We start from the raw sequence: 230,686 nt of genomic DNA, 5'->3' as shown, positions 1-230,686 counted from the left end.
GGGATCGAAGCTGGGTCGAGACCACAGGGCCACGATCTCGCCCGTTGTGGGCGTCACCACGACAACGGCACCGTCGCGGTCTCCCAGGGCGGCGCGTGCGGTGAGCTGGACGCCGTGATGCAGCGTGAGGTTCAGATCGCCGACGCGCGCAGTGTCGCGAAACAGGTCTGCCATCCCCTCGATGGCGATGTCGGCCGCGCTGCCTGACAGCTCGGCGTTGTAGTGGCGCTCGAGGCCGCCCGCGCCCGGTCTCCGTGCGAAATAACCCGCCGTGTGTGCATAGAGGGGCCCGTGCGGGTAGGTCCGCATCGGCCACGGTTCGGCCTCGGTTGGATTGAGGGTGAGCGCGATCGTCTCGCCGTCAGCGGTCATGATCGCCCCCCGTGGAGCACCGAACGCCGTCACCGCACGCTGGTTGAGCTCGTGGCGGCGCAGCTTGTCGGCCGAGAAGTATCCCAAGTTGGTGAGTTGGACCAGGAGCACCGCGAAGGCGACGGCAAGCCCGATCGTCAATCGTGTGATGCGCCGGCTCATGACTCACCGAGTGGGTGTTGTTGCGGTTCGCCGATGGCATCGGAGACGGCGAGTATCAGCGCGACCGCGATGCAGTTGCCGATCAACGCGACCGGTCCGTGGGCCACGAAAGGCAACGCGCCCACGGTGTGCGGCAGCATGCGCAGCACCCCTGCAATCGCGACGAGTGCTTGCAGTCCGACGATGAACGCTGCGCTCCCGGCCAACAACCGCTGCGTACCGCGTGCTCGCTGCGCGATACCGGCACCGATCCCGACGAGGAGAAGGAAGGCCGCGATTACTGCCGCGCCGCCCAGGATCCCGAGTTCTTCGGCAATGACGGCATAGATGAAGTCGCTGTGCGGTTCATGCAGCAGTTGCGGGCCACCGAGTCCCGGTCCGACGCCGCTGATGCCGCCCGCGCTGATCCCGAACGAGGCATCGACGACAGTGGTGCCTCGCACCCCGATCCAGGGGTTCAGCCAGTAGCGCACCTGAGCGGACAGCGGGTCGTACACGGTTGCGAGCACGACGACCCCGACCGAGTACGTGGCCAGCACGCCGCCCAGCGCGCGTGTGCGCGTCGGGCGAGGCACGGTTGGCAGCTCGCGACCGGCTGCGTCGCCGTCGTCGAGCCACAGCGGCAGCCAGGCGGACGCGAAGATCACCGCGGAGCTCGCCAGGTCTCGCTGGACGATCAGCAATATCCAAGCGAAGATCGCTGCCGCACTCGCGCCCGCGCCATGACGGTGTGGCACGATCCGGGGGCTCAGCCAGCGGGGCGCGGTCGTGGTGAGCCCGCAGGCAGCCAAGATCATCGCGATCTTGGCCAATTCATACGGCTGGACACTGAGCAGACCCAGGTTCAGCCACTGACGCGGCATCTCATAGGCGCCTGCGGCGACGTTCGCTCCAGCGGGGAAGCTGCCCAGCGCTGCGAACACCACCGCGCAGAGCCCGAACGTGCCGGGCCTTGCTAAGAACCCGTCTCCCCGACCCATCGCAGCCAAAGTTCCTGCGAAAGCCGCGAATCCGAGCACTACCGCCACCGCCTGCTCGGCCGCCAGCCCACGGTCTGTCCGGGTCACGAAGACCCAGCCGATGCCGATCAGCAGCGCGACGATGCCGAAGAGGATCTCGTTGCTGCCCGGCGCCCATCGCCCGATCGCGACCCAAGCTCCCGCAGCAGCGACAAGGACGATTCCAAGCCAACCGGCCTCGCTCCAAATCGACTCTGCGTAGTCATTGCGCGTCACCCCGATGGCGGCGACCGCGAACGCAGCGCAGACCACCACGCTCGCCATTGCTGCGAGCGCAATTTCGGTGCGGCGTCGAGCGCGCAGAGGAAGCCTCAGCGCGATCGCGAACGTCGCCAGCCGCGCCGCCTCGGCGCACTCTCGCCGGTGTCGGCGGGCGGTGCGACCTCAGCGTCCGCATCGGCCGGTGTGGCCTCGATCCCTTCGATGTTGACGTCGACGACCAGCGCAGTGGAGTTGTCGCGCCCTCCGCGGTCGTTGGCCTGCCGCACGAGGGTGCGTGCGACGTCGGAAGGATGCTCGTCGATGTCGAGCAGCTCCGCGATGTCGGACTCGTCCAATTCATTGGTGACGCCGTCGGTGCACAGCAGGAAACGGTCGTTGCCGGTGAGCTCGAGGATCCAGTCGTCGATCCGAACCCCGGGTTCCACGCCGATGGCTCGGGTGAGCGTGTTGCGCCGGGGATGGGTCAAGGCTTGCTCGGGGGTCAGATCGCCGGCTCGGACCAGTTCGGCAACGAAGTTGTGGTCGAGCGTCAGCTGGGTGAGCGCTCCGCCCTGGTAGCGATAGACGCGCGAATCGCCGACGTTGACGAGGCACCACACTCGGCTGTCGTCCTGCTGCACCACGGCGATCGCGCACAGCGTGGTGCCCATGCCGGTGAGATCTGCATGGGCGGTCGAGCGGTGGTGCACGACTTGGTTGGCGTGGCGAACAGCCGCCAGCAGTTCGGCCGGTGTCGAGGGGGAGTTCGCCGCGACGGTCTTCACCGCGAGGCTTGACGCAACGCTGCCGCCGAGGTGCCCGCCCATGCCGTCGGCAACCACGAACAGGCCGATATCGGCGTACATGGCGTCTTGGTTCTCGGAGCGCCGCAGGCCCCGGTCCGAGGCGCCGCCCCAGCGAATGCGCATCTGGCGGGCGGGGGCGCTCATAGCGGCCCAGTCTCGCGGCTTCGCGGTGCGGTGGCACCACCAGCCTGCGCTCCGGGCAGCCGTCGGCCGCACACCGGGTCCACGCCGCGAGGCGCCGTCATCTGCTGACCTCGAAGACGGTGGAGCCGATCTGCACGAAGTCGCCGACGCGCACAACGGTCGGGTTGACGACCTTCTGGCGATTCAGATATGTCCCGTTTGTGGAGCCCAGATCTTCCAGCAAGTGCTGGCTGCCGTTGCGGCACAGGCGGGCATGGGCTTGCGACGAGTAGCTGTCGTCGATGATGACGTCGCATTCGGCAGCGCGACCGATGGTCAGCGCGTCGGCGAGCTGGTGGCGTTCGCCTTGGGCGCTCAAGGGCGATCGCACGACAAGCGCGAGTGGCTGCGCGGACGTGTTGCCATTCGCAGACCCGTCGCCTCGCAGAGCACGTAACGATCTCCAGTTGAGGTGATTGCGCGGTGTGGCGACACCGGCCCACACGGCGCGCATCACTCTGAAGAAGAACAGGTACAGCAGGACCAGCACGCACACTGCGAGCAGCCGCACCAGCTGCTCGGACATCAGTCCATCTCCAGCCGCAGCTCGTGAGCGCCGACGACCGTCGATGCTCCCAGTTCGTGGCACTGTCCGTCGCTGCCGACCAAGCTGGCGCCACCCACGACGGTCCAGTGTAGGAGCGCAGCTGCACGGGCTAGTCTGTTCGCCCCACGCGCGAGTGGCGGAATTGGCAGACGCGCAGGCTTCAGGTGCCTGTGCCCGCAAGGGTGTGAGGGTTCAAGTCCCTCCTCGCGCACTGCGGCGACGCACCAGCTAGCGAATGGCGCAATCCGCGGGCCCCGATCAGTCGAATGCGCCCTCGTGCTCTAGTAGCTGGGTCTTGAGATCGAGTCCGCCGCCGAAGCCGGTGAGCGAACCGTCGGCGCCGATGACCCGATGGCAGGGGAGCACGATCGGTACCGGATTGCGGCCGTTGGCCTGACCCACCGCCCGCACGGCTCTGGGCCGGCCGATCAATGCCGCCTGCTCGCCGTAGCTGCGGGTGCTGCCGTAAGGGATGTCGCCGAGCGCTCGCCAAGCGGCCTCTTGGAACGGGGTGCCGCGCAGGTCGAGCGGCACGTCGAAGCTGGTGCGATCGCCGTCGAAATACTCGGCGAGCTGCGTCGCTGCCTGGCGCAGTATCGGATGGCCCGGATCTTGCGTCATCTGGCCAGGCAGCTTGACGGTGGTTTCCTCACCACGCCACGACACCGCCCGCAGTCCCTCGTCGGTTGCGACCAGGCCCAATGGCCCGATGGGACTGTCGATGGTTGTGTGCCAGTGCGTGTCCGCGCTCGTGGGGTCGGCGTCGGTGGTGGGGTGTGGTGGGCTCATGAAGTGCTTTCTGTATCGGGATCGAAGTCAGCGAGTGGTCGAGGCTTGGCGGGCCGCGGCGTGCCACAGGTGTTGCGCAGCCCATGCTCGGTAGGGACGCCACGGCTCGGCCAGCGCCTCGAGTTCGCTGGCACTGACAGGGTGCCCGACGAGCTGCTCGACCGCCCGGCGCAGGCCGAGGTCTGACGCTGGGAACGCATCGTCGTGGCCGTAGACCCGCATCGCGATGAGATGTGCAGTCCACGGGCCGATGCCAGGCAGTTCGCACAGTTGGGCCACCACGGCTTCGAGAGCGTCGGCAGCGCACAGGTCCACATCGCCGCTGGCCACTGCCCGGGCGACGCCCACGACGGTGTCGATGCGCCGTTGGGTGAACCCCAGCCCGGCGAGCCCGGACGGTCCAGCGTCAGCGAGCGTGGCGGCGTCGGGGAACAAGCGCGACAGCGGGATCGGGTCGCCTTCGCAGCATTCCGCGAGCGCATCGATGGGCGTGCCATGGCGCTGTGCGATCCGGCCGGCCATCGTGGACGCCGCGGCAAGCGAAATCTGCTGGTTGACCACGATGCGGATGGCAGTCTCGAACCGGTCCCACGATCGCGGCACCCGCAGCCCCGGTGCCTGTTTGATGAGCGGTCCGATGATTGGGTCGTCGCCGAGCGCGGTCGTTGCTTGTGCAGGGTCGGCGTCAGTGCCGAGTAGTGCGCGGCAGCGGCTGACCACATCGATGATCGAGTCGTACGTCGGCAGGTGCAGCCGCAACTGCAATCGTCGGGTCGCCTCGTAGGGCCAGTCCGCCCCGGAGACTGCGTCTGCGGGCAGCATCACTTCGGCAATGCCCGGGTGCCCGCATGCGGCAAAACTGCGGACGTACCTGGGTCCAGTGGAATCGAACCCATGGAGATCAGACCCAGTGGGGTCGACAGTCACGGCTTCGACACCGGGAATGGCACGGGCGGCCTGGTGGGAAGCGAACGCCTCGAAGTCATACGGCGCGAGATACGGGATGCTCAGCACAAGGCCGCCGTCAAGGCGTGGACCTTCGCCCTGCCGTCGCTTCGAACGCAGCTCAGTCGGCGTGAAGCAGAACACCGACGTCATGGCTCGATGCAGCTGGCGAGGCCCGCCGAACCCCGCGGCGCGGGCAATCTCGTCGAACGTCAGATCAGTGTCGTCGATCAGGCAGCGAGCGAAGTGCGCCCGTCGCGACCGGGCGATGGCGGTCGGCGTCGCGCCGACGTGCAGCTCGAACAGTCGCCGGAGCTGGCGGGCGCTGTAGCCCACCTGCGCCGCGAGGGCCTCCTCGTCGTGATCGTCCAGGACGCCGTCATTGATCCGCAGCAAGGCCGCTTGGAGCGGCGCAGGAACGTCCAGATCGGCCAGCGAGCCGGCTCGACGTTCTGGGTGGCAGCGCAGGCAGGGGCGGAAGCCGTTCACCTCGGCGGCCACCGGGTTGGAATAGTGCATCACGTGGTGAGACAGCGGTTGCGCCGAGCAATCTGCCCGGCAGTAGATACCCGTCGTGCGCACTGCCGAGACCTGCATGAGGCGAGTCTGGCATGGTGAGATCGGACATGATCGGACACCCTCGAAGCGTGTCCGCATTTGTCCGGTACGCCTCTCGTCACCCCACCATGTTCGCCGAGCGCAGGCAATCACTGTATCCGAGAGTGGAATTCTGCTGCGAATGTGCGAATATGGCACAGTGACGGCGGGGACAGTCAACGAACTCGGCACCCGGATAGCTGAGGCACGTGAGCTAGCAGGAATGACGCAGGCTGAGTTGGCGGCGGTCAGCGACTTGGGACGCACCGTCATCGCCAAGATCGAGGCAGGCTCGCGCAAGCTGGGTGCCGTCGAACTTGTCCGTCTCGCGGACGTCCTCCGTCGTCCAGTGGATTGGTTCTTCTTGGAGTCGCCTCCCGCGGTGGTGAGCCGCCGCTCTGACCCGAACGTCCGCGGGCTGTCGGCGCTCTTGGACGCAAGGGTCGACTGGATCGCCCGGGACATTGCTTACCTTCATCAGCTCGGCGAGTTGCCGAAGTACGAACGGTTTGTGCTAGCGCCGCCCGAGTCCGTAGACGGTGCAGCGAAGGCAGCAGGGGCGCTCCGGCGACATTTCGATGTCCCCAGTGGACCGTTGCGTGATCTGCAAGCTCTTGCTGAGCAAGTCGGCTTGTTCGCATTCTCGCTCGAGCTTGGCGCCGACGGTGGCGATGCTGCATATGTCGCTGTCGAGAACACCGGCGTGGCGGTGATCAACGGCACGATGGACCCCGGGCGCCGTCGATTCAATCTCGCCCACGAGCTTGGGCACCATGTATTTCAGGACGCGTATGCGCCAGAAGTCGGACTCTCGCCTCAAGACGACACAGAGCGTTTGATCAACGCGTTCGCGATTCACCTGCTCCTGCCGCTCGGCGATGCCCGATCCCTCGTTGAAGAGTTCTCCCCCGATGTGCGGCTTGCAGCAGTAGCTGCGGGCGTGCGGTTTCGACTGAGCTGGACAGCCGTGTGCGCACAGTTGCGCAACGCCGGGCTGACCGATGCAGGCGCCTACGAGGATTTGGCGGCTCAACCGCCCTCTCGTGTCGATTTCGTCGAGTTGGGTGAACGGTGGCAACCAGAGTTGGTGGCGCCCGCGGTGCCTCCTAGGTACGGGCGGCGCGTGCTCTCGGGGTACAGGCGCCGCAAGCTAACGGCTGAGCGTGCGGCCGAGCTTCTCTGGGACACGCTGAGCGTCACAGAGCTGCCAGACCAAGTCGAACTGTCGGCGGAGGCGTACCGACGGGGGTTTGGATCGGTTGAGTGAAGCGCGTGCTGGTGTTCGACACCACTGCGTTGAACTACTTCGCCTTAGTGGGAGAGCTGGATCTTCTCGAGCAGATAGTGGACCCATTCCGCTGCGTCGTTCCATCCGAGGTGCTGAACGAACTCGCCGCAGGTGTCGCTGCTCATCCCGAACTTCGAGACACGTTGAATCTGCCGTGGATCGAAGTCGTTCAGCTCTCGGCCAGCGATCTTGCTTCGTTTGCTCGCTACAAGCGGGAACTGGGCGGTGGGCCGAACAGGAACCTGGGTGAGGCGGCTGTTCTCGCATGGTGCGCGAGCGCCGGCGGCACAGCAATCATCGACGAATCGCGTGCTCGGGACATCGCGCACCAGGACGACATAGATGTACACGGGTCACTGTGGCTGATCCAGCTCGGTATCAAGTCGAACCTCATCGATCGACCTGTAGCTGTAGCCGTGATCGATCAACTCCGTTCGGCTGGCATGTATCTGCCCCGAGACAGCGCAGCTCTCATCGAGTGACGGTCAGGGAACTGGAATCGCCATTCGATGACAGCTTCCGAACCTGCGGATCATCCAGATCAACCTTGCGGTTCGGCGCCGCTGGCGGTGGATCGCCGGGCTCGGCGGCGGCGCAGCCACCACAACGCCACTGCCACGGCGATCACGATGACCGGCAGGAACGCCAGCATGGCGCCGATGACGAGCAGCACGCCGCTGCCGATGGCCACGAGCGCGTTCCATCCACCGCTGAACGCGTCGCCGAAGCCGGGGGGCGTGTCCTCTTCCTCGACATAGAGAGACAGGGCATGGCTGCGCGAGAGTCGGGCCAGTTCGGCACCGGTGTCGGTGACCGGCACGGCGCTCAAGCCAACGTTGATCTCGAGCCCTCGCGTTGCGACCCGCCCAGCGATGCGTCCGTCGGTGATCGGCAGGGCGAGCGTGGCGACCGCTCGCTCTCCGGGCGCGATGCGCTCGAGGTCGGTGCCTTCGGGCACGGTCAGGTCGTCGGTGTTGAATCGCAGTTCATTCGAGCTCAGCGACACCTCCGTGAGTGCCGTCTCGCCTTCGTTCTCGAGTTCGAAGCAGAAGCCGACCTCGCCGTGTGGCGCAGCGACAAGGTCGGTGAACCCGAGACAGGGATCCTCGTCGCCGGCCGCCATCCACGCGCGCAGGACGACTGCGGTGGACGGCACCGCCTCGACGGACTCGGTGATCGACAGGGTGATCGTGGACAAGTCCACCCGGTCGCGCAACGAACGCAGCTGGCCTCGCAGCCGTTCGAGGTTCGTCTCACGGTTCGCCAGCTCGCGCTCCAGCTCGGCCACGCCCTTCACTTCGGTTGCCTGCGACAGGAAGTCGCGCAGCCGGTTCACGCTGATTTCCGCAGTCCTGATGCGGCTATTCAGGTCCACCACGATGTCGGTGACATCCTCGGCACTCACGGTCTGTTCGACCAGTTCGCCCACGTTGGACAGTCGCTCCAACGCGGTCGCGAACTGCTCGGGCCGGATCTTGAACGTCAGCATGGTGCGCGCACGGCCTCGGGTGCTGGTTTCCTGGGAGAAGGCAAACCCGCCAAGTCCTTCGATGATGGAGTTGGCGCGGGCTGCTGCAGCGGCCACGTCGGCGGTCTCCACTGCGATCCGTGCCGTACGGATGATGTCGCGGCCGAAGTCTGCGGGTGCCGCGGCCACGCCGGTAGCCAAGGCGCCCGAAACCGACTCCTCGGCCATCATCTCGTCGGATTCCATCATCTCGTCTTCCATCACCTCCATCATCTCTTCGTCCAGAATGGAGGCGCTCGTGGCATCGCCGAACTCACGCGAACTGGTGCTGGCGTCTGCCGAATCGTCCGAAGATTGAGACTCCACGAGCGCCCGTTCGCTGGCGCTGACCGAGTCATCTGTGTCCGCGTCCTCGTCGTCGCTGGCGCTGCACGCGGCCGCGACAAACAACAGCGCAAGCGTCATGATGCCGATTCGCAGGAGATGGTGCGAAGCGGTCTCGCGTTGGCGGCTGACTCGGCGCCGCAAACCCTGTCTGAAACGATTGCTTGGAACGGTCACGACGTCCCCTCCTTGGGCTGGCCGAGCAAGGCGCGGCATTACCCGAATGACGCCCATCATCCCGCCCACGTTCCCGCAGCGCCATTGCAGTTGCGTGTCGGTCTGAACGCCTTGGCGTGCCCGTGCTGTTGTCCGAGGCCGGGCTGGCAGGTGAGGCCGTGGCCCGAGCAGCCCGTGAGCCCAATCGTCCGAACATGGGAACAAGATTGGGAAATGAGTGCTGCCGCCGTGGGGGTGTTCGCCTGTCCGCGCATCCTCCCCGATCGAGTGAGCGGTCAGCGGAAGGCGGGGATGTTGGTGATCTGCTGGCCGAGGATCAGCCCGTGGATTTCCTCGGTGCCCTCGTAGGTCATGACCGATTCCATGTTGGCTGCATGGCGCATCGGCGCGTATTCCGTCGAGACCCCGTTGGCGCCCATCATCGCCCGGGCGGTTCGGGCCGTGTCGATGGCCACCCGGCAGTTGTGCCGTTTCGCCATCGAGATGTGGTGGGGCCGTAGCCGGTGCTGTTCCTTGAGCTGGCCGAGCCGTATTGCCTGCAGATTGGCGTTGGTGATGTCGGTGAGCATGTCGGCGAACTTGATCTGGCTGATCTGGAAGCCTGCCAGCGGCTTGCCGAACTGCGGGCGTTCGAGCTGGTAGTCGAGCGCCGCCTCGTAGCAGCAACGGGCCACGCCCACCGCCCCGAATGCAATGCCAAAGCGAGCTTCGGACAGGCAGCTCAGCGGTGCACCGATGCTGAGCGCGTCGGGCAGTCGCATCGACTCGGGCACCTCGACGTCGTCCATGTAGAACTCGCCGGTCACCGAGGCCCGCAGCGAGAGCTTGTTCTGAATCTTGCGAGCCTCGAAGCCGGGGGAGTCGGTCGGCACCAGGAAGCCCCGGAAGCCGTCGTCAGTGTTCGCCCACACGATGGCCAGGTCGGCCAGCCCGGCATTGGTGATCCACCGCTTAGCGCCGTTGAGGACCCAGGTGTCGCCCCGCCGTACCGCCCGCGTGGTCATCGAGACCGGATCGGAGCCGTGGTCGGGCTCGGTCAGCCCGAAGCAGCCGATGATCTCGCCGGCCGCCATGCGCGGCAGCCACGCTTCCTTCTGCTCGGTCGAGCCGTAGCGCCAGATGGGGAACATGCACAGCGAGCCCTGCACCGACACGAAGCTGCGCAGCCCGCTGTCCCCGGCTTCGAGCTCCCGGCAGGCCACGCCGTAGGCCATGGCTGAAGCGCCAGCACATCCGAAGCCGTCGAGGTGCATGCCCAACAGGCCCATGTCGGCAATTGTGGGCACCAGCTCCATCGGGAACGTGCCTGCTTCGAAGTGGTCGCCCACGATCGGGTCCCACTCCTTGGCCACAAACGCGGCGACGGTGTCGCGAATCATGACCTCTTCGTCAGAAAGGAATTCGTCCATCTCGTAGAAGTCCGACAGCGGGGCAGGCGTTTGGCTCATGGGCGCATCCTGCCGCGCTGGAGGCCATCGGGCCAACCCGCCACCCAAGAACGTGGGGCGAACGCACAGAAGCCATAGCGGCGGAGGCGGCAGGAAACTCTGCGACGTTGCGACCGGCTGGATCGCTGGAGCGCAGGGCCCTGCCGCCTCCGCCGCGGGCGTGCTCCATTAGTTACTGTGCGCTGCCATGGCTGATGACCCCCAGGTGACGAAGCCGCCCGACGAGAGCAGGCTGTACTTCCGCCAGCTGCTCTCGGGGCAGGACTTCGCCACCAGCGATCCGATTGCCCGCCAGATGGTGAACTTCGCCTACCTCATCGGCGACCGGGAGACCCGCGAGGCAGTCGTAGTAGACCCGGCCTACAACGTCGACGACCTCTTAGACATCCTTGCTGAAGACGAGATGGCACTCACCGGCGTGCTGGCCACGCATTTCCACGCCGATCACATCGGCGGGAACATGATGGGCTACAGCATCGAGGGAGTGGCACAGCTGCTCGAACGTCAGGGCACCAAGATCCATCTGCAGGCGCCAGAGGCCGAGCTGGTGCAGAAAACCACGGGCCTCTCGATGAGCGATATGGAGCTGCACGCTCCCGGCGATGTCGTGTCAGTGGGTGCCGTCGACATCGAGCTGTTGCACACGCCCGGCCACACGCCGGGAAGCCAGTGCTTCTTGGTGGGCGGGGCGCTGGTGGCGGGCGACACGCTGTTCCTCGACGGTTGCGGCCGGATGGACTTGCCGGGCAGCGATTCGGCTGCGATGTACCGCTCGCTGCATGACACGCTCGCCAAGGTTCCCGACTCCACCGTGCTGTTCCCCGGACACCGGTACTCATTCGAACCCAGCGCCACGATGGGTCAGACCCGCCAGATGAACTACGTCTTCAAGCCGACCAGCGAGCAGCAGTGGCTGATGATGTTCGGCCAGGGCTGACGGGATCGCTGAAGTGACCACAGCGCTGCCGCCGATCGTCGATGCGTCCGATATCGCGGACCGGACTGACATCGTGCTGTGCGACGTGCGCTGGTACCTCGACGGCCGGTCCGGCTACGACGCCTATCTGGACGGCCACATCGCCGCAGCGATCTGGGTGAACCTTGACGAGCACCTGTCCGCGCACGGCGCGCCGGAACACGGCCGCCATCCGCTGCCGACCGCGCAGAGCTTTGCGGCCTCCCTGGGAAGCCTCGGCATCAGCCCCGATGACCCGGTGGTGGCTTACGACGACCTGAACGGCACCGCCGCCGGCCGGATGGTGTGGATGCTGCGGGTGCTGGGTCACGATGCGGCGCTGCTCGACGGGGGGTTGGGATCGTGGACCGGCGAAACGGAGACAGCTCCGAATGTGCGGACGCCATGCGATTGCCCGGAGCGGGCCTGGCCGGACGGGGCGTTCGTCGATATCGACCAAGCGGCCGCAGCAGGTGCCGACCCCGAAACCGTGCTCATTGATGCCCGCGGAGGCGACCGGTTTCGCGGCGAGACCGAACCGGTCGATCCCCGCCCCGGCCACATCCCCGGCGCAGTCAATGTGCCAATGACCGACAACCTCGGCCGCGACGGCTGCTTCGCCGAACTGCAGACGCTGCGCGCTCGCTACGAGGCCGAGGGTGTGACAGACGCCGACGGCGCCAACAACACGGTCGTGTACTGCGGCTCAGGCGTCAGCGCCTGCATGGACGCGCTCGCCATGGAGCGAGCCGGTTTGGGTCGCCCTCGCGTGTACATCGGCTCATGGTCGCAATGGAGCCACACCAACCGCCCCGCCGAGACCGCCTGAGAGCACAAACGGTGAGGAACACATGCCAGAGCTGGGGAGGCGGCAGGAGACTCTGCGACGTTGCGACCTGCCGGATCGCGGGAGCAGAGGCTCATGCCGCCTCCCCAGCGGGCGCGGGCGAACCCGCCGGATCGCGGGAGCAGAGGCTCATGCCGCCTCCCCAGCGGGCGCGGGCGACCTGCCGGATCGCGGGAGCAGAGGCTCATACTGCCTCCCCAGCGGGCGCGCCTAGGTCGGTGAACCAGGTGGCGGGCCTGCAGAGGTGAAACGAGTGCCGGACGGGTCGACCGCCCACACCGCGTCCTGTTCCCAACGGTCCTCGTAGACGACCTCGCGCAAAGGCCGGCGCCGTACCGGTCCGTGGCGCCCCGCCGGCCGGCCGAGCGGGATCGTTGCATGGATGGCCACGCCGTCGGGGATGCCGACCAGCTCGCGCAGCTCGTCTTCGACATCGCGGTGCCAGCCGGTGATGACGCCTCCGTATCCCAGCGCCCGCGCTGCCAACAGCAGGTTCTGCACCGCCGGGTACACCGATGCACCTTCGACGTAGGTGGGCTTCCGGTAGCGCACCAGGCACGCCAAGATCACCACAGGCGTCTGCTCGAAGTGGTCGACGAAGTGCTGCATCGTCCGGGCCATGCGGGCCTTCGGCGAGTCGTCGGCCGCTCCGGAGCCCTCGGTGTAGCCGTCGCCGGAGCGCTTGGCGCCCCAGCCGTCGCGAAAGCTCTGGCCGAGCAGCGCCTTGGCCTGTTTGGCGACTGGCCCGTCGCGCAGCACCACGAAGCGGAACATCTGCCGGTTCGAGCCGCTCGGCGCACGCCCGGCATGCCACAGAATCGTCGCCAAGTCGTCCTCGGGAATCGGGTCGGGCAGGTAGCGGCGTATGGCGCGGGTGGTCGCCAAGCCCTCCAGCAAGCCGACCGGTTGTGCGTGGGATCCCGTCGCGGACCCAGCTGCAGCTTCGGCCCTCCGGTCAGTCCCAACCGAATCCTCAGCTTCGTTCATCGTCGTGCTCGCTCGTGGTCGGTCTCGTTCATCGCCGGTCTCGTTCGTCGTCTGTGGTGTTGGTTCGTCGGTCTCGTTCGTCCGTCAGGTCTTGCGGGGGAGAGCTCACCGGCCGCCTTGGGTCTCATTGCCTTGCGTCTCGTTGAGGAAGTCGACCAGCTTGACGATCGCATTCTCGGTGACGACGCCCGCAATCCGACCGCCGCTGTCGATCACGGGGTACAGCTCGATGTCCGCGTCCGCCATCGCTTCGGTGACCTCGCGCAGCGTCCACGAGGGGCGTGCGGGGGTGATGTCGGCCGTCATCACCTCGCCGCAGGTCACCGACATCCAGTCGTTGCGATCCACGTCGCGGGTGTCGCTCAGCCGTATGACTCCCAAGAAGTCTCGCGCTGGCCCCACCACGATGGCTTCGAGCTGTTTGCGGGGCAGCGCGATACCCCACACGAAATCGGCCAACGGAGCATCGGCGTTCACCGTGGGCACATCGGTGGACATCGCAGAGTTGACCGGCATCTCCAAGCGTCGTTCGAGGTGACCCGTGCGGCTGTCGCGCTGGTACTGCGACACTGACGAACTGCCGATCAGCACCTGCGACACCGCCACCGCTACCAAGGCGGGCACCACGAACGCGGGCGCGCCCGTCGACTCCGCCACGAACATCACCGCTGCCAGCGGGGTGCGGTAGCCCGCTGCCAGGAACGCGGCCACGCCGATGAAGGGAAAGAACGCCAGCGACTCAGGGCCCAGCTCGATCCAGCCGCCGACCAAGCGGCCCACGATCAACCCGAACACCGCCAGCGGGATGAATACGCCGCCCACGCCTCCGCTTGCGAGCACAGTCGACGTTGCCACCACGCGGACCGCCAGCAGCGCTCCGAGCAGCCAGAGCGACTGTTCGGGGTTGATCGACCAGTCCACCAGTTGACCCTCGGCAGTCGGCCCCAATGACAAAGGCGCATCGAACAGGACTTCGCTCAGCGCGGCCAAGCCCACCAAGATCCCGCCTCCGCAGAACGCCACCAGCCACCAAGGCCGATCAGACTCTTGAATGCGCTTGGCAAGCGCCAGGATCCGGCAGAACACCGATGCTGCGAGCCCGCACAGCGCTCCCACGACTGCGGCGCCCAGCAGTTCCCGACGGCCGAAACCCACCCTCACCATTTCGGTGCCGATCTCGAAGGGCCGGTCGTGGAAGTTGGTGACCAGGACGTACACCACGTAGCTCGAAGCGCTCGAGAGCAATGCGGGCAGCAACGCGCGGCGGCCCAGATCGCTCCTGTAGGGAGCTTCGAGTGCGAACAGCACCCCGGTCGCGGGCGCCTGGAAGATGGCGCTCACGCCCGCGGCGGCACCGGCCACGAGCAGCGCGTACCCCTCCCGGTTGCGGAACAGCCGCCGCGTGACGCGTTGTATGGCATTCCCGGCGGTGGCACCGGCGTAGATGGAAGGGCCCTCAAGGCCTACCGCACCACCGGACCCCACCGTGACGATGCCTGCCGCGAGCCGGAATGGCAGGTCGCGAAAGCGCATGGGATGGGTGCGGTCGTGAAACGCCCGGATGTACTCCTCGGAGGTGGACGGTGACAGCCGACGGCCCGCGTCGGCCCAGCGCAGCATGATGACTGCTCCCCACAGTCCGAGAGCCGGTGCGATCACCCGCTGCCACGGCGGCAGATGCAGCACTTGCGCCAGCAGCACCTTCTCGGCGAGCAGAGCCACCATTGCGACGATGAATCCGGTGGCGACGCCCACGGCGATATACGTCGCGAAGCGAAGCAGCCGGTTTCTCATGCGGGTCTAGGTCCTCGTCACCAAATGTTCGGCCAACGGTACGCCTCGTAAGGCGCAGTGCGGGCAGCGTGTCGAGCCTCGGCGCATTTCAGAGCCATTTACTAGCGTCCGTTGGCCTGAGCACGACTACGACGGGGGAAAGCCATGGAACTCTGGAAGCACGCCTTTCCGACACCGCTGCAGATTCGGGATGTGGCTGCCGAGGCTGAAGAGGCGGGCTGGCACGGATTGGCGGTGGTCGACTCCCAGAACCTCACCGGCGATGCGTTCGTTGCGCTGGCCCTTGCCGCAACCGTGACCGAGCGAATCGAGCTCGGCATCGCCGTCGGGAATTCCGTCACACGCGTCGCAGCCGTGAACGCATGCGCTGTGTTGAGCGTGGATCAGGCTTCGGGCGGGCGCATGGTGTTCGGCATCGGACGGGGCGACTCGTGCTTGGTGCATCTCGGTCGGGCACCGGGGCGTCTGAAGCACTTCGAACGTCATCTGCGGCAGCTGCAGGCGTATCTCAGCGGCGGCGAGGTGCCCTTCGACGAGATCGACATCCCGCTTGAGGTCGCTCCTCCGGCCGACGCACTGGAGCTGGCGGAGGGCCCGGGGACCAGCCGCATCGCGTGGGGCACGCTGTCCTCTGATGACGCCGCCATCGGCCCCCGCAAGGTGCCTGTCGAGGTAGCCGCCACCGGGCCACGGGTGATCGGCATTTCCGCAGTCCATGCCGACCGGGTGATGTTCGCCCTCGGTGCCGACCCCGAGCGTCTCGCGTGGGGCATCGAGGTCGCGAAGGCGGCCCGGCGCGATGCAGGACTCGATCCCGATGGTGTCAAGTTCGGTGCGTACGTGAACATGGGATGCGCCCGCGACATCGACATTGCACGCGATCTGATCAGGGGCCCGATGTCGGTGTTCGCCCGCTTCCAGCTGATGCAGGGCGGCACGCCGATCGGGCCGACATCGGACGAGACGGCCGAGACGCTGCGCAAGCTGCACGAGGCCTACGACATGGGCACGCATTCGCGGAATCAGTCGCCGCAGGCCGCCACGCTCACCGACGAGTTCATGGACCGCTTCGGCGTGGTCGGCCCTCCTGATCGGTGCATCGAGAAGCTGGAGGAGTTGCGCTCGCTGGGCATCGACAAGGTCCTGCTCGCCGCCCAGTTCAACGAGAACGCCTACGACACCCCCGAGGGCGTCGCTGCACGCCAGCTCGTGGAAACCGAAGTGCTGCCCGTGGTGCAGGCCGCCTAGCGAGCCGATGCCCGGCCTGCTGTCGGCCCTGTCGCTGGCGGGGTTCTCGAGTGAGCCTCGGGTGCGGAGAGGGTGGGATTCGAACCCACGAACCACCTTGCGGCAGTTACTTCCTTAGCAGGGAAGCGCCTTCAACCTGACTCGGCCACCTCTCCATGCACGAACTGCCTGTCGAGGGCAGTCGCGCCGACTCAAGATAGCCCCACGCAGCGGACTTCTGCGATCGGATGGTCGGTCGATCCCGCAGATGCGCGCCGCTAGGTTGGCCTGCGGAGGGGTGGCAGAGCGGACGATTGCGACGGTCTTGAAAACCGTTGAGGCGCAAGCCTCCGGGGGTTCGAATCCCCCTCCCTCCGCAACAGGCTGAGCTGTATCAGGCCAATGGGCTGGTGGCCGCGTCCGCTACGCCATCAGACCATCGCAGCCTTCGAAACACAAGAGCCCAAATGAGGAAGTGCAAGATCACCGAGGAGTGGGGATGAGCGGATGGGAAGGGCGATTCATGTCGAGCTGACCTTCCGTCACGGCCGGCGGTGTTCAAACGATGAGGCGGCGGAGTGACTTCAGCCAGTGGTCTGATGAGGTCCAGGCTTCCTCGCTGACGCGCTCGCGGCCTGAGGAGTTGCCGTTCGCAGCGGGGAACGAACCCAAGAACTTGACGTCGCGCTGCTTCATCTTGAGCGCGCGCAGGCAGTCCGCCACCACTTCGTCGCAGATGTGACCCTCGAAATCGAGCAGAAAGCAGTATTCGCCGAGGCCGCGCCGGGTCGGGCGGGACTCCAGCCGGGACAGGTCCAGGCGGCGCGCCTCGAACTCCATGAGGATCCCGAGCAGGCTGCCCGGCTCGTTCTGCTGCTGGAACACCACGATGCTGGTCTTGTCGTTGCCGCTGGCAGGTGGTACTTGGCCTTTTGCGAGCAGCAGGAAGCGGGTCTGGTTGTCGCGGTGGTCCTCGATCGATTCTGCGACGGTTTCGAGGCCGTAGATCTCCGCCGCAGCGGGACTGGCGATCGCGGCCACGCCAGCCAGTTGCTCTTCGCCGATGCGCCGGGCTGCGAGGGCCGTGGAGGTGGCTGCTTCGATCTCGGCATCGGGCAGCTGATTGTGCAGGAACGCCCTGCACTGGGCGATGGCCACGGGAAACGACAGCACCGTGTGGATCGCCGAGAGGTCGTCGGCGGTGGCTGTGCCTGCCAGCGCCATCAGGTTGAGTTGGACGTTCACCACGACCTCGCGCTGGATCAGGAAGTCGAAGTCGAAAGCGAGTGCGTCCTGGGTGACGTTGACGGCGCCTTCGATGGCGTTCTCGACCGGCACGAAGCCGTAGTCGACGGCCCCGTCGTCGAGTGCCGAGAGCACTTCGGGGACCGAGATGAGCGGGATTCCCTTGGCCTGGGACAGGTCGGGCTGCGTGGCGAGCGCGGCTTCGGTGAAGGTGCCGTGCGGACCCATGTAGCCGATCCGCGTCGAGGGCGGCATGCTCAGAATGCCTGATGAAGAGCCGGCTGTAGCCATTGGGGCAGGATAGGCAGCGCGCTGAGAGCAACGGACCCGGGGCCGCGGCAGGTAGAACGACAGGCAATGGACGCACAACAACTCGCCGATCTGCTGGCCGAAGTGCGTGCCGGGACGGTGCCCGCAGACGAAGCGGTGGCCCGTCTGCGGCGGTTGCCATACACCGAGGTCGCGGGGGCCCGCATCGACCACCACCGGTCACTGCGGACCGGTCATCCCGAAGCGGTGTACGGGCCAGGCAAGTCGCCGAGCCAGTGCGCCCGGATCGTGGCCGAGATGCTGAGCGGCAGTTCTGGTCCGGTGCTGCTGACGCGGGCGAATCCCGCTCAAACCGAGGCATCGCTGGCAGCCTGCCCGGACGGTGCGGTGCACCGGCCTGCAGACCGCGACCTCGAGGTCGCGGACGAAACGGTGAACCCGGTTGATCTGGCGACCGTGGTGTGGCGTGCTGCTGGCGTACGGCCGGAACGGGTGGTGGTGGCCTCGGCGGGCACGGCGGACGGTCCGGTGGCCTCCGAAGCCGCAGCGGTACTGAGCGCCTTCGGCGTGAGTGCTGAGCCAGTGACCGATATCGGCCTCGCCGGATTGCATCGGTTCCTGGCCGAGATCGACACGCTGGCGTCGGCCGATGTCGTCATCGTGGTGGCGGGGATGGAGGGGGCGCTCGCCACGGCCGTTGCCGGCGTGGTACCCGCACCGGTCATCGCTGTGCCGACCAGTGCCGGCTACGGCGCGGCGCTTGCCGGCGTGACGGCACTGCTTGCCATGCACGCCTCGTGTGCGGCGGGCATCACGGTGGTGGGCATCGACAACGGCTTCGGCGCAGCGATGGCGGCCATGCGCATTTTGGACTTGGCTGCGGGCGCCCAAAGCGGCACAGTGTGATGCACGATTCCCCGACGGCAGGTGCCCCGATCGCAACTGCGAGCGAGCCGACGCTTGCTGACGCCGGTCCCGACGGCGCTGCTGGGCTGCTTGGGCCCAACGGCACGGTGGCGTGGTTCGACCCGGTCTCGGGCATCGCCGGCGACATGGCGCTGGGGGCGTTGCTGGACGCCGGCGCCGATCTGAATTTTGTGACGGCTCAGCTGGAATTGCTCTCTCTCGATGGCTGGAGTTTGGGCAGCGAACGCGTGCGGCGGAACGAGCTCGCGGCGACGCGGGCGATCGTGGTCGCGCCCGAGGGGCATCACCGCCGGCGCTGGCGCGACATCCGGGCGTTGCTCAAATCAGTACCGCTGGCCGACCGCGTCCGTCGGCGGGCGCTCGCGGTGTTCAAGGCGCTGGCTGAGGCCGAAGGCCAGGTACACGGCATGCCGGCCGACGAGGTGCATTTTCACGAAGTCGGCGCCTTGGACGCCATCGTGGACGTCGTCGGCGTGTGCGCCGCGCTCGAATCGCTCGGTGTGGATGTGGTGTGCAGCGGACCGGTTGCGGTGGGGAAGGGAACGATCAACGCAGCCCACGGCGTGCTGCCGAACCCGCCGCCCGCAGTCGTGAACCTGCTGGCGGATCGCCCGATCGTCGGCGTCGACATCGACATGGAGCTCACGACGCCCACGGGTGCCGCGATCGTCGCTGCCTTGGCTGAGTACTTCGGGCCTGCTCCGGCCATGACGCTCACCAGCACTGGCTTCGGTGCAGGCACCCGGGACATTTCCGGACGTCCGAACGTCACCGGCGTGCTCGTCGGCACGGCAAGCGAGGCGTCGGCGGCCCGGTCATCGGGGCCGCTGGGTGCGGCGATGGCCGAGATGGCGAGCGCCGATGCCACCGAAGAGCTCGTAGAGCTGGCCGCCAACCTCGACGATGTCTCCGGGGAGGTGCTGGGTCACGCGATCGAGGAGCTGCTGGCGGCCGGCGCGCTCGACGCCTGGGCCGTCCCGATCGTGATGAAGAAGGGTCGCCCAGCGCACACCCTGGCGGTCCTGTGCCAGCCCGAAACCGTGACGTTGCTGGCTGATCTCACCGCCCGGCTCACTGGCACGCTGGGGCTGCGCGCCCGCACGGTTGTGCGCACCGCGCTGGAGCGGCACACATCAACCGTCGACGTCGACGGCCACACGATCTCTGTCAAGCACGGCCCCTACCGGGCCAAGCCCGAGTGGTCCGACGTGATCGCCGCCGCCGAGGCGCTCGGTCGCACGCCGGCGGAGATAGCCCGCGCTGATGGCCTGCTTGCCGCTGCGCAGCAGCCCGACCAGCGGTGAGAGCGCGTCAGAATCCGAAATGGCTTTTCGCCCTCGAGACGCCTCCTCCTAGACTGTTCGGGTGCCATCAGGCCGCCGGCCGGCCCGTGCTCGGTGGGTACCAGCGCTTGTAGCTCAATTGGATAGAGCATCTGACTACGGATCAGAAGGTTGGGGGTTCGAGTCCCTCCAAGCGCGCTGAGAGCCACGGCATCCCGCCAGCGGCATGCTGAGCGGCGGGAGCACCATGACGCAGCGCAGGATCGCAATTGTCGGTGGCGGAATGTCCGGGCTGGGTGCCGCGTGGGCGCTGAACCATCACCCCGACCGGTTCGACTTCGTTCTGTTCGAAGCCAACGATCAGCTCGGCGGCAACGCCATGACGGTCGATATGCCCCAAGCCGACGGCAGCACGATCCCGTTCGACATCTCGGTCACGGCGTTGATCCCGTCGGTGTACGACCACGTGCTGCTGCTGTTGGAGCGGTTCGGCATCCAGCGGTTCGACACCAAGTTCAACTACAGCGTGAAGTACCAGGGCGGCACCTACGCCCACGACTTCGACTCTGACATCAGGGCTGAACTGGCCCCCGAGATTGCGAAGTTCCAGCGCCTGCTCGCTCGCCTGCACTCATTCGGGCGACTGACCCGCGCCCGCTCGAAGCTCCTCAATGCCCTCAACCCGTTCAACTACATCAGCATGCGCACCGTGCTGAACGTGGGCGGCTTCTCGGCCGACTTCCGCTACAAGGTGCTCAAACCCATGTTTGTCAACTTTCTGATGGCGACGAACGTGTTCGACATGCCCGCAGCGCTGTTTGCCAGGTATCTGGAGTTCTTCGACATCGAGTCCGCTACGCCGATGCAAACCTGGGACCAGGGGACCCGGCGCATCTACGAGAACCTGTCCGCGGACTTCACCGACAAGATCCGCCTGAGCTGTCCGGTCCGCAAGGTGTACCGCCAGCAGTCCGGCGTAATCGTCGAGGATGTGTCTGGCGCCCGCGAATCGTTCGACGAAGTCATCTTCGCCGCCAATGCGAACCAGACGCTGATGATGCTGGACAAGCCCACCACGCTGGAGCGCTACCTGCTCTCGTCGGTTCGTTACGAAAGCGAGCTCCACAACCATGTGATTGTGCACTCGGACCCCTCAGTCCTGCCCGACGACGAAGTGCAGTGCCTGTCCACTCGTACCAACCATGTCTCCCAGTACGGAGCACGGCCAGACAATTACGAGCTCACCTACATCATGGGTAACCAGCAGCCGTGGGCTCACGGTTCGGATCGGCCATGCTTGGTGACGTATAACCCGATCACTCCCATCGATCCCGGCCACGTCGTGAAGCGCTGGTGGTTCCAGCACATCGTGCATGACGTCCGCCACGTGGCACTGCTCGTGCCGCTCTTCCGCTTCATCCAGGGCAAGCGCCATAGCTGGCACTGCGGGGCGCACACGCTGGTCAACAGCCAGGAGACCTGCTTCGTGACCGGGCTCGCCGTTGCCACCCAGATCGGTGCCGACTACCCCTTCGACGATCCCGCTGCCCGCGAGGTCTTCAACTACTACGGCAGCATCCTGTACGGCTCCCGATTTCGCAAAGCCACGGCGTAGCTGACCGCTTGACCAAGTGCGTGACAGCAGCCCGCCTCAGCGGCCCCGCACATCGCGCACCGCGACGCCAGGCCCCAGACCGATGATCAACAACAACACGCGCCAAAGGTCAACAGCCACAGAGATCCTTCCGAATCGGGGCTATAAGACACCTCCGATTCTCGGGGATCCCTCCCTATCCAGCCGGGACCCTCAAACGCTCATCCCACGCGGAAACAGGGAGCTCCGTGAACCCCGCGTAGCACTTGGCAATCGCTCGAATCGTTCGCGCGACATGAGCCGCGGCGGAGCCTGAATCGAATCTCGATTTGAATCAAAACAACCGTAGAATAGTGCCTCTTGCAAGGCGATCAATCTACCTGCTATGTTGCAGCCAGGTCGCGAATATCGTATCGCGAGTTGAGTTCACAGAAGGAGCGAACAGTGTTGAATCTAAGGCTGAGGAGCAGGGGTGATCCCCTCGGAAACTGGTGGTCAATGAACGATCGGCGAACTCGAAGGCGAGTTCGCCTTTTGCTTTTGGCGACCATCCTCGTAGCGGCTATGTTGCCCGCCCCGATGGCTGCTGCCGAATCCGACGGTCCTGATGGGCCAACGGCCCAGTCCCCCAGCGGGCCTGTCGGTGCGACGGGTGTTGACGACGCTGATGAATCTGATGGAGCGCTGTAGAGGATGGCAGCACAGGTTGCGGTCGCCTACGGCGTGGATATTGAGACCGCATTGGCGAGACTCAAGCATCAGGAGGCGGTCGCACCGCTTATCGCCAGTTGGCGTGAGTCCTACCCACAATCTTTCGGCGGTGCGTACCATGCGGCAGACTTTTCTGCTCGTACTACCGTGCGATGGGTTGGGCAGGTACCGGTCGAGCTTCGCGCTCAGGTAGCCGCGCGAGCTGTTGCCATCGAGTTTGACACGTCCGCCGAGGTATCAGAGTCTGGTCTGATTGCCAAGGTAGAGCAGATTTTTGCCGCTGTCGGCAAGTTTGATATCGGTGAATTCTCGACTTCTCCTGACATTCTGCGTGGACAGGTAGTCGTGGCCGTGGCAGTCGACGAAGGTAAGGCCATCGCAACTGAGATCACCGATGCGATACGTGAACTGGAAGCTCCAACGATCGGTACCAGCGTCCAGTGGACTTCGGAAGATCTGCTTGAAACGAGCACCGCATACGGCGGAACTGAAACACAGTTTCCGAATACTTCGGAGCTCGCATGCACATTGGCGTTTGCAGTTCAGCGGGGCAGCACGAAGGGGATTCTCTCCGCTGGGCACTGCCCGGACAATCTTGACTACGTGGATCCCGTAGATGGCTCTGAATCGTCACTGACCCTTGAAACGGAATACGAGGGCTACTACGGTGACTACGCTTGGTATTCGACCTCGGAGTCCGTTGTTGCACAGTTCTATACGAGTTCTTCGTCTTCGGGTCGGCGTTTCGTCACTGCCGTGAAACCTCGTAGCCAGATCAATATCGGCGATACGTACTGCTTCTACGGAAGACGTACAAATCGCGACAGTTGCGGTACTGTCAAGTACACGAACACATGTCACAGAGGCAGGATCACTCAAGTATGCAATCAAGTGCGTGTACGCAATGTCTACGGCCGCAGGGGTGACAGCGGAGGCCCATGGTATGTCGCTTCCACTGTGGTCGGGATTCACAGAGGCTGCTTTGGCTCCGGGTGTGGGGACAGGAGCATTCGGCAGGATCAGAGCTTCACGCCGGTTACGTTGGCTGAAGATGGTCTCGGAGTATCGGTCCTTACTCGGTAATGAGCTGTTTACGGCGAGGGTGTCGCCTTCAACGCTCGCGCTCTGGTTGGCGGATACTTGTATACTTCGTAGCTCTTGTAGCCAGTGCATTAGCAATTGGTAGCGCGTGTACAGCTGTACTGCGAAGTCTGTCCAAGGGTCCGCCGGATCTGTTCGTGGGGGTGGAAGACAAGTCGCTGGCTGAAAACACGGCCTATTTCAATCCACTACAAGTTCGAATCGACATCGGATCAAACTGTATCGTCGGCCATGCTCGTGACGGCTCAAAATCTCTGCTGCTCTTCGAGGTCGGGCGAGACCTCGTTGCATCTAGCAGTGAACGGCGCATCACACAGGTGTTCAAGCCCGACACGGCCCGTTGGCAGCAGATGGGAGCCGAACACGCAGGCTCGACTTCGCAAACCGGTGTCGAGCCACAGAGTTCACTGGAGGCACGGCACGTCGTACCAGGAGGCATGGTGATTCTCCGCGATGCCGAAGGCTTCTGGATCGACGAACATGGTCATGACCCGCTGACCGAGGAGCTTGTCTCGGTGGGTGACGTTATATCCGGCGAGATCATGCTGGTCTCCACTCGGCCCTTCGTTCCGCACCAATTGAAGTGGGTCACGACGCCTCACCCTGAGTGCGAGGACTTGCCGTACGCATATGTCCCGCTCAGTTATCCCTCATGACGGAACGAGAAGAATCACTCTTTCTTACTCGGGTGTCCGTTTTCGACATCCGCCTCTCGTGGTCCGTGCATCGCGAGATGGGGCCAGTGTCAGCGGCGCCATTCATGATAGTTTTGCAAGCGCGACGAATTCCGCGATCTGCGTGCCATCAGTGGTGACAGAAACCACCCACATACGATTCTCATCCGACGAGGCAATCTGGTGGTGCATAAGGAGATGTGCTACTTTGCCGACCCACCCGCCGAGCGCGTTCGCAAAGTAATCAAAACTGGGAGAACTCTGCCTTAAGGGGTTTCGGGCGTGCAACAGTTCGCCCAATTCTCTGTGGGCTGCCCTGCATTCGTCTTTGGTGAGCCAGTCACTCTCGGGGCGGACTACCAGCTCTCCTCGGAACATCGGATTGTCGTCGAGACTGGCGGGTGGCTCATTCAGTACGAGCGGGACAGGCCAACAATCGTGGGGCAGCCTATCGTCGAGGTTTGAGACGATCTGTTGGGGTCGCCATGCACGGAGGACCTTCTCGTCGGCATTGAAGTACTGCCCATTGGCAACTAAGGGTCCGCCAGAAGTCAAGTCGCGTGGTCTGCGCTCGGGAACCATGCGTAACTCTTGGTAATCACACGGATCGGTCGCGCGACTTGACCCGCGGCGGACCCTAAGCATGCGTAAACGATATTTTCCAGCATCATGCGTACCTGGAGGCCCGCCGTTTCGAGCCAATGATTGTCATGAGCAACGGCGCTGTCCAAACATCGAAGGAATTCGTGACGACGACGCGTATCGTTCATGAGGTCTTGATACTGATCGCAAGCGACAGCGCTTAATCTTGTATCATGCATGGCAATAGTCTATCTGCTTCAATCTTGACGAAGCTCACCGATGGATGCGACAATCCAACGACGATGACCGGATTATCAGTGCCACCGCCATCAGAGGAGGCATTCGGTATGATATTGAGGCTGTCGTTGGATGAATGTGAACACGAGCCCGCCCTCGAAGCCTTCGACGAGCGGTCCCGCGAGCTGTGATCTGAAGACCTGTTATCCTCCTGAGGAAGCATTTCCTCGGGGAGTGCGCGCTGATGAGCAGCAGGATTGAGTGCGACTATCTCACGGCAATAGGGCGCAATCTGGCACCTGTTCCGCGGTCCGGCGCTGTCAAGCGCTTCGATTCGCCGGCGGTGCGAGTTTGCGACCCGCAGCATCCTGGTGACGCATGAGAGTGCGTCGAGTCTGGTGGCCCCGTTCCGGAGAAAACACGAGGATTCCATTTCATACGATCAGATGTTTGCAATTGGAGGTGTACGTGTGTATGCTTCTCTCATGTTTACCGAGCGCTGCGCCGAGAGTTTGCCCGACGGCAATTCGGCCGTCATTAACCCGAACTCGGCTGGCGTCTCTGACGTTGGTGATCCTCCGGCGGTGGCGGTTGATGATCAGGCCTATTGGGTTGAGTTGAACCGGGCGGCGGGCCGGGAGCGGGCTGCTGCGGCAGGCGCGGAGCGTGGCGCGTTCATTGATGCTGATTGTGTGTCGGAGATGGGCTTGGAGTTGTTGGCGCATGACGATCTGGTGGACCGTGTCGTGGAACTGGCCGCCGAGCGGTCCCGCGCCGAGGCGCGGTTCTTGGCGGCGGTGGGCGAGTTGGTGTGCCGTGACGGGGCGCGGTCGGCTGCGTGGCAGCTGCGCGAGCACACCCGGATGAGTACCGCGCAGGCTCGCAGCGAAGCTCATCTCGCTGAAGCGCTCACCGAGCATGCACTGGCCGACACGTTCGACGCATTGGCGGCGGGCGACATTCAGGCCTCTCACGCGAGGCTCGTCGCCCGGGAGGCCCCCAAGGAGCACAAGCTCGACGAGAGCGACCTGCTGGAGCTGTGCGAGGCGTACCCGTCGGACATGATCGCTCGGCGCACGCTCGACTATCGGCGTCAATACGAGATCGAGCAGGTCCAGGCCCAAGCCGACAGCGGCGACATCGACCCCGCCGACGCGGAGCTGGCTTTCCAGCGCGCCGAGCGTCGCTGCTCGCTGGTGCTCGGCGATGACGGAATGTGGCATCTGCGTGCCGACTTGGACTACCTCGCCGGCCGGCAGGTGAGCATGCAGCTCGCTGCGGCCGAGCGAGCTGTGCGCCGACGCGATGACGCAGCCGGCGACAGTTTCGCTCAGCGCAGCGCCGACGCGTTGTGCGACCTGATCCTGGGCCGTCAGCGTCCGGGGGCCAGCTTGGTGATCGCCGCCGATTACGACTTGGTCACCGGGCAGGTCGCGAATGCCCGCCTCGACGACGGCACGCCGCTGTCAGCGGCACAGCTCGCCGAGCTGGCCGCTGACGCCAGGATCCTGCCTGCGGTGTTCAGCAGCGACTGGAGCCAGCTCGCCTTGGGCCGGGTGCGCAGCGCTTCTGAGGCGCAGCGGATCGTGCTGGCTATCCGCGACGGCGGCTGCATCGCGTGCGCGACCCACTCAGAACGCTGTCACGCCCATCACATCGACCACTACGAGGACGGCGGCGACACCGACATTGCGAACCTCGCCAACCTGTGCGAGCCGTGCCACACCGACCACCACCAACGCCACTGGCCCATCGAAACCCCACCCGACGGACGACCCCGACGGGCACCCCCCCTACAGCGGCCCGACCCGACGCCACCCGCCGACCACAACACCGAACCGCTCGGCCGGCCGCCGCCTGGCGACCGAGTCGGCCAGGCAACGCCCGGTGACCGAGTCGGCCAAGCACCGCATGGTGACCGGCCTAGCCGGCGACCCCCTGACGACCGGCTCGACCGAACGCCACCCGCCGACCGCAGCACCGAACCGCCCCATCGAGACCCGACCCGATCACCCGGACCTCTCCGCGCACCGCACCACGAACCAGCAACCGCAGCCTGACCATCACCCCGATCGGTTCGACATCCGACGGTTCGACACCAAGTTCAGCTACAGCGTGAAGTACCAGGGCGGCACCTACGCCCACGACTTCGACTCTGACATCAGGGCTGAGCTGGCCCCCGAGACTGCGAAGTTCCAGCGCCTGCTCGCTCGCCTGCACTCATTCGGCCGTCTCACTCGTGCCCGTTCGCCTGCGCTCGTTCGGTCGGCTGACCCGTGCCCGCTCGAAGCTCCTCAATGCCCTCAACCCGTTCAACTACATCAGGCGGACTACCCCTTCGACGATCCCGCTGCCCGCCAGGTTTTCAACTATTGCGACAGCATCCTGCACGGCGCTCGCTTCCGCAAAGCCACGGCCCACCTGGCGGTCCGCCGCTGTTGGTCGGCGGGTGTATTCCTCATCGGATCTGGCACGAGAATCCCCCTGTTGCCACGGGTGCGGGGCTCGGCGTGGGTGGGTGCCACGATGCCGTCGGCTCTGAGTCTGCTGCTCCACACTCAGATTCAGCGTGGGCGACTACGGATCGTGCTTGAAAGCACCCGGATTTCGACCAGGACGGCCGATTGCCGAGACGCCAATGCGGAAGTGCTGATCGCACACGGTGACGATCAGCTCCGCGGCGCGATCGTCCAGTTCGGACGGCGGGTTGTCGATGAAACATGTTCCATCGGCCAGCGGCGACCCGTCAATCGATGGTGACGACAATGCGCACATTTCGGAAACACTGCGCACAAATCGAGCCGTTTTGGAAAGCGCTGTGGAAACGTGTTGTGCGCAGGCTGAGTTTGCAGTTCGCGACGCAAACAGGCACCTATCTAGGCTCACGGCGTGGACACCGTGCCGGGCGCTTGGGACTTCTGGGTTGATCGCGGTGGCACGTTCACCGACGTAGTGGCTCGTCGACCCGACGGCAGCCTCGTCACCCACAAGCTGCTGAGCGAGGATCCGCGCCGGTACGACGATGCCGCGACGACTGCCATCGCAGACCTGCTGGATGTACCTCGCGACGAACCGCTGCCGCCCGACCGGATTCGGTCCGTGAAAATGGGAACCACGGTGGCCACCAACGCGCTGCTGCAGCGCCGTGGCGTGCCGACCCTGTTCGTCACTACGGCGGGGTTCGGCGATGTGCTGCGCATCGGGTACCAGACCCGACCGCACCTGTTCAAGCTGGACATCGTCCTGCCCGAGATGCTCTATGCCGAGGTGCTCGAGGTCTCCGAACGCGTCGCGGCCGACGGCACGGTGCTGTGCCCGCTGAATCTGCCGGCCGCCACGGCTGCCATGGAGGCGGCTCGTGAGCGCGGCATGGAGGCGGTGGCCATCGTGCTGGTTCACGGTTATCGGCACACCGACCATGAGGCGGCGCTGGCTGGGGCGGCACGTGAGATCGGTTTCGAGCAGGTCTCGGTGAGCCACGAAGTGGACCCTCTGGTCAAGATGGTTCCTCGCGGCGACACCACCGTCGCCGACGCCTACCTGTCACCGATCCTGCGTAGCTACGTCGACGCCGTGGCGTCGAGGATCGGTACAGCCGACGGGGTGGCGTCGAGGACCGGCAGTGGCAACGCTGCGCAGTGCGACGGCAGTGGCAACGCTGCGCAGTGCGACGGCGGCGGTGATGCTGGGCAGTGCGACGGCCCGCAGCTGCAGTTCATGCAGTCCAACGGCGGCGGTGATGCTGCGCAGTGTGTTGGCAGCGGCAACGCTGGGCAGCGCGTTGGCGGCGGTGATGCTGGGCAGTGCGACGGCCCGCAGCTGCAGTTCATGCAGTCCAACGGCGGCTTGGCCGATGCCCGGCGCTTTACCGGGCGTGACGCACTGCTGTCAGGCCCAGCCGGCGGTGTCGTGGGCATGGCTCGCACCGCCCAGGCAGCCGGGTTCGAGCGGCTGATCGGTTTCGACATGGGCGGCACATCGACCGATGTGTCGCACTTTGCCGGTGAGTTCGAGCGGGCGAACGAGACCGAAGTCGCGGGCATCCGCGTGCGTACCCCGATCATCGACATGCACACGGTGGCAGCCGGCGGCGGCTCGGTGCTGGCCTTCGACGGCAGCCGCCTGCGAGTCGGCCCCGACTCGGCTGGAGCCGACCCCGGACCGGCCTGCTACGGCAACGGCGGCCCGTTGGCCGTCACCGATGCCAACGCGGTGCTCGGCGTGATCCGGCCCGAGTACTTCCCTGCGATGTTCGGCACCAGCGGCACCGAACCGCTCGATGTCGACGCAGCCGCCGCCGGTATCGCCGAACTGGCCGAGCAGATTGCGGAGTCCAGCAGTGTGCGGCGCAGCACCGCCGAGGTGGCGTTCGGCTACGGCGAGATTGCTGCGGAGAACATGGCCAACGCGATCCGCAAGATCAGCACCGAGCGCGGCCACGACATCACCGCCTACACGCTTGTGTGCTTCGGCGGAGCAGGCGGGCAGCATGCGTGCCGGGTAGCCGATCGGCTCGGCATCACCACGATCTTCATTCACCCTCACGCCGGGGTGCTCTCCGCGCTGGGCATCGGACTGGCCGATGTGACCGACTTGCGTGCCGAGCCTGTCGAAGCCCCCCTCGACGAGGCGCTCATCGAGGATCTGCACCGTCGACTTGCCGCTGCACGCCCCGCCGCCGCCGAAGCGGTAGCCGCTGCAGGTGTGCCCCCCGAACGGATCGAGGTGACCGGACGTCTCGCCGTTCGGTACCGAGGCTCGGACACCACGCTCGAGGTGCCGTTGAGCACGGCTGCCATGGGGGCGGCGTCATCGGGTACGGCTGCCATGGGGGCGGCGTCATCGGGTACGGCTGCCATGGGGGCGGCGTCATCGGGTACGGCTGCCATGGGGGCGGCGTCATTCAGCACGGCCGCCGAGGTGGCCGCGGCGTTCGCGGCTGCACACCGGACGAGGTTCGGCTTCAGCCCGCCCGGAGGGGCGAACTCGGCAACGGCGCTGGTGGTCGATGCGCTGCACATCGAGGCGCGAGGCCGCGCCGCCGATCCGCCTCCCGCAACACCTCCTGCTGACGACCGCGACGCGCTGCTCGCCACGCACACCACCTACATGAGCGCAGGCGGGACCCATATCGGTGACGAATCGCCACGTAATGACCCTTCCCCTCACTCCTGCGCCCCCTACGAGACCCCGTTCTGGGATCGCACAGCGCTGGCACCCGGCGCCGTCATGGCCGGCCCGGCGGTGGTCGTCGAGCCCAACGCCACCACGGTGATCGAGCCGGGCTGGCAGGGCACGATCACCGACCGTGGCGACCTCGTGCTCGAACGCGTCGTGGCACGACCGTCGAGCATCGCGATCGGCACCAGCGTCGATCCGGTGCAGCTCGAGATCTTCAACAACCTGTTCATGAACATCGCCGAGCAGATGGGCGTCGTGCTCGAGCACACCGCGGTGTCAGTGAACATCAAGGAACGGCGCGACTTCAGCTGCGCGCTGTTCGATCTCGAAGGCCGGCTGGTGGCCAACGCCCCGCACTTGCCGGTGCATCTCGGCTCGATGAGCGAGTCCATCCGCACGGTGATCACCCAGAACCCCCATATGTCGCCTGGCGATGTCTTCGTGCTCAACAACCCCTACAACGGCGGCACGCACCTGCCCGACGTGACCGTCGTGCGGCCAGTCTTCGATGCGTCGGGCACCGAGCGCATCTTCTATGTGGCCGCCCGCGGCCACCACGCCGACATCGGCGGCTGCGTGCCCGGCTCGGCGCCGGCCGACTCCACGACCATTGACGAGGAAGGCTTGGTCCTCGACAACCTGCAGATCGTCGCGGAGGGCCGATTCCTCGAATCCGAGGTCCGCGAGGTGCTTGCCAGCGGCCCGTGGCCGGCCCGCAACCCCGACCAGAACGTCGCCGATCTACGAGCCCAGGTGGCGGCCTGCGAGCGTGGCGCTACCGAGCTGAACCGCATTGTCGAGTACTACGGCCTCGACGTCGTCCATGCCTACATGGGCCATGTCGCCGACAACGCCGAAGAGATGGTGCGGCGGGTCATCGATGCGCTCGGCAGCAATGACAACTTCCGGGGCAGCTATCGGGCCGAGCTCGACGACGGCAGTGTCATCTGCGTCCGCATTTCGGTTGACTCTGCGAATCGCAGCGCGGTGGTCGACTTCACCGGCACCAGCGGCCAGCACCCTGGCAACTTCAACGCCCCGGTGGCGGTGTGCCGATCGGCAGTGCTCTACGTGTTCCGCTGTCTGGTCGACGATGCCATCCCCCTCAACGCAGGATGCTTGCGCCCACTGGAGCTTGTGGTGCCCGATCCTTCGATGCTGTCGCCCCATCCTCCGGCCGCGGTCATCGCCGGCAACGTGGAGACCTCCCAGCAGATCACCGATGCGCTGTTCGGCGCTCTCGGCGTTGTGGCGGCCTCGCAGGGCACGATGAACAACTTCATCTGGGGCAACGACCGCCACCAGTACTACGAGACGATCTGCGGGGGAGCGGGCGCGACCGCTCGCCGTCGAGGTGCCGACGCCGTGCACACCCACATGACCAACACCCGGCTCACCGACCCTGAGATCCTCGAGCAGCGTCACCCGGTGCTGCTCGAACGGTTTGAGGTGCGCCGCGGGTCTGGCGGGTGTGGTGCGAACCGGGGAGGCGACGGCGTGGTGCGGCGTCTGCGCTTCGGCGAGGCGATGACAGCGAACCTGCTGTCGAGTCGCCGCCGGATCGCTGCGTTCGGCGTGGCCGGCGGCCAAGACGGTGCGCTGGGCCGCAATCTGCTCGAACGCGCCGACGGCACCGTGACCGAGCTGGAAGGGTGCGCCCGAGTGGAGGTCGCCGAAGACGATGTGATCGAGATCCACACACCCGGCGGAGGCGGCTTCGGTTCGGAGTTCGCTGCGGACGCCTCTGAGCGCGGTGGTTACGCGTCCCATTGCGTCAACCGTTGACCCATGACACGAAGCTGCTGCGGATCGGCGGCGTTGACGAGGCTGGGCGCTGGGGCCAGAGCGGTCGATGAGCGCCAATTGCCCGGGTATGGGCGACAAGAGCGGGCAGCACTGCGCGAAGCCGTGGTTGCCCATCGGAAAGTGCAACAGTGGCACCGATGACTGACGCCTCGACACTGTTCACGCCGCATCGAGCCGAGCTGGTGGCCAAGATGGCCGACATCGGGCCGGCGTTCTCGCAGCGTGCCCCGGCCTACGACCGCGATGCCAGCTTCCCCCATGAGAACTGGGCCGACTTGGCGGACGCTGGCTTCTTGGGCCTGTGCGTGCCCACCGAGGCCGGCGGGCTGGGCGCTGACTTCGTGGGCTATGCCTTGGTTGCCGAAGAGATGGGCCGGCATTGCGCGACCACCGCGCTCACGTTCAACATGCACACGGCAACAGCCCTGCTGTCGGGGCCGATTGCCGAGGCGCTGCTGTCAGGTGAGCGCGGCAGGCAGCTCGACCCCGATGGAGCCATGGCCGCCCACCTCGCGAGGACGCGCCCGCCCCTGTGGGAAGGAATGGTGCACGGCCGCGTCATCCATTCCCAGCCGTTCTCCGAGGGTCAGGCACCGGGTGCTCGATCAGGCTTCAGCACCGTCGCGGTGCCCACCGAGGGCGGTTACCGCGTCACAGGTCGCAAGATCTTCGCCTCGCTGAGCGGTGCCGCCCACGTTCACAATGTGCTGGCTCTCGTCGAGGGCGACCCCCGCATCCGGCTGCTCGGCGTGCCGTGCGATGGGGACGGTCTCGAGATCGTCGGCGACTGGGACCCCATCGGCATGCGCGGCACTGACTCGCGCACCCTGGTGATGGACAACGTATTCGTGCCCGCTGCCAACGAAGTGCTGCCGCCGGGCATGTTCAACGCAATGGTGTCTCGCTTCCCGCAGTTCTACATGAGCCTGACGTTCAGCTATCTGGGGCTGATGCGGGCCATCCTCGACGCCACCCGCACGTACCTGCGCGGCGAGTCCGGCGTGAAGGCATCGCGCGATCATCCGATCAAACAGACCGGCTGGGCGCAGCTGCAGCTCATCTACGACCGGGCGCAGTCCCTCACCTACCGCGTGCTCAGTGAGATCGGCGCCGACCCCGATCCCGAACAGCTGCGTCGGGCACACGTGGCCACAGTGACCACCATGGAGAGCGCCCCCGAGATGGCGTCGCTCGCAATGCGCACCTGTGGCGGGCGGTCGCTGCTGCGGCCCGGCCGGCTCGAACAGCACTACCGCGATGCACGCTGCGGAGCCACCATGCTGCCGTGGAGCACCGAGGAGCTCCTGGTACGCCTCGGCCGCAACGGCCTCTACGACGAACCCGCCGACGCTGGCTAGGCCAAAAGTTTGCCGACTGTGTCCCGGCTGATAGCTACGATGTGGGCGGCACACACGACGTGTCGTGAGAACGGGATCCGGCCGGTGGTCAGAGCTATTCCGGTAGCGCGGGCGGTCCCGTCCCGTGCCGAACTTACGAGAGCGTGGTTGCCCGATCAGCCTGATTTTCCATCCGGACAATTCATGCGACATCAGGCACGTTCGTCACAGCAACGTAACGTTGCATGTGGAACGCCGCCGGCGCCGCCGGCGTCATCTGAGTTGATGACCAAAGCACCCAAACACACCAGATCCAAGCCTGCCAAGGCATGGCGCTTGCTCGCAGTGCTGGCTGTTGCGGGCCTGCTTGCGGCGGCCTGCGCAAGCGACGCCAATGACGGTGCCGTCGACGAGCCGTCGCTCAGCACCTTGGGGCCTGCCGTCACCAGCGGCACTGCGGACGGTGCCGGAGATGACCCCGCTGACGGTGCCGGTGCGGACACTTCGTCCGCCGGAACCGAGCCAGGCGACGATCAACCGCCGCAAGCCAGTTCGGCGTCAGACAATTCGTCGGGCGTCGACGGATCGGCTGACGACGCGGTTGACGACGCAGCTGCGGGGGCAGGCGGGGCGGTGCCCGCGGGCGCTGTCGGGGCTGCGGCGCTGCGCCAGTTCGGCGAGTGCGATGCCGTGCTCGGCTACGTGCAAGAGCACGCGGCTGCGGCGGTCGGCCCATGGGGTCTCGACGAAGACGGCTTCGGTGGGGAGATGTTCGAGCAAGCGGCGGCGACTGCCGATGATGCTGCCATCGACGGCTTGGTGCCCCAGCCAGGCATCGACTACAGCACCTCCAACGTTCAAGAATCCGGCATCGACGAGCCCGACACTGTCAAGACCGACGGTCGGCGCATGGTGGTCGCCAACGAGAACCGGGTGCACGTCGTGGATGTCACCGGTGCCGAGCCGGCGCTGATCGCTTCGGTGCAGCTCGACGAGCAGTGGGTTTCGAGCCTGCTGCTGCACGGCGACCGCGTGCTCGTGTTCGCCTCGAAGTGGGACGTCATCGTGCCCTTCGCCGAACCCGCCGACATCGAGCCCGATATCGAACCAGACATCGAGATCGACATTCAGCCGGGGCCGGGCTCGGGCCCCACGACGGTGATCGTGGAGATCGACCTGAGCGGGGCCACGCCGACGGTCGCAAGGCAGCTCGAAATCGAAGGCAACTACATCGGCGCCCGCATGATCGACGGCGTAGTGCGGGTGGCCACCACCTCACGACCGACTGCGATTCGGTGGGCTGTCCCCCAATCCGGCGATACCGCTGCGCAGGAACGCGCCACAGCAGCGAACCGTGAGGCCATCGCCGACACGACGATCGACGACTGGCTGCCGCGATTCGTCCTGAGCGACGCCTCCGGCACCGCTGTTGACGGCGGCCGTCTCGTGGGCTGCGACCGCATCTGGATCCCTCCGCACCATGGCGGCACGGGCACGCTCAGCGTCACCACCATTGACATCGCCGCGGACGGTCTGGCGGGGCCGATGGATGCTGTTTCGATCATGTCCGACGCCAGCACGATCTATGCCTCGCCGGATCACCTCTACGTGACCACGAGCCGCTGGCACGACTGGCGGATCTCCCCCGCGGGCCCCCAAGACGACTCAGCCGTCGAGACAGAGATCCACATGTTCGACACCACCGGGCGAGCCGCGAGCAGCTACGTCGGGTCGGCGACAGTGCGGGGCGTGGTGCTCAACCAGTACTCCATGTCCGAGCACGACGGCCACCTGCGGATTGCGACCACCACCACTCCGGCGTGGTGGACCTGGCGCGACGATGCCAGCAGCACTGCGTCGGAGAGTCTTGTGACAGTGTTCGCCGTCGGTGATGACGGTTTGGCGGAGGTCGGCCAAGTCGACGGTCTAGGCGTCGACGAGCGAATCTTCGCCGTGCGCTACCTCGGCGATATCGCTGCGGTGGTGACCTTCCGTCAGGTCGATCCGCTCTATCTGCTCGACCTGTCCGATCCGGCCGCGCCCGTCGTGCGGGGCGAACTGAAGATCACCGGTTATTCGGCGTATCTCCATCCGCTCGGCGACGACCTGTTGCTCGGAGTCGGCCAGGAGGCCACCGACGAGGGCTTCACCACGGGCACCCAGGTGTCGCTGTTCGACATCGCCGACCCCGACCGGCCACAGCGCATCGCCCAGTGGACCGCCCCGGGCGGGCACAGCCATGTGGAGTTCAACGCGCACGCCTTCTTGCACTGGCAGCCGAGCGACCTTGTTGTGCTGCCGCTGAACCAGTACCCGTTCGACGACAGCAGCGACGAGCCGCCGTTCCTCGGCGCCGTGGCGCTCGGCACCGCACAGCGGGACCTCACCGAGCGCGCACGCTTCAGCCACGCCGATGCGCCGCAGCGCAGATGCCGCGAGTCACGCGAGATCCTCATCCGACCCGACGGCAGCGAAGAGTCCGGCCCCTGGGAGCGCTACTGCTGGTTCGACAACGACTGGCAGGCGCAGGTGACCGCTAGCGCGGTGGTCGGCGACCGGCTGTATCTCGTCTCCAACGAGGCGCTCGAATCGATCTCGCTGGAGTCGCTGGAGCGTGTCGCGCTGCTGGCGTGGGAGCGTTGATCGCAAATCTCGGGCGTAATCGGGCTGCGTATCGGCCATAGTGATGCCATGAAGCCGAGCCCCCGGCCCCGGGCGGCCGGCGAGCCCATTCGCATGACAACGGAGAGCCAGAGCGGCAAGCGCAGGGCGAAGCCGGGACCCGAGCGGTCCGTGAGCACGTAGAGAATCCGAGCTGGGAACAAGAGCGGGAAGTAACAGGTGACCCAACAACAGAATCCTGCTGAGCAACCGATCGTCGTCTGGGAAGGCGCGCCCAAACTGCGCAACCCGTTGCTGCTTGTCGCGTTCGAAGGCTGGTTCGACGCCGGCGAATGCGCCACCGGCGCGCTGGCGTGGATCCGCGAGCGCAGCGAGGCACGGCGGGTCTGCCACATCGACCCTGAGGAGTTCTTCGACTTCCAGGAGAGTCGCCCGCACATCGAGATCACCTCGGAAGGGGAACGCCGCATTAGCTGGCCGGAGATCGAGTGCCACGTCGTGCCGGCCGCCCCGCCCCACGACCTCGTGCTGCTGTCGGGCATCGAGCCGCGGATGCGCTGGCGTACGTTCTGCGAAGGCGTGGCGGAAATCGCCCGGGGGCTCGGCTGCCAGATGGTGGTGACGCTCGGGGCAATGGTCGCGGGGGTGGCGCACTCGCGGACAGCCTCGGTCAAGGGCAGCGCCGCGAACGGTGAGCTGGCGGCCCGCCTAGGCCTAGATCGGCCGACGTATCAAGGCCCCACCGGCATCATCGGGACTCTGCACGACGTGCTGGACCGGGCTGCGCTGCCCGTGGTGTCGCTGCGCGTCGGTGTGCCCCATTACGTCGCAGGGCCGCCGAATCCCAAGGGCACGCGTGCGCTGCTGGCCCACTTCGAGACGGTCACCGGCGTGACGACCGGCTACCGGGAGCTCGACACCAGCGTGCAGACCTGGGAGCAACGGGTCGACGAGGCGGTCGCCCGAGATCCCGAGATTGTGACCTATATCCGCCAGCTCGAGTCCGAAGCGGACCGCACCGCCGAGGAGAATCTGCCAAGCGGCGACGACATTGCGCTCGAATTCCAGAAATTCCTGGCCGAGCAGCGCGAATCGCCCCCCGGCGACGGCGTCAGCGACCAGTCGGACTAAGAGGCCGCGCCAATGGGCGTGCCCGCTGCGGAGGCGGCCGGACCCTCCGCTCCAGCGATCCAGCAGGTCGCAACGTCGCAGAGTCTCCTGCCGCCTCCGCCGCTATGACATCTGTGCCACTCCGTTGATGCGAATTGCTGCTGTGGCGGTACATACGCCGTCGTAGGGTTCTGACATGGGCGGCAGCACGTTTGGGGAACGCTTCGCGGTCACCACGTTCGGCGAATCGCACGGCGGTGCGCTGGGGGTGATCATTGACGGCTGCCCCGCGCGTCTCGAATTGAGCGAAGCCGATGTGCAGGTCGATCTGGACCGCCGCCGGCCTGGCCAGAGCCGGATCGTCACACAACGCCAGGAGGCGGACCGGGTCACGATTCACTCGGGAGTCTTCGAGGGCTTGACGCTGGGGACGCCGATCGGCATGACCGTGGCGAATACCGATGCTCGGCCCGGTGCCTATTCCGAGATGGCAACCAAGTACCGGCCCAGCCACGCCGACTACACCACCGAGGCCAAGTACGGCATCCGCAACTGGCAGGGCGGCGGCCGGGCATCGGCCCGCGAGACCGTCGGCCGAGTGGCTGCGGGCGCAGTCGCTCGCAAGATCCTCGCAACTGTCGGCACAGAGGTGCTGGGGTGGGTCAGCTCGGTGCGCGACATCACCGCCGACGTGGACCCCGCAGAGCTGACGAGGGACGACGTGGAAGCGGATCCGACGCGTTGCGCTGATCCCGTCGCCGCAGGCCGCATCATCGAAGCCATCGATGCGGCCCGACGCGACGGCAACTCCCTCGGCGGGGTCGTGGCCTGCGTGGCGCGTGGCGTGCCACCGGGCCTCGGCGAGCCGGTCTTCGACAAGCTCGACGCAGAGCTGGCGGGAGCGGTGATGTCGTTGCCGGCCGCGAAAGGCATGGAGATCGGCAGCGGCTTCGCCGGCACGTTGATGACGGGCCGCACGCACAACGACGAATTCGCCCCCGGTCCCGACGGCCGCCCCGTCACGGTCACCAATCGCAGCGGCGGCATCCAGGGCGGCATCAGCAACGGCGCCGACATCATGCTGCGCGTCGCGTTCAAGCCCACCGCCACCATTGCCTCCGAGCAGAAGACCGTCACAAACGCCAACGAGGCGACTGTGCTGGCCGCACGAGGTCGTCACGATCCGTGCGTGCTGCCCCGGGCGGTGCCGATGGTCGAGGCGATGGTCTGCCTCGTGCTGGCCGATCATCTCTTGCGTCAGCAGACGACTCAGCTCGCACCCGGACCTGCGTCCCAGACCTAGCGCTGGTGGACTCGCGCTGATGGGCCTCCGCCAGTGGATATAGGGCAGATCGCGCTCATCGCCGCCGCGGGTGTGGTGGCCGGCGTCGTGAACGCCATGGCGGGCGGCGGTTCGCTGCTGACGGTCAGCCTGCTCACGGTGGTCGGCGATCTCGGCGGGCTCGTTGCCAACGGCACCAACCGCATCGGCGTTGTGACCCAGAACGTGGCCTCGGTGGCGGGATACCGATCCGAAGGCGTGTCGGGACTGCGCCGTTCGGTACCCATCCTCATCCCGGCGGTGATCGGCTCGGTGATCGGCGCGTACGCCGTGTCGAGCCTGCTCAGCGACACGGCCTTCGAGCGCATCTTCGGCATCTTGATGGTGCCGCTGCTGATCCTGAGCTTGCGCCCGCCCAAAGCCCGCAGTGAGGACATCACGTGGCCGATGTGGCTCACCACCGCGGTGTTCTTCCTGATCGGCGCGTACGGCGGCGCATTCCAAGCAGGGGTGGGGCTCATGCTGGTTCTGGCGCTGTCCCACGCCGGTCTGGACTTGGTGAACGCCAACGCCGTCAAGGTGGTGGTGATCGCCGTGCTGACCGTCGTGGCGGTGCCGGTGTTCATTCTGAACGATCAGGTCCACTGGGGCTTCGCCGTCATCGTCGCGGCTGGCTTCGCGGTCGGCGGCTGGTTGGGCGCCCGCTGGGCCGTACGGGGAGGCGAGCGGTTGATCCGGCCAGTTCTGGTGGTGGCAGTGCTCGGTCTCGCTGGACGCATGCTGGGCTTGTACTGAGCATCTGTGCGTGTTGGCCCGCACACGGCGTCGCCGTCGCGGGCAGGCGGCGGTCCACGCTGTGTCCGGCCGACTTGTGCGGCGCTTCGACGCGTAGGGTCGCCTCGTGATTTTCGACTTGGATAGCGAACGAGTTCGGAACCGCCCGGGCATCAAGTGGGGACGAGAAGGCCCCGATGTGCTGGCGGCCTGGGTCGCCGACATGGACGTGGAGCAGCCCGCAGCGGTGCTCGAAGCAGTACGCGAACGCATCGACTCGGGCGGCCTGGGCTACGACTTCTATGACCTGCCGATCCCTGTGCTCGATGTGTTCGCGAAGCGCATGGGCGAGGCGTTCGGCTGGCAGGTCGACCCGGGCGACGTCGTCCGGGTTCACGACGTGATCCAGGGCCTGGAGCTGGCGATCACCTATTGCACCGAGCCCGGCGACGGGGTCATCTTCCAGACGCCCGCCTACCCGCCGTTCTTCTCCAGCGTGGAGGGACACGGGCGCCGCGTGGTGCCCAATCCGCTCATCCGCCACGACAACGGTTGGCGGCTCGACCTCGACCACTTCGAATCGGTTGCGTCGGCGCCCGATGTCACCGCAGTGATCCTGTGCCAGCCGCACAACCCGTGCGGCATGGTGCTCGACGCCGGCGACATTGCGGCGGTCATCGACGTCGCCGAGCGTCATGACCTGGTGGTGATCTCCGACGAGATCCACTGCGACCTGGTGTATGCGCCGGGGCGGCACATTCCGGTGGCATCGGTGAGCGAGCTGGCCTCCGAGCGGACCGTCACCGTCACCGCTGCCACGAAGTCGTTCAATATGGCGGGGCTGCGGATGGCGTTCCTGCACTCTGCGTCATCGCGCTACGGCCCGATCACCAAGAAGATCCCCAAGCGGCTGATCGGCGGCATCGGGATTCTCGGCCAGGTAGCCACGATCGCTGGCTGGACCGAGGCGCTGGACTGGCTGGATGAGCTAGTGGCCGGTCTTGACGCCAACCGTCACCTGCTGGCGCAGCTGCTCGCCGAGCGACTGCCCGAAGTTCGGTACCGCCCGCCCGATGCCACCTACCTGGCGTGGCTGGACTGCAGCGAGCTGGGCCTCGGCGACGACCCCGCCTCGGTCTTTCTGGGGCAGGGCAGGGTGTATCTGAACTCTGGGCTCGACTTCGGGCCCGAAGGCGCCAGCCACGTGCGCCTCAACTTCGCCACCTCGCCAGCGATGCTGGACGAAGCCACCGCCCGCATGGCCAAAGCCATCGGCCGCTAGCCGCCTCCGCCGCTAGCCGCCTCCGCCGCTAGCCGGCTCCGCCGCTGTGACGTATGTGTCTTGCAGCGCACGCGCTCAGTCGTCGGCGATCTGTTCTGATTCGCCTTTGCGGGCTTGGTGGCGCAGCACGAGCGTGTAGCCCACCACGGCGACCGCAGCGAAGCTGAACCACTGGAACGTGTAGCCCAAGTGCGGCCCGACGTCGAGTTCGGGCGGCGCCAGCGGCGCCAAGAGGGCGGTCAGGCCCGTGCCCGCAGCGTCGTCCCCCACGCCAATTGGCGTCCCGTCGGCGCGTGCGGCTGTCGTGAGCTCGATGTACACGGGAACGAGATCGAGCGACGTCTGCTGGTCGATGCGCCCGACGTCTGTACGCGCCAGAGAATCGAGTCGGCCCTGCTGAGGATCGGCCGGGCCGAGAAGGCCTCGTTGCTGGCTCAAGCGAATGCGGCCCTCGATGTGTCGCAGATCGCTCAGACCGCCGCGGAAAGCATCAGCGCCCTTGTCGACGGCGTCCTCGCAGACCCCACCTGTCGGCAGCCAGCCTGCAACGACGAGGACGCCTCGGGCGCCGCCCTCGATGCGTGCGCCGCTGTTCGCGGCTCGGAGCTCGTCTGTGGCGTCGTCGTCGAGCGCGGACGCCGTGGCGCTGACGTCGGCGGCCATGGGCAGGGCCAGATGGCACCCCGGAACGCCTCTGAGACTGCGGTTCCGGATCTGTACGGCGTCCCCCCAGCCGACGCCCGCCACCGACAGGCTGACCGGCCGGTACTCCAATTCGGCGAGCGGACCGGACCCGTAGTCGACGGCTGCTGCACCGGCGTCTGCTGCGTCGGACGCGCCGACAGCAGCGTCCAGCGCCGTCAGGAACTCCTCGACATCGAGCGGCCGCATGTCTTGGCGTTCGATGATCGCTGCGTTGTGGTCACGCACCTCGTGGTGGCGGCTCAGCTGCCAGAAGCCGGCTATCAGGAAGATCACCAGCAGGCCCCCGGCCAGCGCATGGCCTGCCAGCCAGCGTGGCGTGCGCGCGAACGAGTACATGTCACGACCTCGCGGGCGACGCTACCGGTGGCCCCCGCGCACCTCGACGCGGGCGATCTCGCCTGCGGGCTCGAAGCCCAGCACCTGGCCGAGGAATGACAGCTCGGCTTCAAGCGCTGACACGATGTTGGGCCCGCGGCGAAAGCCGTGCCCCTCGCCCTCGAACAGCAGGTAGGCGTGCGGCACGCCTGCGTTCGCCAGAGCTTCGACGACCTGTTCGGACTGGCTCTGGGGCACCACCCGGTCCTCGGTGCCCTGCAGCACGATCATCGGGGTCGCCAGCTGGTCGGTGCGCCAGATCGGCGAGCGTTCCCGGTACAGGTCGGCCTGGTCGGGCCACGGGCCGATCAGCCCGTCGAGGTATCGGGCCTCGAACTTGTGCGTGTCACGAGCGAGCGCCTCGAGATCGGCCACGCCGTAGCGGGAGATACCGGCTGCGAACACGTCGCTGCTCGTGAGCGCGCACAGCGTGGTGTAGCCGCCAGCCGAGCCGCCCTTGATGACCAGCCGCTGCGCGTCGACAGCGCCCTCTCGGGCCAGATGCAGCGCAGCGTTGATGCAGTCCTGCGTGTCGACGACGCCCCACTGGCCCGCCAGCAGGTTGCGGAAGGCGGTGCCGTAACCCGTGCTGCCGCCGTAGTTCACGTCCACCACGGCGATGCCGCGGGTCGTCCAGTACTGGATGGGGAGATCGAGCGAGCTGCGGGCCGAGCCCGTCGGTCCGCCGTGGCTGAGCACCACAAGCGGCGGAAGCTCGCTGGACGAAGCTGACCCGTCAGCGTCCGCGGGGGACGGTTCGACGGACGAGCCGCGGGCAGCGGCCTCGGCGAGATGCCCCGACATGGCCGAATTGGCAGGCGGGAAGAAGAACGCGTGCGCTTGGCGCCCATCGGCGCTGTCGAAGGTGAATGCCTCGGGGACCGAGACGTCGGCGGGCTCCAGGGTTGAGGATTCGGCGGCGCTGAGCTGGCGATGCGTGCCGTCGGCTGCGATCTCCATCACGGCAGCGCGGCGTGTCCAGCTTGCGGCCACGGTGACAGCGGTGCCACCGGCCGTCACCGCCAGCCGGCCGAAGTCGGTAAACCCGCTCGGGATCTCCGCCAGCCGGTCACCGTGTATGCGTCCGAGATGGCCGACGCCATCGGCTACCCAGGTGCACCACAGGTTGCCGCCCCCGTCCCAGCCATAGGTGGCCTGCGCGAACACCCACGCAGGAACCCCGAATTCGCGGCGGGCACTGCTCACCTCAGCGTCAGCCAGCAGCGGGTCGGTGTCACCAGTCTTCGCATCGACGCGATGGATCGACCACCAGCCGTCGACGTCGGTCACGATGTGCAGGTCGCCGTCGGGGCTCCATGCGGGCTGGGTCACCGCGGGGCCGTCGCACAGCACCCGGTCGGTGCCCGGCACCGGCTCGCCGTCACGGAGTTCCACCAGATGCAGGCGGGTGTGATCCCACGGCATGTTCGGGTGGTCCCAGCTGAGGTAGGCCAGATCGGATCCGTCCGGCGAAGGCCGAGGCGAGGAGTAGAAGTCGGCACCGGACGCCACGACGCTGACCGTCCCGTCGAGGCGTACCGTGATCAGCTCGTTGGTCGGCTCGTCGGCGGTGTCGGGGTGCGACTCTCGCACCCACACCGTGACCGGTTCGAATCTCGGGTCGCCGGCGGTGGGACGTGGTGAGGGCACCACCGCCGGGTCGGCATAGCGCAGGCTTCCCGGCACATCGGGTGCGGGGCTCATCGGTTGCGGGGCAATGTTTCCCGTCACGTCGAACAGCCGGATGCGGTGGTCGCTCATGCAGCTGCCCAGCACGAAGTGGTTGCCGTCTGGCGCTTCCAACGCCAGCCATGCCCCGCCGCCGTATTCGTGCACCGCGGTGCGGATGTCTGCTTCCGATGTATAGGGAACGTCCGCGGGCCCCGCATCGGGCTCGTCGAGCCTCACCCGGACGACGGCGCCCCGCCCGCGCTCGAGCGGCCGCTCTTCCACCCAGTAGGCCCAGCCGCCCGCGACCCGCGGTTCCACCCGACGCACAGCTCCCGCTGCGACGTCAGCCGCTTGCAGCGGCGATGGCCACGCACCGTATGGAAGATCCCCGGAATCACCGGTATTTCGGGCCGCATTATCTTGACAATTGGATGGCGAACTCATAGGTTCCTCAGTGGTTTCGACAAACTGACGCGGTCACTCACAGTGGGCATTGTCCGCGGCGGCGTGAGCGTGCGCTCCGGGTTTCCACCGACCCGTGACGCGCCAGTGGACCGGGGGAGCGCCCACCAACTCCCCCGGTCCACACTTTCCTGCGACGCCGCGGGTCGAGCCTCAGGAGGCTTCCTCGTCGGCCGACGCTGGCTCGTGCTGGGCCAGGATCGTCTGCAGGGACAGTTCTGTGGCGCGTAGGCGCCCTTCGCAGTGCGCGATCAGGCGCGAGGCGCGGGCGACCTGGGAGGCCAGCGCGTCGATGTCGATGTCGTCGTTCTCGAGGCTGGCCAGGATGGACTCGAGTTCGACCATCGACTCGGCGTAGCCGCCGAATTCGGCATCGCCCGCCTGCGCGCCGCCGTCGGTGTCTTCAGCCATCAGTGGTCCTTCCCGTTGTCGGATTATCAGCCGGCCTGTCTGGCTGACTGCCGCTAGTCCTGCTGCCTTGAACGACGCTGGGGAACACAGCGCGTTGGGTCTCAGTGGAGATGACATCGCCGGCAGCAGGCATCTCTCGCACGATGCCGCCATCGGCCGCTCGTGTGATCGAGAAACCCCGAGCCAGGGTTCGCTCGGGCGCGACCGCCGACACGAGTGCCGATGCGGAACGCAAGCGCGCCTTGGCTGCGTTGAGGCGTCGCGTCGAGGCCCGTTTCAACCGGGGCCGCTGGGCGCGAAGCGACGCCAGCCCGCGTTGGGCATGGGCGTGGCTTCGCTGCAGTGCGTGGCTCGCGCTGGCGAGCCTGCCGGCCGCTGCGCGGCAATGCCGTTGCGCGTGATGATCCAGCCGCAGCCGGGCTTCGCCGAGCTGCGCGCGCGGGCGGGCCAGGCGGCGCTCGGCCAGCAAGCCGAGCGCTCCTCGCGCTGTCGCCAGGCGCGCAGCTGCGGCCGACGTCCTCGAGCGAGCGGCGCGGTCGATCTCGCGGCGGGCTTGAGCCAGGCGTTCATCGAACGCGGCGACATTCCCAACGAGCGCGCTGGCGCACGCGGTCGGTGTCTTGGCTGCGGTATGCGCCACTTGGTCTGCTACCGAGGTGTCGATCTCGTGGCCGATCCCGCAGAACACCGGCAGCGGGCACGTCGCGATGGCTGTGGCCACGCTGGCGAGGTCAAACGCCAGCAGATCGGTGCGGTCACCCCCGCCGCGCACGAGCGCGATCGCGTCGACATCGGCTCGGCCGAGCGTGCGCAACGCTGCGACGAGGTCGGCTTCGGCCGTCACGCCCTGCACCCGGGCGTCGCACAGCAGCACCTCGAACGCGTAGCCGCTCGACTCGAGTTCATGGACGAAGTCAGCATGGGCGGCGCTGCCAGCGGCTGTGATGAGCCCGATGCGCAGCGGCACCAACGCCAACGGTGCGGTGGCATTGCGCCGCAGCAGGCCCGACGCGGCCAATTCGCCCAGCGTGCGCTCACGGTCAGCGGCCAACACCCCGAGCGTGAAGTGCGGATCAACGCCGCTCATAATGAGCTGGACCTGCCCGCTGCCGGCGTAGTACTCCACCTCGGCGCGGATCCGCACCTCAATGCCGTCGTCGAGTGTCAGCCCGCCCGCAGCGGCGAGGTCGCGGTTGACGAGGCGCTGACGTCCCTTGAACAGCGCCACCCGCATGCGATCGCCGCGGCGGTCGCCGCCTGTCCCTGGCTCGATGAGGTTGAAGTAGATGTGGCCGCTTGCTGCCACCGAGTAGCCGATGATCTCGCCGCGTACCCAGACCTCGGCGGGGAAGGCCCGCTGGATCGTCTCGCCGATGGCGTGTGCAAGTGCCGAGACTGACCAGGTGCCGTCGGGTTGCCCGGCCATCGCGCCTGCCGGGGTCCCGAAGCTCTCCACAGCGCTGCTCACGGCCCTGAGGCTGTCACGAATTCGCCTCCCGCGCGACCGAATATTGCCGCATCGCAGGGGCCGCGGGCGAGGCGGTCAGCCGCGCAGGCGTCGATAGGGTGCGCTGCGGAAGGTTGCCAGAGCGGACGAATGGGGCGGTCTCGAAAACCGTTGTGGCCTTCGGGTCACCGTGGGTTCGAATCCCACACCTTCCGCCACACCCGCCGTCACCGCAGATCGGTCTCGCGGCGACTCATGACCGCAGCTTGAACCGCTGGATCTTGCCAGTCGCAGTCTTGGGCAGATCGTCGACGAATTCGTAGCGACGAGGCCGCTTGTAGCCGGCCAGCCGCTCACGGCAGAAGGCGGTCAGGTCGCGCGTCATGTCGTCGGCAGCGACGAGGTCGCCGTCGACGGGAGTCACGTAGGCCACGGGTCGCAGCACGCCGTCGGTGTCGTGCTCGCCGACCACCGCTGCTTCGAGCACAGTGGGGTGCTCGATCAGGGTGGCCTCGACCTCGGCTGGTGACACCCACTCGCCGCCGACGCGCAGCATGTCGTCGACCCGGCCCAGGTACGTGTGATAGCCATCGGCGTCGACGTCGTACAGATCGCCTGTGCGCATCCACGGGCCCTCGAAGGTGGCCCGGTTCGTCTCGGATCGACACCAGTATCCCGTCGTCATAGACCGGCCCTTGACGAGAAGCTGGCCCGGCTCGCCGGGAGGTTGATCCCGGCCGTTGTCGTCGACGATGCGAATCTCGTAGCCGGCCACCGGCTTGCCGCTTGTTCCGGGCCGCAGGTCCGCAAGCGAGTTGGACAGGTAGACGTGGAGCATCTCGGTCGAGCCGATGCCGTCGAGCACCGTGACGCCGAATCGCTCCCTGAACCGCTCGAAGGTCTCGGCCGGCAGCGGCTCGGCAGCGGAGGCGGCCAGGCGGACCGAGGCAAAGGTGTCGTCAGCCAGATCGGAGCTGTTGAGTGCCGCGTAGAAGGTGGGAATGCAGAAGAACAGTGTCGGCCGATGGGCGGTCACCAATTCGGCGACCCGCGTCGGCGTCGGCGGCCTGGCGGGTTCGAGAATTGTCGAAGCTCCGACCGAGAACGGGAAGCTGAGCGAGTTGCCAAGCCCGTAGGCGTGGAACATCGGCCCGACCGAGTAGCACCGGTCCTCGGGTGTGATGCCGAGGACGGAGCGGGCATACGTCTCGCAGGTGACGCGGATGTCGACATGGCGGTGTGCCGCCAGCTTGGGCTGTCCGGTCGAGCCTGATGTGCAAAGCCAGAAGCCCGGCGATTCGTCCCACGTCGGGTAGTGCGCGCCGTCGGCACCCTCGGCCCCGGCCCCGAACTCATCCCAGCTCAGGACGCGGGCGTGTCCGTTGCCGGCATCGGGCGGAATGTCGCCGGTCACGATCACCGTCGCGACTTCCGGCGCCCCTGAGCACAGATCACCGATGCAGCCGGCGACGGCTTCGGAAACGACTGCGACTGTGGCGCGCGCGTCGGCGGTGATCACGGCGAGATCTCGGCCCGGCAGCAGCGGGTTCATCGGGACCGGTACGGCTCCGATCCGCAGCGCGCCCAAGAACACAGCTACGTACCGAACCGAGTCGAGCATCGCCATGGCGACGCGCTCCTCGGGCCGCAAGCCGAGCCCCCGCAGCGCAGCCGCGGTGCGAGCAATCTCGTCGGCAAGCTCGCGGTAGGTGTATCGCTGGTCATCGCAGATCACGGCCAACCGGTCGCCGTCGCCGGCAGCGACGCGACGGTCGACCAGCCAGGTCGCGGCATTGAACGGTTCGACCATTGACTGCCTCCTCGTTCGTGATCTCAGATTCGCACGTATTCGAACTCGAGCGGTTGCCGGTTGATGCCGGTGGCTGGCGGCGCTACCCAGCCGGCCATCTTGCCCGGCTCGGTCACAGCGACCTGGAGCGACTTCACGTGCGACTTGTCGTCATCGCTCGGCAGCCATTCCGAGGCGTTGGCGTGCCATTGCGCATCGCTGATCATCCGGCCGTCCGGTGAGACATGGCGGTTTGCGAAGGTGCCCACGTTGCGGTTGAAGCCGAAATGGGGCAGTCGCAACTCGAAGTCGACCCCGGCTTCGGCGATCGACCGGTTCCATCGGTCGAGGCCCTTGCCGCAGTCCTCGGTGTAGTCCTCGCGCAGCGTCTCGTTGAGCGCAGCCAGCTGCGTGACTTCCCGGACGCCGATGCCGTCATCGGTGGCTTCGGGCACGAGGCGGGTGGCGTCGCGCAGCACGTGGTCGTCATCGCGACGCTCTTCCTGGAAGCGGCCTTTCAGCCCGGCGGCGAAGTAGTTGGCGGCGTTCGTCGAGGTCTCGGCACCGAAGAGGTCTAGCGACACTGCGTAGTGGAAGTTGAGGTACCTCTGGATCAGCTGGAGATTGAGACCACCGTGGGGGTGAACATCGTCGGTGTCGTGCTCGTGCATCAGTTCCAAGGTGCGCTGCACGACCCGACCGACCCCGGAGGCCCCGACGAACATGTGGTGGGCCTCTTCCTTCAGCATGAAGTCGCAGGTTCGGCTGAGTGGGTCAAAGGCCGACTCTCGCAGGGAGGCCAACTGGTACTTGCCGTCGCGGTCGGTGAAGTACGTGAACATGAAGAACGACAGCCAGTCGGGCGTTTCCTCGTTGAACGCTCCGAGGATTCGGGGGTTGTCGGCATCGCCGGAATGACGCTCGAGCATCTCGTCGGCCTCGTCGCGTCCGGCGCGGCCGAAGTAACGGTGCAGCAGATAGACCATCGCCCACAGGTGGCGTCCCTCTTCGACGTTGACCTGGAACAGGTTGCGCAGGTCGTACAGCGAGGGGGCGGTCAGGCACAGTCGCTGCTGCTGCTCGACCGAGGCCGGCTCAGTGTCGCCCTGGACCACGATCAGGCGCTGCAGATCGGCCCGGTACTCGCCTGGGATTTCCTGCCAGGCGTCGTCGCCCTGGTGATCGCCGAAGGCGATCTTGCGATCTGGCTCGGGCTCGGCCAGGAAGATCCCCCAGCGGTAGTCAGGCATCTCCACATGGTCGAAATGGGCCCAGCCCTCACGGCCGACGTCGACCGCAGTCCGCAGGAACACCGGGCTGCGCTTGAACGCCACGGGGCCGAGCTCTTCCCACCACCGGATGAACTTCGGTTGCCACCCTTCCAGTGCTCGCTGCAGCCGGCGGTCGTCGGCCAGGTCCACGTTGTTGGGGATCTTGGCGTTGATGTCGACGATGGTCATGTTCACACCCTCCTGGGGTCGAATTCCGGCCGGGAACCGGTGCCGAAGCGCTGCAACGCTCCCTTCGACCCCACGGCGTTGGGTCGCTGAAAGATCCAGTTCTGCCAAGCCGAGAGGCGGGAGAAGATCTTGGTCTCCATCGTCTCGGGCCCGACGAAGCGATAGTTCGCCTCCATTGCGGTGAGCGCATCGGGAGAGAAGCTGTTCCGCTCCTCGAGCGCGATCCTGACTTCGTCGTCCCAGTCGATGTCGTCGGGGGCGAAGGTGACAAGCTCAGCCCCTGCAGCCTCGCGCGCTTCGAGCTCGGTACCGACGGTGGCTTCCGCTGCGGCAAGTGCGGCGGGTCGGCCCCAGAACCGGGTCTGGAGCCGGCTGAGGCCATTGGACATAGCGAACCAGCCGAGATTGGCGCCGGTGAGCCGGATCGTCGCCGGCTCGGGCGGGTCGTCGAGATCTTCCCACGTCCCGTCGAGCATGAAGCTGCGATCAGCGGTGAGCACCAGCTCGGCCAGGACTCCGGCAAAGCAGCTGCCAGGTTCGATCAGAGTCATCAGCGACCGGGCAGACAGGTCCAATCGCTTGAGCGTCCGTGTCCAGTACAGCCGGATCTCTCGCACCAGCCAGTGATCTGGATGTTCAGCCAGGAGCTGTTCGGCCGCGATAACGGCATCCCGATCGCCCTCGGTGCGGAACACCCATGTGCCGATGGCGGTCTCGTTGAAGCGCAGATGGAGCACGGCTGCGTCGAGCTCGCGTGCGCAGCGCAGGACCCAGGCCTGCGCACCGGCTTCGATCAACTCGTCGGGCGTCGCGGGCTCGGGAGCGTCGGGGGCGGTGATCGTGAAGGTGGCCGTGCCAGCTCGCCGGTCGATGCTCACCGACACGGCGGAGTACTTGACGGAGTCGTCGTCGACGGTGCGGTCGAGCGGCACGAGGCGGATGCCAGGCCCGAGATCTGGGCGATCAGACTTGACTGCGCGGGCAGCCACGCGCTCGTCAATGAGGTCGCCAAACGAACTGGGTGGGGCTGCTTGATCGACGAGTCCCCAGTCGACGGCCTGGCGGCCTCGGACTCCCTCGGTGCGGGTAGCGAATGCATCGGCGAGATCGCGCCGCACGTGCCGTTTCTCGACGACGCGGGTGAGCCCCCCGGTGCCGGGCAGCACCGCCAGCAGCGGGATCTCGGGAAGCGAGACTGACGAGGCGCGGTCGTCGACCAGCAGGATCTCGTCGCAGGCGAGGGCCAGCTCGTAGCCGCCTCCCGCAGCCGTGCCGTTGACCGCCGCGATCCATACCTGAGAAGAGTTGGCCGTCGCGTCCTCGATGCTGTTGCGGGTCTCGTTGGTGAACTTGCAGAAGTTCACTTTGTGCTCATGGGTGGCGCCGGCCAGCATCCCGATGTTGGCGCCCGCGCAGAAGATCTTGTCGAGGCCGCCGGTGACCACCACCACCTTGACCTCGGGGTGTTCGAATCGGAGCCGTTGGACTGCGTCGTAGAGCTCGATGTCGACACCGAGGTCGTAGGAGTTGGTCTTGAGCTCGTAGTCGTCGCGCAGCCCTGCGGTCGGGTCCACGTTCATGGTGAGCGTGGCCCGCTCCCGGTCGATCTCGGTGACCCAATGGCGGTACTGCTCGGGACTCGTCTCAAACTCGATCTCTGGATCGCTCACGGATCCCCCTCGGCCGCTCAGCGATGGTTGCTGAAGAAATCGCTGAGCAGCTCGCCGCATTCGGCTTCGCGTAGTCCGCCGATCACCTCAGCGTTGTGATTGAAGCGGGGGTCCACCAGCAGGTTGTACAGCGTCGCCGCGGCACCTGCCTTGGGGTCATAGGCCCCGAACACCACCCGAGCCACGCGGGCCGACAGCGCAGCCCCGGCGCACATGGGGCACGGTTCGAGCGTCACCACCAGCGTTGCGCCGCTCAGCCGCCAGTCGCCGACCGCGGCAGCGGCGTCGCGCAGTGCCAGCACTTCGGCGTGCGCTGTGGGGTCGTTGGTGGCCTCGCGTTCGTTGTGGCGGGCAGCGACGACCTCGCCGTCGATCATCACCACGGCGCCCACAGGCACCTCTCCGACGGCAGCAGCCTGCCGAGCCTGTTCGATCGCCTGTTCCATGGCTGCGTCGTCTGTCACCACCGCAGTGTGGCCGCTTTTTTTCGGCGTCAGGCGGCTGCGTCGAACAGCAGTGATGGCGCGGCGAGCCTTGGCGGCCCGGCTGGGCGCCCGCCGCTGGGCATCAGTGCTCAACCTCACATGGCTCAGCACGACATGCGGAGAGTGTGGGATTCGAACCCACGGAGGCCGATGAAAGCCTCACACGCTTTCCAAGCGAGCCCATTCGTCCACTCTGGCAACTCTCCGTAACGATGCAGCGATCGCACGGCGATCCCTGTGATGATGCCGGGATCGCGCGGCGATCCCTGTGATGATGCCGGGATCGCGTGGCGATCCCTGTGATGATGCAGCGATCGCGCGGCGATCCCTGTGCATCAGACGTGTCGCCGTCTGGCGAGGCGGCCAGGCGATCTGCGGCACACAACGAGGTCCGCTGAGAGCTGCTGCCTCCCGGCCCTGACTCGGTTCACGGGTCGCCGTTGCACAGGACCCGGCCGCCACGTCAGACGGCGACACAGCCCGAACGATAACCGCAGAGCCTGCCGATGAGTCACCGTCGGGGGCCAAGCGGCGCGATAGTCCGACGCTCCCTTGTCAAGCGGCAAGTGGGACGGCGGCGATGCGGTCTGACAGTCCTCACTCGTCGGACGAGGGCGGCGAGTGGGTCTGCGGCGATGCGGTCGTCGAGTCGGTAGGCGGTTTCGCCGGGGGATACGACCAGCCCGGCGCGGAAGCTCGTGCCAAGTCGCTCCTTGAGCGTTATGAGATGGCGTGCGTCGGCGGCGGTGACGGTTCGTGACAGTTTTGCCTCGAGTGTCAGCACGGCACCGCTGTGGAGGTCGGCGATCAGGTCGATTTCGTGGTCGCCGACGGCGGGCGCGGCTATTGCGGCTCGCCGTCGGGTGACTCGGGTGTGACGACGATGCGGGGCAGCCCGGCCGCGGTTTCGAGGCGGGCGAGACGGTCGGTGTGATCGAGCAGGGTCGCGTTGATCTCACTGAAACCTGCCTGCATCTCGGCACGCAGCCCGCCGATCTCGGCCCGCAACTCGGTTGACGAGGCGTCGATGCGTGCGCCGTTGGCGTCGATGCGTGCGCTTTGGATGTCGATGCGGTCGCCGAGGGAGCTGATCTGCCACATCAGCATGCTGAACATCGCCGTCACCAACGCCGCAGCCACCACGTTCACCATCGCGCTGCGCGACACCGTGCTGCCCGCGCCCGCCGGCTTCTTGTCGCCGAGTGCGCTTCGTGTGCCGGCGTCGGCGCTCGGCGTGTGGCCCGCGTCGGGCGGTGTTGATGCTTCGGCGTCGGCGCTCGGCGTGTGACCCGTGTCGGGCGGTGCTGATGCTTCGGCGTCGGCGTCGGCGTCGGCGTCGGCGCTCGGCGTGTGGCCCGTGTCGGGCGGTGCCGGTGCTTCGGCGGCGGCTTCGTGTTCGGCCGGGTCGTTCATGGCGGCGGTTGTGTCGACGGAGGTGGGCATCGGGCCTCGCTGAGCGTCGCGGCGCTTCAAAGCGCACGTTCGGTTCCGGGTAGGTCGCCGCACAAGCCGGGCAACGAGGCTGTGCCCAACATAGTTGGCCGCTCCACCGCGCACGCAACGATTTTCTCGACGCCGACGCCGACGCCGACGCCGACGCCGACGCCGACGCCCGCGTCACCGACATCCGCCAGTTCTGCAAGGGCTGGGCCGGATCCGACGCGTCCCGGCGGCTCGGAATGATCGCCGACAAGCCCCGGCGACATCAACAGTGACACTCGGAAAGTTTGTGTAAGCGGCGTGGTCTGAGGGTCCGCAGCGATGGGCTGCGGGCTGGGTCAGTGCTGGTCGGGCGGGTCGGCGTTGCGGGGTTCGGGTGGCTGGAGTCGGGGGCGGCCGTCGGATGGGGTGCGGATCTTGCGGCCGCGGGTGTGCACGTCTTTGTGGCATGGCTCGCAGAGTGATGCGAGGTTGGCGATGTCGGTGAGGCCGCCGTTGTCGTAGTAGTCGATGTGGTGGGCTTGGGTGTGCTCGGAGGTGAGTGCGCAGCCGATGCAGCCGCGGTCGCGTGCTGCGAGCACGAGCCGTTGGGCGTCGTTGGCGTTGCGTGTGCGTCCCAGTGCGAGCTGTGACCAGTCGGCGGAGAACATGGCGGGCAGCACGTTGGCGTTGAGGCCGTACTCGGCGAGCATCTGCGCTGACATGGGAGTGCCGTCGTCGAGGCGGGGGTTGGCGAGCCGGTCGCTGGTGATGTCGTAGTCGGCGATGATGAGCAGGTTGGTCGCGGCGCGTCGGGCTGTCTCGTCGCCCAGCACCAGCTCGCACAAGGCGTCAGCGGTGAGCTGCGCCCGAGACGCAGCGTCGCTGTCGCCGCTGTGGTCGGGGTTGTTGTCGGCGTGGCGTCGGCGCGTCGAGCGCACCGCAGCCTGCAGGGCGTCGCTGAGCTGGCGTCCGGTGAGGAAGTCGAGCTTGCCGTGCAGGTGCCACATGCCGTCGTCGCCGATCCGCAGCGACGCCGAGCGCTCATGACGCTGCAGTGCCAGCTCCGCGTCGGCGGGGCTGAGATGTTGGGCGGCGGCCTCGGCTGCGAGCTCGTCTGCGATCGCCAAGCTGTAGTTCGCGAGCGGGTGACGGGCGATCGTGTCGGAGGGATACGCGCGGGCGAGTTCGAGGAAGTCGTGTTCGCTGCGGCGGTGCTTCTTGGGTGCTTCGCGGGCGATCACCTTGGCGTGGGACATATGGATCTCGCCGGCTTGCATCGCGTCGAGCGTGCCGGCGAAGCCCTCTGAGACCAGGCTTTCGGCGAGACGGGTCTCGCTGCGGGCCTGCGCGCAGTTCATGCGTGTCTGGTCGCGCAGCACATACGCAGCGGCTTGTGCGCCGTAACGCGACGTCATCTCGCCTACCGCTGCCAGATAGCGGCCCTCGACGCGGGCACGCTCAGCGGTCAACTCGACCACCAGATCGGTGAGCTCGTCGACGTTCAGCGCCCCCAGATCGACGCCGCAGCTCGCCTCACCGCCGCCGACAATCTCGCCGTCACCGGCACGCCCGGAGGCGCAATCGCACTGCTGGGAATCCTCCGGGGCCGAGACCACGCCGTCACCGGCACGCCCAGCCACGGCATCGCACTGCTGGGAATCCTCCGGGGCCGAGACCGCGCCCAGCGAGCTGCTCCGATGGTCGGCCGAACCGGTTGCGTCTTCGAACGGCCCCATTTCGCCGCCGGTCCACACCGTAGTCGGGTCCGGCCACGCCGACCCAACCACAGGGGGCCACCCAGACGCAGTGTCGACGCCGGCCTCAGGTGCCTCCACATCGCCGGGAGCGAGTTCTCGCACGACATCGCCGAACATGAACAGAGCATACACACGTTTGTAACGAAAAACAAACATTCGTGCGCACAAATTTCAAGCAAATCCCCCCAAGACGCCGCGCCAATAGGTGGAGCGAATTCCGGCCGATTGCATTCCCGACATGAGAGACCTCAGCAAAGACGCAGGTCAAGGCGTTGTCCCCGCCGATAGTCAGTCGAGCATTTCCGCTCTGGATCATCACGAGTTCGTAGACGCGTTGGGGGTCGCCGAGGTCGCACTCGCCTTGGCCGCTCCAAGCGATGCGATTCGGCAGGGTGACGCGGCCGGTTCGGATCGCGGCTTGGCAGTCCCAGTGCCGACGCGCAGCGGCGGGCGCGGCTATTGCGGCTCGCCGTCGGGTGACTCGGGTGTGACGACGATGCGGGGCAGCCCGGCCGCGGTTTCGAGGCGGGCGAGACGGTCGGTGTGATCGAGCAGGGTCGCGTTGATCTCACGGAAGCCTGCCTGCATCTCGGCACGCAGCCCGCCGATCTCAGCTCGCAGGCTTCCGATCTCGGTTTGCATGTCGGTCCGCAGCGCGCCGATCTCGGTTTGCATGTCGGTCCGCAGCGCGCCGATCTCGGCTCGCAACTCGGTTGCCGAGGCGTCGATGCGTGCGCCATTGGCGTCGATGCGGTCGCCGAGGGAGCTGATCTGCCACATCAGCATGCTGAACATCGCCGTCACCAACGCCGCAGCCACCACGTTCACAATCGCGCTACGCGACACCGCGCTGCCCGCGCCCGCCGGCTTCATGTCGCCGAGTGCGCTTCGTGTGCGGGCGTCGGCGCTCGGCGTGTGGCCCGTGTCGGGCGGTGCCGGTGCTGCGGCGGCGGCTTCGTGTTCGGCCGGGTCGTTCATGGCGGCGGTGGTGTCGACTGGTGTGGGCATCGGGCCTCGCTGAGCGTCGCGGCGCTTCAAAGCGCACGTTCGGTTCCGGTAGGTCGCCGCATAAGCCGGGCAACGAGGCTGTGCCCAACATAGTTGGCCGCTTCGCCGCGCACGCAACGATTTTCTCGACGCCGACGGCCCGCTCCCTGCACACATCTTCACTGTTTCGCGCAGGCTCTGGGGGTCCCTGAGTTCGGTGGAGGCGGATTACTGGATTCATGCCGCTGGCCTTCCCGCGGAACCCGTATCACCGCCTTGTCAAGCACTACAAGGATGCGCAGCTCGTCGGAACCGATCTCAACGATCCCTACTTGGACGCGCAGCAGGCGCTGCAACTCTTGTCCGAGCAGCAGTCGGCGCTGGCGAAGGTGCCTGGAGATCTGCTGACGGCGTGGCATTGGCTGACCAGGTGGCGGGTCTGCAGAAGCTGGGTATTACCTCGTGTGTGACGGTCAACGGGTTGCTGTCGCTGCCGGAACGGGCGGAAGCACTTGAGCGGGTGCGTCTCGGTGACGCAGCGATCCTGCTGATTTCTCCCGAGCAGCTGCGAAGCGTGTCGGTGCGCGGTGCTCTGGCTCAACGCGAGATCGCTGCATGGGTGCTCGATGAGGCGCATTGTCTGTCGAAGTGGGGACACGACTTTCGGCCCGATTACCGCTATGTGGACCGCTTCATTCGCGAGCGCGCTGAGAACGAGCGCACGCCCCCGGTGCTGTGTTTGAGCGCGACCGCGAAGCCAGAGGTCAAGACCGAGATCTGCGAGTACTTCAGAGAGCATCTCGGCGTCGAAATGAAGGTGTTCGATGGCGGCAGCCGTCGCACGAATCTCGAATTTGTCGTGATGCCGACATCAGCTCCTGCCAAGCAGCAGGACGTCTTGGCGACGCTGCATCATCACCTCCCGTCGGGCGCGAAAGGCGGTGCGATCGTGTACTGCGCGACCCGCAGACGAACCGAGGAGGTCGCCGATTTCCCGCAAGAGCAGGGAATCACCGCAGATCGCTTTCACGCCGGACTGCCGCCGCAGACATTCGTCGGCGCCTGCATGAGCTGATCGGCGACGACGCCAACGGCGTGATGGTGCTGACATGCCACGCCCTGGCTGTGCGGCTGGTCGGCGCCAGCTTCTCGGGTACCGCGGCGCAGTCCAGTGACAGGAGCTTCGACGAACTTCTGCGCGAAGTGATGCAAAAGGCCATCGCGCTGCTGCGAGGCGTCGAGCTCGCGCCCGAAGAAGCGGAGGATTCTCGGGTGCGTCTGCTGGCCGGTTTCCGGTGGATCCTCGTCGATGAATACCGGCGCTTCGCGTTTGCGCGTGGGATGAGCGTTTGAGGGTCCGGGCCGTGTAGTGAGGGATCCCCCAGAATCGGGAGTGTTCGCATACCCGTGTTCTGGAGGATCCCTGTGCTTGTTGACCCTATGCGTGCGTTGAGGCTGATGGTGGGCCTCGGCCCGGGCGTCGCGGTGACCGGCGTTGGGGGTCGCCGCTCAGCCACGGCGTGAGACGTTATAGATATCGAAAAATACCGAAATACATTTGAATGTCAATATCAGCCCGTTTACGGTCAACGTTCGATTTCGTACGCTGCGTCGTCGGGAGGCCAACGTGTCCGAAGCTGTTCGAGTCCGTGCTTACGATTGGATGAGTGAACAGGCCGATGCCACGGTCGCGGAGTACGTCATGTCGCGGCTGAGTCCCGTGCCGGCGCCCGAGGTCGCTACCAAGGCCGATTTGGCGCGTGTCGAAGCCAAGCTCGACGCCTTCATCGTGCATGTGGACAAGAGGTTCGACCGGCTTATCGAGCTGCGCGAGGCCGATCTCAGAGAACGTGCGGCCGAACGAGAGGCTGATCTCGCAGAGCGTGCGGCCGAACGCGAGGCCGATCTCAGAGAACGTGCGGCCGAACGAGAGGCTGATCTCGCAGAGCGTGCGGCTGAACGCGAGGCCGATCTCAGAAAGCGCGAAGCCGATCTCGCAGAGCGTGCGGCTGAGCGAGAAACCGATCTCGCAGAGCGTGCGGCCGAACGAGAGGCTGATCTCGCAGGACGTGCGGCTGAGCGAGAAGCCGATCTCAGAAAGCGCGAAGCTGATCTCGCAGGACGTGCGGCCGAACGAGAGGCTGATCTCGCAGAGCGCGCGGCTGAGCGAGAAGCCGATCTCAGAAAGCGCGAGGCTGATCTCGCAGAGCGTGCGGCTGAGCGCGAGGCTGATCTCGGAGAGCGTGCGGCCGGGCGAGAGGCTGATCTCGCAGAGCGTGCGGCTGAGCGCGAGGCCGACCGCAAGGAGTCCGGGCGCCGAGCCTGGAAGATCGCCCTCGCGTTGCCCGTGGAGGTCGTCGTGCTGTTCGCGGGCGCCGCAGCGATCTTGGAGTGGCTCCGCGGTTGAGCTAACTCACCGGTTCTGAGCAGCCCCGGTCGATGGTGTCGAAGCGGATCCAGCGGTGATCGAATATCCCGAGCCCGTCGCGGAGGCGGTCTAGGACGAGACCGGTGTCCTTGTCTCGGGCCAATCCTTGAAGCATGTTCAGAATCCAGGGTGAATCACCGGGACCAGGCGACCGGAGCTGCGGACAACCTTCAAGTAATAGTTGGCCATCATGTATTGGTTGAAGGTGGGAATTGGAGGAGCGCACCGACGAATCGGGGGGAGACCGGTGCTGTTCTGATGATTTGCGGGGAGAGGTTGCCCAAGTCAATTCGTTGGCATGGTGTTCCAGGCGGCGGATCTGGGTAGAGGGACGCCGACCCCGGAGGAAACTTGCGGCTTGGGCGGATGCGCCTGCGACGGGCTCGGACGCGGACTGATTGCGGGGTTGTCGTGGTGCTGCCCGAGCCGGTGGGGCGGGTGGCCAAATGAGTGTTCTTTTGGGGTGCCAAAGGGTCTCGTGGACTATTGGCGAAGCGGTAGATTGCCGACCCATATGCGAGGTCGCGAACAGCGCCTGAACTGGGGTTGGAACTGTCCTAGCTCCCGGGGAGGGTCACCTCTTGCGGGGGGGGGGGGGGTCGCAGCCTTCTCCGGGCATCCGCGGCATCTGGGGTGGCCGCGTCGCCGTACAGGCGCGTGGTGGTGCGGCCGGCCGGGCCTCTTGGGCGCGAGGGCTTCCCGGGTCTCATCGGAATGGCTGAGCGCTGCTTGCCGGGCTCGCGAAGCTGTCTGCCGGGTGAATCACGAAATCTGACGCAGCACAGGGCCGCGGGCCGTGCTGTGGAATTGCAGGGGTCGCGCCGCGAGGCTCGGCGACGAAGCTTGCTGAGCCGTGGGCTGCGGCTTGTCTGAGGTGGGTTCGGCACGAGGCTCAGGCCAGCATGAGGGCCGCTTGCGGCGGTTCGGCTCGGCGTCGCTGGCGGTGCTGTTGGTGGCTTCGGTGCTGACGGTGGTGCCGCTCGGGCCACTGGGCGGTCGTGTGCCTGAGGCGGGGGCGCAGACGGCGGCGGGTGTGACCTTCTCCACGAATGCGATCACTGTCGGCGAGTTCGGCGGCAATCCTGACGGCAGCGGTGAGGCCTCATACACCATCGTGCTCAACACGAAGCCGACTCATGACGTGGAGATCGGCATCCAGTCCAGCGACACCAACGCCGTGTGGGTCAAGACGGGTCCGGGCACAGGCGAGCAAACCGACAACGCGATCACCTTCACCCCCTCGGACTGGAACGTTGCCCAGGAGGTCACCGCCCGCGGCCGCAGCGACAACATCAACAACCCGGACAACAAGCGCACGGCGAGGTTCATTCACACTGCGACGTCCGATGACGCCAGCTACAACGGCTTGGACATCGAGGATGTGATCGTCACCGTCACCGACGACGACACCCCCGGGGTGAGTGTCTCGCATGGCGGCAGGACGCTCAATCAGAACGAAGGCGATGGCTTCAATTACGAAGTCAGGCTCGCGACGCAGCCGACGCACGATGTCCGCATAACCGTGACACCCGCGGACTCTGCCCGGGTGAAGGTGGGTCCCACTGTCGGGCCGGAGAAGGCCTCGCACAGCATCACGTTCACGCCGGCCACCTGGGACCGTAGACGGACCATCAGGGTTACCCCGGTGGCCGACAAGATCGTTAACCCGAGTGCGACTACCGACATCGGCATCACCCACGCCGCCGTGTCCACCGACACCGACTACAACGGGATCGACATCCCCATGATCACTGTCAGGGTGCGCGACGTGGACAGTGCCGGGGTGAAGGTCACCCATACGGGAACCCCGGCGGTCACGGAGGTGAATGAGAGCGGCAGCGGGACAACCGACACCTACAAGGTACGGCTGACCTCCAAACCACTGGCCGAAGTCACGATCCGGGCCACGTCGGCCACCCCGGGTGCCGCCCTGCTCCGGCTGGGCAGCGAAAAAGGGGCCGCGGCCAAGACCAGCGTGGACCTCAACTTCAAACCGTCGGACTGGGACAGCGATCAAACCGTCACCGTCGTGGGTGTCGACGACGACGTCGACAATGTGGGCGACAGCCGCTCGGCGACGATCAGCCACGAGGTGACCTCAAGCGACGGTGGCCCGTACAGGTCGGGTTTGAAACTCGGCTCGGTGTCGGTGACGGTGAACGATGACAGCGATACAGCAGGAGTGAAAACCGCTCCTCCCAGTTCCACGCGAGTCAGCGTCAGCGAAGGTGGCACCAAGCTCTTTTGGGTAACCCTGGAATCGAGGCCGCTGAAAAAGGTGACGATCCGGGCTACGTCGGACAAGCCGCAAGTGGTGACCGTTGACGAATTTGCAGGCAGCACGCCAGGTGCTCACGAGAGCATCTCGTTCGCGCCCGGCGACTGGAACAGACCGGTGTTGCTGAAGGTTTCCGGTGTCGACGACGATATCGACAATCTCGGTGATCGCTCGGCGACGGTGAGCTTCGCAGTCACCGCAGGTGATGGCGGCAAGTACACCACCACCCTGGTGATCGGCTCGATACCAGTGTTGGTGACCGACGACGACGCTACCCAGAGGTCGCGTCTCAATGTCACGGGGCAGGCGATCCAGGTGGCTTCGCTGGTGGAGCAGAAGCCCCTTGGCCAGCGCAACGGGCAATACCGACTCCGCGCCCCGGTGCGGATCACTCTGCCGTCGACATTGGCATTTCGTGGTGAGGAGGCCTGCGCATTCAATAGTGATGGGACTGCGACCGCCACCGCATTGAAAGGCGGACAATGCACCACCCTGCGCGGTGATAACAACCTCAACTACACAGACAATGTCGGTCCGGCGGTGAAGGTTCAGTGGCCCGATTCCGGGGTCACGGTCACGGAGCTGAAGCGCATCGGAGCTGCAGGCTCGAGGAACGCTGACGTGACGCTTGGGTTCACCCGCGCCGGGCTGAGCAAGCTCCTGGGTCAGACACCGGCAGCGGTGCTCCTTGATGTGGGTGGTGTGCTGGTGCGCAATCCCATCGACAACGAGGACGGGACCAACCGCTGCGATGACAATAGGAACATCGAAGACGGGGGGAACATCGAAGACGAGTACGTCACCGATTGCCAGTCGCCCTCGCGTGGGGTCATCCAATTCCAGCCCAGCACGCACAACAACTGGGCGCTCAGCACTACAACGCCGACGGTCGCCGAGGGCGATAAGGCCACCTTGCGGGTGACGGTGCCGGCGTTGCGCGCCAATGCCCCGGCTCGCGACTGGGATATCGATGTGCCGCTGAAGTTCAGCGGGTCGGGGATCACTGCGGAGGACCACCCCACTTCGGCGCTGTGCAAGATTGCCGCGCAACCCACTCAACCCGATCCGCCCAAGGCGCTCACCTACGACTGCGAGGTCACCGTACCCACCGACGACAGCGAGGAAGGCACCGAAACCCTGGTCGTCGAAGTCGACGCCGCCGAGATGCTGCCGCTGGCCAGCTTCGCGACCGGCGCTGCACGGGTGGAGATCGCCATCGAGGACGCCACTCCCACGTCGGTGACGGTGAGCGTGCCCGACACATATGCCACCGAGAACAGTTTCGTGGACCCGTCGCCGGCGGTGATCCGGCTCGAGACGTCGAGCCCGCTGAGCACTGCGCAGCAGATCACCGTGCCGCTCGTGATCAACCAGACGCCTTCGAGCGACCCGGCTCTGGTGGCCGGCACCGACTACCGGCTCGAGTTGGCACCGACGGCGGGGGTGTCGCTGACGGGCACCACGGTGACGTTCGACGGCAGCGGCGGCGACGCGCCGCAGACCGCCGAGATCCGGCTCTACGCGCTCAACGACAGCGACTACGACACCGAGAAGCTCACGGTCACCATCCCCGCAGGCGAGTCCGACAACGACCCGAACGCCCCGGTGCTCACCAGTACCGGCTTCGTGCTCAAAGGCGCCAAGGAGGACGTGAAGGGCACCGGCAGCGGCACCATCACCTTCACAGAGGACGACCCGAAGAGCATCGTCCAAAACGAGCGCTTGGTCACCATTGCGACTAACAAGCGCTTTGGCTGGAAAGGCGACAACAGCGAACGTGGACGCGGTGTGCTCACCGAGCCGGGCCGCCAAAGCTACGGCAAGTCGGGCTTCACCCGTGTCGACGAGACCGACGTCTTTGAGGCGAGTCTGGGGATTCGGTTCAACAACGGATATCCCGCCACGGGTGACTTTGCACCCATATTTACCGGTACAGGCCTGCGGTTTCCCGGTACCGGCGACTCCCGCGGCGGGTTCGCCAGCAGCCAGTCCGGCGAGGTCTTTGCCAGCGATGTGGCGCTCAACGGCGGGGAGGTGATACGCGGCGGCGACACGGTGACGGTCGGCCCTTCTGTCGAACTGCACGACGCCCCCGCCGGCCTCAGCATCCACAGCATCGAGCGCGAGGATGCTGAATGGGCGATCGTGACGTTCAGGATGACTGAAGCTGCCATGGACGACTTCCGCGCGCAGCAGAACTTCCAAGTGAAGGTCGGCGGGATGCTCCTTGTGAGGCAGGACACAACCCACAGGGGCGAACACCAACACGACGCCAATCTGGCGACCAAGACTGTGTGCGACGACAACTACGACGTGTCCGAGGTCGGCAAGTGCCGCCCGGCTTACTTCAACTTCAAGCTGTTGCCCGGCGCCGACATCGGCATCGTCGAGTCGGACTATGCGACGGTGCTTGCTGACACCACCGGCGAAACCGACACCTACAGCATCACTTTGGATCAGGCGCCCTCGGCTCAGGTAGAGATCACGCCGGTCAGCAGTGACACCGGGGTCGTCACCGTCTCGGGTCCGCTGGTGTTCAACCCCTCAGACAGCGGAGCGGCGCTCACCAAGACTGTCACCGTCACCGCGGCCTCCGGCGTCGACGACGGCATCGACAACCCCGGCGGCTCGCAGCAGGGCGATGTCACCATCAGCCACACCGTCACCACCACCGACACGCACTACAGCGGCCTCACCGTTGAAGACGTGACCGTCGACATCGTCGACGACGAGCCGACCGTGGTGTCGTTGAAAGCGAACTTTCCGAGCCTCGATGTCCCGATGCTGCTGGCAGAGGGCTCATCTTCTGGCGCCCTGCGAAGTGTGACTGTGGAAGTGGATTTGGGCCGTCAGCCGCGTTCCGGCGAATCGGTCGACGTGGCGTTCGCTTTGAGCGCGCAGGGCACCGACGATGACGTGTTCTTCACCGGCTCGGACCGCCGGGTTGAATTGGCGTACACCCAATTTCAGAATCGTTGTTGTGTGACGCCCGACGGGTTCGGGGGTGGCAGCTCCGCTCCGGCCTTGCGCATCGAGGCGAATAACAATCCTCCCCTTCAAAAGCAACTTGTCATTGTGCGCGTCGTCGCGGCGACCGACGACGGTGACACCGCCGAGGATCATTTCGAGGTGGCGCTGGCGGGCGGCGCCGGGGCGGTGTTCGAGTCGAACTTCGAGGGCGGCGTGGTGGTCCATGCCACCGACCACACGGTGCCGATGACGCTGCTCGACGACGACGCCCCGCAGGGCATCGTGGTGGACGCCGAGGCGCTCGAGGTGACCGAGGGCGAGGACTCCATCGTCAACGTGCGCCTGGCCAATGCGCCCTCCGGCAACGTCAAGGTGGAGATCAACCTGAGTCGTGCTGGCGGCAAGGTCACGCTCCCCGCCGACGCGGTGACGTTCACCGCCGCCGGGGGCACAGCCCCGTGGCATGTGGCGCAGGCCGTGACCGTCACCGGGGCAGAGGACGACGACATTTTCGACCACAAGGACATCGACCTGGAGTTCGCGATAAGCGGCGACTCGTCGTCCAAGGTCTCCGTGCCCGTCACCGTCGTCGACGACGAGACGCCGACGGGCACCCTGACGCTCAGCGACGCCACCATCCTGGTCTCCGACTTCAAGAAGGTGGGCAACAACACCACCGGCTACTGGAGGCTGTACGTCGACGTGACGCTCGGCGGTGACTACAAGTTCGCCCGCCCCGGGAAGCTCCGTGCGGGAGAGCGGCCGAACTACCGGGACTACGGATTCATCGGGGGGAGCGTCAACGGCAACCGGGTGACGTCGATGTACACGCTGGGGTATCAGGGCGACGACTACGGACATTCCATTGATCTAGTGGGCGCCCCCGACGGGCTGAGGGTCGGCAGCACGCCTACGAGCCGCGACCTTCCGAACCTCATTCCTGGGCTTCCGGTCCAACAGCCGATAACGCGGGGCTTGACAGTGCCAGGCCACCTCGTGACGGGCGGAAACCCCGGCCAGCTGGCGCTCGTGCTCACACCCGAGGCCCGCACGGCGATCACCGAGACAACTGAGGTGACGCTGCGGATCGGGAGCGGCCTTATCGAGGGCGTCAAGGACCGCTACGGCAACAGGCCCCCTCCTGATTTCAGTAATAGGTCCAATGAGGTGCCCACCCGCGGCCTGTGCGGGCAGAGCACGAGCCTGTCCGACACCACGGTGTGCCCGCCCGCGGAGGTCACCTTCACGCTGGTGCCGCTCTCCGCGAACGCGGTGGACGCCGAGTGGTTGGCGCTTCCCGACGATCTGATCATCGAGGAGAACGACGACGGCTCGACCACGGCCGTCGAGGTCGGCACGCCGGTGCGGGCCGTGGACCGCAACGGCGACAAGGTGACCTACTCGCTGAAGTCGCCACCCGCCGGCTTCGACATTGGCGGTAACAACCGCCAGAACGGCCAGATCACTTACTCCGGCAACGGGCTCGACCGCGAAGCCCTCACCGACTCGCAGATCACCCTCACCATCGTGGCCACCTCCACCGGTGCCGACGGCAGCGCCACCGGCGTCGAGCAGCAGGCAACGATCACGGTGGCCGACGTGGACGAGGGCGATGCCACGGTGAGGCTGCGCGACGACGCCATCGGGCGGGTCGGCACCCAACAGCACGTCATCGCCGTCAGCGACGACCCCGACGGCGACCCGGCCCCAGGCGCGATCACCTACCAGTGGCATACCACGACAGGCAACGTCGTGACCCCGGCCACCGGCACCGGCGCGGCCACCGCCGTGTACACGGTGGCCGCCGCAGACGCCGGCAAGGCCCTGACGGTGCAGGCCACCTACACCGACGGCGGCGGAAACCAAGAGGAGGTCTGGTCCACCGTCCCTATCACCGCCTTCACCTATGCCGGCGCGAAAGCGGCGTTCGCGGTCACCGACAACACCGCCAATGAGGAGTCGTCCGCCAGCAGCAACGCCGAGGCCGCACAGTTCACGATCACGCTCGCCGACAAGGCGAGCCCGGTCGGCGACGAGACGATCGGCTACCACATCGACTTCAGCGGCGGCGCCATCGACGAGGACTTCACCTTGGAGCTGGTGCCCGCACAGGGCGTGAGCCTGACCACGGTCTCCAAGACGCGAGCCCGGGTGGTGTTCAGCGCAGCAGCCGGCGTGAGGCCCGCGTCGACGGCCACCGTGTGGCTCAAGGCCCTGGCCGACGACGACAACGCAGCCAACGAGACGATCACCCTCACCCCCGACAATACGAACTTCCACGGCGACCTCGCGTCGGGAGCGGGACTCACCGGCGCCGCGACGAACATCACCGTCACCGACGACGACGATCCCGTCACCGTCACCATGACCGCCTCCGACGGCGACAGCGACGGCAACGCGGTGGAAGGCGCCGGCAACGCCACCGGCTACCGCACCATCACGCTCACGCTGAGCCGAGCGCTGTCCGGTCCGCAGACCGTGACGGTGCCGCTGAACGTGGCCGGCGCGACGGTCACCACCGACTACACGTTCGCGCTGGCGGGGACGAACACCGGCGTGACGCTGACCACCACCGGCGGAACGCACACGGCACAGAACCCGGCGGTGGTGTTCGCGGCGAGCGCGCAGACGGCGACGCTGCGCCTCACGCCAGTCGACAACTCAGCCCGCACTCAGCCCTACGTGGTAATCAGCTACGGCACCGGGGATCGGGCGCCGAGCGGCACCGGCGGCACCGCCGTGGCCAGCCAGACCGGCGGCCCCATCGGCGTCGTGTTGGTGGACGACGAGACGGGCGACATCGAGCTGCCGTTGGACTGGGGGCTCCTTCCGCCCGGGCTGTCGTATGGCGACGACTTCCGGTTGCTGTTCCGCACCTCGGTGGGTCGCGACGCCACATCGTCGGACATCGCGGTCTACGACGCGTTCGTGCGCGGCGTGCTCGCTGAGGGCGGCCACAGCGACATCAAGCCCTACGCCGGGTTCTTCAAGGTGTTCGGCGGGACTCGCAGCGCGTCGGGCTCGACGGGAACGTCGGTGCGAGTCCACAACGGGCTGGCGACGCGTCATACCGGCCATCTCTCCGGGGGATACGTATGGGCGGACGGCTCCACCCGGGCGACGGTGGGTAGCACGACGGGCGTTCCCACCTACTGGCTGGACGGCGCGATCCTGGCCAACAACTACGCCGACCTCTGCGACATCGGCTGGTCAAGCGGCGGCGGTGTCACCACCGGCTGGGACCCCGACGATCCGCGCAGCGAGGACGGCACGCGCAACGTCCCTGCAACCGTGCCCGGCAACAACTACGGGCCCTACTCGACGTGGACGGGCTCGGGCAACGCCTGTGAGGCGTGGAACCATCCGCTGGGGGCCAGCACCGTGTCGCGCTCTTCGGCAGGCAGCGGCGGCGGACAGACGTTGCTGCATCAACACGCTGCGCCCAACACCCGGACACACCCGTTCTACGGCTACTCGCCGGTGTTCAAGCTGTTGGCGCCGCCGGAGCTGACCTTCAGCTCGGCGACCTTCAGCGGCGCTGAGAGCGACGGAACCATCGACGTCACCGTGAAGGCCGACGCTGCGCCCCGCAGCGCCCTGACCGTGGCGCTGGCGACGACCGCAGGCACGGCGACAGGCGACGGGACCGACTACACCGCCCCGGCAGCAACGTTCACCTTCCCCGCCGGCGTCACCTCGCACACCGTGAGCGTGACCGTCAACGACGACTCGGCGGTGGAGCCCAACGAGCGCTTCGCGCTGACGCTGGGCGCCGGCACGGGCTACACGTTGGGCACACCGGCGTCGGCCACGGTGACCATCGTCGATGACGACGGCCTGTCTGTCGCCATCACAGCCTCCGACGGCGACAGCGACGGCAACGCAGTCGAGGGCGCCAGCGACACCACCGGCTACCGCACGATCACCCTCACGCTGGGCCGGGCACTCGCCGGTTCGGAAACCGTGACGGTGCCGCTGAGCGTGACCGGCGCAACAGTCGCCACCGACTACACGTTCGTGCTCCAGGGGACGAACACCGGCGTGACGCTGACCACCACGGGCGGGACGCACACGGCGCAGAACCCGGCGGTGGTGTTCGTGGCGGGCGCGCAGACGGCGACGCTGCGCCTCACGCCGGTGGACAACTCAGCGCGCACGCAGCCGTATGTGATCGTCGATTACGGCACAGGCGGCACGGCACCGAGCGCGACGGGCGGCGTCACGCTGGGCACGCCCCGCGGCGGGCCGATCGGCGTCGTTCTCGTCGATGACGAGACGGGCGATGTGGTGCTGCCTGCGGGGGCGAGCTTCCGGCCGACAGGGGTGTCCAAGGACGGCGAGGAGTACCGAATTCTGTTCATGACCTCTGAAGGCGGGCCGGCGACGTCGACCGACATCGCTGACTACGACCATTTCGTGCGGGCCTCGGCAATCCGCAACGGCGAAGCTGATCTGCTGCCCTATGTCGGGTTCTTCAACGCGTTCGTGTCGACCCCCACCGTCGATGGCCGCACTCACGTTGGCATCTGGGACCCGAACGCCCGCGGCGGTTCGGGCGCCTACGCCACCGGCCAGGCGATCTATTGGCTCAGCGGCGACGTGGTGGGTACCAGCTATAGGAATTTCTGCAGCACGGCGTGGGATCAGCGATGGATCTCGGCGGAGAACACCCGCCTGCGCCACCCCGATGGCACACCGGGCGACGGCGCGAAGGTGTGGACCGGCATCAACAACGACTGCAAACCGAGCTCAGCTCCGCTGGGCTCTGCCGCACCGACCTACGGCCCGGGCGCGCAGGCCGGCAGCGGCACCGCATCGCAGGCGTTGTCGCTGGGCACCGAGGCGGGCAGCAACGAGAACCGGTTCTACGCGGTGTCGGAGGTGCTCAAGACCGTCGCATCCGACGAGATGCCGCAGGTGGAGTTCACCACGCGTTCTGTTGCGAGCACCGAGGACGGCGAAGTCCGCGGCATTGCCACACTTCAGGTCAGCCCTGCGCCGGCGCAGGGCTTGAAGATCTCCTACACCTTGACCACGGTCGACGCGACCCCCGACGAGGACTACGACGCCAGCAGCGGCACGGTGACGATTCCCGCAGGACAGACTTCGGCGACGTTCAGCATCCCCATCGTCAACGACGACATTTTCGAGGCCTCGGAGATCTTTCGCATTTCGCTGGCTGAGTCACCCGACTATCTGCTCGGCAGCAAACGATCCATCGCTGTCACGATCCTCGACGACGAGGAACTCGAGGTGGGCTTCGAGCGGGCGGAGTACTGGGCGCTCGAGGACAGCGGCAGCATCGATGTCGACCTGACCGTGGATCGTGATATGGAACTGTCGGCGGAAGTGACCCTGTCGGTGGGCGGCACCGCCACGCCTGGCAGCGACTTCGCAGCTCTGCCGTCGACGACCGTGACGATCCCTGCGGGGACCACGAAGGGGACGTACACCCTCACCATTTCCATCACCGCCGATTCCGCGGTCGAACCCGACGAGACGATCACCTTGGAGATCGTCAGCGCCAAACCGAAACTTCGTGTGTCCACGGCAACCCAGGACAGCACGACGGTGGTCATCGCCGATCAAGACCGCACCACGCCCGGCCTCCTCATGCCGAGCACCGTCGAGGTGGTCGAGAGCGGGGCGGCAACGTATCGGCTGCGGCTCGCCACCGAACCGACCGGCACGGTCACCGTCACCGTCTCGGGCCAGTCCGACTCCGTGTTGACGCTCGACGCCGACGACGACACAAACGGGGTGCAGGCCTCCGTCGAGTTCGACGCCTCAAATTGGCACATCGGGCGCAAGATCACCGTGAGCGGCGTCCACGACAACGACACCGACAACGACACGGTCACGCTCACCCACACAGCAGCAGGCGGCGGATACGCCTCGGTCACCGGCACCGTGACCGCAACCGTCGTCGACGACGACCTGGTGCAGTGGTGGAAGGCGGGCAGCGATCCTCGGGCGGCGCCAGAGGCGATTCAGACGATTGCCGAGGGGGCGAGCCTGACGCTGACGGTGACGCGCCTGCACTCGGCGGGCGCAGTGTCGATTCCGATCAAGGTGCAGCCAGACACGGCCAAGGCCTCCGACGGCGACTATGAGGCCCCCGCCACCGTCGAGTTCGCCAACGGGCAGACCGAGGCCACCTACACGTTCACGGCGCTGCGCGACAACGACACGGCCGAGGGCGCCGAGCTGGCGAGGATCATCCTCTGCCCCACAGCGAGCTGCCCTGCGCCCTATGGCTCGGGGGCCACGCCGCCCACCATCGACGTGGCCATCGCGGACGGGCCGCGGCCCCACGGCATCTCGGTGAAGCCCGCCGCGGCCACCATCGCCCTTGACGAAGGCGGCGGCGACGATTCCAGCGACACCCTGGAGGTGTCGCTGGAGTCGAACCCCACGGTGGCAGCCACCGTCACCGTTACCTCCAGCGATCCCGCCGCGGTGAGTGTCGACACCGACCCCAGCACCGCCGACGCCGAGAGCACCATCACATTCACCCCCGGCACCACCGGCAAAGACGGCGACGGGAACTGGGCCGAAGCGGTCAGCGTCGAGATCGCCGCGGTGGACGACACCGACCTCGCAAATGAGTCGGTCACGGTGACCTTCTCGGTCGAAGCAGCCAGCGGTCCCTACAGCTCTTCTACGTCGCCGCCGGTGACCGACGAGACCCGCACCGTCAACGTGACCGACCCGGGCGTCGCGGTGATCGTTTCGGACACCGACCTCAATCTCCGCGAGCAAGGCGGCACCGCCACCTACACCGTGCGCCTGGCAACCCCGCCGGCCGCCGGCAAGACCGTGGAGATCACCGCGCGCTCGGCGGCTGTGGAGCGGGTGAGGTTCGGCACTGCCGGCAGCGCGGTGCTGAGCTTCGACTCGACCAACTGGAACCAGCCCCAGACGGTCACGCTCACCGGCGTGGACCTGCCGACGCAGGCCCCCGTCACCGTCGCCATCACCCACACGATCACCCAGAGCAACGACGTGAGCTATCCCACCACGCTCGCGGTCGACTCGCTGACGGCGAAGCTGTTCACTGCTCCCGTCGTCTTCTTTAGCAGTGGATCGGACCTCAAAACCACGGTTGTCGAAGGGTCGTCCATAGACATCGAGTTGTTGTCCCGCCCGGCACCGGAAGAATTCGGTCTGCCGGTGACGGTGACGGTGAGCGAGCACGGCGGCGATCGGATCGCAGCCGAAGAGGAAGGCGATCGCGTGGTGGTCTTCGAGCTGTCGTGCCCCATTGCAGGGGAGTGCTTCAACGGGTTGGCCGAGTTCTCCATTCCCACCACCGCCGACAGCGCCGACACGGCCGACAGCCTCGTTTACATCGCACTGTCCGGTGACCAAAGCGGCCCCGGTTATTTGATCGGAGGCCATGCGCGCCTGGATGCGGTGGTCACCGACGACGATCCGACCACGATCACCCTGTCGGGATCGGACCGCGTGCCCGACGACGGCGGCGAAGCGACGATCACCCTCACGCTGAACCGGGCCCTCAGCAACAACTTGACCGCGGCACCCACCGAGAAGCTGACCGTTCCGCTCACCTTCGACGGCGGCACCGTCGGCACCGACTACTCGCTGGAGCTGGCCACGGCGAACGACGTGGTGACGCTCGACACGTCGAGCCCTCACAGCGCGCAGAACCCGGCCGTGGTCTTCACCGGTGGGCCCGAGAGCGTCGCGACAGCGGAGCTCACCCTCACTGCCATCGACACGGGAGCGACTGCGCCGCTCGCGGTGAGCGTGGCGTTCGGCGCCGGCAACCGGGCGCCGAGCGGCGAGAACCTCAATGGCGGCTTCACCGCATCGGGCAGCGCGACGGCGACCATCGTGCCCGCAGGCGTGACGGTCACCGCCGCAGGCGGCAGCCTCGCCGTGACCGAGGCCGCCGGAGCGGGCCGCACCGACACCTTCACCGTGGTGCTGACGAGCCAGCCCGCCCAGGAGGTGACCGTCGCGGTGGCGGTGGGCGACCCCGGCGTGGCCGCCGTCGACAAGGCCAGCTTGGCTTTCACCGCCAGCAACTGGAGCCAAGCCCAGACGGTGACGGTGACCGCGGCCGACGACAACGTCGACAACCCCGGCGGGACGCGCACCACCGACATCGCCCTCACTGTCACCTCGACCGATGCGAGCTACAACGGTCTGAAGGTGGATCCGCAGACCGTTGCGGTGACCGACGACGAAGCCACCACGGTGACGTTCTCGGCCACCGACGCCACCGCAGACGAGGGCGACCCCTCCGACACCGCCGCGCTGCGCCTGGTCGTGTCGCGGCCGCTGGTGACCGGCGAGCGCCTCGAGGTGCCGCTGAGCTTCAGCGGCGCCACACCGCTGCCGTTCACGCTCTCGCTGGGCGGCACGCCGGCCCCCGTCGGAGTGACCCTGAACGCGGACGTGACCGATGCGTCGGTGGTGTTCACGGGTTCCTCGACGGGCAGCGCCACGGTGGCCGATCTCATCGTGACGCCGCGGCGAGACGCCGACATCACCGACACCGAGATCACCGCCCAGATCCCCTCGGCTGCTAGCGGCGGCAAATTCGTGCTGATCACCTCGGCCAACAGTGTCGAGACGCTGCCCGGCGGGGCTACCGGGCTCGGAAGCTGCTCCGGTGGCGCCTGCTCGGCTGAGTTCACCGTGGAAGACGACGGCGTCGCCCAGGACGTGTCGCTGTCTGTGGACAGCCCGGAGGTGCGCGAGGGCGACACCGCTACGGTCACCGCCACGCTGCTGGCGCCTGCGACGGCTGCCCTGTCGATTCCTGTGCAGGTGCGCGCCGGCGCTACCGCGTCGGCGGACGATTTCACACTGTCCAACAGCGGCAGCATCGACATCGCGCGGGGCAACGAGACGGGCACGCTCACCTTCACCGCACTCGACGCCGACGCCGACGAACCCACTGAGACGCTCACCCTGGAGCTCGGCACTCTGCCCGTCGGCGTGGCTAAAGGCACGCCCGACCATGTGGCGATGACCATTGTCGACACCGACGACGACCCGGCGATCACCGTCGCTGCCGCCGATCAGGTGCAGATCGCCTTCGGCGATTCTCCGGACTTCGTGGTGCGGCCGATCAGCGAAGGCACCCCGGCTCGCTTCACCGTGACGGCTACCCCGGCGGTGCAATACGACCTGCCGGTGACCCTGCGGGTGAGCGAGACCGGTGGCGACTATGTGGCGCCGGGCGATGAGGGCGATGTCTCGGTGGTGATCGCCTCAGGGCAGACGCAGGCGGCCTTCAACGTGCCGACGGTCGCCGACACCGACGGGGAGGACGACGGCACGGTCACTGTTGGGGTGCAGGCCGGCGAGGGGTACACGGTGGGCACTTCGACGCTCAACTCGGTGATGGTTCAAGACGACGACGCGACCCGCACCGTGTCGGTGACCGGCGGCGGGCTGCTTGTCGAGGGTGATTCCAGCTCCAGCGTCGAGGTGACCGTGGAGCTGTCGACGCCGCTCGCATCCGGCGAGCAGGTGGCGATTCAAGTTCGAATCTCCGGCACGGGAGTGGAACCCCTCGACTTCCAGATCGCTCTCAAGACGGGCACCGGCATCAACACCGGGGTCACGCTGCCCCGCAACCCATACAGGACGCTGTTCTTCAGCGGTGCCGGGGCGCAGACGGCTGTGCTGGTGCTGACCGCGGGTGACGACGAAGACGAAATCCACGAGGAGGCGACGCTGACGGTGAGCGGCGCACCGGTCGATCCCACGGCGTCGGAAGTGCTGTTGAGCGTGCTCGACGCCGACGCCTCGGGTGCGGCGGTGCTGGCCTCGACGACCGAGGTGACGGTAGACGAGGGCGCCACCGCGTCCTACACGGTGCGTCTGTCGGCTGCGCCAGGCGCGGGCGAGACCGTCACGATCACACCCACCAGCGCGGCGGTAGGCGTCGCCACCGTGACGCCCGCGTCGGTGCAGATCACCAGCGCCAACTGGCAGAGCGAGCACTCCTTCACGGTGAACGGGGTGGACGACGGCATCGACAATCCGGGCCGCGACCCTCGCAGCGTTGCCATCACCCACGCGGTCACCACCACCGGGTCGGTGTACGCCTCGGTCACCGCGCCCTCGGTGATGGCCAAGGTGACCGATACGCAGCCCACCGTGGTGAAGATCGTCTACGAGGGCCGGAACTACGACGGCAGCCCGCCAGCAGTCACCGAGGGGCAAAGCGTGCAGCGCTTCGCGGGCAGCCAGCAATCCCGCGCGCGTGGGTTCGAGGTCGTGCTGAGCCGGCCGCTCGCCCGCGATGAGCGAGTCGAGGTGCCGTTGCGGATCGAGGGCCTCAATATCACCCCCGCCGACGTCAAGGTCGACGTGAGTTGGCAGGCACCGCGGACCCGCCAGGAGCAGCAACCCGATGATGCCCGCAACCCGGGGGTGACCCTGCTGCATTCGGGCGTGGTCTACAAGCCCGTGCGACCCACGACGCTCGTCCAAGACTGGCAAGACACCCAACAGATGAATGTGCGCGGCGAGACGGTAATGGTCACGATCACCGCGCTCGACTTCGTGGTGGTGTTCGACGAAGCCTCGTTCGGCACGCCCACCACCCCGTGGACCGACCACACCGCTCCCGTGCCCGAGCGGGCCTCGCTGATGTTCATGTTCATCGACGACGACCTGGGCGAAGGCCGCGAGCAGTTCACTGTCACCATCGGCGACGACGTCGAGCTGGCCGCCCGGTCGGGCACCAACCTGGCGGGCGGTGCGGTGCGCGACAGCACCAACCCGTCGGCCTCGGTGCTGGTGAACGACAACGACCCCCACCTGGCGCCGTCAAAGCTGACAGTGGACGTGGACGAAGGCGGAGCGCCGGGCAGCTACACCCTCAAGCTCAGCGCAGACCCCGGCAGCGGCGCGACGGTCACGGTGGACGTGGTCACCGGCGACAGCTCGGTGGCCACCGTCTCCCCGCAGCAGCTCACCTTCACCGGCGGCAGCGGGGGCTCCTGGAAGACCGCTCAGACGGTGACCGTGACCGGCGTGGCCGACGCGACCTTCGGCGACGACTCCACCGTGATCTCTCACCACATCAGCGGCTGGACCGGCGGGCCCACCACCGGCCCGGGCGTGCTGGTACGGGTGAGCGACGCCCCGCCGGGGTTCACCGTGACCCAGACCGGCGGCAACACCGAGGTGACCGAAGCAGCCGGCGCCACCAACACCGACACCTACCAGATCGTGCTCAACGCCACCCCGGCCCGGCAGGTGACCGTCACGCCCGTCGCCGGCTCGGCCAAGATCACCGTGTCGGCGCCGCTGGTGTTCACCAAGTCCAACTGGAACAGGCCCCAGACGGTGACCGTGACCGCCGTCGACGATGACGCCGTCAACCCTGCCGCCGAGCTCTCCACCACGGTCACCCACCAGATCGCCACCGCCGACAGCAACTACCGCTCCATCGCGATCGCCCCGGTTCCGGTGGCCATCACCGACAACGACACCGCCGCACTGAAGATCACCGAGTCCGGCGACGGCACCGAGGTCACCGACGACGGCAGCACCGACACCATCACCGTCAGCCTCACATCGCAGCCCTCCGCCGAGGTCACCGTCACCGTGGCGGTGGTCGAGACCCAGACCACGACAGATGCATTGGCCCTCAGCAAGGTGGGCGGCGCGCAGGCCAAGACCATCACGCTGACGTTCAGCAGGTCGACCTGGGACCAGCCCCAGACCGTCACCGTCACCGGCGTGGCCGACAGCTTCGACAACAGCGGCGACCGCACGGGTTCGCTGATGCTGTCGGCTGCCTCCAGCGATGCCGACTACGCCGCCCTCGCCTCCAGCTCGGTCAGCGTGACGATCCTCGACGACGACACTTCCGGGGTCACCATCGCCCAGACCAGCGGCGCCACAGAGGTCACCGACGACGGCAGCACCGACACCTACACGGTGCGACTGAATACACAACCGCTCGGCCCTGTGTTCATCACCGCCACCTCCGGCGACGACTCGGCGGCGCAGCTGCACGGCGGCACCGACACGACGCCGGGGGAGACCGTCCGGCTGACGTTCACCCGGACCAACTGGAGCGATCCCCAGACGGTCACCGTCACCGGCGTCAGCGACGATCTCGACAACACCGGTGCCGCCCGCAACGTGACCGTTACCCACGCAGCCACTGTTCCCGCCCCCAGCGACCCCCAGAACCCGCCCGCGAACCCCTACGACGGCATCGCGATTGCCTCGGTGAAGGTGAGGGTGATCGACGACGAGGCGCCCGTGGGCATCAACGTCACCGAGACCGACGGCGGCACCGAGCTGGCCGAAGACGGCGGCACCGACACGTTCAGCGTCGCGCTCGACTCCAAGCCGACGAACAACGTGGTCGTCACCGTCACATCCGTAAAGCCCGGCGCTGTCACGGTGAAGAGCCCGTCGTCCTCGGCGGGAACAACGGCCAAGCTCACCTTCACTCCGGCCAACTACGCCGACGCGCAGGAGGTGACGGTTACCGGCGTCGACGACGACAAGGACAACGGCACTGGGCGAACCGCCGACATCACCGTTCAGGCGCTCGCCGCCGACAACGACGACACCCGCTACCACGGCGTCTCGGGTGCCAAGGTCACCGCCACGGTCACCGACGACAACACCAAAGGCGTGGTGCTGAGCCAGCCTGGCGGCCTCACCTTGCCCGACGGAGAGGACTCCACATACACCGTGCGCCTCGGATCCCGGCCGCTCCAGACGGTCCAGGTGACGATTCGGTCCGGCGACTACGACCAAGTCACGGTGAATTCGATGAATGAGAATGAACCGCTGGTCCTGGAATTCAGATCTGCGGACTGGGACCAGCCCCAGACCGTCACCGTCGGGACCCGCAACGCCTGTGGCACCGCTTCCTGTGAGGTCACACTCACGCACGCCGCGAGGGTGTTCACCAACTCAACGCCGGCGTCGCAGGGCACTTGGGACGACTACTCCAAGGGAACCGTCGCGCTGCCGTCGCTCACCGCGACGGTCGTCGGCGATGACGTGCGAGAGGTGGTCATCACCGAGACCGGCGGCGGCACCGAGGTGGCCGAGGCGGGTACCGCAGACGAGACCACCGACACCTACACCATCTCATTGACCAAAGCCCCCGTGAGCGGCGACGCGCAGAACCAAGAGAGGGTGCAGGTCTTCGTGGCGGCCTCAGCCGGAGCGAGCCTGAGCTTCTCCGACAGCACCCGGTGGCGCGACGGCCGGCTGACCTTCACCAGCGACGACTGGTCGCCCGTCGTGGTGACCGTCACCGGCGTGGACGACAGCCTCGACAACACCGGAGGCGCCCGCAGCGTCTCGATCACCCATCGGGTGGTTGTCGTGCCCTACCGCGGCGCGTACGAGTCGGGCTCCGCGGACACGATCACGGTCACCGTGACCGACGACGATCCGCCGCCCGCCGGGATCGCCCTGAGCGCTTCGCCGGTGAGCATCGACGAGACCGACAACCCCGCTAATACCCCGGTCACTGTCACCGCAACCGTGCAGGGCGACAGCCGCTTCGACACCAACCAGACGGTGGACCTCTCGGTCAGCGGCTCGAGCGACTCCGACGGGCGGGTGCCGTTCACGCTGAAGCCCGACAATCTGCCGCACATCGCCCGGCTCATCAACATCGCCGCAGGCGACGCCAGCGCCACGTTCACCGCCATGGGCATTCTGGTGACCGGCGACAGCGTCGATCAGGCCGACCGGGTGGTGACCATCAGCGGCACCCTCGGGGCCTACACCGTGACCCCGGCGACGGTCACGCTCATCGACAACGACCCCAGCACCTTCACGCTGGCCGCCGCCGACGCCGCGGTGGCCGAAGGCCAGGGCAGCACCGAGGTGACCGTCACCTACGGCGGCACCGCTCTGCCCGCGGGAATGACGGCGCTGATACCGCTGACGGTCACCGGTGCCACCGTCGGCGACCACTACACCCTGGCGCTCAAGCAGGGCAGCGACGGCACGCTCGACACCTCGGCGCCCTACAACGCGCAGAACCCGGCGCTGCGCTTCGGCGCCGGCGACACCACCGCCACCCTGGTGCTGACCGCGGTGCCCAACGAAGATCTCGACGACCGCACCGTGGCGGTCGCCTTCGGCGCCGGCGCGCAGGTCACCGGTTCTGGCGGTGGCGTCTCGCTGGCCGGCAGCCCAACAAGCGTGGCCATCACCAACGACGACGCCCACCCGGCGGTGTCGGTGACGAAAGGATCGGCGGTCACCGAGGGCACCGCGGCGGCCTTCGAGGTGGCCATCGCCAAGGCGCCCAGCGCCGATCTCACGGTGAAGCTCACGGTGGCCCAGACCGGCAAGGTGGCAGCCGCCGCCGACCTGGGCGACAAGACCGTGGTGATCAAGAAGGGTGCGACCACCGCGGCGTACACAGTGCCGACGGTGGGCGACTCCGCCGACGAGCCCGCAGGCTCGATCAAGGTGACCGTCGTTGCCGGTACGGGTTACACCGTGGCCTCGTCTCCCGACGACGCAGCGGCGGTGGCGGTGAATGACGACGACGCCACCAAAGTGACCTTGACGGGCACCATCGAGGACAAGACCAATTCACGCCTCGTGTTTCTGGCAGAGGGCGACACCCCCGAGACCAGCGAGCTGACGGTCACCCTCGGTCGTGCTCTGCAAGCCGACGAGATGCTGGAAGTGCCCTTGCAGGTGGACGGCGGCGCGGTGGGTGACGAGTTCTCGCTGGCGCTGAAGGGCTCACCTGCGGGCGTGAAGCACGTGGGCGGGTCGCTGATCTTCACCGGCTCGGCAGGCAACACCGTCAAGGCTGCCACGCTGAATCTGACCATCGAGCACGACGCCGACACCGCCGACGAGGCGATCACCGTGTCGCTGCCCGCCACCTGGCCCAGCAGCTCGGTGACCTCGGCCGCGACCACCGTCGGCGGCGGGGCCACCGGCTCGGGACGCATCAGCTTCCACATCACCGACGACGACGCCTCCGCGGCGCCCGGCGTGGAGCTGGTGGTGGAACTCGGCTCAGGCCGCCCCGACGTGGACGTGCGCCGGATGCGCGTCGATGAGGGCAGCGCCGGCGTCTACCAGATACGGCTGGCCACCGACCCGGGCGACGGCATCACCGTGGTGGTCACCCCGGAGGTGGGCGACAGCGCCGCGGCGACACTCTCGCCAGCAAGCCTCTCCTTCAGCGGCGGTTCGGCCGGCAACTGGGGAACCGCCCAGAAAGTGACGGTGACTGCATCCCAAGACAACGACGTCGACCACGAGCACACCGCCATTACTCACTCGGTGACCAACTACACCGGCGTCGCGGCCGGGCCAGCGGTGAGCCTGGTGGTGGTGGACGACGAGGCGTCGGGGCCGCCCTTGGCGGTCGTGCCCGCCGAGGTGCCGGTCACCGCCTTGGCCGTGGGCGCCACCGTGCAGGTGGAGCTGGTGCCCTTTGGCGTGTCGTTCGCAGGCGCCGGCGGCAGGGGCGGAACCGGCGGCACCACCAACCGCAACGCCAACGACAAACTCTGGAACCCGGCCACCGGTGAGCTGACCGCCGCCGCGCTGGGCCACATCGAGGTCTCGGGCCTGCCGACGGGCGTGACGGTGACCGCCGGTCGCCTGGTGCGAGCCCACGACCAGGATTTTTCGGACTCCACCAAGTCCACCGGCGCCCACGTGGTGCTCGATCTCACGGTCTCGGCCGCCGTTGCCAATGCTGACTCCACCGTCACGGTCACTGCCGGCGCCGAGCTGCTGTCGCGCCGCGGCGACACCGGTTCGCCGTGCGATGGCAAGTGCGACCCCATCACCGGGAGCTTCAAGGTGGCGAGCGTCACCCCGGGGGTGATGGTGATGCCCAGCACCCTGACCCTCATCGAGGGCGGCGCTGCCGGCGAGTACAGCGTGGTGCTGGCCACCGACCCCGGCCCTGGCAGCACCGCAGTGGTCACCCCCACCTCCGGCGATGTCGGCGCGGCGACGGTGAGCGGAGCGCTCAGCTTCACCGGCGGCTCCAGCGGCAACTGGAGCGTCCCCCAGAAGGTGACGGTCACCCCCGCCGACGACGCCGACGCCGCCGCTGAGTCGGTGCAGGTGTCCCACACCGTCACCGGCTACACAAGCGTGACCACAGGGCCTTCGGTGACGGTGACGGTGACCGACGACGAGACGCTCTCGGCCACCGCGACCCTCCCCCAAGCCGGGCTGACCCTCACCGAAGGCCAAGCCGGCAGCTTCTACACGGTGACGCTGGGCGCAATCCCCACCAGCACCGTCACCCTCACCGTCACCGCAGGCACCGGCGGCGAAGTGAACAACAAGAGCGGCCTCGGCGCCTCGGCCACCTTCAGCTACACCCCGTCGGACTGGGCGCCGCGCACCGTGAACGTGGCCGCCGCCGACGATGCGGTGGACAATCCCGGCATCGGTCGCACCGTTGTGTTCAGCCACGCGCTCACTGGCGGCGAGTACGCCGGGGTGCCGCTGCGCGACGTGACCGCTGTGCTGGTCGACGACGAGCCCACCGTGGTGTCGATCACCGGCGGCGGCGAAGTCGAGGAAGGCGACACCGCCGCCTCGGCCGAGGTCACCGTCGCCCTCGCCAGGGCGCTGGTGGCCGGCGAGGTGGCGGCGGTGCCGCTCGACCTCACCGACGGCTACGCAGGCACCGCGGTCGGGGTGGCGCTGAAGGGCAGCCCCACCGGCATTGCGCTGAGCGGCGCCGGCAGCGACACCCCCACGGTGACCTTCACCGGCGCCGGGGCGCAGACGGCGGTGCTGGTGCTGACCCCGGTGGCCAACTACGACGACGGCGACTCCCGCAACGACCCGGTGACGGTGGCCTTCGGCGACCTGGCCGACACGAACCTTGCCACCAACCTCGAAGGCGGCACACAAGCCCACACCAGCGACACCAGCGCCACCGTCACCATCACCGAGGGCTCGGTGGTGACCTTCGGCGCCGCTACCTACACGGCGGGAGAGGCCGCGGGCACCCGCACCGCGACCGTGAAGGTGAACGCCTCGCCCGCTCCCGAAGCCGATCTCACCGTCGCCTACACCGACAGCGGGGGCACGGCGGAGTCGGGCACCGACTACACAGCGCTGAGCGGCAGCGTGACCATCGCCAAGGACGCGACCTCGGCTGACATCACCGTCACCGTCGCCGACGACAGCGCCGTCGAGGGCCGCGAGACGATCGAGCTGGCGCTGAGCAGCACCGCCACCGACTACGCCGTCGGTTCGACGGCGTCCACCACCGTCACCATCGAAGACGACGACCCCGGGCTGGTGCTCTCGTCTCCCACCCCGACCGTGGCTGAGGGCGACACGTTCACCTACCAGGTCAGCCTCTCCACCCCGCCGACCGGTGACGTGGTCGTGACCGTCTCGGGCCAGGGCGGCAGCGACCTCACCGTCGACACCGACAGCGCGACCGACGGGGACCAGGCCACCCTCACCTTCACCACCGCCAACTGGCATGAGCCCCAGACCGTGACCCTGATGGCGGCTGCCGACGACGACGCCGACGACGAAACCGTGACGCTGACCTACACGCCGGTGGGCGGCGGCTACGACTCGGCCGGCGCTCAGGCCCAGGTGACCATCGACGATGAGACCCCGCAGGTGACCTTCGGGGTGGCCACCTATTCCGCCGGCGAAGGGTCGGGCACCCTCAACGTCGTGGTGGAGGCGTCGCCCGCCCCAGCAGCCGATCTCACCGTCGCCTACGCCGACAGCGGCGGCACGGCGGTGTCGGGCACCGACTACACGGCGCTGAGCGGCAGCGTGACCATTCCCGCCAACGCCGGCTCGGCCAACATCGCCGTGACTCTGACCGAGGACAACGACCTCGAAGGCTCAGAGAGCATCGTGCTGGAGCTGGCCGCCCGCAGCGGGTACCAGGTAGGCAGCCCCGCCGCCACCACAGTCACGGTCGCCGACAACGACCCCGGGCTGTTGTTCACGCCTGCGGGCGCCGCGCTGGCGGTGACCGAGGGCACCAGCGCCGAGTACACGGTGCGGCTCTCGACGGTGCCGAGCGGCGACGTGACCGTGACCGTGGCGGGCCACGGCGGCAGCGACCTCACCGTCGACACCGACGGTACGCAGGGGGGCAACCAGAACACGCTCACCTTCACCACGTCCAACTGGGACCAGCCCCAGACGGTGATGGTCTCAGCCGGCGCCGATGGCGACTCCGACAACGACAAGGTCACACTCACCCACACGGCCGCCGGCGGCGGGTACGCCTCGGTGACGGGGACGCTGACGGTGACCATCGGCGACCTGTCGGTGGCTGTCTCCCTGTCCGGCTCAGACGGCGACGCCAACGCCAACGCGGTGGAGGGCGCGTCGAACGCGACGGGCTATCGCACAGTCACGGTCTCGTTGAACCGGGCGCTCACCGGCTCGGAGACCGTGACGGTGCCGCTGTCGGTTTACGGCGCGGTGGTGACCACCGATTTCACGTTCGGGCTCGAGCCGTCGACCCAGGCGGGGGTGTCGCTGCTGGTGGCTGCACCGCACTCGGCGCAGAACCCGGCGGTACGGCTGGCCGCAGGGGCTTCGCAGGCGACGCTGCGGTTCACGCCGGTCGACAACAATGCGCGTACGCAGCCCTATGTGCTGGTCGACTACGGCGCGGGCAACCGGGCGCCGAGCCACACGAACCTGCCGGCGGGGCTGGCCGATCCGGCGGGCGGGCCGCTCGGGTTCGTCATCGTCGACGACGAGACCGGCGACATCGAGGTGCCGGTGAGCTGGCCGCTGCGTCCGTCGACGCTGAACTCCGGCGACGAGTTCCGTGTGCTGTACATGACCTCCGAAGGCGGCACAGCCGAGTCGTCGGACATCGCCGACTACGACGCGTTCGTGCGCAGCGTGGGAGCGCGCAGCGGCATCCAGGCGATCCAGCCCTACGTCGGGTTCTTCAAGGTGTTCGCCAACACCCGCAGCTCGAGTGCGCCGACGGCCAATGTCGCGGGCCGCGCCCACGTCGGGATGTGGTCTTCCAACGCGTGGGCCGACGGGTCGACCAAGGCCGACGATGCGGGCACGCCGATCTACTGGATCAAGCGCCACAAGATTGCCGACAACTACTTCGATTTCTGCGACGGCAACTGGGACAACCGGTGGAGCGAGACCACGAACCATCTCCGCCACGAGGACGGTTTGCCCGCCGACGGTGACAAGGTGTGGACCGGAATGCAGGCGAACTGCACGCTGCACACCAACCCCCTGGGCCATTCCGCCAACGTGTCCTTCGCCGCAGGCACCCAGGCGGCCACAGAGGGCCCGCTGCGCAACGGGCAGGAGGCCCCCACCAACACCAACCGGTTCTACGCCATGTCGCCGGTGTTCAAGCTGACCGGGCCGGCGATTCCCGTCGTCTCGTTCAAGCAAACTTCGTTCTCTGCCAGCGAGGGCGGGGACACCGGCGAAGTCACGGTGGTGTTGTCGAGCCCATCGGCCACAGACCTCACGGTGAGGTACCAGGTCCCGTCGGGTTTGGCAGTGAAGGAGGGCGTCGACATCGAACCGCTGTCGGGCACGCTGACGGTGCCCAAAGGCAAAACCGAGGCCGTCATCGAGGTCGTCGTGGTGAACGACAACCTCATCGAAGGCATCGGGATTTTGCGCATCGCGTTGCTTCAGGGCGAGGGGTACTTCTTGGGCGGCATCCGTAACGCCATTGTGAGCATCCTCGACGACGACGCCGGAAACCAGCCCGGTGCGGTCGCCTTGAGCGTCGACACAGACACGGTGTCTGAAGGCGGCGGAGCGCAGACGATCACGGTGACCGCTTCGCTGGCCGGCACGTCGGTGTATCTGGTGGACCGCAAGGTGAAGGTGAGCGTGGAGGGCTCGGGCGCTCCCAACGTGGTCGGCTTCGCCGCGGTGCCCGACTTCGAGATCACCATCGATAAGGAGTCCTCGGAAGGTTCGAACACGTTCACCCTCACGCCCACCGCCGACGCCGTCTACACCGGCGACGAGACTGTCACGGTCTCGGGCGAGTGGCTGCCGGCGACGCCTCCGATCCCGCGAGAGCCGGACACCACCGTCAGCCCGGCGACCGTCACGGTGGCCGACGACGACCCGGCCATCGAGGTCTCTGCTGCGTCGGTGACCATGGACGAGGGCGACTCGACGACCTACACGGTGGTGCTCGCCACTGAGCCGACCGGCACCGTCACGGTGACCGTCTCGGGGCAGTTCGGAACGTCGCTGGCGGTCGACACCGACCTGGCCAACCCGGGCCTCGACGACACGCTGAGGTTCACCACCTCGAACTGGGACGAGCCCCAGCCGGTGACGCTGCGAGCAGTGGACGACGACGACGGCGACCACGAGCAGATCACCTTGGCACACACCGCGTCGGGCGGCGGCTACGGCTCAATCACCGCGGACGTGGAGGTCGCCATCACTGACGACGACTCGGTGGCGCCCCCGCCGACGTCGACGGACGAGCCCGGCGGCTTGTCGGTGTCGGCGAGCGGGGTGGCGTTGCACCGCACGGCGATCGCCGAGGGCCACCAGCGGCAATTCGAGCTGTCGAGGATTCCGCAGCGCCCGGCGTACTTCGTCTTCTTCAAGCCGCTGTCGGGGTACTCGGCCGAGGCCGGCGACGTCACCTTCAAGGTCCCCAACCAGCGGGGCGCTCTGGTGGAGATCACGGCCGGTGAGGGACGTCGGGCGTTCGAGGACTCTGTGAGCGGGCGTCTCCGTTTCGAGGTGACCGCCAACGCCGACGACGACTCCGACGACGAGACCTTCGGCGTGCAGCTGTGTACGACCGCTGACTGCACCGGCGGCACGGTGTTGGGCGACTGGACGGTCACGGTCACCGAATCGTCAGACACGACGGTCACCGGCACGGGCACGACGATCACCGTCAGCGACGGCCACACCACCGTAATGGAGCGGGGGCACAACACCGACAGCCGCGACCGCCGCGACGACATCACGATCACCCTCGACGCAGCGCCGACTGAGAACATTGTGATCTTGGGCAAGGTGGACACCCAGGTGCGCACCGGCGGCACTGACGACGAGCCGATCAGCAAGGCGATCGCGCGGCCGAACGGGCCGCCGGCGTCGGGGAGCTCACTGGACAATCCCGGCGACTGGCATTTCGTGGCGCGGTTCGACAGCACTGTCGGCGGGCAGGCCGCGACGGGGGAGCACCTGACACGCAAGGTGGAGCTCGTCGCAGAGAACAACGTGGTGGACCATGGTGATCTGACGGGCACGTGGTCGTTCAAGGTGGTCGTGCAGGCCTACGACGGCGACGCCGGTGACCGGTCCTATTACCTCGACAACCCCGACTACACGACCATTGCGTTGCCGTCGCTGCCGGTGACGTTGACCGGCGACGACGAGCCCACCGAGGTCATCGTGCACGCCGCCGCCACCGAAGACAACATCGCCGTTGAGGGCAGCACCACCGACACCGCCAAGTTCCGGGTGTCGTTGAGCCGGGCTCTGGTGGCGGGCGAGTGGATCACCGTGCCGTTGGCGTTCAGCGGGGCCGAGCTGGGCACCCATTTCACGCTGTCGCTCGACGGCACCCCCCAAGGGGTGGCCTATTCGGACTCGCCCGGCGGCGCTACCGGGCTGCTGCGGTTCACTGGCCCGTCAGCCCAAGAGGCCACGGTGGTGGTGACCGCTGCGTCCGACGACGGCAACACCGTGACCGAGAGCCTGCTGGTACACACCTATCGCGATTCGGCGCCGTGGAGCGACACCCGCATCGTCTCGAACCTCGACGGCGGTGCGTGCTCGGGGGAGGGTTGCGGCATGGGCCGTGACGCCGAGCGCCAGCACCGCATGACGCTCCAGGAGACATCCGCGGGGCTGAGCGTCGTCGACGACGGCGACAGGCGAGTGGTCGAGGGCAGCACCTACACCTACGAGGTCCGGCTGAACACAGCGCCCTCGGCCCCAGTCACCGTCGCGGTGTCCAGCGGCAACACCAGCCTGGCGTCGGTCACTGGCGGCGCCAGCCTGACGTTCAACCCGAGCGGCAACGGGATATGGAGCACCCCGCAGACGGTCACGCTGACAGCAGGGGACAACGCAGCCGATGCTGTCGATGCCTCGGTCACGATCACCCACGCCTTGTCGGGGGACGCGACCTACGCCGCGCTTTCTGATGTGACCCACACCCTGACCGTCGCGGACGACGACGCCACCACGGTAACGATGACCGGCGCCGGGGTGCGCACGTCGTCGTCGGGCGCGGAGATCTCCCAGGTGATGGTGGAGGGCGACGCATCGAGGGTGGACCGGTCGCTGACGATCAGCCTGGGCCGGGCTCTGGAGGCGGGCGAGTACGTGCGGGTGCCGCTGTACCTGGAGGCGGTCGGCCACAGCCTCAACCCCGAGGATCAGCCGTGCGACCTCACCGACCTCACCGACGGCTATCCGTCGGAGCCGATCGAGGCGTGCACTGTCGTGAGCGGGATCCGCGGGCCGCGTTACAGCGCAGACGTGTCGTGGCCGATCCACTACAACGACTTCGAGATGTCCGCGACGGGCACCGGCGTGTCCGTCAAGATCGTCAACCGGCTCACCCCACCCCATGCGGGGTTCCGCTGGCTGGAGTTCCGCGGCGCGGGCGCGCAGACCGCGGTGCTCGAGCTCAACGCCCGCGACGGGTTCGACGACGGCGAGACGTTCGACGAGGAGTTCTCGGTTCGGTTCCCCAACGACCTGGCGGTGCTGCCCATCCACGCCTGGAACAACCGCAAGCACCTGAACCCCGAGACCAACCTCAGCGGCGGCATCGAACCCTGGCACAACGGTGCTCAAGCGTGGTACGGCATCACCGACACCGAGAGCGACGGCACCGGCAACTTCGTACCGACCAACTGGCCGCTTCTGCCCGACGGACTGCAAGCGGGTGACACCTTCCGGTTGCTGTACGTCACGAACGCTACGACTACAGCGTCACTGGCGAAACTCGATGCGGCCACGACCCTTGTGCGCGCTGAGATCTCCGGCAACGGCCTCAAGAACGGGGGTGTAGAGGATCTGGCGCCGTTCGCCGAGGCGTTTTTGCCGATTGTCTCGGTGGCCTGGGGCAGCGCAAGTTCCGCTGGACGAAATCCTGGCACGAACGCTGACGCGTACGCCAGGTTCGACCCGGCAGACGACGACCATTCCGACGATCCGATCTACTGGGTCGGCGGCAGCAAAGTCGCCGACGACAAAGCCGATTTCACCGACCGCACTTGGGATGACGAGGCCAACCCCAGGTTTGCTGACGGCACCGCGGCGACCATCAACGCCAGCGGCTATTGGACTGGGTCGCTGTCCACCGGCAAAGAACAGCCCCGAAAGTGCACTTCGGGCGCAAATGAGTTCCGTATGTCGCTGGGCACCCCGCAACAGACCCATGCTGGATACCTCAACGACGCCGGCGCGAACCGGACGCCGCTCGGCCCCGTCAACGAAGGTTGCAGTGGTCAATCGGCTGGTGACGCAAAACCCCTGTTTGCCCTGTCCGACACCTTCACCGTGGCGGGCGGCGTCTCAGTCGAGAACGCATCGGCTGCCGAGGGCAACGCGATCACTTTCACCGTGACGATTCCCGACGCGGCTCCGGCGGGGGACATCACCGTTCCTTACACGCTCTCTGACGGGCGCGGCATCGCCGGCGAACCGGCGTACACAGAAGCGACCGGCGCGTCGGGCGGCACCGCCGCCGATTACGACAACGACGCGGGCACCGTCGTCATCGCGCAGGGCCAGACCAGCAACACCTTCACCGTCTCCACCACACAAGACAGCACCTATGAGGGCGACCACTTCTTCACCGTCACCCTCGGCACCCCCACCGGCACGGACGCGCCGGCTCTGAACCCCACCAAGAGCGCCGCCACCGGCGCCATCACCGACGCAGACGACCTGCCCACCCTGGCGTTCAGTTCGGCGACCGCGAGTGCTGCTGAAGACGATGGCACGGTCGCTATCTCCGTCGCCAGCACCGGCGAAACCGAGGTGCCGCTGTCGGTGTATTGGACCACTGCCGATGGCGCCGGTGGCAGCGGTGCCGTCCACCCCGGCGACTACACCGCCGACGCGGGCCGGCTCACCTTCGCTGCGGGCGTCACCTCCAAGACCATCACCGTGGCTTTGGTCGACGACGACTCCACAGAGAGCGACGAGACGTTCACGGTTCGGCTCTCCAGCCCGCGTGAAGCCCAGCTCACCGGCGGTGCCACGGCCCTCGAAGCCACCGTCACCGTCACCGACGACGACAGCTCGGGGCCGGTGGTGGTCATCTCGGCGGACGCGGCGAGCGTCACCGAGGGAACCGCGGCGGCGTTCACGGTGGAGATCGGCGAGGCGCCAACCACCGATCTCGAGGTGAATCTGTCGGTGGCCGACACGTCGGCTGCGGCCGATTTCGTGACTGCTGGCGGGGAGGGCGCTCAGACGGTCACCATCAAGGCGAACCAGACCTCCGCGGCGTTCACCGTGGCGACCACGGCCGACACCGTCGACGAGCCCGACGGCGACGTGACGGTGACCGTGGTGGACGGCACCGGCTACAAGGTCGGCAAGATCGACGAAGCGGCTTCGACGGTCACCGACGACGATCCCACCGTGGTCTCGCTGGCCCGCGTCGACAGCGGCAACATCGCCGAGGCTGGCTCTGGCGCGGCGGCCGACGCGGAGTTCACCGTCACGCTCAGCCGGCGGCTGTACGCGGGCGAGACGGTGGTGGTGCCGCTGGTGCTGTCGGGCACGAACGTCACCGTCCGCGACACGACCGTCGCCAAGAAGGCAGGGGCGACGATCAACAGCGGGGTGAGCGTCGCCGATGGCGACTCGTTGGCGCCGACGGTCACGTTCGCCGGCCATGACACCAACACGGTGCAGGCTGCGACATTGACCGTGGCGGCCCTCGAGGATTATGTGGCCGAAGCAGCGGAGACGGTGACGGTGGCGCTCGGCCCCGACGGCACGGGCGCCAACGGATTCGACAGCACCAGCCTGGCCACCGACGTGGGCGGCGGCGTCAATCCGCACGCTTCCAACAACACCTTCGACGTGGACGTGAACGCCAGCACCGGCGCCAGTATCGACTCGACGACGATCACCGAAGGCGAGTTCAAGACGTTCACCGTGTCAGGCATACCGGCATCGTGGACGGGTACACCGCGAATCGGGCTCGGCAGCGTCACTGAGTCGAATACAGATTCGACTTCAGCGTTCCCGGCGTGCGAGCCGTCCGACCTGTTGGAGCTCGGCGGACAGGTCGACATCTGTCATGTGCTGAACGAGATCGACTGGGACGCCACGAAACGGGAGGCTTCGTTCGAGTTCTTGGCGGCACCCGACGACCGGGCAGAGTCCGGCGAGTTCCTTGTGGTGCTACTCCGCGACTCCGCGGACACTGCGCGAGCAGCCGCCTTCCGGATTGACATCAACGAGTCATCGGGCCCGGTGGTGTTCTTCGGCGACATCGAGAACGAGCACCCCGAAGACCACGGCACGGTCAACATCCCGATCAGGCTGCTGCCGACGTCGGGCTCACAGGTCGACGTGAGCTACACGCTGGAGGGCACCGCTGTCGCAGGCACCGACTACACCCTCACCGGCCTCACCGGCACCTCAGGCACGCTGACCTTCCCAGCCAACACCGACCGGCAGAACCTGGTGGTCACCCTCACCGACGACGCGGCGCCCGAAACCGTCGAGAACATCGTGGTGACCATCGACGCCGGCACCGGCTACACGGTGGGTCCGTTCCCCCGCCACGAGACCACGGTCACCGACAACGACAAGGGCTTCGTGTTCACGCCCGCAGAGGTGACAGTTGCCGAGGATGGCACCGGCAGCTACGAGGTGCAGTTGTCGCCTGCGCCGACCGGCGACGTCACCGTCACCATCACCGGGCACGCCAGTACCGACCTCACCGTCGACACCGACTCCCAGATGAACGGCGCCCAGGCCACTCTCACCTTCACCACGTCGGACTGGAATCAGCCCCAGATGGTGAAGCTCACCGCGGCAGCCGACAACGACGCCGACAACGACCAGGTCACCCTGCGCCACACCGCCGCAGGCGGCGGCTACGACTCGGTCACCGGCGACTTTGTCGTCACCATCGAAGACACCGACACACCAGCAGTGGTGACGGTGTCGTGGTCGCAGGCCGACGGGTCTGCGTTGCCGGGGACCCTGGCGCTGGTGGAGGGCGACACTTTCACGATCAAGGTGTCGCTGGACAACGCTGCGCCTGCGGGCGGGGTGACGATCCCGCTGGGAATCACTCTCCGTATCGGGCGTGCGGCGGGTTTCGCGATCCCGACCAGCGTGACCATCGCTGCCGGGCAGACGTCGGCGACGTTCGACGTGGAGGCGCTGACCGACGATCTGCTGGAGGACAATCAGCTTGTCCAGGTGACGCTGTGTCCGGCGGAGTCGTGCCCGGCGGGTTACACGTCTGGTGACACGCCGCCGACCGTTGACTTCATCATCGAGGATCCGGGGATCACGTTGGACGCTTCGGGCATAGCGTTCTTTTCCGAATCAGAGGTCACGAAGTTTCTCGACGAGGGCGCCAGCGGCACATTCACCGTCGTGTTGGAGCGCGATCCGGTCGTTGACGCCACGGTCACTGTCAGGGTGACCGACGGCGACCAGAAGGCCGTTTTCTCGGAGTGGTTTGCTGCGACCGAGACGGACTACATCAGGGTGGACACCGACACCGACGGTCTCCAGGACGAGCTCACGTTCACCGGCGGAAATTCTGGCAACTGGAATGTCCCACAGACGGTGCGGGTCTATGCGCTGTATGACGACGACGCCGACACCGATGCCCAGAACGACGACGAGTACACGATCGGTCTGCTCAACAACGCAGCGAGCGGCCCCTACAAGGCACAAGTCAAAACAGTCGATGAGCACTTCAGGCTGCGCGTCGCCGACGCCGGCCATGCGGTGGTGGTGTTGTCGGATTCCGTCTCGGTGCGTGAGGACGGTACCATCACCTATGAGGTGCAGTTGGCTTCTGATCCTGGCGGGACGGTGGTGGTGACGCCGATTTCGGGGGCGTCAGACACCGTGACCGTCAGCCCTGTGACACTGACGTTCGACTCGTCGAACTGGAATGAGCCTCAGCTGGTGACTGTCACCGGCGTCGGCGCAGGGTCGGTGTCGGTCACCCATGATGTGACGACTGGGACGACGGCCTATCCGATGTCTCTGACCATCGACAAGGTGGACGTGACGGTGGTCCCCTCTGACACGCCGTCGGTGTCGTTTGGGTCTTCGGGTGTCGTTGAGGTGTCGGAGGGTGATGGTGTGGTGGCGCGTTTGGGTGTGGTGTTGTCGGAGCCGTTGGGGTCGTCGGAGCGTTTGAGGGTGGCTTATTCGGTGTCGGGCACCGCGAGGGTGGGCACGGAGGCGAATAAGGCGGGCGCGGATGTGGTGGTGTCGCCTTCGGTGTTGATGCTGGAGGGTTACGTGGTGAGCAGCTCGCAGCCGGGCGGCGTGTCGCGCGGCGAGATCGTGGTGTCGTTGGTGGATGACGTGTGGGTGGAGGACGCCGAGACGGTGGTGGTGACGTTGTTGCCGTCTTCGGGTTACACGTTGGGTGAGCACACGTCGCGCACGGTGCGGATCGCCGATGACGACACCAAGCCGGAGGTGCTGTTGAGCGTCGACACCGACGAGGTGTCTGAGGGCGACGGGGCGACGAGGGTGAGGGTGCAGGCGCAGCTGTCAAACGAGTCGCGTTATGAGTCCGGCGATGTGGTGGTGTCGGTATCTGTGGATGGTTCGGGTGTTGAGGGCGCGGTGGGGTTCGCTGCGGTGGACGATTTCGATGTGACGATCCCTGCGGGTGCCGGGTCGGGGTCTGCGAGGTTCACGCTGACCCCCACAGCCAACGGGACTGATCAGCCTGACGAGGTGGTGTCTGTGTCGGCGTCTGAGGTGGCGCCTGCGGGTCTGGTGGTGCAACCGGCGTCGGTGCGGATTGCTGATGACGATCCGACGCCGGTGCGGTTTGGTGGCGGCGGGTTCGTTGTGGAGGGCGATTCGTCGTCTGCGACGGTGAGCGTGCAGCTCGGTCGTGCGCTGGGCGCGGGCGAGTCGTTGAGGGTGCCGCTGGCGATCACCGGCACCGATGTGGAGGCGGGCGATGTGGTGGTCGCCGATGGGGGCAGCGCGGGCGTGTCGGTGCAGGGCGGCAGCACTTTGGCGCCGGTGGTGGTGTTCACCGGTTCGGGCCAGCAGGGCGTGCAGGTGGATGCGGCGGAGCTGACGGTGGCCGCCGGCGATGATGCCGACGAGGTTCATGAGGTCGCGGTGTTCGCGCTGGCGGCTGGCGCGGCGAACGGTCCCAGTGGCGGTGTGGTGGTCGGGCCGGTCGGCGGCGAAGTGTCGGCATCCGCGTCGGTGCAGGTGTTCGACGACGACGCCACGGCGGCGGTGTTGGCGTGGCCGGGCTCGGTGAGCGTGACCGAGGGCGGCGGGGATGCTGCTTCTTCGGTGGTGCGGGTGCGGTTGAGCGAGCAGCCGGCCGGGGATGTGTCGGTGTCTGTGGCGTCGTGGGATGCGCTGGCAGTGCAGGTGTCGCCCGGTTCGTTGACGTTCACTGCGTCCAATTGGGACGATCCGCAGACGGTGACGGTGACCGCGGTCGACGACTTGGACACCGACGCCGAGTCGGTGCTGGTGGCGTTCACCGCGGCGGGCCACACGCCGGGTTCGGCGGGTGTGAGCGTGGCCGATGAGGCGTCGAAAGCGCCGACCTTGGCGAACGCCGTATTCGCTGCGGTGCCGGGCGATCTGAGCTTGGAGGAGAACGAAGGGGGCTCGGTGAATGTCGGTTCGCCGGTGACCGCAACCGACGCCGACGGCGACACGGTCACATATGCGTTGGAGGGCCCGTCGCAGGCGGCTGCGCCGACGGGCTTCAAGATCGATTCGGCGACCGGCCAGATCTCCTACGGGCCGATTGCCAATGATTTCGGCACGTTGACTCCGGTGCCGGGCGTGGACCGCGAGACCAGCCCGCAGGTCGCGTTGGTGGTGGTGGCGACCTCGATCGGCGCGGACGGCACGGCGACCGCGGTGCGCCAGCCGGTGTCGGTGACGGTGACCGACGTGAACGAGGACGAAGGCACGGCTGTGATCGCGGGCGTGCCGGTGGCGGGCCGATCGACGCTGACGGCTTCGGTGTCGGGCGATCCCGACGGCGACCCCGCGGCGGGCTCGTCGTATACGTGGGAGACCTCCGCGGACGGCAATATCGGGTGGACCGCCGCGACCGGCGTCGGTCATAGCACTGATTCGTATTCGGTGGCGGCCGCCGACGTGGGCCGGTATCTGCAGGTGACGGTGGGCTACACCGACGGCGGCGGCAACACAGAGTCGGTTACCTCAGCAGCGGTGGGTCCGGTGAAGACGCTGGGCTTGCTGAACGCCGCGGTGGAGGTCACCGCGGCGCTGGGCTCGGACGCGGATCACAGCAGCGACACCGCGGAGATCGAGGTGTCGTTGGACCCCGCCGTGCTCGGCGGCGAGACCGTCACCGTGCCGCTGAGCTTCACGGGCGGCACCCTCGGCACCGACTTCTCGTTGGCGGTGTCGGGCACTGGCATGTCGTTGAGCGGCTCGTCGGTGGTGTTCACCGGCCCCGCCGCAGCAAGATCGACCGTGGAGGTGTCCGCGACGTCGGCTGCGGTGCTGGCGGGCGTGTTGACGGTCGAGCCGGGCGAGGTCGTGGTGACGGGCGCAACGCTGGCTGACAAGGCGGGCAAGGCGGCGCTGGTGGGCGACGGGGCGGTGTTCACCGGTGCTGCGACCGAGCCGAAGCCGAAGCCGGATCCCGATCCGGTTGTGGTGACGCTGGCGCGCACTGACAGCGGCACGATCAGCGAGGCCGCGAGCGCGGCTGACCGCGCGGCGACGTTCACCGTCACGCTGAGCCGGGAGCTGGTGTCCAGTGAGCAGGTGTCGCTGCCGGTGGTGTTCTCGGGCACGGACATCACCGCGGGGGACTTCACGCTGGCGTTGACGACCGGGCAGGCGAACACAGGCGTGACGCTTTCCTCGTGGCCCCCGCTGGCGCCGGTGGTCAGCTTCTCCAAAGGCGCCCAGGTGGCATCGCTCACGGTGACCGCGGTCGACGACGTTCTCAACGAAGGCACGAGCGAGACACTGCGGGTCGCTCTGGGCGATCTCAGCGAGGTCCTCGACGAGTACCTCGCCGTGCCCGAGGGCGTGGAGGCGTACGACGACGGCGATCCCAGCACCGACGACAACGAGTTCGAGGTGGAGATCATCGACGCCCCCGTCGTGGCACGGGTGCTGGTCGACCCGATGGCGCTGACGGTGAGCGAGGGCGGCGTGACCGCCTCCTACACGGTGCGGCTCAACAGCGATCCCGGCGCTGCGGTGGTGATCACCCCTGCTTCGGACGACAACGCGACCGCCACGGTCAGCGGCCCGCTCACGTTCACCTCAAGCGACTGGGCCGTTCCGCAGGCCGTGACCGTGACCGGCGTCAAGGCGGGCAGCGCGACGATCTCCCACACCGTCACCACTGCTGCTGCCGACTACCCGGCGGACATGTCGATCCCGCAGGTCGAGGTGACGGTCAGCGCACTGGCGTCGCTCACCCTGACTGAGGGAACACCCGCGTCGCTGAAACCTTTCAATCTCAGTTCGCAGCCGACGCGCGACGTGCATCTGACGTTCACGTCGCTGTCGCCCGAATTGGTAATGATGAACACCCCCGGCGGCACCGCAGCAGCAGGTCAGACGCTGACGTTCACGCCCGAACTCTGGAACGTTTTCCAGACCGTCGTCTTCGAACCCGCCGACGACAGTGTCGACACGCCCGGCGGCATAAAGGCCACCGCGATCATCACCCGGACGCTTTCGTCTGAAGACCCCCGATACGCCGGTTTGACGCTCGCCGCTTGGGGGGCGACCATCCTCGACAACGACCCGACGGTGGCGAGCCTGGCCCGAAGCGACTCGGGCACCATCGCCGAAGGCGGCAGCGGCACCGCGGCCGGTGCCGAGTTCACGGTCACGCTGAGCCGTCCGCTGATCGCGGACGAGACGATCGAGGTGCCGCTGGTGGTCTCCGGCCCGGGAGTCGTCGCGGGCGATGTGGCCTTCGCCCTGTCGGGGAGCTCGAACCACGGCGTCACTGCGTCGGGCCTCACAAGCTCGCTGGCGCCCACGGTGACGTTCGCCGGCGACGGGGTCAACACGGTGCAGACAGCCACGGTCACCATGACCGCGGTCGACGACTCCAGCACCGAGGCGACCGAGTCGGTGACCGTCGCTCTCGGACCTGACGGCGGCGCGGCGAACGGCTTCGACTTGGCGGCACGGGCCACCGATGTGCGCGGCGGCGCCGACCCGGACCCCTCTGCCAACAGCTTCACGGTGAGCGTGACCGACAACGAGCCTGCCGCCGCAGCCGCCGACGCGGTGTTCGACGCCGTGCCCGCCGATCTGGTGATCGCCGAGAACGCAGACGGCTCGACCACCGCGGTGAAGGTGGGCTCGCCGGTGACCGCTACCGACATCAACGACGACACCGTCAGCTACACGCTCGAAGGCCGTTCCGGCGGGGCGACCCCGACAGGGTTCGTGATCGACTCGGCCACCGGCCAGATCTCCTATGAGGGCACCGGACTGGACTACGAGACCGCCGCTTCGGTTGCGATGACGGTGGTCGCCACCTCGGTGGGAGCGGACGGCTCGGCCACCGAGGTGCGTCAGGACATCACGGTGACGGTGGCCGACATCAACGAGGGCGCCGCCACCGTCACGGTGTCGGGCACCCCCATAGCAGGCCGCTCAACCCTCACCGGGTCGGTGTCGGGCGACCCCGACGGCGACCCGGCCGCAGTGGAGACCTACCGGTGGCAGGTCGCTCGCCAACTCGGTGCCGAATGGGAGTTGGCGCCCGGCGAGGGCGCCGCCACCGCTTCCTATCAGGTGGCCACCTCTGACGCTGGCCAGGTGCTGCGCCTGGAGGCCACATACAACGACGGCGCCGGCAACAGCGAGACCGTGGCCTCGACGCCGATGCTGGTCGGGGTGCTGGCCGCGCTGGAGGCGACGGTCACCGTCACCGAGGCGCTGAGTAGCGACGCCGACCGCACCAGCGACAAGGCCCTCGTCACCGTCACCTTGAGCGAGCCGCTGGTTGTCGGCGAGAGCGTGCAAGTCCAGGTCGACGTCGACGGCGGCGTGCGCCTCGACTACGACGCGACCATGGTCTCGGATGCGCCCGCGACCGTGCGGGTCGGCAGGTTCTTTAGACCCGACGCGCCGAACACGGGCGGGATCTCCGTGATCTTTGACGCCGACACGGCGGTGCCCCCGACCACTGCCACAGTGGAAGTTTCAGCCCTCAACGCCGCGGCGCTTCAAAAGAAGCTCACGCTCTCCTCGCCCAGGCTGTTGAACCCCCACCGAAGTCCGTCGCTGGAGGGCACCGAGCTCACCGCGTCGCTGATCGGCAGCCGCGTGCTGTTCACCGCCCAGCCCGCCCCTGTTCCGGTGTCGGTGACGTTGGCCCGTACCGACAGCGGGGCGATCTCAGAGGCCCCGAGAGCGGCCGCGGCGGCGCGTGAGGCGACGTTCACGGTCAGTCTGGGCCGGGCGTTGACTGCGGCTGAGAGGGTGGACGTGCCGCTGGTGCTGTCTGGCACGAACATCACCGCATCCGATGTGTCGCTGGCGCTCACGACCGGTGAGGCGAACACCGGTGTTTCGCTGTTGGAGGTGTCGTCGCTGGGCCCGGTGGTGCGCCTGTCGGGTGCGGGGGCTCAGGTGGCGGCGGTGTCGCTGTTCGCGTCGAACGACGCGGTCGACGAGAACGCTGAGACGTTGACCGTCGCGTTGGGTGACCTGTCGGCGGAGAGCCTGGGCACCCACGTGGCCGGCGGAGCAGCCGCCGGGGCAGGCGCGAACTCGTTCGATGTGACCCTCAACGATGACGACACAGCGGCGCTGTCGCTCACTCAATCGGGTCCGCTGCCGGGCCTGGTGCGAGTGAGCGAGCCTTCCGGCACCGCGACGGTGTCGGTGAGCCTGGAGTCTCAGCCCAACCACAGTGTGACCGTCACGGTCACGAGCGGTACTAGCTCGGCGCTTCTGGTGAGCGCGGGCGGCGCGCAGGCGTCGTCTGTGCAGTTGACGTTCACTGCGTCTGATTGGGGTGATCCGCAGCCGGTGAAGTTGCACGCAGTCGATGACGACACGGCGAACGCGGGCGGGCAGCGTGTGGTGTCGGTGGGCTTCACTGCGGCGAGCACCGACCCCAAGTACCAAGGCCTTTCCGAGTCGCTGTCGGCGGCGGTGCTCGACGACGAGGACAAGGCGCTGCCCGAGGTGCAGTTCACCAGCGACGCCTTCACCGCTTCGGAGGCTGCGGGCAGCCGGTCCGCGACGGTGACGTTGTCGCTGTCGCCGGCGCCGCTGGGTGGCGCGATGCTGCGGTACGCGACGTCCTATTCGGCCACCCCAGGCGACGACTACACGAAGCTGTCGCACAGAGTGTTGGTCCCGGCTGGCGCGACCACGGCGACGATCCCGGTCGTGGTGCTCGACGACACTGTCGATGAGCCGCCCGAGACGATTTGGCTGGAGCTCAGCGCCAACGACGACGACGGCTATCGGGTGGGTTCGACTGGGGTGACCACGGTCACGATCGTCGACGATGACGCCACGACCGTCGCTTTGGCGCGGTCCAGTGGCAGCGGCCCGATCCCCGAGGGCGGCACGGTGGACGTGACGGTGTCGCTGAGTCGTGAGTTGGCCGTGGGCGAAACCGCGGCGGTGCGTGTGCTCCTGCGATCTCCGGAGGATCCCGACAGTCCGGGACCCGAGAACCGCGGCACCGGCCTGACGGCGGCCGATGTGACCGTGTCGAAGAAGCAGGGCGCGGCGAACCGCAATGTGACGATCGGGTCGGTGTCGGGAACCGCCGGGGACTTATACGCGGTGGTCACTTTGGACGAAGGGGCTCAGATCGCGGAGCTGACGCTGACCGCAGCCGACGATCGCAACGATGAAACCGCAGCAGCCGATTCGGACTCGATGGTGGTGTCGTTGAGCCTCGCGAACGCGGTGGCTGACGGCACGAATCTGGGCGGCGGAGTCGTGCCGGCCGACGACGGCGACCCGGCCACGGTCGACAACAGCTTCGATGTGGAAGTCGTCGACGACGATGGCGCCGCGGGGCTGGTGATCGCCGAGACCGACGGCGGCACCCGTGTCAGCGAGAACAACGCTGCGGCGAAGGGAGCGTCGGACACCTACACGGTGCGGCTGGCGACCGACCCGTCAGCGACGGTCACGGTCACCGCGACGGTGACCGGCGGCGCGCAGGTGAGCGTGGACGACGGCGCGGCTGCTGCGTCGGCGCAGTTGACGTTCACCTCATCGGACTGGTGGATGCCCCAGACGGTGACGGTCACCGCCGCGTCCGACCAGAACGACAACACCGACAATGCGGGCTTCCGCTCGGGCAGCGTCACGCACACCGTGTCGGGTTACGGGGCCGTCACAGCGGGACCGCCGGTGCAGGTGGGCATCGTCGATGACGAGGCGACCACGGTGACCCTCTCGGGCGGCGGAACGGTGATCGAGGGCTCCAAGGGCACCGCGGATGTGACGGTGCGTCTGGGGCGGGCATTGGTGGCGGGTGAGGTGGCTGAGGTGCCGGTGACGGTGTCGAGCAACACCGGCGCGATCCTCGGTGGCCCGGCGCGGCTGTTGGAGCGCCGCCGGGCGCTGTCGTGGACGGCGTCGGGCACCGGTGTGACGCTCAAGGCCGACCCCATATCGAGTTCGGGGCCCTACAAGGCGCCCCTGGTGGTGCGCTTCGACCGTGCCGGCGCGCAGACCGCGACGATCACGTTCACCGCGGTGAACGGCGACAGCGACCACAACGACGAGACCGTGAACGTGAGCGTGCCCACCACCGGCACAGCGCTCAACACCGCGAACGAGAAACGCGAGACCAACCTCGCCGGCGGCCTGCAAGCAGGCAGACCGACACTGACCAGTATCTCCATCCGCGAGCCGGGCCAGCAGCGGGAGGCGAAACTCGCGGTTTCCGGCGGCGGCACGGTGGCCGAGGGCGGCGAGCTGACCGTCACTGTCACCCTCGACGCCAACGCGTCGGCGAACTTGGACATTCCGGTGCGGATGCGCACCACCGGGTTGCCCACCGCATCGACTGCCGATTTCACACTGTCCAATAACGGCATCGTGAGGATCAGCAGCGGCTCCAAGACAGGCACTGTCACGCTGACCGCCAACACTGACAGCATCACCGAGCCAGACGAGTTCCTGATCTTGGAGTTCGGGATCCTGCCCTCGCAAGTCGTCGCCGCCGACAACGGTGTCACCGCCAGAGTCACCATCACCGACGACGGCGCCGACCCCGCCACAGTGACCGTGACGATGTCTGCTTCTGACGGCGACCCCAACGGCGATGTGGTGGAGGGCGCGTCAGGCGCGGCGGGCTACAAGACGATCACTCTCGCGTTGGGTCGGGCGTTGACCGGTTCGGAGACGATCACCGTGCCGCTGACTGTGGTGGGTGCGACGGTGACCGCTGACTACGCGTTCGGGTTGCAGCCCACCTCACAGAACGGCGTGTCGCTCACGACCACCGGCGGGACGTATACGGCGCAGAACCCTGCGGTGGTGTTCAGTGCGGGGGCTTCGTCGGCGACGCTGCGGCTGGTGCCGGTGAACAAGTCGAGCGTCGACACCCAGCTCGCGGTGACGATCGATTTCGGCACGGTCACTCACACAGGCGTCGCGGGCGGTGTCGACACTCCTGCGGGCGGCCCGGTGAGTGTGATCATCGTGAACGACGAGTTGGTGGTGCCGGGCAACTGGCCGTTGAAGCCCGACGGTTTGGGCGAGCACGACACGTTCCGGCTGCTGTTCGTCACCACGGGAGGCAACGACGCGGTGCACTCCGATATCGGCACCTACAACGGCGATATCCACAATCAGATCCTCAGCGACAACCATGGGGGGGCGGCTCACGCGAGCATCAAGGACGGGTCGGTGGCCTCTTTCTTCCGGATCGTGGGCTGCACTGCGAACGTGTCGGCGCTGGTGAACACAGTGATGAACCACGGGCCGGGCTTTACCGATGGCTCGGTGTCGGCGACGTCTGACGGCGTGCCGATCTACTGGTTGAACGGCAACAAGCTGGCCGACAACTACTTCGACTTCTACGACGGAGACTGGGACGACGAGACCAACCCGAGGTCTCATACGGGAGGCTCGGTTTCGAGCAGCGGCCCTTACGCGACGGGCTGCGAAGACGACGGGACAATAGGCAGCATCACGTCTAGCCGCGGCCCTCTGGATGCATTTAACGGGCCTCCAAGTCATGCGCACGCCGGGATGTTGAACTCCAATGCTGCGAACCCGCTCCATGGTTCGGGGGTCAGCAAGCTCTCGATCGCAAGTCTCTTCTACGGGATTTCGCCGGTGTTCAAGGTCGGCGAGCCGTTCTTGGAGTTCTCGGCGGCGACATACTCCGCGGCTGAGGATGCCGGTACTGCCTCGGTGACGGTGACGTCGACGGCGGCGACGAAGACGGCCTTGACCGTCAACTACACGGTGACGGGCGGCTCGGCTGTTGCCGGGGACGATTACACGGCCCTGTCGGGGACGTTCACGTTCCCTGCGGGTGTCTCCAGTGCTGACCTCGATATCGCCATCACTGATGACATGGCACCGGAGGAAGATGAGACGATCTTGCTGCGCCTCGATGCCGGCACCGGCTATGGGCTGGAAAGCCAGACGACGACGACGTTCACGATCGAGGCGAACGACACGGTGACGGCGTCGTTGAGCAGCGACCATTACACGTTCTTGGAGAATGTCGGCAACGCAGCGATCACCGTCGAGCTGAGCCAGGCTGCGCCGTACCCGGTGCAGGTGACGGTGACCCCGACCAACGGCACCGCGACGGGCGCCGATTACAACAACAGCGCGGTGTCGGGCACGATCCCGATGGGTTCGACGTCGGTGGATATCAATATCCCGATCACCGACGACTCCGCCATCGAGAGCAGGGTGCGCGACGAGGAGTTCACTGTGGCGCTGACGGTGACGGCGCGTACGGGGCTCCAGCGGGGAACAGCGTCGGCGACGGTGGTAATAGCCGACGACGATTTCTCGCTCGGGGAGGTGATCAGAGGTTTCAGCAGCAGCGACCCGAGGATTGATGAGGGCGACTCGTTCACCTACTACGTGCGGCCCTCCACCAATCCGGGATCAGCGCAAACGGTGACGTTCACCGGCCAGGACGACGCGATCCTGGTGCTGGACGCCGATGCGGATACGGCCGGCGATCAGGCGACGCTCAACTTCGATTCGAGCAACTGGTACATCCAGCGGGCGGTGACCGTCACCGCGCCGCAGGACCCCGACGGCCGCGGCGGGCGCGTGGACCTCAAGGCGAGCGGGCTCGGCGGCTTCTCGACATCGACGGTGACCGTCGTCGAGGACGAGGTGGCTGTCGAACTGTTCGTCGAGCGGGTCAGCGTGAACGAGGGCGACCGCATCAAGGTGACCGTGAAGATCGGCAGCGTTCAGCCTGAAATAGCGAACATTCCGGTGCTGGTACACACCGACAACACCCCCGACCCAACGGTGTGCCCGGCCGGCACCGCCGACGACTCGACCGATTACACACTGCAACGCGACCACGGGAACTGGAAGTTCTTCAATGTGCCGGCAGGCCAGACAGAGCGCACCAAGATGTTCATCGCACACGACGACAACGCCGCTGAGGTGCCCGAGACGGCGATTTTGTGCTTGGGCAATCCGTCGAAAATCCAAGGCAAGGTCGTGTTCGGCCACGGCCACCAGCACCGCGCCGAGATCACCATCTACGACGCGGTCACCACCGAGTCAGACAGTTCCTATGAGGTTCCGTCTAACTGGGCGCTGAAGCCCTCGGGGCTGACCGCCGGTGACAAGTTCCGGCTGCTGTTCGCGACCTCGGGCCGCCGCGATGCCACCTCAACGGACATCGCCGATTACAACGAGTTCGTGCAGCGGGCCGCAGGGTCCGCCGACGCGCACGCGCAGATCCGGCTCTACAGCGGCACGATCACGGCGTTGGCCTCCACCGCGTCGACAGATGCCCGCGACAACACGTCCACCACCGGCACCGGCGAGACGATCTATTGGCTCAACGGCGCGAAGCTGGCCGACAACTACGCCGACCTCTACGACGGGAGCTGGGACAACCGCACCGCCAAGAACGAGAAAGGCGACACCGACGGCAGCTACCGGCTGGTATGGACCGGCAGCAACGCCAACGGCACCAAACACGCCACCGAGTCGTTGGGCGCCACGCCTCGGGCCGCGGTCGGCAACGTCAACTCCTCCTACCCACCGATCCTCTACACCGGCGCAGGAAACAACGACCGCGCCCGCACCGACCAGCACCGCCTCTACGGCCTGTCGCCGGTGTTCACCGTGGCAGCAGCGCCGGTTGGGCCGTCGGTGTCGTTTGTGAACTCGAAGGATGTGTCGGTTGTGGTGGCGGAGCTTCTGGCTGGTGATGCGGCGCGGCTGCGTGTCCGCTTGTCGGAGCCGGTGCCGAGGGACTCTTCGTTGTCGGTGGTCTATTCGGTGTCGGGCACCGCCACCGCCGGAACCGACTACGCCGCGCTCAGCGGCACCTTGGTGATGGGCCCGGGCAAGTCGAGCGGCGAGATCGTGGTGCGCCCGATCGATGACGTGTGGGTGGAGGACGCCGAGTCGGTGGTGGTGACGCTGATGTCGGGCACCGGTTACACGCTGGGCGAGAACACAGTGGGAAAGGTGCAGATCACCGACGACGACGCGGTGCCCGATGTGGTGTTGAGCGCTGATGTCGATGAGGTGGCTGAGGGCGCTGGCGCGGTCGATGTGACGGTGCGGGCGGAGCTGTCGAACGAGTCGCGCTACGAGTCCGATGTGGTCGTGACGGTGAGCGTTTCGGGCTCGGGCGTCTCCGGGGCGGTCGGCTTCGCGGAGATGGCCGATTTCGATGTGACGATCCAGAAAGGCTGGTCGTTCGGCCGCAGGACGTTCACGCTCACCCCCGAAGCCGACCAGACCGATGAGCCGTCCGAGACAGTGACCCTGTCGGCGTCTGCGGTGTCGCCTGCTGGTCTGGTGGTGACTCCGGCGTCGGTGCGGATCGCTGATGACGACGCGGCGGCGGTGCGGTTCGGCGGCGGCGGGTTCGCGGCGGAGGGCGATGCGTCGTCGTCGGCGACGGTGAGCGTGCGGCTGGGCCGCGTGCTGGGCGCGGGCGAGTCGTTGAGGGTGCCGCTGGCGATCACCGGCACCGATGTGGAGGCGGGCGATGTGGTGGTCGCCGATGGGGGCAGTGCGGGCGTGTCGGTGCAGGGCGGCAGCACGCTGTCGCCGGTGGTGGTGTTCACCGGTTCGGACCAGCAGGGCGTGCAGGTCGATGCGGCGGAGCTGTCGGTCACCGCCGGGCAGGATGCCGACGAGGTTCATGAGGTCGCGGTGTTCGGTTTGGCGCCCGGGGCGGCGACCGGTCCCGGTGGCGGTGTGGTGGTCGGCGACGGCGTGTCGGGTTCGGCGTCGGTGCAGGTCGTGGACGACGACGCGACCGCGGCGGCGGTCTTGGCGTGGCCCGGCGCGGTGAGCTTGGTCGAGGGCGGCGGGGATGCTGCTTCTGAGGAGGTGCAGGTGCGCCTCGGCTCACAGCCGGGCGGGGATGTGTCGGTGTCGGTGGTGTCGTTAGATGTGCTGGCGGTGCGGGCGGCGCCCGGTTCGTTGACGTTCACCACATCTGATTGGGACGATCCGCAGCCGGTGACGGTGACCGCGATCGACGACTTGGACACGACCGCCGAGTCGGTGACGGCGGCGTTCACTGCGCCGGGCCACACCGCGGGGTCGGTGGGTGTGTCCGTCGCAGATGGGGTGTCGAAAGCCCCGACCTTGGCGGACGCCGTGTTCAACACGGTGCCGGGCGATTTGGCGTTGGCGGAGAACAATCAGGGCCCAGTGGATGTCGGTTCTGCGGTGACGGCGACCGACGCAGACGGTGACCTGGTCACATACACGCTGGAGGGCCCGTCGCAGACAGCGCCGCCGGTCGGGTTCACGATCGATTCGGCGACCGGCCAGATCTCCTACGGGCCGATACCCAATAACTTCGGCAGCACGACGCCGGTGCCGGGCCTGGACCGCGAGACCAGCCCGCAGGTCGCGTTGGTGGTGGTGGCGACCTCGAACGGCGCGGACGGCAGCGCGACCGCGGTGCGCCAGCCGGTGTCGGTGACGGTGACCGATGTGGACGAGGGCGAAGGCACGGCTGTGATCGCGGGCGTGCCGGTGGCGGGCCGCTCGACGTTGACGGCGTCGGTGTCTGGCGATCCCGACGGCGACCCCGCGGCGGGCTCGTCGTATGCATGGGAGGTGTCGGCGGACGGCAGCACCGGGTGGGCGGCGGCGACCGGTGACGGTCACAGCACTGCTTCGTATTCGGTGGCGGTTGGTGACGCGGGCAGGTATTTGCGTGTGACGGTGGGTTATGTCGATGGCGGCGGCAACACCGAGTCGGTTGTCTCAGCAGCGCAGGGTCCGGTGAAAACCCCGTTGGAATCGGCGAGTTTGTTGAACGCTACGGTCGAGGTCACCGCAGCGCTGGGTTCGGACGCGGACCACACCAGCGACGCTGCCGAGATTGAGGTGTCGTTGGACGCCGCTGTGCTGTCTGGTGAGTCGGTGAGGGTGCCGCTGAGCTTCACCGGCGGCACGCTGGACACTGATTTCACTTTGGCGGTGTCGGACACTGGTGTGACCTTGGACGGCTCGTCGGTGGTGTTCACCGGCCCCGCCGCAGCCAAAGCGACTGTGGAGGTGACCGCGGCGTCGGCTGCGGTGCTGGGTACCGAGTTGACCGTCGCGGCGGGTTCAGCGGCGACGTCCAGCGTCTCGGGCCTGACAGTCAAGGCGGCGTTGGTGGGCGACGGGGCGGTGTTCACCGGCACGGCGACCGAGCCGAAGCCGAAGCCGAAGCCGGATCCCGATCCGGTGACGGTGACGGTGACGCGTACTGACAGCGGCGCCGTCTCAGAGGACCCCAACGCAGCCGCCACGGCGCGTCAGGCGACGTTGACGGTGACGTTGGGTCGGGTGTTGGCGGCTGGTGAGAGGGTGGATGTGCCGTTGGTGCTGTCGGGCAGCAACATCACTGCTTCGGATGTGGCGTTGTCGTTGACGTCGGGGGAGTCGAACACGGGTGTGTCATTGTTGGAGGTGCCGTCGCTTGACCCGGTGGTGCGCCTGTCAGGCGCGAGGGCTCAGGTAGCGGCGGTGTCGCTATCAGCGGCCAACGACGCGGTCGACGAGGATGCTGAGACGTTGACGGTGGCGTTGGGGGATATGTCGGCGTCGAGTCTGGGCACGAACGTAGCCGGGGGTGTGCAGGCGGGGGCGGGAGCGAACTCCTTTGACGTGACGGTCAACGATGATGACACGGCAGGGCTGAAGACGGCTGCTGTTGGGGGTGTGTTGCGGTTGTCGGAGCCGTCGGGGAGCGACACGCTGTTGGTGGCGTTGAAGTCGCAGCCGACCAGCGATGTGACGGTCACAGTCGCCAGCGGTGACTCGTCGGCGCTTTCGGTCAGCACCGCGGGCGGCGCGAAGGCGGCGTCGGTGCAGTTGACATTCACGCCGGTCAAGTGGTTGGTGTCGCAGGCGGTGACGGTGCACGCGGTGGACGACGATGTCGACAACGCCGGGAATGTGCGTGATGTGGTGGTGACGGTGTCGTCGTCGAGCAGCGACGCGAAATATGGGGGCCTGTCCGAGACGGTGGCTGCAAGGGTGGCCGACGACGACGGGCCTGTGTTGCCGCAATTTCAGTTCACCAGCGCGGCCTACACGGCGGGCGAGGCTGCGGGGGAGCGGGCCGTGTCGCTGGGGTTGAGCGTGTCGCCGGCGCCGACTGCAGCGTTGACGGTGCGTTACACGGTGACCGGAACCGCCGTGTCGGGCGATGACTTCACGGCACTGTCGGGCATCGTGACGGTTCCGGCGGGCGCGACCGCTACGTCGGTCCCGATAACGGTGCTCGACGACACGGTCGATGAGCCGTCGGAGACGGTCGTGGTGACCCTCGGCATCGCCGACGCCTACCGGCTCGGTTCGACTAGCGCGGCCACGGTGACGATCACAGACGACGACGCCACTGTGGTGCGTTTGGCGCGGGTCGACAGCGGCCCGATTGCCGAGGGCGAGACGACAGGCGCGAAGGCGGACGCGGAGTTCACAGTCACGCTGGGGCGTGCGCTCGCGGTGGGCGAGGTTGTTGAGGTGCCGTTGGTGCTGTCTGCGTTGAAGAACTCGGGCAGCGACGTCACCGCAGCGGACGTGGACGTGGCGACCAAACCGGGCGGCACGCTCAACAAGGGCGTAACGGTCGGCGCTGGCGCCTCGTTGACGCCGACGGTGACGTTCACCGGCCACGCCACCGACGTGGTGCAGGTTGCGACGCTGCTGTTGACGTCGCCTGATGACAGCGTGCAGGAGCTCCAGGAGAAGGTCACCGTCGCGCTCGGCCCCGCCGACGCGACGGCCAACGGGTTCGGTCATTCGGGGCGGGCGACGAATGTGGGCGGCGGCGCGGTTCCGCATCGTTCGGCTGATTCGTTCGATGTGGCGGTGTTCGACGGTGCTGCGGTGGTGGTGACTTTGTCGGGCGGGGGCCGTTTGTTGGAGGGCTCCAAGAACAGCGTGACGGTGACCGTGGAGCTGGGCCGGGTCTTGGCGGCTGGTGAGGTTGCTGAGGTGCCGGTGACGGTGCAGAGCCTGTCCAAGTCGATCCTGTCGGGTCCGGCGCGGTTGTTGGAGCGGGTGCGGGCGTTGTCGTGGTCGGCGACGGGCACTGGGGTGACCCTCAAGTCTGATCCGCTGGCGCGCTCTGATCTGTACAAGGCCGCGTTGCTGCTGCGTTTCGACGGTGCCGGCGCGCGGACCGCGACGATCACGTTCACCGCCGAGAACGGCGACACGGACCGTCTCAATGAGCGGATAACGGTGCGGATCCCCTCCACCGGGAACGCGCTCAACGCGGTAGCCCGCGAAACCAACGTGGGGGGCGGCCTGTCGGTGGGGAGCCCGTCGTTGGCCGCGGTCAACTTGTTCGAGCCTGGCAACGAGCTCGAAGCCACCCTCGCCGTGGACAACAACGGCACCGTCGCGGAGGGCGGCTCGTTGATGGTCACGGTGACCCTCGACGCCAACACCGACACCGAGGTGGACATTCCGGTGCGGAAGCGCACTTCGGGCTTGCCGACCGCGTCGGCGGCCGATTTCACACTGTCCAACAACGGCATCGTGAGGATCAGCAGCGGCACCAAAACGGGCACTGTCACCCTCGACGCCAACACCGACAGCATCACAGAGCCAGACGAGTTCCTGATCCTCGAGTTCGGATCCCTGCCCGTCGGCATCGTCGCCGCCGACCTGGGCATCACCGCCAGGGTCACCATCACCGATGCCGCCTACGCGGCCCTGCCGGAAATCTCCATCGAAGCGGGCACTACGCCGGTGACTGAGGGCACCGCGGCGGAGTTCACGGTCACCGCAGGCACTGCCCCCACCGCCGACCTCACGGTCACCGTCAACGTCGCCGACGCAGCGAGGTCCGATTTCGTCGCTGCCGGCGACGAGGGGAACCACACTGTCACCATCAGAGCGACCGAGACCGACGCCACCCTGTCGATCTCCACGACCGCGGACAGCATCGACGAGCCCGACGGCGACATCACCGGAATAGTCAAAGCCGGCACCGGCTACCGGGTGTCGACCACCGACGACACCGCGAAAGTCACGGTCAACGACGACGACGCCAACAATGTGCCCACCGCGGCCACTGCGATCCCCGACCAGACCGCAAAAGCAGGCACCGCGTTCACCTACACGTTCCCGCCGGGCACGTTCACCGACGCCGACGGCCACAGCCTCACCTACACCGCCACCAAAGCAGACGGCACCGCTTTGCCGGGCTGGCTGACGTTCACGGCGGGAACCCGAACGTTCACAGGCACACCACAGACAGCCGATATCGGCACGCTGTCGGTGAAAGTGACCGCCAATGACAGCAACGGCGGCATGGTCAGCGACACGTTCGACATCGCCGTGGGCGCGGCCGACGGTGTGACCCTCTCGGTGTCTGCTCTCACCCTCACCGAGCTCGGCAGCGCCACCGACGCGGTGAAGTCTTACACGGTGGTGCTCGACACCGACCCGGGCGCGAACGTGACCGTCACTGTCACCTCCGAAGACACGACAGCGGTGGTGGTAGACACCGACAGCACCACCGCGGGCGACCAGACCACGCTCACGTTCACTCACGGCAGTTCCGGCAACTGGAGCTCGGCGCAGACGGTGACTTTGCGTGCTGTGAACGACGGCGACGCCGCCGCTGAAACTGTCGCCGTCTCGCACGCCGCAGCGGTGTCCGATACCGGCAATCCGTACCACGGGATCGATATCGGTAATGTGTCGGTGACCACCGTCGACGCCGGCCACGGCGTGGTCGTGTCCAAGGCCGCCGTGTCAGTGGCCGAGAACGACGGCACCGACACCTACACCATCGTGCTGAAGAGCCAGCCCGGCGGCTCGCTGGTCATCACACCGACATCGGACGCCGCTGCGAGCGCGGCGGTGTCGGGCGCTCTGACGTTCACCAACTCAAACTGGTCGACGCCGCAGACGGTGACGGTGACCGGCAAGGGCGCCGGGTCGGCCACCATCAGCCACGCCGTGACCACCCCCACCAGCGGCTACCCGACCAGCACGCCGGTCACGTCGGTGTCGGCGACGGTGACCAATGTCGCCCCGACGGTAGCCAACCAGATCCCCAACCAGGCGGCCACCGTAGGCACCGCGTTCACCTACACGTTCCCAGCGAACACGTTCGCCGATGCGGGCAGCCTGACCTACACCGCCACCAAGTCCGACAACACCGCCCTGCCGGACTGGCTGACGTTCACGCCGGGCACCCGCTCGTTCTCGGGCACGCCGCAGTCCGGTGATGCGGGCACACTGTCGGTGAAGGTGACCGCCAATGACAGCAACGGCGGCATGGTCTCCGACACGTTCGACATCGTCGTGTCCGCCGCGGCGGCTGTGCCGGTGCTGAGCTTTGGCTCGGCGGCGTACAGCGGCGGTGAGGGCGGCGGCTCGATCGATGTGACGGTGAACGCGGACAGGGCGCCGTCGAGCGACGTGACAGTGAATCTGTCGGCGGCGAACGGCACCGCGACCGGTGGCGGCGTCGACTTCACTGCGCCGGAAACGACGTTCACGTTCCGATCGGGTCAGTCGTCAGAGACGATCAGCATCACCATCGTCGATGACCAGATTCTGGAGAACCACGAGACCTTCACCGTGACGCTGGGCGCCGCCAGCGATTCCAGCTACACGGTGGGCTCGCAGTCGTCAACCACGGTGACGATCACCGACGATGACAGCGTGACGGTGAAGCTTCAGCACGCGACCCGAAGTGTCGCCGAGGGCGACGGGACTGTGGTCATCCGCGTCGAGAAGGAAGGCGACGCAGACATCTCGGTGCTGACGACCCTCACGATGACCGACGGCACCGCGACCGGCGGATCCGACGCCACCGCTGCGGGGGTCGACTACGACGACGACACGATCACGCCGGCCACGATTCCCGCCGGCGTCAGCAGCATCGACTTAGCCATCGACGTCAACGACGACACCGAGGTTGAGGCTTCGGAGACGTTCACGGCGGCGCTGACAGTGGTCGGAGGTCAGCGTGGAGTCACACTGGGATCTCCGTCGTCGGCGACGGTGACGATCACCGACAACGACGCGGCGAACAATGCGCCGACGGTCGCCAACGCGATTCCCAACCAGGCCGCGACCGCAGGCACGGCGTTCAGCTACGCATTCGCGGCCAACACGTTCAACGACGCTGACGGTGACGCTCTCACCTACACCGCAACCAAGTCCGACGGCAACGCTTTACCGGGCTGGCTGTCGTTCACTCGGGGCACCCGCACGTTCTCAGGAACGCCGCAGCCGGCAGATGCGGGCACGGTGTCGGTGAAGGTCACAGCGTCTGACGGCAACGGCGGCATGGTCAGCGACACTTTCGACATCGACGTGTCCGCGCCGACGCCGTCCGTGCCGGTGGTGTCGTTCGGCTCGGCTACCTATGGGGGCGGCGAGGCCGCAGGGTCTCGCTCGGTGTCGGTGACGGTGAACGTCGATCAGGCGCCGACAACGAATCTGCCGGTGCGCTTCACGGTGTCGGGCACAGCGACCGCGGGAGCCGACTACACGGCACTGGGGACGACGGTGACGATCCAGGCGGGGGCCACGTCCGCTGTGGTGGTGGTGTCGATCACAGATGATTCGGTGGGCGACGCGTCGGAGACGGTGGTGCTGACGTTGGTCGACGGCGCGGCCTACGACGTGGGCGATGTGGGTGTGGCGACGGTGACGATCGCTGATGACGACGCGGTCGGGCTGGTGTTGTCAGTCACCAAGCTGGACATCGCCGAGGGCCGTCAGGCGGCGTTCAAGGTGAAGCTGGCGTCGGAGCCGACCGGGATCGTGCAGGTGGACGTGTCGCTGCCGGCGATGCTTGTGGCTGCCGGGAAGGCGTCGTTGAGCCAGCGGACAGGCGGGAACCCTCAGTCGCAGAAGCTGAGCTTCTTGTTTGTGCGCGCAGATGAGTGGCAGACGGTGGTGGTCAACGCCCATGAGGACGACGACACCACGAATGAGACGACGACGCTGTCTTTGGTGGCGTCGGGCGGTGGTTACGAAGGGGTGACAGCAGAGTTGTCGGTGAAGGTGATTGACACGCCGTATCCGGCGTCGTGGACCGATTTCGCGGATCTGACGGTGTACAAGGGCGACGCGACCAAACCGATCGATGTGGCCGAGTCGAAAGGCTGGGCGCATTTCGCGGTGATCCGGGCACGCACATGGACCGGGGAGGGACAGTTCCCGGCCAATTTTGAGCAGATCCCCGACCCGTGGGGGTTCGAGCTGTGCTTCGGCGGCACCGCGGCGCTTCATGTCGACTATCAGGTCCGCAACCGGTTCAACCGTCCCCTGCGGCTCGACGGGAACTGTTCGTACCACAACGTGAAAGCCGACGGCACCGGGATGGACGCCGGCCAGGACCGGGCCCATTTCTATCTGCGGGTCTATGACGACGCCCATGAGGACTCCGGCGAGACGATCGAGATCACGCTGCACAAACCGCACAACACGAGCCTGTTCCGCGGCGGCGGCTACGAGTTGACCTACGTGATCCGCAACCACGACCTGCTCGCCCCGCCTGAACCCCGAGCATCGATCGCTACGAACAGCGGCACGGTCACAGAAGGAGCCAAAGCCAAGTTCGCGGTGCAGATCAGCCCATCGCCCGCAAACGGCGACCCGACACCGGTGACGGTGGAGCTGACGGGCGCCGACGGGTTCCTGGCCGCGGACCAGCCGCGTACTGTCACCGTAAACGTGCCCGTTACCGGGGTAGCCACGTTCGAAATACCCACTATTGGCGACAGCGCCCGCGAGAGCGACGGGCAGATCACCGCCACGGTCGTCGACGGCGTCGGCTATGAGCCCGACCCCGACCACGCCGCCGCGACGGTCGCGGTGCGAGACGATGACGCCGACGGCGCAGCACCTGTCGTGTCGATCGCCGCCGACACAGCGTCGATCACCGAAGGCGACACCGTCGGCTACACGATCACCGCCGACCCCGCCCCCACAGCTCCGCTGGAAGTGACCATCACCGTCACTCAGGACGGCAACTGGGGCGCCAGAACCGGGACGCGCACCGTCACCATCGGCACCACAGGCACTGCCGCTGTCGCGATCAGCACCACCGACGACACCAGCCACGAGGCCGACGGGGCGATCACCGTGGCCATCGACGACGACTACGAATACGACCGCCATCCCACCGCCGCGACCGCCACGGTGACGGTCACCGACGACGACGTCGCCCTGCCGCAGGTGTCCATCGCCGACGCCGCAGCCACAGAAACCGACCGGTACATCGGCTTCGACATCACCCTCGACAAGCCCGCTGCCCAAGACGTCACCGTTTCGATCAGCCTGCGCGACGGCACAGCCAAATCCGGCACCGACTACATCAGCCTCGCCACCACAGCACACATACCCGCCGGCCACACCAGCGTCCGCCACGAGGTCTACATCTTCGGCGATAACACCCCCGAACCCACAGAAACCTTCACCGCCCTCATCCACCGCGTCACGGGCCCCGCCCAACCCCACCCCACCCAGAACACCGCCACCGGCACCATCACCGAAACCTCTCAACCCCACCAGAACGCCCAGCAAGATCAGCAAGACACCGACACTGACGACACCGACGACGGGCAGGAAACCGACAACGGCGACGACACCGGCCAGGACACTGATACCGAAGATCCCCAGCAGGACCAGCAAGACACCGACACTGACGACACCGACGACGGGCAGGAAACCGACAACGGCGACGACACCGGCCAGGACACTGATACCGAAGATCCCCAGCAGGACAGCGACGACGACCCGGCACCGCACTGCGCCCTGCCCGACGACGCCGTCACCGTCGCCGAGATCACCCAATGGCGCGACGCGCTCACCGACACAGCCGGGATCAAGCGCTTCAACCGCGTCCTCGCCACGCTCGGCGTCGACACCGGCCAGACCCCCATGACCGCCGATCAAGCCCAAGACGTCGCCGACTGGCTCAAGAACACCCGCTGGGACCGCATCTCGCGCACTCTCGCGGCCCTCGCCCAATGCTGACGCACGGCTCGCCGTCACCGACTGACGGCAACATCCCACGTCAGGAGACCTTTCTGGTGGACGCATCCCGCACAAATCCGCTGTCCTGCCAGCGGATTCGGGCTTAGGATCGCCTCCAAGATGCCGCATCAGTCGCTCTACCGGAGGTTCCGGCCTCAGCGGTTTGCAGAGGTTGTCGGCCAGCCTCACCTGGTCAGGGCCTTGCGTAATGCTGTCCGAGACGACCGTGTCGGGCACGCGTACCTGCTGAGCGGACCCCGCGGCACCGGCAAGACCTCCACTGCACGCATCCTCGCCAAGGCCCTCAACTGCGAGTCCCTCGACGACGGCGAACCCTGCGAAGCCTGCGACAGCTGCATCGCCGTCACTGCGGGCACCTCGATGGACCTCATCGAGCTCGACGCGGCGTCCAACAACTCGGTGAACCACATCCGTGACATGACCGAGAAGGCGGCGTTGGTCAGCTCGGGGCGTCGCAAGGTGTACCTGCTCGATGAGGTGCACATGCTGTCGGCGGCGGCATCCAATGCACTGCTCAAGACGCTGGAAGAACCGCCGCCTCACGTGGTCTTCATCCTTGCCACGACCGATCCGAACAAGGTGTTGCCCACCATCCGCAGCCGCACCCAGCAGTTCGAGCTCTCGCTGGTGGGAGCCGACGAGATGGCGCCCCATGTGCGGGCGATCGCCGACGCCGCCGGAGCGCCGGTCGATGACGCTGTCGTCGACTATGTGACCGAACGCGGTGCGGGGTCGGTGCGCGACGCGCTCTCCGCGCTCGATACGGTGCTGGCGGCCGGGGGCATACCTGATGACCGCACCGACGTCAACGCGCTGGTGCGGGCGCTGACACAGGCCGACTTAGCGTCGACGCTGATCGCCGTCGCAGCGGCCACTGCGGCAGGTGTCGACGCCCGTGATCTCGCCGAGCGGACCGCTCGCCGCCTGCGTGACATGTTCCTGGTGGGTGCCGGGGTGGAGCCCGCTGAACTGCCGCAGGCCGACATCACCTCGGCCCGGGAGCTGAGCGACGCGATGGGTCGGCGCGCCAACGTGCGGGCGCTCGAGGCGCTCGGCAGCGCGCTGGCGCAGATGCCGCAGTCGGCCGACCGGCGCCTGACCCTCGAGGCCGCACTGGTGGGCTTGCTCGCCGACGATGCCGCGGGCGCTGGCGCATCGTCACGAGCTGCGCCGGCGTCGGAGGAGCGCGGACCGGCGCAACGAACCGCGTCTGGGGGCGGCGGACCGGCTGCCGCGCGCGCCGCGATGGCCGCGACCACGGCGCCGCCGTCGCTGGATGCCCCACCGCCCGCGCCCCAGCTCGCGCCTGCGACTGCTGCACCACCGCCTGCGCCCCCGACTCCCGCAGCAGCGCAGCAGACGACGGCTGAGTCTGCTGCAGTGCAGGCGCAAGCCGAACCGCCGCCTGACGCCGCGGTCGGCGCGCCCAGGGGCGATGCCACCGCTCCCCTGTCGCCAGAAGCAGCACCCCAGCCAGACATGGCAGTCGAGTCCGCACCGCCGTCTGGCGCAGCGATGACGGCCGATGACATCCAGCGCATGTGGGAAACCCAGGTTGTGGGGAAACTGCGTCCGGTTGCAGCAGGTCTGTTCCGCGACGCGACTGTTCTCGCTCATGAGCGCAATGTGGTGATGATTCGACTGAGTGAAGGTGTGCCGCTGGCCCAAGCCCGTCGCAGAACCAATGAGGTACGGCCGATCCTGTCGGCATTGCTCGACCAGGAAGCTCGCATTGAGGTGAGCGACGCGGGGGGCGAATCCAGCTCGACCGCGAAGGCCGGCGCCGATGATGCGCCGTCGCCGTCGCCGTCGCCGTCGGCGCTGGCACCAACCGAGGAAGCTCCGGCTCCGCTTTCCCGAGAAGCGAAGGTGCAGCGGATCGTGGAGCGCTTTCCGGGCTCGGTCGTGGTCCGCGACGACGAGGGCGCCACCTGACACTCTCTAGTGATCACCGGCGGCAGGGACTGACGTGTACGACGACGCGGTCGAAGACCTGATCGACGAGCTCAGCCGCCTGCCCGGCATCGGTCCAAAGAGTGCGCAACGCATCACGTTCTGGCTGCTGAAGCGACCGGCGGCCGATGCACATCGCCTGGCCGCGGCCATCACTGCAGCCAAGGATCGGGTCGGATTCTGCAGCCAGTGCTGGAACCTCAGCGAGACCGACCCGTGTCCCAACTGCGCCGACCCGGCCCGGGCCAACGGGATGATCTGTGTCGTAGAAGAGCCTCGCGACGTAGTGGCGATGGAGAAAGCCGGCTTCCGGGGTCGCTATCACGTGCTCGGCGGGGCGCTGAACCCGCTGGAGGGCGTCGGCCCCGAACAGCTGCGCATTCGCGAGCTGCTCGCACGTCTCGACAGCGAGTCGGTCACCGAGCTGATCGTGTGCACCAACCCCAACATCGAGGGCGACACCACCGCGATGTACCTCGCCCGCCAGCTCGAACCGCTCGGTGTGCAGGTCACTCGACTGGCGAGCGGCCTGCCCGTGGGGGGCGACCTCGAATACGCAGATGAGCTCACCCTCGAACGAGCCCTGCGCAACCGCCGCACCCTCGCCCCCTAAGAGGCTGAGCCGATAGGCGAAGCCGTGGCCCGAGCGGCCCGTGAGCGACAGCGAACGAGAGCGGGAAATGACGAGTGCGGCAACGGGAGGGCTCACCTACTCGCGCGGCTCCTCAGGGGGGCGGGGCGTTAATCGCTGGACGGCGGGACGGCGGCTGCTTACGGTCCGGTCGGCACTTCCCTGGCGACCTGCGCGCGCGAGGAGTGCTATGGCTGCCTTCGACCACAACGACCCGACGACAGGCCGCACGGCCCACGAGCTGCCTGTTGCGGTGTTCCGACCGTCACCCGATGAACGGGTGATGGTGGCGGGGCCGTGCCATGCGCAGGCACTGTGCCGCAGCGCCGGAACGGCATCGCAGGGGGTTGCCGCGGTGTTCGTGGACCCGTGCGGCGTGCTGCTCGCGCTCGCTACCGCGCCCGCAGCCGTGGTCGGGGCGATGCTCGTTGATCCGGCCCCGTTTGCCCGGTTGACTGAGCTGCTCGGCGCGAGCCGTGTGTACCTCGAAGCACCCGCTGCAGATGCGAGAGCGGTCGGCGAGGCGGTCGAAGCAGCGTTGTGGCCGATGCCCGTGGCGACCGAGGTCCTGCCTCGCGCTGCCGTGTAACGCGCACGATGCGACCGTCGAGCGGTTCTATGCTCAAGTTCCCGAGGACGGCGGCAGAGTGTTGCGTGTAGCTGTCAATACCGAATCGACGCCGTGGCGGGTTGTCAGCGCGTTCTTCGATCGTTCGATGCGAGGGAACATATGAGACTCCAAGTTGACGAGCAATCTGATGCCCTGTACTTCCGCCTCGATGACTCGGAGGTAGTGCATTCGGTGGAAGCAGCGCCCGATGTGGTGTTGGATTTCAACCAAGAAGACGAAGTCGTCGGCATCGAGATGCTGCGACTGTCTGCACGATCCTGCTGTGTGGATATCTCTGCCGTGAGCTTCGAGAAGAAGTAGCCGATCTAGGCAACCTTCAGGACGACGGCATCGCCTTGGCCGCCGCCCCCGCACAGCGCCGCTGCACCCAGGCCGCCGCCGCGGCGGCGCAGCTCGTTGGTGAGCGTGAGCGCCAGGCGAGCGCCGGACATGCCGATCGGATGGCCCAGCGCTACCGCGCCGCCGTTCGGGTTCACGATCTCCGGCGAAACGCCCAGATCCTCCGTCGACGCCACTGCCACGGCGGCGAAGGCTTCGTTGATCTCGAACAGCGAAAGATCGTCCACCGTCACGTCAGTGCGTCGCAGCGCACGCCGGATCGCATTCGCCGGCTGATGCAGCAGGCAAGTGTCGGGCCCTGCCACCATGCCGTACGCCACGACTTCGGCCAGCGGCTCGAGGCCACGTTCGGCAGCCGCCTCGGGCGACATGACGATCAATGCGCAGCCGCCGTCGGAGATCTGCGACGCATTGCCGGCGGTGACGGCACCCTCGGTTGCGAACGCCGGTCGCAAACCGGACAGGCTCTCGGGTGTCGTCCCCGGCCGCACGCCCTCGTCGTCGAGCACCGCCAGCGGCTCGCCGCGGCGCTGCGGGATGCTCACCGTCACGATCTCGTCGTCGAAGCGCCCGTCCTTCTGCGCGGCCGCTGCCCGCTCGTGCGACTGTGCTGAGTATTCATCCATAGCGCTGCGCGAGATGCCCGCACTGGCCGCGTCTCGCTCGGTGCCGTCGCCCATGTGGCCGTTGTCGAACGCGCACCACAACCCGTCGTGGATCATCGCGTCGAGCACCGTCGCTGAGCCCATCCCCATGCCGTTACGCCCCTCGGGCAGCAGGTAGGGCGCGTTGGTCATCGATTCCATGCCGCCCGCAACGACCACGTCGGCGTCGCCCGCGGCGATCATCTGGTCGGCCATGTAGAGCGCGTTCAGCCCCGACAGGCACACCTTGTTGATGGTCATGGCCGGCACATCCATGGAGATCCCGGCGTTCGTCGCCGCCTGCCGGGCGGTGATCTGGCCCTGACCGGCCTGCAGCACCTGGCCCATCACCACATAGTCGACATCGGCAGCCGCAACACCGGACCGCTCCAGAGCGCCCTCGATCGCGATGCCGCCGAGTTGTGCGCCGCTCAAGCCGGCCAGCCCGCCGTTGAACTTGCCGATCGGCGTGCGTACGCCCCCGACAATCACCGAACCAGACATCGCAACCCCCTCGCCTGCATCGACGCGCCAGCCGGCGGGCTGGGCGACAGATGTGTGACCGGCGAGTGTACGAAACGGCTCATCCCGCTGCCGGGGCGTCACGAGAGAGTGGAACTTGCAGCCCGTGCGCACCGTTAGCGTTCGGGCTCGTGAAGCAGTTCGCTGATGCCATCGTTGCCGGCGCGTCCGGTCCCGAACTCGAGGCCATGCCGATCCCGGAGAGCTTCCGCGCGGCCTACGTACGGCGCGACGAGCAGACGATGTTCGAGGGGAGCGCTTCGGCCGACAAGGATCCCCGCGAGGCAGTGCACATCGGCGAGGTCGCCACGCCAGAACTCGCGCCCGACGAGGTGTACGTGGCGGTGATGGCCAGCGCCATCAACTTCAACACCGTCTGGACGTCGATCTTCGAACCCATGCCGACGTTCGGCTTCTTGGACCGGTTGGGTCGCGAGAGCCGCTGGGGCGCTCGGCACGCGCTCGACTACCACGTGCTCGGATCTGACGCCTCCGCCGTGGTGCTGCGGTGCGGCTCGGCCGTGCGCAACTGGCGGCCTGGCGACCGGGTCGTCATTCATTGCAACTACGTCGACGATCAGGATCCCGCCGCGCACGAAGACTCGATGAAGGCCTCCAATCAGCGGATCTGGGGCTTCGAGAGCAACTTCGGCGGTCTCGCCGACCTCTCCATCGTCAAGGCCAACCAGCTCATGCCCAAGCCGGCGCACCTGTCCTGGGAGGAATCGGCGGTGAATGCGCTGTGCGCTGCTACCTCCTACCGGATGCTGGTCGGCGACAACGCTGCCCGCATGAAGCAGGGCGACTCGGTGCTCATCTGGGGTGCCACAGGCGGACTGGGCGGCTACGCCTGCCAGCTCGTGCTCAACGGCGGCGGCGTCCCGATCGGCGTCGTCAGCTCGGCGGACAAGGCGGAGCTGCTCGGCCAGCTCGGCGTGGAGCACACCATCGACCGTGGCGCTGAGGGCTATCGCTTCTGGAGCGACCCTCACACTCAGGACGAACGCGAATGGCGCCGCTTCGGCAAGAAGGTGCGCAGCCTCATTGGCGACGACCCCGACATCGTGTTCGAGCATCCTGGACGGTCCACCATGGGCGCGTCGGTGTTCGTCACCAAGCGGGGCGGCAAGATCGTGACCTGCGCCGCCACCAGCGGATACATGATCGAGTACGACAACCGGCACCTGTGGATGCGCCTCAAGCAGATCCTGTCGAGCCATTTCGCCAACTACGCCGAAGCGTGGGCGATGAACCGCCTGATCGACCAGGGGCGCATCCAGCCGATCCTGTCCAAGACGTTCACGCTCGACGAGACCGGCTTGGCCGCCTGGCAGGTGCACCACAACCTGCACGAAGGCAAGCTCGGCGTGCTGTGCCTGGCCGACGAGCCGGGGCAGGGCATCACCGACCACGAGAAACGTGAGCGGATCGGCGAAGACCGCATCACGCTGTTCGCACGCCACGCCGCGTCGCTCGAAGCGGCATCATCGGACATCGGCAACGCAGCCGCTGGATAGCGCCGCCGTGCGTTAGGTCGCGTGCATGGCTTCAGTCCCCCGCAGGCGCCATGCGCGATGCCGGTTCTCCAGCACGTAACTTGACTCGTGGCGGATCCTGAGCGAAGCCAACCGCGGTCATCCGTGAAGCGAGATCGCCCCGACGAGGAGTAACACCGATGATCCTGACCGAGATCGACCACGTCGCCATCGCTGTGAAGGACCTCGATGCGGCCGTCGGCTACTACACCGAGGCGTTCGGCGCCGAGGTCGCGCACCGCGAGACTGTCGACTCGGACGGCGTCGAAGAGGCGCTGATCAAGGTGGCGGACAGCTACATCCAGCTCACCGCTGCCACCCGGCCCGACTCGCCCATTGCAAAGTTCCTCGAGCGGCGGGGCGAAGGCCTGCATCACGTGGGCTACCGGGTAGACGATTGCGCCGCAGCTCTCCAAGCCATGATCGACGCAGGCGCCGTGCCGATCGACACCGCGCCGCGCCCGGGTTCACGCGGCACGACCGTCGCGTTCGTCCATCCCAAGGGCAACTTGGGCACCCTTGTCGAGCTGGTGCAGGAATAGGCTCACCGACATAGTGACGAGCGCACAAGCCGGTTCCGGCGGACTGCGCCCGCGGGAGGAATGACATGACTGCATACACCAAGCGATTCGCGATCGTGTTTGCTGTGCTGGCGATGTTCGCTGTGGCGTGTTCGAGCAGCGACGAGCCCGCGGCGACAACCGCTGCGGCACCGGCGACGACGGCTGCGGCCGCGGCTGAAGAACCGGCCGACGACATGGACGACGCAGAGCCGTTCAAGATCGGGCTCGTTACCGACACCGGCAAGGTGGACGACAAGAGCTTCAACCAGTCGGCATGGGAAGGCGCTCAAGCCGCCGCCGCCGCGCTGGGTGTCGAAGCCAACTACATCGAGACCGAAGAGGCCAAGGACTACGAGAACAACATCGGCCTGTTCGTCGAAGACGGCGCGGACGTCATCATCACCGTGGGCTTCGGTCTGGGCGACGCCACGATCGCGGCGGCACAGGCCAACCCCGACATCGACTTCGTCGGCGTCGACCAATTCCAAGCCGAGACGCTGCCGAATCTGACCGGGCTGATCTTCCCCGAGGACAAGTCGGGCTTCCTGGCCGGCGCACTCGCCGGACTGCTGACCGAGACCAACATCGTCGGAGCCGTGCTCGGCACCGACTTGGTGCCCCCGGTGGTGGCGTTCAAGGAGGGCTGGGAGAACGGCGCCCGCTACACCAACCCGCAGGTGGAGACGATCTCCACGTACCACCCCGGCGGGCTCGACATCGCATTCGGTGACCCCGACTGGGGAGCGGCCACTGCTCGACAGGCGCTTGATCAGGGTGCCGACATCATCTTCGGCGCCGGCGGCGCCACCGGCAACGGCGCATTGATCGAGATTGCTGCCCAGGACGGCGCGTGGTGCGTGGGTGTCGACACCGACCAGTGGAACACCGTGCCCGAGGCGCGGCCCTGCCTCATCACCAGCGCCATGAAGCTGATCACGCCTGGCGTGGCCGAGCTGATCGAGGCCTCGGCGGCAGGCTCGTTCCCCGGCGGCAACCATCTCGGCGATGTCGGCCTGGCGCCCTTCCACGATCATGACAGCGCCGTGCACGGCGACTACAAGGCCAGCCTCGAAGCCATCAAGGCCGCGCTCGACCGGGGCGAGATCTCCACGGGCTACTCGCCGGGCTGATCGGACGGGACGCCGGCTGAGTCGGCCGCTGCGGCCCGCGGGAATCTCGCCTCGCTGTGAGCGTTCCCGCCGGTCCACAGGTGCCCGCTGAGCCAGACGCGCCCCCGGAGGCCCATGACGGCGACGGCGACGGCGCCGTCACCAGTCCCACTGCCCGCAGCCCGGCCCGGGCATTGGTGCGTGCCGCCGCGGTCCCGTTGGCGTCGGTCGCGCTGGGGCTGGTGCTGGGCGCCGTGCTTATCGCTGTGCAGGGCCATTCGGTGCTCAGCGCCTATGGAGCGCTGGTGCTCGGCGGGGCGGGCGATGCCGATGCCGTGCTGCGCACGCTGCAGAAGGCCACTCCGCTCATCTTCGGCGGCTTGGCGGTGGCGTTCGCCTTCAAGGCGGGGCTGTTCAACATCGGCGGCCAAGGCCAGCTGCTGGTCGGCGCCGCGTTCGCCGCAGGTGTTGGATTCGGGATCGACGGCTTGCCGCTGGTCATCCACCTGCCGCTGGCACTGCTGGTGGGCGGGATCGCCGGAGCGGCATGGGGCGCGATCGCCGGAGTGCTGAAGGCCACCTCAGGGGCACACGAGGTGATCGTGACGATCATGCTGAACTTCGTGGCCGGCAATCTGACTGACTGGCTGGCCGCGAACCCTTGGCGTGACCGCTCGGGCTCGAACATCATCGCCCGCACGCCGCTGGTCGAGCCGTCGGCCGAGATTCCCACCTGGGGCTGGCTGCCGGCGGGCTTTCTGCTGGCGCTGATCGCAGCGGTCGCATGCTGGTTCGTGCTGGAACGCACCACCTACGGCTTCGAAGTGCGCAGCGTGGGCGCCAACCGCCACGCAGCCCGCTATGCGGGCATCTCGGTGGGCTGGATCATGGCCTCGACGATGGCGGTGGCAGGCCTGCTGGCCGGCTTCGGCGGAGCGATCGAGTCGCTCGGGGTCGACGGTCGCTTCGAAGCGGGGGTCAACGTCGGCCTCGGCTTCGAAGGCATCACGATCGCGCTGCTAGCCCGCACCAACCCCATCGCGGTCATCCCCGCCGGACTGCTGGTGGGACTGATGGAGGCGGGCGCTGCCAAGATGCAGTTCGAGTCGGGTGTTGCGCCCGAGATCATCGACGTGATCCAGGCGCTCATCCTGCTGTTCGTGGCGGCCCCGATGATCGTGCGCTGGATGCTGCGACTGCGCGACCCATCGGGTCAGCTCGGCGACCGCCGTTTGACGCTCGGTGCGGGGTGGGGCCGATGACCGCAGCAGGCGGCGCCGACATCGGGCGCCAACCAGACGGCGCCTGTGCGTCTTTGCCGATGTGCTTGGATGCGAAATCGGGCGGGCGGCCATGAGTTCGACGGCAATGGACCGAGGCAGCAATACGCCCGAAGATCGTTCCGACGTCCCGAGCCGGTGGACCACGCCACGCGTGTGGTCGCTGGCCGCCGCCGTGGTGCTGGTGGCACTTGTGTGGGGCTTCTACGCCTGGGACGGGGCACAGACCACTGCGGTGCTGTCGGGCACCGTGCGTGCCGCCACCCTGCTGGTGCTCGGCGCCATGTGCGGGATGATCGGCGAGCGCTCGGGCATCGTGAACATCGGCATCGAAGGGCAGTTTCTGATGTCGGCGTTCGCCGCGTTCACGGCGGCGTCGATCTCCGGCTCGCTGTTCGTTGGGGTGCTGGCGGGGGTGAGCACCGGACTGGCCATGGGCTGGATGCTCGCCGCGATGGCGGTGGGGCTGCGGACCGATCAGATCATCGCCGGCACCGTGCTGAACATCGCAGCGCTGGGTCTCACATCGTTCTTCTATGACCGCGGTCGCTCGCTGGGTCAGTTGAAATACCAGGCCGTCGAGCTCGGCCCGCTGGCTGACCTGCCGGTGGTTGGCACGGCACTGTTCAACCGGCCGCCGCTCACCTATCTCGCGCTGATCCTGGTTGTCGTGCTCCACGTGCTGCTGCTGCGGTCGGTGTGGGGAATGCGCACGACCGCAATCGGGGAGCATCCGGGAGCTGCTGCGACGGTGGGCATCGATGTGATCCGGCTGCGTTACCTGAACGTGACCCTGGCAGGCGGTCTGGCGGGTCTCGGCGGCGCGTACCTGGCGCTGGAGTCGGTGGGCACGTTCTCGCGGGCGATGACCGGCGGGCGGGGCTTCTTGGCGCTCGCCGTGATGATCTTCGGACGGCGGACCCCGCTGGGTGCCTACGCGGCGGCCCTGTTCTTCGGTTTCACGACGGCGCTGCAGGGGCAGTTCCAGCTCAACGACACCTTCGACATCCCGTCGCAGTTCGTGGGGATGCTGCCCTTCGTCGTCACGATCATCGTGGTCGCAGCCGCCGGCCTGTTCGGCCGCATGCGCGACCCCGCAGCGCTGGGCCAGCCCTATGAGGTCCGATGATGGCTGAGGCCGCCGCCTCAGGGGCCCAGCTGGAGTCTGAAGCGGCTGCGGCGCAGCCCGAGGTGCTGATTGCCGGCCGCGGCATCACGAAGCGCTTCGGCTCGGTCGTGGCAAACGACGACGTCTCGGTCGAGCTGCGGCCCGGCCGGATCCTGGCGCTGCTCGGCGAGAACGGCGCCGGCAAGAGCACGCTCGTCAACGTGCTGTTCGGTCTACACCGGCCCGATGCGGGCCAGGTCGTGATCGCCGACGACGAGGTCGAGCTGTCGAGCCCGCACGACGCCATCGCCCGCGGCGTTGGCATGGTGCACCAGCACTTCCAGCTGGTGCCGCCGATGAGCGTCGTGCGCAACATCGTGCTCGGCGCTGAGCCGCGCAAGCTCGGGATGATCGACATCGCACAGGCGCGCCGCCGGGTGCTGGATCTGGCGGACCGGTTCGGGCTCCATGTCGACCCTGACGCCGCGGTGGAAGACCTGCCCGTCGGCGCGCAGCAGCGGGTCGAGATTCTCAAGGCGCTGTACCGCGATGCCCGGGTGCTGATCGCTGACGAGCCGACCGCGGTGCTCACCCCTCAGGAGACCGACCATCTGCTCGATGTGCTGCGTGGGCTGACGGATCGGGGCGTCGGCATCGTGTTCATCACCCACAAGCTGCGCGAGGTCATGGCAGCCGCCGATGACATCGTGGTGCTGCGCGAGGGCAAGGTGGTGGGCACCACTACGCCTGCGGAGACCAGCGAGGCAGCGCTGGCGGAGCTGATGGTCGGCCGCGCTGTCGACCTGCACGGCGACCGGTTCGAGTCCGGCGCCACTGGTGTCGCCGCCCCCGCAGCAATCGATACGGGCGGGCTGTCCGTCGACCCGACGGCGGCACCTCGATCTGCGGACACCAGCGTCGTGGCGTCGGCTGGACCCGGCGCCGTCGATCCGGCGGCGTCGGCTCGGGACCGCCGCGACGCCTTGAGCGCCGAATCGGCAGCAGACGGGCGGCTGGCGGTGCTCGAGATCGAGGGGCTCTGCGCCGATGACGACCGGGGCCAGCGTGCTGTGGACGAGCTGTCGCTGTCGGTGCGAGCCGGCGAGATCGTGGGTGTCGCCGGCGTGGAGGGCAACGGGCAGCGAGAACTGGTGGAGGCAATCACCGGGCTGCGTCGTCCTGCCGCTGGCACCGTGTCGGTCAGCGGCCGGGATGCGTCCGGCGCTCGGCCACGGCAGGTGACGGTCATCGGTGTGGGACACATTCCCGAGGACCGGGCCAAGCACGGGCTGATCGGCTCGTACTCGGTGGCCGACAATTCGGTGCTGAACCGCTACTACCGCCGGCCGTTCTCTGCAGCGGGGATGCTGCACCGTGATCGCATCGATGCGCACGCCCGCGATGTCGTCACGACCTTCGATGTGCGCACCCCAAGTGTGAACACGCCAGCCGACAGCCTGTCGGGCGGCAACAAGCAGAAGCTCATCGTGGGCCGCGAGTTCTCCGACGACATCGATCTGCTCATCGCCGCGCAGCCCACCCGCGGCATCGACATCGGCGCCATCGAATTCATCTGGCGCCGCATCCGCGACCGGCGCGACGAGGGCACCGCCGTGCTGCTGGTTTCCGCCGAGCTCGACGAGGTGCTGGCACTCAGCGACCGGGTTGCAGTTATGTACGAGGGCCGCATCGTGGCCACCGTCGACCCCCGCACCGCCACCCGCGAAGAGATCGGCCTGCTCATGGCCGGCGCCACCCCCGCCGTTTCACACAGCTAGACGACTTGATCGCCGTCAGCGGCGACTAGACGACTTGATCGCCGTTTGGAGCGTCGCCGGTTAGACAACCCGGTCGCTGCCGCCGTCCTGGGGGATCTGGGCGCCGGTGGTGTGCGCGAATGCCGGGCCGCACATCTGGGCGATGAGGGCGCCGACGTCGGCTGATGCCAGCTCGCGGCCGAGCAGGTTGCGCCGCCGGTACTGATCGGGGGTGAGCCCGTAGGCAGCTGCTCGCTGTTCGATGAGCTCGTCGGACCACAGACCGGTGTCGAACACGCCGTCGGGGTGCACCACGTTGACAGTGATGCCGTCGCTGGCCCATTCGAGGGCCGCCACACGGGCGAGCTGGGTGAGCGCGGCCTTGGACGCGGAGTAGGCGGCGGCGCCGCGGCCGGGCGCGGGTACGTTCTTCGAACCCACGATGACGACCCGGCCACCGGCCGGAGAATGCCGTATCACTCGATGTGCCGCGGCGAGGGTGTTCGCCGTCCCGGTGACGTTGATGTCGAAGGTCTGCTGCCACTCGGTCCGCAATTCGGCGGTCGCGTCACGAACGCGGTATGTGACGACGTCGGCGCCGCTGCGCTCGGCGTCAGGGTGGTGCGGTCGACCAGCCGTACTGGCGTCAGGTTCCTCCACGTCGCAACCGGCGAGCGCGGTCAGTGGCGCCGACGGACCGAAAATGCCCGCCGCTGCCACCACGATGTCGATGCCGCCGAAGCACTCGACGGAGTCCTGCACGGTGATCGCCATGTGGTCAGGATCGGTGATATCGGCGATGACATGGCGACGAGCGGTTCCAGCAGCGTGCTCAGGCACGTCGTTCAGATCGACTCCAACCACCGCGGCGCCCGCCGCGGCGAGAGCGTCGGCTGCCGCGCGTCCGATGCCCGACGAGGCGCCGGTCACCAGCGCCACCTGCCCGGTCAGCGGTGCGGGCGTGCCAGCACGGGCGAGCTTGGCCTGCTCGAGTTCCCAGTACTCCACGTCGAACAGATCGGCCTCGCTGAGCGCCACGTAGCCGCCCAGCGCTTCGGCGGCGCAGATCACGTCGATCGTGTGGAGGTAGATGTCCGCGGAGATGTCGCAGTCGACCGCCCGGCGCCCGGCGGTCCACAGCCCGAGCTGGGGGTCGAGCACTACTCTCGGTGCGGGATCCAGCATTGTGAGAGCGGCGTCGGCGCCACGGGCACGGCGACTTGCAAGGTTGCGCTCGAAGTAGGCACGGTAATCCTCGACGAACGAGCCGACGTCGCGGCCCACCATCGGGAACTGCTTGGTGCGGATGATGTGGTCAGGTGTGGCCGGCCCGCGGCATGCGACCGATGCCACGTCGTCGCGGGCACAGAACGCCTCGGCGCGCTCATCGTGTACAGCATGCAAGAGCATCGGCGCCCCTGCGGCGGCGGAAATTGCCGCGCGCAACTCCGCCACCGACTCGTACTCGCCTGCCGCCGGTGCCGCAGTGTCGGCGCTGCCCCGGGGTTTTTCCGGCGGGCTGTCGTCGCCGGCCTCGCCGAACGATGGGACTCCGGCGTCGGCAAGGCACTGCTCGGCCTCGCTGATCCGTTCGATCATCGCGTCGTAGGCCTCTCGCACTGTTTCGCCGAAGGTGAAGATTCCGTGGTTCAGAAGGACCATTGCCTCAGTGCGGTCATGGGCTTGGGCCCGCCATTCGTCGGCGCAGCGTCGGGCCAGATCGAAGCCGGGCATCACGTAGGGCACCACTACGACCCGATCGCCCCACAGCTCGCGTACCCGGGCGTTCCCGTCGGCGGTGTTGGTGAGCGCCAAGACGGCGTCGGCGTGGCTGTGCAGCACTGCCCGATGGGGCAGCAGCGCGTGCAGGATTGCTTCCACCGACGGGTTCGGCGCACTGGCGTCGAGCAGGTGGATGCGCAGCTGGTTCACCATCTCGGTGTCGCTCAGCTCAGCCAGCTCTGCCAGCCGCCGGACAGGTTCAAGGCAAAGCGGTGCGAAACCGGGCGGTTCGATGGTCGCCAAGTCCCAGCCGCTGCCCTTCACCCACAGCGTCGGCACCGGCTCGCCCCAGACGTCGCTGCTGTGGCCCTTGATCGACGTATTGCCGCCGCCGTGTAGCACCAGCGCCGGATCGGCGCCCACGAGGCGGGACCCATAGGTGATCTCGCCGAGATCGCCGCTCTCGGCCCAGCGCGCCGCCTTGGCGTCGTCCCAGCGATTCAGCATCTACCTGCTCCCGGTCCCGTCGAGTTGGCCATCGCCATCGCCATCGCCATCGCCATCGCCATCGCCATCGCCATCGCCATCGCCATCGCCATCGGCGCTCACCGGCACGTACCAGTCGGTCGTCTGAAATTCAACTGTGGTCCCCGGCAGCGGCCAGAGTCCGAGCAATGGAATGGTCGTAGGGCGGTTGCAGCACGCCCGCATCGGTGATGATCGCCGCGATCAGGCGAGCCGGTGTCACATCGAAAGCGGGATTCACGGCGCCCGCGCCGGCAGGCGTGAGACGGCTGGCCCCGGCGCGGTGCACCTCGTCGGGGTCGCGCTGCTCGATGACGATGCACTCGCCCGACGGAATTGCTGCATCGATTGTGGTGGTGGGCGCGGCGATGTAGAAACCGATGCCCGCGTCCGCGGCGGCAAGCGCATGCGCGTAGGTGCCGACCTTGTTTGCAGTGTCGCCGTTTGCGGCAATGCGATCTGCCCCCACGATCACCGCGTCGACCTCGCCGCCTGCGATCAGCGAGGCCATCGCGCCGTCAGCCACGACCGAGACGTCGATGCCCGCGTCGGCCAGTTCCCACGCAGTGAGCCGAGCGCCCTGCAGCAGCGGCCGGGTCTCGGCCGCCAGCACACGGACGGGCTCGCCCGCTGCAGCCTTGGCGTACACAACGGCCAGTGCGGTGCCCAAGCCCGCGGTCGCCAGCCGTCCGGCATTGCAGTGCGTGGCGATGACCGTTGCATCCGCGAGCAGAGCGCGCCCGAGGCGACCGATCTCGGCGCACGCCAGTGCGTCTTCGGCGCCGACGGCCAGGGCCTCGTCCAAGAGCCGCTGGCGCATCTGCGCGACGTCGGCCACACCGGGTTCGGCGAGCGCAGCGTCGATCGTGCGGTCCACGGCCCAGCGCAGGTTCACTGCAGTCGGGCGGGCATCGCCGACGCGGGTCCGCAAGCGCTCCAGTGCCGCCCGAGCTGCGTCGAGCGAATCAGGTTGAACTTCGTCGAGGCCGACGACCACGGCAAGGGCGCCGAATGCCCCGAGCGCCGGCGCTCCCCGGATGGACAGCCGCCCGATGGCGTCCACTGCCGTCGCGGTGTCGCGCACGTCAATCAGCACCAACTCGGCCGGCAGTCGCGTCTGATCGATGATCTCGATGCTGTCGCCGGTCCAGCGCAGTGTCGGCGTGAGACGTGTCGCACTCATGCAGCCGACAGTCTCGCGCCCATGTGTGACGATTCCGCCGCGAGAGGCGTTTGTGCGTGTGCCTCTGCGCCCCGCCGCGCTGAGTGCAAGAAATTGGCCCGTGACCGTGCGGGACCCATCGGTAAAGTCCTATGAGAGTGGGGCTCGACAGCAGGAGCGAGATGGTGACACCAGACGAAACGCGGGAATTCCTCACTGAGATGTTCGGACAGATCGGCGAACGGTTCGACGGCGTGGAACAACGGTTCGACGGCGTGGACAAGCGGTTCGATCGTGTGGACGAACGTATGGACCAAATCGAGCACAAAGTCGATCAGCGATTCGAGGAATTGACAGTCGTCACGAACTCGCTGATCGACGCCGTGGCCGACATCAACAAGCGAATGGGCTGAGCCTCTGCCACGACTCATCGCGCTGGCGCTCGGAGGCGGCGAACGCTTCGTGGCCGAGCTGCAGCGCGCCTGGGATGCCGGCGACGCCGTGATGCCGGTCGACCAGCGGCTCCCGGCTGCAGCCCAAGAGGAACTCGTTGAGCGCATGGGCGCGAGTGTCGTTGTGGATGCCGCCGGTCGTCACCGCCGCCGCGGCGGCTGGGAAGTCGAGGCCGGCGACGCACTCGTGATGGCCACCAGCGGAAGCACCGGTGATCCGAAAGGCGCAGTGCTCACCCACACAGCCATCCAAGCCAACGCGATGGCAACCAGCTCAGCGCTCCAGGTCGACCCGAGCACCGACCGCTGGCTGGCATGCCTGCCGCTTGCCCACGTCGGCGGCCTCGCAGTAGTCGTCCGCGCACTGCTCACCGACACCCCACTCGAGGTCCACGACGGCTTCGACACAGCAGCAGTCGAAGCAGCAGCACGCCAAGGCGCCACGCTCACCTCGCTGGTGCCTACGGCACTCGCGCGCATCGACGCCAAAGCATTTCGGGCAATCCTGCTCGGCGGTTCAGCCATGCCCGCCCAGCGCCCCCCCAACACCGTCGCCACCTACGGGATGACCGAAACGTTCAGCGGCGTGGTCTACGAAGGCTGGCCCCTCGAAGGCGTAGAACTCCGCATCCAAGACAACGAGGTCCAGCTTCGCTGCCCCATGCTGTTGCGCACCTACCGCGACGGAACCGATCCCCGCACCGAAGACGGCTGGTTCCCAACCGGAGACGCCGGCGCCCTCTCCGATGACGGCCAGCTCTCAGTCTTCGGCCGAGCAGACGACATGATCACCACCGGCGCAGAGAAGGTGTGGCCGGTGGCCGTGGAACGCGTGCTTGCCGAGTTGCCAGCAATCTCCGAGGTCGCGGTAGTGGGCCGACCCGACCCCGAATGGGGTCAAGCTGTGACCGCAGTCATTGTCCCCGCCGATCAAGCCCAGCCTCCCGAGCTCGATGCACTGCGCGAGGCAGTCAAAGCCCACCTGCCCGCCTACTGCGCCCCCCACGCTGTCGAATTGGTCGGCGAACTGCCCCGAACCCCCCTGGGCAAGGCCCAACGCTGGCGCATCTGAGATCGGCGGCCCGAGCTGTCACCGACAGCACGTTGTGTGTTGCAACACACAACGTGTCCTTGTCGGGATCATCCCTTCTGGCTGGATCAGGACGGCAACCCGTTCAGCCCGGATGCCACTTCCTCGGCGACCTGCAGATGCCGTCGCGTTCTTGCGCTCTACGTGCCCGCGGCGGGCCGAACGTAGTGCGCACCACGCCGTTCTCCTCGAAGCTCGAGGTGACCCAGGTCGACGAGGGTCGTCAAGTCTGCGAGGGCTTCACGGCGGTCCACCTTGAACAGTTCCCGGTAGTCCGCATTCGAGACATGGCCCTCTGCGTCGAGGAGTCCGCCCATCCGAAGCATGCGAGATCGCAGTCGCGCAACGCGTGTCGAGCGGTCACGGTCGGCGCGACGCAGGTCCGCCGCGCTCGACGACGTCGACTCATCCGCAGTGCCGGCGCCCTCGCCGTCGCTCAGCACGTCGCTGGCGGATGCGGCAGGCGTGTTGCGGAGGCGCACGATATGGCTTGAGCAGTCGGCGTCGATCTCCGGCGGCAGCAGGCCCATGCCGCTCATCTCGCGGAACATCCGGGGGACGCCCTCGCCTTCATCACGCATGATCCCTGCCGCTGCGAGGACGCGCACGAGCACCGGATTGCGGCTCGCATGTGTGGGCACTCCGTTGCGCAGCGCTTCGAGCGTCACCGGAGGCACAAGCCCGCCGGGGCTGTGCACCTCGATCCGGTCGCTGTAGAACCAGACCTCGATGCCGCGCCCGAAATCGTCGTAATCGCGGTGCGCCACGGCATTCACCAGCGCTTCTTGCCAAGCGAACTCGGGATACTCCGGGGTGTCTTCGAAGTACAGCCCGCTCAGGCTCTCCGCACGTCGGATTTGGCCTCGAACCACATCTCGAAGCGACTCGATGAGCGCAGCGATCGGCGAGTCGAGCTGGGCGATCTGGGTGACGTTGCGCTGAGCGCCATGCGAGCGCACTGTTCCGTCCACCCGGAACACGCGGGCATCTGCACGCGGGTGCCAGCGCCAGACGGTGTCGCGCGCAAACATGAGCACTGCGGCGTTGGTGACGCGGACGCCGCTTGGCCCGCCCGGGTGGATCAGCCCGTACCGGAACAGAACCTCGGTCGGTGGCCTGCCGGATTCGGCGACGCGACGGAAGAACCGCTCGGCGAGCCCCATGTCGAAGTCACGACTTGGAGCGGTGGAAATCGCGGCGCGACCACGTGCCTGCTCGACCGGTAGCTGACCTGGACTGACCCGATGTGCTCGGCGGCATACGACATACCGTCGTCTCACGGGGTCTTCTTGACGGCAATCGCCGTGCCGTTACGCTGGCAGTCATGGTCGGCCCCTGCGGCGCAGACGTCACTGCTGGCGGCGATGCGGGCAGCCCAGGCGATAACGACCAGCCGCCGAATGCACTGTGGCGCTATGTCCCCGCGCTGCGCACCGAGGACGACGAGTGGAGGCTGCGACTGGTGCTGCACGACTTCGGGCAGGTGTGGGAGGACACGCCGGTCGAGCAGCGCCGGGCGCTCGTGTGCCGGGCACCAGACAGCGTCGACGAGCGGTGGGATGCATTCCTGGCTGCCTATGTGGAGCATCGTTGCATCGAGGCCGGCATCGAGCCGCCCCCGTGGACGCTGCAGCGCGAACGGCATCTACGGGCGTTCTGGTACGCAGGCGGCTGCCATGACTACGACCGGGTCCGCACGATCGTGACCACACCGATCACGTTCGAGGCTCACGGCATCTGGATCCCGCGCGAGGAACTCACGGTTGTATAGCCGTGGAGCCACTCAGCGCAACCGACATCCGTGACGCATTCGACGACCTCGCCCAGCGGCTCGTCGCCAGAGGCGCAATCGCCCGCATCTACGTTGCCGGTGGAGCGGCGATGGCACTGTTGTACGACGAGCTTCGGCTTACCCGCGACGTGGATGCCTCGATCTCGGCCGGCTACGACGAGGTGATGCGGGCAACGCACGAGATTGCCCGCGAGCGCGGCTGGCCGTCGACATGGATCAACGAACAGGCCACGATGTACATGCCGCCAGAGCGTGATCGACGCGGCGCAATCGCATTCGAGCGCCCGAGCCTGTCAGTTGTTGTCGCATCCGTCGAGCACATGATCGCCATGAAGGCACGCTCGGCACGTCGAACCGATGAGTCCGATCTGCGCCTCTTGCTGGCGCATCAGGGCATCGACTCTGTAGAAGACATCACGGAGATCGTGGCGCGGGTGTTCCCAGGCGAAGAGCTCGCGCTGCGACAGCTGCGCTGGGTCGAGGAGATCGTCAGCTCGCAGAGCTAGGAATTGGCAGATACCCCCCAGCGGGCGTCACATCCTCTGGCAACGCCTCAGCAAATAGCGAAGCAGTGCCGATCCCATGCACGCCGCGCGGATCAACAGCCACGGCAGTGTCACGTGCAACCCGCAGCCCCGCCGGCCCGCAGATGAACGTAGAAACCACCGACCGCACCCCACGCATGGCAGCGCGCCGAGCAAGGTCATAGGTGGCATGCGGACCACCCAGCACAGCAGGCTTCAGCACCGCCACCTCGATAGCGCCCACCTCGACGAGTCGGTCAAGCGCGCCAGGGTCGCGCAGGTGTTCATCGGCAGCAACCCGCAGCCCGACGGTCCGGCTGATCTGCGCCCAGTCCGCCGGCTGAGGTGTCGGTTCTTCGATGAACTCGATGTCGAGATGACCGACAGGGCGGAGGGCCTTCACCGCGGTGGATCGGTCCCACCCCCCGTTGGCGTCCAACCGCAACGCCACGCCGGCGGGCAATGCCCGGCGAACAGCGGCAATGCGCGCCGCCTCGCTCGCTGCGGTAGCCGCCGCCGCGCTGCCGTCCGGATCACGCGCGGCAACCTTCAGCTTCACCGCCAGATGCCCCGCAGCGGCAGCCCGCGAAGCCCGCTGAGCTGCAGCCTCAGGATCCAGATCGGAAACCAGCGCATGGGTCGCGATGCGCCGCTGTGTCGGCACCTCCCCAGCGAGCAGCGTCGCCAGCGTGACCCCCTCGATCTCAGCGTCAAGCTGCGTCAGCGCCGATTCCACCGCGGCAGCAGCGCAAGGTTCACGCGGCGGCTCACCCTCAGGATCGGCAGCCCAGCGCTCCAGAGCAGCTAGCGCCTCGGAATAGGTCTCCACCCCGAACCCCGGCAAAGGCGCCGCCTCACCCCGACCCACACAAGCATCGTCCCCCACCGAAATCTCAATGCCCCGCCGCACGGCGATAGCCCCATGAGCAGTCAGCAAAGGCCGAGCCAACACCAACTCGAACTCCCGCAACGTCGCCTGCACCGCCAAGACGCTATTGCGGCGAAGCTCCAGGAGAACGAGGGGCGAGCGCAGAGCCCATATTCTCAGCGATCAACCAAGGCGAGAGGCAAGCCCAGATGCCGAGCAACCAGGACATCCATTGGGCTGAACTGCGCACCGTGGCCCGCCAAGCGGCGCGCATGGCCTACGCGCCGTACTCGAACTTCTTCGTCGGAGCGGCTGGTCTCACCGACGACGGCCGCATCGTGTCTGGCTGCAATGTCGAGAACGCGTCCTACGGCCTGACGCTGTGCGCGGAATGCGGCATGGTGAGCGACCTGCATCGCAGCGGTGGCGGGCGTCTCGTGGCGGTGGCGGTGACCGGTCCCGACGGCAATCCGATCACTCCCTGCGGCCGTTGCCGGCAGCTGCTGGTGGAGGCCGGCGGCCCGGACTGCATCGTGAACGAGGACACCACCGTCGGTGCGCTACTGCCCGGCGCATTCGAATTTCCCGCTGAGGGGTAGACGCCCACACTCAGTGGGCGGTGAGGTGTCGGTGGATGGCCGTTGCGCAGGCGTCGGGGTCTTCGAGATGGACGGCGTGACCGATACCGTCGAGCACGGCGAGTTCGCTGTGGGGCAGCAGGTCGGCCATCTCGCGGCCGATCGCGACGAACTTGGCGTCCAGCGCCCCGCACAGAACCAGCGTCGGCACCTCGATGCCGTCCAGCCGATCCCACAGGGGCGTCATCGATCCCGTTCCTGCCGCACGCAGAGAGTTCGCCAGGCCGACCGGATTGGATTGCGTGCGCTGTCGGATGGAGGCCTGCCACTCGGCGGCGCTGAGCCGTGCCCGCAGCGTGTCCCACATTGGCAGCGCCACCCAGTCGTTGACGAAGCGCGTGATGCCCCCTGCGTCGATGCGGTCGGCGAGCGTTTCGTCGGCTTCGCGGCGCTGAGCCCGCTCTGGTGCATTGGAGATGCCGGCAGTTGTGCTGATGAGCGTGAGCGATCTGCACGCATCGCGGTGCGCGTCGGCGAGCGCCAGCGCCACGCGGCCGCCCATCGAATAGCCGACCACATGGCACGGCTCGCCACCCATGCCGGCGGCGAGAACGGCGACCGACGCTGCCATGGCTTCGACGCTGTAGGGCGCGAGGTCAGCCGGCGAAGGGCTGCGGCCGTGGCCGACCAAGTCAACCGCGACACACCGGTAGCCATCGAGGCGATCAACCAGCGGCGCCATCGCTGCAGCACTGCCGGTGAATCCGTGGATGACGATGACCGGTTCGCCGTGACCGGCCGACGTGACGGCGAGTCGTGCCAGCGAGTGTCCGCTCATGGCAGCACGCCAGGTGCCGTGCAGTCACCTGCGAGCCTGGCAGCGGCGCCGCGGTGCTGAGACTTCGGTGTTGGTGTCACCGCGCAGCTGGCTGGCTGCCGGTGACCGCCGCTTCGACCTCTTCGGCCAGGCGACGGTGCTGGGCACGATTGGCGTCGGCGTCGATGTCGATCGTGACGATGCGAACGCCGCGCCCTGGTTCGTGGGATGCCAGCAGTGATCCGAGCTGGTCGCAACTGGTGACGTGGTGGTGCTCGAAACCCATGGCCTCCGCGAGCCCGCGGGCCAGTTCGGCACTGCTGTGGTTCGGCGGCGTGGTGAGCACCCGGTCGAAGGCGTCGGGATCGACGACGCCGTAGGCCGGTAGGAACGAGAAGATGGTGCCGCCGCCATTGTCAACAACCACCACGGTGAGGTCGACGTCATCTAGTCCTGAGTCGAACGCGCCGACGAGTCCGCCCAGATCGTGGCGGAACGCCAAATCGCCGACCAGCGCGGTCGTGGGCCTGCCCGTCGCCGCGACGCCGGTCGCTGCAGAGATCACACCGTCAATGCCGCTAGCACCCCGGTTGGCATGCACCGCCAAAGGCTCAGCGCGGGCTCGCAAGTACGAATCGACATCGCGCACAGGCATCGAGTTCGACACAAACAGCGCACAACCCTCCGGAAGGCTGCGCCCAAGTTGCCGAGCCACGGCCGCCTCCAACAACGGCTCACCATCCAGCACGCCATCGATGGCAGCAGCAGCCCGCGCATCACCAGACGCCCAGCGCTGCCCCCACGCGGTGCCCACAGGGCTCAGCTGCGCTGCGGCGTCGCCAAGCGCGTCAGGCCCCATCGACAGGTGCAGCGAAACACTAAAGCTCGCATCAGTCCAGCCACCCGCCGGATCCACCAGCGCAAAGGCAGGCCGATGGCGCTCGATCCAAAGCCGCAACGGCTTGCAAGTAGGAGCCCCACCAACACGCAGCACAGCCTCAGGTGGCTCAGCATCGGCCCAAGCCGTACGCAACAGCAAATCGTGATGGTCAGTAACAACAACCCCACCCAACTCACGTCGAAGCTGCGAGCAAGGCTCAGCCAACAGCGGCCACCCAGTAGCCCGGCAGAAATCCGCCACCGCCTCCACCCACCGATCCCCGTCATGCATCGGCCCCGCCACCACCACCCCACGAGCCAGCCCACGAGCAAACGCCACCAGCTCAGCCACGTCCCCAGCAGACACACCGAAGCCAGTCCCAGGGACAGCCGCACGAATAGGGAGGGGAGGGGCAGGGGTCTGCGACGTTGCGACCTGCCGGATCGCGGGAGCAGAGCACTGCCCCTCCCCTCCCGAAACCCAGGGCGAAGAACCAACCCCAACTGGCTCCAAAGGCCCTAAAGGCTCCAAAGGCTCCAAAGGCTCACGAAAAGGCACATTCAAATGCACCGGCCCAGGATTCATCCCCGAAGCCAGCGCCCCAGCCCGAGCAGCCGCAACACCAAACCACCGCACCGCGTCAGCGACCGAAAGCTCCGAAGCCACCGGCGTCTCACAGAACCAGCGCACATGACTGCCGTACAGCGAGTGCTGATCGATGGTCTGCCCAGCGCCCCAACCCCGCAACTCAGGCGGCCGGTCAGCAGTCAGCACCACCAGCGGCACGCCGGAATAGTGCGCCTCGACCACCGCCGGCAGATAGTTGGCCGCTGCAGTGCCCGACGTGCACACCAGCACCACCGGCCGCCCTGAACCCTTCGCCAGCCCGAGCGCGAAGTAGCCGGCGGATCGTTCGTCGATCCGCACCCAGGTACGCAAACCGGCGGTGGCGTCCACGGTGAGCGCCAGCGGCATCGAACGCGAACCAGGCGACACCACAGCGTCGGTGACGCCGGCTGCAACTAGCCCCTCGCACAGCGAATGGCAGGCCAGGTAGGCGGCGTCGTTGTCGGCAATTTGCATGCTGGCGCTCACTCGTCTGCGAGTGCGTGCAGGAGCGCTTCGAGCTTGGTGGCGGTCTCGGCCAGCTCCGCGGGAGGATCTGCGCCCGCCACGACGCCGCCGCCCGCGAACAACCGGGTCTCCGACGGACCGGTCAGCGCGCAGCGCAGTGCGACACGGAACTCGCCGTGGCCCTCCAGCGTCGTCCAGCCGACCGGTGCCGCGTACCAGCCGCGGTCGAAGTATTCGTGCTGCTCGATCCAGTCGCGGGCGACGCGCCGTGGCAGCCCGGCGACCGCCGCCGTCGGGTGCAGCGCGCCAGCGAGCTCCAGCACGGTCGAGCTTGCCGTGACACGCCCGGTGATCGGCGTGTGCAGATGCATGATGCGTCGCAGTTCCATGACCCCGGTGGGCGAGGGAGGATCCAGAGCCACACCGCGCCCGCGCAGCGTGTCGCGTACATCGGTGACAACCATCGCGTGCTCGGTCAGCTCCTTCGGGTCGCGTTGCAGTTCGGCTGCGCGTTCCCGGTTGCGTGCTGGGTCAGCGTGGCGAGGCCGCGAGCCGGCCAGCGCGTCGGTTCCCAGCCGTATGCCGTCGAAGCGCACCAGCCGTTCAGGCGTTGCGCCGAAGAACGTCTGCGACCCGCGACCGAAGGCAAACGTCACGCACGACGGGTATCGGTTCCGAAGCCGGTCGAGCACGGCAATGGGCTCGATCTGCGAGGCGATATGCAGCTCGCGGGCCGTCACGACCTTGTCGAGTCCGCCTTCGTCGATCCTGTCTAGGGCGTGCTGCACGAGCGCTTGGTAGCTGTCGTCGTTCATGTAGCTCGTGCCGAGCAGCGCAAGCGCCGTTGCGTTCGGATCGCTCTCGGGAAACTCCTCCAGCTCAGAGTCCGCGCCAATGCACGCCGCCCGAGCCACGGTTTCGCCATTCGGCTCAGCCTCCAAGCCGCAGACACCGCTGCCGTCTGCCGCCCCGCAGGTCGCGCACGCTCTTCCGAATCCAGAACGAGCCGCAGCCATGATCGAGCTCAGGTCCGCGCCCGGCACTGACGTCAGCCAGGCCCCGCCGTCGCTGCGCACCAAGAGCACTTCGGGCAGCGACAGCTGACCCGTGCCATATGCCTCCCACGCTGAGCCCGCTTCGGGCGGTTCCGCACTGAACGAGAACCCGCCGACGAGCAGCGGCCCAGTCGGGTGGCCGACGTCACCGGTCACCGTGACATCGAGGTAGCTCATCGCCTCGGCGATCGAGCCGAAGCGGTCGGCGCCAGCCGGGGCAGTGGCGTCGAAGGCGCTGCCGAGCGCGCAGAACTCCAGGTCTCCGTCGGGACATGCCCAGTACAACCGTTGGTGCGCGTCGGAAGCTGCGAACACCGCCAGTGGGTCCAGCTCACCGGATAACTCACGGCATTCCAGCGTCAGGGCGCGTCGGGCGCGCAATTGCGCTGATGGGCCAGGCACGCTCGGTGCTGGGACTGCCGTCACCGCCGCACGCCCAGCCGGGTCATCGGTGATGTCGCCGGCCAGGATGCGTTCGGTCGCTCGTTCCACCAGCGACTCGCGGAAGTGCTGTGCCACCAGATCGGTGACCAACGGGATCAATCGTGCCGCCAGGTCCGCCCGTTGCACGGCGGGCCGCTCTGCGAAGCGTTCGGCGAACAGTTCGACGGCGTCCGCAGCGACAGCTTCCATGTTGGATGCGTGCCGCAGCGCGAGGCCGACGAGATCGTCGAGCGGTATCTCGGCGGCCAGCAGCTCGGTGGCAGCGTTCAGCATCGTGAGCGCTCCGGAGCTGTACAGCACGTTGTCGCCAGCGGTGTCGCCAGCCGCCGCCTCGCCGACGTTGCTCACCGAGGGGTGCAGCGGCCGCACCAGGCCGGTGTCGGTCGCGAGCCGCACGAGTTCGGGATCCAGCCCGGATTGCCGCACCAGCTCGTCGAAGGTCAGCGTGTCGTCGTGGCGTGCGCCCAGCGCCCCCAGCATCGGGTCGTCGTGGCCGTCGCCGAGCTGTCGAATCTGCGCGAGCGAGAATCCCGCCGCTGACAGGCGCCGGATCTCGCCGAGCCGCCGCTCGTGGCCGTGGTCGTATTGCGCCACCCGCCCCTCGCGCACCGGTGGGTGCAGGAGCCCGATCTTCTGGTAGTAGCGCACCGTGTCGACGCTCACCGAGTGGGCCGATGCCAGCTCTTCGACTCGCACCGCCTCAGCGTAGGCCCATTGTGGGAGTGATGACTCCAAGAGTCGGCGCTTCGCCGCCCCGGTTGCGTCCAAAAGCGACCGGTGGGGCGGTGGCTAGGGTGGCTCGATGGCTGAACGCGTGCGCCTGCGTGCCGACGACTGGGTCGCGGCCGCGCTGGACGTGCTTGTTTCGGACGGCATCAGCGCCGTCAAGGTCTTGCCGCTGTCCAAGAAGCTCGGCGTCACGCGGGGCAGCTTCTACTGGCACTTCGAGAACCACGAGGCCCTGCTCAACCGTCTCCTGGAAGTGTGGGAAGACACCAACTCGGGTTCGATCATCGCAGCGGCGACGCTCGAGGGCAGCATCGTCGACCGCTATGTCGCGTTGATGCGGTGCTGGATGGGCTTCGAACGCTTCGACCCGCACCTCGAAGTAGCGGTGCGCAATTGGGGGCGCAGCAACCCAGAGTTGTGGCAGAAGCTCAGGGCGACCGATCAGCGACGGGTGGATGCGTGCGTGGAAATGCTTGCTTCGCAGGTCAGCGACCCGGAAATGAGATTGCACCGGGCGCGCACCATCTATTTCCTGCAGATGGGCTGGTACGAGTTGGAGGTCGATGTGCCGATGGATGACCGCATCGAAGCGTCGACGCATTACTTCGAGATCTATGTGGGCCGTGCGCCCACCGATGGCGAGCGAGCGGAAATCCTTGCCGGACTGCGCGCCTGACACTTCGCCATGAGCTCGGCCATTGCGCGGCCGGCATCGCGTTCACATTGACGTGATCCGAACAGGACCGTACGGTTCGAAACGGTGAGCAGCCACGTGAACCCAAGTCTGATCGGCATGGACTGGCAGTCCCAGAGCGACGATGGCGCGTCGAGGGCGTAGGCGGCAAGCCGCCACCACCGCTGCGCCAGCGCCGCTGTCCCAAGCACGCAACACCTTTCCGCCGATCGAGCTCATCAGCGCCGACGAAGTCGAACGCATCCACACCGCATCGCTGCGGGTGCTGTGCGAGATCGGCATGAACTTCCTGCTGCCTGAAGCGGTGCAGATCCTGTGCGCGGCGGGCGCGAGCTCCGACGACGGCGTGCGCGTGAAGTTCCCTCCCGAGATGGTCACCGAGCAGGTCGCACTCGCACCATCGCAGTTCACGCTGCATGCCCGCGACCCGGCCAACAGCGTCGTCTTCGGCGACGACTGGGTGGTGTTCGGCATGGTCGGCAGCCCGCCGAATGTGTCCGATCTCGACCGCGGTCGGGTCACTGGAAACTACGTCGACTTCTGCAACATGCTGCGGTTGCAGCAATCGCTCGACGCTGCAGACACCTGCACCGGCCATTCCGTCGAGCCGATCGATCTCGATGTGCGCACACGCCATCTGGACGCCGTGTCGGCCATGTACACGCTGTCGACCAAGCCTGGGTTCTGCTACTCGCTGGGACGCACACGCGTCAGCGATGCCATCGAGATCGCCCGCATCGCTCGCGGCATCGACCACGACACGCTCCTGCGCGAACCGTCCATCCACACGGTGGTGAACGCGAACTCGCCGCTCGTGTACGACAAGCCGATGCTGGAAGGCGCCATCGAGCTTGCCCGTCACGGCCAGCCGGTGGTGTACACGCCGTTCACCCTCGCGGGAGCGATGGCGCCCGTCACCATCGCTGGCGCTCTCACCTTGCAGAACGCTGAGGCACTGGCAGGCATCACGCTGTCGCAGCTGGTGAACCCTGGCGTCCCCGTCGTATACGGCAGCTTCACTTCCAATGTCGACATGCGATCGGGAGCGCCGGCGTTCGGCACGCCCGAGTACGCGAAGGCCACCATCATCAGCGGCCAGTTGGCCCGCCGCTACGGCCTGCCGTTGCGGGCGTCGAACGCGAACGCTTCCAATGCTCCCGACGTCCAGGCTGCCTACGAGTCGCAGATGTCGCTGTGGGCGTGCGTCGTCGGCGGCATCAACTACGTGCTGCACGGTCTGGGCTGGATCGAGGGCGGGCTGTGCGCCTCGTACGAGAAGGTGATCATTGACGCCGAGATGATCCAGATGATCCGGGCGATGCTGCAGCCAACGGTGATCGACGACGCGTCGCTGGCGGTCGACGCCATTGCCGAAGTCGGGCCTGCCAACCACTTCTTCGGCGCTGCCCACACGCTGGAGCGCTACGACACGGCGTTCTACGAGCCGATGCTGTCGGATTGGCGCAACTTCGAGACGTGGCAGGAAGACGGCTCGCTCGACGCCACCCAGCGAGCGAACGGAATCTGGAAGCAGCTCTTGGCCGACTACGAAGAGCCGCCGATGGACGACGCCATCCGCGCCGAGCTCACCGACTTCGTAGAGCGTCGCCGAGCAGAAGGCGGCGTCGAGCCCCTCTAGCCGCGGAGGCAACGCGCAGATTCGATAGCTGCGGAGGCGCCGAACAGAATCGATAGCTGCGGAGGCGGCAGGAGACTCTGCGACGTTGCGACCTGCTGGATCGCGGGAGCAGAGGGTCCTGCCGCCACCGCAGCGGTCGCGATCTAGTTGATCAGCTTCTCCATGCCTTCCCAATAGGGCGCACGGAGCTTGAACTTCTGGAGCTTGCCGGTGGCGGTGCGGGCGAGCTCGGGGCGGAAGTCGACGCTGGTGGGGCACTTGAAGTGCGCCATCCGCTCGCGGCAGAAGTCGATGAGCTCCCGCTCGGTTGGCTCACCGTCGACAACCACGAGGGCCTTGATGGTCTCGCCCCACTTCTCGTCGGGCACGCCGATCACCGCAACCTCGGTGACTGCCGGATGACTGAACAGCACGTCCTCCACCTCGATGGAGGACACGTTCTCGCCGCCGGAGATGATCACGTCCTTCTTGCGGTCGGAGATGGTGACATGGTGCTCATCGTCCATCGTGCCGCCGTCGCCGGTGTGGAACCAGCCGTCGACGATGGCCTCAGCGGTTGCCTCGGGCTGCTCCCAGTAGCCCTCGAGCACCACGTTGGCCCGCGCCAGGATCTCGCCTTGGCTGTCGATGTCGATCTTGACGCCTACCGCAGGCGCCCCGGCCCGGCTCAGTTTGCGGGCCTTGTCGTCGGGCTCGAAGTCGTCCCATTCGGGCCGGCAGCGATTCATGGTCAGCAGCGGGGCGGTCTCGGTGAGGCCGTAGATCTGGATGAACTCCCAGCCCAGCTCGGTCTCCATCCGGGCGATGGTGCGCGTTGGGGGCGGAGCGCCTGCCACCACCATGCGCACCCGGCCGCTGCCGGGAATGGGGCCTTCCCACTCGGCCGCAGCGTCGAGCACGGCGGATACCACGGCGGGCGCGCCGCACATGAGCGTCACGCCGTGCTGGTCAATGCGTCGCAGAATCTCGGGGCCGCGCACCTCGCGTTGCACCACGTGTTTGCCACCCATGCCGGTCACGGCGTAAGGCATGCCCCAACCGTTGCAGTGGAACATCGGCAGCGTGTGCAGGTACACGTCGCGGTCGCTGACGCCCGAGTGCCAACCGAACGTGGTCGCGTTCACCCACAGCGCCCGATGGGTCTGCTGCACGCCCTTGGGGCGGGCGGTAGTGCCGGAGGTGTAGTTGATGGTGGCGGTGACGTCCTCGTCGGGGGTCCACGGGGCAGGCTCGACGCCCTGCGCGTACATCTGGTCGTCGGCGTCGGTGCCCATCACCACGAAGTGCTCGACGTCGATGTCCTTGCAGGTGTCCTCCATGGAGGGGTCCACCAGCAGCATCGTGGCACCGCAGTGATCGATGATGTAGCTGATCTCGTCGTGGCTGAGCCGGAAGTTGATCGGCACGAAGATGCGTCCGTAGCCCGACACGCCATAGAACGACGTCATCAACCGGCCAGCGTTCTGGGACACCATTGCGACCCGCTCGCCGTGGCCGATGCCGAGCTGGTCCAGCTTGGCGGCTTGGGCCCGCACCAGTTCGCCGAACCGGGCGTAGGTGATCTCCCCGAGCCCGCCGCCGGGTGCCTCGGGCTCGTCGGCCAGCGCCACCCGCTCGGGGTAGACGTTTTCGGCCCGGTACAGGAAGTCGGAAACAGTAAACGGAACCTTCATGTCGTCCCCTCAGTGTCGTGTGTCGCCGTGGACCATGTTCGTCTGTTGGTTCAGTCGCCCGGCGGCCGGAGGTTGCCCCGGCGGCTCGGCCGCGCCAACTCTAGGGCGGCCTGTGGCGGCGATGCCCTGGACTGCTGGCTCCTAAGGTCGCGCTCATGGAGGGATCGCCAGGAGCACCGCCCCCGGCCGGCCAGTTCGATGTTCACCTGATTGACGGCACCTACGAGTTGTTCCGTCACTTCTTCGCGGTGCCCAGCCGCAAGGCGCCCGACGGCTGTGAGATCGGGGCGTTGCGAGGCGTGCTGGGCAACATGGTGATGCTGCTGGAGGCTGGCGCAACGCACATCGCCGTGGCCACCGATCATGTCGTGGAGTCGTTCCGCAATGATCTGTGGCCGGGCTACAAGGACGGCTCAGGCATCGACCCCGACCTGTTGTCCCAGTTCCATCCCACCGAGGAGGCTCTGCGGCTGCTGGGCGTCGCTGTGTGGCCGATGATCGAGTTCGAAGCCGATGACGCCATGGCAGCCGGCGCGGCGCTGGCTGATGACGACGAGCAAGTCCGGCAGGTGTTCATCTGCACGCCCGACAAGGACTTGGGCCAGTGCGTGGGCGGCAAGGTCGTCCAGTGGGACCGCCGGGCCGACGAGATCATTGACGCGGCCGGCGTCGAGGCCAAGTTCGGCGTCAGGCCCCCCTCGATTCCCGACTATCTAGGCCTCGTCGGCGACAGCGCTGACGGCTTTCCAGGCCTGAAGGGCTGGGGCGCCAAGTCAACATCAGTGATGCTGTCGCACTACGGCCACATCGAGGCGATTCCCGACTCGCACGAAGACTGGGCGCCCAAGGTCCGCGGCGCTGCCGGCCTCGCTGCAACGCTCGTTGCCGAACTAGATCTCGCCTTGCTGTTCCGCCGCATAGCCACGGTGCGCACCGATGCACCCGTGTCTGACAGCGTCGATGAGCTGGTATGGCACGGCCCGCACAGCGGCTTTGAAGCCCTCTGCAATCAGATCGGCGCAGAGAACTTGTTCGACCGGGTGATGAATCTGGCGGCCTACCGCGCCGACGCCTAGTTCAGACGAACTTCCCCGAGGCCTGGTCCAAGCGGAAGACTGATTCGGGCGAAGACGGATTCAGGCCGGCTGGTTCAGCTCGATCATGTTGCCGGCGGGGTCGAAGAAGAACGTCTGGCGGGCGGTCGTGCCCGGCAGCGGCACCGGGTCCTTGACCCTCACGCCAGCGTCTCGCAGCTCCGCCACGGTGGCGTCGATGTCGGCCACCTTGAAGGCCCAGTGCTGGCCCTTGGGCGGCACCCAGTCGGTCACCTCGATGAGATGCACCTCGCCGCCGCCAGGGGTCTGCAGCCATCGCCCGTTGAAGCCGAAGTCAGGCCGGTCGAGCTGCTTCATGCCCAACACCTCGGTGTAGAACGGCGCCGCAGCGTCCACATCAGCGCAGTTGATCGATACGTGATGCACAGGCCCCAGTTCCATGCCCGCAGCTTACGACGTGAGCCCAGCAGGCACCGATGTCACAGCTTCTGGGCACAGTTGCCCTAGATGGGGAGGCGGCAGGAGACTCCGCGACGTTGCGACCAGCCGGATCGCTGGAGCAGAGGGTCCTGCCGCCTCCCCAGCGGTCGCGTCCTCAACATGTCTTCTTGCGTTCTCGCCGACCACGACAGTCGCTCGTTTCCCGTGGAACTGCCGGCGCGATGTGCCAGACGTCGCCCTCGCTCCTGCGGGCCACATGAATAGCATGAAAATGCTACGTTTGTGGCATGAGGCGTCGAGTAAGCACTACAGTCGATGAAGACCTTCTCGCCCACGCTCGTGGGCTGCAAGCCTGGGACAGCGATGCAGCGATGATGGACGCCGCGCTCGAGGCCCTCGCCAAACGTCACCGCAAGGCTGAGATTGATGCGCAGTACGAGGTCTACGACCGCATTCCGCTCAGCGCACCCGATAAGTGGGGTGACTTGGAATCATTCCTGGCGGCCGACCTTCATCAGGCACAGCGCCCTGGGGAAACCGACACCGACGAAGTACGGCCGTGAATGCGACTCGTCCACGGTGGGGTGAGGTCTGGTGGTGTGAAGCGCCGGACATCGGGCGCCGTCCAGTCGTCGTGTTGCTGCGCGATTCCGCCTTGGATCGCCTGACGAACGCGGTAGTGGCGCCATGCACGACAACGATCCGAGGCTTGTCGAGCGAGGTTGTGCTTGAACCCGGTGACGATCCCGTATCGGAACTCTCGGCCGTCAACCTCGACTCCGTGCGCATCACGTCTCAGGCTTCGATGGTGGAGCGCTTGGGTCGTCTGAGCGACGAGCGGATGCGGCAGATCTGCACCGCAATGGAATTCGCGTTCTCCTGCGATTGAACACGCCCAATTCCGGGAGTGACAAGGCGGCGCGGTCAGCGGATGATCTTGACTCCGAGCCGATCCCACAGCTCGCCAAAGTTCGTCCTCAGGTAGTTCTCCGCTGCGCTGATTCTTTGATAGTCACAGAGGGCGCCGAGCATGAGCACCTCGAATGCCGGAGCCTCCCGCCATTCCACATCTTCTCTGTAACCCGTCACCGCAGCTGCCCCCAGCACCCAGCCAGCGCACAGCGGACTGCTAGAGAACGCGATGATCGGCTGTGACATCATGGCCGCGGCAGTGCATCTCACCGCAGCGCGCCTGTCGGGTGAGCACCCCGAGATCGACTACCGCCGGACCAAGACGTGGCTGATGCGCTCATACGGCAAGCACCGAAGCGGACAACAAGTCAACGCGCGATTCCTGTGGGACGGGACGCCTGAGATATGCGACGCGACGCGGCTGCACATCAACCGAGACTGGCAGTTGAACTCTCAGCCGACGACCGTTCTCGGGCCGCTCGACACCGTTCGGCTGCAAAGGGGCAGCGAGCCATCCGTCCACGGCGCCAAGAAGACAAAGCCGGCCTGACGCTGCCGCCGCCTGCGCGCCTGGCGTGCCCCACAACGGCCGGCGTTCATCATCATGGTTGAATGCCGGACACAGATCGACGCGTCCGCCGGCCGCAAAAGCACGGAGGGTGCCCTATGACGTTCCCCGCACCGACCACGTCCACCGCCCTGCGGCGACCCGCGCGGCGGCGTTTGGCTGCTGTGACGGTCGCTGCTGTGATGCTCGCCGCGGCTTGCAGCAGCACAGACGACCCCGACGACAGCGCTCCCGCTGCGACGACGCCTCCGGCGACAACCGCGCCCGCCGCCACGCCGACAACGACCGAGGCACCGCCGACCACGACGGCTCCCCCGGACACAGCCCCCGCCACGACCGCAGCACCCGAAGATCTCTCCGGCGACGACGACGCCGAGGAACTCGCCGCAACCAGAGCAGCCGTCGTCGAACGCCGTGTCCTCGAAGAACTCGCCCGCGCATGGCCCGAACCCGCCGAAACCGTCGAGCCGTCCTACGACCGACGCTCCCCGAACGGACTTCTTCCCGACGGCGCCTACTTCGACCACGCAGCCATCAGAGCGCTGTTCCCCGCATGCCCGCCGCCCGACGACGACAACTGGCGAAGCACCTGGTATGGCCGCCTCCTTTTCACCGTTGAGGAGATGGCAGAGATCGTTGGCTACTGGGATCGAGCGTACGCGAACTGGGACACTGTCATCTCCACATACGGCGGAGATCCTGTCGGTACGGGCTGGCGCACCGATGAGCAGCTCGCCATGGTGTACACCGGCGGGCTGATCACCGCGGCGAACGTGAGCGACTATCTGTTCTATGAGACCACGAACGACACGTGGAGCATCGGGTATGACGATGTCGTCACCCCCGAGACGCTGAATTCGGAGATACCGCCGTCTTACGGGCCGTATCTGTGGGCGGACGGCACCTACACAATGAAGAGCCTCTACCTGCGGGCCGCCGCCGTCGGCTACATCGCCGACGAGTCACAGCCTGAGATCGCTGACCGACAGTGGGCGTTCGTGCTCGACACCGGCGTGCCCACCGACGGCCAGCCGAACCCCCAAGGCGTGTCCGTCGCTGACCTGCTCGCCGAGTGGATGATCTCCGTGTACAACCTGGAGCCGAACAAGCGCGGCGAACCGACGGCGTGGGCGATGCGCACCCTGCTCGACACCCGCGACCTGCGATGCGTCGTGCGGGCCATGCGTTCGGTGTGCGGCTTCGGCGGCTCGCCTGACGAGCTCGCGGCAATCATCGGAGAGCAAGCCGCTGACACGCTCAGCGGCGGGCACCGATTCGGAGCGCTCATGCGCAACCTCGTCTGCCCGCAGAACACCTGAGCAGCCGCTGCGGCAGCGAAAGGCGGCGCACCAGCCTTGCGCAGACAGGCAGACCACGGCGTACAGAACGCCGGCCACGCCGGCGGCTTGCGCACCGGCAAGCAGGCGGGCTCGACCCTGCCGTCCGCGACGCCGAGGTTTGCATGACCGACGCATGGCCGGTCGTCATCGTCGATCGCTATGAGTCTCTCTCAGACATCTGCACGCCGATGCCGGCTCGCCGCGTCAGCGATCACACTGACGCTCGCGGCGGTCGTGCCGCCGGTCATCGGGGCAGCCCCCGCAGCGGCATCGCACAAGACATGCGTCTTCGACGACATCACATTCAAGACAACGTGCTTTCCCGGATGGCACCCGAAACCGAAGCCGCCGCCGCCGGCTGACCGGGAGCGGTCGCCGGATTCTGTCGATCAGCCGCCGAGCGGGGCGGGGCCGCACTGTGAGCCAGCCCGGGCTCAGCGAAACCGGACCCGCCGTCGACCGCAGCAGCGACGTTCAGCAGACATAGATTCGGCCGTTCCATTCGGTTCGGGCGACCCCGGCGAGCGCATCTTCGATGAGCTCGGGATGGGGTCGGCAGCCGCGGTATGCCATGTCGGCGACAAGCCGCGCCGCGGGTTTGCCTGCTGCTGCCACTGCGATAGAGCACGGAGCCGACGAGCGCTCCACGATCAGTCTTCTGATCCGACAATTGCGGGTTTTGCAAGGCTTTTGCTGGTTCTTGCTGAAGTTAGTAGAGCTACTAAACCTCATAGCGGCACGTGCCGCCTCGGGCACCGCTAGGCCATAGAACTTGCAACGTGTGATCTGTAATGCAACATGCGGGCGTTCGTGCATTGTGCAGTCCACAGACGTAGACTGCGGACGTGAACGTTGAGGCTGTTCCTGAAGTGCCGCCCGCCAACCTGTTCACGCCTCGGTTCGGCTACTCCCCCCATCAGATTGTCGGCCGGGACGTCCTCCTCAACGAACTAGCGGCTGCGTTGCGGTCCCCCCGACGCAAGAAACACAGCACAACGCTGGTCATGGGGCCGCGAGGCGCAGGCAAGACCGTGATGCTCAACGCAGTCGAGGCGCAGGCTGCCGCGCTCGGCTACGCGATAGTCAGCGTGGACGCTGGGACCCCCGGTGTGCATGAGAGAATCGTGTCCAGGGTCGAACGAGTCGCGGACACGCTGCCTGCCTTGACGGCAACTGCGGAGGCCGACGAAGTACGCACCTCATCAGGTCTGCGTCTCGGCCCATTCCGTGCCGGCCGTGAGCGTCGATACGTCATGTCCCGCAAACCGGACGTCCGCGATGCCTTGGAGGACCTCGCCGACGCGATGGTTGCATCCGGCGGAGCGGGTGTGCTGATCACCATTGACGAGATGCATCGCGTGGACATCGACGAAATGATCCGGCTCGCCAACGATCTGCAGCATGTGTCCAGCAGAGACGAAGCGCCGGTGGTGTTCGTCGGAGCCAGCTTGCCCGACATCAAGAACGTCCTCAACGACGACCGGCTGTCGTTCTTCCGGCGATGCGCCGATGAGGATCTCGCCGGCCTCGACGCGGCCGACGCCTACGCCTTCATCAGCGGGACCGTCAAAGACGCCGGGGGCGACTACGACCAGGAGGCGTTGCGTCGCCTGACCGTCAATGTCGGGCCGCTCCCGTACGAAATGCAACTCCTCGGCGACTACGCATGGCGCTTTGCCGGTGCGCCGCTTCGACCTGTCGGCGACGAGGCAGTGGACATGGCGCTGCGCGCCACAGCGGACGAGATGCATCGCAAGGTCTACGCGCCGTTGTGGGAACGACTGACCGGCGACGAACGCAATGTGCTGATCGCCGTGACCGACAACGACGGTTCTGTGGCGCGTACCGACCTCGGACAGATCTTGCAAGGCGCCGTCCGCGATCCCGACCCGATCGTGCGCCGCCTCGTGCACAAAGCATGCCTTGAGGCCGACGAGTTCGACATCTTGACGCTCGGACCTGCGCTGAGCCTGAGCGCAGCCCGACACGAGACCCGTATCAGCACCTCCTACCACAGCGGACACAGCTATGTGGCGGCAGCCGCGGCAAGCCTGCCGAGATGCGGCAAACTGATGCCGCGCGCCAAAAGACGCTGTGTGCTGCGCAGAGGCCACCGCGGCGGTTGCAGATCGCAGATCAAGTAGGCCGACAACAGGCTGCGCTTGGGTGGCGTGTGGCGTCTCGAGCGGAGTTTGTTGGAACGGGCTGAGCGGCCGTTCGCATACTCGGCATCGATGATTGAGAGCGAGAATGGGAACGGCAGCGCTCGCGGCGACGACGGTCCGGCCGACGAAGCCGACGACCCGACCGGCGACACGGCAGGCAAGGGGGCTGGCGGCAGGTTCGGCTCACTGCCGGGGCTGGGTCTGTCAGACGCTCTCTTGTCGAACAACCGGTCAACACGACCGATCACTCGCAACCACCGGTGGAGTCCGCCGTAGTTCAAGCGTCGGGACCGCCGCAGCGTCCCTGAGAGCCTCATCCACCTGTACTCGCGCTGAGTCGACGATCGTCGGCGCGACATCGGCGGCATACCGGACGGCCACGACCAGTCCGGCTGCGGCCACGGCCATTGCGGCAGCCGCAAGGCAAAAGACAACCACCAGCTTCTTCACAGACAGACCCCTGCTCGGCGTGACCCCGAGAAGCTAGGGACAACGCTCACGGGAGGACAACAGCGATCCCGGCGTTCGTCTGGGCCTCCGGCCATCGACGAACTACTGTCAGCGGCTGCGTTGCGGGCCTTTCTCGTAGGCTCTGGCGGATGTCTGAGCCGACCATGGACGAGCGGCTGGAAGAGCTGGCCCGCCGCCGCGACGAGGCGCGCAACGCCGGCACCGAGCGAGCTGTCCAGCGCCAGCACGACAAGGGCAAGATGCTTGCCCGCGAGCGCATCGAGTACCTCTTCGACGAGGGCACGTTCCACGAGCTCGACATGCTCGCTCGCCACCGGGCCCACGACGTCGGCCTCGACGAGCGTCCCTACACCGACGGCATCATCACCGGCTGGGGCAATATCGACGGTCGCAAGGTCTTCGTGGCCAGCCAGGACTTCACTGTCTTCGGCGGCGCCCTCGGCGAGGTGTTCGCCGAGAAGACTCACAAGGTCATGGATCTCGCGGAGTCGGTCGGCGCACCCATCATCGGTCTCAACGACGGCGCCGGCGCCCGCATCCAGGAAGGCGTGGTCTCCCTCGCGGGCTACGGCGGCATCTTCCGCCGCAACGTGCTGGCCTCGGGCGTCATCCCGCAGATCAGCGTCATCATGGGTCCGTGCGCCGGCGGCGCCGTCTACTCGCCCGCCATGACCGACTTCATCTTCATGGTGCGCGACTCCAGCCACATGTTCATCACGGGCCCCGACGTGGTGAAGACCGTCACCGGCGAGGACGTCACCCTCGAGGAGCTCGGCGGTGCCGGTTCGCACAGCACCAAGTCGGGCGTGGCCACGTTCGTGGCGGCCGACGAGAAAGCCGTCCTCGACGACGTGCGTTACCTGATGTCGTTCCTGCCGTCGAACAATCTCGACGCGCCCCCGGTCATCGAAGCCACCGACGAGTCAGACCGCTGGTGCCCATCGTTGCGCGACCTCATGCCCGAGAGCCCCAATGTTCCCTACGACATGAAGCAGGTGATCGGCGAGGTCGTCGACGACGGCGATTTCTTCGAGTACCACGCCGCCTGGGCGGGCTCGATCGTTTGCGGTTTCGCACGGCTCAACGGCCGCTCAGTGGGCATTGTGGGCAACCAGCCGATGGTGATGGCCGGCGTGCTCGACATCGAGTCGTCGGAGAAGGCGGCGCGTTTTGTGCGCTTCTGCGATGCCTTCAATATCCCGCTGCTGACGTTCGTGGACGTGCCCGGGTTCCTGCCCGGCGTCGACCAGGAGCACGGCGGCATCATCCGCCACGGCGCCAAGCTTTTGTACGCCTACTGCGAGGCGACCGTGCCGCGGGTGCAGGTCATCACCCGCAAGGCCTATGGCGGCGCGTATGTCGTCATGGACTCCAAGTCGGTGGGCTGCGATGTCAGCTTTGCCTGGCCCACGGCTGAGTTGGCGGTGATGGGTCCGCAGGGGGCGGTGGAGATCCTGAACCGGCGCGAGCTGCAGCAAGCCGCCGATCCCGAGGCCCGCAAGGCGGCGCTAGTCGACGAGTACAGCCGTAAGTATGCGAACCCCTACATCGCTGCCGAGCGCGGCATCGTCGATGCAGTCATCGACCCTGCCGAGACCCGCCAGAAGGTCATCGCCGCATTCGACGTGATCGGCACCAAGCGCGAAGAGCTGCCGCGCCGCAAGCACGGCAACGTGCCCCTGTGACCGGGTCACAGTTCGACCCAGCGGGCAACCGATGACTGCGCTTGTGATCAATCAATCGAGGATGGCCATCACTCCCGTCGCTACTGCGGAGGAAGCCGCGGCCATTGTCGCTGCGCTGGAGCTGCTGTGGCCTCGCCCCGCTCCTTCAGCCCCGCACGCGGGCCCACCCACCAAGTGGCGTTTCAGCAGCCGCCCTTGGCAAGCCCCCACGTCCTGGCCCGCCGTCCGCTACCGCTAACCGTGACAGCCGGCCTGACTCCCGCGCCATCGATGCCGCTCGACGGCTTGCGGGTTGTGGACCTGTCTTCAGTGTTCGCCGGGCCGCACTGCGCCCGCTACCTGGCCGATTTCGGGGCCGATGTCATCAAGGTGGAACGGCCCGGCGGCGACACTGTCCGCAACATGGGCTGGCGCGACGCCCACGGCGAGACGCTGTGGTGGCGCCTCGTCAACCGCAACAAGCGCTGCGTGACGCTCGATTTGAAGGCCGCTGACGACCTGGTGCTTCTGCGACGCCTGTTGTGGGCCGCCGATGTGCTGGTGGAGAACTTCCGGCCCGGCAAGCTCGAAGCCCTCGGCCTGGTGCCCGATGAGCTGATCGAAGCCAACCCGAAGCTGGTGATCGTCCGGCTGACTGGCTTCGGCCAGGACGGCCCGTACCGCGACCGCCCCGGTTTCGCCACCCTCGCTGAGGCGATGAGCGGCTTCGCATCCATGAATGGCGAGGCCGACGGCGCACCGCTGCTGCCGCCGGTGGCGCTCACCGACGAGATCGCGGGGCTGGCCGGCGCATTCGCCACGATGGTGGCGCTTCGCAGCGGTGTCGGCCAAGTGGTCGACGTCAACTTGCTCGAGTCGATGTCACAGGCGATGGGCCCGCTGATGACTGCCTGGCACACCGAGGGCTACCTGCAACCCCGGCTGGGCTCCGGCATCCCCTACAGCGTCCCCCGAGGCACCTACCAGGCGTCCGACGGCGGCTGGCTGGCCGTCAGCACCTCTTCAGACTCGGTCGCCGCGCGTGTCATGGCAATGATCGGCATCGGCGACGACGAACGATTCACAACGTTCGAGGGCCGCATGGCTCACCGCGCCGAGCTCGACGCGGCGATGGCGGAGTGGGTATCGCAACGAACCCTCGCCGAAGCCGTCGCTGCCTTCGACAATGCCCAAGCCGCGGCAGCACCAGTCCTCAACATGGAACAGCTCGCCGACGACCCCCACGCAAGAGCCCGCGACGTCTTCGTCGAGGTAGACGGCCTCAGACAGCAGAATGTGATCGCCCGCCTCAGCGCCACCCCCGGCCAAGTCCGCTGGACCGGCCGAACCGAAGGCACCGACAACGACTGCTTAGCCGACCTCACCGACGCCAACCCCTGGCCCAACCCCTGATTCACCCTGAGCAGCTGAGCCAAGGGGCCAAGCGCCTGAATTGACGAGGAGTCCCTGAGGCGCAGATACGTCGAGCATCCGAGCATCCGAATAAACCAGGGGTGCCGCTCACCCCGGCTCCGCTCCCGATCACCCCGGCCTCGACCCTGCGAGCTCAGCCATCGGACGCGATCGGCGCCACACCCTTTGCCTTCAGCAGCACCCACCGAACACCCTTCATCACCGGATACGTGACACGCGAGATCAGCGGCGAACGAAACGCCAGCCGGTTGAACTTGTTGAACATCCCACGGTCCTCCGCCAGCAGCGCCAGCACGTTCAGCGCATCGTGCCCGACGAAGAAGCGCTCACCGATCTTGACCACCATCCCGTCGTTGAGATCGTGCGGCAGCTCCCGGACTTCGGAGACGATCGGCCCGCCTTGACGGGCATCGACCAGCACGAATTCCCCGACTGACTGCTGCAGCTTCAAGTACTGGGCGTAGTTGTTGCACATCAGGCATTCGCCGTCGTACACGAGCCAGACGCGATCCGCCGCTGCAGGCTCCTGTGACCGCTGCCGGCGTTCGAGAGCACGGAACCCGATGCCCACGATCGGCAGCGACCGGACGGTGCCCGACAGCGAGAACCGTGCGGGGGTCAACGGCGACAGCAGCAAGAACAACCCCAGCATGACGATGTTCAAGGAGAACGAGATGTTCATGAGCCAGTCGCTCGTGATGTGGAACAGCATCAGCACGGCGCCGAACAGGCGATGCAGGTGGGGCCGGAACACCACCAGCAGCGCAAAGATCTCGATGTAGAGCGTCAGCCACCACATCGACTGCGCCAGCCAGTTGTGCTGTGCCACGAACGGCAGCAGGACCGGGATGTTGTCGGCTTCGAGCAGCGCCCGGTCCAGCAGGATCCTCGACATGGCATCGGGCGAGAAGACCTCGAGGCGGCTGTGCCAGATCTTCCAGAAGCCCGACAGCGTGTACGACAGCAAGATCAGTCCCTGTGCAAACCACAGGACCGTGAGGCACGACAGCACGTTCTTGCGGGCCATGCGGGGGCCGTCGTCGCGCCGGGGCAAGAACAGCAACGCGAAACCGACAAAGAGCATGACGTGCGAGCCGTGGTTGATCGAGCCGTAGGAATTGGCAAGCGACACGTGCAACAGCAGGTACGCACAGCTGCCCAGCCGCCACAGCCAGATTCTCGGGAAGCTCGCTGCAGCGATGGCGAATACCAGCCCGACCACCGTCACGACATGGTCGCGGGCGAACCACCCCCCTCCGGTCAGCCACTGCACGGCATCGATTGGCCACAGCGGCGCCGTGGGCGGCCGCCCCATGTAGGCCCGAGCGAACTGCAGCCGTGAAGTGCCGATGTTGAAGGCAAGAAACAGGTAGTAGAAGCGACTCAGCATGACCACATCGGTCGCCGCTTTGGTCAGCTCGGCCGGGGTACGGCGTTCGGCCTCGCCGGCCTGCTCTGCCTGCAACACAGACCTGCGGAACCAGCGCATAGACCTCTTCGTGCGCACGGCCGCCTACCCCGCGTCCGTGGACGGCCCTATGCGGCCGGTCTCGGTATTCCACTGGCCGATGACGCTGACCGGCCGGTAGAAGTCGGTCCTGAGCGCGATGCCGTCCGCGAGATCATCAACCCTGTCCCGAACATCGCGAAGGTCGACTTCGGCTTCGACGATGCTGAAGTCGATGCTGTGATCGCCGAGCGCTTGGCGGACGATCGGGACCAGCACGTCGGCAACCGTCTCGTCGCAGGGGTCGCCCCGGCGGCACGCCCAGGCGATGCTGCTCATCACCTTCCAGTCGCGAATGTCGGTGCTCGGGATCAGGTAGAAGTCGCCGTCGGCCGGCTCGCCGTCAATCGCATCGATGGCCAGGCCGAACTCGGTCGTCTGCCAGTCGGGAATGTTCGCGAAGAGCTTCCATTTGAAGAACGGGAAGACCTCGGTGTGCTCGGACTCGAGCACCCCGTTGAGCGGGATCATCACCAGGTACAAGACGAAGAACGCCGGAACGAGCAGCTTGGCAAGCCGGAAACGGTTCTTCAGCAATGGATTCACACCTTCGAACCCTGCGATCCGGCGACGCGCTCAGCTCGGATGCGAGTGAGGATACGGTCAGCCCGATCGGGCGCGGGCCCGCTCGGCCAAGCCGGCGATGTCGGCCATGATCGCTGACAGCTCGAAGTCTTTCGGCGTGTAGACGGCGGCCACCCCGGAGTCACGGAGCGCCTGATGATCCGCCGCCGGGATGATGCCGCCCACGACCACCGGAGCGCTCACGCCCTCAGCGTCGAGGCACGCCAGCACCTCTGGCACGAGTTCGAGGTGGCTGCCCGACAGGATCGACAGGCCGATCACGTCCACGTCCTCGTCGCGCGCTGTCGCAGCAATGTGGCCCGGAGTCAGCCGAATGCCCTCGTACACGACTTCCATGCCGGCGTCGCGTGCTGCGACCGCTACTTGCTCGGCCCCATTGGAATGGCCATCCAAGCCGGGCTTGGCCACCAGCACCCGAGGCGGCCCTCCCGCCATCGCTGCGCATCGCTGGGCCACCGTCGCCAGCGCCGAACCCCTCGAGGTGCCACCCGCAGCCGCGCCGCCCAAACCGGTCGGCGCACGGAATTCGCCGAACACCTCGCGCAGGGCTTGTGCCCACTCGCCAGTGGTCACCCCGGCATGGGCCGCCTCGATGCTCGGCCCCATGATGTTCACGTCGCCTGATGCGGCCACCCGCAGGTCGTCCAGCGCCGCGACGACCCGGTTCGAGTTCCGGGCGCTGCGCCAGCGTTCGAGGTCGGCCACCAGCTCGGCTTCCACCGCGGGATCCACCCGCAGGATCGACTCGTCGCCCTCCAGCGGCGACGGCGCCGTCTCGGTGAAGTCGTTCACCCCCACCACGGTCAGCTCGCCGCTCTCGATCTGGCGCACCCGTTCGGTGTGACTCGCCACCAGCCGCCGCTTCAGCTCGGTGATCGCCGCAAAGGCGCCGCCCATATCGAGCACCTCGGTCAGCTCAGCCTGCGCCGACTCCACCAGCTCAGCCGTCAAGCCCTCTACCACCACCGAGCCGTCGAAGATGTCGCCGTACTCCAGCAGGTCGGTCTCATGGGCCAGCACCTGCTGGATTCGCAGCGACCACTGCTGGTCCCAGGGGCGTGGCAGCCCCAGCGCTTCATTCCATGCAGGCAACTGCAGCGAGCGGGTCCGGGCTCGCTGCGACAGCGTGACGCCGAGGGCTTCGAGCGTGATCCGGGCCACGTTGTTCTCCGGCTGTGCCTCGGTGAGCCCAAGCGAGTTCACCTGCACGCCGTAGCGGAACCGTCGCATCTTGGGGTCGGCCACCCCGTAGCGATCGGCACAGATCTGGTCCCACATCTGGGTGAAGGCCCGCACCTTGCAGACCTCTTCGATGAAGCGGATGCCCCCGTTCACGAAGAACGAGATGCTGCCCACGGTGGCGTCGAACCGGTCCGGGGGCACCTTGCCGCTGTCACGCACCGCGTCCAGCACGTCGATGGCGGTCGCGAGCGCGTAGGCGAGCTCCTGGGTGGGTGTGGCCCCGGCCTCTTGCAGGTGGTAGCTGCACACGTTGATCGGGTTCCACTGCGGCACGTGCTGCGAGCAGTACGCCACCACGTCGGTCGTCAGCCGCCTGCTGGCGTCGGGGCCGAAGATGTACGTGCCCCGGCTCAGGTACTCCTTCACGATGTCGTTCTGGGTGGTGCCCCGCAGCGCCGCCGAAGCGACACCGGCGTTCTGCGCGTTGGCGATGTACAGGCTGAGCAGCCACGGCGCGGTGGCGTTGATGGTCATGGAGGTGTTCATGGCATCGGGCGGGATGCCGTCCATGAGCTGAGCCATGTGGCCCAGGTGGGTGACGGGGACGCCCACCTTGCCCACCTCGCCGCGCGCCATCGGGTGGTCGGGGTCGTAGCCGGTCTGCGTCGGCAGGTCGAACGCCACCGACAGCCCGGTCTGGCCCTTGGCCAGCATCGAGCGGTACAGCTCGTTGGACGCCCGGGCTGTGGAATGCCCCGAGTACGTGCGCATCAGCCACGGCCGCGAGCCCCGTGGCGATTCGGTGCCAGTCACAGCCCTGAACGCTAGGCCCTCGCCATTCCGCCTAGCTGTCGAGCATGCGGAAGACCATCGGGCGCAGCCAGATTTCCGGCAGCGGCCGGGTGATGGCTTCAGCCAGCAACTCCAAGTACGCCGCGCGTTCGACCTCCACGGCGCCCAGCCCAGCCAGGTGCGGCGTGGACCATTGCACGTCGAGCAGTGCGCCCCCCGTGACCTTCATCGCATCCACCAGGGCCACCAGCGCGACCTTGGAGGCGTCGCTCTCGGTGTGGAACATCGACTCACCGGCAAAGAGCGCGCCGACGGCCACGCCGTACAGGCCGCCCACCAGTTCGTCGTCGAGCCAGGTTTCCACGCTGTGGGCCCACCCCAGCTCGTGCAGCTGGAGGTAAGCGGCGTGCATGTCGTCACTGATCCAGCCGTGCGGGCGGGCGGGATCGGCGCATGATTCCAGCACCTGTTCGAAGGCGGTGTCGATGCGGATGTCGAAGCGCTTGCAGGCTCGCCGCAACGAACGGCTGACCCGCAGGTAGCTGAGCGGCAGGATGCCGCGCGGGTCGGGTGACCACCAGCCGACGGTGTCGCCCAGCGGCATGGGGAACAGTCCTGCCCGATAGGCACCGAGCAGCGTGCCCGCTTCGAGGTCTGCCCCAGCCCCGACCAGGCCGTTCTCATCCGCGGTGGACGCCGGGGGGAACGACCATCCCGACGCGTCTGGCTCCGTCGGGCCGTCTTCAGACTGGCGCTGCATCGGAGCGAGCCTACGCCTGATCGGTTCGCTGCGCCCGGCCGGCCAGCGTGTCTGCGCTAGCTGCGCGCATCGGTGTACGCGTCGATCTGAGCCTCGGTGGCCTCGCTGATTGTCACGCTGCGCACCACTACTTCGTCGAGCGGCTCGTCGCCGGCACCGGTCGCCACGCCTTCGATCTCCATCACGACGTCCAAGCCCTCGACGACATGGCCGAGCGGTGAGTACAGCGGCGGCAGCCCTGCGCCGTCGTCGCCGGTGATGATGAAGAACTGCGAGCCGTTGGTGGCGGGATTGCCCCGATTGGCCATCGCCACCGATCCGATCCGGTACCAGTCGTCGGCTGGCGGGAAATCGCCCGTGAACTGGTAGCCGGGACCGCCCCTGCCGTACTGCAGTTGCACGTCGCCGCCCTGCACGACGAAGTTGGCGATGATCCGGTGGAACAGGGTCCCGTCGTAGGCGCCCCAGCGGCCGAGCACCACGAAGTTGTTGACGCTGAGGCGATCCAGCGACGGGTCGAGCACCATCGTGAAGGCACCCATGTTGGTGTCGAAGCTCGCGGCGTACCGCGTCTCGACGTCGATGCACAGCGGGGGAGGTTCGTCAAACTGGTTGAGCGGGCCATCGCTGCCGTCTTCGGCGGGGCAACTCGCCGGATCCGCCGCCGCGGGGGCTGCGGTGGTCGTAGCGGCCACGGCTTCAGTGGCATCCGGCGCTTCATCGGTGGCCTCGTCGCTCGTTGCGCCGGTTGTATCGCCGGTCGGCTCGTTGGTCTCGAACGTCGTGACAGCGGGTGCCTCAGCCTCGGCGTCGGTCGCAACGGCGTCGGTCGCAACATCGTCGCTCTCGTCGTCACCGCCTGAAAACGTGCTCCACAGCCACAGCCCCACCAACACGGCGACCACGGCGAGCACGACGCGCAGCACTTTGCGCCCCACGGTGGAGCGTTTCTTGGCGCGCTCGGCCTCGGCCACCGCCCGCATGCGGTTCTCTCGCTGGCGTTGTCTCTTCTCGCTGCTCATAAAGACCCCTGACCAGTACCGGCGGTCACACTACCGACGCCCCAGCACGCCCGGCGCGGCACCCCAGCACCCCCTCGGACACCTGCTTGTTACCCTCGCCCGACGTGCCGCTCGTCGTGCAGAAGTTCGGTGGAACGTCGGTCGCCAGCGCGACGCGCATGCGCGAGGTTGCCGATCATGTGAAGCACTGCCGCAGCCGCGGTGACGAGATCGTCCTCGTGGTGAGCGCCATGGGCTCCGAAACCGACGAGCTCATCGCGCTGGCCACGCAGACCTCCGACGAGCCGTCGGGCCGCGAGATGGACATGCTGATCACGGCGGGCGAGCGCAAGGCGATCGCGTTGTTGTGCATGGCACTGCACGAAGCCGGTGTCCCGGCCGACTCGTTCACCGGCAGCCAGGCGGGCTTTCTCACCGACACCAACCATCGCAACGCCAAGATCCTGTCGGTCGCGCCCAAGCGGGTGACCGAGTCGCTCGAAGCCGGACGCGTCGCCGTCGTCGCGGGGGCGCAGGGCGTGTCCACCGACAACGATGTGACGTTCCTGGGCCGCGGCGGCTCGGACACGACCGCGGTGGCGCTGGCACACGGTCTCGGCGCTGACGCCTGCGAGCTCTACACCGACGTGTCGGGGGTGTTCACGACTGATCCAAGGGTGTGCCCCAACGCCCGCAAGATTGCTCGGATCGGGTTCGACGAGCTGCTCGAGATGACTGCGATGGGCTGCCCCAAGCCGGCTGCCCGATCGGTCGAGGTTGCCCGCACGTATGGCGTTCCCCTGCACGTGCGCTCGGCATTTACGTGGGAACCGGGAACATGGGTCGTCGATTCGGAGTCAGGCATGGACGCGAGAGAAATGGAAAAGCCGATCGTGACCGGCATCGTGCCGGACACATCGCAAGCCAAGGTGACACTGGTCGGCGTGCGTGACGAGCCGGGCATCGCTGCCAAGGTGTTCCGCACCCTCGCCGATGCGGCAGTCATTGTCGACATGATCGTGCAGAACGTGGGCGATCACGACCGTACGGACATCTCGTTCACCGTGCCCGCAGAGAGCGCCGATGAGGTGCGAGCCATTTGCGAGGACATGGTCGACACGGTGGGCTTTTCATCGACGAACACCGATGCCGGCATCGCCCGGGTGTCGCTCGTGGGCGCGGGCATGGCCAGCCATCCCGGCGTGGCCGCCACCATGTTCGAGACGCTGGCCGCCCAGCACATCAACATCGAGATGATCTCCACCTCGCCGATCCGCATCTCCTGCGTAGTAGCCGAAGCCGACGTAGACCGAGCCACGGTCGCCCTCCACACAGCCTTCGGCCTGGACTGACCAGGCGAATCAGACCCGGCCTGGACTGACCAGGCGAATCAGGCACGGCCTGAATTGACCAGGCGAATCAGGCACGGCCTGGACTGACCTGCAAGAAAATCACAGGAATCTGCTGAACGGGCCTCGGTAGCCTCGTTGGCATGCGTGTAGGAATCGTCGGCGCCACCGGTCAGGTCGGCGGCGTCATGCAGGCCATTTTGGCCGAGCGAAGCTTCCCCATCGACGAGCTGCGTCTGTTCGCGTCAGCGCGCTCAGCAGGCCGCAAGATCCAGTGGAACGGCAGTGAGATAGCCGTCGAGAATGCCGCTGAAGCCGACTACAGCGACCTCGACATAGCGCTCTTCTCCGCAGGTAAGACCACGTCGCTGGCAATCTCCGAGCACGTCGCCTCCCAGGGCCCGACGGTCATCGACAACTCCTCGGCTTGGCGCATGGATCCCGACGTCCCGCTCGTGGTGCCAGAGGTCAACGCCAAAGAGGCGTTCAACGCCCCCAAGGGAATCATCGCCAACCCCAACTGCACGACGATGGCCGCGATGCCCGTGCTGGCGCCGCTGCATGCCGAAGCCGGTTTGGTGTCGATGGTGGCCGCGACCTACCAGGCGGTGTCAGGAGCAGGCCTCGCAGGCGTCGACGAACTCGACCGCGCGCTCGACGCAACGATCGACGGGGTGGCTGCGCTCACCTATGACGGAGGTGCCGCTGTCCATCCCCCGCACGACAAGTTCCCCGGCCCGATCGCCCACAACGTGCTCGCTCAGGCAGGCAGCTTCGTCGACGACGGCACCGGGGAGACCGATGAGGAGCAGAAGCTCCGCAACGAGAGCCGCAAGATCCTCGGAATCCCCGATCTCGCGGTGTCAGGCACCTGCGTGCGGGTACCGGTCTTCACGGGCCACTCGCTGTCGCTCAACCTGCGCTTCGAACGCCCGATCTCACCCGAACGAGCCACCGAGCTGCTAGCCGATGCACCCGGCGTAGAACTGGCCGAAGTGCCAACCCCGCTGCAAGCAGCAGGCCAAGACCCGTCCTACGTAGGCCGCATCCGCCGCGACCCCACCGTCGAGCACGGCCTAGCCCTCTTCGTAGTAGGAGACAACCTACGAAAAGGTGCAGCCCTCAACGCAATCCAGGTCGCCGAGGTCCTCTCGGCGACGTAAGGCACGGCGCCGAGACAGTCGCCGCCGCCTCGCACGCGAGCCGAGAGGCACAGATGCTGTAGCTGCGGAGGCGGCAGGGGAACTCTGCGAGGTTGGAACCTGCTGGATTCCCGGAGCAGAGGGCACCTGGCGCCTCCGCAGCGGGCGCAACTACTGGCCGCGGCGCACCACCACTTCGGCACCCGCCACCTCAGGCTCATCATCGACGATCTCGGCCGGAAAGCCAGGAGCCGTAATGGTCCTACCAGTGGCGTCCTCGAGCCGCCGGATGATGTTCGGCGACCACTCCCGCTCGCCGAAGCGGGCAGCCCCGTCAGCGAACACGTCCACCAGTACCGGCGACAGCTCCAGCGGCAGGCCATGCTCAGCGGCGATATCGGCGAACAGCCCGATGTCCTTGCACACCAAGTCCATGGTGAAGTTGATGTCACGCGAGCCGTTCAGGATCACCTGGCTCTCGGTCTCGTGGACGAACGAATTGCCCGAGCTGATGCGGATCGCCTCGTACGTCGTGGCCAAGTCCATGCCTGCGGCGTGGGAGGTCACCAGCGCCTCGCACAGCGAGACCAGGTTGGCGGTGGCCAGGTAGTTCGTCACCACCTTCAGAATCGACGCCGAGCCCAGCGGCCCGGTGTGCAGGATGCGCCGCCCCATGGCCCGCAGCAGCGGCAGCATCGCCTCGAAGGTGTCGCGCTCGCCGCCGGCAAGGATCGAGATGTTGCCGGTGGCGGCCCGATGGCATCCGCCCGACACCGGGCAGTCAATGGCGGCGCCCCCCGCCGCTTCCACCCGTGCACCGAGCCGGCGCACCTCGTGGTGGTCGGTAGTGCTCATCTCAGCCCAGATCTTCGGACCGGATCCGGCTGAGCTCGATGCGACGGCTGGGCCGAACCCGGCCAGCAGCCCATCAGGCGCTTCGAGCACCGCCGCGGACGCAGCAGGCGTCGGCAGGCAAGTGATCACCACATCGCAGCGCTCCGCCAGCTCAGCACCCGAGGAAGCCTCACCAGCACCAGCATCCAGAAAAGGCGCCATAGCCGCCCGATCCAGATCGCGAACAACCAGCTCAATCCCATTGCGAAGCAAAGAAGAAGCCAGCTTCCCCCCGACGTTCCCAAGCCCAACAAACCCAACCCGCACGGCACCCCTATTGTCGCGAGCGCGGCGAAGCCTTGCGCCCCTATTGTCGCGAGCGAGGGCGAAGCCCTTTCGCTCGCATGAGACGTCGGGCAGGCGGGATTTGAACCCACGACCTCTTCGTCCCGAACGAAGCGCGCTACCAACCTGCGCCACTGCCCGTTTGCGACCGCCATAAGCGAATCGCTCCGGCTGAAGTTACCGGTCCTGCTAGCGCGGGCGCTACCGGGCGGCGAGATCGCTCACGGGGTGCTCGCGGCGTCGCGCCCCAACAGTTCCTGCGCGGTGCGTCGCAGCAGCAGCGGGTTGATCGGTTTGACCAACCAAGCATCCGCCTCCGAGCGTCGGGCCAGAAAGATGTCGGCCTCCCGATCGGCGAGCATCAGCACGGGCACCCGCGGCAGCCTGCCCACGCCTGATTCGAGGCGCAGATCCAAGCAGGTGGCCATGCCGCCCATGTTGCCGATCTGGAAGTCCAGGATCACCAGGTCAGGGGTGTTCGCCTCCACCGCTGCGCGGACGTCATGACCTGATCGCACCACTCGGAAGGTCACCTCCGCAGCGGAGAGCGCGGCGGCCACCTCTTCGACCACCCAATCGGCATCGGTGGCCAGCAGCACGTCGGTCACGGTGGCGCAGCGTAATGGGGTCGGCGGTGCCCGGCGTCGTGCCGCGCCTCTAGAGTTCGGGCGGCCGCCAATCCAGGGAGCCTGGGTGAACGCACGTCAGCACCGCCGCCGGTTCGCGCGCCTCGGGGCCTTGATTCTGCTGCTGAGTGCGGTGATGGGCTTGGCTGCCGCTCCGGCGTCTGCTCACGATGAGTCGACCCCCGACTCACACGAGTCCGATACCCCCCACATTGTCGGCGAAGAGCGTCCGCGGTTGATCGTGGTGGTGGAAGTCAGCGGGCTCATTGATCCGATTATGGCGTCCTACATCAAGAGACAGCTCGTTTCCGCGTCGGGTCTCCACGCGATCGGCGTGGTGCTCCAGATCGACAGCGCAGGCAGCACCCTCGACGACGATGAGCTGGTCGAATTGGCAGACAACGTGCGCCTCGCGCACCTGCCGGTAGGCGTCTGGGTCGGCCCCAGCGGGGCGCAGGCGCTGGGAGGCGCCGCTCACTTGGTCACCTCGGCCGACTTCGCCGCGATCGCTCCGGGAGGGCGCATCGGCGATTTCACGGCAGTCGAGGGTTTCGTTCATGCTCACGGCACCGGCACCGGTACCGGCGATGTCCACAGCCACGACGGCGATGGACTTCATTCGGGTTCGAGCGTGCGCTTCTACGACGCCGACACCGCCATGGGTGCAGGTTTGACCCACAGCACGGCACCGGTGATCGGGGAGTTCCTGTTCGCCATGTCCGACGAGGGCCACCTGCCGCCGATCGGCCAGAACGTGACCGGCGACGACGGCGTGGTCCGGCGGACGCCCGCAGACGATGTGGTGGTCTCGTTCGTGAAGCTGCCACTGCTCGACGGTCTGTTCCACACCGCTGCCAGCCCTGCGGTCGCCTACTTGCTGTTGCTCGCAGGACTGTCGCTGCTGCTGCTCGACTTCTACACCGGTGGCATCGGCATCGCCGCACTCGTCGCAGTGGCGTGCGGGCTGCTCGCCGCGTTCGGCTTGGGGACGCTGGACATCCGGCCGTGGGCGCTGGCGCTGATCATTGCCGGCTTCGTGGCCTTCGCGGTGGACATCCAGACGGGTGTGCCGCGCTTTTGGACCCTGGTGGGCGGCGTGGCAGTGCTCGCCGGGTCGCTGACGCTGTTCGGTCAGCACTCGATGAGCTGGATTCCGTTGCTTGTCGGGCTCGTCGGCGTCGCTGTGTACGTGCTGTCGGGATTGCCATCGCTGGTGCGGACCCGCTACGGCACTGCCACGGTGGGCCGGGAGTGGCTGATCGGGGTCGAGGGGCACGCCGTGACCGACATCGATCCCGACGGAACCGTCGAAGTCCATGGCGCCCGGTGGCGGGCGAGGGTGAACCGTCTCACGCCCTTGCAAGCCGGCGAACCCTTGCGCGTCAGCGGCCTGATCGGGGTCGTGCTGGAGGTGGAGCCGCTCGAAGGCGCGGCCGTGGACTACCGGGAGATGAGGCGGCGGCCGAGCGAAGAGCGAGGCCGTGGCCCGAGCGGCCCGTGAGCGCAGCGAACAAGAGCGGGAAGTGAAAACAGTCCTGATGAACTGGTAGATACCGCCGCGTCGCCTGACGAAAACGGGCCGATGCGACGGTTTCCGAAACCGAATGAGGTTTCGTTTACCTCTTGTCAAGCGATTTTCCGTGTTCTAGTGTCCCCTGCGACGAGGGGGACATATGAGCGCTTTGCTGGTCGAAGAATGGCAGGACAGGGCAGCGTGTCGAGGACCTCAGGCGGCGGTGTTCTTCCCGCCACCCCGCACGGAGCGGCGAGACGAGAAGGCTGAGCGCGAGGCACGGGCGAAGGCCATTTGCGGCCAGTGCTCGGTCATCAGCGACTGTCTCGATCATGCGCTGGACGTCGGCGAGGCGCATGGCATCTGGGGCGGACGCAACGAGATCGAGCGGCGCAACATGCTGCTCGTTCGCACCGAAGCCAGCTAACAGCCCCAACGCCAGTTCCGTACCCACCGTTTGGCGACCCGGCGCCAGGGTGGGTTCAGCCATTCCGTGACATCCCTCAGGGGCCGCGTCCATCGGACACTGCGGGCAGCCTTGGTCCGGCGATGCGCAGATCTCCTCGCCGCCGCGTCACGCCCGTCCGGTCCAGGTGGCCCACCAGCGGCAGCGCGTACTTCCGGGTTGTGCCGAGCTCCTCGCGAATCTCCGCGACGGTGACGCCGTCTGGCTGAGCACCGAGCAGGCCCGCGATCCGCACGGCTGCCGCCTCGACAGCGGAAGCCGCAAACCAGATCCCGTCTGCATGCACGAGGTCGCCGCGAGCTTGCAGCGCCAGGAGCTCGCGCTGGGTGACGCCGCTCACCGCAGGCGGCGAGAAGGGCGACGCCGCCAGCTCGGCGATGACCGGATGGTCGGCGAGAACGTCGGCTGCGTCGGCGCGCCGGGCCCGGCCGGTCTCGATGACGACGCCGTCGAGCGTGTCCATCGCGAGCCGCTGCCGTTCGTCGAGCGCAGCTAGGTCCAGACCGAGCGGTCCGGCACGCTCGATCTGGTCACGAAGGTCGTCGACCAGCGCCTCGGCCAGTTCTGGCGGCGCCACCCAGTCGCCGAGCACCGGTTCGGAGCGTTCGCCGGTCAGCCGCTCGAGTTGGGCCGCTTCGACCCACCCGCGCTCGGCGATCATGCGTTCAAGGCGGGCGTCGGGCTTGGCGACCGAAGCCCGCAATTGCGGGTCGGGATCCAGCACGGTGCCGCCGCCGACGGTTTGGCCCCGGCCGAAGTCGCGCAGCACGAAGCGGTCTCCCATCACGAGCGGCAGCGCCACCGGCAGGTGCAGTCGGGCATAGCCGGTCTGACCGGGACCGATGCGCTCGGGCCCCAGCACCCGCAGCCGCACCGGCCACTCGCCCGATCCGAGGTACAGGGCGTAGGCGCCCCGCCGAGTCACATCACTGCCGAGGGTGGAGAGCACCGTCAGGTCGACGTCGATGCTGCGGGTGTGATGCCACTGGTCGCCTCGCACCAGAGCGATGCCGCGTCCCAGATCGTCGGCATCGACACCGGTGAGATTGAGCGCGACACGGTGACCCGGCCCAATTCGCTCGACTGCCGCGCCTTGGGTCTGGATGGCCCGCACCCGCGCTGGGTGGCCTCCTGGTGCAGTCAGCAGCTCGTCGCCGGCTGCAACACTGCCGCCCGCGAGCGTGCCGGTCACGATCCGGCCCGCGCCAGTGGCGGCGAACGATCGGTCGATCCACAAGCGAGGCCGGTCACGGTCGGCTGCGGTGGGTGTGGCAGCGCACAGGTCGTCGAGCGCGCCCTGCAGCTCGTCCAGCCCAGTGCCGTCGATCGCATCGGTGGCGACGACCGGTGCATGCTCGAGGAACGTGCCCTCGACATGCTCGGCGACGTCCAGCCGGGCCAGCTCGGCCAGTTCGTCATCGACGAGACCGATCTGGCTGAGCACCACTACGCCGTGGGAGATGCCCAGCAGATCCAGGATCGCCAGGTGTTCGGCCGACTGTGGCTTCCAGCCCTCCGGTGCCGCCACGACGAACAGGGAGGCATCCACCGCTCCCACGCCGGCCAGCATGTTCTTCACGAAGCGGATGTGGCCGGGGACATCCACGAAGCTGACCTGCCGGCCCGACGGCAATGTGCAGAACGCGAAGCCGAGGTCGATGGTGAGCCCGCGCGCCTTCTCTTCTGCCAGCCGGTCGGGATCGGTTCCGGTGAGCGCACGCACCAGTGTCGACTTGCCGTGATCCACGTGCCCTGCGGTGCCAACGATGTGCACGCCGCCAGCATGCCCTGCCAAGGCCGGATGGTGCCGAATGCCCGGCGGTTAGTCGCGGCCCAGGAATCGACTTGTGTAGTTTGTTGACGCGACCGTAAGGTCGCTGGTGGACCTAGACGGAATCGAACCGTCCGAGGCAGGGGTATCAAACCAGCTCGGCGCACCAGCGCTAGGCCCACGAGAGCCGCACTCTCCGGGGTGCGGCTCTCGTTATGCTGACAGAAAGAGTTTCGATCACTTTCATAGTTTTCTGATCGCGTGCGCGGGCCAAGATGCATCCCGCCTGCGGGCGGTTTGGCTCTAGCGGCTGAGCGTTTGGCGGACCGCTCCAGCGATGACAGTGTCATCGGCGGGATCGACCGTGCGCAGGTCAACCACCGTCGTCTGCTCGTTGACGCGGGTGATGACGGGCGGATCGTGCGACCGCAGCGCGCCAGCGTGGTCGCCGTCGAGTTCGATGCCCGCGGACGGGATCTCCTGGCCGGGAAGCGAACCTGCACCGGCGAGTGCGGTCGTGCGAGCAGGGCGGCCGACGCCGAGCGCCTCGGCGCGCTGGGTCAACTCTTCGACAGGCACCTTGGCCATGCGCCAGAACGGGATCGCGTTCCCATCACGCCGCAGGTAGGCCAGCGCCACCGACTGCAGTGCGTCGAGCACCAGCGATCCAGGCCGGAAAGCCCGCATCAGCGGGTGAGCAGCACAGGCGGAGATCAGGTCGGCCCGACCGCAGATGATCCCGGCTTGGGGCCCGCCCATCAGCTTGTCGCCCGAGAACGTCACCAGCGCCGCGCCCGCAGAGAGCGTCTGGCGTGCCCCCGGCTCACCGGCCAGCCAGTCGGGCCGCGCCCCCAACCACGGGCATCGTTCGTCGAGCAGGCCCGAGCCCAGGTCCGAAACCACTGGCGGCCCGATCTTGGCAAGGTCAGCCACGGCGGCTTCCTCGGTGAAACCAGTGATGCGGTAGTTGGAGGGGTGCACCTTCAGCAGCAGAGCGACATCGTCGCGCTCGACGGCTGCGCGGTAGTCGGCGGCCCGGGTGCGGTTGGTGGTGCCCACCTCGACGAGCCGGGCGCCTGACTGCTCCATCACTTCGGGCACCCGGAAGCCCCCGCCGATCTCGACCATCTCGCCGCGCGACACCGCTACGCCGCGGTCGCGCGCCAGCGCGGCCAGCACCAGCGTCACCGCGGCAGCGCAGTTGTTGACCACCAGCGCAGCTTCAGTGCCGGTCAGGGTCGCCAGAAGCAACGAGGCATGCGAAGTGCGCGACCCGCGCCGCCCCGAAGCCAGATCGAATTCCAGATTGCTGAACCGCACCGGACCGTCGGCGCCGGCTTCCAGCCCCAGCGGTGCCCGGCTGTACTGAGGGCCGAGCGGAGCTCGACCCAGATTCGTGTGCAGCAGTACGCCCGTGGCGTTGACAGCCGGCCCCAGCAGGCTGCGCCGCAACCGGTGCGCCTCATCGGCCGCCGAGTCGGGATCCCCAGCCGCAATAGCCGCCCGGGCAGCAATGACCAGCAAAGGATGCGGCAAACCCACGTCCGCGATCCGAAGCGCCAGATCGTTCACCGACGGCGGCCTCATCGCCCGGACACTACCGCCACCCCTTCCACCCCCCCATAGCAGGAAGGCACACAAGACCAAGGAGTGCGGCGGCGTCGCCAAACAGAGCGCCAGTCACCCAGCACAGAAGACCAAGGAGTGCGGCGGCGTCGCCGAACAGGACGCCAGTCACCCAGCACAGAAGACCAAGGAGTGCGGCGGCGTCGCCGACTGGGCGTATTTCGCAGCGCTACAGCGACGGCACTCGCAACGGGCGGCGCTGCGCTGTCGCCCAGGCGGTGACGCCGCCGCACTCCGGGCGCGCGTTACCGAACAGAGCGCTATCGACGACCAACAAACGTCACAGGAACAGGCCCGTCCATCCGAGCAGTACAAGTCCCCATATCCACCGGCGGGCAGAACTCAGACACCAGCAGCTCGGTGATCCGCTCGAACACCACAGCAGCAGCCCCACCCGCTCCACCACCAGCAACCGGCTCGCCAGCATCACCACCAGCGGACACCGCAGGTTCCAGCGGGACCGAGCCCAGCAGCGGCACACCGAGGTCGGTGGCCAAACGCTCCCCGCCGCCCTCGCCGAAGAACGACCAGCGCTGCCCGTCGGGTGCCTCGAATGGACCCATGTTCTCCACGACGCCGACGATCGGCATGTGGCTGCGGCGCGCCATGTCGGCCACGCGCACCGCCACCTTCTGGGCGCTGAGCGCCGGGGTGGTCACCACCAGCATCTCGGCCTGGGGCAGCAACCGGGCGAGCGCCATCTGCACGTCGCCGGTGCCGGGGGGCATGTCGATGAGCAGGTAGTCCATGTCGCCCCAGTCCACGTCGTGCAGGAACTGCTCGACGGCCTTGGCGAGCATGAGGCCCCGCCACATCAGGGCGGTTTCCTCGGTCTCCACCAGCAGTCCGGTCGACACGACCTTCAGCAGGCCGTCGCCGGCAGCGAGCTCCTCGGGCACGATCTTGCCCCGCTCCTCGCCCTCGCCGGGAGGCCGGGCGCCGAGGCGACCTTCCAAGCCGAGCATCCGGGGAATGCTGAAGCCCCAGATGTCCGCGTCCAGCACGCCCACGACGAAGCCGCGTGCGGCCAGCGCTGCCGCCAGGTTCACGGTCACCGACGACTTGCCTACGCCGCCCTTGCCTGAGGCCACTGCCAGCACGCGGGTGCTGGCGTGCACCTGCGTCGGCGCAGCGTTGTCGCGCGCGGTGCGGCGGGCACGCTCCATCACCCGGGCCTTCTCTGCAGCGTTCAGCTCGTCCCAGTGCAGCCGCACCTGCTCGATGCCTGCCAGACCGGCGACCCGCGTCTCGCAATCTCGCTTGATGGTGGCGCGCAGCGGGCAGCCGGCGGTGGTCAAGGCCACGGTCACGTGCCCGGTGGTGCCTTGTCGGTAGGCGTTGCGCACCATGCCCAGGTCGACGATGTTGTCGCCCAGTTCAGGGTCCATGACGCCGCGCAGGATCGAGATCATCGCCTCGTCATTGGCGGGGGCATTGGCCGACGCGCTCACGGGGCGCAGGGTAATGGCGTCGTGCGCAGGCTCACCGGTCGGGAGATGCGGCAGCCCAGGTGTGGGGATCAGCGGGCAGCACACGTTTCGGGGCTGACCTGTGCAATCACGTGCTGTGGCACTAGCATCGGTCACAGAACATTCGCCCACTGGGACTGATTCGGGAGTCGCTGTTGTGATCACCCTCACCGATACCGCCGCTGACAAGGTCCACGAGCTCATCGCCCAGGAGTTGTCCGAGGCTGGAGGCGAGCAGGAACTGGCGCTGCGCGTCGCAGTGCGCCCGGGTGGCTGCTCGGGCTTCAGCTACGAGATGTTCTTCGATTCCGAAGTGGCCAACGACGACATGTCGAAGGCCTACGGCGAGATCAAGGTCGTGTCAGATCCGATGAGCGCCCAGTTGCTCGAAGGTGCCACGCTCGACTTCACCGACGGCTTGATGGGATCGGGCTTCGCCATCGACAATCCCAACGCGCAGCGCACCTGCGGCTGCGGCAACTCGTTCAGCTGAGCCGCACTGGTCCCGACCTCAGCCTGAACCCGCCGCTTGGCGCGGGCTCGGCTGGCGACGTACAGGCCTCCACTCTCCGTTTTGACGTCGACGGTCGCGCCGTGGAGGTGCCCGACGACGGCGACACCTTGCTCGGCGTGTTGCGCGACCGCGTCGGCATCGAAGCGGTGCTCGACGGCTGCAGTCCCCAAGGGCAGTGCGGTTGCTGCACGGTGCTGGTCGATGACGAGCCCCGCGTGGCCTGCGTCACACCGGCAAGACGGGTAGCAGGCCGCCGGATCACCACCGCCGCCGGATTGAGCCCCGACGAGCAACAACGCTGGTCTGAGGCCTTTCTGGCATGCGGCGCCACCCAGTGCGGCTTCTGCACGCCGGGAATTGTCTGCCGCTTCGTCGGCCACGAGCGCCGTGGTGCCGACTTGTCAGACCGAACCACGGTCGACAGGGCACTTGCGGCACACCTCTGCCGCTGCACCGGTTGGCAGACGATCCGCGAGGCGGCCTCCCACGCCGCCGCGGCAAGCGGCGCGCCGGCGAGTAACCAGCCCGAGCCCCACCCCCACCCCGATGCCGCTGCATCTCCTGCGACGTCACCCGGTGATGTCCCCGGGCGAGACCCGTCCGCTGCTGCCCGCCGCGCCAGCATCGAGACCGACGGCCCCCAGCAGTCGGTACCGGTCAGCGTGCTCGGCGGCTTCGATTTCGGGGCCGACGGCGCGCCACCCGGCACCGTCACAGCGGTCACCGGTCCGCGCGGTGAGTGGTTCCTCGGTGAAACCCTGGCCCAGGCCCGGCGACTGGCTGGCAAGGTGCAAGGCCGCCGCACCACGCTCGAACCCGTCCCGCCGATCGACATCCCCGAGCCACCGCCGGGCACCCAGTGGGATGTTCGCCTCGCAACATGCTGGACCGAACCCGGCTACCTCGAAACCGACGCCGCCTGGTGCGAACCCGACGGCGAGCCGTCGGACCCGCTGGCCAACGGAGGAGCGTTCGGCGGTAAGGCTGAGTCACCGGTCCGCGACGAAGCGAGACATCTGGCCGAAGAGTTGGGCCAACCAGTCCGTGTGCTGTGGTCACGAGAAGACGCCGTGAGGCGAGGCCCAAAGCGACCGCCACTAGCGGCAGGCCTGCACGCCGACGGCACCGGCATCATCCGCATCGCCCGAACCCCAGGAGCAGCAGAAGTGTTGCAATCAGTGCTGCCCAACGCTGACATAGTCGAAATCGACCTACCCGGTCCGCCCACCTCAACCGCCCTACGCGCCGCCCCCTGGGCAGAAGCCCAGATGCTCGCCGCAGCGCTCAACCGTCGCCAAGCCGCCGAGCCGCTCGCCGAGTCCACCGCCACAGTCGAGGTCACCTCGCCTGAAGGCGCTGCGGCCCGCGCCACCGTCAGCCCGGACGGCATCGAGGTGCGCGTCGACGCAGGCGACCCGCTCGACGAGGTAACGCTGCGCAGCTACGCCGTAGGCGCCAGCCACATGGCATGGAGCTGGGTCACGTCGGAATCCCTGTCGGTCGACGCCGAAGGCGAGATACAAGACCTGACGATCCGAAGCTTCGGCATAGCCCGCTCCGCCGAAACCCCCCACATCAATGTCACCATCGAACCTACGCAACAACCGCCAGTCCAAGCCGGAGAAGCAGTCTTCGCAGCAGTAGCAGCAGCCACCTGGCTGAGCCGCGGCACGCCCGCCCACCTCCCCACCGGCCAATAGAGGTCGCAAGCTGCACAGAAAAACGAGGGGTGCGCAGGGGCGGCGTGCCCGCGCGCAGTTATGAAGCGCCCCAAGTACACAGCGGTTGGGCACGAAGCGCTTCATCTGTTTGAAGCACGGGTGCGCCGTCCCTGTGCGCCCCGGGCGACAACAAGGCCCCGTCCCTGTGCGCCCCGGGCGACAACAAGGCCCCGTCCCTGTGCGCCCCGGGCGACAACAAGGCCCCGTCCCTGTGCGCCCCGGGGCCGACGCCGGTCATCGCGCTAGCGTCACCAACCGATGGCTGAACCAGCAATTGACAAGCTGCGGCGCCTTGTAGCCGCAGAAGACGGACTGTGCAGCTTTGTCTGCCTCGACAGCAGCGGAAGTCCGCACGTGTCGATCATCAACGCGGGGGTGATGGACAATCCCGTGACCGGCGAGACCTGCGTCGCGTGCGTTGTGCGAGCCAATGCCCGCAAGGCACGCCTGCTGCGTGACGACCCGCGTGCGGCGATCGCGTTTCGCCACCGGTGGGACTGGGTCGCCGTCCACGGCAACGCCCAACTCATCGGCCTCGACGATCCTGCGGATGGTTTCGACAACGACAACCTGCCCGAGCTGCTTCGCGAGGTGTTCCGCTCCGCAGGAGGCAGCCACGAGGACTGGGACGAGTACGACCGGGTGATGGCCCGCCAGCGCCGCCTCGCGATCTTCATCACGCTCGACCACATCACGTCCAACGCCGGCAGCATCAGCTGAGCCCCCGAACGCAGGAGAGCCTCCCATGGCTGCACCCGTCGCCCACTATTCGAAGTGGTACCGAGCCGGCGATTTCGTGTTCGTCTCGGGCCAGATAGGCCTCGCAGACGGCGCGCTCGCCGAAGGCGTCGAAGCGCAGGCCCGAGCAGTGCTCACCAATGTCGTAGAAGCCCTGGAGGAAGCCGGAGGCACGCTCGATGACGTCGTCAAGTGCCTGGTCTTCATGACCGACATCGCCAACTTCTCGATGATCAACTCGATCTACGCAGAAGCCTTCGGCGATCACCGCCCAGCCCGCAGCGCGATCGGCGTGGCTGCCCTCCCGCTAGGCGCCGAAGTAGAGATAGAAGCCATCGCCCATCTCCCCGAGTAGCAGCGAAGTACGCTCAAACCGTGTTCGGCGCCATAGCCATAGTGATCGTCCTCCTGCTGAGCCCCTTCATCATCACGATCTCCCTGGCAGCAGTAGCAGCAGCCCTAGGAAAGCTCCTGCACGAAGACGCCGAAGACCGCCACCAAGGCAGCACCCTCCTAGAAACAAACGTCTGACGTAACCCTCCAATGGGTGAAAGCACACCCAAACAAGGGGTGCGACGTGGGGCTGCCGGATGGGCGTATTTCGCAGCGCCAAAACAACGGCGCTCGCAAAGGGCGGCGCTGCGCTGTCGCCCAGCCGGCAGCCCCACGGCGTGCCCCGGGCGAGACAGCGACCCACGGCGTGCCCCGGGCGAGACAGCTAGCGCCAGCGATAAGTACCCAAGCGGTACCCAACAGACCGAACAGTCTGGATCAGGTCAGCGTTCTCCTCACCCAGCTTCGCCCGCAACCGCCGGACATGGACGTCCACCGTCCGCGCCCCCCCGTAGTACTCGTATCCCCACACCTGGTTCAGCAACGCCTCGCGCGTGAACACGCGCCCTGGCTGCGACGCCAGGAAGCGCAGCAGCTCGTACTCCATGTAGGTGAGGTCGAGCGGGCGCTCGTCCACCACTGCCTCGTAGGTGTCGAGGTTGATGCGCAGCGGCCCGTAGTCGATGATCTCGGTGGACCCACCGTTCGAGGCGGCCGCCAGATGCGCGAGGCGGGCCTCGAGCTCGCGGGGGTGGAACGGGTCCAAGCAGAAATCGTCGAACAACTCGTCGCGCATCGTCAGCTCATCGAGCGCGTTGCCGCGCACCAGCACCAGGATCGGCAAAGAGGCCACTGCGTTCTCGCGTAGTGCACGTGCCACCGCCCAAGCGGCATCGGTGCCGCCGGTGTCGCCCGCATCGCTGTCAGCGCCGCCGTCCAGCCGGATGATCGCCCCGGCCCAGCCCTCGGGCGGCGCGCCCGCAGTCACCTCAGCAGCGCTGGCCACCGGTTTGTGGGCGTAGCCGCCGAGGTCCAGGAACTGCGTCAGCTCGGTGCTGGCAGCGGCGGGGTGGACGGCGTACATGATCCCAACTTCACACGGCAGCGAAATAATTGTCCAGCTCGAATTGGGTCACTTGCGACTGGTAGGCCGCCCATTCTCGCCGCTTGTTGCGCAGAAACCAGCGGAACAGATGTTGCCCCAGCGTTTCGGCCACGAGCGCGCTGCCTTCCATCTCGTCGAGGGCTTCGTCGAGCGAAGCGGGCAGATGATGCCCGTAGGCCGGCCCGCCGTGGTCGCTGTAGCCGGTGATGGACGGGGGAGTCTCAGGCGGCAGCTCGTAGCCGTCGGTGATCCCCTTCAGCCCGGCGGCCAGGATGACGGCGAACGCGAGGTAGGGGTTGCATGCGGGGTCTGGCGCTCGGTACTCGACCCGTGTCGCTTCCTCGCCTTCGTTGCGCGTCGGCGGCACCCGGATGAGCGCTGCACGGTTGCTGCGCGCCCACGAGATCGCCACCGGCGCTTCGTACCCGGCAATCAGCCGCTTGTAGCTGTTGACGAGCTGGTTGGTGACCGCGGTGATCTCCCGGGAGTGGGCAAGCAGCCCGGCCACGAAGCCCCGCGCCACATCGGACAGCCCATCGGTCGAGTCGGGGTCGCTGAAGGCGTTGCGTCCGTCGCGGAACAGCGACATGTGGGTGTGCATCCCTGAGCCCTGCACGCCGGCGAGCGGCTTGGGCATGAAGGTGGCGTGCACGCCGTGTTCGAAAGCGATCTCGCGCACCAGCAGCCGGAACGTCATCACGCTGTCGGCCATGGTGAGCGCATCGGCGTAGCGCAGGTCGATCTCGTGCTGGGACGGTGCGTCTTCGTGGAAGGAGTACTCGACGGGTATGCCTATCGTCTCGAGCGCGCTCAGCGTGCGGTGCCGGATGTCGGAGGCAATGTCGGCGGTGGTCAGGTCGAAGTAGCTGCCGGTGTCGAGCGGCACGGGCCGCCCGTCCGCCCGTTCGGGCTCGAACAAGAAGTACTCCATCTCGGGCGCGACATAGAAGGTGTAGCCCGCGTCGCGTGCACGGTCCATGACCCGACGCAGCACACCGCGGGGATCGCCGTCGAACCGGACGCCGTCGGCCCCGGTGATGTCGCAGAACATGCGGGCGGAGATTTCGTCGCTGACGCCGCCGTTGCGCGCAGGCATCAGTTCGAACGTCTCGGGGTCGGGCAGGGCCACCATGTCGGCCTCGGCGACGCGGCTGAAGCCCTCGATGGACGAGCCGTCGAAGACCATGCCTTGCTCGAAGGCTGTCTCGAGTTCTGCGGGTGAGATGGCGAACGATTTGAGCTGACCCGCCACGTCGGTGAACCACAGGCGGACCAGTCGCACGCCGCGTTCGGTGACGCGGCGCAGCACGAAGTCTTGGGGTCGTTCCCGTGCCGGGCTCGTTGCATGGGGGATCGTCACAGTGGCCTGCCCCTTCTGGTCGGGCTCGCGATTGGCTGTTGTGCGCGGTGGGACTGGTCTCGCCCCTCCGGCTGAGCCCCATTGTCGGCGGTGCAGCCCGGCCTGAGCTAGGAGTCTGAGCGAGCTTCACGCGCTGTTCACAATTGGGCAATCGCCCCGAAACCCTGGGTCGTTTGTATCGTGCCCACGGATATTGGTGTCAGCCGCCATCCAGTCCCGCTGCGCGCGGGTTCGCAGGACTGCTTACCTGACCCGATCCGCACCCGATTTACATGCGATGCAGCGAAGGAGCATGCAGTGACTTACCGGGCTGAGTACATCTGGACCGACGGCACCGAGCCCACGGCCGAAGTGCGTTCCAAGACGAGGGTTCTCGCCGACGGCGATGAGCCGGGCATCTGGGGCTTCGACGGCTCGAGCACCAACCAGGCAGAAGGCAGCGACTCCGATGTCGTGCTGCAGCCGGTCTACACCTGCCCTGATCCGCTGCGGGGCGGCAACGACATCATGGTGATGTGCGAGACCTTCCTGCCCGAGACGATGGCGCCGCACCCCACCAACATGCGGGCCAAGCTGCGGGTGATCCTCGACAAGTACGGCGATCAGGACTTCTGGTTCGGTCTCGAGCAGGAGTACACCATGCTCGACCCGGTCACGAAGTGGCCCTCGGGCTTCCCGCCCAACGGGTTCCCCGGTCCCCAGGGTCCGTATTACTGCGGTGTGGGCGCGCTGCGCATCCACGGCCGTGACGTAGTCGAGCAGCACACGACCTGGTGCATCGAGGCGGGCCTGAACATCTCGGGCACCAACGCCGAGGTCATGCCTGGGCAGTGGGAGTTTCAGATCGGCCCCGTCGACGCACTCACCGTCGGCGATGAGATCTGGCTGGCTCGCTACCTGCTGTACCGCGCCGGCGAGGATCACGAGATCGAGGTCAGCCTTGCCGCCAAGCCCATGCAGGGCGACTGGAACGGTGCGGGTATGCACACCAACGTGTCCACCAAGGCCATGCGCGAGAACTACGACGCAGTCGTGAAGGCTGCCGAGTCGCTGGGTGCCCCGGGCAAGCCCGAAGAGCACATCACCGGCTACGGCCACGGCATCGAGCTACGCCTCACCGGCGAGCACGAGACCGAGCGCTACGACACGTTCAGCTACGGCGTGTCCGACCGTGGTGCCTCGGTGCGCATCCCCTGGCAGGTCGCCCAGGACGGCAAGGGCTACATCGAGGATCGCCGGCCGAACGCCAACGCCGATCCCTACGTGGTCACCGCCCTGCTCAGCCAGACCATCGGCGAAGCCCTGGCCTAACCCCCCGCCCGCCTAAGGATCGCGGCGAACCAACTACGCACTGAGCGGTTGGCCGGGGGCTGGGGTCTGCGACGTTGCGACCTGCCGGATCGCGGGAGCAGAGCACAGCCCCCTGCCAACCGCGGGCGCGCGCCTAGCGGTAGAAGTTCGTGATAGGCATGCGCCGATCCTTGCCGAAGCTCTTCGCAGTGATGCGAGGACCGGGCGGCGACTGACGACGCTTGTACTCGGCGACGTCGATGAGTCGCGTGACACGGTGCACGACCTCGGGGTCGGCACTGAGCTGTTCGAGCATCTCGGCCGCGCTGAGATCGCCTTCCACGTAGGCCTCCACCAGCGGGTCCAGCAGCTCGTAGGGCGGCAGGCTCTGGTCGTCGCGCTGGTCGGGTCGCAGTTCGGCTGAGGGCGGCTTGTCGATGCAGGCCCGCGGGATGCGCTCGCCGTCGCCCTGGCGGTTGCGCCACTCGCACAGCTCGTAGACGAGCAGTTTGGGCACGTCGCGGATGACGGCGTACGCGCCGGCGGTGTCGCCGTACAGCGTCGTGTAGCCGACGGATGTCTCGGTCTTGTTGCCGGTGGTCAGCACCAGCCAGCCGAACCGGTTCGACAGCGCCATCAATAGCACGCCACGGATGCGGCTCTGGAGGTTCTGATCAGTCAGATCGGCAGCCGCCCTGTCGTTGGGGGAGGCGGCGTCAGGCGAACCGTCGTTGTCGCTTGGGTTGGTGTCGATTGTGGCGCCCTCGAGCATCCCAGCCAGGGCTGCGTGCGCCGGCTCAATGGGCACAGTGCGGAAGTCGATGCCGAGATTCGCCGCGAGCTGGGCGGCGTCGGTGCGTGAGCCCTCGCTCGAGTAGCGCGACGGCATCGACACGCCGTGTACATGTTCGGGACCGAGCGCGTCGGCTGCGACGGCCGCCACCGCACTCGAGTCGATGCCACCCGAGAGTCCTACGGCCACGTCGGTGAAGCCGTTCTTTCGGACGTAGTCGCGTGTTGCCACCACCAGGGCCGACCACACCTCTTCCAACGGTTCCAGTGGCGGTGCGATCGCCTCTCGCCGCGTCGTCGTCGTCGGCGCTGTGGCGCCCGAGGTCGCATCGAGTGAAGCGGTGCTGTTGCCGCGCTGCTCGTCGTCGCGGCGGTGCCCGCTGCGGTCGTCGCCGAGCTCTGATGCAGGGATCATTTCGCTGCGCAGCGGTACATCGCAGGTGGCGACGTGCTCGCGGAATGCAGGCAGCCGGCATACCACGCTGCCGAGCGCGTCGGTGACGAACGAGCTGCCGTCGAAGACCAGTTCGTCTTGTCCGCCTACCTGGTTGACGTAGACGACCGGGACGCCGAGCGTCGCCGCCCGCGCCCGCGCGATCGCCTCCCGGTCGGCTTGCTTGCCGCGCCGGTACGGCGACCCGTTGACCACCACCACCAGCTGTGCCCCCATGGCCACTTGCGCCATCACGGGACTGGTGTCGTCTTCACCGCCTAGACGCGCCTCGAGATCGCCGTCGGGCGTCGCGGCGTCGGCCGTGCGCGGGGGCCCCCACAAGTCCTCGCACACCGAGACGCCCACACTCACGTCGCCGACCTTCAGCAGCGGCCCCGCCTCGCTCCCCGGCACGAAGTAGCGCTGCTCGTCGAACACGGCGTAGTTCGGCAGCAGATGCTTGCGGTACACCGCGCGCGCCGCACCGTCCCAGCACATCGCCACCGAGTTCCACAACCGCACCGGCCCACCTAGCCCGGTGTCCTCAGGAAACCCCACCACAGCAGGCACCGGCCCGGTGTGGCGAGCAATCCGCTCCAGCGCCGAAGCAGCCCCCGCCACAAACGCAGGCTTCAACAACAAGTCCTCAGGCGGATACCCAGTAACGGTCAGCTCGCTGAACACCACCACCTCAGCACCGAGCCCAACGGCCTCGTCATAGGCGTCCATGACCATTGAGGCATTCCCGTCGAGATCCCCCAGCCGCAGATTCAGCTGCGCTAGCCCAACAAGCAAGACCGCCACAAGAAAAAACCCTACGCCCACCCCCAATAGCCACCACCGGACCAGGCGCCCGGGGGCGTGCAGTGACCGCGAAGCGCCAGCGCGCGGAGGCAACAGCACAAGTCATCGGTACGCTCACCCGATACCGGGGGGAGCCTAAGCAACCACCGGTCGCAGAAGTAGTCGGGGGACAACCAGCGAGGTGGAGCGGTGGCCAAAGAGAGGGTCGAACGTGACGAGGAAGATCTCGTCCGCCTGTACCTGACCGACATCGGCCAGTACCCCCTGCTGAACAAGGACGACGAAGTCCGGCTCGCGCAGCAGATCGAAAAGGGCATCTCTGCCAAGGAGACGCTCGAGAAGGACAAGGGTGTCTCGGGGCCGCAGCGTCGCCGCCTCCTGCGCACCCAGCAGCAGGGTGCCCGTGCCGAGCGCACGTTCGTGCAGTCGAACCTGCGGCTCGTCGTGTCGATCGCGAAGAAGTACCAGGCTTCGGGCTTGCCGCTGCTCGACCTCATCCAGGAAGGCAACTTGGGCCTGATGCACGCTGTCGAGAAGTTCGACTGGCGCAAGGGTTTCAAGTTCTCCACGTATGCGACGTGGTGGATCCGCCAGGCGATCACCCGTGGCATTGCCAACACCGGGCGCACCATTCGGCTGCCGGTGCATGCGGGCGACACGCTGGCTCGCCTGCAGAAGGCCCGCTCGCGGCTCGAGCTGAAGTACGGCCGCCCCGCCACGCTGGGCGAGCTGGCGATCGAAGTCGACATGCCCGAGCAGAAGGTCACCGAGGCGCTGCGGTTCGCCGCAGAGCCGCTGTCGCTGTCCGAACCGCTGCGCGAAGACAGCGATGCCGAGCTGGGCGACGTCGTTGAAGACCGTGCTGCGGAGTCGCCGTTCGAGGTGGCAGCCACCACGCTGCTGCCCAGCGAGATCATCCGGCTGCTGTCACCGCTCGACGAGCGCGAGCGCGAGATCCTCAAGCTGCGTTACGGCCTCGACCGGGGCGAGCCCCGCACGCTCGAAGAGGTGGGCGAGCACTTCCAGCTCACCCGCGAGCGCATCCGCCAGATCGAAGCGCGGGCGATGTCCAAGCTGCGCCATCCCAGCACCGACACCGGTGCTCGGGATCTGCTCTCGGTCTAAGCGTCAGGCGTCGGTCAGGCGTCGAGCCACGATCACGATCAAGGCGCCGACGATCACGGCGAGCAACAGCTTTTTCATGGTGCATCGTCCTCTGTGCGGGATGACTGTGCGGGATGACTGCGCAAGATGACGGGGGTCATCGGCACAGCGAATGCTAGGCGCACATCTTCCCAACAGCGCACGCATTTTGCCGACTGACGGTTGCCGTCAGTCGGCATGGATTGGCGGAGGTGGACGGGAATCGAACCCGCCGGACGGGGATCGCCCGTCCCGCCCGCTTTGAAGGCGGGGGAGCCCACCAGGCGCTCAGACACCTCCGCTGACCATCTTTGCCCATCGGGGCGCGCCGCGCCAGCGATCGAGGTGGCCCGAGGTTGCCAGAAAACAAGTTGATCGCGCCCCGCCGCATCGGCCATGGTCACTGCTCACGATGAATTTCATCTGGTGTCATGTAATGAGGAGCAACCATGATCTATGCCTATGTGGGCGCGAAGGGCGGCGTTGGCAACACCGTGACGGCGCTGCTCGCTGCAAGCAGCGCCAAGCGGGCCGGCCGCGACGTGGTCCTCGTCGATCTCACCGGCGACTTTGGCGTGGTGCTGGGGACAGCGCCCGATCTGCCGGGAATCGCCGAGTGGACCGCGGCTGAGGAACTGTCGCTGGGTGCGGTCTCCGCGCTGGCGGTCGATGTGGCGCCGGGCATCAGCCTGCTGCCGCGCGGCAGTGGCGATGTCGACGACGCTCGCCTCGGCACGCTGTGGTCGCTGCTCGGCGGTAAGCCGCGCGTCAACATCATCGACGCAGGGCGCGGCCGTCGAGCCTTGGAGCGGGTGGCGGGACCGCGGGTGCGGCGCCTGCTCACGATGACGTGCTGTTACCAGGCGCTGCACCGCGCGCGAGACGTCGTAGCAGAGGTCGACGACGTGATCGTGCTGACCGATACCCAGCGTGCGCTGGGACTTGCCGATATCGAAGCGGCGCTGGGGCGCCATGCCGATGCGGTCGTCGCCGTCGATCGCTCGATCTCTCGCTGGGCCGATGCGGGCCTGCTGCTGGACCGCTGTGCGAAATCGGCGCGCTCGCTGGACGCGTTCCTGTGAACCGCATGGCACGCGCTGTCGCTCGCCACCCGGCCAGCCGAGTTCCGTTGAGCAGCGATCCGTCCGGTCGGGCACATCCCAGCACGGCGTTCGTGGAGGAGATCCACGAGCGGTTCCTGCCGGCCACGGCACCGCAGCCCCGTGACGTCGCCGACGCCGTCGACACGGCGGCCCCGCTGCTCGACCGTCGTCACGCGGCCGACCTCGTGTCCGAGGTGATCGCTCGTCTCGCCGGCATCGGCCCGCTCGCGGAGATCTGGGCGGACGACGAGGTGACCGAGGTGATGATCAACGGCCCGGGACCGATCGTGGTGGAGCGGCAGGGCTGCCTGTCGACGGCGGGTCGGATCAGCGCAGCCGAAGTGCACCGTCTCGTCGAATACCTGCTGGGACCGACGGGGCGGCGGGTCGACCGTCGCCTGCCGATGGTGGATGTTCGGCTCGACGACCGCACCCGCTGTCACATTGCGGTGCCGCCAGTTGCGGTGGACGGTCCGTACATCACGCTGCGCCGTTTTCCTGCCGACGTCCGCCGCCTCAACGAGCTCGCCGGCCCACGGGCCGCCGCGCAGCTCGATCAGATCATCGCTGCGCGTGCCAACGTGATCGTCTTCGGACCCACCAGCACCGGCAAGACGTCGTTGCTGGCGAGCCTGCTGGCCAGGGTCGCCGAGCGGGAACGGCTGGTGGTGGTCGAGGAAGCCGCGGAGCTGCCCCGCCTCGGCGTCGGGACAGCCCGCCTGGAGGGCCAGCCGCCGAACGTCGACGGGGTCGGCGGGGTGACGATGGCCGAGCTGGTGGCGGCGGCGCTGCGGATGCGGCCAGATCGCCTGGTGGTCGGCGAGGTACGGGGCCCCGAGGCGGCGGCACTGCTGCAGGCGTTGACGACGGGCCATCGCGGCTCGTTGTCGACGCTGCACGCCGATGATCCCGCGCATGCACTGTGGCGATTCGAGCAGCTCGCCCGGGCCGGCGGCGCTGTGGGCGATGTTGGCGCCCATATCGCGTCGGTCCTTGACGGCCTCGTCCACATGAGCCGCGGCGTGGGCGGCCGCAGGACCGTTGCCGCCATCTATGAGGTACGCGACGACGGTTCGCTGGCCGAAGCGGCTGAATGTGTTGAAGCCCGGTGCTGAAACTCAGCGTGCTACTGGCCTGCGTGGGCGCCGTCACCTCGCCGGCGGCGCGTCGCTGGCTTGGGGTGCGACGTGACCGGCGACGCGAGCGGATGGCGATCGCCGCCCGCTCCGCACACCTCGGCGACTACTGCGCCGGGGTGTCGCGCCGGCTGAGCGGCGGCGACACGATGCTGCAGGCGCTGCGAAGTGCCGCCGATGGGCCTATGTCGGCGCCGCTGGAGCAGATCTCCGCCGAGCACGAGCGGGGGGTCACGCTGAGCCGCGCCGTGCAGCGATGGGCGGCCAGCGAGCAGACATCGGAGGCCGCATTGCTCTCCACGGCGGTCACGCTGGCCTCAGAACGGGTGGGCGCGCAGCCGCAGCTCTTCGATCATGTGGCTGTGGCCGTGCGGGCGCGAGCCGACATGGCGGCAGAGGCTCGTGTCCACGCAGCGCAAGCCCGGGCGTCGGTCTGGGTCGTCGCAGCGCTGCCGTGGGTGATCGCGCTGGCGCTGCTGGCTGAGGGCGGTGCCGCCGCACGGGTGCTCACCTCCACGCCGTTGGGCTGGTTCTGCGTGGGCGCCGCGCTCGCACTCGAACTTGCGGGCGTGTCGTGGATGCGCGCTGCAGTGACACGGGCGCTGCGATGACGGGCGGGTTGTTCGCAGCGCTGGCGGACGGAGCATGGAAGAGCTCCGTCGCCGACGGCTCAGCATGGGTGAGCGCGCTGGCCGCCGGTCCGGCATGGATGAGTTCGCTCGCCGCAAGCCCAGTACTCGGCAGCGTCGTGCTGTCGAACCCGTTGGTCATCGGCGGCTTGGCTGCTGCGGCCGTGTGCTGGGGCGGTGCGGTGACCCGCCCTGATCCGGGCCGCCGCCGTGTGCTGCAGCTTGCGCCCGTCGAGTTTCCTGCCAGGAGCGCACGCAGCACCGGTGCTGCCGTCGCCGGCCGCGCCGTCGCCGGCCGTGTGGCGTGGCCGCGCCGCGGCGACATCCCGCGTCCGGATCATGTCGTCGCCGACCTCGGAACCATCGTCGACGTGATGAACGTGGCCCTCACGTCAGGGCTGTCGATCAGCGCTTCGCTGCAGCTCGCCGTGAGCCATCTCGATGGGGCGAGCGGAACCGGACGCCTGCTGGGGGCACTGGCCACGCCGCAGCGCCCGCTTGATGAGGCCCTCGAGGAATTCGGCAGGACATGTGGCCCGCGCGCCCGCGCCTTCGCTGGCGCGGTCACGGGGTCATTGCGCACCGGCATCCCGCTGGCGCCCGAGCTGGAGCGTCTCGGTCGTGAGCTGCGTGAGGACCGCCGCCGCCGTCTCGAAGGCAAGGTGCGCCGTCTGCCGGTGCTGCTGCTGTTCCCCCTCGTGCTGTGCGTGCTGCCCGCACTTGGGCTCATCGCCATCGTGCCGGTCCTTGTCGCGGCATTTGGCGGCTGAGATGTCGCCCTCCGATCCGTACCGCCAGTCCGCAGCGCCGGCCTGCGTGCTCTCGTTCGTGCCAGCGGCTCGCGACTTCGGCCTGCGTGCTCTCGTTCGTGCCAGCGGCTCGCGACTTCGGCCTGCGTGCTCTCGTTCGTGCCAGCGGCTCGCGACTTCGGCCTGCGTGCTCTCGTTCGTGCCAGCGGCTCGCGACTTCGGCCTGCGTGCTCTCGCTCGTAGCCGCCCACGCCCCCCATATCCAACCGTCCGACCACGACATGAACGTCAAGGAGCCCAGATGACCGAACCCATGACCAACCTTCCCTGGAGCGCTCACACGCCGTTGCGCCGCACACACCGGCTTGACGCGGGTGAGGCCGACAAGGCCAACACAGCCAACAAAGCCAACAAGGCCAACGAAGCCAACGAGGCCGGCGAGGCCGACGAGGCCGGGCAAACCACGGCTGAGTACGCGTTGCTTACCGGTGCCATCGCACTGCTGGTGGCGGCCGTCACCGCGTGGGCAACCAGCACTGGCAAAATCGGCCGCCTGCTCGACGCGGTCTTCAATTACCTGACCAAGGCCATCTCCTGATCAGGTGCCAGCGCACCGCTGATGAACGCGGGCAGGCCACCGTTGAGCTGGCCCTGCTCATGCCGTTCCTGGTGTTGTTGCTCATGTGCATCGTCCAGACGGCCCTGGTCGCGCGCGACGCGGTGCTGGTGTCTCACGCCGCCCGGGTGGGCGCGCGCATTGCGGCGGTGGAGCCGTCGATGGACGCTGTCCGCAGCGCCGTGGCGTCCGCTGCGCCGCTTGATCCCGACCGGCTCGAAGTCGAGCGGCATGACGGAGATCTGGTGCGCGTCACCGTGCGTTACCGCTCTGCAACGGAGGTTCCACTGGTCGGTGCGCTGATCGGCGATGTCCATTTGTCCGAGTCCGCGGCGATGCCTGACGAGCGTTCAGTCGGATGACCCGCGTTGTCGCAAATTGCCGCTTGCGAATGTCACACCCATGAGGTTCAATGGCAAGTCACACACCTGTAATTACAGGTTGGGTATCTCGGCGGCCAGCGGATGGCCAGCGGACAGCCAAAAGACGGCCCGCAAACATGGTCATGACCGCCGGGACGAGCTGAGACAGCCGTGGAGGACCAATGGCATTCGTAACCGACGCAACAGCCGAAGTACCGGTAGGCAACTGGTGGGACGAGGCAAACTGCCTGGGAGTGGATCCGGATCTGTTCTTTCCCGAGCGCGGGGCCAGCACCCGCGAGGCCAAGGCAGTCTGCCGCGGCTGCGTCGTCAGCGACGAATGCCTCGAGTACGCACTCCAGAACAGCGAGAAGTTCGGCATATGGGGCGGCATGAGCGAGCGAGAACGCCGCCGCGTGCGCCGCCAGCGAGCTCTCACGAGACGCGCCGCTGCCGTCGCCGGCTGACCGTCGCTGATCGGCCCGCGGCCGGGTCGCTTCGCAATGGCTGGCCGTCGTTGATCGGCCCGCGGCCGGGTCGCTTCGCAATGGCTGGCCGTCGTTGATCGGCCCGCGGCCGGGTCGCTTCGCAATGGCTGGCCGTCGTTGATCGGCCCGCGGCCGGGTCGCTTCGCAATGGCTGGCCGTCGTTGATCGGCCCGCGGCCGGGTCGCTTCGCATCGGCTGGCCGTCGTTGATCGGCCCGCGGCCGGGTCGCTTCGCATCGGCTGGCCGTCGTTGATCGGCCCGCGGCCGGGTCGCTTCGCATCGGCTGACCGTCGCTGATAGGCCCGCTGCCGGCGGCTGGCTGGCCGTCGGGTCATCCAGCCCGGCTACCGGTCTGATCGGGCACTGGTACCCTCGCGGGCGTGATGGCAATCGGACTCGGACCGCCCGAACTGCTCATCCTGCTCATCATCGTGCTCGTGCTGTTCGGAGGAGCCAAGCTGCCAAAGCTGGCGCGCTCGCTCGGTCAGGCTCAGCGTGAGTTCCGCGAGGGCGTGAACGACGAGGACAGGGCGGCCGGCGACAGCTCATTGAGCGAGTCGAAGCCCAAGGATTCCTGACTCAGACTCCTGACTCAGACGCCTGAGTCAGACGGCGTAGTTGGCAGGGGCGGCCTTGCTCGCACGTCGACGATCTCGCAGGATGCGGCGCCGCTGCCGTTCTGAGGTCCCGCCCCACACGCCGTGGGTGATGTTGTTGGCGAGTGCGTACTCACCGCAGAGGTCCTTCACCGGGCATTCGGCGCACACCTTCTGAGCAGCGATGACGCCGGCACCGTCATTGGGAAAGAAGACGTTGGGGTCGATGTCCGCACATCTGCGGCGGGTGACCCACTCGGTAGCCAAACTCTCCGAGCCCGGCCCGTTCGGTTCGCATCTGCTCGGTCCATAGACCGGATTGATCTGCAACATCATGAGAACCAACGCCGCAGGAGCGCAGAAGGTTCCGTGCGTCGCGCACTCTCATCCAATTCTCAGGAAGAGGATCCTGCCGCAAGGCACAGGAGTTCGAGCTAGGGAGGCGGCGGGAGACGCTGCGACGTTGCGACCCGCTCGATCGCTGGTCGCTGAGGGTTCTGCCGCCTCCCCAGCGGGCGCGCATCGGTACCCTTTCACCACCCCAATCGAGGACTGCCGTGACCGACATCGCCACTGACGCCGAAGCCGAACAGCTCCCGCCCGAGGTCGGCATCCGCATCATCTACTTGGGACCGGTCGCGCCGCACTGGGAGATCGAGGGCATTTACGGCGACGAGGCGGCCGTCGACGAATTCCGCCGCCGGTCGAACGCCCGCCTGCAGCTGCTGCCGCCTCACGACCCGCAATTCCGCCGCAATCGCGAGCGGGTCGTGCGTGACGCCGAGCGCGAGAACTACGAGCTGCACTGGGACCTCGGTATGCCCGATGAGGACGAAGAAGCAGCTTCCTAAGCCACGTCAACTGGTCGCGTTCACGAGTTGTTCACGGCATCCGTTCTGACCGTTCACCCAGAGCCCGCGGCGACGTAACTGGCCCTTCGTAGGTTCCCGTCCATGCAAAAAATATCTCCCAACCGCCGCGGCACGAAGTTGCTCTTGGCATTGCTCACCTCGTTCGCCCTGATCGCCGCTGCGTGCGGCAGCGACGACTCGTCTGAAGCCGACGACGGCACCGCCGCCGCCGCAGCGACGACGGCTGAAACGTCTGACGACGACTCGTCTGGCACCGCCGACGCTGCAGCGACGACGGCTGCGATGGCTGACGACGACGATGACATGTCGCTCAGCGGCTCCATCAGCGTCACCGGTTCCTCCACGGTCGAGCCCGTCACCAACCTGGTGGCTGAGGCCTTCGCCGACGAACACCCAGGCGTGGCGTTCTCGGTCGCCGGCCCTGGCTCGGGCGACGGCCACAAGGCCGCCTGCGCCGGCGAGGTCCCGATCTGGAACAGCTCACGCCAGATCAAGGACTCAGAGGCTGAGTGCCTCGACGAAGCCGGCATCAAGTTCATCGAGCTGCGCGTCGGCATCGACGGCATCTCGGTCATCACCGCTGCCGCCAACGACACCGTCGACTGCCTGAGCTTCGAGGACCTCTACAGCCTGATCGGCGACGAGGCCATTGGCTTCCAGAAATGGTCAGACGCCAACGCCTTGAACGCCGAGCTGGGCGGCACCGGTCCGTTCGGCGATGGCGACCTCGAGATCTTCGCCCCCGGCGAGGAGTCGGGCACCTTCGACAGCTTCATCGAGATTGCGCTCGAAGACGTCTGGGAACACCGCGTCGAAGAGGGACATGCCGATGAGAACTTCGCCGTGCGTCCCGACTACAACGCCTCGGCCAACGACAACGTGATCATCGACGGCGTCTCGGGCAACGAGCACAGCCTGGGCTGGGTCGGCTTCGCCTTCGCCGACGCGAACCGCGACGTGGTCAAGCTGGTGGAGATCGACGGCGGCGACGGCTGTGTCTCCCCGACGCCCGAGACCATCGCTTCGGCGGAGTTCCCGATCGCCCGCTTCCTCTACACCTACATCGACGCGGCGCAGGCCTCCGACCCCGCGATCAAGGCTTTTGTCGACTTCATGCTGAGCGACGAGGGCCAGACCTACGTGGTCGAGGCCGGCTACGTGAACCTCGACCCGGCCGACCTCGCCCAGTCACGCAGCAACTGGAGCAACTTGACCACGGGAATGACCTTCTAGCCACCGACCGATAGATCCGGGAACCCTCCCTCCCGCTGACGGCCCCCCTCAGGTGCGCATCGCCGCTGACTCGCACCTGTGGGGGGCGTCGGCGAGAAAGACCGCGAAAGACCCGCTCGCGGATTGTCGATCCGCAAGACTCGCCAAAGCCATGGAAACCTACGAATGAGCCTCACTCACAACCGACCAGAGCTGACCGTCGCCGACCTGCAGACGTCGCGCAGTCGCCGGGCTCGTTCGCACACGGTCCGCTGGCTGTTCATGGGGGCGGCCGCGGTGACGGTGCTGGTCAGCGCGCTCATCATCTGGACGGTGGCGTCGGAGGCGTGGACCTTCATCAGCCAGGTCGAGCTCGACAAGCTCACCGACATCGGATGGTTCCCCCGACGAGGCCTGTTCGACCTCAGCACGCTGCTGGTCAACACGGTGCAGATCTCCGTCATCGCCATGTTGGTGGCGGTGCCGTCGGGCTTCGGCGCCGCGATCTACCTCTCCGAATACGCCCACCCTCGGGTGCGCAAGGTCATGAAGCCCACACTCGAGCTGTTGGCCAGCGTGCCCAGCGTGGTGCTCGGCGTGTTCGCCATCAGCTTCATCACCCCGTCGATCCTCAGCAACTTCTTCGACGAGATCAACTACTTCAACAAGCTGGCCGCCGGCATTGCGGTGGGCCTGCTGGTCATCCCGCTGATCGCCTCGATCGCGGAGGATGCGCTGCGGGCGGTGCCGCTGGCGCTGCGGGAGGCCTCTGCCGGCTTGGGCGCACGCAGGGTCACCACCTCCATCCGAGTGGTGCTGCCGGCCGCCCTGTCCGGCCTCATGGCGGCCACCATCGTCGGGTTCAGCCGTGCGATTGGCGAGACCATGGTGGTCACCATCGCCTCGGGCGGTGGCGACACGTCGCTGTTCAACATGTCGATTCGGGAATCAGGCGGCACCCTCACCTCGGCCATGGCTGCGCTGGGTCTTGGCACCGACCAGGTGGCCGGCAACAATCTGGCGTTCCAGAGCCTCTACTTCCTCGGTGCGCTGCTGTTCGCCATCACGCTGGTGCTCAACATGTTGGGCGACGTCATCGTCCGCCGACTGCAGAACCGGTACTGATGTCTGTTTTGACCACCCCCGCCGGCGTTGCCACCGGTCATGCGCTGCGCCGCCGCCCGGGTGCCGACATCGCTGGAGCCGTCTTCAGGTGGCTGCTGATCGGCGCCACGGTGTTCGCGACCGGGTTCCTGGGCGTTCTGCTCGCCGTCATGATCGTGAACGGCTGGGATGTGCTCTCGGGCAACCTCTGGTACTTCCTGACGAACGGCTTCTCCCAGCGCTCGGCAGCCGACACCGGCGTCTCGCAGGGCATCATCGGCAGCTTGCAGGTGGCGCTGGTGACGGGCGTGTTCGCCGTGCCGATCGGCGTCGCTACCGCCATCTACCTCGTCGAGTACGCCCAGGACTCCCGCTTCGCCCGCATCGTCGAGCTGAACATCCGCAATCTCGCCGGCGTGCCGTCGATCGTCTACGGCCTGCTGGGCTTCGCGGTGTTCGTGCAGACGATCGACGGCTTTACCAAGGGCAAGACGGTCATTGCGGGCGGCATGACGCTGGCTGCGCTGGTGCTGCCGATCATCGTCATCACCGCAGTCGAGGCGCTCAAGGCTGTGCCCGATTCGCTGCGCGAAGCCGCGTACGGTGTGGGGGCCACCAAGTGGGAGGTGCTCTCACGCCAGGTTTTGCCGGCTGCGCTGTCCACGATCCTCACCGGAACCGTGCTGGCGTTGGCGCGCGCCCTGGGCGAAGCTGCGCCGCTGATCCTGGTGGGCGCCGCCACCGGCTTCTTGAGCTTCGGCGACGCCAACATGTTGGAGACCTTCACCGGCCCCTTCACGGCTCTGCCGGTGCAGATCTTCAATTTCGCCCGCCTGCCCGGCGCAGACTGGGGGGTAAACGCCGCTGCGGCCAGCGTCGTCATCTTGGTGCTGGTGCTGGCGGTGAACGGATTGGCTATCTACCTGCGCAACCGCTTCGAGAAGCAGTGGTGAGCTCGCCCCGCTGACCCCGCTCCCCAGACGCGGTACCGCCTGACGCAGAATGATGAACGGTTGACACGTGACACTTGAGAAGGCCCTGATGAGCCAAGAGCCAGAAGCTTCAGCGTCTGATGAGACGGCGCCAGACGCTCTGGCGTCGCCACGTCCCGCGCGCATCGACGTGAGTGGTGTGGCGGCGATGGCTCCCCCGCGTGTCGAGACCAGCACCGTGTTCGAGTGCGCCGACGTCGACGTGTACTACACCGATTTCCGGGCACTGCGCAACGTCACGCTGGACGTGAACTCCCATGAGGTGACTGCGCTGATCGGTCCGTCGGGCTGCGGCAAGACCACGTTCCTGCGCTGCTTCAACCGGATGAACGATCTCATCGAGGGCGCCCGGGTGGAGGGCACCATCAACTACCACGGAGTCAACCTGTACCAGGACGAGGTCGACCCCGTCGAGGTGCGGCGGCGGGTCGGCATGGTGTTCCAGAAGCCGAACCCGTTCCCCAAGTCGATCTACGACAACGTCGCGTACGGGCCGCGGCTGGCGGGCGTCAAGCGGTCCGAGATCGACGACGTGGTCGAGGGCTCGCTCACTCGGGCTGCCCTGTGGGACGAAGTCAAGGACCGCCTGAAGATGTCGGCGTACGGGCTGTCGGGCGGCCAGCAGCAGCGCTTGTGCATTGCCCGGGCCATTGCGGTGCAGCCCGATGTGGTGCTGATGGATGAGCCCTGTTCGGCGCTCGACCCGATCGCTACCGGCCGCATCGAGGAACTCATTGCCGAGCTGAAGACCGACTACACGATCATCATCGTGACCCACAACATGCAGCAGGCCGCTCGCATCAGCGACATGACGGCGTTCTTCTCGGTGCAGGCCAACGAGATGGGTCAGCGCACCGGTGAGCTGGTCGAGTATGCGCCGACCAGTTTGATCTTCACCAACCCGGACGATCCCCGCACGGAGGCCTATATCACCGGGCGGGTCGGCTGACTCAGAGGCTGCGCCGATAGGCGAAGCCGTGGCCCGAGCGGCCCGTGAGCGAGAGCGAACAAGAGCGGGAAACAACTGGTGCGACAACGAGACGGTTCACCTCTTCACGCTGCTCCTTACGGCACACTTCACGTATGACCGAAGAGGTACGAACCGAGTTCCATCAGTTGATGGACGAGGTTCGGGCCGACCTCGTGCAGATGGGCGGCATGGTGGCCGAGGGGGTCTCGGCGGTGACCGCGGCGCTGCTCGCCGGCGACATTGCCAGCGCCGACCAGATCATCACCGCTGACGACGAGCTCGACCTGCTCAGCATTGAGGCCGAGGAGAAGTGCGTGCAGCTGTTGGCGCTGCAGCAGCCGGTGGCGGTCGATCTGCGCGCCATCCTGACCGACCTGCGGATGATCTCTGAGATCGAGCGCAGCGGTGACCTGGTCACCAACATCGCGAAGGCCGTCGTGCGCCTGCACGGCGCTGAGCTGGAGCCCCGGGTGCGCGGCCTGCTCGACCGCATGCGTGAGCAGGCGGTGCGGCTCACGGCCATGGCCATGGACGCTTATGCCGATCGTGATGCGGGGCTGGCGGCGGTGCTCGACGAGATCGACGACGTGCTCGACGACCTGCACCGGCAGTACCTCGACGCGGTGTTCGCTTCGCAGAACGCGGGGCGTCTCGATACCCCCCAGGCCGTGCAGCTCGCGGTGGTGGGACGCTTCTATGAGCGCATCGGCGATCATGCGGTGAACATTGCGCAGCGGGTCGAGTTCTTGGTGACGGGCCAGTTGCCTGAGCACATGGGGGCCAACCGGGCTCGTGCCCGGCGGGAGCAGGACGAGATGTGATTGCGGCGCTGGTGGCGGTGTCGGCCGCACTGGCAGTTGCGCTGGCTGCCGTGTGGCTGTTGGTGCGGGCGCGGACGTCGGCTGCGGAGCGGCTGGGCCGGGTGGTGCACCGTTTCGCTGGCGAGTCTGATGAGCCGCGCCCCGGCGAGGCGCACCTTGATCACAACAGCCTGGACGAGTGGATCACGTACTTGGAGTCGATTGCAACGACGGCCGTCATGACGGTCAATCTGGCCGAGCGGGACCGGGCTCGCTGGCAGCTTGCGATGAACGAGCTGGCGGTCGGCGTGGTGCTGGTGGACGAGGACGGCACCGTGTGTGCCAGCAATGCGCTGGCGGACGAGATGATGTCGGCTCGGGACGCGATGGCGCTGGTGGGTGCGGGGGTGACCCAGCTGCTCGAGTCGGCCCGCGACGGGCAGGCTCGCTCCCGCACGGTGAAGCTGACGGGGCCGCCGCCGCAGGTGATCGAGATCGGCGCGCATCCGGTGGCGAGCGGCAGCTATGCGCTGGGCGCTGTGGCGGTGATGACCGACCGGACTGAGGGCGTGCGGGTGGACGATGTGCGCCGGGACTTTGTGGCCAACCTGAGCCATGAGCTGCGGACGCCGGTGGGTGCTATCGCCTTGCTGTCCGAGACGCTGGCCGGGGAGGACGATGCGGCGGTGCGTGGCCGGCTGGTCGACCGCATCGGTATCGAGGCGGAACGTGTGCGGCACATCATTGATGATCTGCTGGAGCTGAGCCGGGTGGAGATGGAGGGTTCGCTGCGGCCCGAGGCGGTGCCGGCGGTGCCGTTGATGTGCGAGGTCGCCCAGCAGTATTCCGAGCATGCCCGCCGACAGGGCGTGTCGCTGGTGCGGCCCGACGAGTCGGGCATCGTGCTGCAGGCCGACCGGGGTCAGCTGATGCGGGCGGTCGGGAACCTGGTCGACAATGCGATCAAGTACAGCGATCCGGGGTCTGAGGTTCACCTGTCCGTCGCGCCGAGCTCTCATGATGATCGGCCGCCGACTGAGGTGTTGGCCGATGCGGATGCGGCGGTGACCCGGATCGGGCCCGCTGAGTCGTCGGCGCCGCTGGGTGCGCCGGGTGCGCCGGGTGCGCCGGGTGCGGATGGGCTGTTCGACGGGCCGCCATGTGAGCCGTCCGAAGGCGGCAAGATGCCGAATGGGTCGGCGTGGGTGGACATCGTGGTTGCCGATTCGGGCATCGGCATTCCCGCCGATGAGACCGAGCGGGTGTTCGAGCGCTTCTATCGGGTTGACAAGGCTCGTGCTCGGGCCACCGGCGGCACCGGCTTGGGCCTCAGCATCGTGAGACATGTCGTTGCAAACCATGGCGGCGAGCTGATGCTGCACTCTCGTGAGGGCGTGGGCACGACGTTCACGCTCCGGTTCCCGACGTTGGGGGGCGAGGCTGTCGTGGGGACGGATTCATGACGTCGGTGCTGGTCGTTGACGACGAGCCGTCGTTCACCGAGGCGTTGTCGGTGGGTCTGCGGCGTGAGGGATTCGAGGTGCGCACTGCTGCGGACGGGCGGGCTGCGCTGGCGGCGATCAGCGAGTCCGAGCCCGACTTGGTCTTGTTGGATGTGATGCTGCCCGGCATGTCCGGTCTGGACGTGTGCCGGGAGATCCGCAAGCGGTCGCGGGTGCCGCTCATCATGGTGACCGCTCGGGGCGAGGAGATCGACGCCGTGGTGGGGCTCGAGGTCGGCGCCGACGATTACGTGGCGAAGCCGTATCGGCTACGGGAACTGGTGGCCCGGATGCGGGCGGTGCTGCGGCGGGCGGCGAGCCAGCCGGCCGAGGCGCAAGCGAGTGCGGTCTGTCTGGTCGAGGGCGATGTGGAGCTCGACATCGATCGCCATGAGCTGCGGGTGCGTGGCGAGCTGGTCACCTTGGCGCTGAAGGAATTCGAGCTGCTGGCGTACTTGTTGGGGCATGCCGGGCGGGTGGTGACCCGCGACAGCCTGATGCAGAACGTGTGGGGCTACAACTACGTGGGTGACACCAAAACGATCGATGTTCATGTGAAGCGGCTGCGGGCCAAGATCGAGGACGATCCGGCGAACCCGGAGCGCATCACGACGATTCGCGGCTTGGGGTATCGCTACGAGCGGGCGTCGGAGCTGTCGGGCTGACGCTGTCGGGCTGCGGCTGTCGGGCTGCGGCTGCCATACCGGGCCGTGTAGCACCGAAGGCCCACAATGGTGGCCGTGATCGCACGGGTACGGCAGGTCGGCTGATGCAGCCGTTCACGTGGCTTGCTCGCACGCATCTGCTGTCTGCCGCCGGCGACGCGCTGATCGCGATCGCACTGGCGGGGTCGCTGTTCTTTAGCCTCGATCCTGCGGCGGCGCGGCCCAGAGTGGCGCTGTACCTGGTGGTGACGATGGCGCCGTTCGCCGTGGTCGGGCCGCTGATCGGGCCGCTGGTGGATCGCAGCCGTGGCGGGCGGCGGGGGATGATCATCGGTGCCGGCATTGCCCGAGCCGTCTTGGCGCTGCTGATGGTGCGCCATCTGGATTCGCTGTTGCTGTTTCCCGAGGCGTTCGGTGCGTTGGTGGCGGGTAAGACGTATCACGTGGCCAAGAGCGCGGTGGTGCCGGGGCTGGTGCGCGAGGAGCGGGATCTGGTCGAGGCGAATTCGAAGCTGATGTTGCTGAGCGGGCTCGGGGGTGGGCTGGCTGTGGGGCCAGGCTTGCTGTTGAGCTGGGCGTCGTCGCGATGGGTGCTGGTGCTGGCGTCAGTGGTGTTCGTGCTGATGACGTTCCCCGCCGCGCGGCTGCCGCGCACGGCGGTGCGGCCGCAGTCTCGCCTCGCTTCGGAGCTGTCGAGCGATGGGCTGAACCAGCCCCCCCCGCCGGGCCAGTCCCCGCAGCTGGGCCAGCTCCCCCCGCCGGTCCAGTCCCCGCAGCTGGGCCAGCTCCCCCCGCCGGGCCAGCTCCTCCCGCCGGGCCAGTCCCTCCCGCCGGGCCAGCTCCCCCAGCCGGGCCAGTCCCTCCCGCTGGGCCAGCTCCCCCAGCCGGACCAGCGCCACGGGCCCCCGCAGTCTCGATTGCCCGATCAGCCTGCGCACGTGTCGAGGCGGCGGGGCGCGATGCTGCTGGCGGGTTCGGCCATGGGCGTCGTGCGTGCCATGACCGGCTTCACGCTGTTTCTGATCGCGTTCTGGCTGCGGACCGACGATGCGGCCCCGTTGTGGTTCGGCTTCATGTTCATCGCCAGCGCCGTGGGCCAGCTCATCGGCGCGGTGTCCGCGCCCGTGCTGCGCCGTCGCATCCGCGAGGAGATGCTGCTAGCCAGCACGCTGGCGCTGGCGGCCGCGATGTCGTTCTATGTGGTGACGTCGCCCGACCGCGCCTCGGTGCTGTTCCTGGCCGTGGTGATCGGCTTGATGTCCGCCTTGGGCAAGCTGTGCTTCGACGCGATCGTGCAGCGCGATGAGGTACCGGCGGAGCGGGGGCGGACGTTCGCCCGCTTCGAGACCCGCTTCCAGCTGATGTGGGTGATCGGGGCGCTCGTGCCGGTGGCTGCGCCGAGCGGCATCTTGCCGCTGCGGGCCGGCGTGACGCTGCTGGGCATTGCCGCCACGGTCGCGGTGCTGCTGTACGCGGGCGGCATGTGGGCACTGGCCCGCGGCCGCCGACCCCCCTCGCAGATCATCGCCACCCGTGTCCGCACCCGCATCGTGCAGACCCGGGTGCGGTCTCGGGACCGCCGCAACCGAGACCTCTAGAGCGGCAGGTCCAGCCGGGCCAGCCACAGGCCTGGTGCGGCGAGCTCGTTGGGCGTCGGGAGCGCGCCGGGCTCGAAGAGGCGGGCCAGTCCTTCGGGGCCGGATCGCTCGATCACGCCGGAGATGAAGCTGTCTCCCCGTTCACGTGCCTCGTTGCTGAGCCGCACGCCGAGCAGGCGGTCGGCGTAGACGTTTCCCTCGGTCAGCTGGCGGCGGCGGACGGCTTCGCTGAGCGCGCCGAATCCGCCGATGAGGCGAGGGCCTGCCTGGGCGACCACATGGTCCACATAGGCGGTGACGACGCTGATGAGGGCTTCGAGATGATCGCTCTTGTCGTCACGGGCCACACCGAGCAGCAGCTCGGGATTGCCGAAGATGCGCTGGAGCTGTTCTTGGAGCTGCGCTTGGAACTGTTGCGGTTCGTCGCTGTCGAACGAGGTGACTTCCAGCTCGCCGAAGTCCATGTCATCGCGGCGGCGGAAGCCGTCGACATGCTCCCGCAGGTACATGTCGAGCTGTGCCCGCACGCCCGGTACTGCCAGCACGGCCCCCAGGGCGTGCTCCCGGATGGCGACCCACAGCATCACGTCGTCGACGTCGAGGCTCCATTCGTTGGCGAAGTCGCTGATGTTGGCGGTGACGATGAGCGCCTGTCGCATGGGCACGATGAGGTCGGAATTGCCGAATGCCTTGGCGGCGAGGTGGCCGGCCATCATGCCCGCGGTCATCGCCACGGTCATGGGGCTCATCATGGCGAGCAGGCCGGCGACGGGGTCTTGACTCGGCGCCTCGCCCAGGCGCTTGGTCAGCCGGTCCATGAGGGGGCGGATGGCTTCGAGGGCGCCGGTCGCCCAGCCGGAACGGGTGACCGGTGTGATGTGCGGCTCGACCTGCAGGCCGGTGACATGTCCCACGTGCAGCTCGGCCACCCGGCTGATCTCGCTGAGGCGATGCCGCTCGACCGGGTCGACGTTGTGTTCGGGCTTGCCGTCGGTGGCGAGCTGGGTGGCGGATTGGCGGGCGCCTTCCCACATGGATTCCGCGTTGCCGCCCAGAATGGACGAGATGTCGCCGAGGAATGGGATGCCCGAGAATGGATGATCGTCGTCGTCGGCCACAACGGCATCGTACGGCTGGATGAAACGGCCCGGAACGTCGCTGCGATGGGGCATCGTAGAGATATGACTCGGGTGGCGGTGTCGGGAGCGGGTGGCGTGATCGGCGCCCGGGTGCTGCAGTGGCTGGCGCAGTCGTTCGATGTCGCTGACGCTGTTGGCCTCGTTGAAGCCGACAGTCGCTTCGATGTGGGCGGTGCCGAGGTGCTGGTGCATCTGCGGTTGACGGGGAACAACGCGGATCGGGTGCGGCGGGTGTTGGCTGCGGCGGACGGGGTCAGGCATCTGACGCTCGTGTCGAGCGCGAGCGTGTACGGGGCGTGGCCGAATCATCCGACGCCGATTTCGGAGGATCTGCCGGTGCGGCCGAACTTGGAGGCGTCGTGGGCGGTGCATCATGCCGATGCCGAGCGGATGGTGCTGGAGTGGTGTGATCAGGGCGATCGCACGGCGGCGATCCTGCGGCCGGCGCCGGTGGTGTCGAGCGGCTTGGGCGGGCCGATCGGCGAGGCGATGCTGGCTGCGGCGCCGATCCGCACCGGCAGCGACGATCCGCCGGTCCAGTTCCTGCATCTGGACGATTTGGCGTCGGCGGTCGTGCTGGCGACCCAGCGCCGGCTGTCGGGCGTGTTCAACGTGGCCCCCGATGGCTGGCTGTCGCCCGGGGAGCTGCGGGCTTTGCTGGGGGCCCGGCCCAAGATCCGGCTGCCGATGCCGCTGCCCAAGCGGCTCGACCGTTATGTGGCCCGCCGGGTGGGTCATTCCGCCCCGGAGGGCCTGCTGCCCTACACCCGCTATAGCTGGGTGGTGGCCAATGACCGGCTGCGGTCTGAGGGCTGGGAACCTCGTTACAGCAGCGCCCAGGCGTTCGTGATCGCGGATGTCGGGATGCCCTGGGATGATCTGAATGCGCGCCAGCGCCAGTACGCCACGTTGGTCGGTGCGGGGGCCGCTGTGGCGGTGGGGGGCTGGGCTGCCGCGGCTTGGCTCCGGCGCTCCTACGCTTTGCGATGATGATGTCGCGCGAGCAGGACACCTGGGTTGAGCTGACGGCTGAGGAGTTGCCGATCGGCGCCATCTACGACTGGGTGCTGGATCCCGCCGCGGGGGCGGTGGTGCTGTTCTCGGGCACGGTGCGGGATCACGCTGAGCACCGCACGGGTGTGACACAACTGGTGTATGAGGCCTATGAGTCTGAGGTGGCGCTGCGGCTTGCCGACATTGCCGCCGAGATGCGGCGGCAGTGGCCGAGCGTGCGCAAGGCGGCGCTGCTGCACCGGGTGGGCACGTTGGGCCTGACGGAGAGTTCGGTCGTGGTGGCTGCTTCGTCGCCCCACCGTGATGTGGCATTCGAAGCTGCCCGCTTCGGCATCGATACGTTGAAGGCCACGGTGCCGATCTGGAAGCAAGAGCATCATGACGCCGGGACCGACTGGGGATTGCAGTCCCAGCCGATCGCACAGGTGCCCGGCTCATGAGCCCGCTGCTGTTCTTGGCCATTGCGATCGTGGTGCCGCTGTTGGGGATGCTGGTGCTGGGCGTGGGCGCTCGCATGAAGCACAAGAAGGTGACCGACGACGAGACGGAGCCGTTCCGGCGCCGGTTGGCGTCGCTTGCGCCGGCTTCGCCGTCTGGGCGACTGTCGGGCACACCAAGACTGGCGTGGGCGATGCGACGGCTCCGGGGCTCAGGCGGCACCATCGTGGCCGAGGTCACCGCAGGCGCCGACGCTGCATCCAACGCTGCAACCAACGCTGCAACCAACGCGGCAACCAACGCTGCAGCCAACGCTGCAATCGGCGCAGCAGCCAACGCTGCAATCGGCGCTGCATCCAACGCTGCATCCAACGCTGCATCCAGCGCTGCTATCGGCGCTGCATCCAGCGCTGCTATCGGCGCTGCATCCAACGCTGCAATCGGCGCTGCATCCAACGCTGCAACCAACGCAGCGGCGCCGGTCGATGCCGCCGCAGCAGCCCGCGGGCATCGGACAAAGCCGACCACAGCCAGCATCCGGTTGATCGAGCGCGACTATTCGGTGCCGCAATTGCCACCGTTCAACGTGAGCGATCCCTGGCCCGCGGCGCCGGCAGACACCCCAAACGTGCTCGTGATCGGCAACGGACCCGACGGGCTGCAATCTGCGGCCCACGCAGCTCAGCAACCGCAGTCGACGGCACGCCGCAACGACGCCGAACACCACCGACCGCACGGTCACGCAGGCACCGATGAGGAACACAGCCGACGTCTCTCACCCGACTTGCGCCCGCCGCCCGGCTTGCGCCCGCCTCCCGGTCTGCGCTCGCCTCCCGGTCTGCGCCCGCCTCCCGGTCTGCGCCCGCCGCCCGACCTGCGCCCACCTCCCGACCTGCGCCCACCTCCCGGCGGCTCGCCGCTAGGTGCGTCTCGCAACCAGAGGCGTCGTCCTGGCGCGTGACCTCGCGATCGATCTCGGCACCGCGAACACGCTGGTGTACGAGCGGGGGCGTGGCATCGTGTTCAACGAGCCGTCGGTTATCGCGCTCAATGAGCGTTCTGGCGATGTGCTGTCAGTCGGGCGTGACGCTTGGCAGATGATCGGGCGCACGCCCAGCTACATCATCGCTGCACGGCCGTTGCGCAACGGCGCCATCACTGACTTCGACATCACCCAGCGAATGATCCGGCTCATCCTGCAGGGCGTGGGCGTGGGCCGTTTCGGCCGGACTCGTGTCGCAGTCTGTGTGCCGTCGCTCATCACGCCGGTCGAACGGCGAGCGGTGATCGAGGCCGCACGGCGGGCCGGTGCGTCCGATGTCCGGCTCATCGAGCAGCCGATCGCCGCGGCCATCGGCACCGGCTTGCCGATCCACGAGCCGACCGGTTCGCTTGTCATCGACATCGGCGGCGGCACCGCCGAGATCGCCATGGTGTCGTTGGGCGGCTTGGTGTCGCTGCGTGCGGTTCGTGTCGGGTCGTTCGACTTCGACTCTGCGTTGATGAACTACGCACGGCGTGCGCACGGCATAGCAATCGGTGAACGCACGGCCGAAGAACTGAAGATCAGTATCGGCTCGGCATGGCCGAGCGATGACAAGTTCGACGCCGAGGTGAAGGGCCGTGACCTGACGACGGGGCTGCCCCGCACCTTTGTCATCACGCCGACCGAAGTGCGCTCCGCGCTGGCTGACACGGTGGACCTCATGGTGGAAGCCGTGCTGGAGTGCTTGGGCGAGGCGCCGCCCGAACTGGCGCAGGACCTCATCCACACTGGCGCCCTGATGGTCGGCGGCGGTTCGCTACTGCGGGGTCTAGACCAGCGCATCGCGTCGGAGGCACGTGTCCCCGTGCTGCGCTCGGAGTCGCCGCTCGAGACCGTCGTGCTCGGTGCTGGCCGGGCCCTCGAGAACTTCGAGTCGCTCCACGCCTCGCACACGATCCCCGGCCGCTAGGAGTCTGGTCGGAAAAGGGGTTTCGGCTGAGCCAGCAAGCCGCTGACCTGCGGTTTTGCAACGGAAAGATGTCGAAAATGCGACTTTCCGACCACGCTCCTAGAGCGGGGCCGCCGGCTTTCTGCGGCTGCGGCGGGGCACGCTGGTTGGGTGCGCTCACCGGATCACTGTTCTTGGGATCGCTGTTCATGGGATCACTCTTTCGCGGGGGTGTGACACGGCTGGGCTTGGGGGTGGCGACGCGGCTGGGTGTGCCTGTTGCACGGCTGGGCTTGGGGGTGGTGACGCGGCTGGGTGTGCCTGTTGCACGGCTGGGCTTGGGGGTGGTGACGCGGCTGGGTGTGCCTGTTGCACGGCTGGGCTTGGGGGTGGTGACGCGGCTGGGCGTGCGCATGGCGACGCTGGCGGGGACGCTGCTTCTGGTGGCGAGCTGCCTGGTGGCGAGCTGCTCTGCGTCGCCGTCGACGGCCGGGCCGTCGATCCCGCCGCAGCCGCCTCCCGCCGACGGGTTTGACGCTGGCGTCTTCACCCTGGGCGTGCTGCTCAACCCGTCCGGCCCGTCAGCCGAGGCCGACCAGATCGTGCTCGCCGGCATGCAGGCCTATTGGGCCGGGGTCAACGCCCGTGGCGGCATCGCCGGTGTCTATGCGGTCGAGCTGTCGGTCTGGGACGGCGATATGACCGTTGCGCGCGAGGGCGGCGGGGTGGCTGTCGGGTCGGGTGGGGATGACGCTGTTGCGCGTGGGGGTGACGGGGTGGCTGTCGGGTCGGGTGGGGATGACGCTGTTGCGCGTGGGGGTGGCGGGGTGGCTGTCGGGTCGGGTGCGGGTGACGCTGTTGCGCGTGGGGGTGGCGGGGTGGCTGTCGGGTCGGGTGCGGGTGACGCTGTTGCGCGTGGGGGTGGCGGGGTGGCTGTTGGGTTGGATGGGGGCGACGCTGTTGCGCGTGAGGGCGGCGATGGCCCCATCACGCTCGAGGAGTGGGACATCGCCGCGCTGGCCTACGTGCACAGCGGGATCGACGCGGCCCGACTGGCTGCTGGCGAGCCGCTGCCTGCGGTGCCAGCCGTTGCCACGCTTGGCGGCGAGGATCTGGACTGGGTGCTCACAGCGGCAGCGCCGGTGGAGCTGACCACTGTGGCTCTGCTGGACAGGTTCGGGTCGACCGGCCCTGGTGCGACCTGGTGCGTCATAGTCGACAGCTCGCCCCTCGGCCGTCAGGTCGCATCAGTGGCCTACGCCGCAGGTGCGGCCCCTGACACAGTGCCGGCAACGCTCGACCTCGACGTGGGCGAGATCGAGGTGCTCGATCTGGATGCGTCGGTATTCGACATCGCCGACGCGGTTACCGATCGCCAATGCCGCTACGTGCTGGTCGAGACGGCAGAGTCGAGAGCGATCGATGTGCTCGATCGGCTGCCAGCGAACCTGACCGTCATACGCCGGTCCACCCTGGCTGCCGACCGCGAGCTGCCGGGACAGGTCGAGCTGCTGATCGATCCTGCGCCGCCGTGGCTGGAGGGCCGGTCTGGGGTCATGGATGCGTTCGCTGCGGACTGGTCGAGCTTCGCCGCCGATACCCAACCTGACTCGCGGGTGCGCGCCGGGTGGCTGTCACAGCTCCGGTTGCACGCCCTGCTGGAAGAGGCCGCCGCTGGCGGGGACGTGAGCCGTGAACGGCTGGTCGAACTCTCCGGACAGATCGAGCCTGTCGACCTCGATCGCAACACGTTGCCCGGGGTGCCTCGAGTCGGCATGGACATCTCCGAAACCATCGGCGGCGGTCCGCTGCGCACGCTCCGCCTGTACGGCCGCAGCGACATCGGCGCTGACGAGCTTGGACTTCGCCAAGTGCTCGTCGTCGACGTGACGAACCTCGTCGAGGAACTGCGAGACCGGCTCGGCACCTTGCGCTAGGAGTGTGCTGAGCAATTCCCGAATCGCCCTGAGAAGCCGCGCGGATAGGTGAGACTGCTTGTGGCCCATTTCGTTCACGTCATCGAGAGGCTCAGCAAAGCCACCGGTCAGGGCGTTGTCGCTGCCGGCAGCGAGTCGGGCGTTTCCGCAGGTCAGCGCCTATCCGCTGACCCTCTTATGGGCCAAGCAAGACCGCAGGTCAGAGATTTGCCGTAGGTGCCGAAACCGAATAAATCAGCAGACTCCTAGTGCCGTGTCAGCAAACGTTTGCGAGGTTGCAGGCGCTGTCTCGCCGCCTTGAGTTGGGGGTTCCCGCAATCCCGAGCGCTCCGATCGTTGCCTGCCACGGCACTAGGAGTGTGCTGAGCAATTCCCGAATCGCCCTCTTGGGCCGAGCAAGACCGCAGGTCAGAGATTTGCCGTAGGTGCCGAAACCGAATAGATCAGCAGTCTCCTAGTTGATGACTTGCTCTGTGGTGGTGCTCCTTTCGTGATGTTGCCCTGAGCGTCAGGGCTGTGATTTGGGGTGTGGGCCGGGCTTCTGGTCGGGGCCCCGGTCGCAAGCCCAGGTCAGGGGGCTCTCGGTTGTCGGGTGGGGCGTCGTGAGCCGCCGGGTCGACGCGTGGTGGTGGGGCGTCGTGAGCCGCCGGGTCGACGCGTGGTGGTGGGGCGTCGCGAGCCGTTGGGTGGAGGTGCGGTGGTGCAGCGGGCTGTGGTCCACCGATCGGGACCTCGGATGAGTCGGTAGCCGTGCTCGTGGAGGTGGTGGTGATGGGTGTGGCACAGCAGCGCGAGGTTGTCGAGGTCGGTGGGACCGCCATCGGCCCAATGGATGAGGTGGTGGGCGTCGCAGCGTGAAGGCGGTGCGTGGCAGCCGGGCCATACGCAGTGCTTGTCGCGTGCGATGAGGAGCCGCCGCAGCCGTATCGGCACGGTGCGCCGTGTTCGGCCGATGTCGGCCGGTCCGCCACGTCCGCCCAAGATGATGGGGATGATCTCGCTGTCGCATGCGAGGCGGCGCACCGTGTCGGGCGCGAGCTCGGTGCCGGCATCGGTGAGACCCGCTTGGTCGGTGTCGCCTCGCAGTGCGTCGAGACCGATGAGCACGTTGATCTGCGCTGGGGCCAGCCTCCGCATCGGTTCCCCTGGCTGGGGGTTGCTGCTGAGCGCCGACTCATCCCCGGGCTCACACTCGCCGACGGATCCCAGAGAGGGGGGAGGTGTTGTGCGCTTGGAATGCGGGTGGTCTGGGGCCGTGCGGCCAGTGCCGGACCGACTGGGCGAGACATCGCCGTTCTGTCGTGCGCGTGCTGCCAGATCGTCAATGACTTGAGCGTCGTCTTCGGTGAGGGTGATGCCAGCGAGCGCGTAGGCGAGGGTGTCGGCGTCGCGTTGGGCGGGCGTGCGCCTGTCGGTGCGGACGTGCTTGTCGGCCTGCCACAGTGCGCGGCGCAGCGGTTCGAGCACCGCTTCTACGCCGGCGCCCGTTTCAGGATCGAGCCGTGCCCACAGCCGCAGCATTCCGTTGTGGTCGCGGCCCCACCCCGCACCCCGCTCGGCACGCTGACGCAGGAACCGCTCGGTGGCCGACTCGACATTGTGCAGTGTCTCGGCCTCGCGAATGTGACGACGGCTGGAGTCGGTGTCGTGCGCCGCGGCGTAGGCGACGAGGTCGGCACGCACCGAATCGGGCACTCGGGCGTCGCACAGTGATTCGGCCTGAACCACATTGATGTCGCCTGCGGACAATGCGTCGAATACGGCGGCGTGCTCGCGGGTCTTGCTTGCAATCCGTCGCAGCCGGCGTGCTTCCCGTTCGGTCACGCCGGTGGCGTCGCGCAGTGTCAGATGCGGCGTCGCATCGGGCGCGGCGCCGGTGCTGCTCAGATCGTCGAGCGCCCCCATCACATCCACCCGGTAGCCCGCCAGCCGGTTTGTCAGGCGTTCGATGCTGCCGAGCACGTCGACCAACTCGTCACGGCACAGAGCCGCGAGCCCACGATGATCCAACCGATGCAACCCCAGCATCCCCGGCTGAGCTGCGGAGCGGCCGCCACGGGTGAGGGCTTCGGGGCCGGCCGCACAGATAGCGCCGTTGTCGGGCGTGTCGCCACCGGTGAGCCCCTCGGCGGCTGCGGCTGGGTCAGTGCCTACGACACAGTTCGCCTCAGGGGCGCCGCTCGAACCGCTTCTCGACATGTGCACCACCGTAGGACCGGGGTGTCACACGAACAAATGAAATAAATTGAAACACATGATCATTGAGCGCGAGCAGACGCTCAGCGCACCGGCACGCCCAGCAGTTCGCCGGCGACGGCCCGCACCTGGCGGTCACGATCCTCCAGCGCTGCTTGCACAGCCGCGGCGGCACGGTCATCATCGAACTGAAACAGGCCCAGCAGCGCCCGCCGACGGATCTGGGGCCGGTCGTCCATCGCAGCGAGCAGCACCTCGAGCGCCATTCCCCTCGCAGCCTCGTGTGGCGCGCCCGCGGACACCTTCGGGTCCGCTGCGGCGGCGTGGTGCGCTTCCCGCCCCGTTTCCGAGTCGGCCGCAGCATCGCAAGACTGATCTGCCCCGTCAGCCACGCCCGCGGCAATCGCGCCCAGCGCAGCGACGGCACTCTCGCGGCACAGCGGATCGTCGTGGCCGGCCGCAACCCGACACAGCTCGCCGACAGAATCGGGATCCCGGTCACGCTCGCCGAGCGCGGCCGCCACCGCCTCCACGACTGACGAATCAGGATCGCCCAGCAGTCCCACCAGCTCGACCTCAGCCGGCGCCAGCTCCGCCGCTCGGCATCGCACTGCTGCTGCCTCGTCGACCAGCGCCCGCCTGATCTGGCCTGCCCCGAGCGCACCGCAGCGAGACAGCGCACCGAGTGCTGCCGCCCGCACGCCCGCATCGTCGTCATCCAGCAGCTTCTCCGCGGCTGCCGCCTCGCCGCGATATCCCGCCACCACCGCGTCCAGCCTGCGTGCATACGCCCCGTCAGGGTGCCCGTCGTCGCAGGTCATCGCCGTGCCGTCACGCCAAGGCGTTCGTCGTCGCAGGTCATCGCCGTGCCGTCACGTCAGGGTGCCCGTCGTCGCAGGTCATCGCCGTGCCGTCACGTCAGGGTGCCCGTCGTCGCAGGTCATCGCCGTGCCGTCACGTCAGGGTGCCCGTCGTCGCAGGTCATCGCCGTGCCGTCCCGTCAGGGTGCCCGTCGTCGCAGGTCATCGCCGTGCCGTCACGTCAGGGTGCCCGTCGTCGCAGGTCATCGCCGTGCCGTCACGCCAAGGCGTTCGTCGTCGCAGGTCATCGCCGTGCCGTCCCGTCAGGGTGCCCGTCACCGCGCTCCATTTCAGCAGCGCCTGAGCCACCGGCAGCAGCCTCACTGTCCCCGCAACCGCTCACCCGATGAGCGATTCGAGCACCAGTGCCCCCACCGCGGCGCCGACCACCACCAGTGCCACCAGCGCCACCACGCAGATCGCGGTGAACGCCCCCAACCCGATCACCGCAACCAGCTTGCGCCAGATCGCGGTCGGCTTGTACGGCCAGCGCCCCGACTCCATGCATCCAATATGGCGCATCGGCGACCCGACCGCGCGTGCCCCGGGCGGGGCGATGTTAGGTGGTGTGCCTTTGTGGCTGGTGTGTTCGACGGTGTGACCGCGCGGGGAGGCGGTGGGGCGCATGGCACGCTGTGCGCCTGTGACCGACGCGTCCGGCCGTCCGCCGCCAGATGACCCCGACGACCGTCCTGCCGAGGACGAGGCTGATCTCGGCTGGCGCGCCCTCGCAGGATCGCTCGACGACCTCGGCTTCACCCCGCGAGCAGTCAGGGAAGCCGTCGCCGGCCGTACCGGTGCAGTCCCCACTGATACCGGCCCGACCGGCCCCGCCGCTGCCGATCTCACCGCCGACCCTGCCGCCGATCCCGCCGCCGGCCCGACCGACCCCGACCCCGCCGATCCCGCCGCCGGCCCTGCCGCCGATCCCGCCGTCGGCCATGCCGCGGATCCCGCCGACCCTGCCGCCGATCCCGACCCCGCCGACCCCGACGACCCGTACGCCGATCCCGACGTCACCGCATCAGGCCACCCGCGCGCCCGGCAGTTCTCGCGCGGCTCCATCGGTCTCATCATCACCATGCTCGCCCTAAGCATCCTCATCGGCGGCGGCTTCAGCTACCAGCTCTACGACAAAGCAGTCATCGCCCCGGGCGGCACGGCCGACATCGAGGACTTCGTCGATATCGCGGACCACCCCGCCTACGCCTCCGAGGCCTCCATCTCCCTCGTCAGCGTCCGCACCAGCTTCGCCCCGTCGCTGTTCGAGGTGATCGGCGGCTGGCTCGACGGAGCCCTCGAAGTCGTCGACCTCGAAGACATTCTCGGCGAGCGCACGGTCGCCGAGAACCGTGAGGCCGGGCGCCTCCAAATGGACCAGTCCACCCAGATCGCCGTGGCCGTCGCACTCGAGCACCTGGGCTACGAGATCATGTCGCCGATCGGTGCCCGCATCGAGCGGATCGTGGTCGATGCCCCCGCCCACGAAGCCCTCCACATCGGCGACATCGTCCAACGGGTCGACGGCACCGCCATCACCACGGCCAAGCAGCTTTCCGACACCATCAAGGCCAACGAGCCGGGCGCCGAAACCACGCTCACCGCCCTCGACCCCGACGGTCAGCTCCGCGACGTCACCGTCACCCTGGCCGACCGTGACGGCGTCGCCCTGCTCGGCGTCCTCGTCACTACGCACGTCGAGTTCGAAGAGCTCCCCATCGACGTGACCCTTAACATCGAGAACATCGGCGGCCCCTCCGCAGGCCTGGCGTTCACGCTGTCGGTCATTGACGCCCTCACGCCCGAACCCCTCACCGGCAATCTGGACATCGCCGCCACCGGCACCATCCACCACGACGGAACCGTCGGGCCTATCGGCGGCGTCCCCCAGAAGTCGCACGCCGTCGTCCGAGCCGGCACCGACCTGTTCTTGGTGCCCGCATCGCAGGTGGAACAAGCCGTCGCCGTCGCCGAGCCGTCCGTCAGCGTCGTCGGTGTCGAAACTCTCGAAGAGGCACTCGCGGCTATCGAGGCGCACCAGTCCTGACCGGGCAGGACCACGACGGAACGGCGCCCCGACGGGCAGCAACACGCCGGGAGATTGCCCCCGCGAAGTCCGGAACTCAGGGTCCATTCGATGCGCAGAGCCCTGCTGGCAGCGGTGGTTCCGTCATGGACCACCGCCAAGGGCGCCAGCGGTAGGCTCCCGCTGGCTGCATCTCCGGTCGCGCTGTTCAGATGGGGACTCTGCCCAGATGAGGACTCTTCGACTCGGCTCATCATGACGACAGATTCCGAAGATTCCGACGCGCAACAGCCTCCGGACGACGCACCGCCCTCGGCCGAGCCGCCCTCGGCTGAACGACCGCCCTCGGCCGAGCGACCGCCCTCGGCCGACCTGGCCACTGCCGCCCAACCGGCGGACCCCGTCGGCCCAGAACAGCCTGGCGATCAGCAGGCACCGCGCCGCGCCCGGTTCGCGTCCGTCGACACATTCCGGGGGCTGCTCCTCATCGGCATGGTCTTCACGCCCAGCACCGCTGTCGGCGACCACTTCGCCTTTCTGCGCCATGCCGAATGGAACGGCATCACGATGAACGACTGGATCTTCCCAGCGTTCCTAGTCACCAGCGGCCTGAGCCTGTCGTTCCTGCTGCGCAACCCGTCCAAGCAGGCCACCTACCGACGCCTGATCCGCCGGCTCATCCTGCTCGTTGTCCTCGGCATCGCCTACAACGCGTACGGCACGTCCTGGTTCGACATCTCCGAGTTGCGCTTCACCGGTGTGCTGCAGATGATCGGCATCGCCGGAGCGGTCGGCGCCGCCGTCGTCCTCGCGAGCCGGGCGATGTTCGGCGCAGACAAGATGTGGCTGCTCATCGCGGTGGCGACCGTCGGCCTCGTCTTGTACGGCCTCGGCCTCGAATTCATCTCCTGCGACCCGATCGGCCGTTGCAGCCCCTATCTCAGCCTCGACACAGCCGTCCTGACCGACAGCCACGTGTACCGGGCCGGCGGGGCCGGCTGGGACCCCGAAGGACTGGTCCTGTCGATCGCGTCGTCAGCGTTCGTGCTCTACGGCTATTCGGCCGGCATGATCATCCGCCGCATCGGCCAGTCCGACCCCAAAGGCACCGTGCTCAGAATCGGCAGCCTCGCCGGCGGTTGTCTGATCGCCGGGCTCGTCGCATCTGCGTGGATGCTGCCCAACAAGCGCCTGCTGACCCCGTCGTTCGCCTTGCTGGTGTCGGGATCAGCCCTCGTGGTCGTCTGCGGGATCTTCCTGCTGATCGACGCCAACAGCGGTGGCGCCGCCGCAGCAGACAAGGCTCGCCGTGCCATCACGTGGCCGATCATCGCGTTCGGCCGCAACGCCATCATCGTGTACCTGTTCGAACGGGTCCTGCTCCACGCCGGCAAGTCCATCAAGATCGGCGACCGCTCGATCGAGACCCGGCTGATGGAGGACATCTTGCCGGTCGGGGCGCCGGCGGTCCATGAGGCCTACGCCGCTGTCATCGCGTGCGTCCTCCTGCTCGTGGTGGGAACCCTGCACAGCAACCGGAAGTACCTGGCCCTGTAGCCGGTCCCGACCAGGCGGCGGCTATTTGAACCGGACCCAGAAGGTCTGGTGACGGTGGAAGTCGGTGGCCTGACCGTCGTAGTCGCCGCGGTAGTAGCCAGGGTCCCCGTCGAGCAGCCAGCCGTAGTGGACGGTGTGTGCGCCGAGCCGCATCGCCCCTGACGTCTTGAACGCTTCGTCGAAGCGCGCAAGCGACACCTCTTCACGCCGGGTCACGTCGGGGTCGGTCCCGCACGTCGCGACCGCTTGGTACCCGACCTCGAAGTCGGTGTGCCACAGCGCTTCGTGGACAGCGCCGTGATCGGGGTGGGCATAGTCGGAACAATCGGGATAGCTGCCGTTATCACCACCGCTCGGGCCGCCGTCCGGGCCACTGTTCGCACCGCCCTCCGGGCCGCCGTTCCAGTAGCTCGCGCCGATCAGGTTGTGATTGGGCAGGGTGTCGTTGATGCCCAACACCGCCCTGTGGTCTCGGACGGTGGTGATGGCCCACACGACCTCCTCGGTGGTGACATCCCCGTCGCCGAGGTTGAACCACACCACTGCGGCGGTCGGCGAGGTCCAAACCTCGGCCCCGAGATCGGCAACACAGTCCCCGACGTCGTAGCGGCACACCTCTGTCCCCAGCGCGTCGAACGGACCCTTCACGCCCCCATAGGTGAACGAAGCCGGAAGCGCATTGTCGGTGAGCGCCATCGCCTCCATGAAGTCGAAGAACGAGTTCATGCGAGCCTGTTCGCACGTCGGCGTCCATTTGCCTTCGGGCCACGGAACCGGCGCTGCCTCCCCGGTGTCCTCGTCGTACCCCGGCGAGCCGCAGTAGTAGGACTGCTCGCCTCGGGTCAGCATGATGAAGACCTTGTAATTGCCGGTCGAGTCCTCGATGAGCGACCACGCTTGGGTCTCGTCATCGGGGTGGGGCACCACGATGTAGCTCATCTTGTTCGGCCCGTCGGCGCTCCCGACCGGTGAACTGGCCATCGCCACCGCCACGACTCCCACGGCGAGCGCCGCTATGACTGCTGCTGGCAATCGCTTCATCGGGGCTCCCAGCCTGACCTGCCCACGGGGCATCTCTACGCTAGATGCGGCATTGTGCGGATATGAACTCGCTGATGGGGACCATACGCCGCCGCAGTCGCTGGGTTCCCAGTGTGGTTGTGGTGCTTCCGCTCGCAGGGCTCGCATTCGTGGCCGACGAGCGCCGCAGCGTGTACCTGAGGGCGCTCACCAACGACGCAAACCCGTTCAAGGCGGCGATGGATGCCGCCCGCGGCACCGACAACTTCTTCTTCGGGGGGAACTTCCGGCCGATCGGGCGATTCTGGGAGATGCTCGTTCACGGCTTCGTCTTCGAAGCGGGGGAGGCCACCGCGGTGGCGCCCCACATCGTCCTGGGTGCGGTCCGCATCACGTTGGTTGCCCTGGTGGCGCTCGGTGCAACGGCGATGGTCCGGGCGCTGGCTCGATCCGCTGGCGTGCGGCCCGACATCACGCTGGTGGGGCTGTACCCGCTGGCACTCGGTGCGGTGCTGGTGGCGAACGGCACTTCGGGTGCACTCGCTCAGTTCCCGCACACACTGATCGGGTCGGTGGCGTTGATCTTCGGCGTCGCTGTGACGATCAGCCGCGACCGCGACATGCAGCCGCGACGGCTGCGTTGGCACTCCTGTGCCGCCATGGCTGCGACGGGTGTGCTGGCAGCCACGTTCTACGACTTGGCCTATCTCACGCCGATCGTCGCGGCGGTGTTCCTGGCGGCACGGTGCTTCGCTGCCGGAACGGCCCCCCGCCAAGCCCTGTCGCTGGCGGCGACCAAGCGGTGGGTTGCTCATGCGGCGGGGTTCGCGGCCGTGTTCGTTCCCGTCCGTGTGGCGATTGCTGTGCAGTGCTCGGATGGGGGCTGCTACCAGGGCTCCGATCTCAGCCTGTCCTTCGACGCTGTTACTACGGCGTTGCCGCGACTGCTGACCGGTTTTCCCGCTGTCGGCTGGGACTTCAACGCCGATCTCGCCAGCGCCGCGGGGGTGGATCTGGGCTTCGCTGGCCTCGCCGCCAACGCCTTCATGGCGCTGTTGGTGGTCGGAATCGTGGTACTGGCGGCAACGGCAGCAGCGCCAAGGGCCGCAAGGCGACATCCCGCCCCGGGCACGTCAGCCACGTCAGGCACGTCAGGCACGTCGCACACCTCGCACAACTCGCACACCAGTACGGCAATGGCAGCGGCGCCACCCGGCGGGGTAGCAACAGACGAGGTAGCACCCGGCGGGGTAGCAACGGACGAGGTAGCACCCGGCGGGGTAGCAACGGACGAGGTAGCACCCGGCGGGGTAGCAACGGACGAGGTAGCACCCGGCGGGGTAGCAACGGACGAGGTAGCACCCGGCGGGGTAGCAACGGACGAGGTAGCAACAGACGGGGTAGCAACAGATGAGAGACCACGGAGCCCCGGACGGCTCGCTGGTGCGTTGCTCGTGTTGGGCGGTTCGATGGCGGTGCTGTCAGCGTCGGTCGCCGGTCTGTCAGCGTGGGCGCAGCAGCGCCAGCCGCCGATCGGTCAGGCGTGGCGGGAAACGCTGCTCACGCAGGTCGCATGGTCGCTGGTGATTGCGGCCGCCCTCGCCGCGCTCGACCTCGCACGGCGAGCCGCCGCCGCGGCCCCGGACTTGGGTGCTGTCGCGGCCCCAGACTTGGGTGCTGTCGCGGCCCCGGACTTGGGCGCTGTCGCGGCCCCGGATCTGCAGGCCGCCACCCACCCGATCCTGCGCGGCGCCGTTACGGCTGTCTTGGCTCTGGCGATGTCGCTGACGCTGCTCGCAAACTGGCGCTTCGCCGAAGTCAACCGCCGAGACCCCGCCGGTGTCGTCACCAGTCTTGTTGCGCTCAGCGCTGTCAACATCGACGACACGCCCAACGGCAATGCCGTGCGTTGCGCGCTCATCGAGACCTACACCGAGGCAACCGCAGACCAGCCAGCGTGGACCGCCGGACAGGCAGTGGGCGACAACCTCAACGACCTGACCCTGCGGACTCTCGGCATCCCCTACTGCGATCCCGACCGCCCCCTGCCGTGAGCCCAGCAGCCCGACTCGCGCGAGAGTGCGAACCTCCCGGGCTCTCGATTGCCGTAGTGCGCCTTGAGATGCAGGCCGCGAGATCTGCTCTGCGGAAGCCGACGACACGGTCAGCTTCGTTGGCCAGCGTAGGCGAGTAGCTCCGGGAAAGGGCCCGTCCGACGCTCTCTTCTAAAGCGGCGAGTGGGAAGCGCCGGTCTCGGTCGCGATCCTCCACGCACCGGCACGGAACCGCGTGTCCAGGGAGTTGCGTGTCCAGGGAACTGCGTGTCGAGCCTTCTTCGGGTCTGCGGCACAGCTCTCCTTTAGAGGGAGCGTCAATAGGCGCTGACCTGCGCAAACGCTCAATGCCCCCGCCGTCGGTACGGCGCGGCGACCTGCAGCTTTGCTGGGCTTTCTCATGGCTTGAGCGAAATTGGCCGAAAACCGCTTCGCCTATTGGCGCGGTCTCTTGGTCTCGGGGCATGCCCCCTGCACTTCGGGGGAGGCCCCGGGGAGAGGTGGGGTTGCCCCCAGGCGATTCAGGTGGGGGGTGCTCGGGGTGCGGTCTGGGTGTTGGTGCTGTTCGACGAAGCGCCCGAGGCGGGCTTCGGCTGGCCTGATGGTGCTGGGGGTGCGGTCTGGGTGCTGGTGCTGTTCGGTGTCTCGTTTGGCAACCGCGGCGGCGGCGTGGGACGCGTCCTCGGCGGCATGCTGGTGCTGTTCGGTGGCTGGTCTGTCGGCTCGGTTGGCGGTTGGAGGCCGTAGCGGCTGTTCTCGGTGTCCCATTGGGCGGTGAAGCCTTGTTGGTGAATCTTGACGTTGTGACAATCGACGCAGACGGTGACGAGATTTTCATAGTCGGTGGGTCCGCCGTGTTGCCAGTGGTCGATGTGGTGGTGCTGGCATCGCTCAGGAGCGATGCCGCAGCCGACACAGCCTTTGTCGCGCAACGCCAGCGCGGCGCGTTGGAGGTCGGTGGCGGTGCGGCGGCTGCGTCCCATCCGCAGATCGCCGGTAGCGGCTTCGAATATCGCGGGCAGCACCTCGGCGTCGACGGCGATCTGAGCGATCTCGCTGATCGGAATCGGGGTGCCGTCGGCGAGACGGCCGCCGGTGAGCTGGTGGTTGACCGTGTCGTAGTCGGCGACGACGATCAGCGACGCGCCCGCGGGGCGTTTGGCGTCGGGATCGCAGATGAGCTCGGTGACGGCGTCGGCCATCCGCTGGGCCGGTGTGCGCCGTGCTGCGGGGTCTTCGTTTCGGAACAGGCGCCGCTCAGTCGCCGCGATCACGGTGCCCAGCCGGGCGCCCATAACGGGGTCGACGCAGAGGCTCAGCACGGTCATGGCGTCGCTGGCGCGGGTGAACAGCTTGGCGGCACGCGCCTTGCGCTGCCGTTCCAGCACCGACTCGCCGTCGTCGCGGTTCACGTCGGCCACATGACGCGCAACGGTGCGACGGAACTCGTCATAGCCCTCACAGCCTGCCCGTTCGGCCAGGTACTCGTCGTCGATCGCAGCGTCGCCCGCGGCACGGGCGATCAGCTGCGCGTGACCCACCGGCACAGTGCCCGCCGAGAGCCCTTGGCGGGTCGCGTCCAGCTCGGCGAGCCGTACCGCGTCGCGGACTTCGCCGCGTGCCCTGCGGCCCGAGACCGACATCACATCAGCAGCGGCATGCGCAGCCGCGCCGTCGCCGCTGCGGCGAGCGATCTCGCCCAGCGCGTCCGCTTTCATCGCCGCCAGCCCGGACTCGGCCCGGGCGATCTCGCCCAGCCGTGCCTGCAAGCCCTGCCCGCACAGCCCGGCGACATCCACCGCATCCACACGTACCCCACCCGATGCCAACACGCCGGCCGACCCGCCGTTCGCAGCCCCCAAAACGCCGTCGCTGTTCATAAGAACAATCGTACGTGGGGGGTGTGACAGGCTCGTTGGCGTTACAGCCGTATCTGTCACCGCGTCACTCGGTGCGACAGGGCTGCCGCTGTCGCCGTCGCTTCTCATGAGAACAACCGTATGTGAGAGGTGTGACACCGTCGTCGGCGTCGCAGCCGCATCCGCCGCCGCAGCACTCAGGGCGATCGGGGTGCCGTAGTCGCCGTCGCCGTCGCTGTTCATGGGAAGCACCGTATGTGGGGGGTGTGACAGTCATGATGTTGGGGTCAGCAGTTCGGGCCTGGGTCTGGCTCTGGATGTGACGGGCCGGTGTGCCTCGGCAGGCTCTGTCGGTCTGGTGCTCGGGCTGCTGGCGCGCACCGACCGACCGGTCGGTCGGACGTGACCTCTTAGGAGCCTTGGGAGACCACCTTGACTGTCCTGTCCGCCGCCCGGCCGATGGTGCCTGATGTGTTGCGTCTGACTTCTCGCTGTGCCGGGTCGAGCACACCGGAAGGCTCTATGTGTTGCGTCTGACTTCTCGCTGTGCCGGGTCGAGCACACCGAAGGCTCTATGTGTTGCGTCTGACTTCTCGCTGTGCCGGGTCGAGCACGCCGAAGGCTTTGGCCTGCGCCCGCCGTCGACGGGCCCGCTCAGCCGACGCGGCCGTCTTTGCGCCATTCGGCGCACTGAGCTGCCAGCTGCTCTCGGAGCGCTTTCGCCTGCGACACACTCATGTCCCCCAACACGAGCGCTCCGGGCACCGACCCGAGCCGGCCGAATCCCTCCAACTGCACTCCGTCACCCTCGGGGAACACCGACGGCCCTTCCGCGGGCCTCACCCGGTCCCACACCGAGTCGAGCCGCGGGTCGCCGAGCGCTTCACAAGCAGCGAGCGCCGCCGACCGGGAGAGGCTGACCCCGAGACCGTCAGCGCCGCGGTTCACCGCACCTGGCCCGAAACCACGGAACGAGACAAAGATCGTGTCGCTGTCGGCGTCGTGGTCGACGACCGCTCGTGCATCCGGACTGCTCACCTGATCCTCCGCTCACCCTGAACCCACACCACTCGGCAGGACACTTCTCTTGGCCGGCATCGCTCCATCCTCTCAAGGAACAGAGCCTCCACCAAACAGTGAAGATGTGGGCAGGGAGCGGGCCGTCGGGGCTCTGCTCAGCGGCGTCATCGGGCCAGCCTCACGTGCGCAGGTATCGGGACGACAGGTATTCCTGTACCCACCGTCGGCTGCTGCGCCAGCGTCCGTCGCTGCCGCGCGTTGCCTGAAGTCTGCCTCGGTTTGCGGCCCCGCGAAGAGCCACCTCTGTGATGTCGTCGGTGGCCAACGCTTCGAGCGGCACAAGGCGCGCTGGGCCTGCGACGGCTGGCAGGACGAACTTGTAGAGGCTGTCCAGAACGGCCCGCGCGAGCATGGCCCCGAGCGGTCCCGGCTCACCCGCGTCGGCACGACGAAGCGCTTGCAGGTACCGGTCACGGTCCCGCTTGTGGATGATTGCCGGGGGGAAGCCGAGTCTGACAAGCACCAAGTTGAGCACGAGCCGCCCTGTCCGCCCGTTGCCATCGAGGAAGGGATGGATCTGCTGGAAGCGGCAATGGGTCGAAGCCAGCGCTTCGGGAAATATCGGCACAGTCGGGTCAAGCGAGTTGACCCGATCTGCCCACGCAGTCATCTCTGCGTCGACGAGCGGCCATTCGACGGGAACCATGCCCCCGGGGAATGGGTGGATGTCATGGCGTCGATAGCTGCCGGGCGCCTCGGCGTGAGTCGCACTCGGGTGCGGCGACACCTCCCACACCGGCGAGAGCGCAGCGTGATGGACTTCGCGGACTTCGGCAAGCGTCACGATCTGCTGGTGCAAACCGAGACGCTGTGGGTGAATCGCCTGGGAGTACACCCACTCGGAAGCATCGGCGTAGCCCTTCACCTCCAGATACTCGGCGAGGTCCTTGCTTCCCACCGCTCGTCCCTCGGCCAGCAGCCGCTCCACCTGCCTGAGCACCAGCGTGTTGCCTTCCAGTGCAGTCGAATGGTGCGCCTCCTCGTACCAGAGGCCGCGCCAGATGTCGGCCGCCTCCTCGGGCAGCGGAAGCCCACCCAGATTCTCCCGCAATTCCTGAACTTGTATGTGAAGCCGCTCGTACACCTCCAGATGAGACGGGCGGCCGGGACCCGAACGTCGAGAGGCAGCAGGCAGTTCCGGCACGACTGAACCCCCAGATCCGGATCGGACAAGTCTTGAATTTGTTGAGTTATGACGAATGTTATCGATTAGTTCAAATTCGGGAGATCGCCGAGCGGCCCGGACCGGTCCCGTGATGTCGGTCTCACCTCCAAGGCCGATGTCGGCCAGCGACGCCGTGGGCACGCGGGCGACAGCGGCCGCGAACACATCTGCGAGCAGAGCGCTGCTGTGCACCGTCGCCACACGGCCGCTGAACTTCGGCTTGCCGTCGACGAACGTGATGAAGGCACGCTTGGCGGTCGTGTCCAGCAGTACCTTGAAGCTGACGGGCTTGTTCGCGTCGTAGGTGCTGGCTCGGCGGAAGCCGAACGTACAGCAGTCGCCGTTGGCGCCGCCAGCGCGGCCGTTGGCCTTTGCGGTGAAGAACACGTCCTCAAGACCGCCCTCGGCACCGTTGCCCCCGGTCCATGCCGCCGGCACCGCGTGCTTTGCCTGCGCGTCGCGGAACTGACCGCTCACACGGACGCCCGTCAGACCCACACCGCCTGCCGGCGCAAAAGACGCGGGACCGGCCCGTTCGGCATTCTGGTCGCCGGCGTCGTCCATGATCGCATCCTTGGCGATCTTGATCTCGTCACCGCTGGCCAAGGGCCTGCTCGCGTTCACCGTGAAGGTGTGCTCGGTGACCCTGCCGCTTCTTGGTGGTAGCCAGGGTTCTATTTCTCCTTGTTCAGCTCCTCTCGGTGCGAATTCGGGTGCTGACAGCGCTCTCGACGGCCGCTTGCGAGACGTCCCAGTCATGTGGCACGGCGGCTGCGTGTTCTCGCTTGTGCGCTGCGGCTCGGCGGCTGCGAAGACAACGCGCGTCAGCGGTCGCACGGCAGTCGGTTGCATTGTTGGTCCCCGAAGTACTGAACGGGAATCCCTCAGACAGTCACGCAGCGGGTCGGCGAGGCGAGCCTGAACCGACCAGCAATCCCGTCAGCGCTCAGCAGGCGGCGGCGCGCCCAGCATGCGCGCTAGCTCGGGAATGTCGGAGACCATGGTGTCCCACAGGATCTCAGGTTCGGTCCTGAAGTACTCGTGCATCAGCAGATTGCGAAGCGACTTGGCCTTTCGTGTCGGCACGTTCCTGTGCATGTCCAAAAACTCATCTGAGAGATGCGTCATTGCCTCGCCGACAACGGCGAGCTCGTAGCTCGCAGCGCTCACGGCGAGCCAGCTCCCGTCGAACTCCCCTCGGCCCAACTCGACGATCTCCGCCAACCGGTCGCACGCGGCGAGTATGTCCGCGACCCGTTCGGCGTCGCTGCGGCTCACAGCGGGATCGCGTCGGCGAGCATCGTGCGGTGGCGGTCTCGCAGGCATGACCTCGGCACAACATCCACCTCGGCGCCGAGGAGGTCTTCGAGATCTGCCTTGAGGCCGCCGATGTCGAACAGCGTGACGCCCCGGTCGAAATCGACCAAGAAGTCGTAGTCGCTGTGCGCGACGTCGTCGCCCCGCGCAACAGAGCCCACGAGCGCGATCGCGGTCGCCTTGTTCCGCGCGGCTGCGTCTCGGATCTCGGCTCGGAACCGGCCAACGACTTGCTCACGCCTGCCCACGCCGTCGAATGTAACGCTTCGGCTCGACAGTTCGAAGCCGTCGCACACGCATGCAGGTCGACGGTTCCCAGCGATTGCTCTGCCGGCGGCTACGCGCTCGATCCCCGAAGTGTCGGATCAGAGATCCTCAAACCGTGACGCGGCGGGCAGGCGAACCGGCTTCGCGCCACGGGACCAAAGCAAAGCCCCGCCAGTGCACCTCCGCTGGGTGGTGGTGGACGGCGGGGAAGATTGGGCAAAGCCTGCAGTGCTTCGGCGTTGGTTGCAACTCGGCCAACAGAATTTCTGGACGTGCCAATCATCGGCCATCGACGCGCCAAACGCGGGACCCGCCGCGACCAAGACTTCGATGCCTTCTGTCGCCGGGCGGACACTGACCGCAATGAAACGGTCAGCAGCGCCGCTTGGGGGACGAGTCCACCCCCAATTCGGTGCACAGGTGTCCCCGGGTGAATCGGTGCCCAGCACACGGCCGAGCGGGTCCAACGCGGCGGCGACGTGGAAGTCGGTGTGACAGTCAATACCGCCGATCACCGCCTGTGATGGTTCTGGCATGCTGTTGTCGGTCATCTCGGAGCGGCTCGCGTGCCGGGACCGCACGGACATAACAGTGATGGCATCTGCGGGCACAGGTTCCTATGAGGTCACGTCGCTCGTTCCGGACCGGCCGCAGCCGGCAAGTCCAAGAAGCGAGCCGCCGACAAGTCCCGACGTGATTCAGGTGTGCTGCACGTCCTTCAGGAGTCCGAGTGCCTCGATTAAGGACCGCCATTGGCCTCCTCGTCCCCATGACCAAGCGACGGCATCGGGGATCCAGAGAAGAGGCTCGCTTGCAGAGGACAGATGCTGGTACTGGACATCGGTCCCCGCGTCGGATCCAAGAGTCCGCGCTATTACCGCCCGGTCCCGATGATCTTGGCCTTGGCGCGAATCCAGAACGATGCGCTCGACATTCCGATTTACTAGCTCAAACATGAGCGACTCAAGTGCAGCAGCGCGCGCTGCTACCTGCTCACCGCCTACAGCGATGTGAATCATCGACTGGGACGGGGTCTTGGCGATGTCCTGGAGCAGCGCTTTGCGGCGCCGCGGGCTCTCGGCGACAAAATGCAAGCGCCGTTGACCTGAGATCAGTAGGGACCGCATGTGCGAGCGCGCCGCTGCGAGGCCGTGAACTGGCACCAGCGTGGCGCAGAGGCAGTAGTTCGGGCCGCGAACCGATTCGTCGATGAAGGCATGGCTGGTCATCGACTTCGACTCGTTGCGTTGCTCGAAGTGCCTTGAGGACCGAACGGGGGTCTCAGCGTGTACCGGTTCTCAGCAGTCACCCCCGATGGCGCCAACGGTGCTGTGATCAGTGCCTTGTCGATCTTGAGCAGCTCGGCCAGTCGAAGCTCGCGGGCACCCCTCGTCAAGGTGTCAGCGGAGATGCCGTAGTAGTCCGGGCCGCGTTCAGCGGGCAGGCCGAAGCGGTCGGCGTTTCTCAGGGCAATGAGCAGGAATGTCAGCGCAGGGAGGCTCAGGCGCTCGTACCACCGTTGTTGCGGGGAGGGTCCAGCAGTCCACAGCTCATGAGGGATCTGTATGAAGCCTCGCGTGGGTCGCTCGTATCGCTCTCCAGAACCGTCTTCGCGGAGCAGACTGACAACCGCGTACCTGTGACGACGGCTTCGTTCAACGAGGTTGCGCTCGGCGAGTCTCTTCCAAGCCTTCGACACTCGTCCTCGTGCGGCTGCTGAGTCCGGGTTCGGGAGGCCCATTGCGCGCGCCCACACCGAAGAATGAAGCGACACGTCCCACGGCTCAGAACTGGCCTTCGTGAGCACGAGCAGGTAAAGGAGCAGGCCGGTGCGGTCGCCGTTGGACACGAAGGTGGCCAAGGGTCCAGCTCGAGGTATGGGGCGCCTCGCCGCATCGACAGGATCTCGAAGCCAAATCGTCACCAGCGGTTCGGTTCTTCGGACTGACACGGAGTGATGGCCGCCCTTGGACGAGACGCCATCGAGGCTCGGGGAGCATTGAGAATGGCCTTGCAGTTGGCGAGAGGTTGGGCGAGACTGAGGGTGCCGAAGGCAGTAGCCCGAGGAAGTAGGCCCGGCTCCTCTCCGGACGGTGAGCGGCCGGGTCTTGCGCGTGTAACGTCCGAAAGGCGGACCAGCTGCGCCGCGGAGCGTCGACCGGTGGATGGGGGGGCCAGCGAAGATCACGCCGTCGGCTTCGACGACGCCCGCCGGCGCACCATCGATGCCTCCCCCTCCACCAGCTTCCCGGGCGCGTTGACGATCATCCCCAGCACCCTGATCCGCGGCAGCCGCAGACGCACCGACCTAACGTCACGATTCAAGGAGCGGCGTGGTGGGTGTTCGGTCGCTGCTTCGTGTATCTTCTGTATCGAGGTCATCGGAGCACGAAGTGCTCGTCGAGATGGTCTGAGCCGCGAGAGTGGCTTGCGAGAGCCTCCTTCATTGGGGGCTCATCGTGCTTTTGGGGGATAGTCGCGAATGCCGAGCCGATGCGCATAGCGCGGGAGGCCGTCGGCGTCGATGCCGCTAGGCCAGACGTGACCTGGGGTGTCCGCTGTGGGCAGCAGCTTGTTGTAGGCGTGCTCGCGTAGGTATGAGTCGGCCGGCCCGGTGCCGCGGTCGTTGAGCACCGCATGGTGCGCGGAGTGGGCGATGAAGTCGGCCATCTGTATCAGATGACTCTCGGAGCTGTCATAGCCCGTCGGATCTTCGAGCACTCGGCGAGAGTACGGAAGAGCTCGGTGAGCGGCTCGGGTCGATCGGGCTAGGTTTTCCGCGGTGCCGTCGTACCAGATGACGGCGTGGGAGTCGTGGAACTCGCAGAACTCCTCGGTGAACGCGACGAGCTGCGGGTAGAGGCCTCCCGAACCCTCCGGAACCGGCGCATACACGGTCAGGACTCGCAGTTCTGCGATCGACCCGATCGTCCTGAAGGCGGCGCTGGTGATCTGGTTTCGGTCCCCTGGCTTGAGCGGCGGCAGCTTGCCCCGTCCTGCGTTCGAGTTGGTGCCGAGGTCCAGCGCATGCAGCTCGGTGCTGGTCGGGACGCCAAACTGCCGTGCGACCCAGCGCCGGAACTTCTTCCAGGTCTGCAGCGTGTGTGCCCACGCCGGCACGGGGATCGCCAGCGCAGTGAGGAGATCCTGGGTCTCGTCTCCCGAGTCGTCGACGTAGACGAGGTAGGTCGTTTCGAGCAGACCGCCTGTTACGGGATTGTTCGTGTTCGTGTCGGGGGATGGTGGGCACACGGTCGGCGTCCTGGCATTCGGCGGGAGGATCACTATGCCATGGAACGCTCTCAGCCACTACGCTAGTTCTAGGGCCAGCTACTACATTAGCCTTAGTTCTCGCGATGACGATTCTGGTCCTGCCGCGGACTCGCGTTTGAGCGACGGTTAACGGGATGGCATACACATCACTGCGGCATGAGTGCTGGCCCGGCCAAGGCAGGCGACGAAGAAATCTGAGTGTGATGAAGCTCCAACTCGATGATCCGCCTCCGAACCCCTATCTGTCGACGGACGACCAGATGCGGCTGGAAGATGCGCAAGCGGCGGGCTCCAGCCTGGCGCGGCGATTGAGCACGAGGAGCCGCGACCTCCGCAGCTGTCCGGTCCGTACTGAGTTCATTCGACGCAGAAGCGAACGCGAGGCCGCGCCCCCGATGATGACCATGCTTGGGTCTGGCGGCGGTCGCGGCGGCGACGTGCGCCTCAAGCTGTATCTGTCGCTCCTCTGGGCGAGCCCCGGAGGAGCGCATGACACGGAGTTCGTGGCGACCGACTGGGCCCGGCTGCTGGGACTCCCGCAGTACTCGACCAACGGCAAGCGGCGCGTGTACGAGGCTCTGAACTGGCTCGCCGCCCGCGGCTTCATCGACAAGCAGGAACGGCCGGGCCTTCCTTCGACGGTCGTAATCCTGCATGAGTCCGGGTCAGGAGAGCCCTACAGCAAGCCATCGTCGCAGGCTGCCAAAGGCGGAAAGCCGACGTACCGGCAGCTCCAATCAGCATGGTGGACGAACGCATGGCTGGCCGCATTGAGCGGACGCGCGCTGGCGTTCTGGCTCGTGCTCATGGACGAATCGAACAACGGCACCAAGACCGAAGCCGTGTGGCTTTCGGAGAGCCAGACATCCGAGAAGTACGCAATCAGTCCGTACCTCAGACAGCATGCGATGAGGGAGCTGAAACACTTCGGTCTGATCACGACGCGCCGACAGCTCACCCGCGAAGCGTTCGGCGTGACGTCATCGAGGACCAGAATCAGTCTCCACCTCAACGCGCTAGACCAATCGCCCCTCGCCCGTCTCGACTGACCCTGCCGAGCCCAGCAGTCCGAATCCGGGCTAGATGCGATCGATCAGCGCCACCGTGAGCGTTGCCCCGGCGTCATTCAGCGATGCGTCGAGCCGCGCAAGTGTCACTTGGCTGAAGCTGAACAAGTCCGACGCCGACATGCCGCGTTCACGCGCGATCCCGAGGACGATTGAACGGGGTCGATCCGGAACCCACCCTGGGTCTCCACCCGCCTCGACGAGCAGCTCCCGCAGTCTGTCTCGTGCCTCGCTGTCGTAGCGCAGAGACTCGGTCGACACGACCGCTTGCCCGATGAGATGGCTCGCTGCTGATGACCTGGGGACGTGCTTGACGTGAATGAGGTCACCGCTTGGCGAAATCAGATCGCACGCTTCGAAGCCTCGCCGGTGCTGCGTCGTGACCACCATTTTCCGATCGAGCATGACGAAGCCACATTCCTTTGCAACGGCAGCGTTGTATGCAGCTTCCGTGGGGTGGATCGCGGTGTCCCAGCTAGGCAGGGTCACCGGGGCCGTCCGGCAGAAGATTTCGGCAACGTGCGCTTGGAGGCGGTCGGCGTAGTCGTTGTCGATCGCATACCACTTGGAATCGAAGAAGCAGTAGCGAGTCTTGCCGAGATCCGCTTCGTAGTACAATCAGCGGGAAGCGGGAATCGCTGCGCTGATCGCATCTTGTCCGTCGCTGTCCCGATACAGTTGAACCTTCACTTGGTTGGCTGCTGCTCGAAGGTCACGTGGGTTCTTTGCTCGCAGAGCGTGGGTGAGACGCCCGAGTTCGGGCAGGCCGTCCTCTGCCGGCGGGTGGTGCCTCCCCAGGCCGGTGACCTTGAATGACGATGGTGTGCCGTTGTCGTCGATGTGTTCGTGTGGCCACGCGATCGCGAGGCGTTCATCGCTGGATTTGTGCAATGCGGCGGCCAGCCGGCGCTCCAGCTTCTCGATCTGCGACGTCGCGCGTACACGAACGAATTGTTCAAGGTTGCGCAACTCAGATTTGACTTCAAGCTTGAGCGCTCGAGAGATCGCATCGAGGTCGCTCACGAGGCCACTGGGAGTCTTCGCCAATGGAATGCTGAGGGCATCAGCGGCCGTCACCTGAGTGTGGCCATCTCCGAGGACGAGTCCTGGGATGAGAGCCGAACCGCTCAGGCGCGTCACCATCTCGCCGAAGTCCCCGATTCCGAAGCCGCGCAGCGTCTCGCCTGCCGGAATCGATGATCGGTCAACTCGTGCGCGGTGGTCGAGCTCCGAGCGGGTGAGCGACTTGATGAACTTGCGCGCTGCCGTGCGGACGGCAATTCGCAGGCCAAAGCCTTGGTCGATCTTGTTCTGGTCAAGTAGCTGAAAGCCCATGCCGTAGGACAGCGCGAAGGCTTGCTTCTTGCCGTCCCGTATCAGCAGGACGCCCGCTGCTGTTTGATTGCCGACTTTGACATCGACCTCCGAGAGGACAGACAGACGACCTGCCCACGAAGCTTGATCGGATGACATCGCGCCATGGACCAGCAGCGCCTCACGGCCCGAGACCTTCGTTTCCGTTGCCGTGAAGGCGCCGTTGTCCAGATACTTGGGACGGACAGCGTCCAGAAGCTCCGGCAGGCGCTTCAGCCGGTACAGCGTCGTGCGAGACGACGGTGATTCTCTCTTGGCCATGATCTTCAGTATCGCTGTTCATGTAGCGTGCCTCCCCCTGTTGACCGGTCACTTCGATCAGGAGGTGGCCATATCAATGTTGCGGGAAGGGCAGCGGTCGGGGCCGGTGTTGCCGCCGGGTCGTTCGCGAAGATCGTTTCCCAAGGAGTTCAAGGCAGACGCTGTTGCTTGGGTGCTCGATGAGGGCCGCACGATCGCGTCGGCTGCTGGGGCGCTGGGGGTCGGCGTGTCGAGTCTGGGCAACTGGGCCTGCGGCGCGCATCGACCGCAGCGAGCGTGAGGGGCTCAGGTCCGGCGAGCGATTCGAGCTGACGCGGCTGCGGCGGGAGAACGCGCAGCTGCGCATGGAGCGTGATCTGCTCAACGGGGCGACGGCGGTTTGGGTGACCGAGTCGGGACTCTGACCCGCTGTCGCTGGATCGCTGCCCGGAGGGCCGAGGGGTTTCCGGCCGTGTTGTGCAGCAGGGCTGCGCGCGTGAGTCGGCAGGCGTTCTATGACTGGCGGCGCGGGTGCGCGGCGGGTTCGACGCCCCGCGACGCGGACCTGGCCGGGATCGGCGAGATTCATGCCGCGTCGGGCGGGGCCGCACCGCGGGGATCGTGTCCCTTTCCGACCGCGGCAGCCAATACCTCGCGGGCAAGCTCCGCGCCTGCGTCGCCGGTTGAGGACCGGCCCAGTTGGCGGGCGGTGCGGTGCCTCGCGGACAACGCGGTGGCCGAGGCGTTCTTCTCCGGCCTCAAACGAGAACTCGTCCACCGACACCGTTACCCCGACCGGGCCACCGCACGCCGGTCGATCTTCGAGCGGCTCGCCCGTCACAACGCCCACCGGCGCCACACCAGCCACGACGGCCGAACCGCCGACGAACACGGGAGCGTCCGACACATCCCCAGCGACCAGCCCGTCTTAACCAACTGACCGGCCAACGAGGGGAAGTGCCAGGCGTGCAGACACCCGTCAAGCTCGAGCCTCACGGCCACCGCAAACCGGCAGGAAGAATTCGATATCACGCCTACGCCAACGACAAGCACCCCACCTCACGCATGGTGCCCAACCCACGGCGTGGCAAGCGGTACTGTCACCCTTGTGGAGCACCTGCGGACTCGAGGCTGCTCTCAGCCAAGGGCTACGTGTGGCTCACGCAGCGGCCGCTAGGCGAACCAACCGCGCTGCGCGGGATGCAAAGTCCATAGACTCCCGCACCGTTCTGCCGCACGGCCCTGCGCAGCCGCTGCGATGCCAACGAAGGAGTTCAAAGGAGTCCTGATGCCTCCCATCGAACCACCCGAGCAGTACATCGAGGCATTTCGAGCCCTTGCAAGAATGCCAGACAACGACTTCGAAGTTCTTTCCGAATTGATCGCGGACAACGTGAACCGCAGTGCTGAACGGATCATCGCCAAGCAGGCCAAAGAACGTCTTGGCATGAATTCCGCAGACGACCTCATACCTGCCATGCGGTCCATGGTTTCGTTCAGTGAACTCCAAGCCACCTCACTTGCCGACATAATCTCCGATATCGCCGAGTCAGACTCACTAGACTTAGACAATGAAGATCGGGCCACGTTCACAACTCGTCTAGGGGCACTAGTAGTTGACGGGCCAATACAGAGGCTACAGAAGGGCCATCAGTTAGCACTCGACTACCGCGATGTCATACTGGGGACGCGCATTGTCACGGACATAAGGCCAGTCTTTGGCGAGGATATAGATGATGGGCCGCACGCAGCACTCATCTCACACATTCTACGTATCGACTCGCAACAGGAAAATCAATCTGAGAGCTATTTCTTTGCCATGGAAGAGCAGGACTTGTACATTCTGCAGCACGCAGTTGGGCGCGCGCTCGCGAAGGCTGCAGCACTCAAGACTTGGATGGCGAGCAACAAAGTACAACGTATCGAAATGGGGGGATGAAATGACAAACAAGCTCAACACGTCCTACACCAGGAGCCGGTCTGGTGCCTTCTTGCTCGGCAGCGCACCGAGTGAATCGAGTCGACGCCTCTCTAGGCGCGCGGTTGACGACGTCGGCCCGGGCACGCCACCGCCTTCTGAGAGTGCGATACACGCAGCAGAATTATCGTTGTGGGGTCACTCAAGAGGACGATCTACCTATGAGGACGAACTTGATCGCTGGACTGCGATGGATGACCAATTGGTAGATGATGCGAAACTCGGCAAGTCTCATATTGTTGCCAGCCGAATTGCTGCCTCAATCTTCACCGAGATCGCCAAAACTGTCGCCTCGGGCTTTGACCCTTCACTCCGCGCCGACACCTTTGTCAGGCAGCTTCGTGCAGAGACAGAACGTCGTAATAAAATAGTTCGTTTCGTGCTCGCACACGAGTGCTACGCGCAGCAAGAGGCACTTTCTGCATTGAACGCCGAAGGGCCTGGCCCTGACGAGCTCCTACTTGACTCGTTGCGAGAGAAGTCTGACCTAATTGGTCTGCCTCGACAAGACCGCTATTCCTATCCCGCATTCCAATTCAATTCGGATACAGGTCGGCTATATGAGGAAGTGGCTGCGATAAACCGACAGTTGGGTGCGGACCAAGACCCATGGGGAGTCGCCACTTGGTGGTACACGGAAAACGAGCGACTAAACGCACCGCCTGTTGAGATTCTCAAATGCGGCAAACGGCGGTCGGGTTTGGTTGCGGCCGCGCGTGCTGCCATACAAGCCGTCTGATTTGACCGGCCTGTTCGACGCAGCGAGGCAGTACGAAGCAAGCCCTCGCGATGCCCCCACGAATCGTTCCTCCAATTCCACTTGTCGGATCGCCGCAGCCATATCACTTGCGTGCCGATCTACCGCTTACCCGAATCCATGGTCGTACGCGAGGACTCTGCGATTTCAATCCGATTGCACGCGGGCTAGACGATATCGATGGCGGGAGATTCGACGCCCTCACAACTGACAGATTCGGTTATCTCTATGCAGCTGACAGCGACCGCACAGCTGTTGGGGAAACGTTAGTGAGCTTCTCCAAATCTAAGTCAGGCGTTGGCAATACGATATTGACCAAAGCACTCAAGAACAAGAAGATCGGGCGATTCGCCGCCAAGACCGATCTCAGACTGGTAGACCTTGTGACCGACGACAGTCTCGCCACCATCGGACAAGATCAGTGGCTGACTCAATGTGATTCCAGCGACTATCCGCTGACGAGACAATGGTGTGCAAACATACGTCGCCTTGCGGATTGGTCCCAAGGGTTAATCTGGCGGTCGCGGCGAGATCCTGCTGGCCATGCTCTGATGTTGTTCGAGGACCGTTGCCCACCAGAGAACTTCACAATCATCCCGACAATCGAGCAGTCTGGCCCAAATCTTCACGACGGCGCTGCACGCGCCCTTATCCGGCGCTTCGCGTTTGCGCGTGGGGTGAGCGTTTGAGGGTCCCGGCTCGATAGGGAGGGATCCCCCAGAATCGGAGGTGTTGAGACCCCGAGATCTGGAGGATCCCTGTGGCTGTTGACTGTACGCGTGCGTTGTTGCTGATCGTCGGTTTGGGTCCGGGTGTCGCGGTGCGCGATGTTGGGGGCGGCCGCGGCGGCCCGCTCGAGGTCGTGATAGCGCTGACGGATCGGCCGTGCTGTGGGGGCTGCGGCGGGCGGGTGTGGGCTCACGGGGCGAATGGGGTGCGCCTCGCTGATCTGCCGGCGTTCGGGCGGGCGGTGAAGCTGGTGTGGCGCAAGCGCCGCTGGCTGTGCCCCCATCAGGGCTGTGCGGTGCGCACGTTCACCGATCAGCAGCCCGCCATCGCGCCGCCCAGGGGGCGCATGACCAGCCGGGCTGCGCGTTGGGCGACCCGCCGCGCCGGTGCGGGACGCGCGATCAAAGAGATCGCGGCCGAGCTGGGCTGCAACTGGCACACCGCGATGGCTGCGGTGCAGCGTTGGGGCCAAGCGCTGCTCGAAGCCGACGCCTCGCGCATTGACGGGGTGACCGCTTTGGGTCTCGATGAGATCTTGATGTTCCGACGCGGCCGGTACCGCGAACAGCACTGGGGCACCACCATCGTGGACGCCGGAAAAGGCAAGCTGCTGGACATAGTCGCTGGTAAGAGCGCTAAGGGCGCTACCAGATGGATCCAGGGACGCACGTCGAGATGGCGAGCCCGGGTGCGCTGGGCAGTCATGGACCTGTCGGGCCCGTACCGCAAGGCGTTCACCGACGCGTTGCCCAAAGCGATCCAGGTCGCCGATCCGTTCCATGTCGTCAAGCTCGCCAACTCGGCCGTCGACGAGGTGCGCAGACGCGTCCAGAACGAGACAACCGGCGGACGCGGCACCAAAGACGATCCCTTGTATCGGATACGGCGGCTTCTGCTCAAAGCCCACGAACGCGTCACCCAACGCGGCGAGGCGAAGCTGCGCGGCCTGCTCGCAGCCGGCGACCCCCGCGGCGAGGTCCGCGACGCCTGGCACGCCAAGGAAACCCTTCGCATGACCTACCGCATCGGCGACCACAAGACCGCTCTCGAAGCGCTCGACGAGCTGTCCCGCGACCTGCGCGACGAGGCGTACTCGCCGGAGCTGAACAAGCTCGGCCGCACGCTACGCACCTGGCGCACCCCGATCACCAACTGGCACCGCTCACGAGTGACCAACGGTCCCACCGAAGCAGCCAACAACCTGGCCAAGCTGATCAAGCGCGTGTCGTTCGGGATCACCAACTTCGACCACTACCGCACCCGAGTCCTGCTCTACGCAGGAAAACCCGACTGGACCCTGCTCGACACCCTCACCCCACGCTAAAACGCGAAGAGCCCCTTATCCAACCACACCTTGACCACTTCGAAGTAGCCGAATTGGGTCCGCTCGTCGACTACAGCGGGTCTGTCAATTCCTGACAGATCCCTACAGGGTCGGGCGAGGGACTGTCATATTTTTTGTGTAACCGGCCGTGGTGGTGTTCATCGAATGTAGGCGGCGATCCTGTCGCCGTAGTGGACGGTCAAGGTGTTGAGGATGGCTTTCCAGCCGTTGGTCTTGCCGGTCAGGTTGGTCTGGTTCTTTCGTCGGGCGGTGGCGACAAGATAGAGAACCTTCATCGCCGTCTCGCCGACGGCCTCTCCCGCCGGCACAGCCGACATACTCTGATCAGTCACAGATGGTGCACCCTGTGTTTCGCGCGGGCGGATTATTGGATTCTGCTGTCATGGGCCTTGAGGAGGTTTTATGGCACGGAGGGGTTATTCGCCGGAGTTCCGGCGGCGTGTGATCGATTTGGTCGAGGCGGGCCGGCCGGTGGCTGCGGTGGCTGCGGAGCTGGGGATCAGCGGCCAGTCGATCTATACGTGGCGACGCCAGGCTCGCATCGACGCCGGGATCGAGACGGGCATGACGACCGCGGAGCACGCCGAGCTCGCGGCGTTGCGCAAACGGGTCCGCGAGCTCGAGACCGAACTGGCGATCCACCGTCGCGCGACCGAGCTGCTGAAGGGGGACGCCGACCCAAAAGCAGGTTCGCGGCCATCAGAGTGATGGCCGCGGAGGGACTTCCCGTCGAGCGGGCGTGCGGCGTGGTGGGGGTGTCGGTGTCGGGCTATTACGGCTGGCTGGGTCGCCCGCCATCGGCGCGGTCGGTCCGCCACGCTTGGCTGAGCGACGTCATCGCGGTGGTTCACGCTGGCTCCCGGCAGACCTACGGCGCCGTTCGGGTGCATGCCGAGCTCACCTTGGGCCGCGGCATCGCGGTGGGCCGTCAGACCGTCGAGACGTTGATGAGACGATCAGGGCTGCGGGGCATCTCGGGGCGGCCAAAGTTCCGCAAGGTCCCCAACGTGGCGACCGCATCCGATCTCGTGGACCGCGACTTCGCCCGAGCCGAGCCCGACCGGCTGTGGGTGACCGACATCACCGAGCATCCGACCCGCGAAGGCAAGGTCTACTGCGCCGTGGTGCTGGACACCTTCAGCCGCCGCGTCGTGGGCTGGTCGATCGACTCGCGGCCCGCAGCGTCACTGGTCACCAACGCCTTGGGCATGGCGATCGACGGCCGCAACCCCACAGCCGGCGAGACCGTGATCCACAGCGACCAAGGCACCCAGTTCACCTCCTGGGCATTCACCCAACGCGCTGTCGACTCGGGGCTGCTGCCATCGATGGGCTCGGTCGGGGACTGCTTCGACAATGCGATGGTCGAGTCGTTCTGGTCCCGGATGCAAGTCGAGCTGCTGGACCGCAAACGCTGGCGCACACGCATCGAGCTGGCCAACGCGATCTTCGAATACCTCGAGATCTGGCACAACCGGCAGCGACGGCACACCTCGCTTGGCATGCTCACACCCATCGAGTTCGAAGCTCGACACCAACACAAACCGGCAGCATGAATCCAGTAACCCGCCTCCGCATAACTCAGGGACCCTCAGAGCCTCCACCAAACCCGGGGCGATTCAACCATCCGTGCGTCGGATTCGGTGTGGAAGGTTTCGCCCAACGGCTACATCAATGTCTACGCCGACGGCCATGTCCGGGTCGGCGACCACTGTCGTCAAGTCTGGTCGGTCAAACAGAGCACTCAGGAGGACGCCGCTGAACGAGGGCACTAGACGCGTCGATGCCGCCAATTGCAAATTCCCGGCCAAATGGCCGGGAATTGCAGTTGACTTGCGAGGTCTTTGCCATTGAGTGTGTGATTCGGTGGGAACTGGACTGCGCAATTGAGACTGCTGAGTCTCGCCTCGCTCTTATGGGGCAGTCCGTTGAGCTCACCTCCACCCTCACATGACTGGTGTTTACGGTCTCGAGTGGTCCGCGCGCACCCCCCTCGGCACTTAGGCCTCGGATCGCTAAACACTGTATCAAGAGCCGCGACAGGTCGCGCCTTGATTCACCCTGGGTTTTGCGCAGGCTGAATGTTGTGGTTTTCTGTCTTGTTGTGGTCGGTTCTGGTCGCAGCGTAGGCGGCTTCGAATTCATCGGGTGACATGTCGTCGAGGTAGCCGTGGATACGGTCGGTGTTCCACCAGTGGACCCAGCCGAGGGTGGCGAGCTCGACGTCGTCGACGGTGCGCCATGGTCCTTGGCTCGGGCCGCGGATCAGTTCGGTCTTGTAGAGCGCGTTGACCGATTCGGCGAGGGCGTTGTCGTATGAGTCCGCGACCGACCCGATCGAGGGCACCGCGCCGATCTCGTCGAGGCGTTCGCTGTAGCGGATGCTGGTGAACTGGCTGCCGGCGTCGGTGTGCGCGACGAGTCCTTCGAGTCGGGCGCCGCGTGCCCAGCGGGCCATCTCCAATGCGTCGAGCACCATCTGGGTGCGCATGTGAGAGGCGGCCCGCCAGCCGACGATGCGACGGCTGTGGGCGTCGGTGATGAAGCACACATAGGCGACGCCGGACCAGGTGGGCACATGGGTCAGATCGGCGACCCACAGCCGGTTCGGGCCGTCGGCTGCGAAGTCGCGTTCGACGAGATCAGCAGGCCGGTCCGCTTCGGGGTCCGCCCGGGTGGTCCGCAGTTTCTTTGTCCGCCTTATGCCCCGTATGTCCAGCATTTTCATGAGCCGAGCCACTTGGTCGCGGCCGATGTCGTGACCGGCGCGTCTGGCGGCGATCCACAGCTTGCGCGCCCCGTACACGCAGTAGTTGGCCTGCCACAGCGCCAACAAGATCGGCATCATCTTCGCGTCGCGCACCGACCGCTGCGACGGCGGCCGCCGTTTCGCGGTCCAATACGTGGAAGGGGCCGACTGCAGCGCAGCGCAGACGGGATCGACCCCGAAGCGGGCACGGTTCGCGTCGACGAACTCGACGATCATCGCTGTCGGCGGTCGAGCTCCGCCCCGAAAAAAACCGCTGCCCGCTGCAGGATCTCGTTCGCCCGGCGCAGCTCACGATTCTCCTGGCGGAGCTTCTTGAGCTCGGCGTTGTCAGCGGTCGACGCCCCTGCCCGTGTCCCGGCGTCGATCTCGGCTTGGGCCACCCAGCGGCGCAGCGACTCGGGCCCATAACCCAGCTGCCGAGCCACCCTGGTGACCGTCCCCGCCGAAGTGCCCAGCTCCTCGCGCAACGCGAACACCATCCGCACCGCGTGCTGCTTCTGCTCAGCCGAATACCGACGAGACGTCGCCGCCGGCCCCGCATTTGTGTTCATAGATCCCATGCTCGCTCCAATCCTTGGAGCCTGCGCGAAACCCAGTGCGAATCACCTGGCGGGCACGCGTCGCATGCGAGCGGGACGGGACTTGCGGATCGGCACACGGCAGTGCTGATCGAGAATCTCCTCGCGTAGAGACACAACCTCAGCGTACCTTCGCCCTCGCGACCGACTCACCGACCGACGACCGATGCCCACCGACACGTCATGTTTCTCCTTGTTCGGCTCCTTCCGGTGTGATCTCGGGTGCTGGCAGCGCTCTCGAGGGCCGCTCATGAGGCATTGCGATGGTGCCGGTCCCACGTTCGACGCGGCCGATCTGGCAGCACGCAACTGTGCGTTCGTTAGGGTTGTTCTCGAGGAGAGGGCTTGGTAATCGAGATGGCATTGAGCACCGCTATTGCCGATCCGTTGAAGCAGATTGCGCCTGCTGGCGAGCGGTCTGACGATGCTGGCGCGAGGCATGTCAAGACGGTGTTCGTGAGCACCCTGCCTGACGACTACGACCCCGAGATCGCAGACGCGTTCGCTCGCCTCGGTGCCGAATACGATGACATTGCAACGCGTTTTTCCGAAGGGGACCCGGCTTTTGAAGCCCACGTTCCCGCCGGCGGCGCCGAGCGCTGAACCCCGCTCAGCGGGCGTATTCGAGTGCTCCTCGTCGATGACCACTTGGCGCGGGTTGCGCTCAGCGCGGCAGCGCCGCTCCAGTGGCACGGCCGAGTTCCGAGCGTCACGTGGGCGTTCTACATGCGGCTCGCCGCGGCAACGCTCGGCAGCAACGCGTCGAGAATGTCCGCGACCCGTTCGGCGTCGCTGCGGCTCACAGCGGGATCGCGTCGGCGAGCATCGTGCGGTGGCCTCCTCGCAGGC

159 protein-coding genes, 9 tRNA genes, 1 other RNA gene, 4 pseudogenes and 1 other annotated feature (2 of these 174 running past the window's edge) are annotated in these 230,686 nt (G+C 67.0%); of the genes and pseudogenes, 100 read left to right on the top strand and 73 right to left on the bottom strand.

The features are described from left to right. The 4 genes from ACOOF5_RS06140 to ACOOF5_RS06125 all read right to left on the bottom strand — a co-directional run. Positions 1-534, bottom strand: partial view of a penicillin-binding transpeptidase domain-containing protein gene (locus ACOOF5_RS06140; RefSeq protein ID WP_420437636.1) — the 5' end (the start) only. It extends 729 nt beyond the left edge of the window; the window shows 534 of its 1,263 coding nt (coding positions 1-534); the start codon lies at positions 532-534; its stop codon lies beyond the left edge, outside the window. After that, positions 531-1,817, bottom strand: a complete 1,287-nt coding sequence (locus ACOOF5_RS06135) for an FtsW/RodA/SpoVE family cell cycle protein (protein WP_420437634.1) — start codon at positions 1,815-1,817, stop codon at positions 531-533. Before ACOOF5_RS06135 ends, ACOOF5_RS06140 begins: the two co-directional genes overlap by 4 nt. A 47-nt stretch (positions 1,818-1,864) precedes the next feature. Further along, positions 1,865-2,704, bottom strand: a complete 840-nt coding sequence (locus tag ACOOF5_RS06130) for a protein phosphatase 2C domain-containing protein (RefSeq protein WP_420437632.1) — start codon at positions 2,702-2,704, stop codon at positions 1,865-1,867. A 97-nt stretch (positions 2,705-2,801) separates the two neighbouring features. Further along, positions 2,802-3,269: an FHA domain-containing protein gene (locus ACOOF5_RS06125; RefSeq protein WP_420437630.1), complete on the bottom strand. Its 468-nt coding sequence runs from the start codon at positions 3,267-3,269 to the stop codon at positions 2,802-2,804. Between the two features lie 148 nt (positions 3,270-3,417). On the opposite strand from ACOOF5_RS06125, the gene ACOOF5_RS06120 reads away from it, so the two are divergent. Beyond that, positions 3,418-3,501 (top strand) — tRNA-Leu (locus ACOOF5_RS06120). Positions 3,502-3,548: 47 nt separating this feature from the next. On the opposite strand, the gene ACOOF5_RS06115 is transcribed toward ACOOF5_RS06120, so the two are convergent. Together ACOOF5_RS06115 and ACOOF5_RS06110 are read right to left on the bottom strand one after the other, a co-directional pair. Next, positions 3,549-4,079: a methylated-DNA--[protein]-cysteine S-methyltransferase gene (locus ACOOF5_RS06115; RefSeq protein ID WP_420437628.1), complete on the bottom strand. Its 531-nt coding sequence runs from the start codon at positions 4,077-4,079 to the stop codon at positions 3,549-3,551. Positions 4,080-4,106: 27 nt separating this feature from the next. Continuing rightward, positions 4,107-5,621 carry an AlkA N-terminal domain-containing protein gene (locus tag ACOOF5_RS06110; RefSeq protein ID WP_420437626.1) on the bottom strand — a complete coding sequence of 505 codons (1,515 nt, stop codon included), beginning with the start codon at positions 5,619-5,621 and terminating at the stop codon, positions 4,107-4,109. 142 nt (positions 5,622-5,763) lie between these two features. Between ACOOF5_RS06110 and ACOOF5_RS06105 the strand changes: the two genes are divergently transcribed. Next, positions 5,764-6,888 (top strand): helix-turn-helix domain-containing protein, encoded by a 1,125-nt coding sequence (locus tag ACOOF5_RS06105; protein ID WP_420437624.1) that lies wholly within the window; start codon positions 5,764-5,766, stop codon positions 6,886-6,888. Then, positions 6,885-7,391 carry a hypothetical protein gene (locus tag ACOOF5_RS06100; protein WP_420437622.1) on the top strand — a complete coding sequence of 169 codons (507 nt, stop codon included), beginning with the start codon at positions 6,885-6,887 and terminating at the stop codon, positions 7,389-7,391. The genes ACOOF5_RS06105 and ACOOF5_RS06100 overlap by 4 nt, the downstream gene beginning before the upstream one ends. 59 nt (positions 7,392-7,450) lie before the next feature. Here ACOOF5_RS06100 and ACOOF5_RS06095 read toward each other — a convergent pair whose 3' ends face one another. Then, entirely contained in the window at positions 7,451-8,938 is a 1,488-nt protein-coding gene (locus ACOOF5_RS06095) for a DUF4349 domain-containing protein (protein WP_420437620.1), read from the bottom strand. A 275-nt stretch (positions 8,939-9,213) separates the two neighbouring features. Continuing rightward, positions 9,214-10,386 (bottom strand): acyl-CoA dehydrogenase family protein, encoded by a 1,173-nt coding sequence (locus ACOOF5_RS06090; RefSeq protein ID WP_420437618.1) that lies wholly within the window; start codon positions 10,384-10,386, stop codon positions 9,214-9,216. 187 nt (positions 10,387-10,573) lie between these two features. On the opposite strand from ACOOF5_RS06090, the gene ACOOF5_RS06085 reads away from it, so the two are divergent. Both ACOOF5_RS06085 and ACOOF5_RS06080 read left to right on the top strand, forming a co-directional pair. Then, positions 10,574-11,323, top strand: a complete 750-nt coding sequence (locus ACOOF5_RS06085) for an MBL fold metallo-hydrolase (protein WP_420437616.1) — start codon at positions 10,574-10,576, stop codon at positions 11,321-11,323. Between the two features lie 13 nt (positions 11,324-11,336). Further along, positions 11,337-12,170 (top strand): sulfurtransferase, encoded by an 834-nt coding sequence (locus ACOOF5_RS06080; protein WP_420437614.1) that lies wholly within the window; start codon positions 11,337-11,339, stop codon positions 12,168-12,170. 228 nt (positions 12,171-12,398) lie between these two features. On the opposite strand, the gene ACOOF5_RS06075 is transcribed toward ACOOF5_RS06080, so the two are convergent. Both ACOOF5_RS06075 and ACOOF5_RS06070 read right to left on the bottom strand, forming a co-directional pair. Then, positions 12,399-13,175 (bottom strand): nitroreductase family protein, encoded by a 777-nt coding sequence (locus tag ACOOF5_RS06075; RefSeq protein ID WP_420437612.1) that lies wholly within the window; start codon positions 13,173-13,175, stop codon positions 12,399-12,401. A 105-nt stretch (positions 13,176-13,280) separates the two neighbouring features. Continuing rightward, positions 13,281-14,969 carry a chloride channel protein gene (locus tag ACOOF5_RS06070; protein WP_420437610.1) on the bottom strand — a complete coding sequence of 563 codons (1,689 nt, stop codon included), beginning with the start codon at positions 14,967-14,969 and terminating at the stop codon, positions 13,281-13,283. A gap of 144 nt (positions 14,970-15,113) precedes the next feature. Here ACOOF5_RS06070 and ACOOF5_RS06065 point away from each other — a divergent pair, with 144 nt between their 5' ends. Beyond that, positions 15,114-16,217: an LLM class flavin-dependent oxidoreductase gene (locus ACOOF5_RS06065; RefSeq protein WP_420437608.1), complete on the top strand. Its 1,104-nt coding sequence runs from the start codon at positions 15,114-15,116 to the stop codon at positions 16,215-16,217. A gap of 64 nt (positions 16,218-16,281) precedes the next feature. Here ACOOF5_RS06065 and ACOOF5_RS06060 read toward each other — a convergent pair. Continuing rightward, positions 16,282-16,372, bottom strand: a tRNA-Ser gene (locus tag ACOOF5_RS06060). Positions 16,373-16,488: 116 nt separating this feature from the next. On the opposite strand from ACOOF5_RS06060, the gene ACOOF5_RS06055 reads away from it, so the two are divergent. Beyond that, a tRNA-Ser gene (locus ACOOF5_RS06055) sits at positions 16,489-16,573 on the top strand. A 181-nt stretch (positions 16,574-16,754) separates the two neighbouring features. Here the strand turns inward: ACOOF5_RS06055 and pheA are convergent. Continuing rightward, positions 16,755-17,696: a prephenate dehydratase gene (pheA, locus tag ACOOF5_RS06050; protein ID WP_420437606.1), complete on the bottom strand. Its 942-nt coding sequence runs from the start codon at positions 17,694-17,696 to the stop codon at positions 16,755-16,757. Between the two features lie 102 nt (positions 17,697-17,798). On the opposite strand from pheA, the gene larB reads away from it, so the two are divergent. From larB to ACOOF5_RS05980, 14 genes are all read left to right on the top strand, one after another. Next, positions 17,799-18,617, top strand: a complete 819-nt coding sequence (gene larB, locus ACOOF5_RS06045) for a nickel pincer cofactor biosynthesis protein LarB (protein WP_420437604.1) — start codon at positions 17,799-17,801, stop codon at positions 18,615-18,617. After that, positions 18,617-19,942: a nickel pincer cofactor biosynthesis protein LarC gene (gene larC / locus ACOOF5_RS06040; protein WP_420437602.1), complete on the top strand. Its 1,326-nt coding sequence runs from the start codon at positions 18,617-18,619 to the stop codon at positions 19,940-19,942. Before larB ends, larC begins: the two co-directional genes overlap by 1 nt. 103 nt (positions 19,943-20,045) lie before the next feature. Then, a tRNA-Arg gene (locus ACOOF5_RS06035) sits at positions 20,046-20,119 on the top strand. Positions 20,120-20,168: 49 nt separating this feature from the next. Next, positions 20,169-21,536, top strand: coding sequence for an FAD-dependent oxidoreductase (locus ACOOF5_RS06030; RefSeq protein WP_420437600.1), 1,368 nt, complete (start codon positions 20,169-20,171; stop codon positions 21,534-21,536). A gap of 672 nt (positions 21,537-22,208) precedes the next feature. Further along, complete coding sequence (locus ACOOF5_RS06025; RefSeq protein WP_420437598.1) at positions 22,209-23,309, top strand: hypothetical protein; 1,101 nt, start codon at positions 22,209-22,211, stop codon at positions 23,307-23,309. A gap of 161 nt (positions 23,310-23,470) precedes the next feature. Continuing rightward, positions 23,471-23,983, top strand: a complete 513-nt coding sequence (locus ACOOF5_RS06020) for a hypothetical protein (RefSeq protein ID WP_420437596.1) — start codon at positions 23,471-23,473, stop codon at positions 23,981-23,983. Between the two features lie 1,322 nt (positions 23,984-25,305). Next, on the top strand, positions 25,306-26,880 hold the full coding sequence (locus ACOOF5_RS06015; protein WP_420437594.1) for an HNH endonuclease: 1,575 nt from the start codon (positions 25,306-25,308) through the stop codon (positions 26,878-26,880). Positions 26,881-27,709: 829 nt separating this feature from the next. Continuing rightward, positions 27,710-31,786 carry a hydantoinase B/oxoprolinase family protein gene (locus tag ACOOF5_RS06010; RefSeq protein WP_420437592.1) on the top strand — a complete coding sequence of 1,359 codons (4,077 nt, stop codon included), beginning with the start codon at positions 27,710-27,712 and terminating at the stop codon, positions 31,784-31,786. A 158-nt stretch (positions 31,787-31,944) separates the two neighbouring features. Beyond that, positions 31,945-33,165, top strand: a complete 1,221-nt coding sequence (locus ACOOF5_RS06005) for an acyl-CoA dehydrogenase family protein (RefSeq protein ID WP_420437590.1) — start codon at positions 31,945-31,947, stop codon at positions 33,163-33,165. A gap of 264 nt (positions 33,166-33,429) precedes the next feature. Further along, positions 33,430-35,787 (top strand): beta-propeller domain-containing protein, encoded by a 2,358-nt coding sequence (locus tag ACOOF5_RS06000; RefSeq protein ID WP_420437588.1) that lies wholly within the window; start codon positions 33,430-33,432, stop codon positions 35,785-35,787. Between the two features lie 198 nt (positions 35,788-35,985). Then, positions 35,986-36,897 (top strand): PAC2 family protein, encoded by a 912-nt coding sequence (locus tag ACOOF5_RS05995; RefSeq protein WP_420437586.1) that lies wholly within the window; start codon positions 35,986-35,988, stop codon positions 36,895-36,897. A 175-nt stretch (positions 36,898-37,072) separates the two neighbouring features. Then, positions 37,073-38,179: a chorismate synthase gene (aroC, locus tag ACOOF5_RS05990; protein WP_420437584.1), complete on the top strand. Its 1,107-nt coding sequence runs from the start codon at positions 37,073-37,075 to the stop codon at positions 38,177-38,179. Positions 38,180-38,212: 33 nt separating this feature from the next. After that, positions 38,213-38,953: a sulfite exporter TauE/SafE family protein gene (locus ACOOF5_RS05985; RefSeq protein WP_420437582.1), complete on the top strand. Its 741-nt coding sequence runs from the start codon at positions 38,213-38,215 to the stop codon at positions 38,951-38,953. Positions 38,954-39,059: 106 nt separating this feature from the next. Continuing rightward, a complete protein-coding gene (locus tag ACOOF5_RS05980; RefSeq protein ID WP_420437580.1) occupies positions 39,060-40,214 on the top strand; it encodes a MalY/PatB family protein in 1,155 nt (384 codons plus the stop codon). Between the two features lie 75 nt (positions 40,215-40,289). On the opposite strand, the gene ACOOF5_RS05975 is transcribed toward ACOOF5_RS05980, so the two are convergent. From ACOOF5_RS05975 to xseA, 4 genes are all read right to left on the bottom strand, one after another. Next, positions 40,290-41,255, bottom strand: coding sequence for an SURF1 family protein (locus tag ACOOF5_RS05975; RefSeq protein WP_420437578.1), 966 nt, complete (start codon positions 41,253-41,255; stop codon positions 40,290-40,292). A gap of 21 nt (positions 41,256-41,276) precedes the next feature. Further along, complete coding sequence (locus ACOOF5_RS05970; protein WP_420437576.1) at positions 41,277-43,283, bottom strand: S9 family peptidase; 2,007 nt, start codon at positions 43,281-43,283, stop codon at positions 41,277-41,279. Positions 43,284-43,580: 297 nt separating this feature from the next. Continuing rightward, a complete protein-coding gene (gene xseB, locus ACOOF5_RS05965) occupies positions 43,581-43,838 on the bottom strand; it encodes an exodeoxyribonuclease VII small subunit (protein ID WP_420437574.1) in 258 nt (85 codons plus the stop codon). Next, positions 43,831-45,306, bottom strand: coding sequence for an exodeoxyribonuclease VII large subunit (gene xseA / locus ACOOF5_RS05960; protein WP_420437572.1), 1,476 nt, complete (start codon positions 45,304-45,306; stop codon positions 43,831-43,833). Before xseA ends, xseB begins: the two co-directional genes overlap by 8 nt. A gap of 107 nt (positions 45,307-45,413) precedes the next feature. On the opposite strand from xseA, the gene ACOOF5_RS05955 reads away from it, so the two are divergent. Next, positions 45,414-45,503 (top strand) — tRNA-Ser (locus tag ACOOF5_RS05955). A 35-nt stretch (positions 45,504-45,538) separates the two neighbouring features. Here ACOOF5_RS05955 and ACOOF5_RS05950 read toward each other — a convergent pair. The 6 genes from ACOOF5_RS05950 to ffs all read right to left on the bottom strand — a co-directional run bounded on the left by ACOOF5_RS05950 (position 45,539) and on the right by ffs (position 51,146). Next, the gene (locus tag ACOOF5_RS05950) at positions 45,539-47,095 is read right to left on the bottom strand and encodes a benzoate-CoA ligase family protein (protein WP_420437570.1); all 1,557 of its coding nucleotides are present in this window, start codon (positions 47,093-47,095) and stop codon (positions 45,539-45,541) included. Positions 47,096-47,118: 23 nt separating this feature from the next. After that, positions 47,119-48,534 (bottom strand): benzoyl-CoA 2,3-epoxidase subunit BoxB, encoded by a 1,416-nt coding sequence (gene boxB / locus ACOOF5_RS05945; RefSeq protein ID WP_420437568.1) that lies wholly within the window; start codon positions 48,532-48,534, stop codon positions 47,119-47,121. Positions 48,535-48,536: 2 nt separating this feature from the next. Further along, positions 48,537-50,204, bottom strand: coding sequence for a 2,3-epoxybenzoyl-CoA dihydrolase (gene boxC, locus ACOOF5_RS05940; RefSeq protein WP_420437565.1), 1,668 nt, complete (start codon positions 50,202-50,204; stop codon positions 48,537-48,539). A gap of 17 nt (positions 50,205-50,221) precedes the next feature. After that, positions 50,222-50,671, bottom strand: a complete 450-nt coding sequence (gene tadA, locus ACOOF5_RS05935; RefSeq protein WP_420440901.1) for a tRNA adenosine(34) deaminase TadA — start codon at positions 50,669-50,671, stop codon at positions 50,222-50,224. Between the two features lie 135 nt (positions 50,672-50,806). After that, a tRNA-Ser gene (locus ACOOF5_RS05930) sits at positions 50,807-50,895 on the bottom strand. 152 nt (positions 50,896-51,047) lie between these two features. Further along, positions 51,048-51,146, bottom strand: an RNA gene (gene ffs, locus ACOOF5_RS05925) — signal recognition particle sRNA small type. 123 nt (positions 51,147-51,269) lie between these two features. On the opposite strand from ffs, the gene ACOOF5_RS05920 reads away from it, so the two are divergent. Beyond that, a complete protein-coding gene (locus tag ACOOF5_RS05920; RefSeq protein ID WP_420437563.1) occupies positions 51,270-51,449 on the top strand; it encodes a hypothetical protein in 180 nt (59 codons plus the stop codon). Positions 51,450-51,532: 83 nt separating this feature from the next. Here the strand turns inward: ACOOF5_RS05920 and ACOOF5_RS05915 are convergent, their stop codons facing one another. The 4 genes from ACOOF5_RS05915 to ACOOF5_RS05900 all read right to left on the bottom strand — a co-directional run bounded on the left by ACOOF5_RS05915 (position 51,533) and on the right by ACOOF5_RS05900 (position 54,876). Continuing rightward, positions 51,533-52,132 carry a hypothetical protein gene (locus ACOOF5_RS05915; RefSeq protein ID WP_420437561.1) on the bottom strand — a complete coding sequence of 200 codons (600 nt, stop codon included), beginning with the start codon at positions 52,130-52,132 and terminating at the stop codon, positions 51,533-51,535. Positions 52,133-52,158: 26 nt separating this feature from the next. Further along, positions 52,159-52,407 carry a hypothetical protein gene (locus ACOOF5_RS05910; protein WP_420437559.1) on the bottom strand — a complete coding sequence of 83 codons (249 nt, stop codon included), beginning with the start codon at positions 52,405-52,407 and terminating at the stop codon, positions 52,159-52,161. Positions 52,408-52,467: 60 nt separating this feature from the next. Continuing rightward, on the bottom strand, positions 52,468-53,985 hold the full coding sequence (locus ACOOF5_RS05905; RefSeq protein ID WP_420437557.1) for an HNH endonuclease: 1,518 nt from the start codon (positions 53,983-53,985) through the stop codon (positions 52,468-52,470). A 339-nt stretch (positions 53,986-54,324) separates the two neighbouring features. Continuing rightward, positions 54,325-54,876: a hypothetical protein gene (locus ACOOF5_RS05900; protein WP_420437555.1), complete on the bottom strand. Its 552-nt coding sequence runs from the start codon at positions 54,874-54,876 to the stop codon at positions 54,325-54,327. Positions 54,877-55,273: 397 nt separating this feature from the next. Between ACOOF5_RS05900 and ACOOF5_RS05895 the strand changes: the two are divergent. The 3 genes and pseudogenes from ACOOF5_RS05895 to ACOOF5_RS05885 all read left to right on the top strand — a co-directional run. Then, positions 55,274-55,900 (top strand): annotated as a pseudogene (locus ACOOF5_RS05895) (DEAD/DEAH box helicase); the annotation flags it as partial. A gap of 80 nt (positions 55,901-55,980) precedes the next feature. Then, positions 55,981-56,208 (top strand): hypothetical protein, encoded by a 228-nt coding sequence (locus ACOOF5_RS05890; protein WP_420437553.1) that lies wholly within the window; start codon positions 55,981-55,983, stop codon positions 56,206-56,208. A 310-nt stretch (positions 56,209-56,518) separates the two neighbouring features. Continuing rightward, positions 56,519-57,262: a hypothetical protein gene (locus ACOOF5_RS05885; protein ID WP_420437551.1), complete on the top strand. Its 744-nt coding sequence runs from the start codon at positions 56,519-56,521 to the stop codon at positions 57,260-57,262. A 1-nt stretch (position 57,263) separates the two neighbouring features. On the opposite strand, the gene ACOOF5_RS05880 is transcribed toward ACOOF5_RS05885, so the two are convergent. Then, complete coding sequence (locus ACOOF5_RS05880; protein WP_420437549.1) at positions 57,264-57,398, bottom strand: hypothetical protein; 135 nt, start codon at positions 57,396-57,398, stop codon at positions 57,264-57,266. Between the two features lie 759 nt (positions 57,399-58,157). Here ACOOF5_RS05880 and ACOOF5_RS05875 point away from each other — a divergent pair. From ACOOF5_RS05875 to ACOOF5_RS05855, 5 genes are all read left to right on the top strand, one after another. Beyond that, positions 58,158-111,407 (top strand): Calx-beta domain-containing protein, encoded by a 53,250-nt coding sequence (locus ACOOF5_RS05875; RefSeq protein ID WP_420437547.1) that lies wholly within the window; start codon positions 58,158-58,160, stop codon positions 111,405-111,407. 120 nt (positions 111,408-111,527) lie between these two features. Further along, positions 111,528-113,363 (top strand): DNA polymerase III subunit gamma/tau, encoded by a 1,836-nt coding sequence (gene dnaX / locus ACOOF5_RS05870; protein WP_420437545.1) that lies wholly within the window; start codon positions 111,528-111,530, stop codon positions 113,361-113,363. A 34-nt stretch (positions 113,364-113,397) separates the two neighbouring features. Further along, entirely contained in the window at positions 113,398-113,994 is a 597-nt protein-coding gene (gene recR / locus ACOOF5_RS05865; RefSeq protein ID WP_419837219.1) for a recombination mediator RecR, read from the top strand. 208 nt (positions 113,995-114,202) lie between these two features. After that, positions 114,203-114,601 (top strand): hypothetical protein, encoded by a 399-nt coding sequence (locus ACOOF5_RS05860; RefSeq protein WP_420437542.1) that lies wholly within the window; start codon positions 114,203-114,205, stop codon positions 114,599-114,601. 141 nt (positions 114,602-114,742) lie between these two features. Then, entirely contained in the window at positions 114,743-114,943 is a 201-nt protein-coding gene (locus ACOOF5_RS05855; protein WP_420437540.1) for a DUF2283 domain-containing protein, read from the top strand. Positions 114,944-114,948: 5 nt separating this feature from the next. On the opposite strand, the gene ACOOF5_RS05850 is transcribed toward ACOOF5_RS05855, so the two are convergent. Continuing rightward, entirely contained in the window at positions 114,949-116,130 is a 1,182-nt protein-coding gene (locus tag ACOOF5_RS05850) for an acetyl-CoA C-acetyltransferase (protein ID WP_420437538.1), read from the bottom strand. Positions 116,131-116,279: 149 nt separating this feature from the next. Here ACOOF5_RS05850 and ccrA point away from each other — a divergent pair, with 149 nt between their 5' ends. From ccrA to ACOOF5_RS05820, 6 genes are all read left to right on the top strand, one after another. Continuing rightward, the gene (ccrA, locus tag ACOOF5_RS05845; RefSeq protein WP_420437536.1) at positions 116,280-117,665 is read left to right on the top strand and encodes a crotonyl-CoA carboxylase/reductase; all 1,386 of its coding nucleotides are present in this window, start codon (positions 116,280-116,282) and stop codon (positions 117,663-117,665) included. A 158-nt stretch (positions 117,666-117,823) separates the two neighbouring features. Then, the gene (gene mce / locus ACOOF5_RS05840) at positions 117,824-118,225 is read left to right on the top strand and encodes a methylmalonyl-CoA epimerase (protein WP_420437534.1); all 402 of its coding nucleotides are present in this window, start codon (positions 117,824-117,826) and stop codon (positions 118,223-118,225) included. Between the two features lie 65 nt (positions 118,226-118,290). Further along, the gene (locus tag ACOOF5_RS05835; protein ID WP_420437532.1) at positions 118,291-119,376 is read left to right on the top strand and encodes a BMP family ABC transporter substrate-binding protein; all 1,086 of its coding nucleotides are present in this window, start codon (positions 118,291-118,293) and stop codon (positions 119,374-119,376) included. A gap of 80 nt (positions 119,377-119,456) precedes the next feature. Next, positions 119,457-120,617 carry an ABC transporter permease gene (locus ACOOF5_RS05830; RefSeq protein ID WP_420437530.1) on the top strand — a complete coding sequence of 387 codons (1,161 nt, stop codon included), beginning with the start codon at positions 119,457-119,459 and terminating at the stop codon, positions 120,615-120,617. A 91-nt stretch (positions 120,618-120,708) separates the two neighbouring features. After that, positions 120,709-121,764, top strand: coding sequence for an ABC transporter permease (locus ACOOF5_RS05825; protein ID WP_420437528.1), 1,056 nt, complete (start codon positions 120,709-120,711; stop codon positions 121,762-121,764). Further along, positions 121,764-123,521: an ABC transporter ATP-binding protein gene (locus ACOOF5_RS05820; protein WP_420437526.1), complete on the top strand. Its 1,758-nt coding sequence runs from the start codon at positions 121,764-121,766 to the stop codon at positions 123,519-123,521. Before ACOOF5_RS05825 ends, ACOOF5_RS05820 begins: the two co-directional genes overlap by 1 nt. 60 nt (positions 123,522-123,581) lie before the next feature. On the opposite strand, the gene ACOOF5_RS05815 is transcribed toward ACOOF5_RS05820, so the two are convergent. Both ACOOF5_RS05815 and mtnA read right to left on the bottom strand, forming a co-directional pair. Next, entirely contained in the window at positions 123,582-125,729 is a 2,148-nt protein-coding gene (locus tag ACOOF5_RS05815; protein WP_420437524.1) for a bifunctional aldolase/short-chain dehydrogenase, read from the bottom strand. Positions 125,730-125,859: 130 nt separating this feature from the next. Next, positions 125,860-126,930, bottom strand: coding sequence for an S-methyl-5-thioribose-1-phosphate isomerase (mtnA, locus tag ACOOF5_RS05810; protein ID WP_420437522.1), 1,071 nt, complete (start codon positions 126,928-126,930; stop codon positions 125,860-125,862). A gap of 164 nt (positions 126,931-127,094) precedes the next feature. Between mtnA and ACOOF5_RS05805 the strand changes: the two genes are divergently transcribed. Next, positions 127,095-127,322, top strand: a complete 228-nt coding sequence (locus tag ACOOF5_RS05805; protein ID WP_420437520.1) for a hypothetical protein — start codon at positions 127,095-127,097, stop codon at positions 127,320-127,322. A 49-nt stretch (positions 127,323-127,371) separates the two neighbouring features. After that, entirely contained in the window at positions 127,372-128,433 is a 1,062-nt protein-coding gene (locus ACOOF5_RS05800; protein ID WP_420437518.1) for a class I adenylate-forming enzyme family protein, read from the top strand. 158 nt (positions 128,434-128,591) lie between these two features. Here ACOOF5_RS05800 and ACOOF5_RS05795 read toward each other — a convergent pair whose 3' ends face one another. Next, positions 128,592-129,614 (bottom strand): ATP-binding protein, encoded by a 1,023-nt coding sequence (locus tag ACOOF5_RS05795; protein ID WP_420437516.1) that lies wholly within the window; start codon positions 129,612-129,614, stop codon positions 128,592-128,594. Between the two features lie 161 nt (positions 129,615-129,775). On the opposite strand from ACOOF5_RS05795, the gene ACOOF5_RS05790 reads away from it, so the two are divergent. Further along, the gene (locus tag ACOOF5_RS05790) at positions 129,776-130,222 is read left to right on the top strand and encodes a hypothetical protein (protein WP_420437514.1); all 447 of its coding nucleotides are present in this window, start codon (positions 129,776-129,778) and stop codon (positions 130,220-130,222) included. A 2-nt stretch (positions 130,223-130,224) separates the two neighbouring features. Further along, positions 130,225-130,749, top strand: coding sequence for a DUF6036 family nucleotidyltransferase (locus ACOOF5_RS05785; protein ID WP_420437512.1), 525 nt, complete (start codon positions 130,225-130,227; stop codon positions 130,747-130,749). On the opposite strand, the gene menC is transcribed toward ACOOF5_RS05785, so the two are convergent. Then, entirely contained in the window at positions 130,733-131,749 is a 1,017-nt protein-coding gene (menC, locus tag ACOOF5_RS05780) for an o-succinylbenzoate synthase (protein WP_420437510.1), read from the bottom strand. The genes ACOOF5_RS05785 and menC overlap by 17 nt on opposite strands. Before the next feature lie 95 nt (positions 131,750-131,844). On the opposite strand from menC, the gene ACOOF5_RS05775 reads away from it, so the two are divergent. Then, positions 131,845-132,234 (top strand): cytidine deaminase, encoded by a 390-nt coding sequence (locus tag ACOOF5_RS05775; protein ID WP_420437508.1) that lies wholly within the window; start codon positions 131,845-131,847, stop codon positions 132,232-132,234. 10 nt (positions 132,235-132,244) lie between these two features. On the opposite strand, the gene menH is transcribed toward ACOOF5_RS05775, so the two are convergent. From menH to ACOOF5_RS05760, 3 genes and pseudogenes are all read right to left on the bottom strand, one after another. After that, on the bottom strand, positions 132,245-133,051 hold the full coding sequence (gene menH / locus ACOOF5_RS05770) for a 2-succinyl-6-hydroxy-2,4-cyclohexadiene-1-carboxylate synthase (protein WP_420437506.1): 807 nt from the start codon (positions 133,049-133,051) through the stop codon (positions 132,245-132,247). A 574-nt stretch (positions 133,052-133,625) separates the two neighbouring features. Beyond that, positions 133,626-134,993 (bottom strand): annotated as a pseudogene (menD, locus tag ACOOF5_RS05765) (2-succinyl-5-enolpyruvyl-6-hydroxy-3-cyclohexene-1-carboxylic-acid synthase); the annotation flags it as partial. An 8-nt stretch (positions 134,994-135,001) separates the two neighbouring features. Continuing rightward, positions 135,002-137,179, bottom strand: coding sequence for an isochorismate synthase (locus tag ACOOF5_RS05760; RefSeq protein WP_420437504.1), 2,178 nt, complete (start codon positions 137,177-137,179; stop codon positions 135,002-135,004). A 106-nt stretch (positions 137,180-137,285) separates the two neighbouring features. On the opposite strand from ACOOF5_RS05760, the gene ACOOF5_RS05755 reads away from it, so the two are divergent. Together ACOOF5_RS05755 and ACOOF5_RS05750 are read left to right on the top strand one after the other, a co-directional pair. Continuing rightward, on the top strand, positions 137,286-137,888 hold the full coding sequence (locus tag ACOOF5_RS05755) for a TetR/AcrR family transcriptional regulator (RefSeq protein ID WP_420437502.1): 603 nt from the start codon (positions 137,286-137,288) through the stop codon (positions 137,886-137,888). A 142-nt stretch (positions 137,889-138,030) separates the two neighbouring features. Continuing rightward, the gene (locus ACOOF5_RS05750) at positions 138,031-139,545 is read left to right on the top strand and encodes a trimethylamine methyltransferase family protein (RefSeq protein ID WP_420437500.1); all 1,515 of its coding nucleotides are present in this window, start codon (positions 138,031-138,033) and stop codon (positions 139,543-139,545) included. Positions 139,546-139,688: 143 nt separating this feature from the next. Here ACOOF5_RS05750 and ACOOF5_RS05745 read toward each other — a convergent pair whose 3' ends face one another. Continuing rightward, positions 139,689-141,218 (bottom strand): AMP-binding protein, encoded by a 1,530-nt coding sequence (locus ACOOF5_RS05745; protein WP_420437498.1) that lies wholly within the window; start codon positions 141,216-141,218, stop codon positions 139,689-139,691. Between the two features lie 155 nt (positions 141,219-141,373). Here ACOOF5_RS05745 and ACOOF5_RS05740 point away from each other — a divergent pair, with 155 nt between their 5' ends. Beyond that, positions 141,374-142,294, top strand: coding sequence for a 5'-3' exonuclease (locus ACOOF5_RS05740; protein ID WP_420437496.1), 921 nt, complete (start codon positions 141,374-141,376; stop codon positions 142,292-142,294). A 60-nt stretch (positions 142,295-142,354) separates the two neighbouring features. Here the strand turns inward: ACOOF5_RS05740 and ACOOF5_RS05735 are convergent, their stop codons facing one another. Beyond that, on the bottom strand, positions 142,355-142,714 hold the full coding sequence (locus ACOOF5_RS05735; protein ID WP_420437494.1) for a VOC family protein: 360 nt from the start codon (positions 142,712-142,714) through the stop codon (positions 142,355-142,357). Positions 142,715-143,001: 287 nt separating this feature from the next. On the opposite strand from ACOOF5_RS05735, the gene ACOOF5_RS05730 reads away from it, so the two are divergent. Then, complete coding sequence (locus ACOOF5_RS05730; RefSeq protein ID WP_420437492.1) at positions 143,002-143,277, top strand: DUF2191 domain-containing protein; 276 nt, start codon at positions 143,002-143,004, stop codon at positions 143,275-143,277. Next, on the top strand, positions 143,274-143,603 hold the full coding sequence (locus ACOOF5_RS05725) for a type II toxin-antitoxin system PemK/MazF family toxin (protein WP_419837187.1): 330 nt from the start codon (positions 143,274-143,276) through the stop codon (positions 143,601-143,603). The genes ACOOF5_RS05730 and ACOOF5_RS05725 overlap by 4 nt, the downstream gene beginning before the upstream one ends. A gap of 35 nt (positions 143,604-143,638) precedes the next feature. On the opposite strand, the gene ACOOF5_RS05720 is transcribed toward ACOOF5_RS05725, so the two are convergent. After that, positions 143,639-143,875 (bottom strand): hypothetical protein, encoded by a 237-nt coding sequence (locus tag ACOOF5_RS05720; protein ID WP_420437490.1) that lies wholly within the window; start codon positions 143,873-143,875, stop codon positions 143,639-143,641. On the opposite strand from ACOOF5_RS05720, the gene ACOOF5_RS05715 reads away from it, so the two are divergent. The 7 genes from ACOOF5_RS05715 to ACOOF5_RS05685 all read left to right on the top strand — a co-directional run bounded on the left by ACOOF5_RS05715 (position 143,874) and on the right by ACOOF5_RS05685 (position 151,247). After that, entirely contained in the window at positions 143,874-144,176 is a 303-nt protein-coding gene (locus tag ACOOF5_RS05715; RefSeq protein WP_420437488.1) for a hypothetical protein, read from the top strand. The genes ACOOF5_RS05720 and ACOOF5_RS05715 overlap by 2 nt on opposite strands. 116 nt (positions 144,177-144,292) lie before the next feature. After that, positions 144,293-145,513 (top strand): hypothetical protein, encoded by a 1,221-nt coding sequence (locus ACOOF5_RS05710; protein ID WP_420437486.1) that lies wholly within the window; start codon positions 144,293-144,295, stop codon positions 145,511-145,513. 143 nt (positions 145,514-145,656) lie between these two features. After that, positions 145,657-145,896, top strand: a complete 240-nt coding sequence (locus tag ACOOF5_RS05705) for a hypothetical protein (RefSeq protein WP_420437484.1) — start codon at positions 145,657-145,659, stop codon at positions 145,894-145,896. A 483-nt stretch (positions 145,897-146,379) separates the two neighbouring features. Further along, the gene (locus ACOOF5_RS05700; protein ID WP_420437482.1) at positions 146,380-147,678 is read left to right on the top strand and encodes an ATP-binding protein; all 1,299 of its coding nucleotides are present in this window, start codon (positions 146,380-146,382) and stop codon (positions 147,676-147,678) included. Between the two features lie 90 nt (positions 147,679-147,768). Beyond that, the gene (locus ACOOF5_RS05695) at positions 147,769-147,975 is read left to right on the top strand and encodes a hypothetical protein (protein ID WP_420437480.1); all 207 of its coding nucleotides are present in this window, start codon (positions 147,769-147,771) and stop codon (positions 147,973-147,975) included. Positions 147,976-148,298: 323 nt separating this feature from the next. After that, positions 148,299-149,855: an acyl-CoA carboxylase subunit beta gene (locus tag ACOOF5_RS05690; protein WP_420437478.1), complete on the top strand. Its 1,557-nt coding sequence runs from the start codon at positions 148,299-148,301 to the stop codon at positions 149,853-149,855. Positions 149,856-150,095: 240 nt separating this feature from the next. Then, positions 150,096-151,247, top strand: a complete 1,152-nt coding sequence (locus tag ACOOF5_RS05685; RefSeq protein WP_420437476.1) for a CaiB/BaiF CoA transferase family protein — start codon at positions 150,096-150,098, stop codon at positions 151,245-151,247. A 154-nt stretch (positions 151,248-151,401) separates the two neighbouring features. Here ACOOF5_RS05685 and ACOOF5_RS05680 read toward each other — a convergent pair whose 3' ends face one another. The 5 genes from ACOOF5_RS05680 to ACOOF5_RS05660 are packed head-to-tail and all read right to left on the bottom strand — an operon-like array spanning position 151,402 to position 157,116. Further along, complete coding sequence (locus tag ACOOF5_RS05680) at positions 151,402-152,733, bottom strand: hypothetical protein (RefSeq protein WP_420437474.1); 1,332 nt, start codon at positions 152,731-152,733, stop codon at positions 151,402-151,404. A gap of 48 nt (positions 152,734-152,781) precedes the next feature. After that, on the bottom strand, positions 152,782-153,321 hold the full coding sequence (locus ACOOF5_RS05675) for a hypothetical protein (protein ID WP_420437472.1): 540 nt from the start codon (positions 153,319-153,321) through the stop codon (positions 152,782-152,784). Between the two features lie 57 nt (positions 153,322-153,378). Further along, complete coding sequence (locus tag ACOOF5_RS05670) at positions 153,379-155,355, bottom strand: methylmalonyl-CoA mutase family protein (RefSeq protein WP_420437470.1); 1,977 nt, start codon at positions 155,353-155,355, stop codon at positions 153,379-153,381. A 31-nt stretch (positions 155,356-155,386) separates the two neighbouring features. Continuing rightward, positions 155,387-156,094, bottom strand: coding sequence for a leucyl/phenylalanyl-tRNA--protein transferase (aat, locus tag ACOOF5_RS05665; RefSeq protein ID WP_420437468.1), 708 nt, complete (start codon positions 156,092-156,094; stop codon positions 155,387-155,389). A gap of 56 nt (positions 156,095-156,150) precedes the next feature. Next, positions 156,151-157,116, bottom strand: a complete 966-nt coding sequence (locus ACOOF5_RS05660) for a peptidylprolyl isomerase (RefSeq protein WP_420437466.1) — start codon at positions 157,114-157,116, stop codon at positions 156,151-156,153. Between the two features lie 104 nt (positions 157,117-157,220). Here ACOOF5_RS05660 and ACOOF5_RS05655 point away from each other — a divergent pair, with 104 nt between their 5' ends. Next, positions 157,221-158,447, top strand: a complete 1,227-nt coding sequence (locus ACOOF5_RS05655) for an aspartate kinase (RefSeq protein WP_420437464.1) — start codon at positions 157,221-157,223, stop codon at positions 158,445-158,447. 140 nt (positions 158,448-158,587) lie between these two features. Beyond that, a complete protein-coding gene (locus ACOOF5_RS05650; RefSeq protein ID WP_420437462.1) occupies positions 158,588-159,607 on the top strand; it encodes an aspartate-semialdehyde dehydrogenase in 1,020 nt (339 codons plus the stop codon). 150 nt (positions 159,608-159,757) lie between these two features. On the opposite strand, the gene ACOOF5_RS05645 is transcribed toward ACOOF5_RS05650, so the two are convergent. The 3 genes from ACOOF5_RS05645 to ACOOF5_RS05635 form a co-directional block, all read right to left on the bottom strand. After that, positions 159,758-160,747 (bottom strand): NAD(P)-dependent oxidoreductase, encoded by a 990-nt coding sequence (locus ACOOF5_RS05645; protein ID WP_420437460.1) that lies wholly within the window; start codon positions 160,745-160,747, stop codon positions 159,758-159,760. 85 nt (positions 160,748-160,832) lie between these two features. Beyond that, positions 160,833-160,906 (bottom strand) — tRNA-Pro (locus tag ACOOF5_RS05640). An 80-nt stretch (positions 160,907-160,986) separates the two neighbouring features. After that, positions 160,987-161,373, bottom strand: coding sequence for a response regulator transcription factor (locus tag ACOOF5_RS05635; protein ID WP_420437458.1), 387 nt, complete (start codon positions 161,371-161,373; stop codon positions 160,987-160,989). An 85-nt stretch (positions 161,374-161,458) separates the two neighbouring features. Here ACOOF5_RS05635 and ACOOF5_RS05630 point away from each other — a divergent pair, with 85 nt between their 5' ends. Further along, a complete protein-coding gene (locus ACOOF5_RS05630) occupies positions 161,459-162,892 on the top strand; it encodes an NfeD family protein (RefSeq protein WP_420437456.1) in 1,434 nt (477 codons plus the stop codon). 172 nt (positions 162,893-163,064) lie between these two features. After that, on the top strand, positions 163,065-163,331 hold the full coding sequence (locus tag ACOOF5_RS05625; RefSeq protein ID WP_420437454.1) for a WhiB family transcriptional regulator: 267 nt from the start codon (positions 163,065-163,067) through the stop codon (positions 163,329-163,331). A gap of 76 nt (positions 163,332-163,407) precedes the next feature. Here the strand turns inward: ACOOF5_RS05625 and selB are convergent, their stop codons facing one another. The 4 genes from selB to ACOOF5_RS05605 all read right to left on the bottom strand — a co-directional run bounded on the left by selB (position 163,408) and on the right by ACOOF5_RS05605 (position 168,218). Next, positions 163,408-165,165: a selenocysteine-specific translation elongation factor gene (selB, locus tag ACOOF5_RS05620; RefSeq protein ID WP_420437452.1), complete on the bottom strand. Its 1,758-nt coding sequence runs from the start codon at positions 165,163-165,165 to the stop codon at positions 163,408-163,410. 83 nt (positions 165,166-165,248) lie between these two features. After that, positions 165,249-165,321: transfer RNA gene (locus ACOOF5_RS05615), tRNA-OTHER, on the bottom strand. Positions 165,322-165,444: 123 nt separating this feature from the next. After that, positions 165,445-166,728 carry an L-seryl-tRNA(Sec) selenium transferase gene (gene selA / locus ACOOF5_RS05610; RefSeq protein WP_420437450.1) on the bottom strand — a complete coding sequence of 428 codons (1,284 nt, stop codon included), beginning with the start codon at positions 166,726-166,728 and terminating at the stop codon, positions 165,445-165,447. A gap of 299 nt (positions 166,729-167,027) precedes the next feature. Then, entirely contained in the window at positions 167,028-168,218 is a 1,191-nt protein-coding gene (locus ACOOF5_RS05605; RefSeq protein ID WP_420437448.1) for an Mrp/NBP35 family ATP-binding protein, read from the bottom strand. A gap of 175 nt (positions 168,219-168,393) precedes the next feature. Between ACOOF5_RS05605 and erpA the strand changes: the two genes are divergently transcribed. The 5 genes from erpA (at position 168,394) to ACOOF5_RS05580 (ending at position 171,740) form a co-directional block, all read left to right on the top strand. Continuing rightward, a complete protein-coding gene (gene erpA / locus ACOOF5_RS05600; protein WP_419837169.1) occupies positions 168,394-168,729 on the top strand; it encodes an iron-sulfur cluster insertion protein ErpA in 336 nt (111 codons plus the stop codon). Between the two features lie 101 nt (positions 168,730-168,830). After that, complete coding sequence (locus ACOOF5_RS05595) at positions 168,831-170,450, top strand: 2Fe-2S iron-sulfur cluster-binding protein (RefSeq protein WP_420437446.1); 1,620 nt, start codon at positions 168,831-168,833, stop codon at positions 170,448-170,450. Between the two features lie 279 nt (positions 170,451-170,729). Then, positions 170,730-171,191: a pyridoxamine 5'-phosphate oxidase family protein gene (locus tag ACOOF5_RS05590; protein ID WP_420437444.1), complete on the top strand. Its 462-nt coding sequence runs from the start codon at positions 170,730-170,732 to the stop codon at positions 171,189-171,191. Between the two features lie 25 nt (positions 171,192-171,216). Then, positions 171,217-171,564 (top strand): RidA family protein, encoded by a 348-nt coding sequence (locus ACOOF5_RS05585; RefSeq protein WP_420437442.1) that lies wholly within the window; start codon positions 171,217-171,219, stop codon positions 171,562-171,564. A gap of 20 nt (positions 171,565-171,584) precedes the next feature. Further along, positions 171,585-171,740, top strand: coding sequence for a hypothetical protein (locus tag ACOOF5_RS05580; RefSeq protein WP_420437440.1), 156 nt, complete (start codon positions 171,585-171,587; stop codon positions 171,738-171,740). 187 nt (positions 171,741-171,927) lie between these two features. On the opposite strand, the gene ACOOF5_RS05575 is transcribed toward ACOOF5_RS05580, so the two are convergent. Next, complete coding sequence (locus ACOOF5_RS05575; protein ID WP_420437438.1) at positions 171,928-172,626, bottom strand: winged helix-turn-helix domain-containing protein; 699 nt, start codon at positions 172,624-172,626, stop codon at positions 171,928-171,930. A 10-nt stretch (positions 172,627-172,636) separates the two neighbouring features. After that, positions 172,637-174,007, bottom strand: coding sequence for a glutamine synthetase family protein (locus tag ACOOF5_RS05570; protein ID WP_420437436.1), 1,371 nt, complete (start codon positions 174,005-174,007; stop codon positions 172,637-172,639). A gap of 297 nt (positions 174,008-174,304) precedes the next feature. On the opposite strand from ACOOF5_RS05570, the gene glnII reads away from it, so the two are divergent. Continuing rightward, a complete protein-coding gene (gene glnII, locus ACOOF5_RS05565; RefSeq protein ID WP_420437434.1) occupies positions 174,305-175,318 on the top strand; it encodes a glutamine synthetase GlnII in 1,014 nt (337 codons plus the stop codon). A gap of 133 nt (positions 175,319-175,451) precedes the next feature. Here the strand turns inward: glnII and ACOOF5_RS05560 are convergent, their stop codons facing one another. Next, the gene (locus tag ACOOF5_RS05560; protein WP_420437432.1) at positions 175,452-177,326 is read right to left on the bottom strand and encodes an NAD+ synthase; all 1,875 of its coding nucleotides are present in this window, start codon (positions 177,324-177,326) and stop codon (positions 175,452-175,454) included. A gap of 189 nt (positions 177,327-177,515) precedes the next feature. Here ACOOF5_RS05560 and ACOOF5_RS05555 point away from each other — a divergent pair, with 189 nt between their 5' ends. After that, the gene (locus tag ACOOF5_RS05555; protein ID WP_420437430.1) at positions 177,516-178,451 is read left to right on the top strand and encodes a sigma-70 family RNA polymerase sigma factor; all 936 of its coding nucleotides are present in this window, start codon (positions 177,516-177,518) and stop codon (positions 178,449-178,451) included. A gap of 222 nt (positions 178,452-178,673) precedes the next feature. Here the strand turns inward: ACOOF5_RS05555 and ACOOF5_RS05550 are convergent. Next, a tRNA-Sec gene (locus ACOOF5_RS05550) sits at positions 178,674-178,769 on the bottom strand. A gap of 149 nt (positions 178,770-178,918) precedes the next feature. Here ACOOF5_RS05550 and ACOOF5_RS05545 point away from each other — a divergent pair. The 8 genes from ACOOF5_RS05545 to ACOOF5_RS05510 all read left to right on the top strand — a co-directional run bounded on the left by ACOOF5_RS05545 (position 178,919) and on the right by ACOOF5_RS05510 (position 184,130). Continuing rightward, positions 178,919-179,551 carry a hypothetical protein gene (locus tag ACOOF5_RS05545; RefSeq protein WP_420437428.1) on the top strand — a complete coding sequence of 211 codons (633 nt, stop codon included), beginning with the start codon at positions 178,919-178,921 and terminating at the stop codon, positions 179,549-179,551. Between the two features lie 5 nt (positions 179,552-179,556). Continuing rightward, positions 179,557-180,687 (top strand): CpaF family protein, encoded by a 1,131-nt coding sequence (locus tag ACOOF5_RS05540; protein ID WP_420437426.1) that lies wholly within the window; start codon positions 179,557-179,559, stop codon positions 180,685-180,687. Then, on the top strand, positions 180,681-181,319 hold the full coding sequence (locus ACOOF5_RS05535) for a type II secretion system F family protein (protein WP_420437424.1): 639 nt from the start codon (positions 180,681-180,683) through the stop codon (positions 181,317-181,319). Before ACOOF5_RS05540 ends, ACOOF5_RS05535 begins: the two co-directional genes overlap by 7 nt. After that, positions 181,316-182,107, top strand: coding sequence for a type II secretion system F family protein (locus ACOOF5_RS05530; protein WP_420437422.1), 792 nt, complete (start codon positions 181,316-181,318; stop codon positions 182,105-182,107). Before ACOOF5_RS05535 ends, ACOOF5_RS05530 begins: the two co-directional genes overlap by 4 nt. 280 nt (positions 182,108-182,387) lie before the next feature. After that, a complete protein-coding gene (locus tag ACOOF5_RS05525) occupies positions 182,388-182,684 on the top strand; it encodes a Flp family type IVb pilin (protein ID WP_420437420.1) in 297 nt (98 codons plus the stop codon). Then, positions 182,609-183,064 (top strand): TadE family type IV pilus minor pilin, encoded by a 456-nt coding sequence (locus ACOOF5_RS05520; protein ID WP_420437418.1) that lies wholly within the window; start codon positions 182,609-182,611, stop codon positions 183,062-183,064. The genes ACOOF5_RS05525 and ACOOF5_RS05520 overlap by 76 nt, the downstream gene beginning before the upstream one ends. A gap of 182 nt (positions 183,065-183,246) precedes the next feature. After that, a complete protein-coding gene (locus tag ACOOF5_RS05515) occupies positions 183,247-183,531 on the top strand; it encodes a WhiB family transcriptional regulator (RefSeq protein WP_420437416.1) in 285 nt (94 codons plus the stop codon). Between the two features lie 404 nt (positions 183,532-183,935). Then, positions 183,936-184,130, top strand: coding sequence for a Sec-independent protein translocase subunit TatA/TatB (locus ACOOF5_RS05510; protein ID WP_420437414.1), 195 nt, complete (start codon positions 183,936-183,938; stop codon positions 184,128-184,130). Between the two features lie 27 nt (positions 184,131-184,157). Here ACOOF5_RS05510 and ACOOF5_RS05505 read toward each other — a convergent pair whose 3' ends face one another. Then, positions 184,158-184,415 (bottom strand): WhiB family transcriptional regulator, encoded by a 258-nt coding sequence (locus ACOOF5_RS05505; protein ID WP_420437412.1) that lies wholly within the window; start codon positions 184,413-184,415, stop codon positions 184,158-184,160. Positions 184,416-184,705: 290 nt separating this feature from the next. On the opposite strand from ACOOF5_RS05505, the gene ACOOF5_RS05500 reads away from it, so the two are divergent. From ACOOF5_RS05500 to ACOOF5_RS05460, 9 genes are all read left to right on the top strand, one after another. After that, entirely contained in the window at positions 184,706-184,999 is a 294-nt protein-coding gene (locus tag ACOOF5_RS05500) for a hypothetical protein (RefSeq protein WP_420437410.1), read from the top strand. Between the two features lie 102 nt (positions 185,000-185,101). Further along, positions 185,102-186,253, top strand: a complete 1,152-nt coding sequence (locus tag ACOOF5_RS05495) for a PstS family phosphate ABC transporter substrate-binding protein (RefSeq protein ID WP_420437408.1) — start codon at positions 185,102-185,104, stop codon at positions 186,251-186,253. A gap of 165 nt (positions 186,254-186,418) precedes the next feature. Further along, complete coding sequence (pstC, locus tag ACOOF5_RS05490; RefSeq protein WP_420437406.1) at positions 186,419-187,357, top strand: phosphate ABC transporter permease subunit PstC; 939 nt, start codon at positions 186,419-186,421, stop codon at positions 187,355-187,357. Continuing rightward, a complete protein-coding gene (pstA, locus tag ACOOF5_RS05485) occupies positions 187,357-188,289 on the top strand; it encodes a phosphate ABC transporter permease PstA (RefSeq protein ID WP_420437404.1) in 933 nt (310 codons plus the stop codon). The genes pstC and pstA overlap by 1 nt, the downstream gene beginning before the upstream one ends. A gap of 187 nt (positions 188,290-188,476) precedes the next feature. Beyond that, a complete protein-coding gene (gene pstB / locus ACOOF5_RS05480; protein WP_420440899.1) occupies positions 188,477-189,277 on the top strand; it encodes a phosphate ABC transporter ATP-binding protein PstB in 801 nt (266 codons plus the stop codon). A 134-nt stretch (positions 189,278-189,411) separates the two neighbouring features. Next, entirely contained in the window at positions 189,412-190,119 is a 708-nt protein-coding gene (gene phoU / locus ACOOF5_RS05475) for a phosphate signaling complex protein PhoU (RefSeq protein WP_420437402.1), read from the top strand. After that, positions 190,116-191,561 (top strand): sensor histidine kinase, encoded by a 1,446-nt coding sequence (locus ACOOF5_RS05470; protein ID WP_420437400.1) that lies wholly within the window; start codon positions 190,116-190,118, stop codon positions 191,559-191,561. Before phoU ends, ACOOF5_RS05470 begins: the two co-directional genes overlap by 4 nt. Next, a complete protein-coding gene (locus tag ACOOF5_RS05465) occupies positions 191,558-192,265 on the top strand; it encodes a response regulator (protein WP_420437398.1) in 708 nt (235 codons plus the stop codon). Before ACOOF5_RS05470 ends, ACOOF5_RS05465 begins: the two co-directional genes overlap by 4 nt. 104 nt (positions 192,266-192,369) lie before the next feature. Continuing rightward, positions 192,370-193,863 carry an MFS transporter gene (locus ACOOF5_RS05460; protein ID WP_420437396.1) on the top strand — a complete coding sequence of 498 codons (1,494 nt, stop codon included), beginning with the start codon at positions 192,370-192,372 and terminating at the stop codon, positions 193,861-193,863. Here ACOOF5_RS05460 and ACOOF5_RS05455 read toward each other — a convergent pair. Then, positions 193,860-194,981, bottom strand: coding sequence for a zinc-dependent metalloprotease (locus tag ACOOF5_RS05455; protein ID WP_420437394.1), 1,122 nt, complete (start codon positions 194,979-194,981; stop codon positions 193,860-193,862). The genes ACOOF5_RS05460 and ACOOF5_RS05455 overlap by 4 nt on opposite strands. A gap of 63 nt (positions 194,982-195,044) precedes the next feature. Here ACOOF5_RS05455 and ACOOF5_RS05450 point away from each other — a divergent pair, with 63 nt between their 5' ends. From ACOOF5_RS05450 to ACOOF5_RS05430, 5 genes are all read left to right on the top strand, one after another. Next, positions 195,045-195,992 carry an NAD-dependent epimerase/dehydratase family protein gene (locus ACOOF5_RS05450; protein ID WP_420437392.1) on the top strand — a complete coding sequence of 316 codons (948 nt, stop codon included), beginning with the start codon at positions 195,045-195,047 and terminating at the stop codon, positions 195,990-195,992. Then, entirely contained in the window at positions 195,992-196,456 is a 465-nt protein-coding gene (locus ACOOF5_RS05445; RefSeq protein WP_420437390.1) for a molybdenum cofactor biosynthesis protein MoaE, read from the top strand. The genes ACOOF5_RS05450 and ACOOF5_RS05445 overlap by 1 nt, the downstream gene beginning before the upstream one ends. Further along, complete coding sequence (locus ACOOF5_RS05440) at positions 196,453-197,415, top strand: hypothetical protein (protein WP_420437388.1); 963 nt, start codon at positions 196,453-196,455, stop codon at positions 197,413-197,415. The genes ACOOF5_RS05445 and ACOOF5_RS05440 overlap by 4 nt, the downstream gene beginning before the upstream one ends. Continuing rightward, a complete protein-coding gene (locus ACOOF5_RS05435; RefSeq protein ID WP_420437386.1) occupies positions 197,378-198,409 on the top strand; it encodes a rod shape-determining protein in 1,032 nt (343 codons plus the stop codon). Before ACOOF5_RS05440 ends, ACOOF5_RS05435 begins: the two co-directional genes overlap by 38 nt. Positions 198,410-198,486: 77 nt before the next feature. Then, positions 198,487-200,325: a hypothetical protein gene (locus ACOOF5_RS05430; RefSeq protein ID WP_420437384.1), complete on the top strand. Its 1,839-nt coding sequence runs from the start codon at positions 198,487-198,489 to the stop codon at positions 200,323-200,325. Between the two features lie 570 nt (positions 200,326-200,895). Here ACOOF5_RS05430 and ACOOF5_RS05425 read toward each other — a convergent pair. The 4 genes from ACOOF5_RS05425 to ACOOF5_RS05410 form a co-directional block, all read right to left on the bottom strand. Next, positions 200,896-202,524 carry a DUF222 domain-containing protein gene (locus ACOOF5_RS05425; RefSeq protein ID WP_420437382.1) on the bottom strand — a complete coding sequence of 543 codons (1,629 nt, stop codon included), beginning with the start codon at positions 202,522-202,524 and terminating at the stop codon, positions 200,896-200,898. A gap of 80 nt (positions 202,525-202,604) precedes the next feature. Further along, positions 202,605-203,342 carry a HEAT repeat domain-containing protein gene (locus ACOOF5_RS05420; RefSeq protein ID WP_420437380.1) on the bottom strand — a complete coding sequence of 246 codons (738 nt, stop codon included), beginning with the start codon at positions 203,340-203,342 and terminating at the stop codon, positions 202,605-202,607. A gap of 201 nt (positions 203,343-203,543) precedes the next feature. Next, positions 203,544-203,690, bottom strand: a complete 147-nt coding sequence (locus ACOOF5_RS05415) for a hypothetical protein (RefSeq protein WP_420437378.1) — start codon at positions 203,688-203,690, stop codon at positions 203,544-203,546. A 30-nt stretch (positions 203,691-203,720) separates the two neighbouring features. Further along, positions 203,721-203,885, bottom strand: a complete 165-nt coding sequence (locus ACOOF5_RS05410) for a hypothetical protein (RefSeq protein ID WP_420437376.1) — start codon at positions 203,883-203,885, stop codon at positions 203,721-203,723. A 139-nt stretch (positions 203,886-204,024) separates the two neighbouring features. Between ACOOF5_RS05410 and ACOOF5_RS05405 the strand changes: the two genes are divergently transcribed. After that, positions 204,025-205,428 carry a PDZ domain-containing protein gene (locus ACOOF5_RS05405; RefSeq protein ID WP_420437374.1) on the top strand — a complete coding sequence of 468 codons (1,404 nt, stop codon included), beginning with the start codon at positions 204,025-204,027 and terminating at the stop codon, positions 205,426-205,428. 234 nt (positions 205,429-205,662) lie between these two features. Then, positions 205,663-206,964: an acyltransferase family protein gene (locus ACOOF5_RS05400; protein WP_420437372.1), complete on the top strand. Its 1,302-nt coding sequence runs from the start codon at positions 205,663-205,665 to the stop codon at positions 206,962-206,964. A gap of 21 nt (positions 206,965-206,985) precedes the next feature. On the opposite strand, the gene ACOOF5_RS05395 is transcribed toward ACOOF5_RS05400, so the two are convergent. Next, positions 206,986-208,005, bottom strand: coding sequence for a hypothetical protein (locus ACOOF5_RS05395; RefSeq protein WP_420437370.1), 1,020 nt, complete (start codon positions 208,003-208,005; stop codon positions 206,986-206,988). Positions 208,006-208,118: 113 nt separating this feature from the next. On the opposite strand from ACOOF5_RS05395, the gene ACOOF5_RS05390 reads away from it, so the two are divergent. Beyond that, positions 208,119-210,038, top strand: a complete 1,920-nt coding sequence (locus ACOOF5_RS05390; protein WP_420437368.1) for a hypothetical protein — start codon at positions 208,119-208,121, stop codon at positions 210,036-210,038. A gap of 521 nt (positions 210,039-210,559) precedes the next feature. On the opposite strand, the gene ACOOF5_RS05385 is transcribed toward ACOOF5_RS05390, so the two are convergent. The 8 genes from ACOOF5_RS05385 to ACOOF5_RS05350 form a co-directional block, all read right to left on the bottom strand. Further along, positions 210,560-211,918, bottom strand: a complete 1,359-nt coding sequence (locus ACOOF5_RS05385; RefSeq protein ID WP_420437366.1) for an HNH endonuclease — start codon at positions 211,916-211,918, stop codon at positions 210,560-210,562. A 633-nt stretch (positions 211,919-212,551) separates the two neighbouring features. Next, the gene (locus tag ACOOF5_RS05380; protein ID WP_420437364.1) at positions 212,552-212,935 is read right to left on the bottom strand and encodes a hypothetical protein; all 384 of its coding nucleotides are present in this window, start codon (positions 212,933-212,935) and stop codon (positions 212,552-212,554) included. A 160-nt stretch (positions 212,936-213,095) separates the two neighbouring features. Then, complete coding sequence (locus ACOOF5_RS05375; protein ID WP_420437362.1) at positions 213,096-214,766, bottom strand: Fic family protein; 1,671 nt, start codon at positions 214,764-214,766, stop codon at positions 213,096-213,098. Between the two features lie 315 nt (positions 214,767-215,081). Beyond that, positions 215,082-215,420 carry a DUF86 domain-containing protein gene (locus ACOOF5_RS05370; protein WP_420437360.1) on the bottom strand — a complete coding sequence of 113 codons (339 nt, stop codon included), beginning with the start codon at positions 215,418-215,420 and terminating at the stop codon, positions 215,082-215,084. Further along, entirely contained in the window at positions 215,417-215,707 is a 291-nt protein-coding gene (locus ACOOF5_RS05365) for a nucleotidyltransferase family protein (RefSeq protein WP_420437358.1), read from the bottom strand. The genes ACOOF5_RS05370 and ACOOF5_RS05365 overlap by 4 nt, the downstream gene beginning before the upstream one ends. Positions 215,708-216,424: 717 nt before the next feature. Further along, entirely contained in the window at positions 216,425-216,955 is a 531-nt protein-coding gene (locus ACOOF5_RS05360) for a hypothetical protein (protein WP_420437356.1), read from the bottom strand. Further along, positions 216,952-217,587: a hypothetical protein gene (locus ACOOF5_RS05355; protein ID WP_420437354.1), complete on the bottom strand. Its 636-nt coding sequence runs from the start codon at positions 217,585-217,587 to the stop codon at positions 216,952-216,954. Before ACOOF5_RS05355 ends, ACOOF5_RS05360 begins: the two co-directional genes overlap by 4 nt. Before the next feature lie 593 nt (positions 217,588-218,180). Beyond that, positions 218,181-218,978 carry a DUF3800 domain-containing protein gene (locus ACOOF5_RS05350; protein WP_420437352.1) on the bottom strand — a complete coding sequence of 266 codons (798 nt, stop codon included), beginning with the start codon at positions 218,976-218,978 and terminating at the stop codon, positions 218,181-218,183. Positions 218,979-219,202: 224 nt separating this feature from the next. Here ACOOF5_RS05350 and ACOOF5_RS05345 point away from each other — a divergent pair, with 224 nt between their 5' ends. Further along, entirely contained in the window at positions 219,203-220,048 is an 846-nt protein-coding gene (locus ACOOF5_RS05345; protein WP_420437350.1) for a hypothetical protein, read from the top strand. A gap of 30 nt (positions 220,049-220,078) precedes the next feature. Here the strand turns inward: ACOOF5_RS05345 and ACOOF5_RS05340 are convergent. Further along, positions 220,079-221,701 (bottom strand): annotated as a pseudogene (locus ACOOF5_RS05340) (DUF6119 family protein). Here ACOOF5_RS05340 and ACOOF5_RS05335 point away from each other — a divergent pair. From ACOOF5_RS05335 to ACOOF5_RS05305, 7 genes are all read left to right on the top strand, one after another. Then, the gene (locus ACOOF5_RS05335; RefSeq protein WP_420437348.1) at positions 221,700-221,981 is read left to right on the top strand and encodes a transposase; all 282 of its coding nucleotides are present in this window, start codon (positions 221,700-221,702) and stop codon (positions 221,979-221,981) included. The pseudogene ACOOF5_RS05340 and the gene ACOOF5_RS05335 sit on opposite strands and share 2 nt — an antisense overlap. Next, a complete protein-coding gene (locus ACOOF5_RS05330) occupies positions 221,881-222,105 on the top strand; it encodes a hypothetical protein (protein WP_420441019.1) in 225 nt (74 codons plus the stop codon). The genes ACOOF5_RS05335 and ACOOF5_RS05330 overlap by 101 nt, the downstream gene beginning before the upstream one ends. Positions 222,106-222,176: 71 nt before the next feature. Then, on the top strand, positions 222,177-222,620 hold the full coding sequence (locus ACOOF5_RS05325; protein WP_420437346.1) for a hypothetical protein: 444 nt from the start codon (positions 222,177-222,179) through the stop codon (positions 222,618-222,620). Between the two features lie 348 nt (positions 222,621-222,968). Beyond that, entirely contained in the window at positions 222,969-223,619 is a 651-nt protein-coding gene (locus tag ACOOF5_RS05320) for a hypothetical protein (RefSeq protein ID WP_420437344.1), read from the top strand. Positions 223,620-223,848: 229 nt separating this feature from the next. Further along, the gene (locus tag ACOOF5_RS05315; protein WP_420437342.1) at positions 223,849-224,397 is read left to right on the top strand and encodes a hypothetical protein; all 549 of its coding nucleotides are present in this window, start codon (positions 223,849-223,851) and stop codon (positions 224,395-224,397) included. Positions 224,398-224,447: 50 nt separating this feature from the next. Then, positions 224,448-225,104 (top strand): RES family NAD+ phosphorylase, encoded by a 657-nt coding sequence (locus tag ACOOF5_RS05310; RefSeq protein ID WP_420437340.1) that lies wholly within the window; start codon positions 224,448-224,450, stop codon positions 225,102-225,104. Positions 225,105-225,175: 71 nt separating this feature from the next. Beyond that, positions 225,176-226,468 (top strand): ISL3 family transposase, encoded by a 1,293-nt coding sequence (locus ACOOF5_RS05305; RefSeq protein ID WP_420437296.1) that lies wholly within the window; start codon positions 225,176-225,178, stop codon positions 226,466-226,468. A gap of 158 nt (positions 226,469-226,626) precedes the next feature. On the opposite strand, the gene ACOOF5_RS05300 is transcribed toward ACOOF5_RS05305, so the two are convergent. Next, positions 226,627-226,806, bottom strand: a complete 180-nt coding sequence (locus ACOOF5_RS05300; protein WP_420437338.1) for a hypothetical protein — start codon at positions 226,804-226,806, stop codon at positions 226,627-226,629. A gap of 85 nt (positions 226,807-226,891) precedes the next feature. Between ACOOF5_RS05300 and ACOOF5_RS05295 the strand changes: the two are divergent. Further along, positions 226,892-228,045, top strand: a pseudogene (locus ACOOF5_RS05295) (IS3 family transposase). Positions 228,046-228,545: 500 nt separating this feature from the next. On the opposite strand, the gene ACOOF5_RS05290 reads toward ACOOF5_RS05295, so the two are convergent. Continuing rightward, positions 228,546-229,810 (bottom strand): IS3 family transposase gene (locus tag ACOOF5_RS05290; protein ID WP_420437336.1). Its coding sequence is split into 2 segments (ribosomal slippage): positions 228,546-229,510 and positions 229,510-229,810, totalling 1,266 coding nucleotides; the frame shifts between segments, so codons are not numbered across the junction. After that, positions 229,398-229,514, bottom strand: a sequence feature (AL1L pseudoknot). Its footprint overlaps the gene before it by 117 nt. Positions 229,811-230,194: 384 nt before the next feature. Between ACOOF5_RS05290 and ACOOF5_RS05285 the strand changes: the two genes are divergently transcribed. Beyond that, complete coding sequence (locus ACOOF5_RS05285; protein WP_420437334.1) at positions 230,195-230,440, top strand: hypothetical protein; 246 nt, start codon at positions 230,195-230,197, stop codon at positions 230,438-230,440. A 196-nt stretch (positions 230,441-230,636) separates the two neighbouring features. On the opposite strand, the gene ACOOF5_RS05280 is transcribed toward ACOOF5_RS05285, so the two are convergent. Beyond that, positions 230,637-230,686, bottom strand: the 3' portion of a protein-coding gene (locus ACOOF5_RS05280) for a nucleotidyltransferase family protein (protein ID WP_420437332.1). Its footprint extends 241 nt past the window's final position; the window shows 50 of its 291 coding nt (coding positions 242-291); the start codon falls outside the window, past its right edge; its stop codon occupies positions 230,637-230,639.

It is taken from the genome of Candidatus Poriferisodalis sp. (genome assembly GCF_965214215.1).
Classification (GTDB): Bacteria; Actinomycetota; Acidimicrobiia; order Acidimicrobiales; family Poriferisodalaceae; genus Poriferisodalis.
This window is presented reverse-complemented; position numbering and strand designations above follow the sequence as displayed.

Bases quoted from the DNA above. Each gene is read 5' to 3' on its own strand.
- pstB (WP_420440899.1), top strand. From the start codon at position 188,477: ATGGCTCCCCCGCGTGTCGAGACCAGCACCGTGTTCGAGTGCGCCGAC.
- ACOOF5_RS05715 (WP_420437488.1), top strand. From the start codon at position 143,874: ATGGCCGCGGCAGTGCATCTCACCGCAGCGCGCCTGTCGGGTGAGCAC.
- ACOOF5_RS05775 (WP_420437508.1), top strand. From the start codon at position 131,845: ATGCCGAGCAACCAGGACATCCATTGGGCTGAACTGCGCACCGTGGCC.
- ACOOF5_RS05515 (WP_420437416.1), top strand. From the start codon at position 183,247: ATGGCATTCGTAACCGACGCAACAGCCGAAGTACCGGTAGGCAACTGG.
- ACOOF5_RS05660 (WP_420437466.1), bottom strand. From the start codon at position 157,116: ATGAGCAGCGAGAAGAGACAACGCCAGCGAGAGAACCGCATGCGGGCG.
- ACOOF5_RS05905 (WP_420437557.1), bottom strand. From the start codon at position 53,985: ATGTTCGGCGATGTCGTGCGAGAACTCGCTCCCGGCGATGTGGAGGCA.
- ACOOF5_RS05495 (WP_420437408.1), top strand. From the start codon at position 185,102: ATGCAAAAAATATCTCCCAACCGCCGCGGCACGAAGTTGCTCTTGGCA.
- ACOOF5_RS06135 (WP_420437634.1), bottom strand. From the start codon at position 1,817: ATGGCGAGCGTGGTGGTCTGCGCTGCGTTCGCGGTCGCCGCCATCGGG.
- ACOOF5_RS05730 (WP_420437492.1), top strand. From the start codon at position 143,002: ATGAGGCGTCGAGTAAGCACTACAGTCGATGAAGACCTTCTCGCCCAC.
- selA (WP_420437450.1), bottom strand. From the start codon at position 166,728: ATGAGGCCGCCGTCGGTGAACGATCTGGCGCTTCGGATCGCGGACGTG.
- ACOOF5_RS05950 (WP_420437570.1), bottom strand. From the start codon at position 47,095: ATGGTCGAACCGTTCAATGCCGCGACCTGGCTGGTCGACCGTCGCGTC.
- ACOOF5_RS05410 (WP_420437376.1), bottom strand. From the start codon at position 203,885: ATGGAGTCGGGGCGCTGGCCGTACAAGCCGACCGCGATCTGGCGCAAG.
- ACOOF5_RS05430 (WP_420437384.1), top strand. From the start codon at position 198,487: ATGCGACTTTCCGACCACGCTCCTAGAGCGGGGCCGCCGGCTTTCTGC.
- ACOOF5_RS05315 (WP_420437342.1), top strand. From the start codon at position 223,849: ATGGATGACCAATTGGTAGATGATGCGAAACTCGGCAAGTCTCATATT.
- ACOOF5_RS05540 (WP_420437426.1), top strand. From the start codon at position 179,557: ATGGCACGCGCTGTCGCTCGCCACCCGGCCAGCCGAGTTCCGTTGAGC.
- ACOOF5_RS05650 (WP_420437462.1), top strand. From the start codon at position 158,588: ATGCGTGTAGGAATCGTCGGCGCCACCGGTCAGGTCGGCGGCGTCATG.
- ACOOF5_RS06075 (WP_420437612.1), bottom strand. From the start codon at position 13,175: ATGAACGAAGCTGAGGATTCGGTTGGGACTGACCGGAGGGCCGAAGCT.
- ACOOF5_RS05710 (WP_420437486.1), top strand. From the start codon at position 144,293: ATGACGTTCCCCGCACCGACCACGTCCACCGCCCTGCGGCGACCCGCG.
- larB (WP_420437604.1), top strand. From the start codon at position 17,799: ATGGACGCACAACAACTCGCCGATCTGCTGGCCGAAGTGCGTGCCGGG.
- ACOOF5_RS05750 (WP_420437500.1), top strand. From the start codon at position 138,031: ATGGCGCGTCGAGGGCGTAGGCGGCAAGCCGCCACCACCGCTGCGCCA.
- ACOOF5_RS05545 (WP_420437428.1), top strand. From the start codon at position 178,919: ATGATCTATGCCTATGTGGGCGCGAAGGGCGGCGTTGGCAACACCGTG.
- ACOOF5_RS05705 (WP_420437484.1), top strand. From the start codon at position 145,657: ATGACCGACGCATGGCCGGTCGTCATCGTCGATCGCTATGAGTCTCTC.
- aat (WP_420437468.1), bottom strand. From the start codon at position 156,094: ATGCAGCGCCAGTCTGAAGACGGCCCGACGGAGCCAGACGCGTCGGGA.
- mtnA (WP_420437522.1), bottom strand. From the start codon at position 126,930: ATGAGTGCGACACGTCTCACGCCGACACTGCGCTGGACCGGCGACAGC.
- ACOOF5_RS05300 (WP_420437338.1), bottom strand. From the start codon at position 226,806: ATGTCGGCTGTGCCGGCGGGAGAGGCCGTCGGCGAGACGGCGATGAAG.
- ACOOF5_RS05400 (WP_420437372.1), top strand. From the start codon at position 205,663: ATGACGACAGATTCCGAAGATTCCGACGCGCAACAGCCTCCGGACGAC.
- ACOOF5_RS05690 (WP_420437478.1), top strand. From the start codon at position 148,299: ATGTCTGAGCCGACCATGGACGAGCGGCTGGAAGAGCTGGCCCGCCGC.
- ACOOF5_RS06110 (WP_420437626.1), bottom strand. From the start codon at position 5,621: ATGCAGGTCTCGGCAGTGCGCACGACGGGTATCTACTGCCGGGCAGAT.
- ACOOF5_RS05510 (WP_420437414.1), top strand. From the start codon at position 183,936: ATGGCAATCGGACTCGGACCGCCCGAACTGCTCATCCTGCTCATCATC.
- ACOOF5_RS05815 (WP_420437524.1), bottom strand. From the start codon at position 125,729: ATGCTGAATCGCTGGGACGACGCCAAGGCGGCGCGCTGGGCCGAGAGC.
- ACOOF5_RS06065 (WP_420437608.1), top strand. From the start codon at position 15,114: ATGGAACTCTGGAAGCACGCCTTTCCGACACCGCTGCAGATTCGGGAT.
- phoU (WP_420437402.1), top strand. From the start codon at position 189,412: ATGACCGAAGAGGTACGAACCGAGTTCCATCAGTTGATGGACGAGGTT.
- ACOOF5_RS05440 (WP_420437388.1), top strand. From the start codon at position 196,453: ATGAGCCCGCTGCTGTTCTTGGCCATTGCGATCGTGGTGCCGCTGTTG.
- ACOOF5_RS05320 (WP_420437344.1), top strand. From the start codon at position 222,969: ATGCCTCCCATCGAACCACCCGAGCAGTACATCGAGGCATTTCGAGCC.
- ACOOF5_RS05855 (WP_420437540.1), top strand. From the start codon at position 114,743: ATGAGACTCCAAGTTGACGAGCAATCTGATGCCCTGTACTTCCGCCTC.
- ACOOF5_RS06015 (WP_420437594.1), top strand. From the start codon at position 25,306: ATGTTTACCGAGCGCTGCGCCGAGAGTTTGCCCGACGGCAATTCGGCC.
- larC (WP_420437602.1), top strand. From the start codon at position 18,617: ATGCACGATTCCCCGACGGCAGGTGCCCCGATCGCAACTGCGAGCGAG.
- ACOOF5_RS05450 (WP_420437392.1), top strand. From the start codon at position 195,045: ATGACTCGGGTGGCGGTGTCGGGAGCGGGTGGCGTGATCGGCGCCCGG.
- ACOOF5_RS05385 (WP_420437366.1), bottom strand. From the start codon at position 211,918: ATGAACAGCGACGGCGTTTTGGGGGCTGCGAACGGCGGGTCGGCCGGC.
- ACOOF5_RS05395 (WP_420437370.1), bottom strand. From the start codon at position 208,005: ATGAAGCGATTGCCAGCAGCAGTCATAGCGGCGCTCGCCGTGGGAGTC.
- pstC (WP_420437406.1), top strand. From the start codon at position 186,419: ATGAGCCTCACTCACAACCGACCAGAGCTGACCGTCGCCGACCTGCAG.
- ACOOF5_RS05880 (WP_420437549.1), bottom strand. From the start codon at position 57,398: ATGCTTCAAGGATTGGCCCGAGACAAGGACACCGGTCTCGTCCTAGAC.
- ACOOF5_RS06090 (WP_420437618.1), bottom strand. From the start codon at position 10,386: ATGAGCCAAACGCCTGCCCCGCTGTCGGACTTCTACGAGATGGACGAA.
- ACOOF5_RS05820 (WP_420437526.1), top strand. From the start codon at position 121,764: ATGGCTGAGGCCGCCGCCTCAGGGGCCCAGCTGGAGTCTGAAGCGGCT.
- ACOOF5_RS05795 (WP_420437516.1), bottom strand. From the start codon at position 129,614: ATGGGGCTCGCCGAGCGGTTCTTCCGTCGCGTCGCCGAATCCGGCAGG.
- ACOOF5_RS06005 (WP_420437590.1), top strand. From the start codon at position 31,945: ATGACTGACGCCTCGACACTGTTCACGCCGCATCGAGCCGAGCTGGTG.
- ACOOF5_RS05530 (WP_420437422.1), top strand. From the start codon at position 181,316: ATGACGGGCGGGTTGTTCGCAGCGCTGGCGGACGGAGCATGGAAGAGC.
- ACOOF5_RS06000 (WP_420437588.1), top strand. From the start codon at position 33,430: ATGACCAAAGCACCCAAACACACCAGATCCAAGCCTGCCAAGGCATGG.
- ACOOF5_RS06030 (WP_420437600.1), top strand. From the start codon at position 20,169: ATGACGCAGCGCAGGATCGCAATTGTCGGTGGCGGAATGTCCGGGCTG.
- ACOOF5_RS05720 (WP_420437490.1), bottom strand. From the start codon at position 143,875: ATGATGTCACAGCCGATCATCGCGTTCTCTAGCAGTCCGCTGTGCGCT.
- ACOOF5_RS05735 (WP_420437494.1), bottom strand. From the start codon at position 142,714: ATGGAACTGGGGCCTGTGCATCACGTATCGATCAACTGCGCTGATGTG.
- ACOOF5_RS05745 (WP_420437498.1), bottom strand. From the start codon at position 141,218: ATGAAGGTTCCGTTTACTGTTTCCGACTTCCTGTACCGGGCCGAAAAC.
- ACOOF5_RS05590 (WP_420437444.1), top strand. From the start codon at position 170,730: ATGGCTGAACCAGCAATTGACAAGCTGCGGCGCCTTGTAGCCGCAGAA.
- ACOOF5_RS05345 (WP_420437350.1), top strand. From the start codon at position 219,203: ATGAAGCTCCAACTCGATGATCCGCCTCCGAACCCCTATCTGTCGACG.
- ACOOF5_RS05850 (WP_420437538.1), bottom strand. From the start codon at position 116,130: ATGTCTGGTTCGGTGATTGTCGGGGGCGTACGCACGCCGATCGGCAAG.
- ACOOF5_RS05835 (WP_420437532.1), top strand. From the start codon at position 118,291: ATGACTGCATACACCAAGCGATTCGCGATCGTGTTTGCTGTGCTGGCG.
- menH (WP_420437506.1), bottom strand. From the start codon at position 133,051: ATGAGCGGACACTCGCTGGCACGACTCGCCGTCACGTCGGCCGGTCAC.
- ACOOF5_RS05900 (WP_420437555.1), bottom strand. From the start codon at position 54,876: ATGCCCACACCAGTCGACACCACCGCCGCCATGAACGACCCGGCCGAA.
- ACOOF5_RS05920 (WP_420437563.1), top strand. From the start codon at position 51,270: ATGCGGTCTGACAGTCCTCACTCGTCGGACGAGGGCGGCGAGTGGGTC.
- dnaX (WP_420437545.1), top strand. From the start codon at position 111,528: ATGCCGCATCAGTCGCTCTACCGGAGGTTCCGGCCTCAGCGGTTTGCA.
- ACOOF5_RS05425 (WP_420437382.1), bottom strand. From the start codon at position 202,524: ATGTCGAGAAGCGGTTCGAGCGGCGCCCCTGAGGCGAACTGTGTCGTA.
- mce (WP_420437534.1), top strand. From the start codon at position 117,824: ATGATCCTGACCGAGATCGACCACGTCGCCATCGCTGTGAAGGACCTC.
- ACOOF5_RS05445 (WP_420437390.1), top strand. From the start codon at position 195,992: ATGATGTCGCGCGAGCAGGACACCTGGGTTGAGCTGACGGCTGAGGAG.
- ACOOF5_RS05860 (WP_420437542.1), top strand. From the start codon at position 114,203: ATGGCTGCCTTCGACCACAACGACCCGACGACAGGCCGCACGGCCCAC.
- ACOOF5_RS05585 (WP_420437442.1), top strand. From the start codon at position 171,217: ATGGCTGCACCCGTCGCCCACTATTCGAAGTGGTACCGAGCCGGCGAT.
- pstA (WP_420437404.1), top strand. From the start codon at position 187,357: ATGTCTGTTTTGACCACCCCCGCCGGCGTTGCCACCGGTCATGCGCTG.
- ACOOF5_RS05915 (WP_420437561.1), bottom strand. From the start codon at position 52,132: ATGCCCACCTCCGTCGACACAACCGCCGCCATGAACGACCCGGCCGAA.
- ACOOF5_RS05825 (WP_420437528.1), top strand. From the start codon at position 120,709: ATGAGTTCGACGGCAATGGACCGAGGCAGCAATACGCCCGAAGATCGT.
- ACOOF5_RS05360 (WP_420437356.1), bottom strand. From the start codon at position 216,955: ATGACCAGCCATGCCTTCATCGACGAATCGGTTCGCGGCCCGAACTAC.
- ACOOF5_RS06070 (WP_420437610.1), bottom strand. From the start codon at position 14,969: ATGAGAAACCGGCTGCTTCGCTTCGCGACGTATATCGCCGTGGGCGTC.
- pheA (WP_420437606.1), bottom strand. From the start codon at position 17,696: ATGCCGCCCTCGACGCGGATCGGCTACATGGGTCCGCACGGCACCTTC.
- ACOOF5_RS05330 (WP_420441019.1), top strand. From the start codon at position 221,881: ATGAGGGCCGCACGATCGCGTCGGCTGCTGGGGCGCTGGGGGTCGGCG.
- ACOOF5_RS05885 (WP_420437551.1), top strand. From the start codon at position 56,519: ATGAGTGAACAGGCCGATGCCACGGTCGCGGAGTACGTCATGTCGCGG.
- ACOOF5_RS05460 (WP_420437396.1), top strand. From the start codon at position 192,370: ATGCAGCCGTTCACGTGGCTTGCTCGCACGCATCTGCTGTCTGCCGCC.
- ACOOF5_RS06130 (WP_420437632.1), bottom strand. From the start codon at position 2,704: ATGAGCGCCCCCGCCCGCCAGATGCGCATTCGCTGGGGCGGCGCCTCG.
- ACOOF5_RS05975 (WP_420437578.1), bottom strand. From the start codon at position 41,255: ATGTACTCGTTCGCGCGCACGCCACGCTGGCTGGCAGGCCATGCGCTG.
- ACOOF5_RS05695 (WP_420437480.1), top strand. From the start codon at position 147,769: ATGATTGAGAGCGAGAATGGGAACGGCAGCGCTCGCGGCGACGACGGT.
- ACOOF5_RS06105 (WP_420437624.1), top strand. From the start codon at position 5,764: ATGTGCGAATATGGCACAGTGACGGCGGGGACAGTCAACGAACTCGGC.
- ACOOF5_RS05755 (WP_420437502.1), top strand. From the start codon at position 137,286: ATGGCTGAACGCGTGCGCCTGCGTGCCGACGACTGGGTCGCGGCCGCG.
- ACOOF5_RS05465 (WP_420437398.1), top strand. From the start codon at position 191,558: ATGACGTCGGTGCTGGTCGTTGACGACGAGCCGTCGTTCACCGAGGCG.
- boxB (WP_420437568.1), bottom strand. From the start codon at position 48,534: ATGACCATCGTCGACATCAACGCCAAGATCCCCAACAACGTGGACCTG.
- ACOOF5_RS05740 (WP_420437496.1), top strand. From the start codon at position 141,374: ATGGAGGGATCGCCAGGAGCACCGCCCCCGGCCGGCCAGTTCGATGTT.
- ACOOF5_RS05625 (WP_420437454.1), top strand. From the start codon at position 163,065: ATGAGCGCTTTGCTGGTCGAAGAATGGCAGGACAGGGCAGCGTGTCGA.
- ACOOF5_RS05525 (WP_420437420.1), top strand. From the start codon at position 182,388: ATGACCGAACCCATGACCAACCTTCCCTGGAGCGCTCACACGCCGTTG.
- ACOOF5_RS05420 (WP_420437380.1), bottom strand. From the start codon at position 203,342: ATGACCTGCGACGACGGGCACCCTGACGGGGCGTATGCACGCAGGCTG.
- ACOOF5_RS06085 (WP_420437616.1), top strand. From the start codon at position 10,574: ATGGCTGATGACCCCCAGGTGACGAAGCCGCCCGACGAGAGCAGGCTG.
- xseB (WP_420437574.1), bottom strand. From the start codon at position 43,838: ATGGCTGAAGACACCGACGGCGGCGCGCAGGCGGGCGATGCCGAATTC.
- ACOOF5_RS05575 (WP_420437438.1), bottom strand. From the start codon at position 172,626: ATGTACGCCGTCCACCCCGCCGCTGCCAGCACCGAGCTGACGCAGTTC.
- ACOOF5_RS05790 (WP_420437514.1), top strand. From the start codon at position 129,776: ATGGTCGGCCCCTGCGGCGCAGACGTCACTGCTGGCGGCGATGCGGGC.
- ACOOF5_RS06025 (WP_420437598.1), top strand. From the start codon at position 22,209: ATGGCAGCACAGGTTGCGGTCGCCTACGGCGTGGATATTGAGACCGCA.
- ACOOF5_RS06125 (WP_420437630.1), bottom strand. From the start codon at position 3,269: ATGTCCGAGCAGCTGGTGCGGCTGCTCGCAGTGTGCGTGCTGGTCCTG.
- ACOOF5_RS05335 (WP_420437348.1), top strand. From the start codon at position 221,700: ATGATCTTCAGTATCGCTGTTCATGTAGCGTGCCTCCCCCTGTTGACC.
- ACOOF5_RS06115 (WP_420437628.1), bottom strand. From the start codon at position 4,079: ATGAGCCCACCACACCCCACCACCGACGCCGACCCCACGAGCGCGGAC.
- aroC (WP_420437584.1), top strand. From the start codon at position 37,073: ATGGGCGGCAGCACGTTTGGGGAACGCTTCGCGGTCACCACGTTCGGC.
- ACOOF5_RS05310 (WP_420437340.1), top strand. From the start codon at position 224,448: ATGCCCCCACGAATCGTTCCTCCAATTCCACTTGTCGGATCGCCGCAG.
- ACOOF5_RS05285 (WP_420437334.1), top strand. From the start codon at position 230,195: ATGGCATTGAGCACCGCTATTGCCGATCCGTTGAAGCAGATTGCGCCT.